Below are 230,686 nucleotides of genomic sequence, written 5' to 3' on the forward strand. Positions count from 1 at the left end.
GAATACCCGCTAAATAACTATCGAGCAATAAATGCAAGCTTTTATCAAGCTCTAATGGAAGTCCAAATCCTCCCTTTTGTTCCAATGATGAAAAGCCATGAAGAATACTGCGGAGTCCTCGTACAGCATGAATAACTTCATCGTTTTCCAATCCATATCCTCTTAAGATTTGTACAGTTAAATCTACAATTTTGCCGCCGGCTTTTTGTATTTCATGGTCTTCAGGTTCAGCGGCTTGTAAGGTTAACTCATAGATCCCTCGGTGTTCCCGAGCAAAAGCAACATAGGCATCTGCCACTGAATGTACCGCTTCATCTTTCGCTTTACCAATTGAAGCGTGTGCTAGCCTATCATATAAAATGTCTAAACCATGTACAGCTAACTTTTTCCGAAGTCCTCCTAGTCCTTCAATATGATTGTATAATGAAGGTGGACGTATATTTAATTTTTTAGCTAGTGATGCTAATGTGACAGAAGCTAATCCTTGCTGATCGGCTAATTCAGTTGCTGATTGTAAAATTGTATGCAAATCCAACCCCATCCTCGGCATTTCCCTCTCCTCCTACGTTCTTATTTTTTGTTCCGCTTCTTCGATCGCGCGAAGGATTGCTTCTTTTGGCTCCACGATCATCTCCCCATGACCAACAGCCAGCAATTTCGGCTCAAGTGCCACTATTTTCTTTACACTTTCAAGAGCCATTTCTTTACTCCATGTTGCCATTGCCGGAAATGGAAAAAAGGGACGAAGCTGTCCGCTTACCGCAATTCCTCCTCTTGTTTGGATCGCATCCCCGACTATGATTGAATGATCTCTTGTATCGAAAAAAGATATGGAACCAGGCGTATGGCCGGGTGTTGCAATGACTACAAGAGAACCTATTTGATCACCTTCATGTAAGAGCTGATTTGGTTGCAGGTTGATATTTTTTGGAATTCCACCTTTAATAGGTGTTTGCTGCTCGTGAGGTTCAAGCTCCCTATCCCCTTTTAATAATCTGCTGTCTCTCCTTGAAATGGAAATAGGTATATCCGGGAAAGCTTTATTCAACTCAACAAGCGAGCCAACATGATCTCCGTGGGCATGAGTAATCAGGATATGTTTTAATGGTTTACCAATTTCATTTATGACCTTTACGATTCCTTTAAAACTACTTGGGATTCCGGTATCAATAAGTGTAATGCTCGCTTGTTCTTCAACAATATAGCAATTCACTGGAAAAAACCCCTGCAAAAAGATTAATTGGTATATATTCCTATCCCTTACAATTTTCATCTTCACATCTCCCTGAATTATCATTAGTTTTAATGCTAATGCTATTAGTTTTAATATAAACTAATCACATTAGTTTTCACAAGCCCTTTTTTAAAGAGGTGTATCACAATAGAGTGATACACCTCACATGAAGATTTGACCATTTTAATCCCTTCCCTTATTCAACTCAACATATATCTATTTCTTTATTTCACATGACTTTCTTTCAATAAATTTTGTCGGGATCGTTATCCTCTTAGGTAGCGTATTTGGCATTTTTATCTTCTCAATTAAGCAATTTGTTGCTTCAAAACCTAGTTGATAGATACATATATCAACAGATGTGATCGGAGGTTTGGAGTGTTCAGATAACATAAGGTTATTAAAGCTGACAATTGAGATATCTTCCGGTACACGAATGCTTATTTCCTCTAGGTAACTAATCATTTCATAAGCAATTAAATCATCCTGTGTTACAAGGGCAGTTGGTGGTGATGGTAACGACATAAGAGAGTGAAGGGCTTCCCTTCCATTTTCCTTAATGTATTCCTCATGAACCATATACTTTTCATTAAACGGAATGTTTGCCTCTTCTAAGGCCAGCTTATATCCATTTAGTCGATCAATTGTCACAACAAAATTAAGGCTGCCTCCAACAAACGCAATATTGTGATGACCAAGATTGATAAGATACTTTGTTACTTGTTTTGTACTGTAAATATTATCATTATCAACAAATGAGATGCGTTCTTCATTCTCATATGGCCTTCCAACTACGACGAATGGAAAATTCGATTGCTGTAAGAAGTTCATCGTCTTGTCATTCACTCGCGAATATAAGAGTACCACACCATCTACCCTTCTACCCTGTACCATTGAAGTTACTTCATTATATATTTCATCCTCTGTTGAACCTGTCGAAAGATATATACCATACTTATTAGCATGTGCACTCGTACTAATCCCTCTTAATACCTCCGGGAAGAAGGGATTTTGAAATGCATGAAAGGCAGAGTTCGGCATGATGACACCAATTGCTTGTGTACTTTTCGCTGCTAAGCTGCGAGCTTGAAAGTTTGGGTGATATCCCAATTCCTCCATTACTTCACGAACTCTTTTCTTTGTTTTTTCACTAATACGCGGGCTATTTGCAATAACTCTTGACACTGTTGAAGGTGCTACATTTGCTTTTTTTGCAACATCTTTTATTGTAACGATCATTGTTGCCTCCTTACCAATTGCAGGCGTTTTTTATTTTAACGGATTATCCGTATATTCACACCATATCTTGCTTCTATCATAATACGTAAAGAAGGATTATGGGAACGCCTTCGGTAAATAAGTTTTCTAAAAAGTTGTATTTTTAAAGATTGTTACCTTCTTTTCAAGTTATTTTACCGCGCCTTCAGAAATCCCTCCTATAGAAAAGGAAGATTGATAGACTTTAAACCTGCAAAACTTAAATGAAAATAAACTGCCAAATGAAATCTAAGATTAATTCGCCAATGAGGTTAGGTATATTTTTAATACAAAACAAAAAAGTGCAGATTTTTAAAAAATCAAAAGGGACCATCATTGGCCCCTTAACCAGATTATACATCCATTTTAGGAGGTTCCTCCAACCAGCCATTTGAAATCATAATCGAAACTCCTTCTCTCATGTACTCATATGTATCTTTACCAAAAATTCCAAATTTCATGTTGAGATCTCTACGCATACTAAATCCCGTACCGAAGCCTTCTCCACCAATACTGAAGTTACTTAAAAGATAAGCACAATACATCATAAGCTTATCTGAAAAAGGGGCAACAGATGAATTGGTTGTTCTTCCTCCAGACGGTATGTTAGGCTGAATATCATTTTGGAGAAGTATTTTTTCTGTTTCTGATATCATTTCTTTCGAAAGTTCCTTCCCTTTTAAGAAGTATTTTTTCACCTCTTCATCCTTTGCACATTGAGAAAATCCTTCCATCAATTTCATTCCGATTACATTTGTTTCGATGCCATGATATAAGAAACCAAACTCCACAACAGTCAATTGCCTTTTTTCTCCAAATAAATGAGATCCTTTAAGATAACCCTTATCTGTTACAAAACTAGTTGATTTAGGCAAATTCACTGTAATCGGTTTTTGAAGAATACCCTCCTCCAATAGAAATTCGGTAAAGTGCCCAAAATAAATTTGTGAAAGATCACTAAGCTCCTTATAAAGCTTTATAAGGTCCTTACGATATGACAATATAATGTGGAGCGTGTACATCCCTAAACTAATTTCCTTTAAAATGCGGCTAAACATAATATCAAAGCCCTCACTAAACAATGCTGGTGCATCTAAATTGATATCCTCACTTGAAAATGCTGCGGGTACAACTGTCCCTTCTTTTTGAATGAGTTCTTTCATTTCTTCTACTTTTGAATTAAGTTTTCCATGTAAGCCTGTTAATAGTTGTTTTGCTTTTTTATTATCTGATGTATGTATAAAATGTTCCAAGAATCTTAAGATCATTGTTTTTTTATGATAGGTCACCCATAACGCACCAAATTCGGATGCACCAATTTTTGATTTATTATTCATCATAACAAACCTCCTATATGCAGACATTAAGAATAGTTTGCAATTGTATCTATATAAATATGCAGATTATTTACACCCTTAAAAAATCAAGCTTCTAACTAGATAAAGGTTCAATCGCCTAATGATAGGGAATAGTAAGAAAAACAGATATAGGAGGAGTAATTCATGTCACAGCGTCCGGATTACATAAAATGTACATGCTTAAACGAATACGATCCACTTAAAAAGGTAGTGCTTTGTCCACCAGATTATATGACAATTAAAGAACCTATTAATGAAACTCAAAAACAATATTTAAAAGAAAATATTGATACAGAGTTAGCTAAAAAGCAGCACCAGGCATTGGTCCAAACTCTACGAGATCTCGGAATCGAGGTTCATTTACTAACCCCTCATAAAAAATTCCCAGAGCAGGTGTTTACTCGTGACATTGGATTTACATTAGGACAACAGGTTTTTGTTGCCGATATGGCACATGATTTACGGGTCGGGGAAGAAAAGGAATTTATTACTTATCTTGAGAAAGAAGAAATTACGTACACAAATCTTATTGGAGATATGATTGAAGGTGGAGATGTTTTTATTGATGGAAACACCATTTTTGTTGGAGTTAGTAACCGAACAAATGTAGATGCAATTCAGCATTTGCAGACCCTTTTGCCAACGTATGAAGTAATCGCTATTCCTTTTACAGATAAATACCTACATCTTGATTGTGTGTTCAACATTATCTCACCAAATGAGGCCTTGATTTTCCCTGGTGAAATGAGCAAAGAAAAACATCAATTACTTGCCTCACGATATGATCTTATTGAAGTTTCAGAGGAAGAGCAAGCGACATTAGGAACTAATATTTTATCGATTGGTAACAAGCGGATATTAAGCCTGCCGATTAATCACCGGGTGAACAATAAGCTTAGAGAGCGTGGATATGAAATCATTGAAGTGGATATAACGGAGATTATTAAATCAGGTGGAGCATTTAGATGCTGTACATTACCATTGTTAAGAGGGTAAAAGTTTAGGGCAGTCATTTTATTGACTGCCCCTTTTTTCATCATATTCCTTAGAAATCAAAATGATCCGGATCCGGTCCAACACGCTTATTCTCATTTAAGGAATCTATCTTCTCCATATCCTCTTTTGTTAATTCAAAATCAAAAATGGATGCATTTTCAATGATTCTGTGTTCTTTTGTCGATTTCGGAATTGTGATCACACCGTTTTGAAGATCCCAACGTAATATAATTTGTGCAATTGATTTTTGATATTTAGCAGAAATACTCTGTAAAGTGTCGTTGTCCAGCAACTCACCTTGCATTAATGGTGACCATGCTTCAAGCTGAATCTCATGTTTTTGACAAAATTCTTGAAGCTCCTTTTGAGTTAAACGCGGGTGATACTCTACTTGATTAATCATCGGTTTAATTTCAGCGCTTTTCATCAAATCTTCAAGATGATGAATTTGGAAATTGCTAACACCAATTGCTTTTACTTTTCCTTGTTTATAAAGAGTTTCTAACGCTCTCCATGCATCTTTGTATTTACCTTCAACAGGCCAGTGAATAAGATATAAATCCAAATACTCCAAACCCAGTTTTTGTAAGCTACTTTCAAATGCTTTTAATGTTAATTCATACCCTAGGTCTGCATTCCAAACCTTTGAGGTTACAAATAAATCCTGTCTAGAAATTTTTGCTTCTTTCAGCCCTTCTCGAATGCCTTCTCCAACACCCTCTTCATTTCCGTAAATAGCTGCTGTATCAATGCTTCGATACCCATGCTTAATAGCAGCTTTTAATGCATTCACCAATTCCGGACCTTCTTCTACTTTAAACACACCGATGCCAAACCAAGGCATTTTTACTCCATTATGCAAAGCTGTTGTTTCTTGTAAACCATTTATCATGAAAACATCCTCCAATTTAATTATTTGTACTCCCACCCACTCCACCCGTAAAAATGTGTCAATCTTGTTTTTCTAACAAACGACTCCATCCTGTTAAGATAACAGCACCCATAACCATGAACCCGCCAATCCATGCCGTATGAATCAATCCAATGGAATCCGTGATGATTCCTCCTACATAAGATCCGATCGCAATACCGGCATTAAATGCTGCAATATTAATCGCTGATGCCACATCTACTGCACTTGGAACAAATTTCTCCGCAAGTGTGACAACATGCACTTGTAAACCGGGAACATTCATAAAAGCAAGAAGTCCCATAAAAATAATCGTGATTAACCCGGCCGTTTTGAATGGTGCAGTAAATGTAAGAACAATAAGAATAATGGCCTGAACAATAAACATATAAAACAATGCCTTAAGGGGATTTTGATTTGCGAGTTTCCCACCTATGACATTACCGATTGCAATGGCAATCCCATAAACAAGCAAAATGACCGCCACAACACCCTCTTTAAACCCTGTCACATGTTGAAGCAATGGTGAAAGATAAGTAAAAACAACAAATGTCCCTCCATAGCCTAAGGCCGTTATAATGAATAAAAGTAAAAGACGGCCATTTGAAAGAAGCTTGAATTGGTCTTTGAAGGTTGTTCTTGCTCCCTTCGGTAAATCAGAAGGAACAAGGATACTATTAGCAATAAGAGCAATTATCCCAACCAATATGATGGCAAGGAAGGCAGCTCTCCATCCAAATTGCTGACCAATAAATGTTCCAAGCGGTACTCCGGTCACAGTTGCTACAGTTAGACCTGTAAACATGATCGAAATGGCACTAGCCCGTTTATTTTCAGGTACCAAATTAGCGGCAATCGTTGAACCAATTGACATAAAAACACCATGAGAAAAAGCTGAAATAACTCGGGCAAAAAGTAAAATTCCTACACTAGTCGAACTAGCAGCCAGGGAATTACCAACAATAAAAACAATCATAATCAAAAGCAGTAACGTTTTTCGTGACATACTAGAAGTTAAAGATGTAAGGATTGGAGCCCCAAACGTAACTCCTAATGCGTATAAAGATACAGTTAAACCAGCTGTTGTGACAGGTATGTGCAAATCCTCTGAAATAAGCGGCAATAATCCTACACTTATAAATTCAGTTGTTCCTATAGCAAAAGCACTAACCGCTAATGCCAGCAGCGCGAAAATGCTTCTTTTTTTATCTAAAGTCATTTAGTCTCCTCCTAAAATAGATACTATTGTATGATTCACCTTCTGCATGCAGACGATAAAATAAATGGTGAAAATCGATCGGCAAATGTTATTATGATATATACAATTCAAATTGAGAAGAACGCACTTTTAAGTACGATAGATACCAATAAGTGATATAGGTACTTTCTAGTGCCTATCATATTTATGGAGGAAAATATGCAAAAGAAAAAATACAATATCGGTGTTGAAGCTACTTTAGAAGTAATCGGTGGGAAATGGAAGTGTGTCATCTTGTGTCACCTTACTCACGGAAAAAAACGGACAAGTGAATTAAAACGATTAATGCCTAATATCACTCAAAAAATGTTAACTCAACAATTACGTGAATTAGAGGAAGATGGTGTCATTAATCGTATTGTATATCATGAAATTCCACCTAAAGTAGAATATGAATTAAGTGAATACGGTAAAAGTCTTGAACATATTTTGGATGCCTTATGTGCTTGGGGAGAATGTCATTTAACACAAGTTTACGGAGATAAAAATGAGGTTTTAGAAGAGAGTATACTAAATACCAAATAAAAAATCCCAAGCTTTAAAGAAGCTTGGGATTTTATATAAAGACCGCTCCATATCCCATCGCAGCTACAATAACCAAGGCTGGATGGACCTTTAATTTTTCCAATAAGAAAAAGCTTGCTACCACAAGAAACAAGGTTTGCCATATTCCCGTGTCTTGATAAGAAGTGAAGAAAAAGCCGTATGCCATTACCCCAAGTAAAACTGCGATTGTTGGACGAATAAAAGTTGTCATTCGTTTTACCTTAGGAGAGTCTTTGTATTTGTATAAAAACCCCAATAAGACAATCATTAAAATAAGAGACGGTGCCACTGTAGCAAAAATACCAACTAAGCTACCTAAAATACCACCTTGTTCGTAGCCAATATAACCGGCCATCTTTGTTGCAATTGGACCGGGCAAGGCATTTCCTAATGCAAGTACCTCACTAAACTCCCTAGCGTTCATCCATCCATAGCGATCAACAACTTCATTTTCAATCAGTGGGATCGAAGCTGGACCACCACCATACCCTAATATTCCCGGAATAAAAAAGGCAAGAAATATCTCCCAATAGATCAAGACGCATTCCCCCTCTCTACGTTGCTCTCTTCATCAGGTTTTTTATCTTTTATCATGACAGCAGCAATCAATAATACTACGATTAAAACAGCTGGATGTAGACCTAAAATCTCCATAAAAAGAAAACTACCACCTATAAATGCTATTGCTTTTATCCAGCCCATTGATGTTTGTGATTTTTTAAAAAAGTCCCATGTCAATGTTGCCAGCATAACTCCAACTACAGGTACTACTGCTGCTGTCATTCCTTGGACCCAAGGATAATCCTTTATAGAGGAAATCGTTGTCAATAAGACAATCATTAGAACAATCGTTGGAAGAATAGTGGAGAGTGTGGCATTAATAAGCCCCAATATCCCCCCTACACGATACCCAATATAACCGGCCATTTTCGTTGCAATTGGTCCAGGCAATGTATTTCCAAGCGCTAATACATCAGCAAACTCATCATCATTCATCCACTTATATTTATCGACTACTTCTTTATGAACAAGTGGAATTGATGAAGGTCCTCCACCGTACCCCAACATGCCCACTCGAAAAAATGCTAAAAATAATTGGAGGTGTTTCATTTCTTCTCACCCTTTACATATAATGTCATTTCTCTTCGGCACATACCTGCCAGGTACTTATTATCCCCCCTCTTCTATAAATTGTGCCCCTACAATAGGTATGGATCTTATTACTAAATTATGCGGATATTTTTTCGTTTGTTAATCAATAAAGTGATATCAACTTACAAACGAAACTATAATTTGATTATTTTGATTATATAGGATATCCCCCTTCATTTCTATACATTTTCCGAATAATACTCAAAATAAAAAGAGAATGCCAATGGAATCAATTTACCCGCATTCTCCACTACACACTTCTTTATAATTTCATCCCACTTCTGCTTTTAAAACGTCTAAGTAAAATATGGCTTTCAACTCTTGTGATTCCTTCTAGTGCATATAACTCATTATTGATAAACTTCTCTAATGCCTCGAAATCATCAACCAATACATGCATATGTAATGTACTTGGTCCTGTCATTTGATAACAGCTGGACACACAAGGATTGTCCGCAAGCTTTTGGGCAACTTCAACCAAATAGGCTGGTTCACAATCCACTTCAAAAAATGCCGAAACATTTTTCCCCATTTTTTCCGAATTGATCACAACACTGAATTTTTCAATCACGTCATGTTTTATCAGTTGATTTACACGTTCACGGACAGAAACTCTTGATAACTCAAGTTCCTTTCCTATATCCGAATAAGACATCCTGCCATTTATCGTGAGAAGCTCTAGTATTTTTCTATCAATGTGATCTATTTTCACTAAAAACCCATCCTTTAAGCATCATATAGTTTAAGTATAATGATTCAAGTATGGAGATAAAAGTGAAATATAAAGAAAAATAAGGGCTAAAGGGAAGGCGTACCTTTCATTGGACAGAAATAAAAATTTATTTTCGATTTTGGAGATTTATTTGCTATTCTGGAATTTTATTTGCTATTTATTAAATTTATTTACTATTCTCAAGATTTATTTGCGATTAGGGAAAATTCGACAAGTTTCACAACTTCTACATTACCTTCCAACCGCAGCCCCATCACTTCTCGGATCAACCCCACCGTGTACAAAGCCTTGATCATCGATTAAAATCGCATTTGCGTGACCCATTACCCCATCGAAATCTTCAACTTTATTGACAATATGACCAGCTTTTGATAATTGTTCCAGAACATTCAGGCTTACTCGACCTTCTATTTTTAATTCTTGAGTTTTCTTTCCCCATGTTCTTCCCCATACAAATCTTGGGGCACTAATGGCTGATTGAGGATCCATCCCATAATCAATCATTCTTGTGAGAATCGCCGTTTGGGTTTGAGGTTGACCTTCCCCACCTTGTGTTCCATAAAGGATTCTTGGCTTCCTATCTTTTAACGCCATCGCAGGCATTAACGTATGAAATGACCTTTTTTCAGGTTCAAGACAGTTCACATGAGAAGGATCTAAAGAGAAAAAGGAACCCCTGTTCTGCATGACAATACCAGAATCTCCTGCTACAATACCAGATCCAAATTCAAAATAAAGGCTTTGAATAAATGATACCGCATTTCCTTCCTCATCAATTACTGCGGCATGGGCTGTATCACTTCCAACTGATTCGGTTTCAATTTCACCTACTCTGTCGAATTGAATCCCTTCTGCCAATTCTTTTCCGTAAGATTTGCTTATTAACCTATCTAATGGGATATCATAAAACTGAGGATCTGTAAGATGCTTATTACGATCTTGAAAGCTTCTTTTTAATGCTTCAACTAAAACATGATAATAACGATAAGAACCTTCTTCAATTAAAGAGAAATCGAAATTTTCTAAAATATTCAGCGCCATTAACCCTACAAATCCTTGTGAATTTGGGGGTGCTTGATAAACGTCATAGCCCCTATAGGAGGTAGTGATTGGATCTATCCACTCTCCATAATGGTTTGAAAAATCATCTAAGGTTAAACGACTGCCCTTGTCTTTTAAGCTTGAGACAATACGCTCTGCCAGCTTTCCTTTGTAAAAATCATCTCTACCGTTTGTAGCTAAAATTTTTAATGTACATGATAAGTCTGTTTGGATAAAACGTTGAAATAGTTTAGGAGCTTGCTGATTTGGTAAGAATATTCGGGCCATATCTCCATCTTCCTTCAACATATCCGCTCTCTTTACAGTGTTTTCATGTTGATCAGGCGAAAGTGGAAACCCATTTTCGGCATAATCAATTGCGGGTTGTAATACTTCTTCTAATGATAATTTGCCATATTCTTTTAAGACCGCATCCCAACTATCCACCATTCCCGGAACCGTAATAGCACTCTCGATTCCCCTGGTTGGTATCGCTTCTTGCCCTTCATACACTTCTCGAGTCAGGTTTATTCCAGTTCGACCACTACCATTATAAACTTTCACTTTCTCTTCACTCTTACTGTATGTAACCCAAAATGAATCTCCTCCGAGACCGGTCATATGCGGGTACACAACAGCAAGACAAGCACTCACTGCTACTGCTGCGTCAAATGCATTCCCTCCTCTTTCTAAAATTGTGCTTCCTGCTTGTGATGCCAAATAATGCGGACTCACGACCATTGACTTAGTTCCCACGATTGTTTTGTTCACATTAAGTTCCTCCTATCTACTTACCGTATAAAAATGTTTTGTGATACATCTACTAATTGCTTACTATTTCTGTTACAACCGGCTTCACCCAACACCCATACGGAGTACTACCCATTACCCTGCCACTCTCATAGACCACATTCCCTCTATTAATAGTTCCGGTTATCACACATGGAAATGTATGCCCTAAATAAAGACTCTCCTTATGTTTTGCATAAAAATTATCTTCTGTAACAGTAAATGATTTACTTAGAGTGACAATAGCAAAATCTGCGTCTTTCCCTTCTTTTATTTGACCTTTTCGATCTGATATTCCAAATCGCTCAGCTGGATTTTGCGCTGTCCATTTTGCAACTGATTCAAAAGGAATTTCGTGTTTTACAGCTACCTCAATTATCGACATTAGAGTAAACTGACCGCCACTAATGCCTCCCCACGCTTGGAATAAATTATGAACCTTAGGATCTTTTAATTCATAAGGACATGGTGAATGATCTGACGAGATCATATCGATTTTTTGATCGATTAAGAGGTTAATTAATTTTTCTTGTTCATCTTTTTCACGAAGAGGAGGTGCACATTTAGCGACCGTTCCTCTTTCTCTTAAATCTTGATGGTTAAAAAGCAGATAATGCGGACAAGTTTCAACTGTTATATTTAACCCTCTTGCTTTAGCTTGCTGTATGATCTCTAGAGCTTCTGCTGAGCTTATGTGAACAAAATGAAGCGGACAGCCTGTGATCTCCGAATAGTAAATAGCCCGCTGTACAGCCTCGACCTCAGCCATAATTGGACGTGTTTCCAAATAATCATCCGCCGTAAACTTTCCTTCTTTATCTTTTTGTTCCTTGAGCCAATCGGTCATTGCAGCACTTTCAGAGTGAAGAGCCAAGACTTTACCAAGCTTCGCAATCTGTTTCATTCCATTTAGTAAAGTGATATCATCCACTGATTCAAATTCTTGATTACCCGTTGCTGAAAGAAACGCTTTAAACCCGATTACTCCTGATTCCGCTAATGCTTCCAGATCTCCTTCATTCCCCGGAACAAGTCCTCCCCATAGACTAAAATCTACAAGAGACTTTTCATTGCCAAGGTTCGCTTTTTTAAATAGTGCCTCCTCAGTTACGGTAGAAGGAATACCATTTAACGGCATATCGAAATACGTTGTACAACCACCTGCAGCCATCATCTGTGAGCCAGTGTGAAATCCTTCCCAATGCTCTCTTCCAGGTTCACTAAAATGCACATGTACATCAATCATACCTGGAAAAATGTATTGATTTGTTGCATCCCATATTTTTTCCGATTCATTCAATAGATTCTTGCCAAGAATATGTATCAATCCATCTTTAATTCCTATATCAAGTTGTTCTAAACCAGCGGGTAGTACCACATTTCCGTTTTTAATGATAAGGTCCATTTTTTCCATAAGAACAACTCCCTTTACAATTTTTTATATTCAATTATCCATTCCACTGAATCACTTGAGCGAATATTAAGAAAATTATTGCGACAACAAACCACATTGAAAATAACGGCAGATAGAACCGCACCCATTTTTGCCATGAAACTCCTGCTAAAGCAAGTGTTGCCATGAAATATCCAGAAGTCGGGTACAAAATATTTCCGATACCATCCCCAAACTGGTAGGCTAACACTGCCGTTTGTCTTGTAACCCCAATTAAATCTGACAAAGGAGCCATAATTGGCATCGTCACCAATGCTTGACCACTCCCGGAAGGTACTAAGAAATTGAATAACATTTGCACGATAAACATACCGATTGCACTAAAAACTGCCGGGAATTCACCTACAACGGTACCTAGGCTATTAACAATAGTATCCATTACTAAACCATCTTCCATTACTACAGCTACAGCTCGGGCAACACCGACAATGAATGCGCCAACTAACACTTCACGGAATCCTTCATTAAATCCTTCACAAATGTCTGAAAATGTTAACCCCGATATACGACCAACAATAATTCCCATGACAATGAATAAACCTGCCATTTCTAACATGAACCAACCTTGAGTAAGGACTCCATATACTAATAATCCAAAAAATATAAGAAGGAGAACAGATGCAAATCTTTGCCTTGAAGTAGCCTTGTACTCTGTAGAAGCTGATTTTGTTTGGTACTGTGTTCTCTTTTTAGAATCTTCTTCGTATACAAGACTTGCCATTGGATTATTCTTTACTTTTTGTGCATACCGAATAATGTAAACGACACCTATCAGAACAAATACAATAAATGCTATTATTCTTAGTTCTAAACCAGAGAAAACCGGTAAACCAGATAATTTTTGTCCAAGTCCAGTGTTAATCGGATTCAGAAAACCAGTTGTAAAACCTGCAGTAGTTGCTATCAACGCAATAGCTACAGCAACCATTGAATCGTAGCCCAATGCGATCATTAACGGCAGAATGACAGGTACATATACTAAACTTAGCTCCTGGGTTCCTATTAAACTACATACTGTCGCAAATAAGATGACTAACACAGGTATAACCATAACGCTTTTGGTTGAAAATCTCCTTGTAAGTTTATCTACCCCGATTTCAATTAGTCCTGTTTTTTTGATAACTGCAAACAATCCGCCAATGATAAAGGTAAAAAAGACAACTTCTCCAGCAGCTACTAAACCTCTAGGAATAGCTGTCATAAACTCAACTACCCCAATAGGTGACTGTTCAACAGTGTGATACGAATTCGGATCAATTGTTGTCCTACCTTCAGGACCAGGAATCCGCTCATAAACACCAGCTGGAATTAAATAAGTGGCAATTGAAGCCAATGCAATAAAAATAAATAAAATGACATAAATATGGGGCATAGTCATCTTATTTTTTACTCTAGGATGATGATTTACATTAATTTTAGAACTTCTCTCTACAGACATTTTTTCCTCCTTCATTTATATGTTGAATTCGGGTTCAAGTCCTTCCCGTTGAGCAAGGTCTGCAATAAACTTTACTCGACTTCCCTAAATATCCATATTGAACTTTATACTGCTTGATCCTCTATAGAAGCTTCCTTAAAGCTTTGTTCCATTCCTTCTCTTACATAAGTTTCATGCTTCATAATCCAAACTTTCATAAGAACGATGTACACAATACCTGCAGGGATAATCCCTAATAACCATGAGAGATCAACATTGATAAACGAAAAACATGTTCCAACCACTATTGCAATAAGTGCTGCTGGGTTCCAACCTTTGAAGGCAGAAAATAAGTTTGTCACTTCATATAACTTTTCCACCTTATAATTTGCTTTGTGAACGAAATAAAAGTCGGTAACCATTACTGCGAAGATAGGACCTAAAAATGCAGAAACAATAGATATGAATCTTAAGAATGTAGCATCATTCATGATCCACCATGGACATGTCAATACACCTAATATTCCGACAATTACACACGCTTTTTCCCAAGATATTTTAAAAATATCCATTGCTACAAGTACAGGTGGCATAATATTTGCAACTAAGTTTGTCGTAATCTGAGCAATCGCGATAAATAATAAAATGATAATGCTTGCAAATAAACTAGATATATGATCAGAAATAATATCAACCGGATTCCATATCCCAACTGCAGCTGCACCAAGTATTCCTACAAATGGTAATAAAATCATCGGAGGTACTATTCCGACGATATGAGATCCTATAAAGGTTCCAGTTGAAGCTTTACGTGGAAAATAACGTGTATAGTCTGATACATTTAAGAGTAATGCAGAGAATTGTCCAATTAACACAGCCATTGCAAGCCAAAAAGGAATCCCCCATGTCCCTTCAATATTCGCTGTCTGACTAACTTCAAACCCAAATGTTGATAAAAATAAGAATATTAAATAGACAACACCCAGCATGATGACAACAGAACCAACAACTTCAATCCACTTTATAGATTTGATACCTTTTGCAGATAAATAAATTTGTAATGCTTGGAACGCGAAGAACCATATCCACACATTATTAAACCCAATGATATCCATAAATATTTGATTGAGGGCCATTGCTCCAAGCCAACTTTGGACACCATACCAGAACAATGCGGGTACTGCACGCATCAAAGCAGGAATTTTTGATCCTGTTGGTCCGAATGATGATCGAAGTTGAACAACCATCGGAATGCCGTGCTTCCATCCAACTCTTCCATTTAATGCAAACAGTAATGCAGCAAGAATATTTGCCAGAATTAATGCAAGAAAGGCTTGTGTTAAATTTAATTTTCCGAATGGAGGAATTAAACTTGAACCTAACATAAATGATCCAACCATTACGGCGTCTCCCCACCACATCGCAACATAAGCTTTTGGACCTAAAATTCGATTCTCCTCACTTAGAATTGGCTTTAAATCGTAATTTTTCTCCATAATATCTCCTTTACTCTACATTTATTCTTAAAACCTCACTCTTAATGTAAACAAACATAACATATGAATAGTTTAATAGAGATAAACCCTTAAATCATTAGAGGATTTGTTGTTTTTTTAATTTTATTTTGTATATTTTAACTAAATTTTCAAGAACACATTTAACACTTGATATAAAACCTCACATAAAAAAGAACAGTTGTTATGGGACAACTGTTCTCTTCTTTCATTTTTATTTACAACTATAATTTCGCAGCTCTCCTATCCCTTCAACCAAACTTTCCACCACATCACCATCACTTATTAAAACAGATCCCGGCGTGCCAGTCATAATCACATCACCTGGATGTAAAGTCATAATCCGGGAGAAAAACGAAACAATCCACCAGGGTGAATACATCATATTAGAGACAGTATTACTGTGATAAACCTCACCATTCAGTTTTGTCTCAACAGATATTCGCCTCACGTCTTTCACCTCATCAATAGTGGTTAAATAAGGACCAAAACTAAAAAACGTATCAAAACTTTTCGCCCTTTGTATATAACGGGGATTTTTCGCATGAATATCTTTCGCTGTCATATCTAAGGAAGTAGTAAAACCCGCCACCACTCCAGGAACATCAGCTTCTTCCACGTTTTTGCAGGTTTTCCCTATAATAATGGCAAGTTCAGCTTCTGCTGTTACCTGAGTTGATTGATACGGCAGTAAAATATCATCTTCAGGACCAATTAAACTACTATTCGGCTTCATAAAAATAACCGGTTCCTCTTCAGGGGGTTTCCCGGATAATTCAATTGCCTTATCTATGTAATTCATACCAACCCCCCAGATTTTTTCCGGGTGACGGTATAAAGGAGCAAACGTTACACTTTCTAACACTAATCGATTCATCTCAGTTATTTCTTTATTTCCAACACGCTTATACCAGCTATTAATTTGGGATAATTGACCATTCTGAAGAATGGATAAAATATTTTCAGTCCAATTCGCTCCTGCTATCTCATTTATATCTCTTATTAATATCACTTTTTGACCGAATAAAATGGCAGCTAATTCCTCATTATCAACTTTAACAGTCGTTAGTCTCATACCCCCTCCCCTCCAAAAACCTCATTTATCCACTTTAATAATTTAAGATCTTGATGATGATTTGCAATAAATGATAACCCTATCGGTAAACCATCAACTTCCGCAAGAGGAACCGTTACTTGTGGTAACCCTGCTAAACCAGCTATACAGGAAAGCTGCATAGTTTTTGCCCGATATCGTTCTGCGTTTTCACCTTGCACATGTAATAAAGGCGCCGGTCCAGGTGCAGTCGGGATAACAATAACACCATCTTCACCCAGTAGTGATGAAATGGATTTTCGAATATGTTCCCGAAGTTTTTCTTGTTCTAAACTTTCTTCACGATTTAATGTACCCGCCCATTGAAACCTCTCATGTATATCAGGACCAAAAGCAGGTTTTTCATTTTGTATCCAATCTCCATGCTCTTCCCAAATCTCTAATCCTTGCAAAATACGAAATGCACTCGACCATTCATCGAGTCCACTCTCCGATAACATTATCCATTCACGGTGAGAAAGTTCTTTTATCATAGATGCTGCACTTAATAGCTCTTCTTTACATTGCTCATCTAATAGATCCCATGCATCTTGACAAAAAAACACCTGTGTAAACTGACTCTTTTCTTCCTGATCAGCAATCAGCACCTTCCCAATTCGATATAATAACTCAGGGGCTTTCGACATCCATCCGACTGTATCAAAACTTTTAGCTAGGGGTATTACCCCCTCCGGTGTGACTACACCGTGCGTAGGTCGGAAACCATATATCCCACAATAGGAGGATGGTATTCTTACCGAACCACCTGTATCAGTACCTAAAGCAAAGTCACTAATCCCAGCCGAGACAGCAACTGCTGATCCACTTGAAGATCCACCGGGAATTCGGTTTGGAGCTTTAGGATTAATCGGTGTTCCATAATGAGCATTTTCTCCATTTAAGCTGTACATTAATTCATCTGTTTTAGTTGTCCCTTTTAGTTTCGCCCCATGACTAAGCAGTCTTTCAATAACAGGGGCATGGCAGGTTGATACACCATGAGATTTAAGCCAATCGGGATTTCCAGCCCCATTTCTATAACCTTCAATTGAAAATACATCCTTAACCGAAAACACCAATCCCTCTAAAAAACCAGTTCCCATCGGTTCAACTATAACTTCTTCCTCTACAAAAGCATTTAAGTTTTTTTGCATCATCCATCCTCCTCTATCACTAATAAGTAAGAAAAGCGCAAGTGCCTTGGTCAGCCCCGACAAGCATAAGACGATTTGGAATAGAAGGCGTTCTTTGCCTTCAATTCCAAATTGGCTTATGACCTCGAGGGGCTAGGCGCTGGAGCTAGACACTGAAACTAATTACAAAACTTATAAATTCTGATAGTAAACAAAAACCCCGAACTCGGGGGTTATTTTATCATTATACGAACTGACTCATAGACATCCATAGCAGCTTGCAGTCCTTTTCCAAGGTTCAACTGTGCTCCATGACGAATTAAAACACCTTCTAGAGCTGCTAACACAAATAATACATTTTCTTTTCGACAGCTGTATCCCATTGTTCCAATTCTCCAAATCCTTCCATGGAGTGGTCCAAATGAACTTGCAATTTCAATACCAAATTGCTCAAGGAGCATATTTCTAACAGACTCACCATCTACTCCCGCTGGAATTTGAACACATGTTACCATTGGAAGTTTCCATTCTGTATCATTGAACAATTCTAGCCCCATCGCTTTAATCCCTTCCATAAGGGCTTTTTCATGAAGCCTGTGGCGTTGAAAACGGACTGCCAACCCTTCCTGCAGGACAATTCTCACTCCTTCTCGCAATGCATATAACATAGAGGTTGCTTCTGTATGATGATTTAATCTTCTAGGTCCCCAGTAATCCTGCAGCTGGCTTAAATCAAAATAATTACTTCTAATAGGCTGCCCTATACTTTCAAGATCTTCAGCTGTCGCAATACCTTTTTCCACTTTTTTTCTCGAGAAAAGAATCTTTTCAATTCGATCATTATATGTGATTGGCGCCATTCCAGAAGGAACAGATAAGCATTTTTGTGTACCTCCTATCACCGCATCAAGCTTCCATTCGTCAACCTTCACTTCCGTGCCCCCAATTGTCGCAACAGCATCAACGATACAAAGCACATCCAGCTCACGACAAGCAGGACCAATTTGATCAAGAGGCTGCATACACCCTGTAGATGTTTCTCCGTGGACAATCGCTAAAACCTTCGGCTTCAGTCTTTTCATTTCATGTATGATCTCTTGCTGATCAAAGACCTTTCCCCACTCGCAATGCATTGTATGGATTTCAGCTCCATTACGCTCAGCAATTTCAGTTAGTAAATGTCCAAACCTCCCAAAAATCGGAATAAGCACTTTATCACCAGGCTCAATCACACTACTTAACACCGCTTCAATTCCAGATCGCGATGTTCCATCAATCGGAAAAGCCCATTTGTTTTTCGTTTGAAAAATCTCCCGAAGCATTACCATTGTTTCATTCATCATCTCTGTAAAAGCAGGATCAAATTGTCCAAGTATTGGTGTACTCATTACACGAAGCACCCTCGGGTCAACCTCAACCGGCCCTGGTGTCATAATAGTTCTTAACGGTGCATTTATTTCTTGGTAAACCGCCATCTTTCTCCCTCCTAATACGCTAGTTCATATAAAACTTTTATTAACGTTTTTATACCTTCCTCTAAATCTTCCGTTCTTGTAAATTCTAAAGGCGAGTGACTGATTCCATTTTGACTAGGTACAAATAAAAGCAATGTTGGGATAGACTGACCAAAAATTTGAGAATCATGTCCAGCACCACTTGTCATTTTTTTATATGAAATATTATCTTTCATTAAGATCGTTTCAGATAATTTATTTAAGTTTTCACACATTTTTACAGGTGTTTCATCCATCCAATTATTGATGGATATACGTGTTTGATGTTTCAAAGAAATTAATTCAAGCTCTTGGAAGGTTTCTTGACAAAACAAATTCAACACTTCCTCTTCACTATGCCTTATATCAAGACTAAAAATCGCCTTTCTCGGGATAACATTAGACACATTCGGCTCTACAATTATTTGCCCAACAGTCACAACAAGTTCAGGTGAGGTATTTTTACCTTTTTCAATGAGGGTTTGAATCATTTCGGCTGCCGCATACATAGCATCCTTTCGCAAACCCATAGGTGTTGTCCCGGCATGATTACTTTCTCCTTCAACCGTAATCGTATATCTCCGTTGACCAACAATGTGGCTAACAACACCAATTGTTTTCGCTTCTTTTTCTAATACGATTCCCTGTTCAATGTGCATTTCAATAAAACATTCAAGATCATTCCGTTTAGGAGGACAGTGGTGACCATGACCAAATCCCGCCTCATTCATGGCTTTTACAAAACTTATTCCTTCCGAGTCTTTGATATCATTGATATCAGCCAGTTTTTTCACCCCAGTGATATTACTCGATCCCCAGTATGTCACCGGAAAGCGGCTGCCCTCTTCCTCACATAAAGAAACAACTTCAATCGTTTTCTTCGGTGATCCGTATTGTTTAAAAAGATACTGAAGTGCAATGATACCAGCAATAATTCCATATGCACCATCATACTTACCGCCATCTCTCACTGTATCTATATGTGAACCTGTAAGAATTACATTTGAGTTCTGATTTGTTCCAGGAAGCCTGCCGTATAAATTTCCTACATCATCATAGTATGTGCAGAGGCCTATACCTTTCATATACCCCTCAACACCTTGTTGAGCCTGCTGCCAATCCTTTGTATACAGCAACCTTGTTACACCATTACGTTCACTTCTACCAAAACAAGCTAACCACTCGACCATTTTTTCAATTTGCTCGAATAAGGCAGATGATTTTTCAACATTTTCAACCAATTCATTCCCCCCTATTCTTTTTTATTACATTTAATGTTATATTTGTTTACATGATAGTAATACATTTATATTTTAAAACAATCATACCTTAAAATCATGTACATAAATGTAGAACAGACTATAAATCCTTTGGTTACTTTAACTAAATTTTTATACTGTTCTCTATTAAAATTGTAAATTATCTAACAAAGGATGAATTTCATGAAATTAAGTGAATTAATGAACTTACCTATTTTTTCTGGAACTAGATTAGTTGCAGGAGCACAAGGATTAAATCGAGAAGTGAATACGGTGAACATGATGGATGCTCCTGATATTATTCACTTTTTAAAACAAAACGAATTACTTGTTACCACTGCTTTTCATTTTAAAGAAGACCTTACGTCTTTACTCGCATTAATAGAAGCGATGGTAAAACAAAATTGCTCCGGCTTAGGCATTAAAACGAAACGTTTCTTACAAGAAATACCTATGGAAGCTATCAACCTGGCAAACAAACTGAATTTACCTTTATTAGAACTCCCAATTGAGACATCTTTAGGAGATATTGTGAATAAATCCCTTAGTTTTATACTTGATATTCGAACAAACGAACTCCACCAAGCGATGGAAATTCATCAGCAGTTTACAGATCAAATAATGAATGGGAAGGGAATCCAGGAAATTATCGATAATGTTTCTTCCCTTACCCAATTGCCCGTTTACTTATTAAATGATCATTTAATGCCAACGAGCACCATCGATCATTCTACCTTATTTTCACAATTGGAATCACTTCTTTATAAAGGATTTTCCTTTCATTTATCAACAAAATCGTTGTCAACATTTACTCTGCTAGGTGAAAAACATCAAACTGTAACATTATTCCCTGTCTATACTCATAAACAATATCACTATCTTTGTATTTTAGGATTTATCCCTTTAACAGATCGGACGACCATTTTAACGATAAAACAAGCATCTAATGTCATTGCATTTGAATTAATGAAGGAAAATGCCTTAAAACAAAATAAAAAACGAATTCAGAATGAATTTTTCACAAACTTTGTCAATGGTACCTTTTCAACTTCTGATGAGATTATTAGCCGCGGAAAAGAATTCGGTCTAAAAAGCGGCCAACGATATTTATGTGCAGTTGGAGAGTTTAGCGAAGAAGATAAAAAACAATCCTATCTACAATACCAAACAGAAACTGATTTTATTTATGACACAATTGAATTCGAAGTCCAAAATAACGAAGCAAAAGTCCACCTCTTTACAATGGATCAAACATTTATCTTATTATTGGAGCTCCGGTCAGGGTGGAAGGATATTGAACAACCTTTTATAAGTCTATTAAAAAGAATTCAAATGAAAGTTTCTGCCCACTACCAAAAAGATCTTTCATTCGGAATTAGCATGTATGCTGAAGAGCTTACAAATGTAACAGTGTCATATAAAGAAGCAAAAGATGCTCTGTATCACGGAAACATGTCAGGTAAAAAACAGTTTATCGAACTGTATCAGCCGAAAAAAGTACCCGAAATTCTCAGGATGATCCCATACGAGCAATTAAAAAAATTCTACGATGATACATTTCAGGCTTTTACAGATGAAAGTAAAAAAGACCACAACGTTTTGTTGCACACTTTATCCGTTTTTCTTGAAACTCATTGTCAGTTATCAGAAACCGCTAAACGTCTATATGTTCACCGCAACACAGTCATTTACCGACTCGAAAAATGCGAGGAGATTATTGGTAGAAGTTTAAAAGAGCCCGACGAAACACTCCGATTACGACTGGCATTTCGCATAAAGGCATTAATACAGGGATAGTAATTAAATATTAGATATAAAACAACCTAGATTTCTAGATAAAACGAAAGCCTCCACCAATAAATACACGGTGGAGGCTCTTCGATTCTAAATAATTTTGCAGTTTTATAGATATTCTTGCAAAATCTAGTGTAATCTTGTAAATAATCTATTATTTTTGCAAAAACTACGTTATTTTTGCAGGTATTATCAAAAATTTTGCAAATCTCGCAAAATACAAATTAGCTCCCTCTATAAACCTGGTACCCCCACGGTGATACCAATAACGGCACATGGTAGTGAGCATTTACATCCGCAACACCGAAACGAATAGATACTTTATCTAAAAAAGCTGGCTCCGGAAGAGGTAATTCTTTTCCACGGAAATAATCACCAATAAAAAACAACAACTCATATTCACCTATCAACATCTCTTCTGCAGAGAGAAGCGGCAGATCTATCCTTCCATCACCATTTGTTTTAACTGATTTGATTAGAGAAGCTCTCTCATCCTCAAATCTAAACAACTGAACAAGAACATCAGCCGCAGGTATACCATGAGTTAAATCCAATATATGCGTTGTCAAACCTCTCATAACCATCAACCCTTATTTTGAAATATTTATTTCTCCTGATAACTCTTTGCTATTTTCAAGATCTTCTTTTGTAACAGTAAAATGTTGAAAACCGTAAGGAGGGCGGGGTTCAGTGTACACCTTACCTTCCGAGTTTGGAATTTCCTCCACGACAGGATCCCACGTATGATTTTGAGATTGAAAACTAACCTCGCGGAGCTGCGGAAATCTTTCCAGAACTCGACAGCCAATAAGATAGATTAGATATTGAATGGAAGGCGTTTCAAGCTCATGGAAGATGGATGTTGCAATATCTCGAACTTGCTCTGCACACACATAGCTATATGGCGCGGATCCCGTTGAATCCCCCGTATCTTCATATTCCCAACCTATATTTAGATAGATAAACAGAGGGCGGTTGCTATCTTCCGGAAGAGTTGTATATTCATCACGAATAAAACCAACAAATGAATTTCCTCTCACTTTAATTAACTGTAAATCCAGCACCCCGCTACTTTGTTTAACAATATCGATCGTCCCCTCATCACGAACCATTTCAATGGTTGCTACGGATTTTTCATTTCGCGAATGTTTAAATACTAAATCACTTTGTGTTAACCCATTTGCCGAAGCTGTTGTCATCGTCTCTTCAAACGGGACCTCTTCACCAATTATTTTAATCGTATCAATATGGTCATATTTCTTTAAAAACTCTTCTGCAACATATTGGATAAACCCTTCAATTGTTGCCCCTTCATACCTGCCTAAATGTCGTTGTACAAAGTTTTTCATTGAATCTGTTGCAACAACAAGACTGTTATCTCCTTCAGTAAATGAAGGAAGCAGCTTTTGACCTCCTACTTCAATTTTCACATTCACTCCAAATACCGTATTGCTTCTTCCAATAAAATTAGATTCAGGAATTTGTTTTACTCCAGTTAGTGGAGACAAAAAAGTCCGATAAGCAAAAACATCACCTTTCCCATATGAGACAGTACGTTTCTTCGACATAAGAACACTCCTTTTTTTGATTAGTCCTTCTAAACGAAAGTAGGCAATCTTTTCAATCTCTTTTAAAGCTGTTTCAAATTCTTCCGCCTCATGATGATTGCTTCTTCGCTGCATAGATTCATAGATAACAGTCTTCGTCTGACCTTTCACTGCCATAATAAACGGAAAACCAAACTTCTCCATATACTGTTTATTCAAAGACGAAAATTGATTAAACTCCTCTGATGTTAATTGATTTAAACCTACTCCAGCCTGCTCTTGTACGGAGGCATTACTCATTTCAAGGCGGGCTCCCAAGTTAGGATGCGCTTGAATTAACGCTAATTTTTCTTCATAGGTTGCGTCCTTCACGATAAACACCATTTTTTCATGAAGATCTGTTAACGAGGCAAACGGACGATATGTCCATACTTTTTCAGCAACCCATGGTGAGTGCTCAAATATATCTTTAAGCACTTCAATAAACTTGCTATGTTTCATGCCATTCAATTCACTTATCAAAATCAGAACGCTCACCTTCTCTCAAATTTTTAAGCAACCGATTGATCTCCCTCTACCGAAACCGGTTTTGATTTTCTACGTATCATAAAAAATAAATTTAATAAAATTGCCGTTAAGCTTCCTGTGATAATCCCGTCACTGACAATGATTTTAAAAGATTGTGGTAAACCCGCAAAAAGATCTGGAACAACAGTTGCACCCAAGCCCAATGATATTGAACAAGCAATCACCAACAAATTTTGTTGATCACTAAAATCAACAGAGCCTAGCATTTTGATTCCTGAAGATATCACCATCCCAAACATGACAACTGTCGCACCACCTAATACTGCCGGTGGAATGACCGTGGCAAGTGCTGCAATTTTTGGAACAAGCCCTAAAACAACTAATATAAAACCTGCTGCAACAACGACATTTTTCGTTTTCACTTTCGAAAGCTGAACAAGACCAACATTTTGCGCAAATGTATTGTAAGGAAATGCATTAAACAAGCCACCCAACACAATCGCTAATCCTTCTGCCCGATATCCTCTAACAAAATCTTTTTCCTTTAACTCCTGATCACAAATTTTACTCAAAGCTAAAAACACACCTGTTGATTCGATCATGATGACAAGACAAACAATAACCATCGTCAGAATCGGTCCAATTTCAAAGGTTGGAACTCCAAAATAAAATAACTCAGGTAAATGAAACCATGAAGCTTCAGAAACATCTGAAACATTAACCTTCCCCATAATTGTCGCAACAATTGTGCCGGCTATAATACCAATTAACACTGATAAAGCTTGGGCAAATCCTTTAAAAAACCTATTCATCACGATAATTGCGACTAGCACTCCAAATGAAAGAAGTAAATTTTCCACGCTCCCAAAATCATCACTACCAGCTCCTCCAGCCATATTACGTATCCCCGTAGGCACTAAAGACAAGCCGATAATGGTTACAACCGATCCAGTTACAACCGGAGGAAAAAGCTTTATGATTTTCCCGAAGAATGAAGCAAAAACCAGAACAAATATACCTCCAACGATAATCGCACCATAAATGGCCGAGACTCCATATTGACTTCCAATTGCAATCATAGGAGTTACCGCTACAAAGGAACTCCCTAATACAACCGGCAATCCAATTCCAAAGTATTTTGTTTTCCACGCTTGTAAAAGGGTCGCAATTCCACATGTAAGAAGATCTATCGCAACTAGATAGGCCAATTGCTCAGACGTTAAATTCAATGCTCTTCCTACAATGAGCGGAACCAATATCGCTCCTGCATACATAGCAAGAACATGTTGCAGTCCTAAGGAGAAAATCTTCAATCCGCTATTTTCACTTTCCATACTATCCCTCCTACAGTTATATGTAACATTTTATAACATTACTTGTTATATTTATTAACAATATATATGTTTTCAATTTATTTGTCATTGTAGGATTTAGAAAAATTCACTGTTTCTTTTGTGCTAGTTATCTAAATTTTTAAAAAATAATAAATTCAACTAACTCTTTTCAAACAGTAATAATCTGATTTACACATTTACTTTATTTAGAACATACTCGTATAATTTAAATAACTCACTAGAATATACATACTCATTTTTTCATTAGAAATGGAGTGAAGAATATGATTAACAAAGTAGGTCAAATTATGCTATATGTTAGCAACCAAGATGAAGCAGTGAATTTTTGGACAGAAAAAGTAGGGTTTCATGTAATTGCGGAGGAGGATAACGGTGAAGGAATGAAGTGGATTGAACTAGCTCCTACAAAAGAGGCTGAAACTAGCATTATCCTTCACAATAAGGAGCTTATTTCAAAAATGGAACCTGAGCTTAATCTTGGAACACCTTCCTTGTTATTTTTCTCAGACAATCTCGATGAATTGTACAATAGACTCCAGAATAAGGATGTTACAGTAGGTGATATAGTCGATATGCCAAATGGTCGGGTATTTAACTTTTCGGACAATGAAGGAAATTATTTTGCAGTGCTTCAAAAATGACATGAACAAAAGCGCAAGCGCCTTGAACAGCCTAGGGCAAATAAGACGATTTAGAATAGAAGGCGTTCTTTGCCTTCAATTCTAAATTGGCTTATGACCTCGAGGGGCTAGGCGCTGGATGCGGAGACTTATCCACAGTACAATGAATTTTATAGTTTCCTCAGCACAAAAAACCGCATGAATTTTAATTCATGCGGTTGAAAATATAATGTTTATCTACTTTTCACAAGTAAATTAACAGCTTCTTTAACTAAATCTTCCGTATTTTCACCTTTTTCTTCTGCCATCCGAACACATTCAATTAAATTTGAACTTACGATCACACCAATTGTCCGATCAATAGCTGTTCTACTAGCAGATAACTGGGTAATTATGTCTTTGCAATCCTGCTTTTCCTCCATCATTCGGAGTATACCTCTTAATTGTCCTTCAATACGTTTAACTCTGTTTTTTATTTGAGTATCATATTCCATTGTTCGTTCTCCCCTCAACATCATTTTTTATATTATACCCTAATAGGTACTCAGAGAAAAATAATTCTCTTTCAATGTTTGTGAAAAGAACAATAATAAATCACACTGTAGCCACCTATTCTTGGCCCTCTTTTTTATTTTGACATCACATGTACCCGATATTCATTAGGAGTTAATCCGACTTGCTTTTTAAACACTTTACTGAAGTATTTTTCATTAGGATATCCAACCTTATATGATATTTCATATACTTTTAAATGCGGATTTTCTAAAAGTTCTTTTGCTTTTTCAATTCTAATTTTCGTTAAATAGTTTGTTAATGTTTCATGATATTCTTGCTTGAACTTTCGGGAAATATATTCACGACTTAAATAAAATCGTTCTGAAATTTCCTGTAAGGTAATATCCTTCTCATAGTTCTTTCGTAAGTAAGCTTCAATCTCTTGAATACTGTTAGTTTCTTTTTTATACCTCACATCATTTAATAGATGAATTAATTCATAAAATTCCTTCCGCTTTTCTTCTTTAAATTTATTAAATGAGAATATCCCTTTATCATCCCAATAATTCGTTCCTTTATAAAAAGCCACATCTTCATTCGTATTATATTCTTTCAACCAATTTTTTCTCAAAATCTCAAACTGCTCTTCCCACACACTTACTTGCTCGTACGAGAGAACATGGTTAGATTCAAGGGCATAAAATATTTTTTGCATAATCTCTTCCATTTGCTCTATACTACTGCTTTGAATAGCCCATTTAATATCTTCGGCGAAATCGAATAAATGCAGGTTGGGGCCTGTAGTAATGTCTTCATAACGTACGATATTATTTCTCTTAGGACATTCCATCATATTATGTTTGAGTAAAGTTTTTCGTGCAGAATGGTAGGCCTCATTAATTAATGATAAGGACTTTCCAACAAAAAACAGAGCATTTATACCACTAAATTTATAGATTTCCGTTTGTATTTTTTTTAGGATCTCTATTTCATTTTTACTATTCCACAAAAGAACGATAATCTCATATTCTTTGTTTATATTCCGAAAGCAAAAACCACTTTGTTTCGAGCGAACAATTTCATTACTTATATTTAATAAGGTAAAAAAGGCTAAATCTTTATCATTATCAAATTTTTCGATAATTTTAGGACTAATAAATATTAGGGAGATTGTACACTCAACTTTATTAATGTGAACCCCAAATTCTTTCTTGATTTTTTGAATGGTTTCATCCGATATAACATGATTCGCTATAACATTAGAAAAAAGATAATCCCAATAAAGAGGTTTTACCTCATTAATGACTCTATTTGTTTCGTTTGTCGACTCCCTTTGAAGTGCTTCCTTTTTCCAATCTGATACCGCTCTTTCTAATGTTTCATTAAGCAAGCCGGGGTCAATCGGTTTTAATAAATAATCATAGCTTCCATACGTAATGGCGTTTCTCATATAATGAAAATCATCGTAACCGCTGATCACAATGATTTTACTTTTTATTTCATTTTTACTTAGCCATTTTAATAGTTCAATTCCATCAAATTTGGGCATATTCATATCTGTGAAGATGATCTCCGGCTGATTCTGAATAATCAGGTTTTGCGCCTCTACTCCATCCTTCGCCTCGAATACTTTTTGAATACCGAATCTCTTCCATTCTGCTAATAAAAGCAGCCCTTCTCTCACATGTGTTTCATCGTCAATTATGATTGCTTTCATTCCCTGGACCTCCCGTTTCTACCGGAAGTTTTATTGTAACAAAAGTACCTCCGTCTTCATTATTCTCTATTAATAATGATGCTTTTTCACCAAAATAGAGCTTCAAACGTAAGTAAACATTTCTCAAGCCTATATTTGCACCACTCAGCTTACTTTGTTGATCTTCGTTTAGTTTTTGATAAATTTCGTTAAGCCTTGTTTCTGTTATTCCGTTTCCATTGTCTTGAACTGTCATAACCAATTGACCTTGATCTCTTCTTACAATGATCGTTAAATGACCGATTTTATCATTGCTTCGATCAAAGCCATGCTTAAAATAGTTTTCAATGATTGGCTGAAGAATCATTTTTGGCACTATAATAAAAGAATCTTCTTTATCAAATGATAAGGTATACTCAAATTGGTCACCAAATCTTTCTTTTTGAAGTAGTAAAAAGGCCTTTGTGTAATCAATTTCCTTTGTTAAAGGAACAAGATCTTCATCAATATTCATCCCATATCTCATGATCTTCGACAGGTGAGTAACCAAAGTATAGACTTGTGGTACATTGTTTTTTAATGCCAAAGTACCGATGGACTGCAGGGCATTGTATAAAAAATGAGGATTTAACTGAGATTGCAATGCCTTTAACTGATTTGTTTTATTTTCAATCTCCAGTTTATATTCTCGATTAATAAGATGATTAATCTTTGCAATCATCTCTTTAAAACGCTCACCAAGTATACCGATTTCATCATTACCTAGAGAATCAAACTGAACGTTCATATTCCCATTTTCAACCTGTTTTATGTTTTGTAATAATACACGAATGGGCGAGGTAATTTTAAATGAAACAAATAAAGTTGCCATAATGACAAGGATTAACCCGATTACACCAAATAGGATATTGATTTTAGCTACACTTAATGCACTTTCAAAAACGGATGTATATGGAATTCTTTTTACCATTATCCAACCACCGGATGATTCATCAAGGGTTTCATAAATCATTAAACCGTGAAAAGAATCCTTCTTCCATTCCATCATTCCATTCGGTTTGTTATTCTTTATAAGGCTCGTAATCCATTGTTGGTTCTCATCCACATTATTGTTGGAACGAAAAATCAGCTCTCCTTCAGGACTTAATAGATAGAATTCCTCTTTATCTTTCACATATAGCTTTTCGGCGATTCCAAGGAGATGCTCTGAGTTTATTTCCAGCGAAATATATCCTAATAGATCATCTGACGGCACATCGATTAACGCACGATGCAAAGTAAACATGTCATTTCTTCTGTTAGATTTCTCGCTTATATTCTCTTCCTGTAAAACCTCCATCGGCTCAATATGAATACGGTAAGGATTGTTTAATGCTTTTTCATACATATCTTGATTCAGGTTTTGATTTAATCGCGAAAAGACGACAGCTGACTTTTTTGATACAGAAATATTATGATGATCATCCATCAATGCAATATTCACTCGATTGATGTTCTCTTCAGCATAAAGAATCGTTAAAATAACATTTTTAAAACTTTCCTTTGCAAGATAATCCTTATCAAAATCAGGATTATTCTTCATATATCTCATAAAGTCGATATTATTATAAAATGATAACGTTAAATTTTTCAGTTCCCCGATATACCCTTCAATGTTTAACTTTCCTTGGTAAAGGAGATTGACGTTTTCCGCTACGAATTCATCCTTTAATGACTCTTTCGTATAAAAGTAAGTGATAACAATTGAAGTTCCAAATGGAACAATGGTAATTAATAATAACAGAACGATCAGCTTATTGCGTATGCTTGTTTTTTTCACTGGGGAACCTCCAATCTTAAAGAATGTACCAACTATTATAGGTGAAAAAGCATGCCTATGATAGACATGCTTTCGTCAAACCTTATTATTTCATATTATCCCATGTTGCTTGGAATTTTTCTAATGCTTCATCAAACGTAATTTTACCTGCTGCATATTCCTGGATTGTAGCAGCGAATTCTTTGTTTGCTCCATCCGGCCATCTGAACCAGTTCCAAGAAATTGTTTTTTCCTCTTTAGAGTATTCTAAGATTGATTGACCTAAGTCACCTAAACCAGAAGCTTCGATATTATCGAATGCTGGAATAAACGCGAATTCTTCTGTGATATAACGTTTACCAGTTTCAGAAGATACCATCCAGTTTAAGAATGTTTTCGCTTCTTCTAAATGTTCAGAGTTTTTGTTTAATACCCAGTTATTAGGTACTCCTACTGGTAATCTATCAGCACCCTCTTCATCATTTAATGGGATTGGTAAGAAGCCCATATTGATTTCAGGATTGATTTCAGTAATCATATTTTCAGTCCAGTTACCTTGTTGCAGCATTGCTGCTTCACCTGACGCAAATAATGTTACTTGAGTATTGTAATCAGTTGTAATTGGGTTACCTACTGCATTTTTCACTTCTAGATCAACAATATCCTTGAATTGTTTGAATTGCTCGTTACCAACAAATTTTGCAGAACCATCGTTTAAGCCTGCAATAAAGCTTTCTGGATCATCTTGTTGTGCAAATGGAATATTCATTAAGTGTTGACCAATTACCCACCACTCACCATAACCGGCAGAAAATGCTTTGATTCCAGCTGCATCAAGTTTCTTAACAGCATCTTTTAATTCAGAAAGAGTTTTTGGAGGTTCAGTGATACCTGCTTTTTCAAATAAATCTTTGTTATAAATAAATCCATATCCTTCAAGATTTACTGGCATACCGTAAAGCTTTCCATCTGCATCTGTTGTTGGAACTTTACCGATAGGAAGTACATGCTCTGCCCATGGTTCGTTAGAAAGATCTGCTAAGTGCTCTTTCCAAAGTTCTAATTCTTTAAATCCACCGTTATTGAAGATATCCGGCTCTTCACCTGACGCAAATTTTGCTTTTAAAGCAGCGCCGTAGTCAGCACCACCACCAACAGTTTCAAGTTTCACTTTAATATTTGGGTGCTCTGCTTCGAATTCTTTAATCATTTCTTGAAGCTGATCAGCAATCTCAACTTTAAATTGGAATAAGTTCAATGTAACTACATCACCATCACCAGAACCTGAATCGTTGTTCCCTTCAGATGAGCTTTCCTTGTTACTCGAATTACACCCCGCTAAAATACCTAATACTAATAAGAAAGACATACCTAATAGCAAAAGCTTTTTCATGATAAAATGACCTCCCCAATCTTATCTTTTTTATTTTATATGAATCTGCATGGCTAGGCATTTAGCCATGAGATTATATACTACTTAATAGATCCTGCAGCAATCCCTTTAATTATGTGTTTTTGCAGGAATAAGAAGAACACAATAACTGGTGCTATACCTAAAACTAATGCCGCTAACCCCATATCCCATTGTTTCGTATATTGAGCGAAGAAAGAACTTGTCGCTAACGGGATTGTTCTTAATTCTGCATCCTGCAACACAAGTAATGGCAGAAGATAATCATTCCAAATCCATAATGTGTTTAAGATGATAACGGTTACAGTTATTGGTTTTAATAATGGGAAAACAATTCTCCAAAACACACCAAACTGTGTACATCCATCTACTCTAGCAGACTCCTCGATTTCCATAGGAATTGTTTTAACAAAACCATGGTATAAGAACAGTGATAGAGAAACCCCAAATCCAAAATACATAATGACAATACCAGGTATACTATTCATAATCCCAAGTGTTCCACCTAATTTCATTAGTGGTATCATAACTGTTTGGAAGGGAATCACCATTGCTGACACAAAGAAGATAAACAATATTTTACTTAACTTTCCAGGTGTTCTCACCATTTTCCAAGCTGCCATCGAACTAATGAGAACAATGCCAGCAATACTAAATACGGTAATAATGAGAGAGTTTAGAAATGCATCCTGAAAACTAAGAATATCCCAAACTTTTGTATAGTTACTAAATAGAATTTCTTTCGGAAGTGCAGCTGCATCAATTAATATTTCCGAAAATCCTTTTACAGAATTAATTAATACAAAGTAAAATGGTACTAAAAAGATTAAGGCAAGCATAATGGCTATGATCTCTAGTAAAAATGTTCGCTTTGTATAGCCTTTATTCATTATGCTTCAACCTCCTTTTTCTTCGTGAATGTTACTTGAAGTGTTGTAAACACGGCTACTACAATAAAGAATAGAATCGATTTTGCTGTCCCCAGTCCATACCTGTTATTCATGAATGCTTCCTGGTATATATTAATAGCAACTGATTCGGTTGAATTAAATGGTCCCCCACCTGTTAAAGAAAGATTCAAGTCAAAGATTTTAAATGCCATTGAAATTGTCAGGAAGAAACAAATCGTAAAGGCAGGTAAGATTAATGGAATAATGATCTTCGTTAATAATGACCAATTTGTTGCACCATCCATTTTTGCCGCTTCTAATAAGGAAGTATCAACCCCTTGTAGTGCAGCAATATAAATGACCATCATATAGCCGCTGATTTGCCATGCAAATACAATCACAATTCCCCAGAAAGCTGTAGCTTCATCTCCAAGCCAAGGTAACTTAAAGAATCCGATGTCAGTCATGTTTCCAATTGATGCAAACCCTTTAACAAAGATAAACTGCCATATAAATCCTAGTAATAAACCACCAATTACATTTGGAATGAAAAATACAGTTCGTAATATATTCTTTGTTTTTAATGCTGCATTCAGTAATAAAGCAAAGCCAAAACCTATAATATTACTGATTAAAACGGCAGCAAACATAAATTTTGTTGTAAAGATAAATGAATTAAAGAACTTTTGATCATCTGTGAAGATTTTTATATAGTTTTCTAATCCAACCCATTCAACTGCTGAACTCACTCCGTTCCATGATGTGAAAGAATAATATACCCCCATAAAAAAAGGAATAATTTGAATTAGAACAAAAAATAAAACCGCCGGCCCCACAAATGCTGCGTACCCTAAAGCTTTTTTCAACTTAGGACTCTTGTTAGTTTTTATTTCCTGTTTCACATGTGCTTCTTTTGTCGCCAAGGTATTTGCATTTATTTTGGCACTCATGTTCATCAACACCACCTAGTACTTTTGTAATCGCTTGCTTTTGATTATAAAGCGTTTCCAACAAAGGTGCGATCAACTGTATTGACTAAAAAGGTGCATTATATTGATCTTTGTTCAATGTGTATACTAAGATAAGAGATTTTGGAAGAACACCACTTGGAAAGTGCTGAAGGACAAACTGCGATAGGCTTTACGGGTCAGAAGTCCTTTAAAAGGGAGATAAAGGACTTTTGATGAAGGCTTCATACGTCCTATGTCTTTCATCCAGGTTCTAAAGGACTTTTAATATGAATTTCATAGGCGAAATGTCCTCTCATTCATGAGAGCACTAATAAAAAATGCTTCCCTCATAAAAGGAAGCATTCTTTACGATGTTCTTCACTTACACCTTCAACATTTCAGTTATTCTTTGATAACGATCTAATTCAATTGTATCATTTTCATTTGTTATAACTTTTACTTGATCCAGCTCTGCAAACTTTGAAAAAGATACTTCACCAAACTTTGTGTGATCAGCTAAAATATAACTCTCTCTCGCTAATGAAATAGCTCTTTCTTTAATTTGTGCTTCATCAGGATCTGGAGTTGTTAATCCCAGTTCATAATGAATGGCATTTGTTCCAATAAAGCACTTATCAAAGCGGTAGTTTTTAATGCTTTCATATGCTGCACGACCAATAGTCGCCTTCGTTACTTTTTTTACAAACCCGCCAATTAAATAGGTTGTTATATCTTTTTCAAGTAATGCATTTAGATGGTCTGTCCCGTTTGTGACAACGACTAGATCCTTCTGTTTTAAAAATTGGATCATTTGGAAAGTTGTTGTACCAGCATCAAGATAGATGCATTCTCCGTCAAAGACTAATTGTGCTGCATACTTTGCTATACTTTCTTTTTCAGCCAGATTTTTCGTTGTTTTCTCTGAGACACTTAGTTCAGATCGTTTTCGTTGTAGTAAGGACGCACCGCCATGTACACGTTTTAAATAGTTTTGCTTTTCTAATTGATCAAGATCTCGTCTTAGGGTTGATTCAGATGTTGATGTTAAATCAACAAGCTCTTGAAGTTTGACATTTTCCTTTTCTTTTAATAAGTCTATTATGAGTTTATGTCGTTCTGAAATAAGCAAGTAGTTTCCTCCTGGAATATAGTTTTACCCTAATAATTTGTTCTTCAATGTAAATGATAATATTAGTATATAAAATAATTTAAAAAATAACATAACAGACGTCTTTTACATTGACAAAAACCAAGAAACTCAAGACTTCATCATTGAAGATCTATCCCCCTAATTCGCTACAGTCATAACAAAAGGATTGAGGGCAGCCCCTCAATCCTTTTATTTTTAGTTCATTTTACTTTCAACTGTCTCTTGTGCCTTTTTTAATGCCTCGTCAGCTGTCTCTGATTGTTGTCTTAATACATTATTAAATACATTAGTATTTATTTCAGTTCCAACATCAGGAGTATATTCTGTGATATTAACAGCATTGATTTCATCCTTGATGTCATTTAATGTATCAAATAAATCATGACCAAAGTATTGATAATATTGGTTATCGGCTAATACTTCTTCACTTTCCCATACATCATGGCGAGGAGGATCAAATCCAAGAACAGTCCAAAGTTTAATATTTGCTTCTTTAGAAAGTTTTGCAAACGCTAAGAATTCTTGAGCCAATTCAGGATTTTCCGATTGATTTGTTACAACAGTACCTGTACCACCCATCCCCGCTGAGCGTTTACCTCCTTCTTCCCAAGCAGGCATTGGACGAACAACAATCTTACCTTTTAGATCAGGCATGTAGTCAAGAAATCTTCCCATGTACCACATCGGCATACCAATGGCAGCTTGACCACCATCATTCATAAATTGATAAAATTCTTCTGCGTGAGGTGCTGCACCTGGCATTACTTCAGCAATCTTATCTTCGTATACGATGTCATGTAAATATTGAAGGGTATCCACATTTTCTTCATTATAAATCGTAAGTTCTCCATCCTTGTTAAAGAAATCAGAATCACGTTGGGATATCATGGACCAGTAAGGAATATAATCCTCTGTTGAGACAGATGTCATAATTGCATCAGTTTTAGCAACAACTTGTTTACCAGCTTCTCTAAAGTCCTCCCACGTTTTGATAGATTCGATATCTACTCCTGCTGCATCCATAATTTCTTTATTGTAATACATAACAGATGCACCCACATGTGTTGGCAAACCGTAATAATTTCCATCTTTTGAATAAATCTCAAAACGTGATGTTACAAAATTATCAAATTCCGGCTCTATATAATCATTCATTGGCAATATCTGTGGTTCACCTTTTAAAAAGTTTGGAAACTTACCAATTTCAATATCAGCTATATCAGGTGCGCCCTTACCAGATTGTAATGCCATTAATAGATTTGTATGCATATTATCAAATGGATACACTTCTGCTTTTAATTTAATAGGCTTGTCTGGGTTTGCCTCATTCCAACGAGGTACAGCATCCTCAAAAAAAGCCAAATGCAATTCGTTAAATGACCAAAATGTAAGTTCTGTTGCATTTTCTACATCATCACCAATAACCTTAGTTTCTTCCGCTCCCCCTGAGCTTGATTGACCGCCACTACATGCCACCAATAACAGTGCCATGATTCCACAAAGAAATGATAGTAGTGATTTCTTTTTCATCCAACATCCCCCTTAATTTAAGTTTACATATGCATTTCCCGGTTTTCCCTCTATTTTTTTGAGAATCACCTCCCCAAAAATATTGACTATTATTCAAAGTATGAATAATAACGCTTACAAACCTGTGTGACCAGCTTTCTTCACCCACTAATTATGTAGCATCTTGGTCTATCTTTGTAAAAATCTGCAATGAAAACCACATCCCCCCCGTTGCTATCATACTTATCGAGAAAAACGGAACTAATCCAGGATATTCAAAAGAGAAATACATAACTGTAAATGCCATTAATCCAATTGCAAATGTATAATGAACTTTTGTAAGACCAATAATGAATGCATTCTTCAGATGTTGAATCCAAGTTGATTTGTAGTGTACTAGTAATGGAAAAGACCATAGCACAATAATGCTATAAAAGAATAAAACTAGATAAAAAGCAAATAGAGTGATAATAGCAATTTCATCTGCAGAGTTTGCGATGATTTTATAATTTATATAAAGCAAACCTCCAATGCCGGATAAAAACCAACCAAGAATATTTGACTGAAGATACTCCTCTCGATATACTCGGTTAAACGTTTTCCATATATTAACGTCTGTACCCTTCAAAATCATTTTCCTCGATACACCTAACACAGCGGTAGTAGCAGGAAAAACCCCTCCGATTATCAACCCACGTAGTGTAAACAAGAACCACAGTACATTGATTAACGCTAAACTAGTTACCCATTGAAGGATCAAATCTATTATTGAGACAAATTGTTTTGGATTCAATTACAAATCACCTCTTTTTCTCATCTGCAAGATTACCCTTTCACTCCACCCACAGTAAGCCCGGCCACAAAGTAACGTTGGAAGAAAATGAACAATATGATAATCGGCACAATTGTCATAACAGATCCAGCTATTAAGACATCATAGTTATTTCCATACGGCGTTAATAATGTCGAAAGCCCCAATGGTAATGTAAATAAGGTATTTGATCGTAAAACAATTAATGGCCACAAGAAATTATTCCATGCACCTAATCCTTGTAAGATTGCCATTGCTGCTAAAGAAGGTGTCATAAGCGGCAACATAATTTTAAAAAAGATACCATATTCCGTAGACCCATCCATTCTTGCGGCATCCATTAATTCTTTTGGTAAGCCAAGAGCATATTGTCTAAAGAAAAATACAGCTATTGGAGCAACAACCGATGGAAGGATAACAGCCATATAAGTATCCACCAAAGCTGTATCTATCATTAGTTGAAACAATGGAAGCATTAAAATTTCAAACGGGATCATTAAAATAAACAATACACAGGTAAAAAATAGGTTTTTACCTTTAAAATCATATACTGCTAATGCATAACCGACTAATGATGAAAAAAATAATGATAGAACAATTGTAGTTACTGTTATGGTTAAGCTATTACCATACCAAGTCCAATATTGTCCTGCTTGAGAGAAAATATAAGAATAGTTATTTAAATTCAGTTCACTTAAATCGAAAGTAAGACTAATTCCATTTCGCATTAACTGAGTTGAAGGTCTGAATGAAGCTAGTAGTAGACTAATAAGTGGAAATAAAGCAACTAAAGATACGACCAAAAAGCAGAGATTAATAATCAATTTCAGTAAAACGTTCTTCTTAAGATTCATTTATTCATCACCCCTTTTAAATGCACCTGTTAGTAACAATTGGACAATACTAACAACAAAGATAATGATCATTAAAATAACACCGATAGCGGCACCAAATCCTAAATTATTCTGAGAAATTCCTTGTTGATAAATATATCCCGCAACACTTAAACCAATATCTCCCGGTGATCCAGCTGGCCAAAATACATAGCTCTCTTCAAACATTCTAAATCCAGCAATGATTGAAATTGTGACAACAAAAATCGTAACGGGTTTTAAGAAAGGAAGTGTAACATATCTGAATTTTTCCAACATATTTGCACCATCTATCTCAGCAGATTCATATAGTTCTTTTGGGACATTTTGTAGACCTGCAAGGAAGTATAGAATGTTCACTCCCATCCATCGCCATGAACACAGCAAGACCATCAGGAACATACCTGACCAAGCATTATATTGCCACTCAACAGATTCAAATCCTATCCAATTAAGGATCTGATTGGCAGCAGCGTTATCAGTTTCTCCAAACATTAGCCTGAATACCATACCTGCAACAATAGTAGAGGTTAAGGCAGGAACAAATAACGAAGCCCTAAAAAATGTCTTAAACTTTACAAATTTCGAGTCCAATAATACAGCTAATATAATTGGAATTATCGTTAGAATCGTAACAGTTAGGATGACATATATGGTTGTATTGCTTAGCGCTTTAAAAAATACTGGATTAAAGACTCTCGAGTAATTTTCTAAGCCTATATATGTTACCTGACCCGGTAGTACGCTTTGAAAACTCATAATAATAGCCTTTATAGTTGGGTAAATGGTGAATATCAATAGTGAAAGGACAAAAGGTGAGATAAAAATATAAGGTACAACTTTTTGTGAGTTTAGTATTTTCGCAAAACGATTTGGACTTTTGACAGTTGCAAGCTCTTGGTTTGTTCTCTTTGCCGTTGGAAACATAAAACATTCCTCCTTAGCAATCACACTGTTACGTGTACAATTGATTACATATCAGTTTTTGTACGTTTCATAAGTATTACTCATTGAATAAATAAAGGTACACAGATAAACCGGCTCAGCAATATCTGCTTGATTCTACATTTTCATCACTCCTTCCGATCCCTCTATAAAAGATTAAATTTTCCATTATGTATACGCATACATTTTGTTTTTTTATAAAATATGATTGACTTCTTATTAAGAAAAGGATGAAATATCAATAACTATTCCTTCACTTATCATTATAACTTCCCTATACAAAAATCATCATATACGTATAAGTACATTTAGGTTCTGTTATCAAATCCATTTTAATATTACCAACAACCTAACATACATCCCGAAAAATCAACAAAGTTTAGTAGTGTTTATATTTTATATTTGTACGTATAAGTTTGATGTTTTTTATTATATATAGGTTGTTATAACTTTTCAATTCCTTTTTCTAAATTGTTATCGACTATTTATGACATTCTTCGCGGTTTACATGAAAAAACATGCAGCGAAAACTGTAGTTTTACACTGCATGTTTTTTCATGTAAATCGTTCTATGTGCATGTTTTAGTCTCTTTTTTCTACCTAAGTGCTTTTGTCGAATTTCTTAAAATTAATTTTGGCTCAAACACAATAGATTCTTTCGTATCACTAGCTCCTTTTAATTGATAATTTGCTTCATGGACCATGTTTAATATAATACTAGCTGCTCTTTCTCCCATTTTACTTTTTGGATGTTGAATTGTGGTCAATTTCACTTCTGAAACTTTAGCCATAAACGAGTCATCAAAACCTACAATGGATAGATCATTTGGTACACGTAAGTTTTTACCTCGAATAACATCCAATAAGAGAACCGCTAACTCATCATTGTAACAAACAATTCCAGTTGGCCTATCCACATTATCTATTGATAAGAGCTGACTTAAAGCTTCAATTGGTTTCGTTGTTTTCTCAATCGTTTTATAATTTATAATATAATTGGGATTTATTAAAACCCCATGATTTCTATGGGCCTTTATGTACCCTTTCATCCTTTTTATTCCTTGAATATCATCATTTTTAAAAAAACCTACTATATTCCTGTGTCCTAATTTAATAAGATGTTCAGTTTGCAGATAACCTCCTTTTTCATCATCTATCGTAAGGCTTAGAGGCTCTAGTTCATCGTAAAAAGCATTCAACATTATGTACGGTATTTTCTTCCTTTCTAAATTTAGATAATAGTTTATATTTGGATTTGCAATAGCACTTTTAGTTGGCTCTATAATTACTCCATCAAGTGGTTGAGTTAAGATATTTTCTAGAATTCTTTTTTCATTACCATGATCATTATTGGTACTAAATAATGTTACATTATACCCATGTTTGCTTAGATACGATTCTGCTCCTCTTATTATTGAAGGAAATATATAATCGGATATATAAGTAGTGATAATCCCAATATTTTTGGTTTTTGTTGCAGAAGATCTTTCAATCTTAGTCCTGTCTGCACAAAACGTTCCTGCCCCTTGCTCTCTATATAACAGCCCATCATTTACTAAATCACCTAAAGCAAGACGAACAGTATGACGACTAACTCCAAATTGTTTCATCAATTCACTTTCAGAACTTATTTTTTGATGTGGTTGAAATGAACCATCTAATATTTTTGATTTTATCGCTTGCTTTACAATATTATATTTTGTTTCCAAGTCATTACCTCACCTTAAGAAATTATCTTAGTACTCTACTCTCTTGTCTTATTTAACCATGTCGCCTCATAATATAATTTTACTGACTAAAATTCTTTTACTACCACCAATAGAACGACTAGAAAATTGCTCAAAAAAAATATTGTCCCATCCTTATTAACAGGGAATTTATGAAAACTCCCTATTGATAAAAAACTGAGCAATTCTTTATGCTATTTTAACATAAGGTGGATTGATGCAATTATTCCGTATTTCATTTGTCGTATCTTTTCTCTTTCTTTTTTAGATAACAAAAAACTTCAATCCTGTCCGGAATGAAGCTTTTTTGTTGATTTTCAGTTATAGGACTATCGTATTAAATGATTCAGCCTCTAATGTTATGCAATGTTTTTCACTGTTTAGCTCTAGCACTAATTCTCGATCTGTTTTAAACGAATTCGATATGACAACAACCTTGCTTCCATGCGGATTTTGAAATGCCGTTGTGTTTCCTGTCCAAGGTCCAGATGTTTCAAGTCGGACTGCTCCCGGCTTTACATAATGCGAGAAATGCTTCATTACGTAATATTCAGGATTATTGTTCACAATCTTTGAATCCGGGTCAACTGTAATCATTGAGTTCTGTTCCCACCCCCATGTACTTCTCCCATTTGGTTGCAGGACCATATTCCAATAAATATAAGCATTAGCACCATTTACGAAGTAATGACGATATAAATTATGTACATAGAGTGCGTATTCCCATGTGTTTTTACCATTTCCACACTCGTTTTCTGTTTGCATATATTTTAGCTCTGGATAGCTTTGAACTGTTCGTTGAATCGCGTATTTACCTGCCCATTGATATCCTACACCTTTTACATATCGGTAGGCATTTGGATCACTAAGAACAGTTTGTGCATACACATCATAATCAGATGTTGTCCCATGCATTAGCTCTTGCCAAGGCTCTGGTGCATTGATTGTTCCAAGCCAAATTTCAGCTTTTATTCCGTGTTCTTCAAAAGCTGGCCCTAAATAAGACCCGATGAATTCTCGTAATTGCTCACCTGTCCATTTACAGGAAGGGAATTTTTGATCTGCTACCACTTCATTTTGAACATGAATTTGGTGAATTGTAATCCCTTCTTCTTCATAGGCCTGGACAAACTTCACGAAATATAGTGCATATGCATTTAACACTTCAGGTTCCCAGCGAAGTGTGCCATAGTTATACGCTTTCGGAAACTTCATCCATGTTGGAGGACTCCAAGGTGAAGCAAATAGTTTTATGTTTGGATTTCGTTTTAATGCTTGTTTTATATAAGGAATTAAATATTTTTTATCGCGCTCAATCGAGAAATATTTCATTTCATAGTCATCAGGTGTTTCATTATGACTGTACCATTCAAGCGCATAGTCACTTGCACCAATTGGTAGACGGCAAATGCTGAATTGACATTCCCCATCTGGTAAAAATAAAGAATCAAGCACACTGTGGCGATCTTCCTCTGATAAAAGAGTTAGAGCTTCATAACCTAGTTCATTAAAACAGCCGCCAAAGCCGTCAATAACACGTTTCTTTTCATTAGTAATTACTAGGTTTGGTTTCTTATCTTCATATAAAATAGTACTACTTGCATCATTTTCCTGCCAGTACTGACTTCTTGTTGTGGATATCCAAGTAAAGCTCATCATGTCCTCCCTATTTCATTTCTAAAATTTTAAAATCCCATGGTTTAATTGTGAGAGTTTCGCCTTTTTGATATATTGAGTTTGATAATAAATCTATACTTTGTGAAAATGGAGACTCTATTTCTTGTAGTTCAAATGAGTAGTTAAAAACATATTTAATCGTTTTGCCTTCATCATTGATACCACATTTAATAACAACAGGGAAATTCACTTCTTGCTCCTCTCCCCAAATGGATGCACGTTTTAATGCCTGGGTCAGAATTCCCGACATCATTTCACTTGAAACAATACATCCAATATACGTTGCATACCCTTTTCCATACTCATTACCTGTAATAGCTGCATAATCTCCCCATGCCGGGTGATCATATGTTGCTAGTGTTTCCGCTGTTGTTGGAGTTAATAGCTCCATCCATGTGTGGACACGATTTTTATCCTCTTCTACTTCATAAGTGTTGCCTGCAAGCTTCACATTCTTCGGTTCAACAAACATTTGATAGTTCACACCACAAGCCTTTTCAATGATCCCTGGTTGGCTCGTTGTTCTAACCTTAACATGCTCATTTGCGAACCCCGATTTAAATGTGAAAATTGCGTGCCCGCCATGTTCAACATACTGATTTAATCTATCCAATAGTTCGTCTGGTGCAACATACAAGCATGGAACAATGATTAGTGAATAATCCTCAAAGTTCTGAGACCCCGGGTGAAGAATATCTACTTCCACATTTAATTTGTATAATTCATCATAAATAAGTCGGACAATATCGTTATAGTTCAGTTCGCTGTCATATTTAAACTTAAACCAATTCAAACCTGTAAGAGATTCATTGCTTACAAGAATAGCTGTTTTATTCTTTTTCTTTAAGTTCATAATCTTCGAAGAGAGGCGGCTAAAATCTGCTCCAATCGTTTTGGCTTCATTGTATACAGGATTTGGTTGAAGATCGTGACTTAATAGTCCCTTCCAATATGTCTCAAAGGAATTATGAATAGAATGCCAATGCCAATATGCGACCATATTTGCACCAGATGCTACATGACTAAATGCTTGTAACCTTAATTGCCCGGGAAAAGGTGTCCAATGGGAAAAGGCTTGTGCTTCTGTTTCAAGCACATAATAGTTCTGCTGCTTTGTTGATCTTGCAACATCTCCTCCAAAGGAGATTTCAATTCCGGTTAAATCCTCTTGAGTTGGGTGATAGATATCAACACCCGTGATATCGAATGGGTCGGATGCAGTAAAATGGTTTACATTTGGCTGTACTCCAAATGAATAGCCTCTCCATTCAAAGTCAAAGTTTTGTGTAATAAACTGTCCCTCTTTTCGATATTCCTTTACGATGTCAACTTGCCATGCAAGAAAATCATCGACCAGCTTTCGTTGAAACTTTGAAAATTCGGCACCAAAACTACCATTTATTGTTCCAACTGTTGATGGCATATCTTCCCAAGCATGTACATCATTACTCCAATAAGCCAAACCAAATTCTTTATTCAAAGCATCTGTTGTTTCAAACTTATCTTTCAAATATTTAATAAATCTCTGCTGTACATTCGGCCCGCTTGTATCATAGTGCTTTGTTTCATTATCAATCTGGTACCCTATGATCGCCGGATGATCTTTTACATTTTCCATTAGCTTCCGAATAATACGCTCAGCATAAAACAAATAGGTAGGATTTGTGATATCCATGATTTGCCTTGCACCATATTTGCCCTGTCCGTTTTTCGTAACAGCCAATACATCCGGATGTTCTTTCACCATCCAAGTTGGAACCGCATAAGTCGGGGTTCCAACAATAACATGAATACCTGCTTTATGCATGGCATCCAATACCCGATTAACAGATGTAAAATCAAATACACCATTTTGCGGTTCATGTGTACTCCATGTTGATTCTGCAATTCTGACAACATTTATTCCTGCTTCTTTCATCATTTGAATATCTGTTTCAAGCCGTTCATACGGCATGTATTCATCGTAATAAGCAACTCCGTATAATAATTTATTCATTTCTTACATAACATCCTTTCCACCTTACTTAATAGCTCCATCGGCAATCCCCTCGAGGATATATTTTTGGAAAAACGCATAGAACACAACAACCGGTAGAGCTGTTAAAACTAATGCAGCTAAAATTTTTGGCCAGTCTGCCACATATTGCCCAAATAACATATTGATCGAAAGCATAAGTGTATAATTATTTACATCTGTTAACATGATTAACGGTAATAAGAAGTCATTCCAAAGCCATAAAACATTTAATACTAAGATTGTAGCTGTAATTGGCTTCAGCAACGGAAAAATGATTCGAACAAAGATTTGAATATCATTACAACCATCTATTTTTGCTGCCTCTTCCAACTCTCTTGGTATCGATTTCACAAATCCATGATAGAGGAAGACCGCCATATTTACTCCTAGTCCGATATAAATTAACCCAAGACCTGATAGGGACCCTTGTAATCCTAACCCTTTTGCCATTTGACTCAGCGTAATCATGATGGAGTGAAACGGAACCAGCATTGATGCAATAAAGAGAGTGAAAATAAGCGCACTTAATTTTCCAGATGTTCTGGCTAACTTGTAACCTGCAAGTGAACCACAAATAACAATTCCTGCCAGACCGATAGCAGTAACAAGTAGTGTGTTTAATGAACTGCTTACTAGATCCAGCTCTGTAAAAACCCCAATATAGTTTTCTAATGAAAAAGAAGTTGGGAACGATAAAACTGAAGTAAAGATCTCTCCTTGCGTTTTAAAAGAATTTATGAACGCCATGTAAATTGGAAAAAAAGAAATAATCGCAAAGACTGTCAAAATGAAATTGATCATAATGGATGAAGTAAAATTCTTTCTCATGCTTCAACCTCCTTGCGCTTTAGAATACTCACTTGAATAAGGGTAATGAGTAAGACTACCAAAAACAGAATCATTGCTTTTGCGTTTGCATAACCAAAACGGAAGTTATTTGAAAATGCTTCTTCATAAATATTCAACGCCATTACTTGTGTAGATGTACCTGGTCCACCTTGCGTTAGTGCGTATACTACGTCAAATACTTTAAACGCTCCATTTAATGTTAAGAAACAGCAAATTGTAATCGCATGCATAATCATTGGAATGACAACATGTCTAAGACGTTGGAACACATTTGCACCGTCAATCATCGATGCTTCTTTTAATTGCTTAGGCACCCCTTGAAGTGCAGCCATGTAAATAACCATCATATAGCCAATTCCTTGCCATAAAGAAACGATTAAGATCGAGTAGAACGAAACCTTTGGATCACCAATCCAAGACTGATCTAGTATAGAGAAAATAGCTTTCTTCGATAATTCCGGGAATACATTTGTAAAGATAAAAGAAAACATTAATGAACTAATAATTAAACTAATCATGTTTGGCATAAAGAAGATTGTTCTAAAAAACCCTTTTGATTTCATTCTAGTTTCGATTAATAATGCTAAGGCTAAAGCAACTACATTTTGAATGACAAACACAAAGATGGTGTATTTTAATGTAAACCAAAATGAGTTTCTAAAAGCTGAATCATCTCTGAATGCTTCAATATAATTGCTAAAACCTACAAAATTATAGGTTTTATTTAATCCATTCCAATCTGTAAAACTATAAATACCAGCCCCTACTGTAGGGATTAAAAGGAATAGGATATAAAAGATAAATGCAGGTAAAACAAACAAGATTAATCGTAAGTGACTGTTCTCTTTCTTTGCCTTTTTCTTAGTAGATGCTACTTCCTTTACAGGACTTTTCAGTTCAGTTACTGCCACATTACTCATTCCTTTCCACTCTAGGGTTCTATTAGAAGATAATGATTAGGGGACATTTTCTTGAAGACTTCCCTCTTACTACCAATCATTTTTATAAAGTTGAAAGACAGTTTTATTAAACTGTCTTTCACTTGTTTAGCACTATTCTTTATTCACCTTGTTATATTCTTCCCAAGCACGATCAAGTCCTGAGATGACATCCTCTTGTGACGCATCATCAGCATAATAGCTTTGGAATAACTTTTCAGATGCCGATTTTACTGCAGACGGAATCGTTGGATCTTGATATACTTTTCCTTCTTCCACATATTTAGAAGAATCTTCTAACCAAGGATAGGTTTCAAAGGTATGAACAGTAGCAAGTGGATTAAATCCTAGGCTTTCATAGAAAGCACTGGAATCCTGTTCATCAAGAATATAGTTTATGAAATCTATTGCTACATCCTTCACTTTACTTTCTTTAGATACAGCTAATGATGTTGATGCACCTAAGTTGATAAGTGTTGCATTTTCATCATCATTAATCGGAAGTGGTGCAACACCAAAGTTAAAGTTTTCGTTCGTTGCTAACATTGACTCAGCCATCCATGGTCCTTGTACCCACATAGCAGCTTGACCGCTGGCAAAAGCAGCTGCTCCTTGGTCTTGTCCTACTTCAAATGGTCGATCGGTTCCATGTGCATGAACAAGATCCATAATGTCAAACATGCCCTTTAAATCTGCAAAAGATCCTTCTCCGGCATTCATTGATTCTAAAAAGCCCTTATTGCTTGTACTTTCAAGGGCACCTACTGTTAATGGCAGGAATAATTGTGGAATATATGAATCTTTATATGCTCTAATAAACGGTGTGATCTCTTTGTCTTCAAGCTCTTTTATAACCGCTTTCATTTCTGTTAACGTTTTAGGTACTTCCAATCCATTTTCTTCAAAGATGTCTTTGTTGTATACAAAGCCCCATTGAAGTGTTTCTAGAGGTACAGCTAATACTCGATCTTCTCTGGAAACCATCGGTTTTACAGTATCATATAATTTCTCTACAAAAGGCTCTCCGGAAAGATCTTCTAAGTAACCAGCTTTGTCATAAACCGGGATATCATTAATAGCATGAATTCCGAAAACATCTGGACTATCTCCTGAAGCAAGTCTAGTTTTTAATAATTGATCCGCTTCATTTACACTTGGAAGCTCTAACTTAACTGTTACATCTCGCCCTTTTTCTTCTTTTTGCTTCGCTACGAATTGATCGATATATGTTTCATATTGCTCTTTAAATCTCGGCTGTCCAATAAATACTTTTAGTTCAACTTTTTCTGAACTTCCTCCTTCACCATCTCCGGAGGAACTTCTTCCACCAGCATTACAGCCAGCTAGAATTCCTAAAAATAAAACTGTTGCGATTATAATTGTAAGCGCTCTTTTCATTTTCAACTCCCCTTTCATGCTTCTATCATAATCTCTTTTTCTTCTATAAAAAATTGAAAATATTAACGCTTACATTTGGACTATTTTAAGTTTTCCGAATTGTTCCCGGAGAACATCCATAAAACTTTTTAAACACTCGATAAAAATAAGATACATCCTCATACCCTACCATTTCCGCAATTGTTTTATATTGAAGTGTTGTAGTTATAACTAGCTCTTTTGCTTTTTCCATACGGGAGGCAATAATATATTCTGTCACATTACATCCATATTTCTTTTTGAAAGACGTTGTTAGATACTCTTTGCTTACATAGAATTTCCTGGCAATTACTTCTAGTGAAATATGCTGTGATGAAGAATATTCGTCAAGATACTGTTTAATTTCTTCCAAGTTAATTTTCGTCTTTTGTTTTCTTATCTCGTCTACTCTACTTATGATTTTTTCGCCTATGCTCATTTGTCTCATTAATTCATTATCCAATGATTGATTGTCACAATACTTTATATCATTCCAGTGTAATCCGATATCTTCAAGGCTTACCTTATGCTCCTTCAATGCTTCTTCAAGTGACACTAGAAACACCTGATGAAGATACACAGTCAAAGATGGATCATTCTTTATTTCATCATGTAACTTTTCGAGAAACTGATGAATACTGGTTGATAGTTGGTTTGCATTTAATTCTTTTAACGAAAAGGCTGCAGTCTGACGAAAGGTTTCAATTAATTCCAATACTTCAGGTTGTTTTGGCATATAAAATTGATAACCTGGTTGCTGCTGCTCTATTTTCTTTTTTTCTATTAATGCTTTTTTCAATGCTTCATTTAATTCTGTTTCATCTACAGGCTTTGGTAAGTATTCAATTACCCCTGTTTTAATAGCCTGTCTCGTATACATGAAATCCTGATAGCCACTTAAGACAATTGTTGGAATATCATCGAACTTTTTTTCAATGATCTCTAATAACCCAATTCCATCTATACCAGGCATTTTCATATCAGTCATAATAAAGTCAGGTTTTTCCGAGATGATTTTGTTTATAGCTTCCTCCCCATTTGTAGCTTCAACCAGTTTTGTGATCCCTAAGGAATCTATATCAATTAAAGCCTTGACTGTTTCTCTTGTCCACGTTTCATCATCAACAACTAACAATGTCGTCATTCTTATAATCACTTCCTTCTTGAAATGGCAGCCTGATCATTACCTTTGTAAATTCAGCTTGTTGACTCATTATCTCAACTCCATATTCACGACCGAAATACAGCTTAATTCTTGTATCAACATTTTTCAATCCAATGCTTCGATTATATAAATAACTATCCGTTGATAATTTACTTTTGACTTGTTGAAGTACTTCTTCCGACATTCCCATGCCATTGTCTTCGATAATTATTTCAATTTCATCAAACACTTTTTGTATGTCAATCTTTAAAATCCCTTTTTCAATTTGAGTCTCAAATCCATGTTTAAAGGAATTTTCAATAATTGGCTGTAGAGATAATAAAGGAATAATTGCGTCCTTAACTTGCTCATCAACAAATAATTCGATTGATATATTTTTACCAAAACGAACTTTTTGGATATACAAATAGTTTTGTAAATGTTGTACTTCTTCCCATACAAAAACAAGATCTCCTCGTTTATTCGTTATATACCTGAACATACTACCTAATCTTTGAATCATTTCATATATTTCTCTAGCACCCTTTTTTAAAGCCATTCCTGAAATTACTTGAAGAGTATTATATAGAAAGTGGGGATTTATTTGTGATTGTAATGCAAGAAACTGAGCATCTCGATTTTCCATCTCACGTTTATAGTCTTTTTCAATTAAATCCCTGATTCGATCAATCATCTCCTTAAATTTTCGTTGAAGAATCCCTATTTCATCTGTACGTTTTGAATCAATTTTAACGTTAAAATTAGTTTCTTCCACAAGCTCCATTTTCTTAGAAAGCAACACAATTGGTTTTGCAACTTGATTCGAAATGATGATGGATAAAATAACTGTTACACAAATTGAAATGATGAGAATTAATAATCCTGTTTGTTTAATATGTTTAGAACCAATCAACATCACCTCTTCTGGAACAACCTTTACTAACACAATTTGTTCGTCCATCATTTCCTGAAAAAAATAGTAATCTTGATTAAGAGAAAAATAATTTATTTCATGCTGTTGTTTAAAATTAGCAGAAAGATCTTTTGGGGCAGCTTCATTATTTTCATCTAGGGCAAAAAGCAGGTTTCCATTTGAATCGGCCAACATAATCGATTCTTCCTCATTACTTCGAAGGTTTTCTGCAATATGTGCGATAAAATCAAACGAAACGTTTAAATCTATTCTTCCTACTAGTTTTTGATCTTCAAAACGATAAATATTTCGACTAAAGGTAAAAGTACCTGTAGTAGAATTGACGGAAAACATGGAATCCTTCCCAGTTCGTTGAAGAGCAGTTCCAATCATATTTGTTACGAAAAACTCTCTTCGTTCTACCTTATATGAGCGTTTATCATCATATGAAGTTAATGAAACAGAGAGGATGTTTTCATTCGCATTATATAGAGCAAATAATTTATCCTGTATATAAGATTGTGTATTAAATGAATTTGTCGTTGTTATATTATCAATAGTTGTTATACTCGGTACCAACTTTTCATCCACAAGTGCTGAAAACAAAAAATTATCAAACCAGGTAAGCTGTTCTTCAATATAGCTTTGTGAGAGCTCCATTCGAGATAGATTTGATGTTATTTCAGAAGATTGTACAGCACCTCTGGAAATATGGGTTGACACTAACATAAAAATCAATAGAGGAACCATCATAATAAGTAGCAGAGTAGCCATAAGTTTTCTTTGCATGCTTTCAAGGAAGTACTTATTTACGAAATCTTTTATTTTTCCAGACACTATCATGTTTATTCCTCCAAAGGTTAAAAAAGCGGTTTCATATATTGGTTTATTTTAAAGATAAATCAGAAGATCTACAATATCATTTTTGATTGAAAAGCTATTTTTCACTAGTTATTTTCAAATACAAAAAGGCTTAAACCCCTTATATAAAGGAATTTAAGCCATAAGAATAGAAAAATTTTATATATCTAGTCTAGCAATATATTTCTTTTTATACATTCTCCAACCAATTAAGTTCTTCTTCTGTAAGTTCAATTAATGACCCTTCATAACAAGATTGTAACTCCTGTTCATTTTGTGCTCCAATCAACGCACAAGCAGGAAACGGTTGATTAAGAACATATGCAAGTGCGATTTGAATTGTCGTCACACCTTTATCATTAGCTAATTGTTCTGCACGACGCAGGCGTTCCCAATTGGCATCACTATAGAAAACGCGCACAATGTCACTGTCACTTCTGTCTTCTGGTGAGAAACGTCCTGTAAAGAAGCCTCTTGCTTGAGATGACCATGACATAAGTGGAAATTGGTGCTCTTTATGCCATGCAAGGTCAGACGAATCAGCTGACACACAACCTGCCCAGAATGGCTCATTAGCTTTTGCCAAACTTAGGTTTGGACTGCTAAAGGTAAAGCCAACAAGTCCATTATTAGCAGCATATTCATTAGCTTCCTGTAATCTTTGTACAGTCCAGTTTGAACCTCCAATAGCCTTAATTCGGCCGGCTTTAATGTGCTCATTTAATATTTCTATTATTTCACTTACTGGCACAGTTGGATCATCACGATGTAGAGCATACAAGTCAACATAATCTGTTTGTAATCGATCTAAGCTTTCATATAAATCCTTGGAGATTGCTTCAGCATTAACGCGAGGACCTGTTTGATCGTGATGAGCGCCTTTTGTAAGAATCACCATATCCTCTCGATTGTTTCGTTCTTTCAACCACATACCAATCGCTACTTCACTCTCTCCGCCACAATAGATATGAGCTGTATCAATCGTATTTCCACCGATCGCTACATAACGGTCTAGAACATTACACACTTTCTCATAAACACTAGGTTTAAAATAATCGGAACCTTGAATTAAGTTAGTAACTTGCTTTTCTAAGCCTGGAATCGTAATTGTTTTCACCGTAAACCCTCCTAGATTTTATAATTCAACGCGACGACGCTCTTTTGCTGATGTTAAACAAGCATCAAGAACTTTCATATTTAAAACAGCATCTGTTGCCGGATATGGTAACTCCTCACCATTTCGAATGCTTCTTCCTAAAGCATCTGCCTGTAAAGCGTATTGATTAAGGTATGGAACCTCTACCTCTCTTTTTCCATCATTCGTATGAACAATAAAATGATCCTGCTCATTTTGATGTGCAACAAATGCAGACGGAACTTCAATACGGCCCTCTGTTCCAACAATTTCAAGTTCATTTCGAAAGGCTGCCCACATGCCGCAATCAAATGTTAATGCTACACCATTTTCAAATTCAAGTAGTCCGGAAGCCATCATATCAACGTCATCATGCTGTTCAGAGAAAAGACCGTGAACTGTTGCGGCCTGTGGCTCTTGATTTAATATCATTCTTGCCGCACTAATTGGGTAAACACCGACATCGTATAAGGATCCTCCTCCCCATTCTTTTTTGTAGCGGACATTTTCAGAATCCTTCGCATTATTAAATGTAAATGTAGCGTGAATACCGCGTACTTCACCGATTTCACCTGATTGGATGATGTCACGAATCAGATCATAACGAGGATGATAACGATACATAAATGCTTCAGCAAATACGACACCGGCTCTTTGACACGCTTCTGCCATTTCTTCTGCATCGTTTGCATTTATCGCCACAGGTTTTTCACATAACACATGCTTGCCTGCTTCTGCTGCACGTATTGTCCATTCTTTATGTAAGTGATTAGGAAGCGGGATGTAAACGGCTTCAATTTCTGGATCTGCAAGTAACTCTTCATAGCTTCCATACGCTTTCGGTATATGTAGTTGTTTAGCTGATTCCTCTGCCTTTTCTATCCCTCTACTCGCAATGGCTGCAACCTCACCAGTTTCTGATGCTTTAATCCCCGGGATGACCGAACCCTTCGCAATATTTGCACTACCAATAATTCCCCAACGTATTTTTTCCACGTTCTTCACTCCTTCAAGAAAGCTTAATACTATATTGTCATTATATGAAACTACACATAAAATAAAAATAGAAACTTTTTGCCCTTAATATGAAACAATATTGCGATGAAAGAGTGATGCATATGTCAAGACAATATCTGCTTCCAACCTTACAAAACCACGAATTTATGATTCTTCCAGAATCAATAGGCTGGTACTGGGAGGAACCTGAACATGAGGTAGACCGAAAAGTGGGTACCTTAAATAACTTCAGTATTCATTTTGTTTTATCCGGAACGGGATTTGTGGAGATAGATGGAAAACAATTTACACTTAAGCGTGGTGATGCCTTTTTATATTTTCCTATGCAGGAGCAAAGATATTATAGTTGCAAGGAGGATCCGTGGAATATTCGCTGGGCACATTTTTATGGCAATATCTTAAATTCCTTTTTATCTGAGCAAGGATTTGATCAGCATTCAATATGGACAATTAAACAATTAGCACCTCTTGAAAAAGCGCATGAACAGTTATTACATGAAGCTGAACAGAACAGTTTTTTGCATCTATTACAGCTCTCCACTCTTACATATACATTTTTAATGGAATTTATTACAAATGCGTCACCAAAATCGTCAGAACGTCGACCAGAATTAGATGATCGGATTCAAACATTATTACCTAGTATGCAAAGAAGAGCATGTGAACCCTTCGAACTTGATTACTGGGCCGACCAAATAGGTGTCAGTACCTATTATTTTTGCAGATTATTTAAACGTGCAACCCAAATGACACCCATGCAATTTATCACACTTTGCCGTCTGCAATTGAGCAAACAATGGCTAATGGACAAAAAAGAAATGACGATAAAAGAAATTGCCATAAAAGCGGGGTATCCAAGCATTAGCTATTTTAATAAGCGGTTTTTAGAACAGGAAGGGATGACTCCTACGGAATATAGGATGCTGTATGACAGCAGGCAGGATCGGTAGTAGTATAGGACAAAAAAATCGGAGACATTATGTCCCCGATTCTGCTTTTAAATCTAATACTTTATCTCTTTGTTTTGTTAATGTAAAGAACGCAATTGCTCCAATCAGTGAGGTAAGAAATAAAGTCGCTCCCATCGGTACTGCGGTTGTTTCATCTATACCTACCAGAGGTGATACAAATGATCCAAGTAAAAGTGGCAGCAAGCCTAACAAAGCACTTGCACTCCCCGCTCGATGTCCCTGCTTTTCCATCGCCAGTGTAAAGGAGCTTGTCAAAATCATGCCCATTGACGTCATATAAATGAAAATCGGGATTACAAGTGTTGCAAGAGGTCCTTTAATGATTGTCATGATCAACAGTATAGTTGTTGCACTTACTGCAGTGATGACTGCGACACGAAGCAATCGTTTTTCATCAAAAATCCCGCTTAATCGTCCGATCATGAAGCTGCCGGAAATGATTGCTAACCCGTTTATCCCAAATAAAATACTAAATGCCTGTGGAGAAACACCATATATCCCTTGATACACAAACGGTGTACCTGACACATAAGCAAAGCTGCCACCATGTATTAATCCCACTGTTAAGGCGTATCCAATAAATGAACGATCTCTAATTAAATCCCTCATCGTACGTATTGAATGACCCACAGTGCTGGGAATGCGTTTTTCGGCTGGTAACGTTTCTGGCAATCTTAAAGAAATGATTGTCACGATGATCATACCAAGTAAACTTAAAAAATAGAAAATCGTATGCCAGCTTGCAAACGGTAATAACAAAATAGCACCACCAGCGATCGGTGCCATCATTGGAGCCGTTGCATTAATAACCATTAATAAAGCAAAAAATTTTGTTAACTCTTTTCCACTAAAGACATCTCTTACAACAGCACGTGAAAGAACAACACCTGCAGAAGCTGTAAGACCCTGCAAGAAACGAGCAATTACCAATACAATAATATTTGGTGCCAATGCACAAAAAAGTGATGATAGTGCAAATAACGAAAGGGAAATAACTAAAGGCTTCCGTCTCCCTTTTGCATCACTAATTGGACCAACAATTACTTGACCAACGGCAAGACCAATTAAACAAGTTGTTAAACTAAGTTGTACAAGCGAAGCACGAGCTCCCAGATCATTTGCAATATCCGGAAAACTGGGCAAATACATATCGATATTAAGCGGGCCCAATATTCCTAATGAACTTAATAGAAAAGCTAATGCCAATCGCTCTTTTCCTGTTGGATTATGTAGCATAAAGCTTATTACACCTCTCATCATTCCATTTCCTTTATCCATCCTACACCTTTTGTAAAAAGATTGGAAGCAAAAGAAAAACTTTAATTCTTTTAGTAAGAGATCAAAACTCTATCTCAAATAATTAAAGTTGGTATAGCAACCATCAACAGAACGGTTCTTTAATAATGTTAAGAATACATTCAGGCTTTGTATAAACGTTAAAGAAGTTCACCTTGTATTTATTGAGCAAATAGCTCATATCTAAGAAATCTTTTGAATGACTATATAAAATTATTGGAACATGCCCAGAAAATCTTCTAAGGCAATCCTCCAAATCATCTATTTCTGTATCAACAAGCAAAACTACTTTTTTATCCACATCGATTTCTTCAGGTTTAATAATGTTAAGATCAGGATCTGTTTTTACCAGCAAGCTCAGACTTTTTTGAATATGTTGATTACCGGATATAATGGCAACATTAATCATGATATGATCCCTCCTTATCTTTAACTATACATGAAAAGAGAAAATTCCCATTCATGTAAAAGAATGATTTTTTCCATGTTTTTCTCAGACTAAGGTCGTAGATAGTTTATAGGTTGTTTACTGTGATAAATCCTTGTCTTTGATATTCAAAAAAAAAGATTTGTATGAAACACTTCCCTCTTAATATTCCTTCCTACTTTTTTCATGTAAGTAGTGCAAAAACCTTCAATTTAAGATATCTTTATAGTAACGACCATTTCTACCATTTTCCTTCAACATAGTAGAGAGCATGAAAAGAGGGGTGTATGTTTTGGATATAAAAGAAGCTTATAAACTATTGGAAATTCCAGAAGACTCGACAATGGATGAGGTTGAGAAGCAATATATGACCTGGATTAAAAGGGACCGATCATATCAAAGTGTACCGAATGCTGACAAACCTTTCGATATGTCCCAAATAACTGATGCCTATAATACTATTAAACACATTAATGTATACGGTTCCAATCCTGAAGAAGAAAACAAGTCGTTTAAGAATAAGCTGCAGCACTTTCTTTATTATCATAAATTACACATTGCTGGAGCTATCATATTACTAATTTTAGTTGGATCAATTATCCAAACGCTTGTCAGCAATCATCAAGAGAAAAAAGAGTTAGCCAGTCTTCCGCCTGAGGACCTGGGCATTATGCTTTACGGAGATTATTTTTTACTTGGAAGTGATGTGAACCCTGTCTCAGAAAATGTCCTCTCTCTTTTTCCTTCATGGGAAAGAGTCATAACAAACTCTAATTATGCACCAACAGAAATAAACGACACGATGGATGCTGGGAATCAACAAAAGAGTGTGATTACCCTCATGTCAGACCAATCGGATGTGTATATTGTTGGCGAGGAAAACTTCGAACAGCTTATGCAGTTGGAAATCTTCCAGCCACTTGAGCCTTCTATTAAAGATCAGGTAGTAGAAGATCAACTTGTGTATGGAAAATCCCCAGCAGATGAATCAGAACAAATTTATGGGATCGTGATCAATGATCATTCCCTATTTGAAGGGCTAGAGGTAAAAGACAGTAAAAGGATTGCTGCTATTCGAGTAGATTCTAAAAATAAGGATAATGCTTTGAAGTTTATCACAAAGTTGCAATAATAATGTAAAACGGAGAGCCTTTTAATTCTAGGCTTTCCCTTTTTAATTAGTGCAAAGTTATTGTCGAGAGTCACGTACACTAGAACATGAAATTTTAAGCTCCATAAATAAATGAAAAACCACTACACTTTTAAAGCACAAAAAAGAGACCTATAAAAGATCTCAATTTACGTAACAACTAATGCCTGTTCCTGGTTTCACTAAAGGGTCTGTATGTAGTTCACTCCTTATTATTCAGCTTTTGTAAACTCTTGAACATACTTCTCCATCACCTTTAAATCACTTGCTATACTTTCAAACTTATTACCAATAGTACCTTCATTTTCAACAATAGCATATCGAATTGTTCCCAAATCATGAATCTTTTGATATGTACTCTCAAAATCGACGATGCCTGTTCCAAGATTAACGAAATCAGTTGGCTGTACAACTTCACGATAAATTTTCATTGTTTCATTTTGTTCATCTGGATTAACTGCAGAGAATACATTCACAGCGTTAACGTGAGTTCCTAAATCCTTTTGATGAATCATATCACAGCGATTCCCTAATCTTTCAAGAACGCTCATAGGGTCTTGTCCGCCTCTTGTTACCCAAACAAGATCTAGCTCAAATTTAACTGCATTAGGATCTGTGTTTTCTACTAAAATATCAAATAATGTTTTTTCACCAATTTGCCTAAACTCATGTGCATGGTTATGGTAGTAAAAATCTAATCCGGCTGTTTTACATTTTTCAGCGATGATATTTAGTTCTTCCGCTGTTTTAAGTGCTTCATCGCGAGTACTAATGAATGTCATCGGCATAACAATTGACTCACACCCAAGCTCGGCATTTTCTTCAATTATCTTATCCCAGTTTCCATCTACCAAAGCCATACCTGGTGCCACACCTTCATGTGCAGCAAATGCACGTAATCCAAGCTCATCAAATTTCTTTTTTATTGCCTGTAAAGTAAATGTATCTGCAAATCTTTCACCAGTTGAAAAATTAGCAGAAATAAGTTCCACATTTTTATACCCCATTCCTGCGACCTTTTCCAACGTTCCAAAATAATCTTGATTTAATTCTCTAAATACCGAGTATAAGTTAAGTCCAATCGATGTAGTCATCTTAATCCTTCCCCTTTCAATCTTTTGTACATATACTTCCTTACACCTTCGATTATAAAGCGTTTTCAAATTTGTTACTACTGCAAAACTGACTGATTTCTAGTATTATCCTGACTTCTTCCTATCACTTTCATGACTTATATCCAATATAATATATTTTTTATAAACTTTTAACGTTTATCTTTTCTTTCGATAAGGATTAGGATATGATCATAGCTAAAAAACGTAAAGTATTAGGAGGGATTTCTAAAATGGACTACAAATATGAGTTGGTAAAAGCCGATGATGATTTGCCTATTAAAGTCATCCTTCATACCTCTGATGAAGAACTATATATTCCAAGACATTGGCATGAGGATATTGAAATTTCCTATGTCCTTTCAGGGAAAATAGATCAAATTTATACAGATGGCAAAGAATATGAATCAAGTGAAGGAGATATTGTGGTTATAAACTCAAACTCTATTCATTCTTTTTCAGTGACCACAGGTAAAAATCGAAAAGCAGTCACAATCTTTATTAGGTATGAATTCTTGAAAGCAATCTATGAAAATTCTGATCAAATTATGTTTACCTGTAATTCTACTCATGAAAAGGATTCTAGTAAAATAAAAAAATTCAAAAAGCTTCGAACCCTATTAAATGAAATTCTTGTCCATTACTTTAACAAAGAGCATGATCCTCTTGCCCACATTAATTTAACCGGATTAGCATACCAATTAATCTATCAATTACTAAACGACTTCAAAGAAGAGAAAAAAAATAGTCCTACCATTAAAACAAACAAGTATTTAGAACGTTTAACATCGATAACGAATTACATAAAGAAACATTATAATCAGAATCTAGCTATTGATCACCTAGCAGCACAGTTTAATTTATCTTCAGAGTACTTTTCCCGATTTTTTTTCAAACATATCGGTATGACAGTACTCAATTATATTCATACAATACGCCTTGAGAAATCCTATCCGGATTTAATGAATACTGATTTACCAGTCATTCACATTGCCCTAAAGCATGGTTTTCCAAGTGAAAAGTCCTATACAAGAGTGTTTAAGTCTGTTTATTACATGACACCAAGTCAATATCGAAAAATGAATAAAGGGAAAAACGGCTAAAACTCGAGTCAACGAATCAAGAATTAATCAAGAATCGACCTTTTTTAAGCTAGAAAAAGACAGGTCTTCATGAAAAAAGTATATTAAACTATTAATGTAAGCGATTTAACACTTAACCAAAGGAGGTTTTTCAGTTGTTTAACGTTCTGAAAAAGCATGCAAAAACCGCGATGTTAAGTACATTAGTAGCTAGTTCCACACTATTTTTTATGTCGGAAGGAGAAGCAAAAGAATTGAAAACCCAACCAACATCCTACAAAACCATAACAGAAGTTGAAGATTGGGGTGCTGCTATTACGAAGGTTATGATTGATATTGGAAAGCCAATCCCGAAGGATTCAGTAACAACAGACACTTTCGATGTCCATGTATCTAGAAGTGACAGCCGTTTAGTAACACCTTTTTTAGAAGAGGGGTATCGTCATGTTACGAAAGCCTATGTAGCTGATAAAAACGGAAACCCGGTTGTTAAGACTGGAAAATATGTCGTATTAGAAATGCAAATTGGTCCGGAGATTTCTTTAGGTTCTGCGATTAACTACGATTGGGCTGGCTCGGGTTACAATGACTGGAATGAGAATAGCTACACAATTACTCAAAAAGAGGCCATTGAAACACCGGCGGGAACCATTTCAGGTTTAGTTGTAGATACATTTAACGGTGGCGTTAAAGAATTAGTCGATGATTTTTCAACCGGTGAGGCTACATATGATGATATTACACTAACTTATGCGGACTACTCACCTGCAAAAGATAAAGAGAAAAACCCGTTAATCATATGGTTACATGGAGCAGGTGAAGGTGGGACAGACCCGACAATTGCCATTTCCGGAAACAAAGCCGTTAACTTTGCCTCAGATGAAATTCAAACCTATTTTGATGGAGCCTATGTTTTAGCTCCTCAAACACCAACTTTCTGGATGGATGGATTCACAGGATTTGGCGATGGTACTTCAAAATATCAAGATGCGTTAATGTCGTTAATCAAAGAGTATGTAGCGAAAAACAAAGACATAGATCCTGACAGAATCTACATCGGCGGAGATTCAAACGGTGGATATATGACCATGCTGATGATACGAGATTATACGGATTATTTTGCCGCTGCTTTTCCAACCTGTGAGGCACTAAATGACTCACTCATTACAGACTCGGACATTGATACGATGAAAGACCTGCCTATATGGTTTATTCATGCAAAAACAGATGATGTAGTCCCTGCAAATCAATTTGTTGTTCCAACCTATAACCGGTTAATCGAAGCGGGAGCAGAAGATGTTCATCTCTCCTTATTTGATAACGTCATTGATACTTCCGGATTATACAAAAAAGAGGATGGCACACCATACGAGTATCATGGACACTGGTCATGGATTTATGTTTATAACAATGATGTAGAAAAAACGATTGATGGTAAGACGATTACTCTTATGGAATGGTTATCTTCAAAAAGTAAATAGAAATACAAATAAAAGCTTCAATCCTTACTAGGATTGAAGCTTTTATGCTATAAGGTTACACCTGTTTTAAAAATACCAATTTCTCTAAAATGATTTTTCTCATTATTAACCTTTTCCCCACTCGCGATCTTGATAACATATGAAATAAAATCTTCAAGAAGCTCTTCCTGTGATTGACCATCAATTAGAGTTCCAGCATTAAAATCAATCCAGTGCGGTTTAGTTTCATATATTTGTGTGTTAGTTGAGATCTTAATCGTAGGGACAAATGTGCCTAAAGGTGTTCCTCTTCCGGTGGTGAACAGGACCAATTGACATCCGGCTGCAGCTAAGGTTGATGAAGCTACCAAGTCATTTCCTGGAGCACTTAGAAGGTTTAGTCCCTTCGATTTTAGTGTTTCTCCATATTTTAATACATCCACAACTTGAGATGTTCCTGCTTTTTGTGTGCAACCTAGTGATTTATCTTCAAGTGTTGTGATACCACCCGCTTTGTTTCCTGGTGATGGATTTTCATAAACCGGCTGATCATGACGTTCAAAGTATCGTTTAAAATCATTAATCAGGTCAACAATTTGTTGAAAGACTTCCTCATCTTTCGCTCTCTCCATTAATATTTCTTCTGCCCCAAACATTTCCGGTACTTCAGTTAAGACTGTCGTCCCACCTTGTGCAACTAAATAATCGGAAAACTGCCCTAATAATGGGTTGGCTGTAATACCTGAAAAACCATCTGAGCCGCCACATTTTAGTCCAATTTTTAATTCTGATAATGGAAGGTCTTCCCGGCGATCATCTTTTGCATTTTCAAAAATTTCTAGCAAAAGCTTAACTCCTTCTTCTACCTCATCCATGACATCCTGTGAACTTAGAAACTTTACCCGATTAGTATCAAAATCTCCTAGAGAATCTTTAAATTCATTAATCTCGTTGTTTTCACAGCCTAACCCTAATACTAACACTCCGCCTGCATTTGGATGGTTAACAGCATTACCTAAAATGGTTCTTGTATTTACATGATCATCTCCAAGCTGAGAACAACCGTAATTATGTTTTAGAACTTGAATATGTTCAAATGGAGCTATATCCCCGACTTTCTCTTGAAATACCCGAATCATTTGATCGGCGATTCCATTCACACATCCTACAGTCGGAACAATCCAAAGCTCATTACGAATCCCAACCCTCCCATCTTTTCTTTTAAAACCTTTAAATGTTGTTGTGTTTTTTAGTGTGTGTTCTGATTGAAACTTTGGCTTGTATTCATATTCCTCGACACCTGACAAGTTTGTTTTTGTATTATGGGTATGAACCCATTCTCCTGGTTCAATCTGTTGTGTAGCATGCCCAATTGGAAAACCGTATTTTACGATATTTTCACCTTGAGGGATTTCCTTTAGTGCAAATTTATGGCCTTTATTAACTGTTTCTTTTAATTTGATCGTCGTACCCTCAATCTCAAGTAGTTGATCTTGATCAATTTTCCGAATCGCGACTGCCACATTATCTGATTCTTTGATCTTAATAAACGCTTTCATTTTTCTCACCTGTCTTTTGCAAGAATTGTGTTAATGCCTCATTCATTCCATATTGATTTATCGTCCTTAACTGGTTGACAACTGATTCAGTTAACTGGGGAATTTTCGATAAATCAGTGCCCCATAATTTTTTATTTGAAAGAATGGTAGATACAAGTTCTTCCATGTTGTCAGAATATAAAGACCAACAATCATTAAATAAGTTTAATGTAGATTCATCATCAACAAGTGTGATCGACTCATCTCCCCGCTTTCCTTTATAAAAATAAAGCAGTGCACTTAACGAGAAAACAGTCGCTTCAGGCAACCGGCTAAACCTTTCAACATATTCAGAAAGTGTTGGTAATATTCTTGCTTTAAATTTTGAAACTGAGTTTAACGAAATACTAGATAAATAGTGGTGAATAAATGGATTTTTAAATCGATTTATTACATCAGCAGCAAATTGAGAAAGATCTTCTTCCGGGAAAGGTAAGGTTGGAATAATCTCATCATATATCACTTTTTCGACAAATTGCTTTGTTAAATCGCTTGTCACTGCTTCACTTACAGTATTTACTCCACATAAATAAGCAACAGGTGTCATCGCAGTATGGGCACCGTTTAAGATACGGACTTTCTTTAGCCTGTAAGAGCTTAAATCATCTACAACATGTACATTCAAACCTGCCTGAACTGCTGGAAATTCTTCCTTAATGAAAGACGGTCCCTCAATAACAAAAAGATGAAATTGTTCTCCAACTACTATTAATTTATCAATATAGCCCAGCTCAACCGTTTTATCTTGTATGGAATCCTTTGGGTAACCAGGGACGATGCGGTCAACTAATGTATTACAGAACGTATTTGCCTCCTCAACCCATTCAGAGAACCCGGATTCCAGCTTCCAAGCATCCGCATATGCTAACACAATTTTTTTCAGTTCTTTTCCGTTATCTTCGATTAGCTCACATGGAAAGATAATAAATCCTTTATCTTTTTCCCCATGAAAAACCTGATACCGCTCATATAGTAAAGCAGTTAATTTGCCTGGAAAGCTGCTTTGGGGACGATCTGTCAAAAGATCTCCTTCATGAAACTGAATACCTGCCTCTGTCGTATTTGAAATAATAAATCGTAAATCCGGATTTCCTGCTATCTTCAAATACTCATCATATTCGTTGGTAATATTTATACCTCTGCTTATACTGCGAATGATTTCATGTTCACTGACAGGCTGATTTTCTTTGATGCCTTGTAAGTATAACGTGTATAAACCTTCTTGTTCGTTTATTGTATCAACTGCACCTTTTGGGGTTGACTGGACAACAACAACCTGGCCATTAAACATTCCTTTCTTATTCATGACATCTATTTGCCAATCAGTAAATGCACGTAAAAAGTTTCCTGTTCCGAACTGCAATACCTTTTCAGGATATGTTGTGTACTCACTATCTATTTTTTTCGATAACTGCTCCATTTCCATACCTCCCAATTTATGCACACGTTAACATTACTTTTAGGAAAAATAGCTGAGCTACTTTCGCGAGCTCAACTATTACACTTTACATCAGAAACCGAATGTCTCCTTACCAGATTAGTTGTTAGAAAAATTGGTCCATCCTCCTCGTTACCAGCATCCATTACTTGTAACAGTTTTTCAGCCCCAGCTATACTAATTTCTTCAATCGGCCTTTTCACAGTTGTAAGCGCCGGTGAAGTATACTCGGAGAATCCAATATCATCAAACCCTATAATGGATATATCTTCTGGAATCATTAGACCGTATTCATTAATGGCTTTCATGGCACCAATGGCCATATCATCATTTGAACAAAAAACAGCAGTAGGGTAATTATCGAGGGATAATAACTTTTTCATTCCCTCATAACCGCTTTCCATATTATAATTTCCCTTTACCATGTATTCAGATAGAATTGGTAATTGATATTCCATTAAAGCCTTTAAATATCCTTCTTTTCTTTCTTGTGCAGACTTGAAATGTGGAGTTCCTTCAATAATCGCAATATCACGATGTCCATGCTTGATGAATAACTGAATTGCCTCATACACACCTTCTTGGTCATTTGAAAGCACATTCACAACAGAGCGCTCTTCGATTTGTCTGTTTAACACAACCAGCGGTATTTCCTTTTCTATCACATGATAAATAAACGCATTGTCAATATCACTTTGACTCATTAATATAATGCCGTCAAACCGTTTACGGGTGATCATTGAATAATCCTTAATATCCTGGATTCCCTTTATAAATAAGTTATAGTTTTCATCAATGACCGTATTTACACCTTTAATTGTTTCAGATAGAAAACTGGATGATGTCCCATTCGATATGCTCGTGAAAAACAGTCCAATTGTATATGATTTTTGTAAAACCAGGCTTCTTGCATGAACATCAGGCGAATAATGTAATTGATTTGCGATTTGAATGATTTTCTGCTTTGTTTTTTCCTTGATTAGCGGACTATTATTAAGTGCTCTTGACACGGTTGTGTGTGAGACATTTGCAATTTTTGCAATATCCTTGATTGTAACTCCCACTTTTATACCTACTTTCAGGTTCCTTTTCAATTAGGGTATCACAGACATTACCCTCGTACCATCAGTTCCTCAAACTGAAAGTATTCTTTTGCATTATGGTATGAAATTCCTTGAACAATTCGACGAAGTAACTCCTGATCATGTGGTACTTCACCACTTTCTACCCATTCTCCGATCAACATACAAACAAGTCGTCTAAAATATTCATGTCTTGTATAAGATAAAAAGCTTCTGGAATCTGTTAGCATACCAATAAACTGACTGAAAAGCCCTACATTGGCAAGCGCCTTCATTTGATCAAGCATTCCTTCCTTATGATCATTAAACCACCAGGCTGTACCAAATTGGATTTTCCCTTTAATTCCTCCGCCTTGGAAGCTTCCGATAATACTAGCAAGCACCTGATTATCTCTAGGATTCAAAGAATATAGAATGGTTTTAGGTAGTGCATCTTCCTTATCTAGTGCATCAAGCAGCTGAACTAACGGCTTAGCAATAAGATCATCATTCATACAGTCAAACCCTGTATCAGGACCTAATTTCTCCAGCATTCGGGTGTTATTATTTCGCAGGGCATTGATATGTAATTGCATAGCCCAACCTAAGCTTGCATATTTTTTTCCAATGAAAACAAGTGTATATGATTTATATTTCATTTCTTCTTCAATTGTTACTTTTTCTCCTGATAGAGCCTTTGTAAAAATAGCCTTAACTTCTTCTTTATCAGCATTCATAAACATTGCTGTGTCAATCGCATGGTCTGAAACTCTGCCGCCAAGTGAATGGAAGAACTCTATTCTCTCTTCCAATGCCGTTAAAAACTCATCATAACTTGTAATCTCTTTACCTGATACTTCCGACAACTTACTTACCCATCCACAATAGCTATCACGATTTATTTCCAATCCTTTGTCAGGACGGAAGCTTGGTAACACTTGAACATTAAAGTCTTTATCATCTCTTAGCTTTTGATGATATTCCAGGGTATCAGTCGGATCGTCTGTTGTACAAATGACTTCAACATCTGATTTTTTTATTAATTCTCTAACAGAAAACTCTTTCTTATTTAATTGTTCATTTACTTTTTCCCATATCATTGGAGCTGTTTTTTCATTTAATATTTCATAAATACCGAAGAATCGTTGAAGTTCTAAATGTGTCCAATTGTAAAGCGGGTTTCCAATTGTCATTGGTACTGTCTTTGCCCAAGCCAGGAATTTATCATAATCACTTGCTTGGCCAGTAACAAATTCCTCTTCAATTCCATTTGCTCTCATTGCTCTCCATTTATAGTGGTCGCCATATAGCCATGCTTCTGTTATGTTCGAAAACTTTTTATCTTCATAAATTTCCTGTGGACTAAGGTGACAGTGATAGTCAATAATCGGCAAGTCTTTTGCAAATTGATGATATAGTTCTACTGCTACATCATTTGATAATAAAAAATTTTCTCCCATAAACGTACTCAATTGCTTCAGCCCCTTTGGTAACATTTTTGAAAACGTGAACATTTCCTTCTATACTAAATAATGAACCTATTAAAATGTATAGAACTCACCAAATGCACACGTTAACATTTTAACTTATTATAAATCATGCAGGAAAATACTTCAATATTTTCCTGCATGACTATTTCCCTCTTTTTTATTAATCCGCTCTTGGGAATGTATCAATTTTTGGGTCGTAATCTATCAACTTTCGTAAAAAATCTATCAAGTTCACTTAATAATCTCTCAACTTTCGCCAATAATCTATCATTTGACAAATTTCGACCCTAACAAAAGGGTCAAAGCACTAAACCTAATACTTTGACCCACATTTTTATTTTAGATTTTCGATTAATGTTTCTGCCTGATTGATTAAAATAGACTTAGCTTTATCAGAGACATTCTTCTTTGAGTTTTTGGCATTTAACTCTTTGATAAACTTTTCTAAGAATGAAATGCCTCTCTTATTTGAACCTTTGTCAATATGATGCTGAGCCTGCACTAACGAATTTTCCAGCTTTCGTACAAGTGAACCTCTGACCTCACCTTTTTCAACATACATATCCAGGGTATTTCTTAGTGCAGTTACTTCACCAGGCATATATAATTCAGGAGTTGGCACTTTACTCCAATCTGTATCTGAAGCAAAATAGTAACTTGTATATGATGGCTGATTATAGCCTACATTTTGCCATGAAATCCCTGTCCGATATTGTGCATCATGCATTAATGTGTAGAGCTTCCGATCTGTAACCTCAGAGCTTAAGTAAATACGTATAGCTTCACTGTCCTCCGTTCGGACAAGCAATTCTTCTCTCCAATCACCGAAGATATCGGCAACTAAGGACGGATTCCCTTTTGTATGGTTATTTGTTCTAGTATTTTCAGCTGTTAGTACAGTTCCTTTTTTCCAGTCTTCTATTGTAGGTGTTGCATCAATTGCTCCGTTTACAATTTGAGTGGTCATATCAGTCGACCATTTAATATTCATATTTGTTCCTGGACCGGATGTATTGATTTTCGTTCCATTTGCTGTCCAAAGACCAACTGCCCAAGTTTCCAGTCCCTTGTGGTCAGGGTCAACATCACCTATCATGCCTCGACCGGTATCTTTTCCTGTATACCCGCCATAAATTACTTCACCTGTCGCAGCATCGCGAAGTGCATACCCATAAGGAGCATATGCGCCTCCTTCATGAACCATAAAGATTTCCAGCCCTTCCCGATTTGGATCAATGTCCGCTACATGTAAGGCATCGCCATGTCCTAAACCTGCTGTTACACCCGGAGTTGCACTTTCCGGTGGCATCACATCACTGGAGCTGTATAATAATGAACCATCATGGTCGATTGTAGCAGATCCGTATATAACTTCCTGCTTGCCATCACCATCCACATCTGCTGTACTTAATGAATGTGCACCCTGAGTAGTAAGAGTCCCATACTCCTCACTCGTACCTAATCTTCCATGTGGTCCGTCATTGAACGGATTTGTCATTGGAGTCCAACCACTGTCAACATCCCACTGTTCTCTTAAATGTTTTCCATCCCAGGTATAAGCAACCATTGTAGCTCTTGTATAATAGCCTCTTGAAAAAATAGCCGAAGGTTTTTGACCATCTAAATATGCGACACCAGCTAAAAAGCGGTCAACTCGATTGCCTGGTTCGATTCTTGACATCGCATAATCTCCCCACATCAATCCATCGTCATGACGCTCATATTTATAGCGGATCGTTTCAAGTTCTTTTCCTGTTTCACCTTCAAATACTGATAAGTACTCAGGACCTTTTACAATAAATCCTTCAAAATCTCTTATATCGTTGCGGGAACTTCTGCTTGGGGCATATTCATCAATGAAATAATCTGCCAATGCTTCTGCATCCTCTGTTGATAGCGGATAATCATACTGTTTCTCTATTCCAAAGGATTCTTCAAGTGTTGCCGGCCAATTTCCATTTACAACTTCTTCATGTTTATGCCAGTTTTTAAACATATCTACTACATGGTTATAATAATCTTCACTGCTCATCCGATAGTCATCTTGATTACTATAACCTGCTTTTTTGTCCTCTTTTAGCATGGTAATATATTTTTCGGACGTTACTTGTCCATTTTTATCATAGTTGATAACCTTTGTACCTGGAGCTGTCTTAAACATTAATTCACTTTTTCCGTCACCATCAAAGTCATACACTAAAAATTGTGTATAATGGGCACCGGAGCGTATATTTACTCCAAGATCAATTCTGTATAGTAGTGTGCCATCAAAAGTGTAACAGTCGATATACGTATTTCCTGTGTATCCTTTTTGAGAGACATCCTTTGAGTTGGATGGATCCCATTTGACAAAAAATTCATATTGTCCGTCACCATCGACATCACCGACACTCATATCATTGGCTCTATAAGAATATGCTTCACCACTAGGAGTGACCCCGTCAGCAGGCTTTTTTAGTTTCAAATCATAATATGTATCTTTCCAAGGTGAAGCTTCACTGCTTTGGTCCACTTCTTTTCCGTCTTTAACAGCGGAAACATAGTACTTTGATGTTTCTGTCCCATTTTGATCCACGAAGTTTGTGCTGTCTTTAACTGTTCCAATCTTTTTACCGTCACGATAAACATGGAAATTCACACCGGTTAATCCTGAATCAGAATATCCCGATACTTCGTTTGCGAGTAGCCTCCAGCTTAAAAAGACTCCTTCCGATGTGCTTGCCGCTACTAGACCTCTGTCAAGATATTCTAGTTGAACTGCATTCCCATGATTTGCTTTTGGCGGAGATGCTATGGCACTACTCTGGTAACCTGTCATTAATAGTGGAGCTGCAATTGATAAGGATAATAGTTTTTTTGTTAAAGAATGTTTTTTCAAGCTTCTTTCATCACCTTTCGCATTTTTATTCGGTAAAGAAAAAGTGTACTGCGGCTTGAGGGGAACAATTAGTTCATGAATAACTAGATTTGATAGAATGATAATAGGCCATCTATTGCTTTAGGTAGCTTTTTCTCCTTATTACTCTATTAAAAGACTTATTAGAAAGCTCAGTACCTCCCTTTATTAGATTTAGTAGCACACTTATTTGTAAGCCTTTTCAAAATAGAAACTAATGCCCATTATAAGGAGTGAGTTAGTTAATGAACATATAAAAAACCGTTAATTTCCTCAGGATAACAGTGTTATTATAGATACTTAATAGAATGTTTTCGTATACTTTGTTGTTTTTGATGAAGTAACGTCAAAATTTAGTTCGTTCCATTGCGCTCCAGACACTCGCTTTTCTCACTTCCCGCAGGAGTCGAGTGTCTTCCGCTCCATTTCACTATAAGGGTTAAAAAGTATTCAGCCCTTTAATAAATAAGAGGGATAATATTTATCATTATCCCTCTCCAATTATCTTATTTTACTTAACTGTCAATTTATCACTGCCAGTAAAGGTTAGACCTGATTCAAGGTAACCTGTTATGGATACTTCAATCTCACCTTTTATGTTATCAAGAGCCGCTATGATTTCCTGACGATCTATCTTGATCGTTGCCTTTTTACCATTTCCATTTACTTGGCCGAATATTGTTTTCCCATTTACATGCAGTTTAACTACTTTTACGTTTTCTTTATTTTTTGAAGGAAGGTCGACTTTTATTGTAACTGAGTTTTTCCCACCTTTGCTTTTCACATTAAGAACTTCAGGGTTAATTTGAACCTCTACCTGTTCTACTTTCCCCGTATGAATAGACGGGAATGGTGCTGTGTCCATATCATGTCCTAAAAAGTAACTTGGATGTGGTGGTTGATTGTAACCAACATTCTGCCACGCTATCGCAACCCTGTATTGTGAATCGTGCATGAGAGTAGGTATGCGATGCTCTGTTACAGCTGTTGTAGTATAAACACGTAATGCACTGCTGTCGTTTAATCTCCAAATTGCTTCCTCTCTCCAATCTCCTAAAAGATCTGCTTGAAGGGCAGGAGTTCCTTTTGTCCAGTTATTAGACGTGACATCATTATCTGTCACTAGGTTGTCCAGGCTATTTGTTTCATGATTCCATTTATCGATTTTGGCAGCACCCAGACCGTATGTTGGACTGCCCTCTGTTTCATCAAAATCATGATCTAATAATTCACGAAGTAAGTCTCCATCCCACCAAATTGCAAAGTTTGATGTCGGGATGTTTGTACTAATTTTTTCGCCTTTTGCCGTATACATTCCACCTGTTCGATCATTCCAGGCTCCACCGATCGCCCAAGCTTCTGCACCAGGATAGCGAGGGTCCACGTCAGCTGATACACCTCTGCCTGTATCTTTTCCTGTTTTTACACCCCAGATGATTTCACCTGTCTCTCCATCACGGAATGATAACCCATAAGGTGAACTTGAATTTTCGTGTACTCCGAAAATCTCAAGTCCGGGTCTTGTTGGATCTAAGTCACTGACATGTTGAGCATCACCATGTCCCCAGCCTGTTGTATGTAGACCGGTTCCATCGTGATCGATTGCAGCTGCACCATAGATAATTTCATCCTTACCATCAAAGTCAACGTCAGCAATACTCATACTATGATTACCTTGTCCTCTGTAATCTTCATTCCCGGAGGTATTGCTATCAAAATTCCATAGTTTTGTCAGCTCACCGTTTTTAAAGGTATAGGCAGTTAATACAGCTCTTGTGTAATAACCGCGAGCCATAATTATGCTGGGTGTTTTTCCATCTAAATACGCAACTCCTGCAAGAAAACGATCAACTCGGTTTCCGTACCCATCTCCCCAATCATTCACATTTCCTCTTGGTGGGTCATAGTCAGTTGTTGTCAATGCTTTTCCTGTTTCTCCATCAAAAACGGTTAAAAATTCAGAACCACTTAAGACATAACCACCTGAATTTCGGTAATCTGCATTAGGATCTCCAATGACAGTACCTTTCCCATCTTTTGTTCCATCAGCAGTTTTCATAACAACCTCAGATTTGCCATTTCCGTCAAAATCATATACCAGGAACTGAGTATAATGAGCACCAGCACGAATGTTTTTGCCTAAGTCTAACCTCCATAAACGGGTACCATCCAATTCATACGCATCAATAAAAACATTTCCTGTATATCCGGCTTTTGAATTATCTTTTGAATTTGAAGGATCCCATTTTAAGACGATTTCATATTCCCCATCACCATCAAGATCACCAATGCTTGCATCATTGGCACTATATGTGTATTTAACACCATCAGGGGTTGTACCGCCTTCCGGCTTTTGAAGAGGAATGTCAAAGTATTGATTGCTTAAAACTTTAGCTTTGTCCGCTGTTGATTGTTCTTTACCATTTATAACTTCACGGACTTCATATGTTGAGTTAACTGTTCCTTTTGAATCCACATAATTTGTACTTAATGTAATTGGCTTATGATTCACTTTCTTTCCATCACGATAAAGGTTAAAGGCCGTATCCTCAGAATCACTACCTAGCAGGCGCCAGCTAATAAACACCCCTTCATCTACCTTTACAGCAACGAGATCCCGACCTAACTCTTCCATTTGCCGAACCATAGTATTGGCTATTGGTGTTTTAAGTGGTTTGGATCGTTCAGAAAATCCGCCTGCATTTACTGCACTAATTTTGTAATAATAGTTTGTTGTCGTAGCAACAGAATCACTAAATATTGGTTTCGTTGAAGTCCCTACCAAGGTATATGTACCATCCTCTGATTTTGAACGATAGATATAGTACATTACTGCATCATTTATTGGTTTCCAACTTAGTTCAATTGAATCTTTACTTGCCTTTGAGAGAGCAAGCTGAGCAGGTGCACTCGGTGCATCGGTCTTTTCATCATATACTCCAACTATGACTCCTTCGCTTGAGGTTGATTCAATATCAGCTTCATTCATTTGTGTAACGGTATATGTGTATGTATATCCCAGCTGTGCAGTCGAATCGATAAATTCTTCTTTTTCTGTCGTTCCAATTTTTGTTGCAGATTGTTCTCCTTCCAGCTTGCGGTATACATTATAGCTTTTTGCTCCATCAATCGTAGCCCATTTCAAAGTAACACTTGATTCAGCTCCCAGCTCCTTATTCGTCACCTCCAATCCTTCAGGTGCGACCATTGGGATAATTTCTAAGGAATTAATTCGTCCGTTATCACCGATAGCAATATTCAGTTGACCGTCATCTACAGAAGTATTTGCACGAAGTTCTTCATAACTGGCTGCGCTAGATGAAATAGAGCCATATGATTTTCCCTCAATTGAGAAGCTAGTCCGATTAGAAGCAATCTGATCCCCTGATTTAATTCTAACTGCATAGTCCCCATTCGGAACATCTACATTAAATTCATGACCAGCTGCAAGTGCGAAATCCCTTAACAAAGCATCAGGCTCACCTCGATCACGAAACCCAACTTCCGCACTGAACCCATACCCTTTTTCAGAACTATAAACAAGTGTATTAGCTACTTGGTTATATCCTTCGGCAACTGGACTTGTTGCTGATCCAAAATCAAATTTCAAGTTTTTTGTAACTTTTTCTTCAGCAGTAGCTGTTGGTGTCGCTAATGGTGCTAGTCCACTGAACATTGAAGTTATCAACACTGTACTAGTTAAGACTGAAAACTTTTTAGTAAAACCTTTCTTCACTAACATTACCTCCCAAATAGTAGTCCCCTAAAACCGTTTCCTGTTTATTTTCAACTTAATACTTTCAAACTCACCTCCGGACGCCCCGAATGTAAACCCTTACATTTTAAGCTATTAAAATAGAAATCTTTTTCATTTTAAAATAAGGAAGCGTAGAATAACATACAGATAACAGGTTTTAACGTATAAATAACAGTGACATTCACATAAAAAATCCCAAAACGAAAGTGTCTACTCAACCTTCGTTTCGGGATTCTATCGTTTTATACTTAGTTATTGTTGAACACTGTCAACTAATTGATTTTTTCCTAATTCCTCATCTTTGTTCATTTGAAACACGATCACTTTATACTGAAACGGCCCAACTTCATACTGTCCTTTAGTTAGTTCTTCTCCTGTTAAACGATCTTTTCCACCATCAGGTATGGAAACAGTTCCTCCATTCCCATCCATATTCACAATTACCCAAATTATTTCACCCTTACGGATACGTGGAGCCACAATTGTTCCTCTCGATACATCTGTTTTTAGTTGTACATCCGCTTCTTTTGCATAATGATCAACACACTTCTTTAGTAAAAGATCACCTGACTCTCCTGATGGAAGTGAACCAAGCATGACAATTTTTCCCTTGCCGACTTTATGTTCAGTCATAAATGCAGCTCCATCTGAGTTCCCCCCCTTAATCGTGCCAATAGCTTTTCCGGCAGTTGGTTGAAAAACAGAGCTCCATAAGCTTAATGATGCTTTAACTCCCATAAACTCACCATATGAATCTGTTCCCTCCATTGGATATGTATAAAGAGTTTCAACTCCGGCAAGTTGCTCTAACTTTCCTAAGGCTGCATCAGTATGGATTGTATGGTTTTCTGTTCTTCCGCCTGTAAGCGGACCAACAATCCAAACTCCTCCTTCTTCAACAAATTTTGTTGCTTGTTGAAGATAATCATGAGATAGATAATGGACGAAAGGTGTAAATAATAATTTGTATCCTTCTAATTTCGCACCCTCAGGTATCAAATCACGGTGATATCCAGCTGATAGAACTCTTTCGTAAAACGGGATGATAAGAGAACGATAATCTAAATCTCTATGCGGCTCTGTTTTTAGAAATGCTCTTGCTCGATCTGAATACGTTATCGCTACCTCAGCTTGTGCGGGCCTGGTCGTTGTAATAACTGATTCAAGCTCTTTCCTGGCAGCCTCAACTTCTTTTACATTTTCAAAACCGACAGTCGGTTTTCCCCATGCACTTATGACAGATCCATGAGGCTGTTCACATCCTGTACGTTGCTGTCTCCACAACCAATAACAAAATGCTTCCCCGCCTAACGCATATGACGCGACAGCTTCTGCTTTTAAATAGCCGTTTGCATGAGGGGCTGCATAACTCTCAAGTGATGCACTATGTGATGGACTTGTTTCCATAACCCAATAATCCTTGCCGGATTTAAAATTTCTCCATAAATCACAATTAAATAAATAAGAAGCAAAATTACTTCGTTCAGCATACGTATCAAATGAAGCAAAATCAAGATGTTTGTATAGCATTTCGTTATCAACATGAAAAAAAGTTGTGCTATTATGTGTTATTGGAGCCTGGGAATATTGACGGACTATCGCTGCCTGTTCATCTGAAAATTCGGCGATTTTTTCATATGAGAAAAGCTGATACATTGTTTTTAAAGCTGAATTATGAAGAAATGGCGTTGAGATTGGTTGCGGAATCTGTTCAAATGAATGATAATATTGACTCCAAATATGTGTTCCCCACGCTTCATTTAATGCATCAATTGTTCCATACTTCTCTTCCAGCCAACTATGCCACAATGATTTACATGTTTCACACATACATTCACTAACATGGCATTTAAACTCATTATCAAGTTGCCAGCCAATAACACCTGGTAAATGGCCAACTGCTTTTGCTATCTCCTCGGTAATGATTGCAGCTCTTTTTCTAAAATAAGTATTATTTGTACATATATGCTGCCTTGATCCATGACTCATTACCTGTCCATTTTCATCAACATGCAATCTTTCAGGATGATTATGTGTTAACCAAATCGGTGGAGTAGGTGTTGGTGTACACATGACCGTCTCAATTCCATGATCGTGTAGTTTTTCAATCATATTCACAAAAAAACTTAGATCAATTACCCCTTCTTCTTTTTCCATCATAGACCAGGCAAATTCACCCATTCGCACAACATTTATACCTGCTTCTACCATTAACTTTATATCTTCTTCAATTGTATCCTCATTCCATAATTCTGGGTAATACGCGGCTCCATGATATAGCTTCTTCGTCATAAGAAATCTCCTTTACTCTTAATATAAAAAACCACGAAATAACGTGGTTAACTTTTCAAAAAATTCTTTTCACATATATACTTTTCGATCGGTAATCGAAGATCCCTTATCCCTTCAATAACTAATCTCCCTACCTCTTTTGCTCCATGTTCACTAAAATGAGTATTATCAATAATGCCATCCGGATAATTCGGCTGTTCATTTGGAGCAAAGATTGTAAAGAGCTTTTTAGATCCTTCCACACCAAGTTCTTCATATAACTTCCTTGTCTTGGACCATAAGTCTATGAGTGGAACATCAAGCTTTTCAGCAAGTTCCATCATTGCCTCCGGATATTCACCTAAAGTATTTTCCAGGATACCATCTTCATTAAATTTCCTTCGATGAACAGGAGTAATTAATATTGGATATGCCCCTTTCGCACAAGCACCTGTAATATATTCCGTTAAGTTTGATTGAAAAGTTGTATAAGGTTCAGTTCCATATGATTTCTGATCATTATGACCAAACTGAATAAATAGGAAATCATCCGGTTGAATTTCGTTCATAATGGCTTCAAGTCTACCTTCTTCGATAAAGCTGTTTGAGCTTCTTCCTCCCATTGCTTTATTAATAATCAATATATTTTCTTGGAAAAATTCATGAAAGGTTTGGCCCCATCCTGCCATCGGTGCCTCATGGCTCGGGCAATTTGCTACTGTTGAATCTCCTGCCAAATAGATCGTATACGATTTCTCCATATTCACACCTCCAATCAATCTTGGAAACTAATTAAATACATGTCTGTTACTTTTTAATAATTCAGCTAAGAACACGAGAGTTAAACCTTGTCCCCATCCCTGGATACGCTTATAAGGAACCTCTTTATAACCATCAGCATCGTTCATGACAGCTGTTCCCGCTGAAACCTTAGATACTTTTCCATCTTCTTCAATTTCATTGACAATACCTTGAATTGATTTTTGGATGTATTTATTATATAAAGATCCTCTTTTAAGGAGCGCAGCTGCAATAGCAGATGAGCCGGAAATCTCATCATATGATGTTGGATCATCAACAATCGTATGCCAAAGTCCATTTTCTCCTTGAAGTCGTACTAAAGCACTTAGCTGATCACGCAAAGAACAATCAATGATCATGTAAGAAGGGTCCTGTACTTCAATTAATTCAAGAGCTTTCGCCATTGTTAACGCAGCCCAACCATTTCCTCGTGCCCAATAAATTGAAGACATATGATTTTTGGCGATATTATCCCAGCCGTGATAATATAGATTTGTCACAGGATCCTGCAAAAAATCCTCATGACCATGATATTGCTTTAACCCATCTCTGAAATAGTCCTCACGATCTAATAGTTTTCCGACTCTTAACAAGAATAGTCCTGCCATCATCATTGTATCTACCCATGCCTGCTCAGGGAATACATCCTTCACAGAGTTAACTGTATGCTGAAAAATGCCGTCTGCAAATCGCGGGGCATCATTTTGAAGATAATCAGCCATTTCTTTAATAACAGTTAAATATTTTTCATCTTCTGTTACGTTATAAAGAGTAATCAGCGCGTGTCCAATTGATACTCCATTAATGGAGAGCTTTGGTAAACCATCCTCCAGCCATTCATCCACCCACGCTTTTAATAGATCGATATACTCCTGTTTTTCTGTTGCTTCATAAGCAGCAGCTACCCCATAAAAGGCCACTCCGCCCGGCCAATCCCAGTTAAAATCCATCTCGAAACTTCGTTTTACTACTTTATCTATCATTTCTCTAATTTCATTTTCATCAAACTGCAATTTTGGCATTTGATCCATCCTCCAATTCATCCCTTTTGTAGAATTTCATTTGCTTGTTCTCTGAATTTTTTTGCTCCTTCTTCAGGAGTTATTTTTTTATACATAATTTCATCTGATATATTTTTTAAGACTTCAATCACCTGTGAACTGCCTGTCGGATCTGGCGGGTACATTTCATTTGTAAGACTTATGGCTTTCTCAACATATTCGACGATTTTTAATTCTTCTCCTGAAAGCATAGGCTTAACTTCTTCCGATATCTTAGATGAAACAGGGACACCTCGTTCACCCTTCATTAATTTATTTGCTTCCACATTATTTACAAAAAAATCAATGAATTTAGCCGCTTCTTCTTTATATTTAGAACTTTTCGGAATGGATAAAAGCATGCTTGGCTTTAAAAAAAGCGCCTTATTTTCGTAATGATCCGGTGGTAAATTTAGTGTCAATGGAGCTTCTGTTAATTGATCAAAGCTTGCATATTGATTAGAATAATTCCAAGTAATTGCTGACTTTCCATTAACAATTAAATCATCTTCCATTCCTCTAACAGCTGCTGCTACTTCATTTGGTGTAGGAAATGCTCCACCTTCTACAAGCCTTAACTGCATGTGAAAATAATCAACAAATAATTGATCATCTTTATATGCAAGTCCTGTCCCTTCTTCGTTGTAAAACTGCTCACCTTTTGTTCTAAGATAGTAAGGAAAGAAGATATCTGGTGGATGCATTCCATTTGAGCCATAGACATTTGCATATTTTTTTATATCCAAAGCCATTTGCTCCATATCGTTCCAAGTCCAAGTGTCATCATGTATTTTCACACCAGCTTTATCTAACAACTGTTCGTTAGATATAACAGAAAGAACATTAATTCCTACTGTAAAACCGTAAAGTTCCTCTCCAATTTTCCCGCTGTTCACAACACTTTGCCGAATAGAGGAAGTATCAATGGTATTGTTTTCAATAAATGGTGTTAAATCTTCAAGTAATCCTTTTTCACCGTATTGCGATAAAAAAGCAATATCCATCTGGATAACATCAGGAAGTTGATTCCCTGCTGCCATTGGCGCCAGGTTTTTCCAATAATCATCCCAATTTGCGAAAACAGGTTCCACATTTATTGTTGGGTTTTCTTTCTCAAAAAGCTCAATGATTTTGGTCGTGTACTCATGTCTGGGGTGTCCTCCCCACCAAGCTACCTTGATCGTAATTGGTTCTCTATCATTGACACTTTCATCTTGGTCTTGATTAGACTGACATGAGGTTAGAGACAATGTAACAAATAGGGCAATACATAAAAGAAAAAGCTTTTTCATAGTAAATCATCCTTTGTAAATGCTTACATGTATAGTTATAGTTTAGTAGGAATTGATATGATTTTTAATGAAAAATACAGACTGATATGATGAAAAAACAGTGATATCTTCAACATTTCAATTGTAAGCATTTACACCTGATCTATCTACTTAAATCTTTTTCTTTATTGATGAACAGTCACAGATTCATGTTTTTTGTTTACTTTGTTAAACGCATTCATTGCCGGTTTAGACATAACTAAAGCTAAAACATTTCCACTGCAAACGATCATAAGTGGTGGAGCAAACGATAGTAAAATAACTAACCCTAAGCTACTAATCAACATTATAAGTGTTTTAAATGGATTCATAACCATCACAAAAAATGAGTTTTTTAGTATATCCAGTGTTTTCATGTTGAAGTGAACATACATTGGAAACACATAAAGCAACGTACAAATAAAAATGAGGGAAATGATTAAAAAAGGAACGTTCAACAAGTTTTGAACCATTGTAGAAGCTTGTTTTAAAAATAGGAAATCAATAAATAAAATGATCCCAATTAGCGATATAACAGCTCCGAACATATTACTTTTCACAAACTCGCTTTTATATGAGCTCCAAAACACAGAAAACACCGGTGCCTCAAAATCTCCCATTGCCCATCTTCTCACGACAGCATACATGGCAACTGTTGCAGGATAAAACCCCAGGACAATGAAACCAAGTAAGGAAAAACCGATCCACAATATATTTAATAATACTAATCGTGAAATCCATTCCAGTATGTTGTTTACACCACTCATAAATCCATGTGTTTCCATAGCTCTGCCCCATTCCTTTTTTAATAATTTCTGAACAAAAACGCAAGCGCCTTGGTTAGCCTCGGGCAAATAAGACGCAAAGGAATAGAAGACGTTCTTTGTCTTCAATTCCTTTGTGGCTAGACCCTAGAGGGGCTCGGCGCTGGAGCTGGATGTCGCGCACTTATCCACAGTTCAAGAATTTTATAATTTCCTGGACGATTAAAAAGCAAGATGAAGGGTTAGCTAATAAAGCTTAACCCTTTAATCCACTTGTACTAATTCCTTCAACAACATGTCGTTGGAATAAGAAGAAGATAACAAATACAGGGATTAGTGTAACAATTGACATCGCAAACATTGCTCCCCAGTTAGAAACAGTTTCATTACTTAAGAACATATTTAACGCCATTGATACTGTATATTTATCAGGACTATTTAAATAAAGAACTGGTCCCAGCAAGTTATCCCATGTCCAATAGAACGAGAAGATAGACACTGTTGCTAAAGCAGGTCTAATTAATGGCAAAATAATTTTATAAAAAATCTTGAATGTTCCACATCCATCAATTGTTGCTGCTTCGTCTAATTCTCTTGGTATTGTTCGAATAAATTGAACAAGAAGGAAGATGAAAAACGGGTGACCAAAGTAAGCTGGGACTGCAATTGGTTTTATCGAGTCTAGCCAACCTAATTTTGAAAAGATAATGTACTGAGGTATCATAACAACCTCATACGGCAACATAAGTGTTACCATCATAAGAGCAAACCAAAAGCTTTTTCCAAAGAAGCTTAATCTTGCAAATCCGAACGCTATCACAGCTGAGGAAATGACTTGACCTATCATCGTAATGATAACAAGAACTACCGTGTTTTTAATAAACACTCCAAACGAATTCCCGCCAATCCCTTCCCAGCCTTGAGCAAAATTCGAAAGAATAAACGGATCAGGAATAAGTGATTGCGCAGTCACAAAGATCGTATCACTTGGCTTAAAGGAACTCATTAGCAACCATATTACAGGGTACAGCATAAGGATAGCAAAGCCGCCAACAAGAATGTGATAAATCCACCACTTCGGCTTCTTTGCTTTAGGCATTTCAAAGCGCTTTGAAGCCGTATTGATTTCTGTATTTGTTTGCATCCTTATTTCGCTCCTTCCGATTCATAGTGAACCCAAAACTTCGATGTAGCAAAGATAATCGCTGTTAGAATCCCTACAATAATAAGCATGATCCATGCCATCGCTGACGCATATCCCATATTAAAGAATTCAAATCCTTGAATGAATAGATATAGTGAGTAAAGAAGTGTCCCATCTAAAGGACCACCAGTACCCTTCGAAATAATGAAGGCTGGAACAAATGTCATAAATGCTGCAATGGTTTGCATAATTGTATTAAATAAAATAACTGGGCTTAACATAGGTAGTGTGATTTTTGTGAATTTTTGCCAAAAGTTCGCTCCGTCAACACTTGCCGCTTCATAATAAGTCATTGGAATACCTTTTAATCCGGCTAAGAAAATTAACATCGATGAACCAAATTGCCATACAGATAAACAGATAAGCATCCAAAGTGCTGCTGTTGGGTCACCAAACCAGCGAACATCCGGAATACTAAAGAATGCCAGCAACAGGTTGATAATTCCCTCATCACCGAAAATATTACGCCACATGATGGCAACAGCAACACTTCCTCCTATTAAAGAAGGCAAATAAAATAGAGTACGGTATAACCCTACAGCTCTTGAAGCTGTGTTAAGTACCATGGCGATTAATAAAGCAAATCCTAAACGTAATGGGACTCCGGCAAAAACATAGATAAGGGTAACTTTAAGAGATTGCCAGTACCGTGGATCTTCAGTAAACATTTTTTTATAGTTTTCAAGACCAATCCATGTTGGAGAAGCGAATAGGTTATATTGTGTGAATGAAAAGTATAATGAGGCGACAATTGGGATAAACGTAAACGCTAGAAACCCGATGATAAAGGGACTAATAAATGCGTAGCCTGTCATATTTTGTTTAAGGGCGCGTGCACTCATACGATCAATTCCTTTCTCCCAAATAGTGATGATATTTTAAAGTCTAGTAGCTGATCCATAATGACCAGCTACTAGTGTTTTAATCACTATTTATTTTGAGATAATATGCTTTCTGCTTGTTGTCTAAATTGTTTTGCAGCATCTTCGACCTTCATTTGGCCATAATTCATTTGTTCAGATAAGCTATCTAAAAGCTCAATAACTTGACCTGCACCGATCGGGTCGGGACCATCGAATTCAGAACTGTTTTGTTCAGCCCATTCAACACTGTCAAATACTTGAACTTGTTCCGGTGTTAACACAGGCTTCAGTTCTTCCTTAATAACAGAAGAGCCTGGGATTCCGCGATCTCCTAAATTTAATTTATTTGCTTCTACATTATTCACGAAGAAATCAATAAACTTCGCTGCTTCCTCTTTTTGTTTTGAATTTTCGGCAACAGACCAGAACATACTAGGCTTTAAATATAATCCATCACTTGTATTTGGCCCAGGCATGTTGTGAATTTTCAACGGACGATTAGCTACCTGCTGAATACCAACAAATTGGTTAGACCATTGCCAAATTCCAATTGCTTCTTCCTTCACAACAGGATCATCCTCCAGACCCTTTAATTGAGCAAGGTAATCAGGTGTTGGAACAGCACCATCTTTTACTAATTGAGATGTCATATTAAAGAAATCAATAAACATTTGATCATCTTCGTAACCTAAAGCAGTACCATCCTTACTATATAAAGACTTTCCTTGTGTTCTTAAGTAGTAGTTAAAGAAAACATCTGCTTTCATACCTGTATCCATAAAGAGACCGGCATCTTTTGCTTTTGCAGCAATTTCCTTATAATCATCCCATGTCCAATCTTCAGCTAAGGAATCAACACCGATTTTCTTTAAAAGTGCTTCATCAAAATGAAGACCAACAACGTTTACTCCTAAGTTAAAGCCGTATAACTTATCACCAATTTTTCCACCGTTAATATAATTTTCAGTGTAATTTGTTGTATCAATTTGATTTCCAACATATGGAGTTAAATCAGCTAATTGACCATTTTCTGCATACTGTGAAAAATAGGAAAGGTCCATTTGAATAATATCAGGAAGCTGTTGTGCAGAAGCCTGTGGTGCTAACTTCTTCCAGTAATCATCCCAGCTAGCATATTCAGCTTGAATCTTTACACCTGGATTTTCTTTCTCATACATTTCGATTATTTCTAATGTGTAATCATGACGTGGCTCAGATCCCCACCATGCAATACGAAGTTTAATTTCTTCATCTCCGCTTCCACCACCTGAATCTGAAGTAGATTCTCCTGAAGAAGTATTACTTCCTCCACTACAGGCTGCCAAAGAAAATACCATAACAACTGCTAATAACCAAAACAACCATTTCTTCATTTCTCTTCCCCCTCTTTTTTTGCTGTTACCGCTTACAATCCCTATTTTATTAGGTTTATAGGTCTTTTGAAATGCAAAAATCAGATAACTCTGTTCAAAAAACAGTGAATTCTGACAACTATTTTTAAACAACCTGGACTTACTATCTATTACAGGTACTATCTCCTACAAATAAAGCCCACAACCTAGTTCAATAGATTGTGAGCTTTTATCATCAATTGACTTTCTTATATTCAGAAGGAGAATAACCTGTAAATTTCTTAAATACCTGACTAAAATATTGTGGGTTATCTCCAAACCCTATACTTTCAGCTATAGCAAATACTTTAATATCATCCATTAATTCAATCTGTTCCATGGCTTTATTTATCCGTTGCTGTGTAACAAAGCTGGAAAACTTTTCACCTGTTTCCTGTTTAAAAAGTTTACCTAAATAGTCAGCATTCATATACACCTTATTAGCAACCCATTTTAGAGATAAATCTGTATTCGCCAGGTTTTTCTCCACGAGGTCCATCATCTTCTGAATAACTTCGGAATGATTGGATTTATGTTTCTCATAATAATGTTGAGTAATGTCAATTGCTGTCATAAGAAAGGATTCTTTCATTTGTTGGATTGTGTCCATTTCCAGCAATGAAGACATTTTTCCTGTATAAGATTGGATCCTTTTAGAATCAGTATGTTGGATCATGACTAAAAATAACTGCATAACATATGATCTTGCTAACCCAATAGATAGTCTTTTATTTGCCAACTCTTGAAAAAATTGTATGATTTCATTTTCAACCTTTTCGATATTCCCTGATTTTATAAATAGACACAAGCTTTGTCCATCATATTCATAGTCTGTTAATTTCGTATCCTGCTGGATATCATTTTTCGTAATAATGCTTCCTTCACCTAAATAAAACCGGTGATTTAAACATTCTAGTGCCTCTAAATATAGTTTTCTAACATTAGTAATGCAATCCATCTCACTTATCGCTACAGTCATATCCATTTCGTATATGGTAAAGAAATGATTGCGTAATCGTTCAATTTGATCTTGAAGAACTGAAAAATCCTGTTCATCGACAAGAAATAATGCATATTCTCCGATATTCGTTGATAAGACAGATTCAGAAAATAGATCTTCTCCAAGATTTTCAATGACAAACATATGCTCGTAATGGTATTCTCCTTCAATACGGAAAATAATAAGCCTTATAAACTCATCATGAAAATTAACTCTTAAAAGCTTTTCATAAAATTGAATACCTTGATTATTATCAAGCTTGGTTGTAATGAATTCCTTGAGTAACTGCTTTTTCATATATGGTTGGATCTGATCCAGACGGCTCTTCATATCAAAGAGAGACTGCTCTTTCTTTGCATCTGTTGATAGATCATTTATGATACTTGTCAGTGCTTCAACAATACTCTTTTCATTACAAGGCTTTAGTAAATAATGCTTTACCCCATGCTCCATTGCTCGTTTCGCATACTCAAACTCGTTAAAACCGGACAAAATGATAAATTTCACTTCAGGAAATTCTTTGGACACTCTTGCTACTAATTCCAACCCGGTCATACCCGGCATTTTGATGTCACAAATAACAATATCCGGCTTTTCTCTCACGATAAAATGATAGGCCTCAAGGCCGTTACGCGCAGTACCAATTAATTCAGTACCAATTTCTTCCCAGTCTATGATACTTGAAATACCTTCTAAAATAATTCTTTCGTCATCAACTAGTAAAACTTTATACATAACTCCACCTCGTTTGATATGGAATGATAATGAGCACCTTTGTTCCAATGTTTAACTCGCTATCAATTTGTAATCCATATTTTGACCCGAAGACAAATTTTATCCTAGAATCTATGTTACTAAGACCAATCCCATTTCCTCTTGTCTTAAATTCTCCCCTTCGCACTTGTTCAAGTTGTGCCATGTCCATACCCTGTCCATTATCCTCAACAGCAAGATATAGATCTTTCCCTGCTTTATATGCCGAAACTTTAATTTTGCATGGCTCCATCATCATTTCAAGTGCATAATTAATTGCATTTTCTACTAGCGGTTGGATAATCAGTTTTGGTATAAGACAGCCTTTAACATTTTCATTGATGTTAAGTGAAAAATCCAGACGTTCTTCAAATCTGAATTTTTGAATAGTAATATAATGCTGAACCATTTCGATTTCTTCTTGAACGGTTATCACATCATCCTTTAAGCTAATTGCATTTCTTAGCAGAAAGCCCAGTGATTCAACCATTTTTGATATTTGGGTTTGTTTATTGATCTTCGCTAACCAATTAATTGATTCGAGTGTATTATAGAGAAAATGCGGATTGATTTGGGATTGCAATGCTTTAAATTCCGTATCCTTTATAAGAAGTTGTTTTTCATAGTTTTCATTGATTAAATCATTGATTCTTTCAATCATGACAAAGAAATTTCTGTGAAGAATCCCTATTTCATCTTTTTCTTCGGTAAGCCTAAATGTATCAACAGCTTTAAAATCACCATTTTGAACGACTTTCATAGCTGAAACCAAGTTTTCAATTGGGTCTGTAATCCTTTTCGAAAAACGAATGAAAAAGTAGATGGAAGATAGTAAAATAACGAAAAATAAAAAAATGACCAAAAACTTAATTGTCGTAACTTTTGCAAACATTGTTTCGAAAGGCAGCACATTCCAATATGTCCAATTGGCATACGTAGAATTTGAGTATGTGACAAAGTAATTTCTTTCAGCTAGTTTTTGAATTCGATACCCCTGTCTATCACTTACAGATAAATTTAATTTATCAATCTGTATGGATGTTTCTTCAGCAAAAAAGATGTCTTCTCCATATGAAATCGCTATACGTCCTTCTTGTCCTCCCCACTCTCTTGGAAGCTCCTTAACGATGTCATTTAAGGACACCTCAATAATCAATGTTCCCAAGTTATCAAGACTTAGGTTTTGATAAGATCTTAACTGTCTTGCAGAAAAGATAGTATTTTGCGAATCTTTTAGAGAAACCCATACATTTCTTCCGTCCCCTTCTCTTGCTCTTTGCTCAAGATGATCAGCATTTTCGTAAAGAATAGATGCCGTGATTTTACCAGCCTGATATTCTTTTCCATTTGTGTCAAACAGATGAATGGATTGAATATACTCCTCAGATCCTATATAACTTGTCAGGGTATCCCTAATTTCCTTTTCAATTTGATATTGATCGTAATTAGTAAGCTCTTTCTTTGCTTCAATTAATGCCTGTTGAATTTTATTATCAGCCAGTACTCTATAGGAAACTTCTTCAATGTTTTTTAGTTCGTCTTCAATCCTGTTAGAAGACATGATTAGAACTTGTGAGGACTTGCGATAAATTTGTTCATCATAACTATTAAAAGCATATTGAAAGCCTAAGATAATAAACGATAAACAAACCACCATTATGGTCGAAATAATGATAATTAGCTTATACTTAATTTTTAAGTTCTTGTATCTGTTGAAAATACAAAGCTTTAAGTTTTTCATTATCTAAAGACTCCAATGTGATTATTTTTCAAAGTTAGTAGGTAACCGCTTTCAACTGCTATTAGTAAGAAGGAACCTTTCTGCAGCAGCACGGTTCCCTGTCATTTTATGCTCTTAGAGGGTATCCCATTGTTGACATTAAGGCAAGACCAGGCTGTGTCGAGTCTAACCGACTATATTGAACAATAATAGGAAGATCACTCTCTACTTCAATAGAATATGGAACACCTGCCGGGATTTTCTCACCATTTAATTCTAAAGATGAAGTTCGAAGATGATTACTTCTTTTTCCTTGAACAACAATTGGAATCCTTTCCAATGGATCACGATCTTCAAAATAGATCGTAATAAAAGCTTGTGCGTCCTTATTGTGACAGTTTAGCATACAGATGGATTCGTGACTAAGTAATTCCCCTGTACTAAGTGGTGGAATATACCCATCAGGTATAATCCAATGTGTTTCTCCTTTACCAGTATACATGTAACTACCTCCTTATTAATGAATCATTTATCCCATAATATTTATCTATTATAATATCAATAACCTACATTGAATACCCTTACATTTTTATCTAATTAAAGATAGAGTGGTCCAGTCATTTTTCTCTTCATTATATAAAATACAATCTGATATACATATATAATTATCAGACAATAGAGTTTAGAAAACAGTGAACTTTAACAGATTAATAAAGAACAAGTTCAAAAGCCTCATTACGGTCACACTTTAACGTACCATTTGCCACCTTTAACATAGCAACTTGGATAGACGAACGTTTTGCTTCATATTGATCTGCCCGTACACCCTCTTTTCTTCCCGGATGGGTGAAATAGAATACAAATGCCTGATCTCCTTGAACGTGTACATCTGCATGATAGCCAAATGAACAATCATCGGGTCTTTCACCAGGTTGATCTAAGATCATTGTATTGTACTCCCACCCCTCACAATCATTTGACTTATAAACGGCTTGACCAGACCACTTATCAACAATCATCCAATAATACCCTTGAAAATAAAATACATTCGGTCCTTCATGCGGATATTCTGCAATAACAGGACCAACAACCTCCCACTGATACAAGTCTGCACTATCTGCTGCATAGGTATAAGAATTATCCGCCTCATCCTTATACCACATTCTGAAACGACCATCCTGCATAACATGTACACATGCATCAATGACAAAATCAGAGCTTAATTCTAATATAGACTCCAATTTCCAATCCCATAGATTTTGACTGGTATAGTGAATAATTTTTCGTTTATGCCCCGCCCACTGATTCGGTACTCCTTGAATATAGCTAACATACATATGATAAGTTCCATTATGATAAATAATTTCAGGTGCCCAAAACGTGTTTCTGCCTCTTTCAAAATCAAGACCTTCTATAACCCCTCTGTAGTTCCATGATTTTCCTCCATCGGATGAGGTCGCAATACCTAAATCAGTTCCATGAACCCATGATACACCTTCACACTGAATAATTGCCCTTCTATTTGTATAGATCATCCACCACTCTTTTTGTTCATGATTCCATATAATAGTCGGATCAGCAGCTCCATCGAAGATTGGATCACGAAACAATGGTGCTTTTGGTGTTGTAAACTTATTCAAGCCCATTCACTCCCCCCTATATTTACTTATAAATATATACTTTCTGATGTATAAAAAAGAGTGCACTATCCAGTTCAGGATAACGCACTATTCTTACCCGAAAATTATTTTAATTCTTCCATCGCTACAGCATCCATATCTGTAAACGTATAGTTCTCACCAGCCATTGCCCAGATAAACGTGTAGTTACTAGTTCCTACGCCTGAGTGGATTGACCATGGTGGTGATAAAACAGCCTGTTCATTCTTTACAACTAAATGTCTTGTTTCTTTAGGCTCACCCATGAAATGGAATACTCTTGAGTTCTCATCCATATCGAAATACAAATATACTTCCATGCGACGGTCATGAAGATGTGCAGGCATTGTGTTCCACATATTGTTCGGCTCTAATAAAGTCATCCCCATCATTAACTGACAGCTTTGTATACCATCTGCATGAATATACTTATAAATCGTACGCTTATTTGATTCACTATCAGATCCCAAATGGTTTGGTTCCGCATCTTCAATTGGAGCTTTTTTCGTTGGATATTGTTTATGTGCAGGAGTTGACACAATATAAAACTTCGCTGGATCTGAAGAGTTTGTACTTTGGAATAAAACCTCTTTGTTTCCTAAGCCAACATATAAACAGTCTCTTTTATTTAACGTATACGCTTGCCCATCAACTAGTACAGTACCTTCAGCACCGATGTTAATAATCCCTACTTCACGTCTTTCCAAGAAATATTCTGTTTTGAGAGTTTCTTGATCTTCTAGTTTAAGAGCTTGTGTTGTAGGAATTGCTCCCCCTGTTACAACTCGATCATAATGAGAGTACGTCATATTGATTTCACCTTGAACAAAAAGTGAATCCATTAGAAAATCACTTCTCAATCTTTCTGTCGAATATCCTTTAAAATCTGTTGGATTTGTAGCATGTCTAATTTCCATTTTTCTTTCCCCTTTCGATTTTTGATTTTCATGTAAAACATTTGGCATTATGAGCTCATCCATCCACCATCGACACATAAAATATGACCATTTACATAGCTTGAGGCATCCGAAGCTAAATAGATAACAGCTCCTTTTAGATCTTCAGGAGTTCCCCAACGGCCTTGTGGAATTCTGGAAGTAATATACTCATTTCGCTCTTTATTTGCTCTAAGTTGAGATGTATTATCTGTCTCCATATAACCAGGAGCGATAGCGTTTACATTAACACCTCTGCTCGACCACTCATTTGCAAGTGATTTTGTTAACCCTGCAACAGCATGTTTGCTGGCCGTATAAGCAGGCACTCTTAATCCACCTTGGAATGAAAGCATTGACGCTACATTAATGATTCTGCCTGAGCCATGTTCAAGCATATGCCCTCCAACCTCTCTGCAAAGTTGAAACACAGAATGCTGGTTGACTTTAATCACTTCATACCAATCATCATCAGAAAAGCTCTCTGCATTTTCTCTTCTGATAATTCCGGCGTTATTAACTAAAATATCAATTCTATCTGTTATAGCTAACGCCTCAGAAACTAGCTTTTGTGCAGCTAGATCTTCAGACAAGTCAATTTTTAAATCATGAAAGGTACCACCAATAGATTCAATTTTGTTCCGTGTTTCCGACATATCACTCATTCCGGCACCTATAACAGTTGCACCTGCCTCTGCAAGACCAACTGCCATACCTTGCCCTAATCCACGGCTTGCTCCTGTTAATAAAGCAACTTTTCCCTTTAGAGAAAAAAGTGATTCCATTTATACCCCTCCTCTGTTTATTATCGTACTTAAATGTTCGATATTGTTCAGTATAGTTTGATTATAGCACAAATAAAAAAGATGACAACGATAAATTCTTCGTTTGTCATCTTTTTGAGTTAATAATTTTGGCTCTTTTGCATTACTAGACCGTTGGTTAATGTTCGTTTGACTATATACAGTTATAAAACAAACGCAAAATAAGCGATGAAAATTAGCGCTAATACATAGACAATCGGGTTAATTTCTTTATGCTTTTTTAATGCAAGCATCGTAATTGGATACATAATAAATCCAAGACCGATTCCTGTTGCTACGCTGTATGTTAGAGGCATCATAATGATTGTCACAAATGCTGGTATTGCAATCTCTAGCCTTTCCCATCTTATGTGACGAACCTCACTTGCCATTAAAGCTCCAACAATAATTAAAGCTGGTGCGGTTACCTCTGAAGTAACAACCGAAAGCAATGGTGAGAAAAATAAAGCAATTGCAAAGAACCCTGAAATAACAATTGATGAAAACCCTGTTCTTCCTCCAGCAGCAATTCCTGCTGATGATTCAATAAAAGAAGCTGTAGTAGATGTTCCTAACACAGAACCTGCAACAGAAGCTGAAGCATCTGCCAAAAGTGCACGACCGGCATTTGGTATTTTATTTTCTTTTACTATGCCTGCTTGATTTGCAACGGCAATCAATGTACCCGCGGTATCAAAAAATGCAACGAAAAGAAAGGTAAACACCACAGCTAATAATTCCATTGAAAAAATTTGATCTAATTGTAATAACGCTACTCCAAAAGTAGGTTCTAAGCTTGGAATAGCTCCAACGATCGCGCTTGGTTTTTCAATAATTCCGAACAACATCCCAATAATTGACGTAATGACCATTCCATAAAAAATACCGCCACGGATGTTTTTTACCATGAAAATAACGGTCACAATAAAACCGAATATGGCCAATAATGTTGGACCAGATTGAATATTACCGAGTGACACAAATGTTGCTTCATTTGCTTGAATAATGCCTGAATTTTTCATGCCAATAAATGCAATATAGAAGCCGATCCCACTGCCGATCGCATATTTTAAATCTTGTGGAATAACTTCAATAATTTTTTCGCGAATTTTAAAAATACTAAGTAGGACGAATAATACACCGGAAATAAATACTCCTGTTAATGCTGTTTGCCAGGGGATTCCCATCCCAATTACAACTGAATAGGTGAAAAATGAATTAAGGCCCATGCTTGGTGCAATCCCGATTGGATAATTTGCTAATAGGCCAATTAATAAGGTCCCGATTATAGCTGAGACAGCAGTCGCCGTAAATACAGCCCCTTTGTCTATACCTGCTTCTGATAACACAATAGGATTCACAACTAAAATATATGCCATCGATAAGAAAGTTGTCATACCAGCCAATATCTCTTGTCGATACGTTGTTCCTCTATCTGAGAAATGAAAGAACTGTTTCATCTTTACCTCCTGGATTTAACAAAATTAGAAAAACTCAGCATACCGCCGTTTCATAATGGCGATACAATCAATGAAATGATCGTATAAAAAAAGCTTTAGAGTCTTCTACCCTAAAGCTTTTACATACAAAGATTACACACAAAGGCCATACTGCCTGTGATTTATGTAATCCTTGTAGTCATGCTATTTATGGTAGCTAGGTAGAAACGTTTAGGCCATATCCCTAAACTTATACAAGGAAAATATATTATATTAATATAAGAAAACATTTTAAAGAAAATTAGTTCTTTCGTCAATGTTAATAATTCTCAAATTTGATTTTTTATATAAAAATAACATTAGAATAACTTGGCTTGTCGCCAAGTCCTAATGGCGAAAGCCTTAGTTTTTCTTATAAAATTTATATACTTTCTGATAGTAAAATAAAAAAGCTTCAGTCCCTCCTTTTGAATGGGACTGAAGCTTTCTTGATATGAATTGTTTAATTTCTATTAAACAACTTTTCTAAAATCAATATGTCTATCAAGCTTTCTTTTGATTCGTTGTAAAGCATTATCAATCGATTTTACATGTGTGTTTAGCTCTTCAGAAATTTCTGCATATGAGTGGCCTTCCATATAGAGTAAGAGGACACTTCTTTCCAAATCACTCAATAACTCATTAATCTTTGTTTGAATTTCATTTAACTTTTCTTTATTCATAAGAAATACTTCCGGATTTGTGACATTCTCTCCGGAAAGGACATCCATAAGAGTATAAGAAGATTCTTCATTCATAAGTGGCTTGTCCAAAGAAATAGATGAATTAAGCGGGCTATGTTTCTGACGGGAAGCTGTTTTAATAGCTGTAATGATCTGTCTTGTGATACATAATTCAGCAAAAGCATAGAAAGAAGCCATTTTTTCTTGTCTAAAATCACGGATTGCTTTATATAAACCGATCATTCCTTCTTGAAAAAGATCTTCCTTATCCGCACCTATTAAAAAATATGATTTCACCTTGGAACGTACCAAATGTTGATATTTACTTATTAAAAATGAAAGCGACTCACTATCTCCTTCATGAGACATTTCGATTAAGATGCTGTCTTCTAGTGAAGAATAACGCTCAACAGGCTCTACTACGGTGTTCACACTCACTCATATCCCTCCTTAATAACTTCCCGAGCTTTTGATGATCAATTGACTAGTAGATTTCACTACATCCTCTTATCATTTGTAGTGTCCTACATTTCTTTTCTTGTTCTCTTCTCCTCAATTCCTTATCAGTAAGTATAAGTTTACAGGCTGAAAATTAAAAACGTTGTCGAAATATATAAGGAATTACAAATTATTTTATTTTTCGATGGGAAGTTATGTTGATACCTTTATACACTCTTTTTTTCTTCATGGGAAAGCCGAAAATCCCAAAATAAAAAGTCCTCTATTTCTTTTAGTGAAATAAAGAACTTTCCCTTTTGATTATTTAAACCATGTATTATAGACCAAATTACCTACAAAGAGTAATAGACCAAGAACTATATTCCCTCGTCCAATAAGTTTCGTTACTTTTTCTTCTTTTTTCATTTTTTTGTTTTTATAAAATGGGTAGTCATATCTCATAATTAAGTAGCCTGTAATAATAAAAATTGCAATAAGGTAATTCATGTATCCGATGTACAATTTTACCCTTCTCCTCATCTAGTGGAAGATATTATTTTGCTTTCATCCCGATGCGTCGGATTTTTGTTGTGCAGTTTACCGTTACATTTAAATCCCTATATAATGAATGCCATTTTTCAGGTGTTTTCACTTTTGTATCCCAAAACCGGGGATGTTTTGCTCTTATATGTTCACCAAACCCAAAAATGTCTGATTCCTGCTCTTGTGTGTTTTTTATGAATGTTTGAATTGATTCAACAGTATTTTTTGATGTAACTTCTTCAATTTCCTTCAATATTTTTGAATCGTCTATTTCTACATACTCAGGTGCATCTTTTTCGTCAATCTCTGCTTCATAATTTATATTGACTGTAATTTCAGGTTGATCATCTTTTATTTTGGTATCTATTTTAACAACTCTGCTGGAAATCCTCACCATCACATAGTCTTCTGAGTCAGGGGTCTGGACAAAAACTCCATACCCACCTTTTCCATTTCCTAATACTGCCATAAAGAAACCAATTTCAAGTGGATCACTGATTCCTACCATTTTTTCACCGCTAAAATATGCTAGTCCTTTGATTTGAACATTTTCCTCTTTTTTTATACTAATATAGGGCAAAAATGAATCCTGTCCTTTACTTGAGAGGATCGTCCAAAACTCTCCAATAAAATCAGATGGAAATTTGCCTAAATCTACTGCATTTTCAAACATTGAAGATAAATATAAACCAGGTACCCTTTCAAAGGTTGGGGTTATCTTCATAAATTGACTAGCTTCTCCTTTTGATATAGCGAGCCATGCAGTTCTTCTAACTTCTGAATTCCGTCGAAAAAAATCATTAATTCGTTCTACTCCATCTCGTGCCAATTCCTCACTAATGATGATAATTCTTAAATGCCCAAGAAAAATGTCATCTGATATTTCCTGTTCCAAATTTGCTAATGCATCATCCATAGTATGCCCGACAACTTCGAGGATCCACACAGGATCTGAATCTCCCCCTCCACTTTCAGGTCCAAGGGGGATTTTACCAGGAACAGCAATTTGTGCAGTTATTTTTATCATTTCATTATCTGGACGAGGAAATGAATTTGAAAGATGTGACACATTTTCTTCTTCTTTGCCGTGCTCCTCAGTTGTCTTATCAATAGCAATACCTAGAACAACTGCACGTTTCTCAATATCCAAACTGTCCCAACAGCCAGAAAGAAACACAACTGATATGAATAGACATAATCCTTTGATCACTATAAGTCTATACTTTAGAAATGTGTTCATTGTTTGCTCTCCGTTTTCTTTTTACAGAATCAATGAGTAACAATAAAACCGGAATTCCGATTGTTAAAATCAATCCAATTTGTCCTACAACTCTAATAATTTCATACATCTGCAAAACATTCTGAGGAATCATTGCAAGCAGGAAGAAAAACGGTAAGATAAAGAAAGACATCATCTTATGATCACTTAATCCTAATAATTGACTCAGCATATGAATTGTTAATTTATAGCTCGTTAATAACGTAGTAAAGACGGAGACAACCCAAATGGCTAAAAATATAATATCAAGTCTTTGCAGAATATTCCCCGGCAATGACGTTGTTCTTGCAAGTTCAAGTGTAGGCCATATTAACTTCCTAGTCTCCTCTGTACCAAATACACTCACTGTGGCAATCACAATCAAGGTATATAAACCACCTGAAATGATGATTGCCCAAATACTTGCCTTCATTGCTTTTCTGGCTTTTTTCATTGAAGGAATGATTATTGTCATTACAAATGATCCTTGAAATAATGCTGCAATAATAAAAACCCCGGAAATAATCAAACGAATATCCGGCTCATTTCCCCAAACTGGCTGCAAATATAGGATATTTCCATTCTTTAGCGATAAAACCACGATTATCAGTGCAGGTGCAAGGATAAAGGGTAAGTAAAATAATTGAATATAGGCGAAAGTGGTCATATCATGTCTAGTTGTAAAAGCAGCTAATACTAACATGACAACCACTGTAACTTCTAAAGGGGTTTCTTTTAAAACTGCTGAAATAACAACAGATCCGAATTCACGGGAAGCCAGACCTGTTAATATAGAAAAAAACAAGACAAATAAAATTCCTAAAAACAGGCCAAGCCACTTTCCAATGATTTTTTGACTGTATCCAATAATAGAATGGTTTGGGTATCTCATACCGAGAATTGTAATAACACTTAATCCAATAAAGGCCAAAATGATGGCAATAACAGTAACTAAAGGAGCACCTGTGTTGTTAGCTTGTACCGCAAATAATGGAAGCGGCAATACTCCAACTCCGATTATCGTACTTATCAATACACCTGAAGCTGTAGCAGTTGTAATTTCCCTAGGATGTTCCATCTTCATCCCCCTTCCGGCGATGATTACCGGCCTTTTCAGAATCAGTAGTACTATTTTGCTTAGAATTTTTCCTTACTCGTATATCATTTTTAGTATGTAAAAATCCCGGACGCTTTGGCATCCACCATAAGGGTCCTCGAATCACAACATCTTTCATCCCTTCTATATTAAAAGGTGAAACAGGGCTCATATACGGAACACCAAATGATTTAAGTGAAAGCATATGATTAAAAATGAGGATAACTCCTACAACAACTCCATATAAGCCAAATACCCCAGCCAAAATAACGATTGGAAAGCGAAGCATTCTTAATGCAAAGGCGGCACTATATGCCGGAGTAGCAAATGATCCAATTGTTGTCATAGCAATCACAACAACCGTAATCGGGCTGGCAATCCCGGCCTCAACCGCTGCCTGTCCAATAACCAGTACTCCTACAATTGATAAAGCTCCCCCAACCTGTTTTGGAAGCCTGACGGTTGCTTCACGTAAAACTTCCATCGCCACTTCTATTAACAACACTTCTATTACAGCCGGAAAAGGTACACCAGCACGTCCTCCTGCAACTGCTACTGCGAATTCTGTTGGAAGTAACTCAGGATTGAATGAAATGAAAGAAACATATATAGATGGAAAGATCAGTGAAAACACTAATGCCAGGATTCTGGCGATACGAACAAAACTTCCCATTAAATAACGGGATGAGTAATCTTCAGCTGTTTGATAAAACTGGTTAAATACAACTGGTACAAGCAGGGCAAACGGGGATCCATCTACCATGATTGCCACACGACCTTCTAAAATCCCTCCAACTGTTTTATCAGGTCTTTCTGTTGATTGAACCTGTGGAAATGGTGACATATGATTATCCTCGATAAACTGCTCAATATAACCAACATCCAAAATCCCATCAATGTCAATTTTCGACAAACGATATTCTACTTCCTTTATCAATTCTTTCCCTGCAAGACCTCTTACGAAGCATATGGCAACCTTAGACTTTGTCATCTCACCTACATTAAGTGTTTTCACAATAAAATCCGGTGTTTGTAGTCGATACCTGAGTAAAGAGATATTGGTGCTCAGTGTCTCAATAAAGCCTTCCCGCGGTCCCAATATAACTTGTTCAGTTTCAGGTTGATTAATCGCGCGTTTTTCTACTTTTCTTGTCCCAATTTGAAAAGCTTCTTGTACCCCATCAATTATGATAATTGTTTCGCCTTGAAGGATACTTTGTACAAGCTCCACTTTTTTATTATTGATAACAACTTTGCTATGATATAGCACTTCGTTCATCAATGTGTCTTGGAGTGTATCTCTATCAATATTTTTACCTAATAGATGTGTTGGTACAGACATTAATGGCTTTAATATATCTTGATTCAGTGATTGCTGATCTGCAAAATCCGATAGATAAAATAAAGCAGCAGGATATAAACCAAAAATCATAAACTTTCGGGTGACAAAGTCATCATTATCTCCAAGAATTTGTTTAAACCAATTACTATTCACTTGTAAGCTTTTATCAATCACTTCATCTTTCTGGGCTTCAAGCTGGTCATGGGGCAATTGTTGAGTGTATTTAATGTTTTCCCATTTTTTTCTTGATAATTGAAACCGTGACTTCATCTGGTTCGCCCCTATATACAAAGATTCATGATGATAATTTCTCCATATTATGTGAAAATATTCCTTGTATGTATGATGACAAAAGTAAATCAATTTAAAAAGCACAAGCACCTCTTCATCCCTGAGGGACTAGGCGCTTGTGCTTTGACACCAAAACACTATGTACAAAAAAAGTATCCGCCTCATAATTGTCGAATACTTTTTTATATTAACTATATATACAATCATTTCATATCCTTACTCCGCCATTTCAGCATACACACCAACAACCTCAAAAGTATCAGCATACTCACTTATCGTATAACTATCTAAATTCCACGACTTACCTGGTTTTAAATCGTAAATCGATTGAATTTGACTATCTACAATCGAGCCCTTTTTATCATAAAACTGTATATCAACGCTAATATATCGATATTCCTTATCTGATAAATTTTTAATGATACCACGTACTGTTGTTTCATACTCATCCTTGTTAATCTCCATCTCAGTGAATTCCAATTGATATGATTCTTCTGCTTCCTCTATAGGCAAAGCATCTGTCAGTACTTCATCATACACCTCGACAACATGAAATTGTGGACCGACTAAATAACCTGTAAGCACGGCAATCCCAATAAATAAGAGCACACGCAGAAGGCCGAACTTTTTTTTTTGAGGAACTCCATTTTTCTTCATTTTGTCATAAAAATCAACTTGAAATGTTAAATCCTGTTTAAAGGAGTCTGCATCATCGGGCGGTAAATCAGAAATTTCAATTTTCGTTCCAGCAAAAAACAATTCCATCGAAACATAATAATTTCCTTGTTTCATATGAATATATTCTAATTTCTCATAAGGTACTTCTAACACTTTTGGTTGATTGATTTCATTATGATAAATAAATAATGCACGATCATCTGTTAACAAAAATAAACCTTTGTAACGATCAATGCCACCTGTTGTAATATTCAGTATCGTTTCGTCTTCATATAAAACATTTTGTAATTCATCTACTTCACGATATGAAAGAAATTCATTTGCTTTGGAAAATTCTCTAATCTCTTCTCTTATGTAGTCTATATTTTTCAAGTAAGTGATCCTCCCTTTCACTACACTAGCACTCTAGAATTATTTTAGCTAAAGGTTTACCTGCCGTGCATAAGTCAAATATCATGAATTATGTTACTAAAACTCTTTTAGAACTTTTTCAATTAACAATAAATATGTATTTAGACCTATACAAAATATAACCTTTAGTAAAATAGCAAAATAAAGAAGAAGTCTAATTCTAAGATTAAACTTCTTCTTTAAGAATATATTGCAGCTCCTACAACTCCTGACATAACAATGACTAAAGCAGGGTGAATACGAAGCTTTATTAATGAGAAAAGTGATAATGCAAAAATAAGTAATAAACTAATTGAGTGCCATGAGAGTGATCCAACTAAGTTATTGCTTATAGCGAATTTAATGGCAGCATAGCCAATTAATCCTGTAATAATTGGACGTAAACCATAAAAAGCGGATTCAACATGCTTATTTTTACTAATTTTATAGAAGAAAGTTGCAATGATAATAACAAGTAGTAGTGACGGAATAACCATGCCTAACCCTGCTGCAATAGCACCTGTGATTCCTTGAACCTGGTACCCTACAAAAATAGCACTGTTTGTTGCGATTGGTCCTGGTGACATCCCTGCAATTGCAATAACATCCGTAAACTGTTGAGTCGTCATCCAGCCCTTATTTATTACCTCCAACTCGATGACAGGGATCATGGCATATCCTCCACCAAACGAAACAAAACCAATTAATAAAAATGACCAGAATAGTTCTAACAGTATCATCTTAAATTCCATCCCCCATAAACCATTCTAGTTGCTGTGTTTTCGGTGAGCTTTTTTCTTTTTTCCCATCAAGTGAATAACCTAACTTCCGTTTTATGTTAACAAGAACGATACCGAGAATAATACCTGAGAAAATAATTAAAACGGGATGTAAATGAAAGAAAAACAGAACAGCCATTGAACCAAACGATAGAACAAAAGTAGTTTTATCTATGATTGCCGTTTTACCGATCATATAACCTGCATATACAATTAAAGCAACAATGGAAGCTCGAATCGCCTGAAATGCCGCTTCAATTTTCGGGTTATTCTGAACTTGTAAAAATACAATGCTTAGCATGACAACGATTAGAAAGGTAGGTAAAAAAACGCCAAGTAATGCGGCAATCGCTCCTTTTATCCCTCCTATTCGATACCCGATAAATGTAGATGAATTTATCGCAATTGCACCCGGAATTGATTCCGCAATGGCAAATACATCTGCAACATCTTCATGACTGACCCATTTCTTCTTATCTACAACTTCTCTTTCGATAAGTGGGATCATGGCATAACCACCGCCAAAGGTGACCGGACCAATTTTTAAGAACGTCCAAAAGAGCTGAAATAATTTTTTTGTTTCATCCTTCATACTTTTCTCCTTTCAAGTTTCTATTACTATTTTTTCAAGTATTATTAATTGGACTATTAATCAATACATTTATGTTTTGTTATTATCTCTACGATATCATGCTTTTACGAGCAGGCATATTGCAACAAATGCATAGCATATAACGGATTGTTATAGTTAAGTCAATTTTCTTAATTCACCACCTGAGGTATTATAGAATTAACAAATATTTTCTAATTGGGACTAGGAGGGAGTTTCTTGAACATAGAAAACCTTAAGATGTTTTGTTTAGTAGTTGATGAAGGTAGTATTAGTCAAGCAGCCAGACTAAGCTATGTTTCACAACCTGCTGTTACAAGACAAATTCGCCAATTGGAGAACTTCTATGGCACCTTACTATTTGATCGGACTGAAGGCAAATTAACTGTTACCACAACCGGAAAAATGCTTTATCCATTTGCCAAAGCGATAGTAGACGATTTTAATCGATCTAAAGAAGTGATTCTACAGGCAACAGGAGAATACAATTCAAGCCTTAGAGTTGGGGCATCATTAACAATTGGTGAGTATTTATTGCCAAGCTTGCTTGGTCGTTTTAAAAAACAAACACCTGATATAAAAGTATCGTTAACAATAAGAAATACGCCAAGTGTATTAGAAGACTTATCTAATGATGTGATTGATATTGCATTAGTAGAAGGAATTGTAGAGGATAAAAGCTTTATAGTAGAGAAATTTGCAGATGATGAATTAATTCTCGTTTTCCCAACAGACCATCCTTGGAAGGAAAGATCAGAAATTAGTATAGAAGAATTAGCTCACGAACGAATGATTTGGCGTGAGTCACTTTCAGGCACTCGACTCATTGTTGAAAACGCACTAAAAGAACACGGGATTTTAAACAAAATAGAAAGTTACATGGAAATCGGAAGTACACAGGCAATTAAGAGTGCAGTTGAGGCAGGTTTGGGAATAAGTATTTTACCAAGATTAACCGTTACAAGGGAATTGGAGCAAGGGGTTTTACAAGAAATGAAGATTGAAGGTGTACATATTAATCGCAGATTATGGCTAGTTAAAAAGCCGCAGAGATTCAATAGAGATGGAGTTACAAAGTTTGTTCAGTTTATTCAGGACAAGCACCACTAGAAAGATCATGTTTAATTTTCACGAAACAATTAAGCTTAATTCCTCAGAAAAAAGGAATTGAGCTTTCTTTATTTAAAAATCTAATTACCCCTTTCTAAACTTAATGAATAATCGTACCAATAACACCAGCACACAAAATCACGATCACCGGGTGAACTCGGAAATATAATAGAGAAATTAAAGAGATACCGAAAATGAGTAAGAGACTTACCATATCCCATGAAATTGAGGTCGAGATCACACCATTTGAAAGAGCTAACTTAATCGCCGCATACATAATAAGACTCGTCACTATTGGGCGCAAACCATAAAAAGCAGATTTCACAAGTTTATTTGAATGTAATTTATAGAAAAATAAAGCAATGACTAGAATTAGAATTAAAGATGGCAAACTCATTGCAATAGAGGAGATAATGGCACCTGGAATTCCAGCAACCTTATACCCTACGATCGTTGCACTATTAGAAGCAATTGATCCCGGTGTCATACCTGCCAAGGCAATTGCATCTGTAAAATCAGTTGTCGTGATCCATCCCTTTCCCGTAACCTCTCTTTCTATCACGGGAAGCATTGCATATCCGCCACCAAATGATACAGTCCCAATCATAAAAAACAGAATAAATAACTGTAACAGCATACTACTACCTCCTACATTCCTACCTGTTGCTTTAACGATTCTTCGTTATTCTCAATCTCTTCGTTATTCTCAATCTCTTCATCTTTTTCAAACTTTACTAGCATACCTAATTTTTCTTTAATCCTGACAATGAAAATCCCTAAAAAAGCTCCTAAAAAGATAACGAAAATTGGATGCCAGTGAAACATCAACATTGCCACTATCATAGTAACTGCCAGAGTAAATGTGGCCTTATCCAAAACTGATGTCTTCGCTATTTTTATCCCGGCATATACAATTAAAGCAACAGTTGCAGCTCGAATTCCAAAAAATGCTGATTCCACATATGGATTATTCTGAAAGGTTGAAAGTACTCCACAAAGGACAAGCACAATTATAAAGGTTGGAAGTAAAGTTCCTAATGTCGCCGCAACTGCTCCCCTTATGCCGGCAATTCGGTGTCCGATAAAGGTAGCAGCGTTTACTGCTATTGCACCCGGTATTGTCCCTGCAATAGCAAAAACATCTGTTAAGTCCTCACTTTTGACCCAATGTTTTTTATGAACCACTTCTTTTTCTATTAAAGGAATCATTGCATAACCGCCACCAAATGTTACAGGCCCTATTTTGAAAAAAGACCAAAAAAGTTGAAAAACTTTTTCCCATTCTTCCTTCATAAATATCCCTCCTTCATCATTATTTAACAAAGTGAATGATTTACTTTCTTAATTTCAATTGATCTACTATTACGGTATCACGAAAGATGACGATGGTAAATTGCAACAAATGCATAGGTTATAACAGAAGGTTATACGTAATTAAACACACCCGAGAAGTTGGTTATTGATACAAAAAAGCTCCACCTTTTTAATAAAAGATGAAGCTTTTGCATTGGTAAAAAGTCAATTGTTCAACTTCCCGGAAATCAAATAATGGATTGACTCATATGAAATGAGCCAATCCACCTTAAATTAATTCACAACTGTATTTTTTTGTACATCATTTAATTGTTGAATCATTTCTTGCAGTTTTTCTTCCGTTAAGTTCCCATCACTAAAATTAGATAAAGCTCGTAATGGCATATATTTCATCATTGCTTCCATCATATCTGAGAATTCACCTTCATCCTCAGATGCTGCAGCGAATGGGCTTCCTTCCTGTGCTTTTCCTAATAATTCTTTAGCTAGTGGTGCTACTTTAGGATTTGCAAGTAAGTCACCAACTGTTGTATTACGATGAACTACTAATGGAATTTCTGTCGTCGATTCAACTGTCACTTTTTCTGTTAGAACAACTTCTTTTGAGCTTTTCCCTACTAATAATTCGAATTCTCCACTTTCTACATGCCAATCTTTTATTTCTGTATGATAGTATGCAAATGAACGTTTATCTAAAGTAAAGGTAATTTCTTTAACTTCACCCGGTTGAAGTTCAACTTTTTCAAAACCTTTTAATTCCTTCTGAGGTCTGCTTACACTGCTTTCCACATCTTTAACATAAAGCTGAACAACTTCTTTTCCTGTAACAGCTCCTGTATTTTTCACATCAACAGTCACACTAAGTGTTTCTGTATCATTGATTTTATTGGCACTTACACGCAGATTGCTGTATTCAAACGATGTATAACTTAAGCCATAGCCAAATGGGAATAATGGTTCCACATTTTTTGTATCATAATAGCGATAGCCGACGAAAATTCCTTCACGGTACTCTACTTTGTCTCCTTCACCCGGGAAGAACAAGTAAGAAGGATTGTCACTTAATTGGTTAGGGAATGTTTCTGCAAGTTTTCCGCTTGGATTTGCATCACCGAATAATATGTCTGCAATCGCTCCGCCAAGAGCTTGACCTCCAAGATACCCCTCAAGTAACCCTTTTACTTTGTCTAACCAAGGCATTTCAATTGGTGCACCATTACTTAGAACAACAACGATATTTGGGTTCACTTCAGCAACCGTTTCTATTAAACGCTTTTGGTTTTCTGGGATGTGCAGGTGTACACGATCATACCCTTCAGATTCATAACGATCCGGTAAACCGGCAAACAAGATAACAGTATCAGCTTGTGAAGCTACTTCTTTTGCTTCTTCAATTAATGCTTCATCGATTGTATCTTGGTCACGATAGTATCCTTGAGCATACGTTACATTTGCTTCTGATCCAGCAGACTTTTCGATTTCCTCCACAATATTTTCAAGCTTTGTTGGTATAATATGAGAACTTCCGCCACCTTGGTATCTTGGAGCTTTAGCAAATTCACCAATTACAGCAAAACTGCCTTCTTTTTTTAGGGGGAGGATGTTATTTTCATTCTTTAACAGAACCATACTTTCTCTAGCTGTTTCTCTTGCAAGCTGATGGTGTGCTTCTTGATCATATGTAGCATTTTCTTTCTTTTCTTCAACAGCTTTAAAAATAATTCGCACAATACGTTCTACAGCTGCGTCCAGTTTTTCTACCGATAATGTACCATTTTGAACCGCTTCGATAACTTTATTCTCACCGATTCCTTTTGAAGCCGGCATTTCAAGTTCAAGACCATTTGCAAGAGCTACATCACGTTCATTTACTGCTCCCCAATCAGAAACAACAAAGCCTTCAAAGCCCCATTCTTCTTTTAAGATGTCGTTTAACAGATAGTTGTTTTCAGAAGCAAATTCTCCATTTACTTTATTGTAAGAACACATAACGGTCCATGGTTGTGATTGTTTTACTGCACCCTCAAAACTAGCCAGATAGATCTCGCGGAACGTTCTTATATCAACAATTGCATCTGTTGACATTCTGCGGTGCTCCTGGTTATTCGCTGCAAAGTGTTTTAAGGACGTTCCAACACCTTGGCTTTGCACACCTTTAATATGATTAGCTGCCATTTCTGATGATAGATATGGATCTTCTGAGAAATACTCAAAGTTACGTCCACATAAAGGGGAACGTTTAATATTAGCACCTGGTCCAAGTAGAACCGCAACATCCTCTGCCTGACATTCTTCACCTAAAGCTACTCCAACTTTTTGAATTAAATTGCGATCCCATGAGCTCGCCATTCCTGCTGCAGATGGAAAACAAGTAGCAGGTACACTATCAAATAACCCTAAATGGTCAGCACCCATTTTTTGTTTACGTAATCCGTGTGGACCGTCTGTAACCATGATAGATGGAATTCCTAGTCTTTCAATACCTTTTAAATTCCAAAAGTCATTTCCAGAACAAAGACCAGCTTTTTCTTCTAATGTCATTTGTGAAATAAGTGTTTTAATATCTTTTGTCAACATAATCCCTCCATAAGTATCAAGGTAGAAAACGCTTTCTAATAAACTATATGACTATTATATACAATCACTAATGCCAATTTTGGTAATATATTAATTTTTTTAGCTCTTTTTTAACATTTATTCATCTATATGATATGATTTTAGATATTAATTAAATGAGGGGTCAGCTTATGAAGCTTCAAGATGTAAATTACATTTGCAAATTGATATATGAATCTTTTCATATTCCGGTTATTTTTCTAAATGAACATAATCATTTAGAGTTTGAGTTTGCTTCTCAAAATATTAAAAATCCTTTTCACACATCTACACAAGATCTTCTAAAACAATTCCAATTAAATTACGAACACTGTCCATTCCCACTATTGGTCAAATCGGAATATTATGAACATTATTTCATCATTCAAGTGCGTAATCTTGATCAATATAAAGGGATGATTATTGTCGGCCCAACTCTCCCTTCTGAGCTTTCAAATGAAAGATTGGCTTCTTTGGTAAATGACATGCCTGTTCAAAAAGAACTCGGTGAAAAACTCGTCCATTATTATGAATTACTGCCCCGAACATCCAATTTAAAGTTTATCAACATCAGTATGCAGTTGTATTATATGCTCTACCAAAAAACATTGGATCCTGCCAATATCATGTTAAAAAATATTGAAGCGGGTGAGCACATCGTACAAATCGAGGATCCTTTTACAACCATTTCACAAAAACGCGAAAATGTGTCCTTTCATCATGATTTCATCTATGAAAAAAGGCTATTTCAATACATTAAAGAGGGTAGAAAGGATGAATTTCTAAAAGTATTCAAACTAAGCCCTGATAAAGGAGAGTTGGGCGTATTATCGAGGAAAAGTCAGTTACGCAGCAGTAAAAACCTAGCAATTTCCGCTATTACGCTGGCAACACGAGCTGCTATGGAGGGCGGGCTACATCATGAAATTGCCTATACACTCAGCGACTTATATATTCAAAACCTTGAGGATTTAACAAATATGAAATCAGTAGATCTGTTTATGGAACAAGCATTAAGTGATTTTGCAGATCGTGTACGAAAACACAAACAACAAAGATTCTCAAAACCCATTAATATGTGCATAAATTATATTTACACACACCTATACGAAGATTTAACCCTAACAATCTTGGCTAACCTTATAGAGATGCATCCTAATTATTTATCAGCTCTTTTCAAAAAAGAAGTAGGTATTTCTATCGCTGAATATATCCACCGAACAAAAGTTGATGAGGCCAAATCATTGATAACATTTACTGACTATTCGTTATTGAAGATTTCGACTATATTAAACTTTCATGATCAAAGTTATTTTACTAAGGTGTTTAAGAAATATGTTGGTGTGACACCGAAAAAGTATAAACAGAATAATACTGAGTCTGTTTAATTGTCTACAAAAAAGAGGGAACCCCAAAATTAGACTTGGAAGAGAATGCTTTCCGAATGCCCGCTGAATGCCAATGTTTAAAGCATTAATGAACAGGAAGTATATACTATTGGGTCAAATACAAAGGTTTTATAACAAACAATAGGCGACCTTATTCATCCAAAACGAATAACAAGGTCGCCTTACTATTTTCTTAATCATTACTATTTATCCCTTCTCTTTACTTTATTGATTTAATGTTTTACCTTTTTATCTTTAGACTGATCCGCATTATTTTTAACTTGATGGAATAAATATGAAAGATAAGAGTTTAATTCAAACCGATCTTTAATAACAAAGTCGGAGAATGTTAATTTGTTTTCTCTACACATTAAGTATCCCTCCTTATTTAACTCTATTATTCTTTTATAGTTAATGATAAAAATATAAAATAAATTTTAAAAAGTAACATAGAAAAATTTATAAACTCCTCGAAATCCCTTCCTAGTACCAGCCCCACCTACGCTAGATACTTTGACAGCCACGCATGCCGTCCAACCTATTATCATTATAATTGTAAGCGTTTACAGATTCAAGGGTTATTTGAAAACAAGTTTCGACATAAACATTTTTCTCCCATTTTATTTTTTAAACAAGATATTGTAGCGCCTAACCCCTTAATATTACTAATATGCCATATACGAAATTGCGATTTCTTATGAAATCTTCTTAAATTATACCGCAAGATAAGCTCCAAAAAGAATCTATCAATCTTTTACATCATAGGTTGATAAATTCTTTTTGTAATTGAGTTTAAAAATAATCGTTAGACACTTTACGAATCTAGCTCAACACAACACGAAACCCACAGTTACTAGTAGAACTATCAGGTGTATTGGAACTACGTGCAGCTAATCGATATCTATTGCAATAAGAAATATGACATAGGAAAGATCCCCCTCGCATAGAACGTTTACCAGTTGGCATCGTAAACCTAGGATTCTCATTGCTAGTTTTAGTATGATATTTTGGCGTAAACCAATCACTACACCATTCCCACACATTTCCTGACATATTGTATAAACCATATCTATTGGGCTCATATGTGTCCACTGGTGCTGTTCCAATATATCCATCACTAGCAGTATTCACCTTTGGAAATGTACCTTGCCAAATGTTACAGATATATTTCCCATCCGGCTCTAGTACATCTCCCCAAGGATATGTTTTTTGAACTAAACCACCTCGTGCAGCATATTCCCATTCAGCTTCGGTTGGAAGTCTTGTACCAGACCATTTACAATAAGCATTTGCATCATTCCATGAAACATGTGTAACAGGATGATTCATTCGATCGTTTATATTAGAATCCGGCCCTTCAGGTTTTTTCCAGTAAGCGCCTTCAACCGGAAGCCACCAAGGTAACCCATTTGGGATATGACGAATACTTTCTCTAGTTTTTTTAGAAGCAAGTAAATGAAAAACAAATGACCATCCAAAAACCTCTGCCTCTGTTTTGTACCCTGTAGCATCAACAAAATGTTTAAAATCTTTATTTGTAACAGTATACGGAGAAATATGGAATCCATTTAATTTAATTTTACGAACAGGACCCTCTCCGTCACTTGGAAAACCTTCTTTTGTTTCAGTTCCCATTAGGAATTCTCCACCTTCTAAATACACAAAGTGCGATGTATCAATCCCTTCTTCTTTAATATTAGTATTGTCGCTTTTCACCTGTTCTTCTATTTGATTTCGACTGGCGCTACAACAAGTTTTTTGTACCTTTTCCACTACTATTCCTCCTTCCTAATTCAAAAAAATAAATTCATTACGATCACTAATCATTCATTATTTTATCTTAAACAAATTATACCTTAGTCTAGTAAAATACTAAACTAAGGTATATTGATCGCTTTTCATGTTTAAAATAAGTTATGCATCATCTTTCTAGTAAACGCAATTCTAGCTTCATCAACTTCCTCTGGAAATTCACCAGAATGTCTTCGTTTTAATTCACTAAACTGATGTTCTCTCCCAGTTTGAACAAGTCTTTCTCCATAATTTTTAAGAAATCCCTTCGCATGGTATGGACCGCCTTCTTTCATCACAGTCCATAGAGGATCAACGTCATCACCAGATTTAAGCATCATTTCATCATGCCAATCATGTAAGTAGTATGTTGCTTCCATACAAATATTTTTGTTTTGTTCTGCAACATTGTTTTCTTCTCTTGGATCCTCTTTAAGATTAAATAGCATTTCTTTATCAAATAAGTGATATCCATCATGGTATGTTCTCATATATAACCAATCGCCAAAACGTACACTGCGTTGAGCACCATGAGCACACTGAGACACAACTAGGTAGTCACGTCCACATTCTTTTCCTTCTTTTAATACAGAAGCATAACTTGTTCCATCCCAATCCGGTGAAGCCGGTAGCTCAAGCATTTCTGCTAGTGTAACAGGTAAATCTAAATGATAATGCAATCCATCATCAACAATTCCTTGTTGCATTTCAGGCCAAGAAATGATCATTGGAATGCGGCAAGTTCCGTCATCAGCTGTAGCGTGCTCTCCATAAATTCCTAATTGACCCATATTCTCACCATGATCTGCTGAAATGATGATAATCGTGTCCTCCAGAATTCCCTTTTCTTCTAACAAGGCAAACAATCTACCGACATGATCATCAAGGTATCGAATACCACAGTCATATCCATCTATCATCGATCTTAAATCTTCCATGTTTTTGATTTCACCAGGACTTCTTGGGAATTTTTCACTTTCTACATTCGTATACGTGTTTCCGTTATGATCGATAACTAATTCATGTACTGTATGAGGACCCACAGCTTGCTTGTGCTTTTCTAATGTTTCTTCATTTGCCCATTCTGGTAGTGGCTCTTCAGCAAATGGATTACCAAAACTCTCTGGTACACGATATGGAGTATGAGCATCCCAGTAATTTACGTAAAGTAACCAGTCATCTTTCTCTGCATTTCTATCTAGCCAATCCGTTACAACTGGAGAAACTTGCTCAGCTGATTCCATTCCAAACTGACCAGTATTAATAATCTCGTTAAAACCAGCGTAAAAATTATATGTTGCATGTCGTTGAGGGAATGGACTAATTAGTGTTGTGTTTAAGCCTGCTCCCAATTGTAAGAATGAAGGAAGAGATCCTCCAACAGATAATCGACCAAATAAGTCACGATTAACCCCTTCCAGTTTCATATCTCCAGCTGTTCCTCCATGTCCGACTAACCCATTACGAATGCCAAATTGACCTGACATCAATGCTGTTCGGGAAGGTGCACACGGTGCATCTGACGTATAGTAATTATTAAAACGAACACCCTTTTCTGCAATTTTATCAATATTAGGTGATGTATTACGATGATAACCGTAGCATCCTAGATGACGTGGACTTACTGAATCTAAATCTAAAAATAAAATTCTCATAATTTCTCTTCTCCTCTTTCCCTATTCTAGTTGAGTGTGAGTTATTATATTTCGCTAAATAATTAAGCCTCTTTTGCAAAGTCTTTATTAGATTTATTTCTATTTTTCAAGTCTTCTACTACTTGTGCATGAATTTTATCAAGTTTATAGAACTGCAAAAGGATAAGAACTAATGCAAAACTGATAACTGGAAACCATATAAAGCTAAATTCAATCGCTTTCAGAGTTTCAGTAGATTGTTGAGTTAAAGCTGGGTCATAATGATACATTGCTAATAACCAAGCTCCAGCAGCTCCTCCGATCCCCATTCCAAACTTAGCTGCAAATGTAGAACCTGAGTATAAAAGTCCTGTAGCACGAACACCTGATTTCCACTCACCATAATCAATTGTGTCAGCAATTAGAGAAAATAATAGACTCGGAACGAACCCTAAACCTAACCCGCCAAGCCCTACACCAATTAACAATAATGGTATGGATTGTGTAATTGAACTGAAGTAAATGATTAGAGATCCTACAATTGCAACGACAATCCCAAACTGCATGGTTTTCTTACCGCCAAGTCTCTTAGTAACAAACGGAATTAACAGCAAGGATACAATCGTTAAATAATTTAAAGCCATGACAACAGGTACAATATCTTCTCTTCCAAAGTTATATTTAAGGAAATAAACGGTTGTTTGGTTACGAATAATAAACACGAAGAAGAAAGCAAGTTTTGCAGTAAAAATAATTAACCACGGTACATTAAACGCTTTCATTCCATCTTTTAAAGGTACACTCTTTTTACTACTATTGTAGTATTCTCTTTCTTTCGTGTTTTTGAAAGCATTAATAAACATAGGAATTGATATGATACCAAATACTGTCATTGTTAACGCGAAACCCTTTGCATCATTACCGTTTCCAAGGTAAGCAACTAAAGGTAACGTGGCAACCGAAACTATAAAACCACCAATCTGCCCGAAAATCATACGGATAGAGGTTACTTCATGACGCTCTTGTGGATTATTTGACATGCTTGGTAGCATGGCTGATAACGGAATGTTAATAAATGTATAAATAAGGCCTAACAAGATGTAACTAGAATACGCGAATAAGATCTTTCCTTGTGTATCGAGGTCTGGAGTTAAAAACGTTAAGACACCTACTGCTGCAAACGGAAGAGCTAACCATAGAAAATAAGGTCTACATTTCCCCCATTTCGTACTTGTACGATCTATTACATAGCCTGCAAGTAAATCTGTTCCTGCGTCGAGAAATCTAACAATCAAGAATAAGGTACCAACAACACCTGCACCTATACCATAAACATCTGTATAGAAATAAAGTAAATAAGTTGAGACCATCACAAAAATTAAATTTGAAGCTGTATCTGCTAAACCATAACTGATTCTTTCTTTCCATGAAACTTGATCTACTTTATACATATTAACCCTCCCATATTTGCGTTTAGATAGAATCAAATTGAAGTATTTGATTACTTTTAAAGAACAAAATATTTTCCCCTGTCACCACCTTTATATTTGTTTACAGTCTTTAAACTTACTTCAAATGGTCTATTTTACGAATTCCTAAGGCGCCTTTAAACATTACAAAACTATTATGATTTCAGAAAAGATCACATGCATTGTAAACGCTTAATCTCCTTATTGGTAATAAGTATACGAGTAATACCGATTTATAGTCCATGTACAATTTATCGATTTCATGTATGATTTTTTACAACCTTTTTCTTTTTCTATATTTCTAATCAGAGAGATCATGTATAGTAAAATTATAGAAACCATTCATGTAAGGAGGGCTTCATATCATTAACATATTAGGGGTTTTTTTTGATAATTTAATTCCGAATTGGCATTCACAAACAGAAAAAATTGATTATAATGTCTTTATTTTAGTAGTAAAAGGAAAAGTCAACTATTCAATATATGGAGAACAGATTATTGCTGAAAAGGGAGATCTCGTTTTTATTCCATCTGGAACCTTACGCGGTGCAAAGAATCATGAATCTGGGGAGCATCAAAAATACACTGTTGCGTTTAAACTAAATGAAACTGTTAATTATTCGAATCCATTTCCTATTGAGAAAAAATTCCATAAGATTAAAACAAGAACTCCTGAATATGTTAAGCATCGTTTTGAGAGGTTATTTGTGGATAGTAGAGGTGATAAAAAATTCCGATCTTATATTTGTGCTGGAATACTTCAGGAATTACTTGGTATGTTTGCCCGAGAGCTAGAAAGCCCTACTGTCACACCTAGTAAGGTAAAATACACGTCTATCATTGAGAACTACCTGTTAGAAAATTACCGTAAAAATATTGAAATAGAGCAGCTCGCAAAATTAATTAATCGGTCACAAAGTTACACAATCTCGATCTTTAAGGAACTAATGGGTCAATCTCCAATTAGATATATACATCAACTAAGAATTATTGAAGCATGTAATCTCTTATTAAATACCGATATGACAATAGTAGCTATTTCAGATTATCTCGGATACTATGACCCTTCTTATTTTTCTCGTATGTTCAAAAAACTAACGGCCATGTCTCCTAAAGAATTTGCAATGTATGGACACCAGGTTGAGGTTGATGCTTTATTTTCGTAAAAAGGGATTCAAAAAATGATAGTCTTCATTTAATAGTCAATTCAGCATTTAATTTCTTTAAAAAAAAAGCGTGAATTCTATTTAAGAATTCACGCTTGAACATTTTTTCAAGACAAAAATTGATTCGTCTTTTACTTAACATGCACCTTCCACTTCAGGAAACGTTATACCATTCATTCCCCAAATACAAACCGAAAATCCACACGAGTAACTTCCCTTAGCTCTTTAACTGCAAAGTCTAACTGATAAAACTCTTCCTGTTCACCAAAGTGATTTAAAAATTGATTTTTTTGGATACTCAAATCCAATTTATCTCTGTCGAAAAGTATCTTTATCTTTTCAGTACCCACCAACACAACACCATTAGACTCTTCTGTAATCTTTAAAACTGGTGAAATAAATCGTTCAACGATTGAAGTTGGTTTTTCTGTGCAATAATACATATCAGACAAAATCATTTCAGGTATATGCTTCTTTTTCCATATGAATTTTCTTACTAACTTTTCTAGTGTTCCAACTTCTTCATAAGCTTTTGCAAATTCCATTTCGAACACATCTTCTTCTTCACTAGTGAGAAAATCAATAATAGAAGCATGCCGCGCTGCCCCTGCTGACTGATATTGATGATTGATGATTGGAACAGAGTGGCCTTGTGAACCATTACATAAAAATGAATACCGCTCTTGATTAAAATATCCCTCACAATACATTCCACTTCCTAAGTCCTTTAAAAACGTTTCTCCTTTTGCTTGTAAAATAAAATGACCAATATCATTATGATTATGCGGCTCATCATTATGACCGCCTTTACAGGCAAAAACGTAATCAGTATGTCTTGAAATGAGCCACTGTGAATCTTTCAAGTAGTATGTTGCATATCCCCAAGGTTTTCCCGCTTTATTCTCATCAAACCAAATTAAATTTCTAAATGCCGGTGCCCATCTGCTGCAATGATCATCAGCATATGCTGCACGAAGCTCTGTTTCAGGCACTTCAAGCTTCGGAAAGACATCCTTTAAATAATGACTTAAGCCTAAAAAGACAGATCCTGTTTCTGTTGAATCAGAGAAATTCACGACCTTATTTTTATAAATAAAACATTTCTGCTGAAAAGCAGCAATTTGATCGACTTTATCTATCCGAAATAAATCAATTGCTCCAGATGTTTTTTTCTTAAGTAAGTCGGCAAAATAAACATAGTAACCAAAGCCATATTGCCAGTATCCATATCCCTCCATACAGGCTCCATCTTCATTAAAACCCTTTAAATAATAGGTCATTGCCTGAACAACTCTCTCTAAAATAGAGGTGAGCATATGTTCATCATCCACAACATACAAAGCAGCTGCACCAATTGAGCCTGCACAAACCGCTGCCCAGTTATGTGTGGATGTCTCCCAATGGAATGAGTGATTTTGAAACGGTAGTAGGACTCTGCGGTACACCTCCTGTTTCATTCTCTTCTGAATAAGCGGATCCAGAACATGGTCCATTAATTTATTTATTTCACTAAGTGTAAAGGCAGTCTCAGCTGCAAAAAGATCAATGGTATAATGGGGATTTTGTATCGTTTGTAGAAAATCCTCTTCATGTTCTGTCTTCATCTCAGGACTATTCTTCAAGTGTGCTGGTAAACACCAGCTGTATTCATTACATATCGACCAAATTGTCTCGTGTAATTCCCTTAAATAAGCAGAATCGGTTGGTTCTAATAAAGTCATGATCGCAAACGTATTAAGGCGTCTTCTTTTGGCAAAATAGCTTTTTTCATATTCAAGTCTTGAGCCTGTTTCTCTGAAGATCGTAAATTCTTCAAATGTTAGTTCTTTTATGGGATGTTGCAGTAGCTTATCTGCTTCTTCTCTTATTTCGGTAATCAATGACGAATAGGATAATTTTCTCTTTATGCTTTCAAACCAGTTTGCTTGGTCTTTTTTTGATGAGAACAAAAGAGATGAGGCATTTGCCTTCAACATCTTTTCAAATTCAATAAACAATGACATTCACCTCTCAAATTAGGTCTAACTGAAACTTTGAAAAAAATCGAAAAAATGAAGGAGCTTCAGCCAGAAACTTAATCTCTCATTCTTTCGATTCTTAGGCTATTTTATATTGTTATTGTAATTGGGTCATGATTACTAAAACGAATCTTCATTTGATCTTCTGTAACCTCTACCTCTGGTGCATGTTCCCAACACTGTTCCTTGCTGCCGGATTCTCCATAGACTGCACTAACTAAAAAGCTGGTTCCTGGGGTAATTCTCTTTTGAATCGTCGGGATAACCGTACGAGAATGTAGTATGTTTGTATTAGAGTTCGGATAAATGAATGTTGCTTTTCCTTCACCATAAAGGCTCTTCACTCCACTTACTCCCCATAATGTCTTAATCATACATTCTTGATCCTCTTGAAGAATTTCCACCTGTGGTTCTAGTTTCTTATCTTCAATTCCTAATGCAAAGCCCCCATCAGCTGTATCTAGCAATCTGTCAGTCTCAATGCGGTGAATTCTAATATGCCAAGGAGTACCCGGAACAAGCCAAGTCTTGACTTCTACATCAGTCCAAGGCTTCCATTTGGAATAGATATAATCATTCTCTATCGTAAATTCTTCGCTATTTCTTTTTACTCGATAAAGATTATCTCCTTCACTTAAGGCTAACATTGAATCAAATGCCCCCTGTGAAAGGCCCCACTCTGCTCGGGGAACACTAAATCCAAAAGCTGTGGAATAGACAAATTTCTCATATTTTGCTGATGTATGCGTATGTTCATTTGTTGATACATGACCTGAGTTAAATGCTAGAGCATGATCGCCGGCTTCATTGCGACATATAATGAGATGAGGTTCTTTCTGAACCACTTTCACACCAATGTTAGGGAGTGGTTCCTCTTCTGACTTCCAGAACGGATGCTCCTTATCTAGCGCCAACGGTAAAAATGCTTTTAATGACCAATAAGGAGAACCTGGTGAATTATAGTTTTCTCCCATAACTAAGTTTGGATAAGAGTATCCGATCGTCAAAATACCCGTATCATTGAAAATAGGTTGTTTAAACCACCATCTTAAATTTCTCAGAATAATCCCTTTCATGACACCTATCGAAAAAGGCTCTATGCCTGCATATACAGCCGCACTCCAAAATGAGATACTAGCAAATCTATACGTCAAGCTTCGACCGTAAGGAATCGCGGAGCCATCTGATGAAAACCATGCGATAAAGTCTCTTGCAAATTCCTCTGCTCGAGCCTTATAATTCTGAGACCTAATTGGATCTTCTTTTTCCATAACCTTCGCATAGATTAATCCATAATAATGAAAAGCAAAGGGTACATAATAATCTGAATGTCCATTAATACCATCTGCATACCATCCATTAGATAAATAAAATTGATCGATTCTCTCTAAGTTCACTGCTATTTTTTCTCGATCATACGGTTCTCCAACATTTTTTAACCCTAAGTTAACTAGAACAGCGAAAAATAGCCAATTACAATCATGTGCATGACATTGATTAACCTGAGATAACCAAGCACTTACATTCTCTCTTTCTTGTAGAGTAAGAGGTTCCCATATCTTGTTTGGTATAAGTAATAAAGCAAGACCAAATGAAGCCATCTCAACAATTCTTTGATCAAAATGCTTAATCTCTCCCCAGTATTCCTCATGATTAGGGTTTGTTCCATTTTTTAATCCTTGTAGATGCATGTCCCACAGGTCATACTCGACATCTGTACCTGCAAAAAAGGGTGCCAAACCCCATAAAAGTCTCGAGAATCCCTCCATCTCTGAAGTAGAATCAGAGTAAGCAGCACTTGTGTTACCTAATTTTATGCGCGCAAAGCCTTTACTATAAAAAGGCTTTAATGGATTACAAATTTGTCTTAATGCCTCTTCAACATCTTCTCTGGTTTTGAGTGGATTGGTTTTAATAGAATCCGAATAGGTTAGCATATGAAAATGGCTCCTTTCTTCATTACATTAATAATAGGAATAGATAAATCCGTCCAGCTTAACCGCTTACAAAAATACCGTTGTTACTTCCTCTCACCCCTATACTCAATCGGTGTAACACCAGCATAGTTTTTAAACACTTTAATAAAGTAACTTTGATTATCATATCCGAGTCTTTCACAAATTTTCCCGACCGAATCAACCGTTTGTTCAAGTAATTCTTTTGCTCTGTTCATCTTAGCTTTTGTGACATATTCTACGAAGGTTTCTCCTACTTCCTTCTTAAAAAGTCTACTAAAATAACTCGAATTTAAATAAAGAACATTTGCTACTTCATCAAGGGTGATTTTCTTTTCCAAATTTATTTCAACATACTTACAAGCATCGATCACTTCTTTACGTCTCGATTTTGTCGTAGACTCGTTTACCGCCTTTAAAAGCATTTCAAAATATTCAATGAGCCATTTTCTTAGTTCTATTAAGGAATCAATCGCTATTATTTCTTCATGTAAAACTTCATTTGAAGTATTTGTACCGAAAAATTGTAAAGCCTTTAGTTTAACTTTTAGATCTAACAACAGCTTTAATACCCAGTCTTTCACCATTTCGGATGAATACTGTTTTTCCTTAAAAATGTCCATCCATTTTGTGATAAGCGGTGTTACTTCTGCGGTATCCTTTTTTATAATAAGCTGTCTAATTTCGTTTGATGCCTTATCATACCATTCAAATAAGCTATCCGATGTTTTCGTCTCTGCTCTCTTTTTTTCAATCGTACAATTTTCTATATAAAAGCGTTGATTTGTACTATTAAGTAAGGTTTGTAGCGAATGTTTAAAAGACATATAGCTATCTAATGGGTCTCCAACTAAAAAGGAAAGAGATATTTTCAACGTATGAAAGACATTCCTCTGAATTTTTTCAAGACACCTGTTTGTTTTCCCATAACTGTCTGATTTTAATGTTGAGCTATAGGGAAAAAATAAAAAAGATTCCTTTTTTTCTAATGTAAAATGGGCTGATCCTTCTTCATCCTGTAAAACTTCACTTATAACATTTTGAATAGAAAATGATAATGTATCTTCGGAAAGATAACATTCTTTTGCTGATCGATAATCCTGGATAAAACATAAGACCGGAATATACGTTCTTCCTTTTACATCTAAGCCATAAGAGAGAGCTTCATCATACCATCCCACATTTTCGTAGGTATGTTGATAGAGGGTTTTCCGTAAAAACTCGCGTTTCATTGACTCTCTGTTTCTTTCAACAATACTCTCTAACTTGAATTCTTTTATTTTTTGTTGATTTTCTTTTTCTACATTTTTCTTTAATTTTATAAGTACTTCATCTAAGTCTTTCGGGTCTAACGTATCTTTTAATAAATAATCCTGTACATTCAGCTTTAAAGATTGATGAGCATATTCAAACTCATTGTGGCATGTTAGCATACAAACTTGTAGATTTGGATTCATTTCTTTTAATTGTTTTGTTAATTCTATTCCGTTCATTTTAGGCATTCCAATGTCTGTTAGTAAAATATCCGGCATTTCGTTTAACGCATAGGTAAGTGCACTAGCCCCATTCTCATGAATGCTTTGAAGATTTAAGCCTAGTTGATTCCAATTTATTATCTCTGATAATAATTCCAAAACAGGATAATCATCATCTACCAGCATTACCTTATACATTAGCTCTTCAGCCTCCCTTTAAAAACAGACATCGTTATTTTTGTCCCCTTACCCTTTTCACTTCTTACTTCCATTTGAAAAGCATTTCCAAATGTCATACACATTCTCTCGAAGACATTGGCAATCCCAATACTTGAAAAACCACTTTTATTTTGAACATGAACTAACTCTGAGTTATTAGTGAGTCTTTTTTCAAAATTCGTTAATGTGGCTTCATCCATTCCTACTCCATTATCTTCAATCATAATATAAAAATCATTTTTTCTTACAAAAGCTTCAAGCTTAATTTTACCGGCACTTTGGTTTAATCCATGAATGATAGAATTTTCAATAATAGGTTGTAAGATAAAGCGTGGGATTACTTCTAAATAAGCAGCATCAGTAACGTTGACTTCAAACTCCACCTTTTCCCTTTGACGCATGTTCATTAATTGAACGTAATCTGTTACGATGTCTATTTCTTCTTTAAAAGTAATCATCCCTTTGTCTTGATCAATGGTCATTCGTAATAATTTCGATAAAGAGCTAATCATTTCAGCACTCTCATAATCACCTTTTCTCATAACCTTCATTCGAATAGAGTTTAGAACGTTGAATAAAAAATGTGGGTTAATTTGCGCCTGCAGCATAGACAGTTCTGCTTTCCGCTTTCTATCTTGAGTTTCTGTTATTTCCCTAATCATCTCGTTGATTCGATCCAGCATTTGATCAAATGAGTTAGACAGTTGACCAATTTCATCTTTACTTTGAATATTTGAGCGAACGTTTAAATCTCCCTTTTGAACGGTAGTGGCCACTTTACCCAAATGGACGAGCGGCTTTGTCATCGTTTGTAATACATACGTTAATAACAGAAAAAAGACCACAAAAGAGATAAATTGCCCAATAAAGACTTTATGAAAGATTGAATTTATTTTAAAGATTGCTTGTTTGTATGGATTTACAGATACCAGTGTCCAACCTGTATAAGAAATAGGATGACTGGCATAAAGGTAATTCTCATCAGAAGTTTCTATGATATTAGTAAAACCTGGCTTTTGGACTTCATCTTTATAAGTAAATGTTGTTCCAATCTTTTCATTATTAATATGAGATAAAATTTTATATGAAGAATCCACCAACATCATTTCTTCTTTTCCAGGCAAACTTTCAAAGGCCTGTTTCACTTTCTCTTCCATAATTGTCACAACAACATACCCGTAAATTTTCAAATTAGCATCTCTTAACGGTCTGGCAACTGAAATTTGATATGGATTTGTCGCTTGTTCTGATTTAAACACAGTCGGCTGACTTCCTATCCAGATCGATTCATAACCAAAAACACGATCTAATTCTTTAAACCAAGGCTCTTCAAAAAGTTTCTTCGGGTCATAGTCACTGACAGGATAATTTGTGTAGTGCTCACCATTTTTCAGAAGAATCGTCACATATGACTTCTCACCAAGTAGGGTAATATTTTCGATTAACATCGAGACTTTACGATTTTCTAAGTAACTTTCATATTCTTCTTCCTGGTCTATTAGCTGTTTATCATTTTTAGCATTTTTCTTTAAAATTGAACTTATCTCGGAATCCAACTGTACATAGTTTACGGCGTATAACATATCCTCAAAAAACTTATTGACATATTCTCCTGCTAATTTCAATTCCCTATTAGCATTTGACATTGCCTGTTCTTTCATTGCATCCTTTGTTAAATAACTGGTAATAAAAAGGGTAATAATGGCAGGAATAACAAGACAGATGACAGATGTGATAATAACTTTATTACGAAAAGAATAGGTTGTCAGCTTTTGAAGTATCGTATTCCACACAAAATTCCTCCTCCAATAAAAGGATAAGACACAAGCAGAAAACGCTCTCAACCTCTGCGTATATCTTATCAACTAGTTATTGAATATTGTCGATTATTTCGATGTCTAAAACACTGTCTTGTTTATTAATAACTTACCAGAATAGTTGTCTATTTCCTTTTAAAACCGCAAGACCTTCAACAAAGAAATAATCACCGTAAATAAGCGGTACATCTATGTTCTTACCTTCCGGATAATGACTTGTACCTTCAAGAATTAAACCATCCTCTTCTACAGTGTCCCAAGCTCCGTAATTCTCATATAAAGACTTAATTATTTTTATGCCCGATTCTTTGTATATTTTAGATTCTGTCTCACTTACCTGTTCAGATAATAACAATAGTCCGCATGCTGTAATTGCACCTGCTGAAGAATCCCGATGCTTTGTTATGTTCTCCGGAAGTCTAAAATCCCAATGTGGTACATAATCTTCCGGCAGGTTTGCAAGGAAGAAGTGTGAAACATTTTTCGCTGCCTGTAGATATTTATCCTCTTTTGTATACTTATAAAGAAGAGAAAGTCCATAAACAGCCCATGATGCTCCGCGGGACCACGCTGATTCAGGTGCAAAACCTTGACCTCCAATTGCCTCAACTCTTTCACCAGTCTCTGGATCAAATCGAATAATATGATACACTGATCCATCTTTTCGTATGAAATGATCCAATACGGTTTCCCCATGTTTTTTAGCAACAATACTATATCTTGGATCTCCTGTTACTTCTGTCGCCCAAAACAATAATGGTAAATTCATTAAACAATCAATAATGGCCCATCCTGCATTATCCTCACCTTCGTGCCATGGATTCCAAGCTCTAATATAGTTTCCTGATGCATTAAACCTTCCCATTAATAAGTTTGCAACTAACAATGCACGTCTTTTGGAGTCTTCATCATTTAATAGTTTATATCTTGCAACACTTGTTAGTGTCCACATGAATCCCATATCATGATCTAATTTATAGTAATCTGTGATAACATGATCGAGCTGTTCTTCACATTGTTCCGCTATTTCCTTAAATGAATTATTTTTTGTGTCACGATACAATAGCCATAAAAGCCCCGGCCAAAATCCTGCCGTCCACCATGATGGAGATTCTAAATGATAATCTCCTTTTACACTTGCATGCGGAAAGTTTGCACCAATTTTCACACTCGTTCTTTCCACTTTAGAAATGACTTTTTGCCATGCTTCCTCAACCCAAGCTAAATTAGTAGACATATGATCACCTTTCTTTATTTTTTGTTAGTAATTAAAAGAAAGGGCGCCAGCTTTTGCTGTATCCAATTTCTCCACTCTATGGTGAGAAATTGACATTTACGCCCGAACCTAATATATTTCAAATGATTATTTATTATTATCGATAATTTCTTGTGCTCTTTCTTGAGTTGCTTTTATCGTTGCATCAATATCTTGATCACCTAATATCAACTTTTCGTACTCTTCATTTACAACTTTGTACAACTCTGCTTGATATGGTACAGGTGGAATAATCTTAGATGATTTTGCCCCTTTTAATACATTCACTAACGATTCTTTATCTACTTTTTCTGGTGTTGCCGTACCTGCCAGAATGCCGTCAATAATAGAATCTAAGTCTTCTTCACTTACACCATTCCAGGAAGGAACATTTTTCCCTTGAACCACTTGCCCTTCAGTTGTATACCAACGAATAAATGTATATGCTTCTTCCTTATGTTCAGAATTAGCAGCTACAGACATAAAGTCCGTTGTAACCGGGGAAAATCCACCAGCATCTCCCTCTTCATTTTTTGGATAAGGAGCTACTGCTACATTAAAGTCTAATGGGAACTGATCCGTACCACCCAGCTCAGTGTTCATCCAGCTGCCAATTAACACCATACTTGCATCTTGACCAAAGAATTGATTACGGTAATGAAGCTTCTGTGAAATGATATCTGTATATGGTGTCGCTGACTTATCTATCTTCTCCATTTGTTCTCTCATTTCCAAAGTCTTTTTAAATAGTGGACTGTCGAAATTAGATGTGCCATCAGCTTTTACAAATTCTGTATTATCTTCTTCACTGGCAAGAGCTAATTTCATAAACTCCATCCAGCCTCCACCTTGAGGACCATGAAAATAGGTTCCATAATGATCGTCTGTTGTAAGCTTTTTCGCATATTCCATATACTCATCCCATGTCCAATCAGCCGGTACTTCAAGTCCTGCTTCATCTAAGTGATTTTTGTTTAATAATACATACCAAGGATTAAACTTACCTGGAAGTGCGTAATAGCTATCATTAATCTTTGTATCTACTTTATATTCTTCATTTAACTCGTATCCTTCTTCTTCAATAAATTCATCAATTGGCGCAACCATTCCTAACGCTACCCTTTGGGCATAACTAGCTGGATCACTAAACATTAAGACATCTAATTGCTCGCCGGATGCAGCAGCTAAATCTAACTTCTGCGTTGCTTCCTGTGTGTCACCCTTTTCACTCAGGATAACGAGATCTACATCAATTTTGGGAAATTCTTCTTCAAATGCAGCGATGGTTTTTTCCCAATTATAGCTTGTTTCATTACCATGTGTATGGAATTTAATCGTAACCGCTTCGTCAGACCCCTTACTATCAGTTTCTGTCCCGGAGGTACTTTCTCCACCACCTCCTGAACAACCTGCCAGCACTCCAATTAACATAGTAGAAGCTGCTAATGTTGACCAAAACTTCCTTTTCATACTATATTTCCCCCTTTAATTAGCTTACTTTATTGTAAACCCTTACACAACACATTTTAGCAAAGGCGTTTATCCTAGTTATAATAATAATTTTACCCATCTCGGAAATTATTTGACTTTCATAGTAGAAATCTACTATTAACCTTTTACCCCGCCTAATGCAATTCCTTCAATTACTTGTTTTTGACCAATTATGAACACAATTAACAATGGTAGAATGGCAGATACAGCAGCAGCCATTATTAATGAATAAAATTCTCCATTAATTGTTGTAAACTTTTGCATAGCTAATTGAATGGTATAAAGTGCGTCTGTACGTAAAAAAATTAATGGATTTTGATAATCGTTCCAAGTCCATATAAATCTTAATATGGCATATGTTGCAACAGCCGGCCTTACAATCGGCAATGCGATAGACCAAAAGATCCTCCAATGACCTGCACCGTCAATTTTTGCAGCATCAATATATTCATTATGAATCCCCATAAAGAACTGCCTGAGCATAAATGTTCCTAAAACACTAAAGCTTCCCAATAGAATAAGACCTAAATGACTATCAAATAATCCAATATTTCGATATAAAATAAACTGTGGAACTAAACTTGCCTGTGGCGGAACCATGTATGTTGCCAGAACGATAATAAATAACCATTTCCCTGCAGGAAAATTAACTTTTGAAAAACCATAAGCAGCTAAAGCAGAAACTGTGCATGAAACCAATGTTGTCAACACCGCAACCTTGATTGAGTTCCAATAATAGATATAAAATGGAAAGTCACCAAACCAAACTTGTTGATAGTTATTAAACCCGTTCCATCTTTCAGGTATCCACTCAATAGGAAATTTAAATACATCTGCTTCTATTTTAAATGAAGTTGATAGCATCCATACAAAAGGCAATAAAAACAAAATACTGATCAGGAAAACAACAATCGTTATAATGAGTTTTTGAGCATTTAATTGCTTAGTCATATAGTTCCCCCCTTAATAATTAACCCATTTCTTTTGGCCAACCCATTGGAATATCGTGATTAAAAATACAATAAAGAATAAGATAACCGCCATTGCAGATGAATAACCAATATCCAAATTAACAAAAGCTGTGTCATACAAATGCCAAACCAGCATACTAGTTGAGTGTAAAGGACCACCTTTTGTTAAAACAGCAATCAAATCAAACACTTTAAATGTTGAAATGATTCCTGTGATTAGTAAGAAAAATGATGTTGGAGAGACCATAGGAAACGTTATATGACGAAATTTCACCCAGGAACTCGCCCCATCCATCTCTGCTGCTTCATATAATTCTAGAGGAATTGATTGAAGGCCGGCAATATAGATAATTAAGTTAAAGCCTACGGAAATCCATATTTGAATGATCATGACAGATAGTAACGCAAAATTAGGATCCGCTATCCACAGTGGAGGATTTTCAATCCCTAATGACATAAGCGTCTGATTAATCGGTCCTGAGGAAGGGTGAAATAAAACTTGCCAAACAACCGCAATCGCCACGACACTTGAAATGTAAGGCATGAAAAACGCAACTTTAAAATAACTTTTCATGTAAACGCTTTTATCGATAACCACAGCTAAGAGTAAAGAAACAGCCATACAAATCGGCACTGTAAATAAGAAAATCCCGTTATTTAATAATGATTTCAGGAACACTTTATCTCCCATTAATTCTTTGAAGTTTTCAAAACCTACCCACTTCAGCTGATCAATACTTTGGATAAACTTCCAATCTGAAAAACTTAGTATAAATGTAGCGAAGATTGGTAGTAATACTAATACAGAAACACCAATCAGCATTGGAGATACAAATAAAAAACCTGCCAGACTTTCGGTCTTTTCAGTTGATCCTTTTTTTCTCCTTGTTAGTACTTTTGAGAATGTGTTAATTTCTGCTTTCGAGTCCATTAGGTATCACCTCTCTTTTAATATGTATTTATTATAGAAAAAACATCATTGCAAACCTTAACGGTATTTTGATGAAAGTTACAACATTTTTTACTTCTTTGGGTTTGCCTTAAAATTTAGAAAACAACAAAAAACACCCAAGACCATTAGGTTAATAGGGTGTCTTTAATAAAAATTCAACTATTCTTTTTAAACATCCACACCAGGACTCATTTTTGGAAAGATCGAGTAAGAAAAGTACGTGAGTGCAAAAGCTATTCCACTACCTAAAAAAAGAAAAGCAACACCAGGAAAAAGTAAACTAATGAACAGACCAGTTCCGACGGCGAGAACCATCATGAAAGTACGTAATGGAAAAGAGGTTCCTAATAAAATAGAAGACTTATAATAATGAAGGATTGAGCCCTCAAAATGTACATATACAGGAAATATATATAGGAAGATAATCGTTAAAATAATAGACATTATTACAAAACATGTTAAGAAAATATAATGCAGTAATCCTTGCATTGCCTGAATCAATACTAAATCAATATACATAAAAGCTATGACAACTAATAATGACCCCAAAAGAATATTTGCCTTTTTGAACTCTCGTTTATAGACATCCCAAAACGAAGAAAAGATTGAAATGTTATGCTCTCCCATCATCCATTTACGTATTATTGTAAATAAAGCTACCGTTGAAGGTGCTATTCCAAATAATATAAGACCGGCTAATGTAAAGAACATCCATAATAGATTTACATAAGCAAGTTTACTAATCCAATCACAAATTCTGTATATGCCTCCTGTCCAACCGGTTGTTTCCATTCTTTTCCCCTCCTCGTTGGTGCAATAATACCTTTATAATAAATTGTGTCCCCTTTTTTGAGTATAATTTTTTTTACTCATTTTAGTATTATTTTTACTTTTATGAATCGAATATTCACTTATAAGTACAATAGCTTTCTTCACTTAGACATCCCATACTAAGAAAACCCGGGCTAAACATAACCCAGGTCTCAAAAGTGATATCGTCAGCACCTTTATAAATAATTGAGCCACAATACTATGAAGCAGTATGAACTTCTCAGTTTTACTCGTTTATTTTTTCAATTAATCCTTCAGCTGCTTCTATGAGCATAAACCTTGATTCTGCTACTTGATCTGTCGTTACCTGCGGATTTTTCAGAACTTTTTTTGCGTTCATGAATGCTTTATGGAAAATTTTCCAGCTTTCCTTTGTATAGTTTTTCTGTTCTTTATCTACATGTTCTTCATATAACAACTGCAGTTTTTCTTTATTAACCTCAACTTTGTTTTTTCCATTTATTATATCTATACCATCTAAAACAAATGTACCACCTTTTACAACTACTTTAGCCGTGTGCTTCTTATCTTTAAACCCTCGTATTTGATAGGATGTTTGTCTATCTCCCTTGGAGAAAATTCTAACATTCTCATCAATTAATTGATCATCTACATACACATCAATGACTGCATCAGGTGTTGCCCCAAATAAATTGAAGCCTGAACCTTTAAAATCAACTATCATACTACTACTGCTAGGACTATCCACTTTTGGTGTCCTGTAGATATTTACTCCTCGATAATCCATGTACGTTTCTTTCGGTTCATTATCCTTTAAGGAAACCTTTAAAGTATGTGCTTTTTCTTCAAGTCCCCTTACGGAGTACCTCACACCTGTGTCCGTGTCTACAGCAAAATCGCCCATATCCTCACCATCAAGCTCAAAGTTATAAAGGCTTTTATCACCTGTTCCCGATAAGTAATCAATACCTGATCCATAAAAGTTAATGAATAGATATGGATCATCATTAAAGTTCGCCCAAGCATTTGTTTGATTTGAACCCCAGGTATTATTTTTTCTATAGGCATAAACGGTATTCTCTTCATTACCAATAAGTGATTCATCCGTAATTTTCACCAGATCATTAGGAGCTAATTTTTGGACCGATAAAACAGGGTCATTTGTTTCAATTTCTACTTTACTAAAGCTTAGATACTTTTCTTTTGCTACCACTTTAAGAGTATGTTCTGTATCCTCAAGGACTTCCGATGACCACACTTCCTGATGAATTTCACTGTTGTTTAAATAATTCGCTTCACCAACTAAATTTCCATCCAAATATATGTCAGCTGTTCCCTTCGAAGGATTTGTTATCCCATATAACCTAACTTCTGTCCCCTTAAATTTAATTTCCAAGGAACCATCTGAGGTCCAAGCATTCGAATTATTGGAAGACCAACTACCTGAATAAAATACTTTATTTAATGTGCCTTGCACTGCAGTCGAGTCACCATGTTCAACCGTCAGTCCGTTCCAAACAGGGATATCTGTTGCAGCTGTCATTTGTGTTCGGTTAAAATGCGCATAACCTGCTTGTGTATAACTCCACTTTCCAACATACCCAATTGGATTTAATTTATCTTTGTTGTTTAAAGCTTCTTCTTCAGTTTCATATTTTTTTCCTTGTGCGCTGTCAACCTTTTCTGACTCATAGGTGTATCCCTTGATCGGATCTACACGTAAATTATCAATTAGAGTTTCATAGTACCCGGAACCTAATACAACTCTTCCAGCCATTACCGTTGAGTTTTCATCTATATACGCAGCGATTTTCTTTCCATCAAGGTAAAGAGTAAATTCATTTTCTTTCGCTTCAAATGCTAAATTGTGCCAAACCTTGTTGTTGAATTTCTCAATTTTCCCACTCTCAACAACATTACCTGTTTTGAGAATTTCATATGTGCCATCACGATATACACGAGCATTGTATGGTGCGTATGAATCCGCCCCACCCGCTTTCACTTGACGTACTCCAATTAATGCATAATTACTTCTACCTTCTACTTCCGGTGTATGTGTATCTAATAAAAAGTCGTAAGAAACTTTATAATTGACCCAGCGGTGATCACCTATTGTAGTATTCGGGTTACTATTAGAGGCTGATCCATCTGTTCCACCCCAAACTGCCCAATCAGCTCCGATAATGTCAGGAGTCATTTTTTGCTGCAGCATATTACCATGAGCTTTTGCATCAGGTATTTTAAGATCAGTCCGTTTTGCACTTCCACTTGTGACAGGTTTCGTTGCTTTTTTGACAACCTCAAATGCTCCGATTTGATCTGTTGTATAACGTGGAGTACCTCCCCTTCTTTCAACATAATCTCTTCCTTTTTCATCATCCGGATATTGTCTATATTCAAAATCATCCTTATATGGAAGTGACATAATCTTGTCTTTTGATAAATCAGCAGGACTTGATTCATATTCAAAATCATCTATTTTAGATTTATTATCCAATGTGGAAATTGTCACGATTGAATATGGTTTCACTTCAATCTCGTATTCACCTTTTTGAGGTTTAATAACATTGTTGTTCTTAAACCAATTCGCATCATATGCTTGACCTTTATCAGGTCCCCGAGTTTCCCAAACATAAATTGGTGCATTTTCTTTGCCGCTTAAATTTTTCGCCTTGATTTTATATTTCCGGGTTTCCTTTGTATTGTTTGCAAAAACAGTTGTATAATCGTCTGTTTGCGGGTCTTTTAATGTAAGGTAGTTATGAGTACTTGTGTCAACATCAACCCCTCCATCAAAGAAGTTCCCATCACTAAATGCTGCACCTTTCACATACATCCAGCGCTCATTTTCAGGTGTTGAGTGATCATCATATCCGACAAAGTTCATGACATGGCGAACTCCTTGTAACCCACCATCTACTTCATAAAAGCCTGACCATGGATCATATGCACTAATTAAGTGTTTTGGGTTGTATGCTGACCCTTCATAAAACGCTGCAACTGATGGCTGAAAATCAAAAGAAACAGCATTCAGCGGATTATTTTGTGCTCCTGTCCATGAATAAACTGAAATGATTCGCGAAGTTACATCAATAATTCCTGCTTTTCCACCAAGCCCATTGTAATTCGGCTCCATATTTTCACGATAACGTGCATTAATCATCGGAGCAATTCCTTCAGAAACCCAAACCTCTTTTGGCTTCTTCCCTTCATCAATTAACTTGTTTTGTAATTCAGTAAGCTCATTAGAACCAGTTAACCCATAGTGAGAACTAATAACATCAATTTCATCTAGTAAATCTTCATGATCAAGAAGAGTTCGACTAATCGTTTTTGTATCACGGTACCCGTCTGCAGCAACAAGCTTAATAGCTTTATAGTCTGTCTCATAGTTCGGCTCTTCTTTTATTTTTGTCGTAAAATATTTAAGCCAATCAACTTCATTTCTACCATTATTTTGTGCTCTTTCATTTTGTGAGATTCCTATATAATCCAACTTGAATCCATATTCATGAAACACTGCATCAATTGTCTTTTTGTACCATTGGTACCGGTTTTCATATTCTTTTTCTGCTGCACCATTCCATGTAAATCTAGGCTCACCCCAACGTAATATTTCCGTTGTAATATCAGGGTTAATAGATTTTGCATCAGCTGCAAATTGAAATCCCGCTCCTCTTAATACGTTTGCCGGCTCATCTGCATACCTCACCGTTGCAGGCTCAGTTCCTGATGATGAATTCACATCCGCACCTAACTCCACTTTAACATGTGATAAACCAGCACCTGTATCCTTATTAAACAGGAGATTCATCATTTCCCAGTATTTGTTGGGATGTTCTTCTTTATAATCCAGCATCAAACGTGATGTATTATTAGCTGTTACTGTTCCAAACCCTTTAAATCTATTATATTCATCGACATTATTCCCATCGATTGTGATTGTTTTTGTGGTTACTTCAGCGTTGGATACTTTTGGGTTACTAGAAATGATGGAACCTATTAGCAGCGAAGCTAATGTTAAAGTACCGACTACTTTTTTTAGTTTTGGTTTTTTCTTGACCATTTTTTATCATCTTCCTTTCTTAATCTTGTATTCTAGGAACAATGTACTGATAAATGGAAGTAACAGCTAATACAAACAACCTCCTCCATCTTTAGAGTATCTTTTTTCAATCTTTCTTTTTCTCACCTCCTTTAAATAGAATTTAGAGTTATCGATTTAGTTACCAGGAATCATTAATTTGTTTGAATAATAAATTTCTGTTAGTTATCACCGGGGAAATTGCCTATATTACTAGAAGCAATATTTAGTAGATAAAGGGGTGTAATAATTGCCTAGGTATTTAATGATATCTTTTTGATCATCAATATTGTTGATAGCGTTTTCATTATTGCATATTTACTTAGGTTTTCCATACAATTATCTTGACAGTATTTAGTGATTTTTTTACTTCTTACTTTTAAAAAGTTGTTCAGAAAACGGAACGTAGTAAAGAATTCATTTATCAAATAGTCACGACTTTTCTTGAATTTTATACATCTTTTTGATATACCTAATCTACTTTGACGACTACTATTATTTACTTAATAAGTTTTCAACAAGAAAAGAGGGTTCTCTTTTACGAGAACCCTCTGAGTTATCTTTGAAATATATGTTATCCAATCTATCAAGTTTTCTTTAGTTAACTTTCTTTATAAACAAAACGATAAGAACCAGACCCAACTGTTACTTTTACTTCACCATCAAATTGACTTAATTCAAAGAGCCCTTCTGAAATTCCTAATTCTTTACCAGACTCTTTTATGTCTCCAATTCTAGCATTAGGTAAAGTAATATTTGCCGTTGTGTTAGCTGGTACTTCAACTTCAATAGTCATTTCATTGTTGTTAATACTCCAAGAAGATACAATTTTTCCATACATCGAATGATGCATAGCTCTCGCAAAAGTAATTTCTCCGGAACCAAACCTTGGATGAATACTAATTTGTTTATAAGCTGACTCTGTTTCAACTAAGTCTAACCCAGCTATATATCTGTACATCCAGTCTCCTATTGCACCGTATGCATAATGATTGAACGAGTTCATATCATCACTCCAGAATGAACCGTCCTCTTTAATTCCGTCCCAATGTTCCCAGATTGTCGTTGCACCTTTTTTAATTGAGTACAACCAAGAAGGGTATGTTTCTTGGAGAAGGAGCTTTTCTGCTGTACTGTGATATCCATTTTCTGATAATGCAATGCAAAGGTATGGTGTACCAACGAAACCTGTTGTTAGATGATAATCATTTTTCACAACAAGATCATTGAGGTCATATGCGATTTGCTTTCGAACATCTCCCTCAACTAATTCAAACATTAGTGGGAGAATGTTAGCAGTTTGCGTTTGAGCAATCACTTGATTGGTTTCAGTAATATATGTCTGGTTAAAATTAGCGATAATGCCGTTTAACAATTTACTATAAAATTCAAAATCCTCTTGTTTTTCAAGAACAGATGCAGTATCCCTGAGAATTCGAGTTGAAAGGGCGTAATAAGCTGTCGCAACCATATGTTCCGGGGTTGCCCCAAAATAACTGTCCTCTTCAGCATCCAAAGCAAGCCAATCACCAAAATGAAATCCTGTATCCCATAAAAACTCATCTTTCCCTTGAACTCGAATAAAATCCACCCATGATTTCATACTCTCATATTGCTCGGATAAAAGACGTTTATCGCCATAAGAAAGGTAAAGAGTCCACGGACAAACAGTTGCCGCATCCCCCCAGGCAGATGAAGTATAGGATTCATCTCCCCACAATGTGGAAATATAGTCTTTCAGTGCATTTGGAATTACGAAAGGTACAGAGCCATTAGACCTTTGATCAGCTTTTAAATCTCTAAGCCACTTAGTAAAAAATGGACCACCCTGATAATTGAATAATGCTGTTCGAATAAAAATTTGAGCATCCCCTGTCCAACCGAGTCTTTCATCTCGCTGTGGACAGTCTGTAGGTACGTCGACGAAGTTTCCTCTTTGTCCCCACACAATATTTTGTTGAAGTTTGTTTACCATTTCATTTGAGCATTCAAATTCTCCTGTAAGCTCCATATCTGAATGAATGACTTCACCAATAAAGTTTTCAAGTGGTAGACCATTTTCTTGATTAGGATATCCTTCTACTTTTACATAGCGAAATCCTTGGAAGGTAAAATAAGGTGCATATATTTCCTTTCCTTCCCCTTTGGTCGTGTATTCTACAAGTTGATCTGCTTTTCGAAGATTACCAAAATAAATATTTCCGTCTTTATCAAGTACCTCAGCGTGCTTTAACACGATTTTTGTCCCTTTTGGAGCAGATACGGTTATTCTCATTCGACCAACCATGTTTTGCCCCATATCTAAAACAGTGTCCCCAGATGGAGTAACAAACGTTGATACCGGATGAATTTTTTCAGTTACACGTGCAGGCCAATTCTCCTGGGCTACTAAATGATTGACAGGTAAGTTGTGAACAATTACTCCATTCCAATTCGTATCATCATAGCCTGAACCATTCCAGCCAGTTTTTTCAAGACGGGCATCATATCTTTCACCGTCGTATAATTCAGACATTAATATTGGTCCAGTTGATGCCTTCCATGTTGTATCTGTCCCTATCCTTTCTTCTGTGCCATCTTCATATCGAACATGAAGCTGAAGCAATGCAGCACGTCTATCTCCATAAATGTGGCGCTTTTCAAGCCAAGTTAAATTTCCTTTATACCAACCGTCTGCTAAAGCTATTCCTAGTACGTTCGATCCCTCAACAAGTTGGTTCGTTACGTCATATGTCTGGTATTGAAGTCTCGTATCATAACTTGTCCACCCTGGAGTCAGCAATTCATCACCAACTCTTTCCCCGTTTAATGACAGTTCATATAGACCAGCACTCGTTGCATATATTCGCGCAGACTCTATATTTCCCTTTGCATCAAACTCTTTTCTTAGGAGAAACACCTGCTCTAATAATGGATCCAATTCATCTGGATTTGGTGTTATCCATTTTGCTTCCCATTCATCAGAATTTAATAATGCTGTTTCCCACCAAGCTATTTCACTCCAATCAGACTCTCCGCCAAAATGATCCCAAATCTTTACTCTGTAATAATATCTTGTTCTTGACTTTAATTCCGGCCCTTTATATTCGATATGAATGGATTGATCAGATTCTACTCGCCCTGTATCCCATATAGGGTTTACAAAGTTTCCCTTTAAAAGAGAAACTTGTATTTGATAAGCTTGCTGAATCATTCCACGACGATCAGCTTCAATCACCCAGCTGACTCTCGGTTTTTTTATATCTAATCCTAGTGGATTTTTTTTGTATTCGCATTTTATTTCTTTTATTCTTAGAGTAGTAGTCATGTATTTTTCCCCTCCCATATAATCAAAAAATCGCAAATCAATTTTTACTGGTAGCCTTTTTATATAAAAACCACCAGTATCCTTTTTATCATTGCAATCGATCAATGATATGTACTGATGGTTTATATTTTTAATCATCCTTTTTCTCGATTTATCCCTTTACTGCTCCGCTTGTCATACCTTTCATAACAAGTTTATTAAGGAATAAATACAATAGAAGTGTTGGAACAACCGCTAAGGAGATTGAAGCAAAAATTGGACCCCATTGCTTTTGCCCATATTCTCCAGTAAAGGAAATCAAACCGGTTTGTAATGTTCTAAGGTCTGTATCACTAATAAATGTCATCGCAAATATCAAATCATTCCAAACAAAGAAGAATTGCACAAGTGCTACTGTTACAATTGCATTTGATACGATTGGAATGGCGATTTTAAAGAAAACTTGATAAATACTTGCTCCATCCATAACCGCTGACTCTATAACTTCATTTGGCAATGCTTTGAAGTAGCTGGAGAACATTAAGATCGTTAATGGTAATCCAAACGTTGTATACACAAGAATAAGTGACCATATGCTATTTAATAGCCCTACATTAAAAAAGATTGTAAATAAAGGTAGGAGTACAATTTGTACAGGAACCATGATTCCTGCCGTAAACAATAGCATAACACCTTTATTCCATTTCCATCTCATTTTCTCAATTGCAAATGCAGCACCTGCTCCAAAAAAGATAATTAAAAACAATGATGGAAATGTAGCTAAAATACTATTTTTAAAGTATGTGCCCATGTTGCCCACATTCCAAGCATCCGTAAAGTTTTGCCAGTGGAATCCCTCAGGCAGTGCATACATTGGATTAAGAGTAAATTCATCTGGTGCTTTAAATGAAGAAAGAAGCAACCAAACAATCGGATAAACCTCGACTAGTAATAAAATAAATATAGCGAATTTCCCTATTAGCATACCAATGCTAGTAGATTTTGTTTCTAAGGTATTCACGCTAATCCCTCCTTTATGTTATGCCGCGTCATTTCTTGCAAATTTGTAAACAATTAATGTAATAAGAAGAGAGAAGATTAATAGAAATACAGCTACTGTACTTCCATATCCATATTGGTTATATACAAACGCATTGTTATACATATAAATCGATAATGTAGTCGTACTATTACCTGGTCCACCATTTGTCAATGCTACAGCAGACTCAAATACTTTCAACGTTCCATTTAAACTAAAAATAATAGATGAAATTAATACTGGCTTTAGTAGAGGTAAAACAACAAACTGTGTCAATTTCCACCCTTTAGCACCATCCAATTTAGCTGCCTCCAGAACATCTTCAGGAATATCTACTAAGCCTGCAAAAAGGATAACGGCGTAAAATCCAATAGCTTTCCAGATATCCATTATGATTAGAACCCAGAATGCGGTATCCCCTTGACCCAGCCATGGTTGAATAAACATGTCCAGGTGTAAGAAATTAAGCAAACTGTTGACCAATCCCATTTGAGGAGCAATTTCGAAGAGTTTTGAGAACAATTGAGAGACTGCTACTGCAGGGAGAACAACAGGGAAGAAGATAAGTGTTCGAATTAATGTAGAGTAACGCTTAATATAAAACGCAAATAAGAGCGCAAGACCAAGTCCAAAAATGATTTGTCCTGCCGAAACAAAGACTGTGTATTTTAATGTAATCCCTAGACTTGTTAAAAAGTCTGGATCCTTGAATAAATGAAGGTAGTTATCTAACCCAACAAATTCAAATCCACTTATTAGTGATCCTTCGTAAAAAGTATAGACTGTTGACCACACAGTTGGAATGACTAGTATAGCTGTATAGATTAGTAGTGCAGGACCAACAAATAATAATATGGCTTTTGGGTCTCTTAAGATTTTCTCCATGCTGTTTTCACTCCTAACAACTTTAAGGTAACAGGAAGGGGTCATATCTGAACCCTTCCTTGTCATTTCTTACTTAGCACTTTTTAAAGACTTTTCTAGGTTGCTTACATATTCTTCAGGAGTAATTCCTTCATTTAGTAAGTTTTGTGCACCATCTTCAGCAACTGTTTTTGATTTTGGATCAAAGTATCCTTCGAACCAAAGAGCAGTGTTCTCAACGCTTTCAATTTTTTCAAGTGTTGTTTTTGTTAATGGACTAACATCCTCAGGCATGTTTTCAACTTTGAATCCAGAAATTAAACCTCGCTCTGAAATCGCTTTTTCTCCGTAGTTACTGAAAACTTCCTTCATCCATTCTCCAACTTGTTCATCGTATTTTTGTTTAGAGAATGAAAGTGTTAAACCAGCATTCATTGAATAATCGTTGATTGTTCCTTTTCCACCTTCTACAAGTGGAATATTGAAGAATCCAATATTATCAATACCAATTTTGTTTACATTTTCATCGTTAAATTCGTTAAGTGCCCAGCTACCCATGTAGTACATTGCTGCATTTCCTTGTAAGAATGTATTACTTGCTGTATCGTAGTCAATCGTATTTACGCCTTGACCAAAATACCCTTTTACATTCATATCTTGAACGATTTTTGCTGCTTCAACAAAGCCTTTATCTTTAATGCTTAATTCTCCATCTCTTACTTGCTTCATAGCGTCCGCACCATAATAACGGATAACATATCCATTGATTAAACGAGTAATCGGAAACTTCTCCTTACCTGCTACTGCAAATGGTTGAATTCCTTTTTCCTTAAACTTCTCACTAACAGCCATCATTTCTTCCCATGTAGTAGGAACTTCCAAGTTGTTTTCTTCAAATAATTGTTTGTTATACCAAAAACCTTCAATATTTAACTCTACAGGTAAAGCATAAAGCCCTCGGTCACCACTTAAACTCTTTAATAAATCAACAGCACCTGGATTTAATCTGTCATAGATTCCTAGGTCCGTAAATGTTTTTTCAAGATCAAGCACTTGCTCGTTATCAATCATATCTCCCAGCTGATTTGATTCGTATTTAAAAAGTTCAGGCAAATCATTACTAGCTGTTAATAGCTGAATTTTTTGCATTAGATTCGTTTGTAATACTGTTTCTAATTCAATGTTTGCTTCTGTATTTTCCTCAGTAAGCCCCATGATGATGCTTGCATCTGATTCATCGGCAGTATCTTCAGAAATAAATTTCATCGTGTTGTCACCATCTTCACTGCCTGAAGCGCCTTCATTATTTTTACCACCGCTACATCCTACTACTGAAAAAATCAGTATGATAGAAAGTAGGCTTATCAATAAATTTTTCTTCATCATAAAATCCCCCTCTATCTTCATGTTCTTTAGGACTACTTTGTCCTTGCTTTTTATTCTATCTCTTTGAAAACGCTTGTGTAAGCGCTTGATTTTTCAGATAATGTCCGTTTTTTTCAGTTAATTCTTAAATATTAGTTATAAAAAATGTAAAAAGAGCACACGGAATAAGCCCGCTTGCCCTTTAGTCATTTTGAATCTTATATTGCTTTGGTGTCATGCCAGTATATTTTTTAAAAACCTCAGAAAAGTGTCTATAGGTTAAATATCCCACTTCCTCACTGACATCTGAAATTTTCCTCCCTTCTTTAAGCATGATCTTTGCTTGTTCCATCCTATATTTTGTTAGATATTTTATATAAGTAAGTCCGATTTCCTCTTTGAATAGTAAACTAAAATAGTTTGGATTCATATCCACGACATTTGCTACTTCCTGAAGTGTTATATCTAGATTATAATGGCTTTCAATATATTTCTTCGCTTTCTCAACAGCTTTGTGTTTATTTGTTTTTTTAGAACCATTGATTAAATCAAACATCATTTCCATCTGCCTAAACAACCACTCTATCATCTCATCTTTTGTTGTTTGCTCACGAATTTCTTTTTGAGGATAATAGCCCGATTGTTTTATATCTTCCCCTGTTTCCTTAACAACCTCCAAACCTAAATAGACAAGTTTTAATAGTTCACTTTCTATAATATCTGGATTTAGCTTTTTTAAATCGATCCATTGTATATATTTTGTTAATTGATCTAGCAACCCTTCCTTATCACCAGTTCTCATATAAAACAAAACAGCTTCTTCTTGGGCGGATAAGTTTTCAGGGATTTTATCATTAGTCCCAACATCTTCAAATCGGGTCCATCCTTTGCTGTCCAAAAATCTTCCGTATCTTAAAGCATGTAAAGCTTCCCTGTAACTCTTTGTTAAATCTGTTATTCTTTCATAGGTTTGTCCGGAGCCAATTGTTACCTCTTCACGTTCTGTCCAAATGATCAACTGGTTTGAAAATAATTCAAGTTTTTCTTTCAAATGAAAGAATACTAGTAGGTGCGTGGAGCCATTCCAAACGGGCACAACCTTGTAGTCATCATTATTATCTATTGGAAAGCTCTTACCTGAATAAGCAATGACTGTTGTTCCTATTATTTGTCCTGCTTCACCCTCTCCAAAACACTCCCTCCACTTAGCTTCTATTTCTTTGTTTCCTAGCATTAATTCTAACGTTGCTTTTTCTAATAACTCCTGTCTATTTTCATCCCATCTCGAGCGGAGCTCCGTAACTTCATTATCTTTCTTTATTTGAAAAACAATTTTCTGAAGGGCTTCCTCAATCATTGGAATCGTAATAGGTTTTTGCATGTAATCAAGCACACCCAATTTTAAAGCTTTCTTAACATATTCAAACTCGTTAAAGCCACTAAAAACAATGCATTTTGTTTCTGGAGCTTCTTTTAAGACTTTACTAACTAACTCCAATCCATCAATACCGGGCATTCTGATATCAGTGAAGATGATATCTGGACGTTCAGTGTAAAAAAGTTCTAAAGCAGAATTTCCGTCTTTTGCTGTACCAACTACTTCCATACCGTATTTAGACCAATCGACCATTTTTCTCAAACCTTCGATTACAATAAATTCATCATCATAAATTGCGACTTTCAACATCCTTCATCCATCTCCCTTCATTAGGGTTGAATCGAATAATAATTTTCGTCCCCTTATTAATTTCACTTTCTATTTTTAAGGAACTAGTAGGACCGTAGTAAATGGCTAATCTCTCACGTACATTTCCTAATCCATATCCTTTTTCCGTCATTTTCATGTCTTTTATTCCAATTCCATCGTCTTCTACAGTAAACAAGACAAACTCTTTATTTTCTTTTCTTCCTGTTAGAAGAATTGTCCCTTTCCCTACTTTGGGCTCTAGCCCATGATAAATGGCATTTTCAACAAGCGGCTGAAGCAGTAACTTTAAAACTTCTTGGTCCATAAGTGATTCGTCTATTTCTTGAATATAAGTAAATCGATCACCAAACCGTATATTTTGAATGGTCATATAGTATTCAATGTGTTTTAACTCCTTATGAAGAGGGATTACTTCTTTCCCTTTACTTAATATAATTTTAAAACTTTCAGATAATGAAATGGCCATTTTTCCAATATCCTCATGATTGTGAATCATAGCCATCCAATAAATCGAGTCAAGCGTGTTATAAAGAAAATGTGGATTAATTTGTGATTGCAAAACTCTTAGTTCGGTTTCTCTCTCTTTTAGCTGAGACTTTATAAGTCTTTCGTTTAGTTCTTTATTTTCTACCGCCATTTTCTTAAACGTTTCTCCAATTTCTCCAACTTCATCATCTTGAAATTTTTCATCAAATTTATTAGATCCTTTTGCCCAGGCAATCATCATTCTTTTTAGTTGCCGTAAAGGACGAGAGATTGTATCAGATAAGATAACTGATAGGATTACGGCACTTATGGCAATAAGAACTGCGATAAGGTTTGTAACCGCTCTTATTTTGTGTGGCTGTTTAAACAGCTCCTCCTCCTTGATTAAATAGGCAAATATCCAGTCAGTTGTTTTATTTGTGTAGTGGCTTACTACAAATTCTTCCTCTTGCATTATATTAGAAATGTCTGATAAATTTTTTTTCGATAAATCTTTATAAAAGGTTGGATTCGAAAAATAAACAGGTTTTACTTCTTCTTCTGTGGAATCTAAAATTATATATTCGTCATTGTTAGTCCGATTCATCATATCTGAAAACATAGATTTATTGATATTGACAATCAATAGCCCAATCTTTTCTTGATCACTTGTTACTGGATTCCGTAATAGTTTTACAGATGAAAATGTTTTATTTACGTCCTGGTCATCTAATACATTGTCATGGAAGAAAATCTCCTTCCCTTTAGCATTCAAGGCCTTTTGATACCACTCACTTGATCTAATTTCGCTACTTTTATTTTCTTTTTCATAGCGACCCGCATTATCAGAACGCCCGTAACAAACCGCACGAAAATGGTTATCAAATAAACAGACTGAATCAATATATTTTTGTTCTACCACATAATCTGACATAATTTTTTGTAATTTACTTGATGTACCTAGTTTTAGAGACTCCTGCTCTACATCCGATATTGATCCGCTTTCAATTAACTGTTGACGCAAGTCCTCATTTGATAATATAAACCGCTCCATATTAATGACATTACGTAGCAAAAGATCTGCTTTCTCACTAATGGATTTTAAGTTATTTTCATTTGATTGCAGATGGTTCTCCACTAACGTTTCTTTAGATGTATGGTATGAAACCACTCCAATAATAAAAATTGGAGGTAACGACAATGCAATCATAACTGCTAAAAAGCGATTTCGAATTCTACGAAATCGGAAATACGAAATAAATTTTAGAAAATTTAACATAACAACCTTCCTTTAATCTTTTTTCCATACTCATTAACATCTATTTAGGTAACGCTGCCAAAATAAAAAAACTCCTATCCAAAACAAATAAAATATAAAACAAGATAAGTAAAAATATATTTTTATTATTATAAAGATAAAACAAAACACCTGATGTGTCATTAAGTTTTACTAGTTGGTAGATATAACTAATGAAAAATATTTAATTTAGATTGCTTCCCGCAATTCTCCACCTGTAAAAAGAGCAATTTATTCTGTAAAAAGCTCATTGTGAACGGATTTAGAAAACGCTTTAATATAAATAGACTTTATTTCAAATTTAAAATTAAATTATAAATATCGGAGGTAATATAAATGAATTCAACTGGTGTATGGCGCCAGCGATTAGGTTATGGAGTAGCAGATTTCTCATGTAACTTAGTCTGGCAAATGATAACGCTTTATTTAATGTTCTTTTACACAGATGTGATGGGCTTAGCCCTTGTGCAGGTCAGTTTACTCTTCTTAATTACACGTTTTGTGGATGCGATTACAGATACAATTATGGGAGTCATTATTGATAAAACAAATACTCGTTGGGGAAAATCCAGACCTTACTTTCTTCTAGGTGCGATTCCTTTTGGCCTATTAGCAGTATTGGCTTTTTACGTACCTGACATTGGTCCTGTTGGCAAGTTGGTTTATGCTTATATTACTTATATCGGTTTATCTACTGCTTATACAATGGTAAATATTCCATTGGCATCAATTCTACCGAGTTTAACAAGTGATGAACAAGAGCGTACAAATTTAGCAACAGTTCGGATTATTTTCTCATTTATTGGAGCTACAGCTGTAAGTGCCATTACTCTACCAATGGTAAATATGCTGGGTAATGGCTCCCAAGCCCAAGGCTTCTTTTGGACAATGGTTATTTTCGCCATTGTTGCAACCGTATTCTTCTTTGTTACCTTTAAAAACGTCGAGGAAAAAGTAAAACTTCGTCAAGAAAAGGTTACTGTAAAACAGGCATTTTCTTCATTAAAGGGAAATCGTCCTTGGTATATTTTTGCCATCAACATTGTCTTCATGTGGGGCTCTCATTTCTTTATGCAGGGGGCATTAATCTATTACTTTACGTATAATGTAGGACGTCCTGAGCTTGCTTCTGTGGTTGCTAGTATTGGAGCTTTCGTGCCGATCATTGGTACATTTGCTACACCATTTATTTCGAGAAAAATGTATAAGAAAATGTTGTTTATGATATCTAGTACGATTAATCTTGCAGGTATTATTATTATGTTAGTTGCAGATATCAATGTAACCGGTTTAATAATCGGTGCTGTTATTGCCGCTTTAGGTTTTGGATTAAGACAAAGCATCTATTTCTCTATGCAAGCTGATCCTGTTGATTATGGTGAGTGGAAAAGTGGAATTAGTGCAGCAGGCCTCATGATGTCATTGAATGGATTTATTGGAAAAGTAGCGCTTGCTGCTGCTGGTGCCCTTTCAGGACTTTTCATGAGTTGGGGTAATTATGTACCTAATGAAACACAAACAGCTTCGGCATTGCTCGCGATTAAAATGAATTATTTAATCATTCCGGCTGGTATGGTTGTGATTTCAATGATTATCATGAGTTTTTATAATCTTGATAAAATCTTCCCGAAAATTCGTGCCGAACTTAATAACCGTGATCATGCTCATCATTCAACTGAACAATCTGCGTGACTAACTTTTTAATAGAATGGAGAGAAAAATATGACAGCACATATCCAAAAAGTAGAAAATCAAGTTATCGATCGAAATGAAAAGTTCATATCAACAGCTGAGAACTTAAAGCCCGAGTTTGTGAAGGACACCGTAACACCAACAAACATTGTAAAAATTGAAGAAAACTCTGCTAAAATTCATGGATGGGAACCAAAGGTGATCGAATCAGCAGACAATCTATCATCCTATGATTACGGAAAAGGTGATGAAGTCATTCTTGACTTCGGCACTCATCTAGTTGGGTATCTATCTATGAATATCATTCCAGTAGGGAGCCCACCGGATGCTCCCCTTCATTTGAAGGTAACATTTGGTGAAATGCCAGTTGAAATGGCTGTGCCCTTCTCAGAATACAACGGATGGATTAGTTCCTCATGGCTCCAGGAAGAAACGTTACATATAGATGTAATGCCAGGAATACTCGAGTTGCCACGTCGTTACAGCTTCCGTTACGTAAAAATCGAAGTATTAGATACTTCAAAAAAATATCGGGTTGCTTTTGAGAACCTCCAATGTGAAACTGTGACTTCTGCAGATGTTAATAGAGTTACAGAGATTCATCAATTTGATCCAGTCCTGGATCAAATTGATAAAGTCAGTATTAAAACATTGCAGGATTGTATGCAGGAGGTTTTTGAAGACGGACCAAAACGAGACCGCCGCTTATGGCTTGGCGATCTGCGATTACAGGCCCTTGCTAATTACGAAACATTCCAAACAAATGATTTAGTCAAGCGCTGCTTGTATCTATTTGCCGGTGTTCCTGATAATAAAGGGAGAATTTCTGCAAATTTATTTATCGCTCCTTCCCTTATTCCTGACGACACCTATTTGTTTGATTACTCACTGTTGTTTACGACAACATTATTTGATTATTATGAAGCAACAAAAGATACTAATACATTAGCAGAGCTTTGGCCACTTGCTTACAGGCAAGTTGAACTTGCTCTTGAGCGACTAGATGATAAAGGAATTGTGATAGATGATGAATCATGGTGGTCATTTATTGACTGGCACGAAGATCTTAACAAACAAGCACCTTCCCAAGCTATTTTGATTTACACAATTCGTCGAACAATAGAATTGGCAAAGGTTATGAATAGTGACAAACAACTATTTTTGGAAGAACAACTTCAACGTATAGTTAAAGCAACGATTACACATCTTTGGGATAATGATAAAGGTTTTTTTGTAAGTGGTGCAAAACACCAGGTATCTTGGGCAAGTCAAATTTGGATGGCACATGCGGAAGTATTAGAGCCGGATGCAAATCGAAAGCTAATTCTTCATCTATTATCAGAGAAACCTGATATCGGGTTAACAACTCCATATATGTATCATTACTTGGTTGAAGCGTTAATTTTAGTCGGAGAAAAGAAAAAAGCTGTAGCTCAGTTAAAGGCCTATTGGGGAGAAATGATCAAGGATGGTGCCGATACGTTTTGGGAGTTATATGATCCGGATAACAAGGATTTTTCACCATATGGAAGTTATCTCATCAACAGCTATTGTCATGCGTGGAGCTGTACGCCAACCTATCTTATCAGAAAATATCAACTATAGTTAAAATAACCTTGTGCACTTACACTGCACAAGGTTATTTTCGATTCTTTCGCCGATATTTATAAGGAGTTTCTCCATAAAATTCTTTAAACTTTCGATAAAAAAAGCTAAGACTATCATATCCAACTTGATAGGCAATCTCTTCAATGCTTTTATCTGTATGTTGGAGCAAAGATGCCGTTTCAATCATTTTTTGTGTTTGAACAAGCTCAAGAAATGTCTTTCCTGTTTTTTCCTTTAACATATTCCCCAGGTAATTTGAATTGAAGTTGAACTTTTTAGCTAAACCGGTTAATGTACAATCTTTATAATGCTGCTCTATAAACTGTAGGATTTCTAATATATTCATCTTACTGGATGTTTGCTCCAACTCAAAGTTCTTATCTAATTGATACACACGCATGAGTTCAGTAAAAAGAATCGGCATATAATAATTGACCATTTCCATGGAATAATCCTGAGGATCAAAATATTCACACAGCATATTCTTCACAATGTACTGTAAATTTTCATTATGCTCTGAGTGAAATAATATATATTGATCGTGTTGTTGATTTTCAGAAATTGCATTTGCTAAGAAATTTGATACAATCCCTTTGTTGCTTAATTGTCCTAGAAGCGACATTGAAAATGTTTCTTTTTTCATAATGATATTGACTAAAATATCATTTTCCCCGAGTGCCGGTATGCTATGAGGAACGTCCTTATCCAAGAGACAAATTTGTCCTTGAATAAGCTTTACTTCTTTTCCGTTAAGAATTTGATAACATTCACCAGAATAAACATAGTTGATTTCAATAAATGTATGCATATGCAGAGGCATATCAGCAAATCTATGATGTTTACTAATAAAGACGGGACCTTTATCAAAGAAGAACTGTTCTAATAACCTGGGAATGGTTTGGCCCTCATCTGTAGCCAGTTCCTCTCCACCGTAATCATTTATGTTTTCTTTCGTGAGAATTTGTATTTTTTCAATGTCATCGAGTGAACGAAGGTAGTGATCGAGTTGCTGGTGATTCATTGGGACACTTCCTGTAAATGTGATAATGGTATTATAAATGATGATGCTTTAAACTTTCAAACACTTAAAATGTCATAACATATTCATTATTTCGCATGTTGTTCTTACAATAAATCTATTACTAAAAAACACTGATCATCACTTTCATGATAAGCAAATTCTGTGCTATCTATAGACTGAATAATTTTCTTTTTTAAACTTACCAGGGGAATATTTTGATTGTCTATGAGTAAAGGTTTTAAATGATTAAACCCAAAGGGATCTGTTACACCATCTGTATAGAGTAGCAATCTACTTCCTTTTTCATATGGAAGTGTTGTTGTTTTAAATTCTATCCCCTCGAAAGTCCCGATAGGAGGAAAAGATGACTGGAGTTCTTTTATTCCTGTTGTGTCTTGTAAAAATGCAGGCGGGTGACCGCCATTGATAAAGTCAATCTTCTGTGCTGCTGTATCAATCAATAGATAAATAACTGTACAATAATACATTGATTGTTCACTATTTTGAAAGAGATTGTGTAGATATTGATCCAATTCTTTCACAACCGTTTGAGGATTTCCATCTTTTGGGATCAATCTTTGAAACAATGACTGGAGTGACATGGTAATTAATGCAGATGAAATACCGTGTCCCATGACATCCAGAATAATTACTCCATACCGGTATTTATCAATTTGATAAATACCATAAATATCTCCAGATAATTCATGTGATGCCCTATAATGTGATTCTATATGTATACATTCATTGGAAATTCGATCTGTTAATGCTGTTTCTTGTATTTTTCTAGCAAGCTCTAATTCTCTTTTTGTTTCGATTTTAAATGTTTGATTTTGCTTATATAATCCCAGTAATTCTTGTTGTTTTTCTTCCACTGTCTTTAACGCAGTTCTTAATTCAGAAACTGCTTTCTGTTTATCCAAGAGAGCTTTTTCTAATTCTTTTTTTGTATTAAGTAGGACATTTTCATATTCATCTCTTATTTTTATAGGAATAAGTATACACTCTATTACATTTTGGCTTTTATTTTCCCTTTTATTAGCATTTATAAGCACAGGAATTTCTTTCCCATTTTTCGCTACTAAAGAGATATACAATTCCTCTACTCTTTTTCCAATTTGAACAAGTGGCATGAAGTAAAGTTCGTAAAACACACGAGCCGACTTAGGTAAAATTGAATGTATATGCTGTCCTATTATCACATCAGAAGAAAGATCGAGTAACTCACATAGAGTTTGATTAACTGATAGAATTACGCTATCTTCAGATAATGATAGAAATCCACCTGGTGCGCAGTTCAACTGTTCATCCATTCTTTTCTCCTTAATGTTAGTTAGTATCAGTTACAGAAAACTCCTCCAGATATTGACGAATGACTTGTATCGTTTCCTCAGGATGACTCATATGTGGACAATGACCGGTTGCGATTAACCGCTTTAATTCACTATTTGGTAGTTGATTTAAAAGGTATTCTCCGACCTCATCAGGTGCAATGATATCATTTGAGCATTGCATAATTAAGGAAGGAACAGATACTTTAGATAAGTCTCCCCGATTATCAGCAAAAAAGGTAGCTTCAGCAAATTGGCGGGCAATGACCGGATCTGTAGAGCAAAAACGGTCTTCAAGATCCTTTGACAATGAATGCCGATTCGGATCATTTACAAGTGTTGAAGCAAACATATTTGCCCATCCTATATAGTTTTTTTCCATCATATCCAGCAACCCCAACAAATCGTCTTTTTCAAAACCTCCGTAATAGGATGGAGGATCGTTCAGGTAGCATGGAGACGGTCCGATCATAATAAGGGTAGAAAAGTAGTCAGGTTTTTTAATTGATGCCAACATTCCAATCATACTGCTAACAGAATGACCAACAAAAATAGTTTTTTCCAAATCTAAAGCAGAACAAATATCCAGTAAATCCTGAACGTATCCTGATAATGTATGATATTTTTCCGGATCATATGACTCTATATCAGAATTTCCTATTCCTACATAATCAAATAAAATCACTTTATTATCGTCTAAAAAAGCATTCTTAACATCTTGCCAGACTGTCTGATCACACCCAAATCCAGGCGCAAAAATGATTGTTTTTTCACCTGAACCCTCGATTTTCACATTGTTACGTTTTATGACATGACTCATAAGATCCCCCCTTAAATGACACCTTTTATTATCTTAACATTCTTTTTCTTTATAAGGTTTCAATATTATTAGAAAAATGAATAAAATAATAGAGTATTAAGTTATAGTTACATACAAAAAACTGATGATACATTTTAAGTATCATCAGTTTATAGATGTTAAGCACTATAACGTTCTTGTTCAATTTGTTTTAGAGACTTTCCTCTTGTTTCAGGAGCCATTACAAAACCGATTATAGCTGCAATTATTAAGAATCCAATCATAATTAAGCCTGATATTTTAAACCCTAGAACCGTAATCATTGTTGGCACGATAAGCGAAATAAGTCCTACGGCTACGCGAGCAATACAGAATAAGAAGCCTTGTGCTTTTGCACGATATTTTGTATGGAATAGTTCGCTTGCCCATAATCCATAAAATGCCTGTGCTCCAAATCCTGCTGCAATCCCCCATAGGATAACAAATAGGAATAACTCAGTAAGACCCATTGATCCTAATGAAAGAACAGCCCATGCTACTATTCCCATTACTGCTCCTACAGTATATAGGATTTTCCTGCTAACTTTGTCACCTAACTTAATAAACACAAAGTAAGTAGATGCGACTGTTAATATCCATAAAAATGCTTGTAATAAATTGGCTTGGGCTGAGGAAAGCCCGCCTACTGTTTCATAGATATATGGCATGAAATAGCCCATTACCCCTGCAACTAAATTCCAGAAAACATAGATTCCCAGCAGTAGAATAATTGCTTGGCGATTTGCTTTTACTGTAAAAAGTTCCTTTATTGGATTTTCTGCTATTTGACCTGTTGCTTTTAATGTAGCTTTTAATTTCTCTTCTTTTTTCTTCTCTTCTTCCCAGATTGCCGATTCATTGATTTGTTGTTGTAAAATCCAAGTGACTAAAGCGATTACAAATAATTGAGCAAAGATAATTCTGCTTCCTAAAAGACCTAGTGGAGCAAGTGCAACGGAAAGTAATAGAGATACTGCTGGACCAATTGACCACGCTAATTGTCCAAATCCTACCCGAGCAGCCCGTTCATTATCCGGAGCCTCTTCAGCAATATATGTCCATGCAGCTGGAATTGCAGCACCTACAGCAATACCTGTAATAACATAACCAATTAATAACATTGGAAAGTTAAAAGAAAACGTAATTAATAGAACACCAAGCATATATAATAGTAGATCATATTTGTAAATTAATTTCCGACCATATTTATCTACTAATATTCCTCCAGCTAATGCCCCAACGGCTGCTCCAAAGCCATTTGCACTTAAAGCTCCAAGTAATCCTAATTTAAAGTCATCTAAATTTAAATATTCCATCCAAAGTGTAAGACCACCGGCTCCCGCAACGATCGAACCGGCTTCTAAATAGTTCGACATTGCTACAGTGATTGTCGATTTCATTCCTTTTTTTCCAGCCATATGCATACTCCTTTCAAACTAATGTGTTTTAAGCTAAATAAAAAACACTTTTTAATTCTTTTGAAACTGGACTATTATCTGGACTTGTTTCCATTAAAGGTTCCATATACGTCCACCACTTTTGACAAATATCTGTTGAAGCCATTTGATTCCATCTTTCCTCATCTTCAATTTCTAAATAGGCAAACAGCTGACCAGATTCTTCATCTAGAAAAATAGAATAATTATGTGCTCCGTGTTCTTTGAGTTCTTTTTCCATCTCCGGCCACAACTCATCGTGACGACGTTTATATTCTTCATACTGATCTTTATAAACAAACATAATTGATGCTTTTCTAATCATCATTGTCCCTCCAAAGGTGTTAATAAAACGTTCTCTGATTACGCTTTCTTTCTGATACTCTAACTATATAAAACTTCAATTATTAATGGTAGGAGACAAAACTAAGGTAGGGGGGTGAATATTATGATGTTTGAAAAGGGTTTCAAGTTAATGTAAAAAAATTAAGTTTTAGGTTTTGGATGAAATCGTAATAGGTTATGTATAACTTTTAGTTTGAATTGTCTTTCTGAGAACTTGTGAAGGACATTTCTGAGCTTCTAAAAAAGTGTATTGTCCTTCTGTGAGCTTATGAAGGACATTTCAGCTACTTCCTAAAAAGAAATTGTCCTTCTGTGAGCTTATGAAAGACATTTCAGCTGCTTCTTAAAAGGAAATTGTCCTTCTGTGAGCTTATGAAGGACATTCTAGCTGCTTCCTAAGAGAGTAATGTCCTTTCTTTTCTAAGTAACTATTAAAAATATAAATCTCAAAAAAACTAAAAAGCAGCCCAATATAAGTGGACTGCTTTTAAACAGCTAAATTACTTCAAAAATTATCCTAGTCTCTTTTAAAATGATACTCACGATATTGTGAGGGTGACTGACCATACCATTGTTTGAAAAGACGGCTAAAGTATTTTGTATCCTGGTATCCGAGCTTTGATGAGATATCATAAACCTTTGTATCAGTTGTTTCGAGAAGTTCCTTTGCTTTTTCTAAACGACATTTTGTAATATAATCTAAAATTGTCTCACCGGTTTGTGCTTTGAAATAGTTACTAAAATAGGTCGGGCTCATATAAATGTGTTCAGCAATTTCTTTAATGGTTATATGCTTCCCAAGGTTCTCATGAATCCATTTTTTTGCGCGCAGAATAGGATCTGAATCTATTTTTCTTCGACTATCTACTTTTCTTTTTATATCAACTACCCAATGCTTAATACTGTCTTTCAGTTGAGTAAAATTGCCCGCCTTTTTTGTGACTTTTAGAACATTTGAAAGCATTTCAGCATTTTCTCCAAATCCGTCAATTTCCATCCACTTGTTAAAGATTTGAAGACATAAGTAATGAACGGCATCTTCTATTATTGTCGGGGAACTTATGCTTTCTAATTCCTTGAACAGCTGATGTACAGCACTTACGGTTTCGACCTCACCTTTACCGTCAAGCGATGATAATATTTGATGAACTTGTTTGTAGATTATAGATGATACATTTTTCGGCTGTGAATTAACTGTTAAATCAACAAGCATGTTTTGATGATAGACTTTATTTCCCCCATGTATCATCCGGTACTGAAGCAAAGTTAACAGCTGATCTTTTACACTAGGTAATAATTTGATTTCTTGAAAATGGTTAGCTACTCCAATGGAAATTGTAAACGGAGTTAATTTTTGTATATCCGCTTTGTACTGTTCTACCAGTTGGTTAACTTTAACATGATTTGTGTCAGAAAAACATATGAGGATCCAATATTGAAGTTTTCCGCTTCTCCACCACCAGTAATCCATTTCTCTTGCAGCTTCCTGAGAATTTTGTTTGAACATTTCTTCCATTTTCAAATCCCAATTTTGGGTTGAAGCTAGATTTTCTACTGCAGAAATGTTCTGGTCTACACTGACATAAAGTAATTGATAAACTCCATCAGGAAATTGCTTTGTCCAATCAATGACAGATAAATCCATTGCATCATTCCAGGTGATTTCACTTAATAACTGTATTTGCTTTGTATAAATTAACTGCTGTGCCTTGCCATGTATTTCACTCCACTTTTGTTGTTCTATTCGTTTAGCAAAAATCTTGACTTTAACCTCTTCCAATTGCTCAGTAAATTTATGTTTATCTACAGGCTTTAAAATATAATTGACTGCCCCTTCACGCATCGCTGTTTGTAAATAAGTGAAATCATCATAACCGCTTATAATAATAGAAGTAAATGAATGTGTTTTTTTCAATTCGCTGATTAAGGTTAAACCATCCATTTCAGGCATTTGAACATCTGTTATCAGTAAATCAAAAGAAATGGATTGGCTTGTAATTTCATCAAAAGCTTCTTTTCCATCTGAGAAAAGATTGATAATTTCCCATTCTTCTCCACAAGTTTGAACGAGCCTTTCAAGTCTACGTCGTATTCTACTTTCGTCATCTACAATAATTGTTTTAATCGAAGTCATGATTACTCACCATTTTCTTGCATCTTTATTTTCTGTGGAATTCTTATCGTTACAGCCGTTCCTTCGTCTACCTTGCTTTCTATTGTGATTCCGTATTCAGATCCATACATCATTACGATTCGAGCATGGACATTCGTTATCCCAAATCCTGAATCTCTATTAATGAACGGATTTTTCTCTAATAATTGATTTAACTCAATCACCTTTTTAGTCTCGATCCCCGGACCATTATCTTTTATCACAAACAAAATTGAGGAATCCTCTTTATGGATAACTTCAATGTCAAGATGAAGGGATTTCCGCTTTTGCATTCCATACTTTATTGAATTTTCTATTATAGGCTGTAAAATAAACTTTGGCGTTAAGTACCCTTTTTGTTCCTTATTTTGGTGAATCTGAAAAGAGATTCTCTCCTCAAAACGAAATTTCTGCAAGGTTAAATAATCTTCAATATGGAGAATTTCCTTTGTGATTGGGACAATTTTATCTTTGTTACTTAGTGAATATCTAAGCATTCTTCCCAGTATAGCGACCATATCCACAACTAAATCAGATTCTCCATCTTCAATCGCTGCACCAATTGTTTCTAATGTGTTGTACATAAAATGAGGGTTGATTTGCGACTGTAGTGCATATAGTTCAGCGTCTTTTTGTCGTAGCTCTATGTGATAATTTTTCTTAATCAATTCCCTAATTCTTCTAATCATTGATTGAAAACTAGTTGCTAAGATTCCCACCTCATCCTTAGAATGGATGGGAATTTCCACATCAAGGTTCCCGCGTTCAACGTCCTTCATGATTTTCCCTAGAATATTAATTGGTTTTGTTACACTCCAAGCAACACCAATCGAAATGATCGTTGTAAAAATCATAAGAATAATAAAAATAATAATGGCTACCGTTTTAACCACATCGGTTCTCTCGGTTAAATAGGTAATCGGTATACTGTGAACAAGAATCCATTCCTGTTTCTCAGACTGGTTGATACTAATTAATGTTCTGTCTTGGTCATTATTTGTGCGAAAGCTACCATTAAAAAGAGGATAATCATGAACTTCTTCAAAATAAGAACCAATCTTGTTTTGATCCGGGTGGTAAATAATCTGGCCTTGACTGTCCATTAGCCACATCGTCGCTTTATCTTCTTCATCTAAATCTTCAAGTATTTCTTCTATAAAAGTTAATTTAACTGCTAAAAATAAAGTCCCTAGATTTTTTCGATTATCAAGGTCTACAATGTCCTTAACAAGAAGCATATATGGAGGGTTTCCCTCAAATGACAAGTTGGCTTGACTCGGCAGAAGTATTTTTGTATCTCCTCCGAGATCATGTGCCTCCCCATATGGAAAGGTATGATCACTAAAATTAAAGCCTTCATAAGATACACGCGTACTAATGAAAGATCTATTTTTCGATAGTAAAAATGCCCCTAAAATATTATTGTTATTACTCCCTAAATACGTTCTTGAAAGAAAGCTTTCTATTGTAAATTGATCTTCAAGTAAGGAAGACCTATCAGCATATGGGTTTGTCCTCAAGATCGCCATCACATCACTTGAATTGTATATGAGATTAGGTAAATTCCCTAACTCATTAATTTCATTTTCAATATTCTTATTAGCCTGTTTTAAAAGCCTTGGTACATACTCCCCTACTTCCTCCTCTATTGCTTTCGTATTTTGATAGTAGGTGATATACCCTAAAATAGCCATGGGAATAACGGTAAGAAGAATGTAGGTGATGATTAATTTTGTCTTAAGACGGAAGTGTTTTAGTTGTAACGCTTCCATAATTCTAGAAATCATACTGATCAATATTCTCCTTTGTAAAATCAATTGGCTGACCCATGATGACTGTATCTTCCTTCACACGAATGTTTCCGATATTTGAAATATATTGATTATCCTGAATCTCCTGACTGTCCAGTAGTTCTTTGGCCACACTAACAGTTAAATAACCAAGCTTCTTTGGACTCCACAGGGTCACAACCTGAGAGGAGCCCTCTTTAATATATTCTCTCATCAAATTTGGTGTTGATAACCCTACTACAGTGATATCTCCAGCTTTATCAGCGTCCTGAACTGCTTGTGAAGCTGCAGGTGGGCCCACAGATGAACTACCAATTATCCCTCTAAGATCAGGATACTTTTTCACTAAATCTGTTGCTGCCTTATATGCTTGTTTTGGATCATCATTTGATTCAACAATATCAACGAGCGTCATATTCGGATAATTTTCTTTTTGATGCAGCTTCATCCATTCGATCCATTCATTCAAATTAGCTGCATCACTTGCACCTGTTATTATGGCATAACTCCCTTGTTCATTCACACGGGATGAAAGGGTATCCATAATATGTCTACCTAAAACCTCGGGATCAACCATATTTATAAACATTTCTCTATAATGTTTATTTGTATCAGAGTCCCATGTAATAACTCTAATTCCTTTAAGGCTTGCCTTTTTTAGGACTGGACCAAGCTTTTCAGGATCGTTTGCTGAGACGGCTATTAAATCTACATTCTGTTCAATATAATGATTAACAATGGTTTCCTGCTGTTTCCAATCTGCAATTAACGGGCCGGAGTAAATTACATTTACATCTAAATCATATCCAGCTTCAACGGCACCTTCTTCTACTGCATTAAAATAAGGAATCCCTGTTACTTTCGGTACGATTGCAATCGTGTAATCCTGATGATTTATTTCGGATTGTTCCTGCTTTTGGCCTTTCTCGCCGTTGTATATCACTTCGTATTTTGATGAAGTAGTACAACCGCTTATAAATATGAGAAAAAACAAACAGATATATATACGAGGAAACATAGAATACGCTCCTAATTGAAAATTAATTTAAGATTAATGTTTAATTATACAAATATAAACAGCAAAAAGCACATAGTGATTGATTGATCACTTTTGTGCTTTTTGACATTATATGTGAATATCCACCTTCAAATTTAAGAACGTTTATCTCTTAGAAAGCACTTCATTCTCATACTTCTTCACATCTTCCAACCAAGTTTCCTTCACAGGAACACCGTTTTGCTCACAGTAATAATCCCAAATTGCACCAAATGGATATGTTTTAAATTCTTCCATCAATGCTAATCTTTCAGTGAAGTTTCCTTCTTCTTGAAGTTGTTTTAAGTGGTCGTTTGGTACAAGCATTGCATTAAGTAATGATTTAATCATATTACGTGTGCCAATTGTCCATGCTGCTACACGGTTGATGCTTGCATCAAAGAAATCAAGACCGATCATCACTTTATCTAAAGCATTGTTACGAACGATTTCAAGAGCAATTTCTTTTAACTCGTCATCAAGCGTGACAACGTGATCACTGTCCCAACGTACTGGTCGAGATACGTGTAATGCCAGTTTGTCGCTGTATAAAAGCATAGAAGAAATTTTGTTAGAAACCATTTCCGTTGGGTGATAATGTCCGGTATCCAATAAGCAAAGCTTGTTATTTTTTAATGCATAGCCCATGTAAAATTCATGTGAGCCAACAACATAAGCTTCAGAACCAATTCCAAATAATTTGCTTTCTACAGCATCGATATTGTATTGTTCATCAATGTCCACTGCGAAAATTTTATCTAATGACTCTTTTAATCGTACTCTTGGCGTTAAACGGTCACTTGGTACATCTTTGTACCCATCAGGGATCCAGACATTTGTTAATGCAGGTGTACCTAACTCTTTTCCGAAATATTCGGCGATTTTACGGCTGGCAATGCAGTGGTTGATCCAAAATTCACGGATTTCCTGGTCTGGATGTGATAGTGTTAAGCCATCAGCAGATTTTTCATGTGAAAATAATGTTGGATTAAAATCAAGGCCAAGTCCTTGTTCTTTAGCCCAGTTAACCCAGTTCTCGAAGTGTTTCGGTTCTAACTGATCACGTTCAACTACTTCTCCATTTGTTTCAGCGTAAATCGCATGAAGATTTACACGGTGTTTTCCTGGAATTAATGATAGCGCTTTTTCCAGGTCGCTTCTTAACTCTTCAGGTGTTCTTGCTTTACCAGGGTAATTTCCTGTTACATCAATTCCTCCGGATAATTCTCCTTTATTTACTTCAAACCCGCCAACGTCATCACCTTGCCAGCAATGGATGGAGATTGGTACTTGTTTTAACTGCTCAAGTACTTCATCAACATTAATTCCCCATTTTTCATATTCCTTTTTGGCTAATTCATAGCTTTCTCTTACTGACATTTTAATCATCCTCTCACGTATTGGTTTTTGTATGTTTTCACTTCAAATGAATCTTTAATCGTGGTTCTTGCTTCTTGAATTGTATGAATCTCACCTAATGCCATAAATTGTGCAACAATATTTCCTATAGCTGTCGCTTCGATTGGTCCTGCACAAACCTCTTTGTTCGTAACATTTGCAATCATTTGGTTAAGCATTTCATTTTGGCACCCGCCGCCAATCACATTTATTCTTGGGAAGTTTTTCTCAAAAATCTCTTCTATTTCATTAATTGCCAGTTTATAGCTTTCTGCTAAACTATCATACACACATTTTGCCATTTGACCGGGTGTTTGTGGAATTTGCTGTTTTGTTTCCTGACAGTAATTTTGGATTTCATCCACCATATTGTCAGGCTTTAGGAAACGGTCATCATCTACATTAACGATCGACTGAAACTGTTGTTCATTTTCAGCCAGCTTTACTAATTCTGCAAAAGAGTATTGGTCATGATAGTTGCGCTTTACTTCTTGAATCATCCAAAGTCCCATAATATTTTTAAGAAAACGGTAGCGATAATCAATCCCGCCTTCATTCGTGAAGTTGTATTTAAGCGCTTGCGGAACACAAATTGGGAAGCGGTTTTCAACACCAATTAGAGACCAAGTTCCGGAGCTGATATAAATTGAGTCCTCTACTTCCGGCACCGAGATTACAGCAGATCCAGTATCATGTGTTGCCGGTAATACGACTTTCATGTCAAAACCAAACTCTTCAACAAGCTCTTTTGAAAGTGTTCCCAACACTGTTTTAGGTGGTAAGATCTCATGAAACATCTCTTTGTTAATTCCAAGTTTGTCTAGAAGCTCATGATCCCATTTTTTCGTAAATGCATTCACAAGCTGTGTTGAAGTTGCATTTGTATACTCATTCGCCTTTTTTCCTGTTAATAAAAAATTAAAATACTCAGGAATCATTAGGAATGACTTTGCTTTTTGTAAAACTTCAGGTGTTGTTTGCTTTAACGCATATAATTGATAAATCGTATTAAATTTTTGAAATTGGATTCCGGTTTCAAAGTATAATTTTTCCTTTGGAATGATTTTAAAGACCTCTTCCATCATTCCGTCTGTTCTTGGATCCCTGTATGCAACTGCATCTGTTAAGAGGTTGTCATGCTCGTCAAGTAAGACATAATCAACTGCCCATGTATCAATTCCAATGCTATCCGGCTTGATACCTAGTTCATTGCATTTTTTTATACCTGTTTTGATTTCTTGAAATAAGGCCTCAATATCCCAGCAAAAATGTTCATTTTTTTTCACTATCTTATTTTCAAAACGATGAATTTCATCTAATTTTAATTTTCCATTAGCTAAATGCCCAAGTATTAACCTCCCACTTGAAGCACCAATATCGACAGCTAAGCTATAATTACTCATTTTGACACCTCTTTCCTGAAAACGCTTGCTTATATATTTATTTTAGTTGATATCCCCGGAAGTTCCTATATCTTAATTCATTCTTTTTATTGTCCTTATTTGCCAAGTGAAAAAGGTGTAAAAAAAGTCATGTCTCCTACTATTTCTAGTAATGACATGACTAATTGTTAGAAAGTTGATCTCGAAATTTCTTTGGTGTATATCCATATTTGCTTTTAAAAACGCGATAAAAATAACTTATATTTTCATACCCTACCTCTTCTACAATAGATGAAATAGATAGTGAAGTATTCTCCAAGAGATCCTTTGCGATGGTCAATCTTTTTGCTTGAACAAGCTCTTTAAATGTATAGGTTGTTGCCTTTTTAATTTCTTTACTTAAGGTGTAATGAGGTAGATTTAGGTTTTCTGCCAATTCATATAAAGAGGCATGTCGAAAATGTTCTTCAATATATTTTAGGGACTCCACAATAATATATTGCTTATTCAGATCCTGGTTGTATCGAACCTTATCCGAATTCTTGATAAGCTCTACCATCAGCAAACCCATATATAATTTTATCGTTGATTCTGATAGCATTGAGGGATTCATAATTTCCACGATGATTTTTCCAATAAGCTCTTGAACACTGTCAATTTCTGATACAGCAAAATATAAATATTGACCTTGTTGTGTTTGGTCGAATAGGCTGCTAATTAAAAAGTTTGAGATTAAATTTTCCGTCGTTAAGTAAGAAAAAATAAATGTAAAGAATTCAGGTTTAATAATAAAGTTAATAATAATATCTTCTTCATTGCACGATTCAAGTTCATGTTCTATATGTTGATTAAGAAACAAAAGATCTCCTTTTTTTAATTCTATTCGTTCATTTCCAACCGTTTGGGTAAGAGAACCATTAAAAACATAATTCACTTCTATATAATTGTGCTTATGCTTCGGAAAGTGAACAAATCTAGTGTGTTTTCGTACCATGATCATTTTGTTTTGATTTAAAAATCTCTCTCCTTCAACAATGAAGGGTTCCTGGCTAGTATAAAGCTCCTTCTGAACTTCCTTTTTTTGCTGAAGCATTAATTTTTCTTCATCATTTAGTTGCAATAGTTCATGTAAAAGATTTGCACTCATTTAGATAATCCCTCTTTTTTCTAGCAAAAAACGGAATAGCCTCCACTACCCCGTTTTATCCAGTTATCCCATTTTCAAATAGGAGTACTCTTTTGACCGAAGACTCACTTTATCTCGACAGTTTTTACTTGTACACCTTTTTCCTCCAGAGCTCTGCAAAATGATTCATCAATGTGATCATCTGTAATGACATGACCAACTCGCTGAATGTCCGTAATTTGAGCAAATGTTCTTACACCAAATTTTGTAGAATCAGCCATCAGAATTGTTTTGTCTGCAATCGACATCATTTGTCTTTTTAATAAAGCCTGCCATTCATTTGAATCGCTTAAACCAGCGTCAACATGTACCCCTTTACATGATAAGAAGGCTTTGTTCACATGGTACATATTAAGTGACCTTTCGGCTAATGGACCAACATAGGAAAGAGACTTCGGTTGGAGCATACCACCCGTTGAGATCACTTTTACCTGTTCTTTTTTACTAAGCTCTATTGCTACCTTGATTGAATTTGTCAAAACAGTTAAGGGCAGATCAGGCATTTCCTTTGCCATATACCATGCTGTTGTACTCGCATCAAGTACAATCTGATCACCTGGCTGAATAAGTTTCACTGCTTCAATTGCAATGGATCTTTTTTCTGAAGCATTTGTGATTTCCCGTTCAGCATACGATACTTCAGTTTGCTCGTCTTTTATACTAACAGCTCCACCATGACTACGGCGTAACAAGTTTTCTTTTTCCAGTTTTTCTAAATCACGTCGAATTGTCTCTTCCGTTACTTGGAAAATCTTACTTAACTCTGTTACACGAACACTTAACTTCTCATTTACTACTTCAACAATTTTTTTATGTCTTTCTGCTACAAGCATTGATCAATACCTCCTGTTACTTCTTTTTATAATGAGGTCTGAGCTTACGTGCTAAAAGAGACAGCTCTTATGCTTGTAGGCTCTAGATATATTATTATACAAGAGTATAAGTTTAAACGCATCGTGTTTTATACTAATGCGCTTTCAAAACAGTTGTGACAAAAACTTGGCTTATCTCCAAGTCCTGAGAATATAAAAACAAGGTGTAATAGAAACGTTATTCTGTTACACCTTGTTTAGTCTTTATTATCTAGTAAACGCTGCTGGAACTCCACCATCTACAGTTAACATACAACCTGTAGTACGATCTGATTTAGATGATGCAAAGAACAGAATAGATTGTGCAATATCTTTTGGATAGATATTAACTAGTAATGTAGTACGTTTACGATAGTGATCTTCTAATTGATCTGGGTGAATTCCGTATGCTGCTGCACGCTCTTCTCTCCAGCTTGATCCCCAAATTGCTGAACCTTGAAGCACTGCGTCTGGAAGAACTGAGTTTACACGGATTCCGAATTCTCCACCTTCTGCTGCAATACATCTTGCAAGGTGTGTTTCCATTGCTTTAACTGAGCTGTATGCTGCTGCATTTTTACCTGCATATACAGAGTTTTTCGAACCGATGAATACCATGTTTCCACCAGTACATTGTGATTTCATTTGTTTGAACGCTTCACGGGCAACTAGGAAATAACCTGTACCAAGAACGTTCATGTTTAGGTTCCACTCTTTTAAAGATGTTTCATCAAATGGGCTGGAAGTTGCTAAACCTGCATTGTTTACGATAATATCAACGCCACCGTAAGTTAGAGCAGTTTGTTTAAATGCTTCTTGAACTGCTTCTTCACTTGTTACATCCATTTTCACTGCGAATGCACGACCCTCACCATATTTCTCGTTGATTTCTGCTGCTACCTTTTCAGCACCTTCTAAGTTTAGGTCAGCAATTACTACATGTGCACCTTCTGCTACAAATTGACGGCAGGTTTCGCTACCAATACCGCCAGCGCCACCTGTTACAAATGCAACTTGTCTTGAGAATTCAGCTTCTGCAGGAGCTAGAGATAATTTATAAAGCTCTAATGGCCAGTATTCTACATTAAATGATTCATTTTCATTTAAAGAAACAAATTTCCCTAGAGTTGTTGAACGTTTCATAACCGCGATTGCACGGTGATATAAAGCACCACTAACGTTAGCCATCGCTACATTTTTACCAGTGTTTACCATTCCGATTCCAGGTATTAAAATAACACGTGGAGCTGTTTCAGAAATTTGGTCACCTTCGTTTTTGTTTCGTTCAAAGTATGCTCTGTACTCTTCTTTAAAGCTTTCTATTCCAGCTTTTACTTTTTCTACTAAACTAGCAACATCTTGTTCTTGAGGATTCCAGTCAATGAATAATGGTGTCATTTTTGTATGAACTAAGTGATCAGGACATGCTGCACCAACTTGTGATAATTCTGGAGCGTTATTGCTGTTTACGAATTGTAGAACATCTTCTGCATCATCATAAGTTAATAGCATTTTCTTTTCTTCACTAACAGCACCACGGATCACTGGCATTACTTGTGCTAGAGCGTTTTTACGATCTTCTTCAGAAAGTGCTTCGTATTTTTGTCCACCAAATGCTTTTTCTTCTACTAGTTTAGATTGAATATATTGTTCTGCTTCATTAATTACTGAAATTGTTTTTTCATAGCTTTCTTCAGCTGTTTCGCCCCAAACAACAAGACCGTGTTTTTCCATTAATACTAATTCTGCGTTTGGATTGTTTTTAACACCTTCTGCGATCATTTTTGATAATGTGAATCCCGGGCGTACATATGGTACCCAAACAAAACGATCTCCGTAGATTTCTTCAGCAATTTGGCGACCATTGTCTGCACAGCAAAGACCAATGATTGCATCCGGATGTGTATGGTCAACATGCTTGAATGGTAAGAATGCATGTAAAAGTGTTTCAATTGATGCACGTGGGTGTTTGCTATCGATCATACAGTGTGCAAGGTATGCAACCATTTCTTCATCAGGCATTTCCTCACGTTCGATTAATGGACGAATATCTTCCATTCTTAAGCCAGTAAAATTGTACGCTTTCATTGTTGCTAAATCTGATCCACTACCTTTAACGTACATAACCTCTACGTCACGGCCACGGAAATCTTTTTCAATTGTTTTCATTGAAGTGTTACCGCCACCCCAGTTACAAACTGCACGATCTGACCCGATTAGGTTAGAGCGATATACTAGCTCTTCTACACCTTGAGATAATGAAGCTGCTTTTTCTTTATTCCATAAACTTTGTACCATTTCATTTCCTCCTCTATTGTGTTTATATCTGTTTTTGTTTGATTATCTGTTTTTAATTATATACTATGTTTGTTTGTTTTTGAATATGTTTTTTGTTTATTTTTGAATTTATTTATCTTCCACAAGAATATACGTTGCTTTTATTGGACCATGAACCCCTACAATGAGGTTCAATTCAATATCAGCGCTATTACTTGGTCCTGTAATAAAATCAATACAGGAAGCAATCTTTTCGCCTTCTTGGACTTGTTTGTTAATGTAAGCAGTAGCCTGTGTCATCCTTGGAACAAGTGTGCTTTTTGGAACAATGGCAATATAGGTTTTGGGTAATAAACTTACCGATCTCCCTTTGTTTTCACTGCTGAATAACACAACTGTCCCTGATTCTGCAAGAGTGATATCACTAAATGTAATCCCAACATCTGCCTTTTCTGCTGCTTCTCTATTTTTTTCTTTAAGAGCCGGATCCCATATGTGGACATCAATATCCTCTTCTGTGAGTTGATGTAACAGCCCTTCTTCTAAACCAAACTCTTTATGACGCTTATCCTTCCATGTCACAACACTTTCAACTTCGTACTGAGTAAAAACCTCCCGAATTTTTTGTGGAAGTTCTTTTGAATCTGTTTCAATGAACTGAGTATGAATGACCTCACAATGTTTCTTTAGTACCTGTACTAATTCATCCGGTGTTGCATCTTTTAATACATCATATTGAGGGGTTGTCGTCCATTGTGGTTTTGTGACTTTTTTTACTCTTTCTCTTCCTAATTTTTCAGCTACTGTATTAAGAAATGAGTCGCGGTTTGTGATTTGCCCTGCTACCATCTTTTTATTCCCCTCCTTTTTCTCTCTTTTTATACCAGTCTCTAAATCTCTCTTTACTTGGTGCCGGGAAATCACGTACATCTGTCCATGGCTTCATTGGACCTGGTCCTTTTTGAATGCTGTTTTCTTTCGTAAATGGTGCCATGACAGATGAAGCTGATTTTGTACCTGTTTTATATAGACTTGGTGAACTAGCTGCAAGTTGAAACCCTTTCATCGCAAGTTTTTCACCGAATGGTGATTTCTTTTCATCTTCAACAATTTTTCTTCGATGTTTAATTAAAAGTTCATGAAGAGGTATTTTTACTGGGCAGACATCTGTACATGCTGCACATAATGATGATGCATAAGGGAGTTCCTTATAATCTTCATAACCTCCAAGCAACGGTGATAACACTGCACCAATTGGTCCTGCATAGATTGAGCCATAAGAATGTCCACCAACATGTCGATATACTGGACATACATTGACACAAGCTGCACAACGAATACAATGAAGGGCACTTTGAAATTCAGTTCCCAGAATATTTGAACGTCCGTTATCAACAATAACCAGATGGAATTCATCAGGTCCATCAACGTCTCCTTCGTCTTTTGGTCCAGTTAATCCTGTAATATAGCTGGTTAATTTTTGTCCAACAGAGCTTCTGCACAGTAGACTTACCATTATATCTAGTTCTTCCCATGTTGGAACGATCCGCTCCATACCCATAACTGTAATTTGTGTTTTTGGTAAAGCGGTTACAAGTCCGGCATTTCCTTCATTTGTGACTAGACTTATAGAACCAGATTCCGCAACAGCAAAGTTACATCCTGTAATTCCAAGATCTGCACTTAAGAATTCTTGCCTTAATTGCTCTCTAGCAAAAAGAGCAAGTTCTTCAGGAATTTCCGATTTATCGTAGCCTCGTTTTTCTTTGAATGTGTCACGAATTTGTTCTTTATTTTTATGAAGAGCCGGAACAACGATATGGGATGGTGGATCATGATCATCAAGCTGAAGAATATATTCACCTAGATCCGTTTCTATTACTTCACAGCCCGCTTTTTCGAGTGCGCTATTTAAGTGAATTTCTTCTGTAACCATTGATTTTGATTTAACGACTTTCTTAGCTTGTTTTTCTTTTGCTACTTTTGTGATGTACTCATTTGCCTCTTCCTTTGTTGAAGCAAAAAATACATGCCCCCCACGCTTTTGCACATTTTCACTTAACTGTTCCAGATAGTAGTCAAGATTTTGAAGAGTATGTGATCTAATCTCTTCACCAAGCTTACGCCATTCTTCCCAATTACCCAGCTCTTCTGTTGCCAACTGGCGTTTTCCCTGCATTCTCTCTTGTGCGGATGCAACAGCATTGCGCATAAAGGAATTGTTTACACCTTTATCAACACGATCAAAAAACTTTTCATCACTAATTTTCATCGCCATTTCACTTCACCTCGCTGTTCAATACTTCTGCTATATGCATGACTTTAATTGGTTTTCCTTTTCGGTTAATTCTTCCCCCGATGTTCATTAAGCAGCCACAATCAGCGCCAATTAATACTTCTGCACCTGTTTCTTCTATATGTCTCACCTTTTCATCTACCATTTGCTCTGAAATCGGAACCATTTTGACGGAAAAAGTTCCACCAAATCCACAGCAATCATGACTATTCGGAAGCGGTTTTACCTCTAATCCATCAACATTGTCTAATAGCTTGCCGGGTGCGTCCTTTACACCTAGTAAGCGTGTCATATGACAGGATTTATGATAAGTTGCACAAGCCGGTAAACTAGCATTCACGTTTTCTACTTTTAGTACTTCGACAATAAACTGAGTTAATTCAAATGATTTTTTTGCTAATTCTTTAGCTTTTTCTTTCCACACCGGCTCATTTTCGAATAGATGACCGTATTCACGTAGCATCGCTACACATGAACCGGATGGACCTACAACATAATCTGAATTCTCAAACGTACGAATCATGTGTTTTGCCACTTCTTTTGTTTCTTTATGATATCCGCTATTAAAAGCAGGTTGTCCACAGCAGGTTTGCTGTTCTGGAAAGTCAACTTCACAACCAAGCTTTTCTAAAAGCTCCACAGTGTGTTTTCCAACATTCGAATAAAACACATCTGCTAAGCATGTAATAAATAAGGATACTTTCATTTCCTAATTCCCTCCATTCATTTTTGGAGCAATCTTTTTTATTGATTATACTACTAAACCCACAAAATATCACCCGTTTTTATTTGTTTTTTTGGATTTGTTTTTATTTTAATTAGATTCATGAGTTTTTTTGGAGGATTTCAAAAATCATTTATTAGAATTAGTGAAGGACTTTTTACTGCTGTAGGGAGCGGCTTTTGACCTTCATTGCCTCTATGAAGGACTTTTCCCTTCTGTGACGGTTGGCTTTTGTCTTTCATTGCCCCTATGAAGGACTTTTCCCTTCTGTGACGGTTGGCTTTTGTCTTTCATTGCTCATATGAAGGACTTTTTCCTTCTGTGATCGGTGACTTTTGTCTTTCATTGCTCATATGAAGGACTTTTCCCTTCTATGACGGATGACTTTTGGCTTTCCTTCCCCCTATGAAGGACTTTCCCTTCTATGATGGATGACTTTTGTCCTTCATTTCCCTTTGAGGGACTTTTCCCTTCTATGATGGTTGGCTTTTGTGTTTTCTTCCCATTATGAAGGACTTTTCCCTTCTGTGACGGTTGGCTTTTGTCTTTCCTTCCCTTTATGAACGACTTTTCCCTCAAAGAATAAACCCCTTTTGTACTTCACTCTCCTTAACCCATTTCCAAAAATAAAAAAGCTGCTGAGTTCAAAAACTCAACAGCTTTCATTTAATTATTTAGTTTCAGTTACATTTTTCTTTTCAGTTTGAGCTTCTGTATTTTCAGCTTCAATCTCAGTATTACTCTTTTCAATAACTGACTTCATTTCACTATAGTCATACGTTGAACGATCAACAGGAGTGAAATTTTGTGGTGTGTAGAAGCGTAAAAGATCTCCTTCAACAAGCTTATCAGAGTAGCTTAATTTCATCTCAGCAATCTCTTTTAGCTTTAATGCTTCATCTGTCGCTTCTATTTCAGTTCCAGTCGCTGAGTCAAAGTATTTACCACCAGTAGATACTACTTCCGGACTGACAAAGTCACCATTTCTAAATGGAACCAGCTCATCATGTTCTTCAGATAATAAATCTGTTCCAAATTGCACATACTGTTTAGTATCAATACCTAGTAAATGCAATAATGTTGGAAGAAGGTCAATTTGACCACCGTATTGGTGCATTGTTCCGCCTTCAAGACCAGGTGCATGAATAAATAATGGGACTCTTTGAAGACCTGTACTTTCAAATTGTCCAACTTCTTTACCTAGAACTTTAGACATTGCTTTATTATGATTTTCTGAAATACCGTAATGGTCACCATACATAACAACAATTGTATTTTTATCTAAACCGGATTCTTTTAGATAATCAAAGAATTCTTTTAATGCCTCATCAGCATAACGTGCTGTCTGGAAGTAATTATCAACAGACATATCTCCAGTTGTATGAGGTTCAATTGTTGCTAATTCCTGATTCATTTTATAAGGATAATGGTTTGTTACTGTAATAAATTTTGTGTAAAACGGCTGTGGTAATGTTTCTAGTAATGGTTCTGATTGCTGGAAGAACGGCTTATCCATTAACCCGTATTCAGCAAGATCTTCCGGATTTAAATCATAATAACTAGAATCAAAGAAATAATCATATCCAAATGATTTATATATTTCGTCACGATTCCAGAAGGAACCCTTATTACCGTGGAATACAGCTGACGTATATCCTTCTTGACCTAAAATAGCCGGTGCAGATTGATACGTATTTAAACCTTTTGTTGAGAAAGCAGATCCTTGCGGAAGCCCAAACAACGAGTTTTCTAGCATAAATTCCGCATCAGCTGTTTTTCCTTGTGCTGTTTGATGGAAAAAGTTATCGAAATACAATGTGTTAGAATCCTTTGTTAAAGAATTCAAAAACGGTGTTACTTCCTCTCCATTTAACTTATAATCGATAATAAAATTCTGAATCGATTCTAAGTGAAGATAAACAACATTCATTCCTTCTGCAGCACCAAAATATTCAGGATTTGGGCTTGCATAATTAGAACGAGTATAGTTAAGCACTTCTGTAATATCATTACTATCCGCCATTGCACGTTTAGCAGATGCTCTTGTGCTTTGAACAGCATCATAAATCGTATAATTGTACATACCTAAATATTTCACAATATAGTTTCGGTCAAATGTTCTTGTTAGAAGCTGTGGACGATCTTTTTCAGCAAGTCCAAGGTTAATACTCATAATAAGAATTGCTGCTAATAGAACAGCCCCTACTTTTCTAAGCTTAATGACCGGTAGTTGTTTGTTTTGGCGACGGAATAAAATTCCTAAAACAAGTATAATAATCGGATCTAAGAAAATTAAGAAATCAGTTGAATGCAATAGTGAAGTTACACTAGTACTAACATCCCCAAAGTTCTGTGTTTGAGTCAATGTTGGAAGTGTAATAAAGTCACTAAAGAATCTGTAATAAACAACATTGGCAAACAATAAAAAGCTCATTAAAAAGTCGAACACAATTAACCATAGTAATTTTCTTTTTCTTGATAGTAAGGATAATCCAAGGAACAATAGAGCTGATCCTAATGGATTAAAAAATAATAGAAATTCCTGCAAGCCATTTTCTAAGCCTAAATTAAATTCATTATGTTGAACGAAATATGTTTTTATCCATAATAATAAAACAGCTAAAAAGAAAAGGCTCATATAATTATTTTGGATGTTATTAAAAAACTTCCTCATTATTTCACCTCTTGTTCAAATTCAAATATCAAAGTCATTCAATTATTCTATTAGATTTTCATCATAAAGTAAAGGTCTTGCTGTTAGTCTAATTTTCCCAAATATTTTTCATCAACTGTATTCTGGCATGTAAACAATATCATTAACTGGTCAACAACATGGTATAATGACTAAATAGTACACCTTTTCCTTTTGGTAGAATAATATAATTTATTTTATTCATATTAACATATAGGAGAAATTGGCTCCACAGTATATAATAAAGATATAATATGTTTGATTTTTCACAATTTTGAGGTGCCCAATGTCATATAAAAAAATAATTTTTCTTACCGTAACGATAGGTATCATCATATTTTTGATTCCATACTGTATTCCCATTATTTTAGCACTGTTAACAGCTATATTATTAGAACCTGCTGTACAGGTTGGAATGCGTTCATTAAAAATAAAACGGCAGCTAAGTGTAACGATTGTTTTTATCCTGTTTCTTTTAATTTTTGGATTAAGCGGCTACTGGATCATAACTACACTAGTTGTTCAATTGTTGGATGTGACGAAAAACTTTCCGGATTACTATTATCTTTTCGCAGATGAAGCACAAGAGTTATTCAAGCACTTCCAGGGTTATTATATTCAAATCCCTAACGAATATCTTTCAACCATTCAGCAAGGGATAGAATCACTTAAAGACTTTGTATTAGGATTAGCTACTTCCATTACGAAGAACCTGTTTGATTTTATTGCATCTATTCCATTAATTTTAGTACACACTATTATTTATTTAGTAGCCATGTTTCTATTTTGCCTTGACTTGCCAAAAATTAAGATCAGAGTGCTAAGTATTTTTTCTGATTCGAGTAGAGAAAAAATCGATTTGGTTGTTAGTCAATTGTTAAAAGCATTTATCGGTTTTTTTAAAGCACAAATTATCTTCTGTTTCATTACGTTCGTTTTGTCTTTTGTAGGGCTTCTTATCTTAAAAGTAGAGTATGCACTTGTTTTATCACTTTGCGTTGTTTTAGTTGATATACTGCCTATCTTAGGAGCAGGTTCCTTCCTGGTTCCTTGGGCAATCTACAACTTTGTGTTTGGCAGCACACATCTCGGAATCGGATTAATTATCCTTTTTGTCGTTATTACGATTGTCCGGAGAGTGATAGAGCCTAAAATCCTTGGAGCCAGCATAGGTATCAGTGCACTTTCGGCTTTGATAAGTATGTATATTGGATTTGAATTAATAGGATTTATAGGGTTGATCATTGGTCCTGCTCTCATTATTATTCTGCAAGCTTTATATCAAGCAGGATTTATTAAAATAGGTAAGCTGAATAAAATATAACATGTACGGATCCCTTCTGTTTAAAAACACCCTCTACGTGTTGAAAAATAGAAGGGGTTTTTTTACATAATTTATGAAAGAAATTGCTCCTGGAGCATTGTATAATAATAGCTTGTGTTTGATGGTATTATCGGTGAGTAAACAAAAAGTGTAGAAGGTCCGTATTCAAAAAAGATGGACCTTCTACACTTTTTTAGGGGGTTTTATATACTAAAGTTTTCTATTAATATGCAGTCCAGCCAGCATCCGCTGTAATAACTGTACCATTAACAAAACTTGAGTCTTCTGTTGCCAAGAATAAAGCAACCTTTGCGATTTCCTCAGGTTTTCCTACTCTGGGATTTATCCCTAATCCCGGTTGAATACGTCCCATCCCAAATTGATTAACTCCAGTCATTGATGCTGAAATATTCGTTTCAACTCCACCAGGAGCAATTGCATTACAACGAATACCTTGTCCAGCATACATATATCCAGTGTTTTTGGTAAATCCAACAACAGCATGTTTAGATGCAGTATAGGCAGCACCGGCACGTGCACCATTTAAACCGCCTGCTGAGGCAATATTAATAATAACCCCCTTTTGTTTCTCTAAAAAGATTGGCAACACTTTGCGCGTACTTCTCATAACACTGTTCGTATTTATAGCAAAAACTCTTTCCCATTTTTCATCATCAATATCACCAGCTGGCTCAAAATTATCCATGATGCCTGCATTGTTGACAAGAACATCTACAGTACCATATGTTTGTACAGCTGTATCAATCAGGTTTTGAATATCCTCTTCTTTTGCCACATTTGCCGATACAGCAATTGCTTCTCCTCCTGCTGATTTTATCTCCTCAACAGTTGCGTTTGCTGCTTGATCATTAATATCTGAAACGACTACTTTTGCTCCCTCTTTGGCGTAAAGTACAGCGATTTCCTTCCCCATACCAGAGGCTGCTCCAGTGACTACTGTTACTTTGTTTTGAAGTTTCATATTATTTCCTCCTCATTGTCATCGTTTTCATATCAAAATAAACAACATTTGTTTATTATCTCTACTCTTTTATAGTAAAATGAATTCATTAAGCATTCAATCAGCAAATAAACCCCGGATTGTTTATTATCCAACACATCCCTTATCATTTGTTTACTATTGATGTTAAATTGAACAATTGGAGGCATTATGTATGCATAGCAAAAATAGCTCTGTAGATCGGAGAATCCTAAAATCTCAACAAGCTTTAAAAAAGTCATTACTAACGCTTATGCAGCAAAATGCATTAAAGGAAATTACAATTAAAGACATTGTGGAGGGTGCAGATTTAAATAGAGGGACTTTTTATAAACATTACCAATATAAAGAGGATTTACTTGATAATATTCTGGAAGATGTGATAGAGGATTTAACATACTCATTCCGCGAGCCATATAAAGACAGAGAAACCTTTGAAATAGAAAACCTAACGGTTGCTTCTATAAAAATTTTTGAACATGTAGAAAAGAATAAAGAATTTTATAGCTTAATGTTAAAATCAAATGTTCTTTCCGGATTTCAAACCCGAGTTTGTGACGTGTTAAAAGATTTGGCTCTTCAAGATTTACAAGCTCTGTTACCAGATTCCAAAGTGAACCGCGAACTGCAGGTTACTTATCACTCCTATGCCATATTAGGTATGATCACCGAATGGATTAAAGATGGGTTTAAATATAGCTCCACCTATCTTGCGGAACAATTACTAGAGATTCTAAGGTATAATAAAGTAGATACTGTTTTTAAATTAAGTGTGAATGAAGAGAATAAATAATATCACCTACTACATCGAGAGAGGTAAAATAATGAGTACAGAACAATTTAATCTACAAGACCTAAAAAAAGTGAAAATAGAATTAACACGATTTATGATGGCCTATCAATTTGCTTTAGATGAAATAAATACGAAAATTAATATTTTGAAGGATGAATTCACATATATACATGACTATAATCCAATTGAGCATGTAAAATCCCGCTTGAAATCACCAGAAAGCATCTTTAAAAAAGTGATAAAAAAAGAATGTCCTTTATCTCTTGATTCTATTAAGGAAAATATTCGGGACATTGCAGGAATTAGAATTAACGTTTCATTCATTTCAGACATTTATGAAGTTAGCAAGCTTCTTGCTAACCAAAAGGATATTCGTGTTGTTGAATATAAAGATTACATCAAAAATCCAAAGCCTAATGGATATCAAAGTCTTCACATGATTTTGGAAATCCCTATTTTCATGTCAGATCGGGAGGAATTAGTAAGTGTGGAGGTACAAATCCGTACCATTGCGATGGACTTTTGGGCAAGTTTAGAACATAAAATCTATTATAAATATAATAAAGAAATTCCTAAAAGATTGCGGCAGGAACTTAAGGATGCTGCGACCGTTGCGACACAGCTCGATCAAAAAATGGAGCGTCTAAACCGGGAGATTAACGCTTATAAAGAAACGGCAGCTGAGCAGGAAGAACTAGACTCTATCATTACAATTGATAAAAATCAATTTCAACTACCTTTAGCATTAATTGAGTCTTTCATTTCGGAAAAATAGTGATAAAAAATACCGTCACCCCTCCTGGTAGACGGTATTTTTTACATTGAAAGCCTTCACCTTTTTATTGCCTTCAACAACATCGCTTCCTCTAAAAATGATCTAACCTGGTTATCTTCTATATTAATTCTAAATTTGCATTTTACCTTTTCTGGGGCGTTAAGAATAGTATCTGTTAAATCTTCCTTTACCTTTTCAGATAAATGCATCCGTTCACACCAACTCATAAATTCAAATCTTTTTTCAAAGCGAGAAAGTTCATGTATTTCAAATCCTTCTAATTCTATTTTCTGGATCCACTCTGTTTTTTTCCATGCACGATAATGGCTATAATCTCTTATTTTTTCAATTTTATTATAAAAGTGATCAAATAGTTCTTCCTCTGGTGCAACATTATCATCTAACAGAAATTGCCCTCCACTTTTTAACACACGATAAACTTCACTTATAAATTTTTCAATATTAGGAAAATGGTGTGGAGCAATTCGACATGTAACGATATCAAATTGGTCATCTGAAAAAGGCATATTTTCAGCATCACCTTCAACAAACATAACATTAGAATGTCCATTATTATGAATAAACTTTTTAGAAGCAGTCAGCATTTCCGGTGTCAAGTCCATGGCAGTTACGTTTTTGACTAAGGCAGCAAAAGCATTTGCTGTATGTCCGCCTCCTGTGGCGACATCTAAAACTACTTCGTTTCCGGTTATATCAGCCATTTCGAGCATTCTTTTCAGATCAGTACCTTTTCGGTGGATTTGGCTTTTCACATAATCATCAGCACTCCGGCTAAATTGCTTTTTCACATCGTTTTTGTTACTCAACTCATTCTCCTCCATCTCTTGTTTTTAGTATTTTATTAACTAAGATTTATTATAGAGATAAGAGTAAGATAAGAAAATTACATTCATTTTATGAAAGTAAATAAGGAAAAGTTATGATTGAATTTTTTTATTATAAAAGCTGTTTTTTGCATATTTTGTTGTTTTTTATGTATTTTAAATGGAGAAAAATTAGTTCGTTCCATTGCGCTCCAGACACTATAAAGTATAAATAATATTCATAAGCAACAATCTTTACGAAAACAGCTATTATAAAAAACAAAAAATCCTTAACACCTCATTATTAAGCTGCTAAGGATTTTTCAGTTGTATGTACCTTACTACTTACTTAATAAACCAACCATCTGAAGTCCATAAACAATACCATCTTCTTCAACAGACTTTGTCACATGTTTTGCTACAGCCTTTACAGATTCTTCAGCATTTCCCATTGCTACACTATTTGTAATCTTGGAAAGCATTTCAATATCATTTAATCCGTCCCCAAATGCATATTGGTGTTCTGATGGGAATCCTAATTTTTCTACAATCTTTTCAATTCCTTTAGCTTTGGATCCTCCGTTAGGAAGAATATCTACAGATAATGGATGCCATCTGATAAAATCAAAGTCCTTGAAATTTTCTTCGTATTGCGTTTCTTCTCCTTCACGACAGAAAAGAAGGGATTGATATAATTCACGACCTTTATAGTAAAGTGGGTCATGTGTAGGAAAACGGTCAATTTTCAATGTGTTAATACTCTCATTAATATAAGCATGCTCTGGAACATTTGCTTTCATATCTTCGTGGTCCATATACACAACAGGATGCTCATTTGAAAGGGCCGTTTCTGTTAATTTTTCAAGTGAATCTATATTTAGCGGATTTGAATAAACGACTTCACCGTTTAATACAACATACTGACCGTTATAGCTGACATATGTATGAATATCTAATTCTTTTCGCAAATCCTCAAACATAAAGGGAGCTCGACCTGTTGCAATCGCAACTTCATGCCCCAGTTCTTTTAATTGAAAGATTGCTTCCTTCGTTGAGGTTGGCAATGTTTTGTCATGTTTCAGCAAAGTTCCGTCAATATCAAAAAATATTACACTTCGATTTGTCATGATGATTCCACCTTTCGTTTTTCTTTTCCACTTGTCATTATATAGTAAAAAAATGAAATTTTACATAAAACCACCTTAAACGGTACCTCTTTCAATGAATTGAACAGAAAATTCTTTATGTGTAACCTCTGCATTAACTGCTTGTAGAAACATATTTTCTCCCATTTCCTCAAGTGGTAGTTCAAACGAGGTAATGTTCATCATTCTTGCGATTGGCTGGTTATCAAATCCAATAATAGCAAGCTGTTTCGGTATTGAGATGTCTAAACTTTGACAGGCTGTTACAATTCCGGCTGCCACCTGATCATTTGTCACAATTAGAGCGGATGGAGTATTGGTCATTCCGAGGATTCTTTTTAACACTTTCTCACCGTCCTCAAAATAAAGACACTGATCAATAATATACTCTTGATTGTACTCTAACTGGTACTTGTTCACAAAATTGCTATAAGCCAACTCCCGCTGGCGGCTATTTGTTCCAGTTTTTCTTCCAATACAATAGCCAATGTTTCTGTGGCCTTTTTGATATAAATATTCTAGTGCATTAACAAATGTTTTGTAGTGATTGATAAATGTAGTAGATAACTCTTTTCCCTTCATATTTTCACACAATACGATCGGGCCATACTGTAAATGATCTTCAATAGTAGAAACATGACAACTTCTTGAACAAATGACCAATGAATCAATTTGCTTGTGTTTTAACATGTCTAAAGCTTCCAATTCTCTACTTTTCATATAATCGGTTTGAAACAATACCAATTTGTAATTATGTTCAAGCGCCTGCTTTGCTATCCCTTTTAGAAGGAGAGCAAAATAAGGATGATCTGAGTAAGGTAGTACTACCCCCATCAATAATGTTTTTCCTCTGCTTAAATGAACAGCATTTATATTTTTATGGTAATTACTATCCTGTATCGCCTTTAAAACTGCATTCTTTTTTTCCTCACTAACATATGGATGGTTGTTGATGACACGAGATACCGTTGTGACCGAAACTCCAGCCATCTTAGCTAAGTCTCTAATATTTGTCATATTCTCACCTTCACTCATTGTGCTAGTCTTTCTTAGATTTCATTCTACCATTGCTTTCCACAAAATAATCTTCAAAATTATTAATAGGTTTGACTTTTACCGATTGCCCGGAACTTGTTATACACAAATAAGCTGCAGAATAGATAACAAAGCATAATATCATTAGTCCTAACATAAGGATCTCTCCTCGCTTTTATTATTTGTTTATGAGTGTAATGTATGAAACGCGTTCCAGGTCAATAGGTGAATGGAAATTTTAGAAAAACACGACTTACCGCCAAGAATGGCGGAAGTCGATGTCTTTTCTTATACTTTAATCCTTTAGTATAGTTAAACTTTCTTAAAGTATAAAAAGACCTTAACTTACAAACATAAGTTAAGGCCTCAGAATATAGACAGCTGCAAAGTGATCTGTTGTGATTTCTCTTATAGTGATTTACTCTTATTTTTATCCTAATCCAAAATTTACTCCCCAAAAATTGAGCGCAATAAAATATCCGGTATAAAGTGACTGACTAAGAAGGATGAAGCATCCAAGCATTGTTGGCAATAATTTCACACTGGAAAAAATTCCACCTTCAGCATTCTTTTTCCTAAAGCTTTTTCTCCAAATTTTAAACACGTTAATAATCGATTGGATAAGAATAAACGATGCTAGAAAAATACCTATGTGCATAATGGCGAAATCGATCTTGAAATAAATGGGTAAAGCTAAGAAAGTAACAAAAGACAATGCCCAAACGATACCTCTAACATTCCGAATCCAAAATAAACTAGTAACTAATAATACCCCAATAAATAGGAACAGAATTAGTTGATAGTTTTGCTTTGAAACTAAATAAAATAAACCAACTACTACAAGAGATTCACATGTATGTCCACCATATGTGATAAGAATGTGTTTCATGCGGGAATGTGAATGTTCATTTAAATTAACCGATTTTTGACCAATCTTTATTTTTTTCGCATTTTTCCCTTCTATTAATAATCGAATTACTTCATGGCACAGCTTGTTACAGCAAGAAAAATAATGTCTCACTAAAGGAATGTAAGCGACTATTAACGCCATTAATAAATAAACAAATAAAGGGTATAGATTATTCATCAGGAATCTCCTTCCTCAATAAAATACGAACAAAAGCACAAGCGCCTTGATCAGCCTCGGGCAAATAAGACGCAAAGGAATAGAAGACGTTCTTTGTCTTCAATTCCTTTGTGGCTAGACCCTAGAGGGGCTAGGCGCTGGAGCTGGATGTCGCGCACTTATCCACAGTTCAAGAATTTTATAATTTCCTAGACGATTAAAAAAGAAGCACTATATGTAAACAGCTAGTGCTTCTCTTAAACTGACTCTATTATTTCACTTTGCTCTCTTTTTCACTTCGTAACTTTTCAAGTTCACTATTTACTTCATCTTCATTCACATAGTTACGATAATAAGCATCATGCTGAGCTATAGGACTTATAAATTGGTTGCCTGCTTGTACCTCTGCTTCCATTAGCATGATCTGTTCTTCAGCTCGGACAACTCCTCTGGCAATTGTGTCCGTTTGGAAGGATGCAGTAGCATTCTGAATTTGTTTAATGGATTGAGCCACATTTACTCTTGATGCCAAAAGGACTTTTTTGTGTTGTAATTCCCTGTAAATTTCCTGGAGTTCCTGAAGCTTGTCCTTAAGCATTTGAGTTTGCCCTTGTATCGCTTCATATTGTTGTTGAAAAACATAAAGTTGTTTATCATAATTTAATTTTTCCTGAACAGCTAATTTCGCCATATGTTCTTCTTCATGCTGAATAGCCAACTTAGCTTGTCTTGTTCTTTTATCGATAACGTTCTTTGTGTCATGAATCAGTGCAGCTTGTTTATTTTCGACAAAAATTTGACGAGAGAGGGCCTTTTGGGCTTTTACCATTTCCTGCTCCATCTCACGTGAATATTCATTTAGCATGGCAATCGGATCTTCCGCATTATCTAATAAACTATTAATATCTGCCTTTGCAATTGTTTTTATTCTTTTAAAAATACCCATTTTAGTTATTCTCCTTCTTATTCGATATTTTTCTTTCCCATTGGTCTAATATATTTTCATTTTGGTTAGCTGGTTTATGTGAATGCATAAGGGATGTATCAATGAGCTGTTGCATGGATGAGTTCTTTGCTTTTTTTCTAAGCATTTTCACTAAAAGAACCAATAAAGCAACGCCTATGATAAGGAATACCAGAAAGCCTATCCATGAAAATCCTCCATGCTGAGGACCATACATTTGGTGATGTCCCTCAAAACCTCCCCGTGGAGCCATTCCGCCAGGTCCATGTCCATGCGGGCCTGATGCTAGAGCACTACTAAAACCTCCTAGCAAAAAGTAAACTCCCAAAACCATCGGAGTAATGATTGCACCCCAGAATACTGTTTTCTTCATCTTAATCTTTCCTCCTTTCGTTTTCGATGTGTTTAGAATAATAGAGTTTGGTGAAAAAACGGTGAAAGGAAATAGGTTTATTAAAAACTTTTTCCACTATTAAAAAAGACCTTATACCATTTAATGGTATAAGGTCAGAAAAAGTCTTTTTCTATAAGCCAAATAGATTAGGCAAGAATAAACTTATTTGAGGGATATATGTAACTAACACAACAATCGCAATGATCGCAACATAAAACGGGACTAGGGGTTTTAAAAGTTTTTCGATCTTTACCTTCCCTATGCTCGCTCCTACAAATAATCCAGTACCAACAGGTGGTGTAATTGTTCCAATACATAAGTTGAAAATAAAGAATATTCCAAAGTGGACCGGATCAATTCCTAAGTTTGTAGCAATTGGTAAGAAGATTGGTGTAAAGATTAAGATAGCTGGTGCAATATCCATAAAGGTACCAATCAACAATAAGATAATCGTAATACATGCTAGAATAACGAATTTATTATCTGAGATACCTAAAATTAAATTACTAATTGCTTCCGGTAATCCTGTCAACGCCATAACAAAGGACATACCTGATGAAGCAGCAATTAAAAACATGATGACTCCAGTCATTTTAACTGCTTCTATTAAAACACTTGGTAATTGTTTAAGAGATATTGATCGATAAAATATTAAAGCTAAAAATAATGAATAGACCACACAAACTGCTGATGCCTCAATCGCTGTAAAAATACCTGTGAGTATTCCTCCGATAATAATCACAATCAATAATAAACTTGGAATCGCTTCAACGATGATCTTTTTTCCTTCATTAAAAGAAACCCTTGGTGCTACTGGATACTTATTTTTCTTTGCAATAATATAGGCCACTAACATCACAGCTAATCCCCATAATATTCCTACAACATAACCACCCATAAATAAGGCGGCAATAGAAGTGCCTCCACTTATTAATGAGAAGATAATAAACGCTGAACTAGGCGGGATTAGCATCCCCGTTGGCGCTGATGCAATATTAACTGCAGCTGAAAATGTTTTATCATAACCTTCTTTTTCTTGCAGTGGAATTAGGGTACCACCAATTGCGGTCGAGGCAGCAATAGCAGAACCGGATATAGACCCAAAGAACATATTTCCAATAATATTTGTGTGAGCCAATGAACCAGGTATTCTTCCACCTATCAACTTAGCTAAGTTTACTAGTTTGATAGCGATTCCACCATTATTCATAATAATTCCCGACAAGATGAAAAATGGAACAGCTAGCAAAGAAAAGCTATCTAAACTTGTGATCATCTTTTGTGCAGATGTAAATAAAGACACATCAAATGGTAAAACAATTAAAACGGTAGCTAATGAGGCTGCAGCAATACTTATGGCAATGGGAATTCCTATAAACATAAGGACGGCAAAAACGCTTATTAATATTAAACTGGCTTGTAACTCCATATGGTTCACCTACTTTCTTTTATTAGAATTTCAAGATTAACTTGCACTTCTCTCTTCCATCATTGTTTCTATTTTTTTCTTTCTATTTAAGATGTGCAGAATATTTATTGAGCTGTAAAAAAGAATAAATACTCCCGACATAGGTAACGCCAAATAAACATATCCCATCGGCAAATGCAGTGCTGGAGAAATCTGGGCCATCGTTAGAGATACAGCCTTTGCACCACCATATACCATAACCGTTGCAGAGAATAAGAGGAAAAATACTTGAATGACGATATCTAATTTATTTGCAGATTCTTCATCTAGACGGTCTCTCAAATATGTAATGGCAATATGCTCACTTCTTCCAACAACATATGCAGTTGCAAGCATCGCAAGCCAAATTAAACTATACCTTAACAACTCTTCTGTAAATGTACTAGGATTTTTCAAAATAAAACGGCTTAACACTTGCCAAGTTGCAACCGCTATCATAACTAAGAATAATGCACACGTCAGAAATTCTATGACTCTATCGACACTTTTCTTTACATATATCATCGTATCGCCCTCTATCATTTATTTTCCTTCATCTTCATGATCTCTTCATATAGCTGTTTAAACGTTTCATTTTTAGCAAATTCATCATGTAGCGGCTGGACCGCTTCCTGGAATGGTTCTTTATCAACTTCATTAAAGATCACATTAAATTCATTTTCTGATCTTTCTTTTGCTTGATCTACTGCATCCTTCCAAACAACTTTTTCAAATTCTGTAGACTCTCTTGCAGCCTCGTATACAGCCTCTTGCTGATCTTTTGTTAAGCCTTCTAATGTTTCTTTATTAATGACCATTATATCGGGAACTCTTGTATGTTCATCATACGAATAATATTTCGCTACTTCACCATGACCGGCTTCTGTTATCGCAAACTCATTATTTTCAGCACCATCTAAGATACCTTGTTGCAAGGAGGTATAGACTTCTCCACTGTCCATAGGAGTTGGTGAACCACCTAAAAGCTGAACCATTTTGATGGCTGTTTGACTTTGCATAACTCTGATTTTCTTTCCTTTTAGATCAGCCGGTTTTTCAATGGGGCCCTCTGTCATATAAAAACTTCTTTGACCTGAATCATAATAGGTCAACCCAATAAACCCCAGTTGTTCTGTTGATTGATAAATAGGTTTAACAAGATCACTATCCATAACCCGATAGAAATGCTCTTCATTATCAAACAAATAAGGAAGCCCAAATATGGAATATTGATTTGAGAAGCTTTCCAGTGCTGATCCACTAACTTTCGTAATATCTACTGCACCTGTTTGTGTTAATTCAATTAATTCCCTTTCTCCACCAAGTTGACTATCCGGAAAATATTCAACTGTTACCTCACCATTTGTTTTCTCAGACAGGAGCTTTCCAAACTCGGCCATCGCATCTTTAACAGGCTGACTATTACTCGCATAAGCAAATCTCAAAACTATGGAATCGTTCTCATTTTTGCTATAACCAGTAATTAAAATAACAGACAATAAGCCTATTATGATAATCGGAATGATTTTCTTCAATTTATTTCCCCCTTTTGTCCATGTTTTTAATAGACTTGGTGTCAAATGAACCAAGCCTATTAAAATGAAATACACTCTTTTTAGATATACTCGTATAAGAATTCGGCCAAGCAAAGTACAGCTAATGACTGACCGTATGGCATTGTCGTGATTTTAATTTCTTTATAAAACTCCAATGAATCCCCCATGCCTGTCCCTACAGATACTTTTTGTAAGGCACCCTCTTCATTGATTTCTTCAACTATTCCTTTAATTGCTTTATAAGCTACATCCCTGTACTCCTGGCTTATATAGCGTTTATGGATCGATTTTAAGATACCATAGGCAAAGCCTGCTGTTGCAGATGCTTCCAAGTAAGAGGTTTTATCATTAATTAATGTATGCCATAATCCGCTTTCATTTTGATATTCAGCTAATGCTTCAACCTGTCTTTGTAAAGTATCGATCAGAAATTCTCTTAAGAAATCTCCTTTTTGTAAATCGAGTATTTCAATAATTTCTGGTATGGCAATTGTAATCCAACAATTTCCTCTTCCCCACAATGCTTCTGCATAATTATGGTTTTCTTCAAATGTCCACCCGTGAAACCAAAGTCCTGTTTTTCGATCACTTAAGTACTTGATATGAATTAAAAACTGTTTTTTAGCTTCTTCGATGTATTCCTGTTTATTGAAAAGCCTTCCAATTTTGGCTAAAGGTAATACGGTCATCATTAATGTATCATCCCATAGCTGATTTTTATTTTCAGGACCATATGTCATGTGCTGAAGGCCATCTTCCTTCGTACGGGGCATTTCATACATAACCCACTCTGCCCAGCTTTCTAAATACGGAACGAAAGTCTGATCTTTCGTTTCTTCGTATAAGAATGCTAATGTAAGAAGCGGAGCCATTGTGTTTACATTTTTAGGTGGAACACCTTCTTCAAATCTAGCATTAAACCAGTCTGTTATAATTCTCAGTGCCTTCTGATCATTTGTTAATTTCCAATATTTAAATATCCCATACAACCCGACACCTTGCGGCCAATTCCACACATTCCAACTTTTATCATCAACAACTAAACCATCAAAGTTTAATAGAAATTCTCCTGTATCATCACTGATTTTTGAAAGATTATCCATTAAGACATCTATATAATTTAAGATGTCAGTCTTTTCGAGAGATGCTTGTTTTTGTACCATTATTTATACCCTCCTATTTAGGTTCAACATTCATGTCCAGTTACCTTAATATTAAACGTTTTCATTTTTACTTTTATTAAATTATACAATTTCTATTGCTTATGATAAGATGAACTATTTACTCGAAGTGTTGTTTCTTTTTTTCTGTTTTTGTTTGGTTATTTCCATTTTGATTATAAAGAAAATATTTTATCAGGTCAATGAATTTTTAGGTAAATTTATAAATAATTAAGAACATAAAAATTCAGTTTTTCTGCCTAAATAAAGCCTTATCATAAGAAATTTTCTTATATTTGTATTTGTTCACTACCTATAAATATTATTTTTATAGATGTATATATATCATTTCCTCTTCCCTATATTGATAACAATTGTATTAATCTGTAAAAACCTCAATAATATTTGTTTGTTAATATCTGTTTATGTTTGTTTATGTTTGTTATAGTTTCATTATAGCACAAACAAAAAAGATGACAACGATTTAATTATCGGTATCATCTTTATTTCTTCCTATATCCTGCTTCGTCCATCAGTGTGCATACTGATTATACCTTTGCAAGATGCAGCATAATATTCTTTTCTTGGAATTTTTCTTGTACATGTTGATCGAGGTTAGAATCGGTTACAATTTCATTCACCTCTTCAATAGTAGCAAATTGAATAAGGGCAACCTTTTCAAATTTTGTTGAATCCGCTAACAGTGTAATTTGATCTGCACAATTAATAATTTGCTTTTTCCAATCAGCATGAATACTATTAAAAACTGTCAATCCATGATCGACTGATACACCTGTTGTTCCAAAGAATAACCTGTTGACTCTCATACGACTAAGCATTTCCGTAGCCTGTGCCCCCATTAATGAGGAAGATTTGTCAATTCTCATCCCACCTAAAACCATTAACTGAACATTTGTTTTATTTAGTAAAACATTTGCAATCTTTAGGTCGTTCGTAATAACGGTTATAGGAAAATCACCCAATAGCTCGGCAATTGCAAGGGTAGTACTTCCACCGTCCATTAAGATTGTTTCTTTTGGTTGTATTAACTTAACTGCCTCTCTTGCAATAGCTAGCTTTACATCACTATAACCTGATTGGCGCTCAGCTATTGGAAGCATTTTTCCGGCGTCCTCAGCTATTACTGCACCACCATGTATCCGATTCAACAATCCCTTATTTTCTAAGAGTTCAAGATCTCCTCGGATAGTTTTTTCAGTAACACCCAAAAGGATGCTAAGCTCAGACACTTTAACAATTTTATTTTTATCTAGTTGATCTAAGATTCTTTCATGCCGTTCTAAAGCAAGCATATTGTTCCCCCGTGATTTATACATTTTCTATATCATTATAGGATAAAATCATACAAAAACAAACATCTTATCTATTTTTGTGTTAGTAAATGTATTTCATATATTTAAAGCTGCACAAAAAGCAACCTTCTTAAACGAATGGTTGCCCCTATGAATTATTCTCCTCTTGCTTCTTTCACTGCTTTTATAAACTTTGATGCCGTTGCTGTTATTTCACTCAGATAAGCTGATGTAAGCTCCTTTTTCGTGTTGACCAACGAGCTGCCGACCCCTACTCCAGCTGCTCCTCCTTTAATATATTCACCAACATTATCTACCGAGATTCCACCAGTTGTTATAAGCGGAACTTGTGGCAGTGGTCCATGAATGTCTTTAATATAGCTTGGTCCAAACACATTTGCCGGAAACACTTTAATTAAATCTGCACCATTTTCATAAGCGGTAAGGATTTCTGTTGGTGTTAGTGCTCCCGGAATGCTCACAACTCCATACCTTTTTGCCATTTCAATTGTTTTACTATTTGTCGTAGGAGAGAAAATAAATTTAGCCCCGGACATGATGGCAACTCGTGCTGTCTCAGCATCAAGTACAGTACCTGCGCCAACTAGAACATCATCAAGCTCTAAAGATGCTTTTTCAATTGCTGCACAGGCACCTGGTGTTTCAACCGTTATTTCCAATACCTTAACTCCACCTGCTTTTAATGCTTCTGCAATGGCGATGATATTATCAGTTGTTGCCCCACGAATGACAGCAGCTACTCCGGTTTCCTTTATTATTTCAATATGACTCATTTTATCTTCTCCTTATCGAACAACATCTTCGCTGTTTTTATTTAGTATTTGTTCTACTTCATCTCTTTCCGGTAAACCATCAACATCACCATTAACCATTGTAACTAAAGCACCGACAGCGTTAGCTCTTTCAACCGCTTTTCCTAGTTCTAAGCCGTCAAGTAAACCTGATAGAAAACCGGCAGCAAATCCATCTCCTGCTCCAACAGGATCTACAACTTGCTTTACAGGAAATCCAGGAATTAAAGCGCTCTCTTTTTCAGTGAAAAAATAAGCACCCTCCGCTCCCATTTTCAAGACAACAACTTTTGCACCTTGTGCTAAAAATAATTGTCCGAGCTTATGTGGATCACTTTCTCCAAATAAAAATTCACCCTCAGCTATACCAGGCAACACAATGTCAGCTTCTTTGGCCATCTTAAGCAATGTGTCTCTTGCTGTTTCCTCATCCCAAAGCTTTGTGCGGAGGTTTGGATCAAAGACAATCGTGCTACCATTTCCTTTGGCTAACCTTATTGCTTCAAAGACGGTTTCCTTACAACTTTCACTTAATGCGGGTGTTATACCTGTAATATGAAGATATTTAGCTTTACTAAGATAATCATGATTAAGATCAGTTGGTGAAAGCTTGCTCGCGGCAGAGCCCTTTCGATAATAGTAAACTCTTGTACTATTCTGTCTTCTCGGCTCTTTAAAATAGATACCTGTTGGTGCCTCAGAATCAAATATTACCTGACTAATGTCGACATTTTCTCCTTTTAAACTGGCAAGGACAGCTTTTCCGAATTCATCATCACCAAGCTTGCTAATCCATCCGACCTTATGTCCTAATCTTGCCAATCCCACCGCAACATTTGATTCAGCTCCTCCGATTTTTTTTGTGAACTGAGAAGCATTTCTCATAAAACCGTCACTAGTCGGTGTGAAAACAACCATAGATTCTCCAAGTGTTACGACATCCATATAACTCCCCCACAACCTAAGTTTATTTTTGTTTTAAAATTATCTTTTTTGTTCACTTATGTATAGTATATAATTTGTTGAAAAATTTCTCTATACTTTTTATTAATTATGTGAATATTTAATGTAAAAGGAAATGACACAAGGTGGAGCAGATGTTGTCATTGAAGCTTTAGGGATGGATGGTAAAATGACAGATTTAGAATTCCTTGCAAGCGGACTTTATAATTTTAAAAAGAGGAACCGTTACAAAACAGTTCCTCACTTTCTTTCCTATTTCCGTTAATTTCTTTACCTATAGACCGAAAAACGCCAAAAGCTTTTGCCAAATAGAAGCCGTTTCTTCCTGCCTTTCTTCACGAACGTTCATTTGATTAGTCTCACTAGTAACTTCTATTCCTTTAGTATCTGAGGAAACAGTTGCTGCCTCTGTTTCTGTATTAGCAATGGATTCAACTGTTTCAGTCGTTACTTCTTCATCTACATCCTTCTCAAATATTAATACATATGTTTTGCGATCCTCATCGTTTTCGACGATAACAGAAATCGCTGTTTTTGTTTTATCACCAATTGTCACTGTTGAGTTATCCGAGATCTCCTCATCTTCAATAAAAATGTCTGCATCTGATTCCTCAGCATCAGCAGAAATGGTAAGACTCGATACGTCGCTTGCTAATGAAATATGGTACGTATACACGTCAGATGAAAATGTCTTGCTCCAGGTACCATTAGACACGGTTAGAGAGTCGAGATTTGCCGTCGTCTTTGTTTCACTCGTCCCTGTTGCAGATGATGAACCAAGATTCGCGGTATTCTTTGTACTACTATTAACATTTGAAGTTGCCAATACAGCTTCACTAGGTATAGGGTTTGTACCACGATTATTTGATTCTGTTGTTGATGGTGTTACACTTGCCTTACTGCTGTTTGAAGAAGTTTCCGTTGTTGGCTGAATTTCCTCTGATTGATCTTTTTTTTCATCTGTGACGTTTGAACTTGAATCTTGCTGTGCTTGCCTTACGACGGTTACAGTATATATTTTTTTCTTGCCGTTTTCTGCTGTTACAATGATTGTCATTGTCGTAGAGCCAACAGGTAGTTGGACTTTATGGCCTTCGCCACCTTTGACGGTAGCACCATTGATCGTTACGGTTGACGTGTCAGCTTTTGTTTTAGGTTTTAAGGTTAATTCAATAATCTCATTTTTTACTTCAATATGATAATCTGATTTTTCCGAATCAAAGCTAAGGCTCCCATTAGATAACGAAAGGTTGGAAAGTTGATTATTGTCATTTTTTGCACGAACGACTGTAAGCTTATAAGAAGATACTTCCGTTCCATTTGTAACGGTAATCTCAAATTCATTATTTCCAGTAGAAAGCTGTAAACTTGTTTTTACCCCGCTCTCAATTGCTTCACCATTAATCGTGATCAAATCTGCTTCCTCTTTTTTTTCAACTAATATATTCATCGTTTTTATTTCGTTTCCAACTGATGCAGAATACCCCTTTACATCAGGTGAAAATGCCTGATCAAGCTGAAATTCATCAATTTTTACTGACTGTAATTCAGCAGAGTTTTCAAGTATAGTCGTTTCCTCTGCATGTGCATGAGAAATTGGATAAGCTGATACATTTGCCCCAATAATCGTACCGGCAGCAATTAATTTTATTCCCAGATTTCGTCTCATTTTTGATTCACCTCTCAAAATTCATGGTATATTTGCTTCTATATTTATATAGCTTGAGTTTGTTGTTTTTTCCTTGTAAGCCAAAATAATAGTATCCAGCAAATACCAAGTCCAAGAGATAAGCAATTTACCATAAGACCAGGTCTGCCATTTTCAAAGCTTCGTAAAGTAGAAGAAAAAGAACTTCTGTCTTGTTGCCCTATAGTCATTTGCATCTGATCATTCCGGGTTGATGGATCCAGTGTGTCTTCTTGATTACTTGAATTGCTTGAATCTGTTTCTTCCTCACTATTTTGAGGTGCTGTACCACTGAAGCCACTACCTCCTCCATTAGCATTAAGACTTCCTCTATCAGGAAAACCCTGAGGCGATCCTGAGGAAGAATAATTGATAATTCCTAGTGATGATTGAATTAGTAACAATACTAATACCAAAGATCCAACCAAGTGCAATATTTTTTTCATATGTTCTTCACTCCTATTAAATATTTAATTTAGAAATCTAAAATTTATCTCTTCTATTCCTGACGCAGAGCCTGAATTGGATTTAACTTAGACGCTTTATTTGCAGGGAATACCCCGAAGATAATACCAATAGCGAAAGAAAACAAAAACGCAGCTAATGTTACTGTTGGTGAATATGAAATTGCCAGACTAGAGAATACCTCAATTAATTTAGAAATTCCTAAGCCCAAAGCCACTCCTATAAGTCCACCTATTACACTTAAAACCACTGCTTCAATTAAAAATTGCAGCAAAATAAATTTTCGGTTCGCACCGATAGCTTTTCTGATTCCAATTTCCTTCGTTCGCTCCGATACAGAGACAAGCATTATATTCATAACACCAATTCCGCCGACCAACAGGGATATACTTGCGATACCGCCTAACATAACTGTCATTGTATCTGAAACAGATGACATTGTTTCCATTAAATCTTCTTGACTTGATACTGAATAATAGTCACTTAGATTTGGAAATAGAGTCGTCATCACACCTTGTACTTGAAACTTCGCTCTGTCTACCATTTGTTCATCCTGTGCTTTCAGATAAATTGTGCCAATCGTTGTACTTTTCGTAAGTCTTTGTGTAGTAGAAAGAGGAGCAATAATGACACTGTCACCACTTGTACCAAGTGAGCTGCCTACTGACTCCAGTACTCCAATAACCTTAAAAGATATCCCATTAATTTGAACACTTTCTCCAATAGGATTCGTTCTAGGGAATAATGTTGAAGCAGTATCAGAACCTAATACAACCACTTTTTGTCTTAATTCATTTTCCATGTCTGATAGAAAGCGCCCCTGACTCAGAGATAAATCCCTAACATTTAAATAGGAAGATGTTGTACCTGTTATAGATACTTGTGTAGAGTTCTCACCATACTTAGTCGTTACTCTCCCTGAGACAATTGGAGCTACCTCTGAAATCCCATTTAATTCATTAAATTGATCAAGCTGATCTTCTTTTAACTGAACAGATTCAGTATCTGTTACACTAAGAGTTAATAAGTTTGTTCCAAGACTGCCAATCTCTTCTGTAACTGAGTTTGAAGAACCCTGACCGACTCCTACAAGTGTAATGACGGATGCCACCCCTATGATAATTCCAAGCATGGTAAGGAAAGCTCTTAATTTATTGCCTTTGATACTCTTTAACGCCATCTTGATCGATTCGAGCAGGTTCAAACCAGTCACCTCCATTTTCAAAAACTTTACCATCATGTATCCGTATAACCCGTTTAGCTTGTTTAGCAACCTCTAAATCGTGTGTAATTAAAATGATGACATGTCCTTTTTCATTTAATTCCTTAAGTAATTGCAATACCTCTTTGCTTGTCTTACTATCCAATGCACCAGTTGGCTCATCAGCCAGCAGGACAGAAGGGTTGCCCGCAAGTGCCCTTGCAATTGCTACCCTTTGCTGTTGTCCACCCGAAAGCTGAGTTGGAAGATGTTGGTATCTACCATTCAACCCCACTAAATCTAAGCAAGCAGCTGCCTTTTCTCTACGCTCTTTTGCTCCCAATCCACGATAAACAAGGGGAAGTTCAACATTTTCTAAAGCTGTCAGCTTATTTAATAAATTAAAGTGTTGAAAGATAAATCCGATTTTCACATTACGGATCATAGCAAGTTCTATATCTTTCATCGTTGCGACATTTTTCCCATCCAATAAGTACTCTCCTGAATCTGGTATATCTAAGCAGCCAAGCATGTTCATAAAAGTAGATTTACCTGAACCGGAAGGCCCGATGATGGATAGGAAGTCCCCTTCATAAATTTGAAGGGAAACATCCTGCAAGGCATGAACTATTTCATCACCAAGCTCATATGACTTTTTCATGTTTTTGATTTCAATAATTGGTTTTGTCATATTACTCATTACCTCTTCCTGTTCCACCAGGCATCATTTGTCCTCCGCCGCCGCTAGGGAATCCTTGCCCACTCCCAGAACCCGGGAAATTTTGTTCTCTTCCTGCACCTGGTAATTCTTGAGTTGATTCATTACCAGATGTAGTAGTAACTGGTAATTCAATCGTTTGCCCTTCAGTTAATCCGGAAATGATCTCAATATTTTGATCGTCATTAATGCCTGTTTCAACAACCTGATCTGATGTGCTTGCATCGGCATTACTTGAAGCTGCTTCTTGGATCGTTACATATTTTTCTTCACCATTTACCTGTACTGATTCAATCGGTACATAAAGAACATCTTGCTTGCTCTCAGTAATAACATTGACCTCTGTTGACATTCCGATTAGCAAGCTTTTTGGATCTTTCAACTGTACAGTTACACTAAAGCTTGAAACACCGTTTTCTGCAGTTCCTTCCTTAGAAACCTCTGTTACAGTACCTTCAAATGTTTCATCCGGGAAAGCACTTGCTGTGATTTCAGCAGTTTGTCCAGCTTTCATTTTTGTTATATCAAGCTCATCGACACTAATAACCGTTTCTAATGTTTCATAATCTGTGATATGTCCTACTACTTGTGAATTTTGAATACGACTTCCGCTTTCTACATCAATGGTTGTAATTGTACCAGCATGTGCAGCTGTAATTGGATCACTTCCATCAGTGAAGGTAATAATCTCGTCACCCTCTTCAACAACATCATTGACCTCTACTAATACCTCTTCTACCTCTCCTTCTAAATCTGCAGTGATATCCGAGCTATTAATGGAAGCAACGGTTCCTGAACCACTAACCTCAACTTGGATGTTTCCTTTTTGGACGGTTGTTGTCATGGCTTGCGCTGAAACTGGTGTTGCTGTTTGTCTACTTTGGAAAAACCATATTCCTCCTCCGACTGCTAATATGACAATGACGATAATAGAAATCCACTTTTTCACTACTATTCCTCCTATTTGAAATGCCTCGTTTATATCGTAAGTTTACTTCTGAAGTGATTATAAAATTTGAACCTTAACGAATCCTTAAAAAAATGAGTAATAAAATTTTTTTCAAAAAAAAAAACTTCAATTCCTTATTAAGGAATTGAAGCCTTTTAAACTGATAATCGAGGGTATTATGCAAGCTAATCCAATTGTTTCCAAACTTGTTCATAAACTTTTTTCAATGGAACATTATATGTGTTTGCAATCTTCTTACACTCCTCAAACTCGGGTGCTCTTTGGATAACTTGTCCATTATACACCCCTTCCTTAACCGTTACAGGTCCCCACTCAGTTTGCACTTGACGAAATGTCCTTTCAGCCCTAAACACGGTTAATGGATAATATCTTATTCCAAGTGTTGTTGTTTCTTTAAGAAGAATATCTCTTATTATTTCTAGTTTTTCACGATTACATAAGAGCTGAAGCAAAACCCCGGGCCGATTTTTTTTCATATAAATTGGTGTATAAAAGACATCATTTGCCCCTGCCTCAAAAAGCAGATCCATTACATATCCTAGCCATTCCCCGGATATATCATCAAGATTTACTTCTACCTTGAGCATTTGATCATCAATATGTTCCTCGTTTGGAGGCGGATGAGAAATCATATCATTACTCCTATCTGTAACCTATTCTCCTATCACTACTCTTAAAACATTTGGTCGATCTTTAAATGTTTTGGTTCCTGCTCCATATCCGATTGCTTGAATTTCCATAGATGGAAGCGTACAAAACTCTTCAGCTAAGACGGATATAATAGCAGCCCCTGTAGGAGTAGTTAATTCAAATCGAACATCACTTTGTTCAATTGGAACACCTTTTAACATTTCTAAAGTTGCAGGGGCTGGAACAGGATATATTCCATGATCAATGTGAATTCTTCCTGTGCCTACTGGTATGGCAGAAGATTTTATCTTTTTAACATCTAACTGATGAAGTAAAATGGCGGCTCCGACAATGTCTATAATTGAGTCGACAGCTCCAACTTCATGAAAATGAACTTTATCCAAAGGTAAACCATGTATATGTCCTTCTGCTTCCCCAATTTTTCTAAACACATTTAATGCCGTTTCTGTTACTTCACTTGAAAACCCTGCTGACTCTATCAAATGAACAATGTCCTTGTATGTTCTGTGATGATGAGCATGATGATGGTGGTGGCTATGTTCATGATGATGCTCGTGCTCATGATGGTGGTCATGCTCATGATGATGGTCGTGCTCATGATGATGTTCATGCTCATGATGATGTTCATGCTCATGATGGTGTTCGTGCTCATGATGGTGGTCATCCTGATTCTTAAGTATGACATCAAATTTTGTACATGTAATTCCATTTTTAACAGTTTTTGTCCATTGAAGTTGATATTCTTCTTCGATTTTAAGCTTCTTTAATTCTTCTTCAAGGGATAACGGATCTCCTCCTACATCAATAAGAGCACCAATCATCATGTCTCCGCTAATTCCAGAAAAACAGTCTAAATAAAGTGTTTTCATTGTTGTACTTCCCCTTTTTGAGCTAGTTGATCAATTAAAACTGCGTTATATGCTGCTCCAAAGCCATTATCAATATTCACAACACTAATACCTGATGCACATGAATTTAACATCGTAAGTAAGGCGGATAATCCATTGAAATTTGCCCCATAACCAACACTAGTTGGAACGGCTAGGATTGGATGACTAACGAGTCCCCCCACAACACTAGGAAGAGCCCCTTCCATTCCCGCAACAACAACAGAAACTGTAGCATTTTGGATCTCTTCTATATGATCAAATAACCGATGTATACCTGCTACTCCTACATCATAAAATCTCCTAACATTGCTGCCTAATGCCTCAGCAGTTAATGCCGCTTCTTCTGCTACCTTCAAATCCGATGTACCTGCACAGACAATGGCGATATAACCTTTTGAATTCATACTTTCCTTTTCTTGTTTCCAAAAAAGGATTTGTGCGGTTTCATTATATATAAATTCAGGATACTCTTCTAAAATATGTTCTGCTTTTTCTTCTGAGATCCGTGTAACAAGCACATTATTTTCCTTGGAACGTATAGCTTTTATAATGGCTAAAATTTGCTGTTTCGATTTTCCTTCACCATAAACAACTTCCGGGAACCCTTGTCGCTTCTTTCGATGATGATCAACCTTTGCAAATCCTAAGTTTTCATATGTTGAAAGCTTTTCCTTTGCTTCATTGATGCTTAATGACCCTGTTTGTACCTGCTTTAAAATATCTTCAAGCATTAATTTTCACTCACCTTAGTATAAGCTCTTTCCTTATTATTCTTCTTTTAAAAATGCCTTGCTATGTCTTTGGCCAATGACTCATATTTTTTATAGATTTCTAAGTAGGTCTTATGATTATTTTCATTTGGTGTAATTGGAGGACTCATTGGAATATTTTCTTTAATTTTTTCAAAGGAAGGTACTTTACCTAGAGCGACTAATCCTGTCCAAGCAGCACCCCATGCTGCGCTATGATGACTTTCAGAAACATAAACATTCTTCCCAAAAATATCAGCCAACATTTGAAGCCACAGCTTTGATCTAGACAATCCACCATTCACAAAGATCTTTTCAGGTTCGCCAGCCTGACTTTCTAAACTTTGTCCAATTTGATAAAGATTAAATGTAATTCCTTCTAAAACTGCGCGAACAAAATGTTCTTTCTTATGAGTAATATTCATCCCGAAAAAATTACCTTTAGCCTGTTGATTCCATAATGGTGCTCTTTCCCCATTAATATACGGAAGGAAAAGTAATCCTTCAGCACCTGAAGCTGTTTTTTCAGCTTCTTTTGTAAACTCATCAAAACTTCCTTCATAGTTTAAAAGTTCTTTTAACCATTGTAACGCTATTCCGCCATTGTTTGTAGGACCGCCAATAATTGAATCAACTTCTGTAAATGCATAGCAAAACGTTTCACGTTCATCAGTTATGCTGAAACCTTTAGTAAATTGTCTGATGGCTCCACTTGTTCCAGCTGTAATAGCTACTTCTCCCGGAGAAATTGCCCCTATACCTAGGTTAGCCAATTGTCCATCTGCTGAACCTAGTACGAATGGTAAATCCTCTGTAATTCCCATTTCTTCTGCAAGCTCTTTTTTTATGCAATGTAAGACCTTAGTAGGCGAAGCTACATCCGATAGCTGCTCCTTCCTAACACCAGTCATCTCCAATAGCTCATGGTCCCAATCAAGTGTATGGGCATTCATCAAACCAGTCGCAGCTGCCATTGAATAATCAACTATCCGTTTGTTAAACCATTTTAAGAGGATATATTCTTTTATCGAAATAAAATACGTTGCTTTCTCATAAGGCTCATATCCTGACTCTTTCATCCAAAGTAATTTTGATAGTGGAGTCATTGGATGAATCGGCACTCCAGTTTTTTGAAAAACATTCGTTCCATCATTTTGCTTCAGCTTTTCTGCTTGCTCAGTACTTCTTCCGTCTGCCCAAATGATTGCATTCGATAACGGTTGATACTCCTCATCAATACAGATTAATGAGTGCATAGCAGATGAAAAACTAATCGTAACCAGTTCATTCTTTTTAAGATTGGCTTTCTTTATCACATCACGTACTGCTTTTACGGCAAACTGTTCGATTTCGAAAGGATCTTGTTCCACCCAACCTTGTTGCGGGTATAGAGATGTAATGTGTTCTTCTGATTCTGTGATTACTTTTCCACTCATATCAAAAACAACTGCTTTTACACTTGTTGTTCCAATATCAAGTCCAATAACAAACTCGTTTAACATATAATCATCTTCCTTTGACAGTATTCATTTCCATAGAAAAGGCCTTGGACGATTTCCAAAGCCTGTTTGATTATGAAAGAACCTTATTCATACTACCGCTCTTATATCCAACTAAATCTAATGTGATATATTTATATCCGTATTTTGTTAGTTCACTAGATATTTTATCATGGTTTTCAAGGACAATCTTCATATCGCTAGGCTCAACCTCTATTCTGGCCATTTCCTGATGTGTTCGAACACGAACCTGACGAATATGAAAAGTCTTTAAATAAGCTTCTGCTTTTTCAATTTTTGAAAGCTTCTCAATTGTAATCTTATCTCCATAAGCAATTCTTGAAGACAGACAAGCAAAAGAAGGCTTATTCCATGTCGGTAAATCCAATTCTCTAGAGAGCTCTCTTATTTCATCTTTAAATAAGTTTGCTTCCTGCAAAGGACCACGTATTCCTTTCTCCTTTGCAGCTTTCATCCCCGGTCGAAATTCGTTTAAATCATCTGCAATAACACCATATATGATATTTTTAAACCCCTCTTTTTCCATGACAGGAATTATATGCTCAAATAAACTGTTTTTGCAAAAATAGCACCGATTTCGATCATTTTCTGTATAACCTGGAATGGCTAGTTCTGACGTTTCAATCACTCTATGATTTGCCCCGATTTTTTTTGCTAACTCTTTGGCCTCTTCAAGCTCGCTAGAAGGGTATGTTTCAGAATCTGCTGTTACTGCCAATACATGCTCAGGTCCTAACGTATCTACAGCCACCTTCAGCAAAAAGGTACTATCAACTCCACCTGAAAAAGCGACAACAACTGATTGCATTTCTCGGAGAATGGACACTAAGTTTTGTAGTTTTTCATTCATCGCTGCCTTCTCCTTTCTTTCTATCAAACTATTAATCTAAAACATTAGATTGTCATACTTCCGAAACCACCGTCAACACGAATCATCGCACCTGTTACAAAGCTTGATGCTCTCTCTGAAGAAAGCCAAACTGCAGCACCTTGAAGCTCATCAGGGCTACCAAATCGTTTCATTGGAGTATGATTCATAATCGATTCAACACGCTCTTCACTTAAAATTTTACGATTCTGTTCAGCAGGGAAGAAACCAGGAATGATCGCGTTTACCCGAATACCATGTGGGGCAAATTCACGAGCCAGGAACTGTGTCATGCTATTAACTCCTGCCTTTGAAACCGAATACGTAAACACTTTTGAAAGTGGTGTTGTTGAAGAAACAGAAGATATATTAATAATACTTCCTTTTCTTCCTTGTTCAATCATTTTCTTAGCAAAAATTTGACAAGTAATCATCATTCCTTTTAGATTCACATCCATGATGTCATCCCACTCTTCATCACTAATTTCAAAAAATGGGGTTGAGCTGTTTTTCCCTGGAGCATTTAGAAGGATATCAAATCCACCTGACCATTCTTCAATTTCTTTTACGACATTTTCTAAAGATTCACGAGCGCTTACATCTGCCTGGAATGCTTTTGCTGTTCCGCCTGTCTCTTCGATTTCTTGTACAACCTTGTTTGCTTTTTCAAGATTACGGCCAACAATCGCAATCTTAGCTCCATGAGCAGATAGCCCTCCGGCAATAGATGAACCTAATACACTGTTACCACCTATTGCTACTGCTGTTTTTCCAGTTAAATCAAATAAATTAGACATTCTAAAAATCCCCCTCATTCTATTCATAATATAAATGGCATATGTTAAGTGAATGAATAATTATGATAAATTACCTTCATCATTAAATGGCAGTTCAAAAAGATCTGATAATTTTTCCATATCCGGATGCTGTGTAACATGATCAATCAAAGCTTCCGATACTTCAATTTCAGCAATCTCTAATGTATTTTTTATACGAACCATTTTTACCTTTGTAAAATCAAGAATATTACATGTTTTAATTGCTGCTTTAATCGCATCTTTATCATTTGCTAATGTAGTAGCGATTTTAGTAGGTGCACAAACGGTTGAAGTTAATCCGTTTGCATACGTTACTTCCCGGTCCATTTTGTCTACAAGACGTTGAGTTGTAAAATCAGCTGTCCCTACGCCATTGGCATTTCCTTCTGTTTGATGTGTTAGATCAAGCACAACCATTTTATTTACATCAGGTCCACCCTTTGCGTAAGGTGTTGGATATCTTCCTGTAATATTTGGATCCATTCCGTCTCCACTAATGTTTTTTCCAATCTCATCGATCACCAGCACGTCAATTTGATCAAAGAACAGCTTTGGCAATAGTTGTTTTGCTAATGCTTGAAGAGCCGGTTCCTTTTCTTCTATCTCTTCAACAGGTAAAACCTCAATCCTTGCTACTCTGTCAAATGCGTTTTCAAGTGTTGCTATTCCGAATAAAATTGGTGTTTTTTCCATCATCATTTTTGCCATTGCCGGAACATTTTCCGCCATATATTTAAACCCTAACTGATGGGTTGCTTCTGCTCCTTTTTGTTTTCCTAATCCGATGCTGATCATTTTCATAATACCGCTCTCAACTGGTCCACGAAATGCAGTATGTGGCTTAATACGATTAATAACAACAATCCCGTCTGCTTGTGAAGCATATTTATCAATATAAACTGGTAAACCATTCGGTAATTCCCCTAGTTTTATTACATCCATTGAGGAACGAATTTCTGCTTTCACACTTTCTTCTGTAACTCCAAGATGGGCTAAAACTTCACGTTGGCCTTCAGCAGTAGCTCCACCATGACTTCCCATACTTGGTACTATAAATGGAACAGCACCTAAATCCTTTAAAAATTGCACAGTATGTGCCGTGATTTCTACAAGTCGATCCATCCCCCGGCTACCAACAGCAATAGCAATTTCCATACCCGGCTTCACCTTTGAGCGTATGGATACTTGTTGCAATTTTTCATTCATTGCTTGTTCTAAATCCTCTATTTTTGTATCATCAAAGTTCTGTTTCACTTTGGCCATTTTTGGAACTGGAATGTCTTTTAATAGATCTTGAAGAATACCCATAACTTTATATCTCCTTTATCTTACAGAAAAATATTTTTGTGCATTGTTAAAACCAATGTTTTCAACCATCTGTTTTAATATTTTTTCATCATTTGGTACTTTTCCTTCTTCAACCCACTCACCAATGATATTACAAACAATTCTTCTGAAATATTCGTGTCGAACATAAGATAAAAGACTGCGCGAATCAGTTGTCATTCCGATAAAGTGACTTAGTATGCCTAAATTCGCTAAGTCTGTCATTTGTCGGACCATGCCATCATATTGATCGTTAAACCACCAGCCTGAGCCGAATTGGACTTTACCCGGAATACCTTCTTCAAAGAAGTTGCCAATCATCGTCCCTAACACATAATTATCACGTGGATTTAAATTATATAGGACAGTTCTAGGTAAGCTTCTTGCTTGATCTAATGTATCCAAGAAGCGCGATAATCCTTCTGCGAGCAACTGATCTCCGATTGAATCAAATCCGCCATCTGCACCAATTTTCTCCCGCATAAACGTATTATTATTTCGTAATGCCCCCATATGCAATTGCATGACCCACTCTTTATTAGCATACATTTTCCCAAGTTCTACAAGGAGATATGAACGATATCCAATGAGTTCCTCACCTGTAAGTTCTTCGTTATTTAATCGCTTTTGGAAAATCTGCTCAACTTCACTTTTCGGTATTTGCTTATAAGCCATTAGTTGAATATCATGATCAGATGCATAACAGCCATTTTCAGCAAAATAATCAACTCTTTGCTGTAATGCAGTTATTAATCCATCAAGTGTTTGAATGTTTATTCCTGAAGCAGACTCCAATTTTTTAAGCCATTCCGGAAAGCTAACTCTTTCAAGATAAAGAGCCTGGTCAGGACGAAATGTTGGAGCAACTTCGACTTCAAAAGCTTTATCTTCTTTTATTAACTTATGAAATTCGAGTGTATCAGTCGGATCATCTGTCGTACCGACTAATTGGACATTCGATCTTTCAATATATCGTCGAGGTGTAAAGTCCTCTGTTTGAAGCTTCTCATTACATTCTTCCCAAATCTCCTTCGCTGTATCAGGTGACAGAAGTTTATTAATTCCAAAGAACGTTCTTAGCTCCATATGTGTCCAGTGATATAAAGGATTTCCAAATAAATGCGGGACTGTTTCTGCCCACGCCTCGAATTTCTCCCAATCACTTGCATGACCTGTGATTAACTCTTCTTTTACACCATGAATACGCATTGCACGCCATTTATAATGATCACCAGCAAGCCAAAGCTGTGTAATATTCTCAAAAGTTTGATTTTCATAGATTTCTTTAGGACTAAGATGACAATGATAGTCGAATATCGGCAAGTCCTTCATAATATTATGATAAAGATTTTCTGCCGTAGAATTGGTTAATAAGAATGAATCACTTAAAAACGGTTTCATTTTATCTCCTCCGTACCCTGTTATTCTTCAAAGTTTTTCTATATTCTCTTTTTGTCATGAACATTTATGTTATAATGAGGTTATTCTTATTAATTAGTTTACAAAACAAATTAATAATCTATGTGTAGAATATCATTTCTATTATTTCTCGTCAATCATTTGTATACCACTTCTCAATGACTGTTTTTCAGCAAAAGTGAAAGAATGTATAATATTTTAATTGATGCTTTTAGTTATGGCTGTTTTCCAGAAGATATGTTTATTTAATAAGTACTTTGTAAAAAACTAGATAGGTTGATTGGAGCGGAAGGTGCGAGACTCCTGTGGGAGCTTTGGGAGGGGTGAGACCCCGCAAACGCAATGCGTTGAGGAGGCTCACCGCCCACCCCACGGAAAGAGAGCATCCTGGAGATCAAATCAACCACCCAACACATATTACAAAGCAACAAAGATTGAGAAAACAGCCTTAAGAGTTTGTTTTTAAAAAAATTTAAGGGTGATTTACATGGCGATAGGTGACGCTGCTTATATAAAAAGTATTAATAGACGTTTAATCATAAGTAAAATAATTGAAGCAGGAATGATCTCCAGAGCAGATCTATCAAAAATTACAAAATTAACAAGAGCCACCATTTCTGTTCAAGTAGCTGATTTATTAGAAGAAGAATTAATTGTTGAATCACATCAGGAACATAGCAGTGTGGGAAGAAAACCGATTATGCTATCAATAAATCGAAATGCTGGTTATGCATTAGGTGTTGACCTGGACCACAAACATGTCACATTTACACTATCTGACCTAGGGGGAAACCCCGTAAGTACGGACATTTTAGAGTTAAAGAACTCAAACTATGATGAAATACTTAACCTGCTCATCGCTCAAATCAAGCAATATAATGATCAATATTCGGACAGTCGATTCGGTATTGTAGGTGTTGTCATCGGAATTCATGGGACTGTTTCTAAAGATGAAATAATCAACTTTATTCCTCAACATAAATGGAAAGATAAAAACTTAAAAGCAGACTTAGAAAAAGAACTCGATATGCAAGTATTTATCGAAAATAATGCAAACTTATGCTCGTTTGCTGAAAGAGTATTCAAACATCATCATAGTGAAAATTTAGTTAGTATCAGTATGTACTCGGGTATTGGGTTAGGTGTATTAATAAACGGAGAACTACTTAAAGGATACCATGGATACGCTGGAGAAATGGGACACATGATCATCGTACCTGATGGACGTCCTTGTAACTGTGGAAATTCGGGCTGTTGGGAATTATATGCTTCAGAAGCAAGTATCTTAAACCAATTAAAGGAATTACATGCTAATCAACATCTAACCTATCAAGATGCTCACAAACTTATTATGAATCAAGACCAACAAACCTGTGATGTACTTGATTCGTTCATTAAATATGTTGCTATAGGTTTAAACAATATTATTAATTTACTAAATCCCGAAACAATTGTTCTCAATAGTGAGTTATTAAAAATGTATCCTAATGTTATTAATAAAATTGAATCAAACCTAACTTCGTCCATTAGCGATTATCATAAAATCTTAATTTCTGATCTCGGAAAACATGCAGCAGTAATGGGAGCTTGTGCATTAGCTATCAAAAGCTTTCTGAATGTTCCTGTTATCCGTTTAACGATCGAAGATCATGAATAGCGGTTTAATCGCAATTGTAAAACCCTACTCTTATTAAAGAATAGGGTTTTTTGATACGTTTTAATGGTTTTTTTGAGTTATTTGAAGATAAATTTTTTCTAATCTTTCTGCGACATGGTGAAACTGGAAGTGTTTTCTTACATATTCTCTTCCATTCAAACCAAGTGATTTACTTTCAGAAGGATTTGTTAATATATAATCTATTGCATCTGCGAATGCTTTGGGATTGTCATAATCATTAATGACAAGTCCATTTCTCCCGTGGTGAATAACTTCACCATTTCCCCCGCGATTTGTTGTAATAATAGGGATTCCAGCTGCCATTGCTTCATAATGAACACGGGCAAGTGGTTCATGCCATTGTGAACTACATACAAATACATCAGCCATGACTAAATGTTCCGGTATATTCTCCGCTGGGACATACTTAGTAAAAAGAACATGTGAAGGGAACTTGGAACTAAGATCAAATAAGCTCTGAACATAATCATCAACAGTATTATCACTAAACCACTTTCCACCTACGATGACCAACATAATGTCGGGGTATTTATTGATTAAATGGTCCAACGCGTTTATTAACAAATGGGGTCCTTTTGTTTTACTTAAACGACCTATAAAAAGAATCACTTGTTTTCCTAGGAGATTGTAGTGTTTACGTACTTCCTTCCGAATGATTTTCCCTTGTTTCTCATAAACACTTTGATACTTTTGCAGATCAACACCGGAATAAATGACGTGAACCTTGTTTGATGCCTGTGGAAATCTTTTTACGATCGTCTGCTTTATATATTTGCTTACTGTTGTTATTGCATCTAAACATTCTATCGCCTTTAGTCCCTCTTCTTTTGTTAGTTTTAGCTCTGAGAACATATCGTTATGAAGACTTAAAACAAATGAGCTGATAGGTGAGGATTCTTTGTAAATAGGAATATGACTGGGTCTGTTAAATACATGAATGACATCAAATTGATGTTTCTTTATTTCCTCAGCAACATTGTTCATATAGGTTTCTCTCGGAAATCGAACATATTCTAAATGAGCATGCTTCTCATTATCGGGAAGAGATTTGTTAGAGATAGAAAAGATCGTCAACTGGTGCTCGGTTAAAAAAGGTATAATCCCATCAAGCATGATCTGAACCGCCCCACCTTTTATTGCAGGTGATGGTAACTTCTCCGTACATATAAAAGCCAATCTCATTCCACCATCACCTCTACAAATCGTAAACTTTGCGGATATAGTTCAGTTCTTTAACCAAGCCTTCTTTTAACGATATTTTAGGATTGTAGTTTAATCGTGTTTGTGCAAGAGTGATATCTGCCCATGTATGTTTCGGTTCTCCGTTAACTTTTTGCGTGTAGTTTATTTTGGCTTTCTTCCCTGTTATTTGTTCAAGTATCTTAATGATTTCATTGACGGATGCTCTTTCTTTTCCTCCTATATTGATTGTTCTTCCGATCAAATGATCTTGGTATAATACAGCCGATGTTGCTTCTACACAATCACTGATAAAAGTAAAATCCCTAGATTGAGTACCGTCTCCATAGATCGTTAACGGTTCTTCTTTTAGAATTTGAGCAATAAATCGGTGAAATGCCATATCAGGCCGTTGTCTTGGCCCATAAACAGTAAAAAATCGAACCACTACAATTGGAACACCGAAACTCTTATTATACACCTGACATAGGTGTTCACCGGTTAGTTTTGTAATTCCGTACGGTGAAAGTGGTGCAGGTATTGAGTCCTCCGATACTTTTCCGCTCTTTTCACCATAAATAGATGATGTGGATGCATAGATAAATTTAGTAAGATTTTTGTTTTTCACAGCTTCCAATAGACGTTGGGTGGCCAAAATATTATTTGTTACATAAGGGTCAAAGTCTTTTCCCCAACTAGATCGAACACCAGGCATACCTGCCAGATGATAAATGGCATCCACTTCTTTTAGTACATTTTCCAAATCTGCTGTCAGAAGATCAATTTCCATGAATTGAAATCTTGGATGATTTTTAAGCGATTGGAGGTTAACTTCTTTTAGATTTATTGGAGTTGGCCCTATAAAGGTATCTACCCCAACTATTCTATTTTCCGGATCTTTTAGTAGTCTCTCACATAAATGAGATCCAATAAAGCCTGCAGCACCAGTAATAAGTATTTTCATGAGCGTGCAACTCCTACGTATTGAAATCCATGTTCATACGCTTTTAATGGATCAATGCAGTTTCGTGCATCCAGAATAACATTTCCTTTCATAAGCAGCTTAAGTTTCTTCCAATCTAAATAGAGAAATTCAGCCCATTCGGTAGCGATGATTACACATTCAGCATCAGTAACTGCTTGATCTAAAGTAGGAAATTGAATAATATTTGATTCTCCTAAAAAAGGTAACGTTGCTTTTGGATCATATGTGTTTACTGTACAACCTAATTGACTTAGTTTTTTGATAAGATGAACCCCTTGAGATTCTCTTGTGTCATCTGTATTTGGTTTGAAAGCAATACCCAGAACTGAAATCGTTTTCCCTTTCAGTGACTCAAATACGGTTATAAGCTTTTCAATATAATAATCAATTTGTGAATGATTTGTAGATTGGATGGCTTGTAGAATGATCGGAGTTATATTTTTTTCAATGGCACTTTGTTCTAGAGAACGAACATCTTTCGGAAAACAAGATCCTCCATAGCCTAAACCTGAATTTAGAAAGTGCGGACTGATTCGTGGGTCTGTACTGATTCCACGAACAACATCATCAATATTGACTTCATACTTATCACATATTCTAGCAATTTCATTAATAAACGAGATTTTTGTCGCTAAAAAGGCGTTTGAGGTGTATTTAATCATTTCTGCACCAGAAAGAGTTGTTACGATATAAGGAGCTTCTATTCCTTTATAAAGAGATTTTACAATATTTAAGGATTTGGAATCATTTTTGTTCATACCAACAACAATTTTATCAGCATGTAACATATCGAAAAGCGCTGACCCTTCCCTTAAAAATTCGGGATTCGAGACGACTGCAAACTGCTCTTGAGCGACTCCTTTTTGAAGTAACTTAGCATATATCTTTTCGTTCGTACCAGGTGGAACAGTACTTTTCGTAATGATTGTTTTATAATCTGTAAGTGCATCTGCTATCATATCAACTACACTATAAATATATGTTAAGTTGGTTTTGCCATCTGCGAGTGAGGGGGTACCCACTGCGATTAAGATAACCGGATGCTTTTGGATATTTTCAATTACTTCAGAACTAAATGTTAAGTTTTTCTCGTTACGAGATATGATTTCCTTTAATCCAGGCTCATAAATTGGTACTTCTCCCCTATTTAATGATCTGATTTTTTCTATATTTGTATCAACACAACAAACAGTGTGTCCGAGATCAGCAAGGACAGAGGCAGAAGTCAAACCTACATAACCAGCTCCTACTACACATATTTCCATTTCTATATCCCCTCTCCAAAAAATGTCTAATTCTATACTCTCTATTTTATTAGTGGATAAGCTTATCTTGTGATAGAGCATAAACACAATTCCATCAGTCAAAACCGTTACCTCTTATGTAATGTAAGAGGAGTTATATAGGCAATTTTTTAATGGCTATCTTAAAATTAGACTGCATATAAAAGCAGTCTAGGATTTTATCATATTATTCATCTTCATCTGAGATGTCTTGCATGGAATAAGGCAAATCCATTGATGTAATGTTTCTGCAATGAATCAATACAGGGATTCCGCCATAATTGTAAAATTGATCAGTCATAAATAATGCTGTATTTGTTCTTGGATAAAATTTCTTGAAGATTGCATTATAGTAAGTTTTATCGTTTGTATGAATATTTACCTCGGAACCGGATGAGAGTGACTGTAAAATTGAACAGTAGTCATCCATCTTCATACCTCCCTTGGATAGTTAAATATCTTCTAGTTTAATGTATGAAAAGTAGGACAGATTTGCTTGAACAAATACCCAAATTTCAATAAAAGTGAAGAATACCTAAACTATTATTCATGAAGATACAAGCACAATTTTTATGTTTGTGGATAAATTAGTTAAGTTGTGCTATAACATCCTTTCTTTTACGACATAAATTAAAATAACTTCTCGCAAACTTTCTTATTTAACCGGTAGGTGCAAACGCTTAATTTTACAGGGATTTTTACTTCCTATCCGGTATTTTGTAATGGACACTCTAGTAAGAAAGTGGGCAAAAATGAATATTGGGGGAAATACAATGGAACATGTAAACTTTGGAGAAAATTCAGGTCTTTCTTTTGAACAAACAGGACAAACAGATGAGTTGTCTTTTGTAGAGTTATTAACTGAAGAACTAAGTGAATTACTTGTTGATTTAGATCAAGAGGATCAAGAACTTACATTAGGATTTGCTGAAGAAGAGGCGGAAGAGGAAGATTACATCGACGATGATGATGCTGACGATGATGACGACGATGATGACGATGATGACGACGATGATGACGATGATGACGATGACGATGATGACGATGATGACGATGATGACGATGATGACGATGACGATGATGACGATGACGATGATGACGATGATGACGATGATGACGATGATGACGATGATGACGATGATGACGATGATGACGATGATGACGATGATGACGATGATGACGATGATGACGATGATGACGATGATGACTAAAATAACATATTCTACTATATAATAATAAATCCCTATTTTCATTAAGTACTAACCTTAAAGAAAATAGGGATTTATTGTATATGATAAAAGTTATGATGAGAACTTATCAAAAGTGTGAAACCGTCCACCAGGAAAAATATCATTTTACCTGGTGGACGATGTTTCACATAATTAGCTTATTCAGAAGGTCTATTTAGTAGGTTTTCAAGAGATGATTTTGCAGAAGTCCTGATCATGTCTCTCAGTGCTGCTTTTAATGCATTTTTCTTAGCCTCTCTACTAGTTCCATTACTTTCCTTACTTGCTTCAGTTTTTGTCATGTCATTTTTATCGGTTGCTTTAATAATTTGTAACAGCTTATCCGTCGTGCCTTCCGTAGTTGAAAGACGAGAATTTGCTAAAGAAGATCTAATCATATCTCTTAAATGAGCTCTCAGCATGTCTTTCTTGCTATTTACTACTGGTGACGTATTTTCTTCCTTACTTGTTTCTGAATTTGGAACATCCTTTTCTTCTAGTTTAGCTGATTGATATACTGGTACTGGATTACTCACTGTCTCATCATTGCTTTGTACTTGTAAAGATTCAGGGGTGTCATTAATTGGTGATTCAATTGTTGGTAATACTTCAGGTTGAGATACACTTAGTGGGGCTTCAAACGATTTTCTCCAAACTTCAAGTATGTTAGAGGCGACCCTATCCCATTGATATAAGCTTAGTGCATACTCTCTTCCTTTTTCTCCCATTCTTTTCATCAAAGAACGATTCGAAAGTATTTGAGAAATCTTCTCTACAAAATCACCTGGATTTTCCGGATTTTCTACCACAAGTCCATTATCGTTTAAACTGATAACCTCGGCATTTCCTCCTCTTGCAGTTGTTACAATCGGAAGTCCTGCTGCCATCGCCTCGTAATGAACCCGGGCGAGCGGCTCCTGCCAAACAGATGTACAGACGAATAAATCTGCTGCCGCAAACCAATTTTGGATTTCACTAGGGGCAACAAATCCCGTTGTTACTACTGGTATAGGCAGTTTATTAGCTAAAGCCCTTACATATGCTACATAGTCAGTCACATCATTTTGACTGAACCATTTACTTCCAACAATAACAAGGGCTAAATCTTTATATTTTTTTGATAATTCCGGTAAAGCCCTCACCAACCTATCTACACCTTTATTGTTGGAAAGTCGCCCGGCAAACAATAACACAGTTTTATTTTCTAAACCATTTGCACTTCGAAGCTCTTGACGAATTTTTTGCATTTTTGGATGATGACCTGGGAGAAAACGATCCGTATCAACTCCGGAATAAATTGTATGAAGTTTAGATGCCGCCTCCGGATATAATTCTCTTATTACATTTCCAACATAATTACTTATCGTAATAATGTTCGTCACTTCATTTATGACTGCCTTTGCTTCTTCAGGATTAATTTTTTCTGGTGAAAACATATCATTATGCATGCTAAGAACAATTTTTGCATTTGGTGATACTTGTCGGACTGGAAGAACTAAGCGGGGGCGATTAAAGATATGAATAAGATCGAATTGGTTGGCTTCAACATACCGGACCACTTCTTCTCGGTAAACCTCCAATATTTTCCCCGGAATCCGCTCGTATTTTATGCCATCAATTGTTTCTTGATCAGGAAGAGATGGATCATTTACTCCTAAAACTGTAATATCATGTTTGTTCCTTAAATGAGGGAGGCTGCCGGCAATATAGGTTTGAATGGCTCCACCAAGTACGGGAGGTACAGGAAGCTTTTCAGTACAAATCATTAATATTTTCATCTTATTCTACTCCCTTCCAATCGTCTTTTATTTCCTCGAGGATCGGCCATTTTGTTTGGTCAGTATCAACAATTGTTTGAATCATCGTAATTACAGCTGGATCATTTAAGAAAACTTCAGGTTCATAAACGACTTCCTTTATATTTTTGTAAAATTCATTTGGTAAAGATAAATCGATCATTAAGATATTGTACAGGTCTTGAGAAATCGGATTTGCTTCATGATAGGCTTTAATCATTTCTCTAATCCATGTAGCATCCCATCTAAATAAGTCTGCCATCGTACCTGTAATTAATTTTCTTAAGTCACGGATGGGAATATCATAAGCTACACCATCTAGGTCAATTATCCACATTCCATTGGAACCCATTTGACCATTTGACCAACCATAGTCTTGGTGAACCAAGCCCCAATATTCATTACCTAGATTTGCCATCTCCAAATAATTAGATTGATTCAGCATTTCAACGCTTCTTTTTGCCTGTTCTTCAAATTGATCAACAACATTTAAAATATGGGCACTTGCAGGTAGATCTTCATATGCCTTGGCAATATTTCGAAACCAGTCCATCTTATTAACCATTTTTTGATAATTCTTAGGCCACTTTAACACCCTTGAGGCAATTTCAGCTTGAGGTGGCGGAACATAGCCTTTCGTTAAAGCATGGAATTCACCAAGAGCATGACAGAGATGTTTTGCTCCTTCCAAATCTTTTGTAACAGGTACTAAAGACTCAATCCATTCGGCAACAAACCATAATTTGCCGCCAGCCTCAACATAATTTTTTCCATCCTTCGTTTTTACAATTGCCGGTACTCTTGCTTCCTTAACATCTACCAGATATTCCTGAGCACCTAGGCTAAACATACTTCTAGTAGGTCTGCGGTGTAAAAGTTTTATACTTTTGGGTCCTGCGCTAGTTTCTATTTTCCATATTGCGCCGCCTTTATCAGGCTTTGTCGTAACGATTTCAATACTTTGTACTGAGAAATCGTAATGTACTAGGACATCTTGTGCCATTCTTTCAATGTATTCAGGAACGTAAAACTCGTGTTGGGTAAGTTCATCTACTTCCCATGGCACAATTAGCTGCTGCTCCATGAAAACCCCTCCTTTAAAATAACAAAGTCATTTCTATCAGAAAAATGTAAAGATCATTGCATGGTTAACTTGTTCATCTAAAATGTAAATCTTATTGTTTATGGAAAAATAGGTGAGTTTCAATTCTTGATTCCTAGAATGATAATCAAGTAATTAGACATTAGGATATAGTTCTAAAAGAGAGTGTTGGATAAAAGATTGAAGTTTCCACTTTTCATTAGTCGTTTTATTTTATTCCTCTGAAGAAATATACTTTTTATTAAGCTATGTTTGAAGAAAACATTTGTATAGGACAGCTCACCCAAGTCTATATGATATTGTTACATGTATTTTTAGTACTTTTACAGATTTGATGGGAATTTTTTTAAAACCTAAGCGAATCTCTCAAACAATTTAGGTTGTTTTACAATATGAATATAGGAAGGAAATAATTTTTATGAGGGAGAGCTAGGTATGAAAATCAGAAAAGCAATCATTCCTGCAGCAGGATTAGGAACACGATTTTTGCCTGCAACCAAAGCCTTACCGAAAGAAATGTTACCCATCGTGGATAAACCAACCATACAATATATAGTGGAAGAGGCTGTTGCATCTGGAATTGAAGATATTATTATTATTAGCGGTCGTGGAAAACGTTCAATTGAGGATCATTTTGATCAATCATATGAACTGGAAGATGCACTTATAAAAAAGAATAAACAATTACTATATGAAGAAGTTCATAATATCTCAAGCTTGGCTAATATTCATTATATACGCCAAAAGGAACCAAAAGGATTGGGACATGCAATTCATTGTGCGAGGAGTTTTATAGGTAATGAACCTTTTGCCGTTCTTCTAGGGGATGATATAATTAAGTCGGAAAAACCATGTTTAAAACAATTAATTGATGTTTTCAATCGATATCATTCCTCCATTGTCGCCGTCCAGGAAGTTCCTGATGAAGATGTCTCAAAATATGGCATTATTAAACCCAAAGGGAGCAATATAGATGATCACATCCGTGCTGTTGATTCTTTAGTTGAAAAGCCTAAAAAAGAAGATGCTCCGTCACGGTTGGCCATTATGGGGCGTTATGTTCTAAGACCGGAAATTTTTGATGTATTACAAACATTGTCACCTGATAAAAGCGGAGAAATTCAATTAACTGATGCCATCAAAATATTAAATGAGACACAGGTTGTTTACGCTTATCAGTTTGAAGGGGAAAGATATGATATAGGACATAAAGCAGGCTTTGTTCGTGCAACAATTGACTTTGCATTAGAACGTGAAGATTTACGGGATGATGTGATTCAATATTTAAAGAAAATTGTTGCTAACATTGATAAATGACAATAATATCTTAGACTGTAGGCATTGTAAATGTTATGTTTGCTACAGTCTAAGTAGTTTTAAAAGAACTTTTCTGTGGTGAAATATTTTAAGCACAATCTATAAAACTTTAACTTTGATCAAGACATCCAATTTGTATGGAAAACTCCTTCTTTATCAACACGTTGATAGGTATGTGCACCAAAATAATCGCGTTGAGCCTGCAGGAGATTAGCTGGCAATGTTTCACTGCGATAACTATCGAAGTATGCAATTGCGCTTGAGAAAGCAGGTACAGGTATACCTTTTTGTACCGCTAATGAGATGACTTTACGCAAAGCTGTTTGATAGTTTGCAGCAATTTCATTAAAATACGGATCTAATAACAAGTTTGCTAATTGTGGATCACGATCATAAGCATCTTTAATTTTTTGCAGGAATTGAGCACGAATAATACATCCACCTCGGAAAATCATCGCGATATCTCCATAACTAAGATTCCACTCATATTCTTCAGACGCAGCTCTCATTTGGGCAAATCCTTGTGCGTATGACACAATTTTACTTAAATATAGAGCTTCACGTACAGCTTCAATTAGCTCGTCTTTATCTCCATTAAACGCAGCAGCATCAGGACCTTTTAATAGTTTACTAGCTTTTACTCGTTCTTCTTTCATGGCAGATATAAAACGTGCAAATACTGATTCTGTAATGATTGGAAGCGGAGTTCCTAAGTCTAGAGCATTTTGACTTGTCCATTTACCAGTTCCTTTTTGACCTGCTGTATCAAGAATAACATCTACTAAAGGCTTTCCAGTTTCTTCATCAATCTTAGTAAAGATGTCAGCTGTAATCTCAATAAGATAACTGTCCAGTTCTCCTTTATTCCACTCAGAAAATACCTCATGAAGCTCTTTTGCACCTAATCCCAGTACATTTTTCAAAATGAAATATGCTTCACAAATTAATTGCATATCACCATATTCGATTCCATTGTGAACCATCTTTACATAATGACCCGCGCCATTAGGTCCAATGTATGTAACACATGCATCTTCATCAACTTTTGCAGAAATCGCTTTTAAAATTGGTTCTACAAGCTGATAGGCTTCCTTTTGACCACCAGGCATAATAGAAGGTCCCTTAAGTGCTCCTTCTTCACCGCCTGATACACCTGTTCCTATGAAGTGAATACCTGTTGATTCCAATTCTTTATTACGTCTAATTGTATCTTGGAAGAACGTATTTCCACCATCAATTAAAATATCATCTTTTTCAAGGTATGGCTTTAAAGATTCAATTGTAGCGTCAGTTGCACTACCAGCCTTAACCATTAACAATATTTTACGTGGTGTTTCTAATGATTGAACAAATTCTTCAATCGTTTTCAAGCCTACAAAATTTTTCCCTTCTGCTTCGGTCTTTAAAAATTCCTCTGTTTTTTCATAAGAACGGTTGAAAACAGATACTGAGTAGCCTCTACTTTCAATGTTTAGCGCAAGATTTTTCCCCATTACGGCTAAGCCGATTACACCAATTTGTTGTTTTGACATTATTTTTTTCCTTTCTAAATAAAATCTTAGTTTTCAGGTAAAAAGTTATCACTCAAATAATACCTTCAAATTAATTTGTTTTGTAAACTAATTAATAATAGAAAGATACCATTTAATATGGTGTTGTGTCAATATAACGAGGATAAACGTTATTAAAACGCTACAGACAAATCGATAAATTTCAGTACATGAAGGCGTGTTTCCCTCCTTATTTTGGGCCTTTTATGTATTTTATTTCTTCTTAGAGAATTGTTCATTAAAATTTGCTAGTTAGGAACGTAATTCTATATGAATCTACATACTAATAATTCTTATTGTAAATCACTTTTAAAAGATATTCTTGCTAACCATGGATGGTATGTGAAATCATTGGAAAAAATACACTTGAAAGGGGTGTCAAAGATGAAAAAGCAAAAAAACTCAACTGAACAACCAACAATTGCAGAAGGAATGAATACTGAGGATGAATTGCAACAAGATGCCAGCTCTGAGGAAATTTCTAAAGGAGAATATACGAATGTAACGACTCTCTCTTTAGATGAAAATGATCCAAGCTAAATAATATATGATTATGAACCTTTACACCGTTATTTTTAACGGTGTTTTCATTTACTTTTTCATATCCCGATAAAGAGATATGACTATTTAGTAGAAGAAAAAACTAAATTCTCTCTGTAGTTTTTGTTTCTTATTAAATGTGAATTCATATAAAAAAACGTCTTAAATCCTCATTAGAAAGGATTTAAGACGTTCCTTTTGTTAAAAAGTTATTTTACAAAGCTACAGTATATCCTTTAGCTCCCTTTTTCACTTCTTCTCCATTTACATACAACTTACGTTCTTCATTTTCAGGTAAATAGAAGTTAATCGATTCATATGGAAGCTTGTATTCTCCATCAATCTTATAATTAACATCTATTTTCTCAGCATCTGCATTCATTGTAACAGAAACGATTGTATGATTTTCTTGATAGTTAGCTGAAACACCATCATCCTCATAAAGATTATAAGACGTACTACCTGATTTCTTGTGTGGGAATAACCAGAATCCTCGTTCATCCTTCTCTTTATTTTGGAATGTAGAATCTGCATCATTAATTGGAATAATGCTTCCTCCTTTAATTAATAAAGGATTATATTCTAATGGTGCTGGAACCGTAACAGCCTGACCGCCTTCATACCATACAGATGTATGATAATCATACCAACCACCTTCATATGCTGGCAAATAGACAGTTCTTTCTCGTTGCCCTTCTTCAACAACTGAAGCAACAAGCATAGATTCACCTAACATGAAATCATCATTTTCTTCAAATGTTTTTACATCTGATTCAAATTCATAAAAAGTCGGACGAAGGATTGGCTCATACTTTTCATGTGCATTGTATAAAGCAGTATAAAGGTATGGTGTTATTCTGTGGCGAAACTTGATTAAATCTCGGATCGTACCAGTTGTCTCTTCATACATCCAAGGAACATTAACTGATTTGTCATCATTCCATGAATGAATGGTAAAACGCGGATGGAAAATTCCGTTTTGCACCCATCTAACTAATAATTCCGGTTCTGGAGCCGGCCCTGAGAAGCCGCCAATATCATGTCCAATATTATAAATACCTGACATGCTTAACCCAAGTCCCATTTTGATATTGTATTTTAGGGATTTCCAGCTTGTATAGTTGTCACCAGACCACGTTTGCACGTAACGCTGCATACCTGGGCTTCCTGATCTGGAAATTAAATAAGGTCTAATGTCTGGAGCGAATTCTTTTTGTGCTTCGTATGAAGCTTTCATCATAAGAAGCGGCTGCAAAGAGCGCACAGCTTCAAATTTAATTCCCTCTCCAAATCCATCACATTGTGCATCTTTAGACCAAATTTCGAATTCATTATTATCATTCCATGTGGAATCGATTCCGTATTCAAGCAGCTGTTCTGTTACTTTTTGCTTCCACCAATTAACAGACTCTTCGTTTGTAAAGTCAACATATGCGCCCACTTCATCCCAGAACTGAGACATTTCCGTATTTCCATCACATGATTTAATAAACATCTCTTTTTCATTCAACTCACTGAAAAGAGGGTGATCCTTTAATAAAGCAGGTTTAATATTCGCACAAAGCTTAACCCCTTTTTCATGGTAGTGATTAATAAATCCTTTAGCATCTGGAAACTTATCTGTATTCCAATTGAATACGTAACGCTTATCTTCTATAGATGTATATCCTGAAGATAACTGAAATGAATCACAGAGGATGTCATGCTCTTCACACTCTTCAATAAACTTATTCAATTGTTCCTGAGCATCTGGAGCATCCGTATAAGTCATTGTTGAACCTGAATATCCAAAACTCCATTTAGGAGCAAAGATGGTCTTACCAGTTAGCCAAGAATACTTTTTCACTACATCCTTAACTTCAGGTCCTAAAATGATATAGTAATCTAAATCTCCATCCATAGATTGATAGTAGCGGTACCAACCGTGATAGTTGTCCATTTCATTACCCATATCAAAGATGCTTTGTGCCATATTATCGTAGAAAATACCAAACGAAATGCCTGTTTGCTTGCTTCTAGTAATATAAAAAGGAATATGTTTATACAATGGATCTGTATGTTGAGCATCATAGCCCATTGGATCAATACTTAACATTCTATAACGTTTACCGTATCGATCCATATCTCCGCTTTTTTCACCTAGTCCGTAATACTGTTCATCTTTCGTCCGTTGGAGATAATGAAAAATCCCCTCTCCCAATGAACCGTCAAAATTATAGGCTTGTGTTGTACGGTCAGCAGCAATTTGCTTTACATTTCCTTCACCATCTTTGGAGAACCATGTAATTTTAAATCCATCTAAATCGATGTCCAATTTTAACAATTCTGTCTCAACTATGCAGACCCTTCCATCATTCCGAAACGAATATTCCGGTAAGGAAAATGGTGATAAATCCAGACGGTCTCTTCCCTTTAGAGGCACATCATCCATGCCTGGAGCGACGAGCCATGTATTTTTCACTTCCAACTGATCACTTTTGGTCATCAATACTCGTATCATATCCTGTTCTAAAACAATGATTCGTGCTAGAACATCAGAGTTTTCTAAACTAAAAGATAATATATTATTCTTTTCTTCTAAAAATTGAAATTGATATTTTTCTCTTAATGACATAGTCTCACCTTTTTCTTTATGTTGTCAGTTATTTATGTTGTTTCGTCCAATTAGTGATTAAACTAGAACATTAATAGCCAAGTAATCTTGGTAACACCATACTAATTTCCGGTATATACGTTACAAGAAGCAATACGATAATTATTACAATATAGAATGGTATAAGTGGTTTAATAACATCTTCCAGATCTAAATTAGCAATACTTGCCCCCACGAACAACGCACTTCCTACCGGAGGTGTAATATTTCCAATACTCAAGTTCATGATTAACATAACTCCAAAATGAATCGGATCCATTCCAAAGCTCGTTGCAATCGGTAAGAAAATTGGTGTAAAAATTAGAACGGCTGGCGTAATATCCATGAATGTCCCGATAATTAACAAGAATATATTTATGATTAATAGAACAATAATTGGGTTATCTGAAATCCCCATAATAATTTCACTTATCGCCGTAGGTATGCCGGTAAATGCCATAACCCAGGACATAATTGAAGATGCTGCAACAAGAAGCATAATAACAGCTGTAATTTCAACTGTTTCCATGATGATTCTCGGCATGTCTGAAATCTTAACTGTACGGTAAATCAACGCTAATAAAAATGTATATGCAACAGCTACAGCTGCAGCTTCAGTCGCAGTGAAAATACCACCTAAGATTCCTCCTATAACGATAACTATTAACAATAAACTTGGAATTGCATCTAAAAATGTTTTAAACGCTACTTTAAAAGAAACTCTTTCTGATACAGGGTAATTTCTTCGTTTCGCAATAATAAAACCAACAACCATACATGCTAATCCCCATAAAATCCCTGGAATATAACCCGCAATAAACAGAGCAGCTACAGAAGTTCCACCACTTACTAGAGAATAGATAATCAATGCACCACTTGGAGGAATAATAAGACCAGTTGGTGCAGAAGCAATATTTACAGCAGCTGAAAATTTAGGGTCATACCCTTCTTTCTTTTGTAACGGTCCAATTGTACCGCCAATTGCTGCCGCTGCTGCTACAGAAGAACCGGAAAGAGAACCAAATAACATGTTCCCCAACACGTTTGCATGACCTAGTGACCCCGGCATTCTACCAACAAGCACTTTCGCAAAGTTGATGAGACGCTCAGCAATTCCACCATTATTCATTAAGATCCCAGAAAGAATAAAAAAGGGAACAGCCAGCAACGTAAAACTATCCAGTCCTGTTACAATCTTTTGTGATGCCGTAAATATTGCCATGTCCCAAGGCAAAACCGAAACAATTGCAGCCATTGAAGAAATGACAATACTTACAGAAATAGGCACACTTAAAACAAGCATGAGTAAAAATACAATAATTAAGACAAGCCCCGCCTGTAATGCCATGAATGCTCACTCCTTTTTTCCTATATACCTAAAAGTTGTCGTTACGATCTATTCACCTACGACTGTGTGATTTGTTTTCGTAAAATAATCCTTAATATGAAGGATTAAATAAAATAAAAATAGAACCCCTGAAACGATAAGACTTAAATATAAATATTGCATCGGCATTCCTAATGCTGATGAAACTTGCCCAACAGCATTTTGATAAGCTTTTGTTCCACCGAATAGAAGAATAACCGCAATGAAAACAAGCACAAGCGCTTCAACAAGCAAGTTAAGGTAAAGTTGATATTTCTCAGGTACTTTCCGGGCAACAAACACAACAGCTAAATGTTTCTTTTTTCCGTATGCATAAGCTGAACCAACCATAGTCAGCCAAATAAGAGAATATCGTAAAAACTCCTCTGATACTGTACTAGGAGAATTTAATACAAAACGAGTAAACACTTGCCAACAAGCCACTAAAACCATAACGATCATTAAGGAGCATGTTAAAAATGCTGTCACCTTATCCACTATTTTTCTCACCAGATCGTCACCTTCTCTTTCAATATTTTGATAGGCCTCTTATTTCTGTTTATGAACTTGCCAGAAATTAAAGAGGCCTATTGTCTTCACTACCTATTTAAGATAGCTTTGAAAATCATCAAAGTATTTTGCATTGTTTTCATTTTCTGCTTTGTATGTTTCATGTAATGGCGCTGCAGCATCAATGAATGCTTTTTTATCAATCGTGTAGAATGTTACACCCATTTCTTCTGAAGCCTTGATTGAATCTTCAACTGCTTTTTGCCATACATCTTTATGACTTTCAGATGATGCTTTTGCCGCATCTTGAATTGCTTTTTGCTGATCTTCTGATAACTTGTCCCACATGTTAGTGCTTACAATTAACACATCAGGTACATATTGGTGTTCTGTATATGTGTAGGCCTTGGCAACTTCTCCATGTTTGTTGTTTGTTAGAGCCGTTTCATTATTTTCTGCCCCATCAATAACACCTTGTTGCAGAGAAGTGTACACTTCACCAAATGACATTGGAGTTGGCGCTCCACCCATTGCTTCGATCATAGAAATCGATGTCGGACTTTCTTGTACACGAATTTTCATACCTTTCATATCTGCAGGTGACTCAACTTTTTTATCAGCTGTATAGATACTGCGTTGACCTCCATCATACCAGCCAATAGCAACAAACCCTTGATCTTTAGTACCTTGGAAAATTTCTTGCACAGCTTCACTATTATCCATCACTTCATGATAGTGTTCTCTGCTTTGGAAAATATATGGAAGTGAGAAGATTGCATAGTTAGAATCAAACGCTTCCAATGCACTCGCACTTACTTTTGCCATGTCAAGTGTTCCTGACTTTACAAGCTCAATTACATCACGTTCTTGACCAAGTTGACCATTTGGGAATATTTCAACTTTCACACTTCCATCTGAATTTTCCTCAGATAGTTTCGAAAACTCCATTAATGATGTATGAACAGGATGATCTTCTGGTTGATTATGCGCTAAACGTAATGAAACAGATTTTGCACCATCACCTTCTGCGTTACTTCCTCCTGAACTATTTGATCCACATGCAGCTAATAATGATAACGATAGAATACTAGTTGCAGCAATTGAGAATATTTTTTTCATTTTCATAGATATTTCCCCCTAGCTTTCATGTTTATTGTCTAAAAATTCGACTGTCTGTAATCCTTTTCAACTACTTCCAAAAAATATTTGTTATAGAAGAAAGTCCTTTTTTCTAAAAAACGTTTTTATTTTAAAGATATAAAGGGTTTTCATTCCTTTCAAAACAAATATAACAACGTTGTTATTACATTAACTATGCTACATGATGAAAACCCTTTTTTCAAGTGTTTTTCGACAAAAAATTTATGAAAATATTATTGAAAGCGTTTGACATTTCTCTTTACACCTGTAAAAATATGAATATATATTTTAAATTTGTGATTATTAATAACAACATTAGCAAACGTTGTTATTGGAATATAAAAATAAATCTATAGTTGGTGAATTCTCATGACAATAACAATAAAGGATATTGCAAAACAAGTGGGTGTTAGTTACTCAACCGTATCGAAGGCACTAAATAATAGTCCACTTGTCAAACAGGAAACAAAAGATAAAATTATTAAATTAGCAAAAGAGATGGGCTATGAACCAAATTATGCGGCTCAAAGTCTTGTATCAAAACAATCAAGGGTTATCGGCTTAATTTGGCCAACCTTAGAACGAGTCGCCCCTTCTACTTTAATTACTAAGATTAATGAAGAAATTAGTAAACATAACTATTCAATGATCCTATCAATTAACTCAATTGAAGAATCAATAGAAATGTTTAAACGATTCCAAGTAGATGGAGTCATCATCTTTAATAGAGATAACTTTGAAATGCCAAAAACCTTTCCAATGCCTGTTGTGACTTATGGTGTTAATAAAAATAAGTCTATCCCGGTAATTGATGTGAATTATAGAGAAGCCATGCAAACAGCTGTTGAATACTTATACCATCTGGGGCATGAAAACATTGCTTTTCTCGGAGACTTTTCTTTTATTGATGAAAGACAAGTTGAAAAATATTACGGTTTTCAGCAAGCAATGGAAAATTTCAGTTTAAAATTAAATAGTCACAATTTAATCAATACAGGCGGACTTGATTGGTATGATGGCTACATGGCCACGAATCGCCTTTTAAGCTCACCGTTTCAGCCAACAGCTATTATCGGAACAAGTTATGACATAAGTGCAGGGATTGTACGTTCTTTAAGACAAGCGAATTATATCCTCCCTAAGGATATGTCTGTGATAAGCTATGATAATATCCCACAAATGGAAAACTTGGAAGTTCCATTAACAAGCGTTGGAGTACCTGTTGAGGAAATTGCTCAAAACATGGTGCAAACGTTGTTAAACTATATTAAGAATCCAGATACAGTTCCACTTAGTCAAACATTAACACCAAAAATTAACGAAAGAACTTCCTGTGCCAGAGCTGGAAATTTTCAATTAGGCCAATAAGAGAGAAGATGATTCCAGAAAGAGAAACCGGAATCATCTTTTTTCTTTTCGAGCATTTCAAGTATTCATTAATAATTTGAAACACCTGTCTTGCTGGAATCATGTCCTGTTGCAGCCTCAATTGCTACTTCAAGTTCCGCTGAGAACCTCTTGTTTTGGATATCAGTCCACCCAAATCGATCACTCATATATCGACAAACATCAGCTTTCCACGTTCTAACTGAATCAATATCAAATAACAGGTTTCCAGTTCTTCTAAAATAAAAGTCAACTGGCGTAGCTGCCATCTCACATTCAATTGCATAAATCAACTTCGCGAGTACAACTAATGGAAGTCCATACTTACTCGCTTCATTTTTCTTTTCTTGAAGTAATTCAAATACATCTGAAACATTTGAACCGTAAAATGACGCAAGATGTAGTGCCTCTTCTTTTGATAATCCAATATTTACCCCTTTTGCTGCTGCATCTTGAACAAATTTTTCGAATTTTTTCGAGCCTCCTACATCTCCTCCGGAAATCGGCAACTTCAAAGTTTGACACCCTTTAAAGCTTCTTCCCTCTTCTGATTGAAATTTCTGAGCAACAACATTCACAATAGTTTCTGCCATTTTTCTATAACCAGTTAATTTCCCGCCGGCAATAGTGATGAGGCCTGATTCAGATTCCCAAATCTCATCTTTACGTGAAATCTCTGAAGGGTCCTTCCCTTCTTCCAGAATAAGGGGACGTACCCCAGCCCAAGAAGATTCTACATCCTTTCTTGTTGCCTTTACTTCAGGAAACATATAATTAATAGCATCAATAATGTAATCAACATCCTCCTGAGTAATTTCCGGTGAAACAGGATCATCATGATAAAATGTATCCGTTGTCCCAACATAGGTTTTTCCATTTCTAGGAATAGCAAATATCATTCTTTTGTCTTCTTTTGTATCGAAATAAATTGCTTGCTTTAATGGAAAGCGGGACTGATCAATGACGATATGAACACCTTTTGATAAGATCAAACCCTTTCCTTTTTTAGATCCGTCTTTTTCCCTTAAACCATCTACCCATGGTCCAGTGGCATTAATCACTTTTTTAGCTCGAATTTCATATATTTCACCAGTTAACTGGTCTTCAACTACAACTCCTGTTACTTTGCCGGCTTCATAGAGAAAATCTTTAACTTTTGCATAATTTATTGCTTTTGTTCCTTTGTTAACTGCTGCTTTTAAAACTTCAATCGTTAGTCTTGCATCATCTGTACGATATTCAACATAGTAACCGCCACCCTTTAACCCTTCTTTTTTAATCAAAGGTTCTCTCTCTAGTGTTTCTCCTACATTAAACATCACTCTGCGTTCACTTTTTTTCACGCCTGCCAGGAAGTCATATACTCTTAGCCCAATAGATGTCATGAATTTACCAAAATTCCCCCCTTCATAAAAAGGAAGTAACATCCACTCTGGTGTTGTTACATGTGGACCATTTTCATAAACAATCGCTCTTTCCTTCCCAACTTCTGCTACTACTTTAAAGTCCAGCTGTTTTAAATATCTTAATCCTCCGTGTACCAGCTTTGTAGAACGGCTCGATGTACCAGCAGCAAAGTCCTGCATGTCTACTAAAGCTGTCGTCATCCCACGAGTTGTTGCATCCAGCGCAATTCCTGCTCCTGTAATACCGCCGCCGATAACTAATATATCAAAAGACTTCTCTGTTAATTCAGTAATAATTTCGTTTCTTTTCAAGTTAGATAACATTTATTTTTTCCTCCTTATGGACGTAAAAAAGAGACCACGAACAACATTATCCAAAAATAGATAATGTGCCGTGGTCTCTCCGTTTCTCAATACCGTTTATTAACTTGTTTATAGTATAACAGATTTATTTCTATTTGTGTATCTTTACTTACATTTATTATTAAAATACCATTGCCGCTTGAACTGCCTTTTTCCAGCCATCGTATAGCTCATCACGTTTTTCTTGTGCCATATTTGGCTCAAATTGTTGATCTACAGCCCACTGTGATTCAATTTCTTTTTGGCTCTCCCAATAACCGACAGCCAATCCAGCAAGGTATGCTGCGCCAAGTGCTGTTGTTTCATTGATAACTGGTCTTTCTACCAAAACATTTAACAAATCACTTTGAAATTCTAATAGGAAGTTATTTTTGACTACTCCTCCATCAACCCGGAGTGTTTTTAACTCAATGCCCGAATCAACTTCCATGACAGATAATACATCCTTCGTTTGATAAGCAAGTGATTCAATCGTTGCTCTTACAAAGTGCTCTTTACTTGTTCCGCGTGTTAGTCCAAAAACAGATCCCCGTACTTCACTGTTCCAGTATGGTGTACCAAGACCAACGAAGGCTGGAACCACATAAACACCATCAGTTGAGTCCACTCTTCTTGCATATTTCTCACTATCACTTGCTGAATTTAACATTCTCATGCCGTCTTTTAGCCATTGAATAGCTGCACCTGCAATAAAAATACTACCTTCAAGTGCATACTCGACTTTGCCGTTTATTCCCCAAGCGATAGTAGTTAATAATCCATGCTCAGATTCAACAGCTTTTTCACCTGTATTCATCAGCATAAAACAGCCTGTTCCATATGTGCTTTTCCCCATCCCCTTTTCAAAGCAGGCTTGTCCAAACATTGCCGCTTGTTGATCTCCCGCTGCTCCTGCGATAGGAACTTCTTCACCAAAGAAATGATATCCTACTGTATGTGCATAAATTTCAGAGGATGATCGAACCTCCGGCAACATTGAGGATGGGACATTTAGTATTTCCAATAATTCTTCATCCCATTTTAACTCATGAATATTAAACATCAACGTTCTTGAAGCATTACTAAAATCTGTTACATGTGCTTTACCACCGGATAACTTCCAAATAAGCCAAGTGTCAATTGTACCGAATAACAAATTTCCCTCTTCGGCTTTACTTCTCGCCCCTTCTACATTATCCAGTATCCATTTAACTTTTGTACCGGAGAAATAAGGATCAATTAATAGCCCTGTTTTTTTCCGAATGGTCTGCTCATAGCCACCTTGCTTAAGCTCTTCACAAATTCCATTTGTTTGTCTTGACTGCCAAACAATCGCATGATAAACAGGTGCTCCTGTCTCTTTATCCCACACAACCGTTGTTTCACGTTGATTCGTAATTCCTATTCCCTCTATTTGTTCTGCTCTTATATTTGATTCTGATAAGGCAGTTGCTATTACAGCAAGAACTGAACCCCAGATCTCATTGGCATTATGCTCAACCCAACCAGAATGCGGGAAGTATTGTTTGAATTCCTTTTGGGCCGTATGAACAATTTCACCCTTTTTATTAAATATTATCGCCCTTGAGCTTGTTGTACCTTGATCTAATGATAAGATGTATGTTTCCATCAATAATCCTCCTGCAATCTAAGTGAATATTTATCTTTCGGAGTTAAAATTCAATAAAAAAATTTGGTCCATCGCCAAGTCATAATGGCGAAAGCCTTAGTTTTTCTTATACTATCTCCTATAAAAAACTTATCCTTACTGATAGTAAAAAAAAGAAGATTCGGCAGAAAACACCCTATTTTTGGCATTTATCTGTGAATCTCCTAATCTCCGTCACACTTATTAACTTGTATAAAATTATATCTCGTTTATGGAAACGATGTCAATTGGTTTTTAAATTTACTCCTTATAGAACGATTATTCGCTCGTTACTCTCTATCAATCTCTTATAGCTTAATGAGTTCATCAACTTTCACCGGTTGACCAGTGCTAAGAGAGATGTTTCCGGCAATTCCAGTTAAAATCGACATCGCACCATCAACATGTGTAGCCGCACGATTGAATTCATCTTTTACAGGAGTTCCGAAGATATCTTGTAAAAGAATAGGGTCTCCACCTCCGTGTCCGCCTTTTCCTTCAATTACTTCTACTTCATAAGGCTGACCGAACATAGGCATGACCATAATCGATTTTTCTTGAACCTTTCCTTCCTCATCCTTGCTCCCGCCTGAATTAATATATGATTGCTCACGAATACGGACTTCAATTCTACCTTTTGTACCATTGAAGGACACCATATATCCTTCCCATGGAAGATAAGCATTTAAGGAATAATTTAGAATTGCCTTATTCTTATACGTTACCATCACACCTAGTGTATCCTCGATGTTTATTCCATCACCGAATACACTTTGATCTCGTTGATAGCCATCTTCTATTTCTGCATCCAAGTACATAGCCTTTAAATGCGGATTTCCTTCCAAGTCAATTGCGAATGGGTCTTCCTTAGCAAACTTGCTTCCATGTGCACGTTGATAAAATTTGGTTATACCTCTTGATTCAGCATTTTCTCGACCATAAAAACGTAATCCGCCGGCTGCATAAACCGTTTCAGGTGTTGTCCCCAGCCAAAAATTAACCAAATCAAAATGGTGAGTGGATTTATGTACAAGAAGCCCCCCGCTATTCCGCTTATCACGGTGCCATCTGCGGAAGTAGTCTGCACCATGCTGTGTATCCAATGCCCATTCAAAATTGACTGAGTTTACTTGACCAATCACATCATTCATAATAAGTTCTCTAAGCTTTGTGTTATGAGGAGCATAGCGGTAATTGAAGGCTACGCGAACTTCCTTACCAGTTTTATTCACCGTATCAATAATGGCCTGACATTTCTCCGCATCAACCGTCATTGGCTTTTCGGTAACAACATCACACCCAAGTTCCAATGCTTTTATAATGTACGTATGGTGGGTACGGTCAACGGAAGTTACCACCACAGTATCCGGCTTTTCCTTTTCAATCATCTGTTCGAAGTCTGTGTGTAAGTATGTGTTAATTTGAGGATGATCATATCTTTCTTCTAATAAACGGTTCGCATAATCCATTCTCGTTTGATTCAAGTCACAAAAAGCTACCAGCTGACATGTTTCCTTAAAGTCTCGCACAATGGCTCCGTAAAAAAACTCTGCTCTTCCACCTGTACCTACTAATACATATTTTTTCACAATAAAAACTCCTTATCTATTAATTTTATATGTCATTTCACTTTATTACTTCTGCTAGATTTTCATGCTACTCGTCTTTCGATTTTTACAATTTAATTGTTTTTGTCATAAGTTCATTCCAGTTCGTTCACATTTTTTAATGTGTGTGTGTCATAATCAAATGATTTTCCTTCTAATAGGCCAATTAATGTGTTCGTAACTTTGATTTCAATTTCATTTTCTCCAAGCTGAAGAATCGATGTTGGTCCTTCCCATTGATAAGGTGTCCAAGCTCTGACTCCAAGGGAATAGCCATTTACTATAACTTCTAGACAGTCATGAAAATTCCTATCTAAGTCACTCAAATGAAGAGTGAAATATTCAGTTATTGGAATATTTTCTAAAGATTCCTTCCGCTTCAATAATGTCTTTCCTGCGTAATAGGGATGCTGCAGAAGTGGTCCATGCTGAATAGGCGTCGATGTGTTTTGTTCAATTTTCGTCATGACTGGACGAGCATTTGAATCGAAAGTGACGCCAAAATGACCAAGTAAGTACAACGGATCAACTACTCCGTCAGCATCATGATGAAGTGTGACGTTAACTCGAAGTGTATTTTGACCCTTTTGCAGAAGGGCGGTAATATCACATGTTTGATTACGATGATCATATACGAACTGATTCTTAAACTCAGATACAGCCGTATTGTTTATCAATATTTGATACTCACCCGAAATTGCTTCTTGATCCATTAATAAAAAACAATAACCTGGCAGATACTCAATTTCAAAGACCTTTTCATAAGTACATGAAAGTGGGTATTTGACATTCATTTTCATAGGTGTACCAAATACTTGATGAAAAGCTAATGGAAGATTTTGCTGCTCAGAAAAATCTGCACATTGATCGATAAAGGTTTTTACGTGTACCTCTGAACCGGAATTAGTATATTGCGCTTCTTGATCACTTTTCACCTTTAGCTCAAACGTATCAAATCGTATAATATTATCTTGCAAGGGCTTCATTTGCCATGCTTCATTTGCTTTTACATTCCAAATGAATTGATCATTTCCTCTCTTTGTTTCTGCCTCATTTCCGTTTTTAATTCTAGTAATTTGAATTAAATGAGATTGGAATGGACTGAAATGTAATGAAACTTTTATGCTCTCTTCTTCCGTTTCCGCATGAAGCATATCAATTTGACCAGTTTCCAAATTTAATGCTTGAAACATATAATCATCCCCCTCGTCTAATGAATGATAATAAAGGGATGCTTTATGCTCTCCACCTTCTTGGTTACTCATAAACACAAGAATTGAATCATCCTGCAGAATTCTTTTTTCAACAAGAAAGCTTTTACTCTTATTCGCCGGTTCAAAAAGAATCTTCTCATGTAGAAACTCATTTAATAGAGTAAGCAGTGTTTGCACTTGTATTTCGTTCTTTGGTATAAAATAAGCATTGCCATTGCCTTTTATCCATTTTTCAGATTCAATAGATTGTGATTCCTCCGTGAAATAAAAAGTTTCCGTATTTTTTTCCAAGCCAAAAGCGTTCAGAATCTCAACAAATTGAAAATCATCTTGAATTCGTTCAAATGGAAGCAACCCATTGGCTATGACAATTCCATCATGATCAAGAAATTCCTTGATTTTTTCCCATGCTTTCATTTCAATATTAGAAAGTGGCGGTAGAATAAGAACTGAGTATTCTGCATTTCCAAGCTTTATTTTCCCATCTTCTACAACCGCTTCAGCTAGTAATTCCGGGTCTAAGTGATCATAATCTTTATGATGCAGTGTTAGTTGCTGACATAGTGTGGTCCAATCCTTTTTCAGCTTATTTAATCTATTTTCTTCTTCCTTCTCATCTCCACTATAATGAAAGCTGTGGAACGGGTTCCCCAAATGTGTCCATAAACTTGTTGTCGGATCAAGAACAGCAATGTTTCTCATGGGTTTACCGCAGCTCATTACATATCCAAGTCGTCCTGCGTAATCTCCTAACAAACGAAAGTGCTCCCAGTATGGATTTTGAAGAAATTGTGATGGTGGCGCATCATGCTTTTTCAATCCGTCTAATGTATAGAAAAAAGCATGGAAATTATAGAAATTAATTCCGAATGCTGCTAATCGATCTAACATCCACTTAGCATCCTGAAGTGTCATTGACCAACCAATACTATGGAAACATTCAATTAAGATACGTTCTCTTCCAAGCTGATTAGCAAGGGAACTGACTAATTTTGGATTTGCTCTAAAGCTTGTTCCATATTCATCCAGAATCCACTGTAAAGACCTGCCAAGCTTTTCATGAGCACTATCACCACCTGGTACATGGCTATAAGCTTGAGAGGTCATTCGAACAGACGGTACTTCTGCAACATATTGAATACCATGTTCTTCACACCAATCATGAATTTGCTTGTGATACGTTTTTCTTAATAAAAGATGGATTGATTGAAAATAATCATAGCGAACCTTAGCTGTTTCATCTGTTTGATCATCAATAAGAGCATGTAAATAATCTTTTAGATCATAGCCCTTTGTTTGTTTGAAAAAGGTTAGGAGCTGAGTACTCCAGGGGATTTTCCCCAATAAACCTGTTTCATCTGTAAACATGCCTTTTACCGTCTGACCAAATTCCTCACCTAGTTTCTTTGCATAGCGATTATGGGTCAAATTAATAAATGTTTTTATCGCCTCTTCATGACATGGATCAACAAAAGTTCCATAATACTTAAAATCATCAATTTCCACTTCTAAGAAACAATGAATCTCCCATTTACCTTTAGGAGCCTGCCAGTTTAATTTTTTCCGAGTTTGATAAGTAAAATAGCGTTTTTGATTGTAAGCTGTTAAACCGGTCTTTTGAAACACCTGTTCTGCCTGATAATTCCCGATATAATCTTCAATATTACAAGCTTGATCCCAGTGCCGCTTTCCTGTTGTCGGATCTATCGGAACAGCTCTAGCAGATAAAATTCGGCCCCATGGTAAATCAAGGCTGCAGGACTCTTCTCCCTCTACCTTTATATCTTTATGGACAAGTTGATATTGTTTGGCTTCCGGATGCTCTAATGTAACCTCTCCACCAGCTATTCCACTTGGATATGGATATTCATCATATAACCACACCTCAAGTTGAAATTTTTTCGCTGTTTCAACTGCAAACCTCACTTTTTCAAACCACTCTTCAGACAGGTAAGGAATCGTTAAACCTTGTCGTGGACATATAAAAAACCCGCCTACTCCTTTATCTGCCATTTCCTTAATCTGATGTTCTATTTCACTTTCTTCCATCTCACCGTTCCAAAACCAAAAAGGCTGAACACGGTAGGAAGACTTCGGGTTGAGAAAGTCTTGTTTCGTAAACACTGGATTACCTAACTTCGTTGGCACATTAGACATTGGTGATCCTCCTTCTCTTTTGCTCTTTACTATACAATTTGGTAGCGTTTCCATCAATCATACATTTTTTCTTATCAATAGGACTTTTTTATGAAAGTTGCACTTTTTTCAATAGAATAAAGTGCGGGAAATTCATCCCCCTACTCGCTTTTTATCCAACTTGATCTCTTTTCATTTCACGATATTGCCCGGGTGTATACCCCTCATGCTTTTTAAATAGTCTGTTAAAGTAACTATTTTTATAGCCGATTGTTTCTGCAATTTCATTAATTTTCATATCTGTATGAACAAGAAGTTCTTTTGCTTTCGATAAGCGTATATTCGTTAGATAATCAATAAAATTCAACCCTACTATATCTTTAAATACCTTACTAAGAAGTGAAGGACTCAAATTCACGTGATCTGCGCAGTAGTCCAATGAAATATCTTCCATATACTTCTCCTGAAGTAAAAATGTCACTTTTTCAATTAATTGTTTCATTCGTTCATCTTGTTTTCGAGAGAGTTGTTCAAGCAGTGGTAGTATAACCTCATGTTTAAACCATAACTCCACTTCATCAGGCTCACGAATCTGACCAAGCTGCTCATATAAATTGGCTCTTTCAAATACCGTATTCAGCATAAGACCTGATTGCATTTCAACCTCTACGATTCTTCCTAATAATTGATACATTCCTTGTTTCATAACCGCTTCATTTACATTAGAAAGGATTTGGACAAACTTATTCAAATGCGACATTGTATCCTGTTCCATTCTTAAACGAATAGAGTGGATGATTTCCTTTTCTACATCAAATGGGTACTCAAACTGAATTGACTTGTCCAATAATTCCAAGTTTTCAATTTCAATTATCTGATTTCTCTCCTGCAGATTACGGAAGCTTAGTGATATTTTTGTTTCCTCGAAAATATTCGGAATAGCCTTCACTGTATCTGCCATTCTTCCAATACAAATTGACACATCCATTTGTGTTGTATGGTTAATTCCACTAATGATCTTATGAATTAATTCATTCATTTTCTTTGTTACTTCACTCTTGTCCATGTTTCCAGGTATAAAGAACAAAACACATAAAGAAAGGTCATGAAAATTAATGACACTAGTATCAATATCGATTTCCTGTAATACATCTTCTACACTATTAGCTGCAACAAATGTAAGCAGACCCTCATCATCTTTTTCGGTATCTTCTAATCTACCGTATCCAAATAACTGGATAAAAATCGGCAAATATCTGTATCCATCTTGCTTCCAGCCGAATTTCTGCATACGTTCCTTTAGCTCAGATTCACTTAACGAATAAAGATATCCATGAATAAGCTGCAAAAGAAATCCTTCTCGCATATAAGGCAGCTGTGATTCTAATTGTGTTTTTAGTGTACGGCTTTCCTTTGAGAGGTTATTCCATTTTTCCTCAATTAATTCAAACTCATTATTGACGTTTGGAAGGGGATGTTCATGTTTATGTTCATTTAATTTCTGGAGTAATTGATCAAGTGGTGAATATAGTCGTTTAGAAACAATAATTGATAAAATAATAGCAATGATGAGTATTCCAAAACTTACGCCAATCATCCATTTTGAAACGATAAGAACAGGTGCTGTAATGGTTGATAATGGTGCAGCTGATGCGTAAATCCACGTTTTTCCTAACCGGGTGAAGGTTTCATATGTGACAGAATAAGTAGATTGATTCCATTCAAATAAGAATGTGTCTGTTGAATTTTTAAGAGTTTTTATTTCTTTAAGAATAGCTTGATCCATCCCAGAAGGTTCCATTCTACTGCTGTTACCAAACAGCCATTGACCCTTGTCTGTTAATAAAAATGCAGTTCCTTCTTCATAGGGAGCCCTCAATAAATTCGCCATCTTTGCCTTATTTAACGAAACGATAATGGCTCCATAAGGCTGTTCAACACCGCCTGGTATTTTATGTACCAGCCTTAAAGGCGAGTATTCCTGATCTTCACTTTTTATCCAATACAGTGTACGTTCTCCTTTAACAAAATGATCAAAAGCATTGATTTGCTCTGCTTGTACTAAATGTCTGTATCTGTCCTTTGTGAAAACTAATGGCGTTGGTTTGTTAATATATAGTTCGACTTGATCAATAAGGTGGTTTGACCCCTCCATAATTAGAAGAGATTGATATAATTCATGAATCTCTTTATACTTAATAGCCAAATCTATTTCTTGATAATTTTCCTTAAAGGTGGAGTCTACTGCCCAATGAGCCACTAATTCTTCAACATATGAAAACTGTTCTTCAATTGTTTTCATTGTGCTATATAAATGGTTTTCATGAATTTTCTTTAGTTCACCTTCAATATGCGCTTTGCTAATAACAAACATAACAAAGCCTATTATCATACCTGGTAAACTAGCTAGAATTAATAGTGTAATTAAATTTTTTTGATAATAGCTTTTTGATCGGAAATTTATAACTTGATGTAACAGCCCCTTCAGTTTTTTCAATGTTCAACCCTCCCTTAAATGTAAGCACTTACATAAAATTCAGTGTATCACATAATCAGAATTTTCTTAATACAAAAAAGAGAGGTTTTGCCTACACAAAGCAGTGAAAACCTCTCTTTCTTTCCATTATCTTTCTTTGTAAGATTGATTCATTTCTTCTGTTAGCTTAATAAAGTTTTGATCAGCCTTAAGTTCAGTTACAAAAGAATCCCACGCACTTATGGACTCTCTGCCTAAGATAATCTTTGTTTTTAAGTCCATTATTTTTTTCGTTAATTCAGGTAAGTACGTTTGACCTGTTTCAGAATACAACCCAATGCTTACATCTGCAACACTGTTCTTAGCTCGTTCATCTTGAACTTCTGCGTAAAATTTCTGCACTTCTTCCGGGAATGTTGGTTTTACTGTACTAGCATATGGATCAGATACGTACAGTATTTGATTAAAGTCTGCCACTGCATCCTTAACCATTTTTTCTGTATCAACAACCACTTCACCGTTTTCAACCTTGTGGTGGACTCCCTCTATTCCCTGTTTATGAAGAGAAAATACATCTTCTTCCACCCAACGATCCAACATAGCTAAGATTTTCTTCATTTTTTCTTCTGGAACACTTTTAGGAATTGCATTCATACCTGAGAATCCTGCACCTTTCGGGTTATAATCATTGATACTAGTAACAGGATATAGATTCATAAAATCAAAACTTTCTACGATTTTAGAGAGCGGATCAAAGTTCTCTTGCATCGCTCCAGTTTTTTCACTGACTATACCTGCTTTATTCCCTTGAAACATTTCTTTTACTTGTGAGATCTGCATAGAAGCAAAATCCTCTGGAATTAGTTTTTCTTTATATGCACGTGCTAAAAATTCAAGTGCATCTTTCATTTCCGGCAGAGTTGCTGTATGAACGAGCTCGCCATCGACCTCTTTCCAATTTCCTGTAGCTCCAGTAAAGATCCCTTCAAAGTTTCCTAAACTTCCCATATCAGTTGGATTAATTTGACCTGCAATCCCAATTGTATCATCTTTTCCATTTTGGTCAGGATCTTCCTGTGTAAACGCCTTCATAACCTCATATAATTCATCGGACGTCGTTGGAACGTCTAATCCTACATTATCCAACCAATCTTTCCGAAGAACAAAGAATGTTTCTCCATCAGTTGGTCTAGGGCGAGGTATACCAAAATTTCCTCCATTCATTTTTGTTAAGTCCCAAGCAATTGGATCGATTGTTTTATTTAGATTTGGATAATCTTTGATATAAGGTGAAACATCCCAAAAAGCACCTTGCTCTGCAGCTTGTCGAAAGACTGGTTGAAAGGGATCTGGAATTAACAATAAGTCAGGTAAATCTCCAGATGCCAACATAACATTCAGTTTATCTCCATAGTTATTTGCTGACACCCATTCGATATTTAACTTCGTGTTTGTCGCTTTCTCAATCTCTTTTTTCACTTCACTGTCATCAGATGGCGGTGTTGGATTAAAAAAGTGACTCATTACACGAATCTCAGTCGGACCCTCTCCCCCACTCTCTTCAGTCGATGATTTTTTCTCTGAAGAACATGCTGTCAAAATCATTGAGAATACTAGTGTAAGGACTAATAGCAAATTCACCTTTCTTTTTCCCATCTTTTGTCTCCCCTTTTTACATTTTTTTATGAATAAGATTTTAATATATAAAATCCAGTTCACTCCTTAATCGAACCAATCATTACCCCTTTTGCAAAATGCTTTTGTAAAAATGGATATACCAGCAAAATTGGTGTAATCGCGATAATAACAGCTGCCATTTTCAACGTCTGACTTGGTGGTGGCTGAACAAGTGGATCCACATCACCAAGACTGCTAGTCGAAGCGTCAATCAGCATATTTTGCAGCAAGACCTGAATCGGCCATTTACTAGAGTCATTTAAATAAAGTAAAGCATTAAAATATTGATTCCAATACGCTACAGCGAAGAATAAACCAAATGCCGCAATGGCCGGAAGTGAAAGTGGCAGAACAATTTTAAAAAAAGCTGAAATCTCATTACATCCATCAATAGTCGCTGCTTCTACCAATGTTTCAGGAATTGAATCAAAGAAACCCTTCATCAAAATAACATACCAACCGCTCGATAACGATACTAAGATGACAGACCAGATATTATTTAACAATCCCAGCTCTTTTACGAGTAGATAATTCGGGATTATCCCCGGATTAAAAAGAATCGTAAATAAAATGAATAGTAGAATGATTCGTCTTCCACGAAATCTTTTTCGTGACAGTGCATAAGCCAACGTCGATGTAATGAGCAAACTAACAAATGTACCAACAACAGCTAAAAATGTACTAATTCCTATTGAGTTAAGAAATGCATCTGTTGATAGCAAATATTTATAAGATGCTAAAGACCAATTCTCTGGAAAAAGAACAAGGTTCTTTTGGATATACTCTGTTGGATCTGTAAACGAAACGACAAACACATAATAAATTGGGAAAAGACTAATCAACGCAACGACAGCAAGAATTACGATATTGCATACATTAAAAATCCGATCTCCTCTAGAAGACTTCATCAAAGCACCCCCTTAATAAATACCTTCTTCTCCAAATTTCTTTGCCAAATGATTCGCACCTACAACCAAAATCAACCCAACCAATGATTTAAATAACCCGATTGCAGTACTATAGCTAAATTGTCCTTGTTGAATACCAACTCGATATACATAAGTATCAAATACTTCCGCTACCTCTGCTACAGCTCCGTTATACATAAGGAAAACTTGTTCAAAGCCTACCTCCATAATATCGCCTAATCGTAATATGAGAAGAATTAAAATGACATTTCGAATCGCCGGTAATGTCACATGCCATATTTGCTGAAATCGATTTGCTCCATCCATTTTCGCCGCTTCATAAAGTTGGGTATTCACTCCGGCAATCGCTGCTAAGAAAATAATCGTGCCCCATCCAACTTCCTTCCATATTGACTGTGACGTTAACATTAACCAAAAGGTATTAGGGTTCGTCAAAAATTGAACTTTTTCAAAGCCGAAAAAGACAAGAATCTGATTAATAAGCCCTTCTGATTGTGATAGCATCATAAACGTCAATGTCGCGATAATAACCCACGATAAAAAATGCGGTAAATAAATAATGGATTGAACGGTTCTTTTGTAAAATTGACTTTTTAATTCATTAAGCATGATTGCCAAAATAATTGGCAACGGAAAAAACAATAGTAAATTTAAAAAGCTAATAGCCAGCGTATTTCGAAAAATCAACCAAAAGTCTGGATTTGCAAAAAGTGTTTGAAAGTGCTTAACCCCCACCCACTCGCTCTCCGCAAACCCCAGATAAGGTGAATAATCCTGGAAAGCAATTGCTATCCCCAGCATTGGTACGTATTTAATTACAAGAAAGTAAATGATTCCCGGTAATGCCAGAAGGTATAAATACTTATCTTTTGCCAGTAGTTTATAGAGACTTCTTATCTTCGCCTCTTTTTTGTAAACGGTTACTTTTTGTTGTAGATCAATTTCTCTTTCCAATTCGACACCTTCCTTCTTTTTGTGAAATTCAACCTGCTCTTTCATATTTGATTAATTCAACGGTATTTCACCCCCGCATTTCCTGCAATGAGACTTTTTATTTTTTACGAGAATTTTATGGATTGTACTTTTTCGTTCTTATTGACTTTTTTTGAGAGAGCTAGTGTTGTAAGGGGATAAGGTTGTTTTTAAGGTTTGCTCTTGATAATATCGATAGTTCATTATTAACAGCCCAGAGGTGAAATTTTATGAAAATGACTATTCACAGTCACTTTCAGTCGAAGAAATGGTGAACGAAATTCATTCAAATTCACAAAAGGTGACAGATAGAATGAAAAATACGAAAAAGATCGTGGAACAATCAACAGCTAATCTATATAACGTATCTTCTTTTGTTGAAGAACAAAACATGACAATGGAAGAAGTAAGTTCATCTGCAGAACTATTGAGTCAAATGGCAGAAGATTTGCATAAAGCTGTCAGTTATTTTAAAGCATAGTGAAAAAAGCATCCATCCGGATGCTTTTTTCACTATGCTAACTAGTTATATGATTTATGATTGTGCATGTTTCTTAATAAAGAAAGACAAAACTACATTAATGACAGCTAATTTTAAGCTGATTGTAAAGACAAAAGATGAACCTGAAGCAGCTGCTTGAGCCGATTCATTTGCAACCGTATCTATATAATTATTTTGCTGTTCGGATACAATTGGGTTGACTGAAATCCTGCTGGAAACTACATATAGAAACAACTCTTTCTCTCTATTTAAAAATCAAGCGCATTATATTCAAGACCTAAAGGCAATGCCGTTGGACGTTCAATATTAGTTGCTAACTTAACGTGTTGTTCCTTACTCGAGGATTCGAAAACACCTAACATCACATCAAGAACATGTGCAGCCAATTCTCCGGATGCTCGATGGGGCCTTTCAGACATGATCGCATATGCCATGTCAGCCAACCCGATTCCTCTGCTGTCTTCTGTAAATCCATGAGTGTAGGGAATTTCTTTGACTTGGCCATTTTTTTGAAGTAATGTAATACTTCCATTAAAGAAGTTAGGATCATTTGCATATAAAATAGCATCGGTTCCGTAAATTTCAAATCGTGGTGTATAGCCAAAGCTTTCTTTTGCTGCATGTAAACTAGCAATCACACCGTTTGCAAGATCAAGTGTCGCAGAAACATTCATTGGAGCAGTGACTGGCACTGTTTCTCCATAGCGAGGTGATTCGGGATTTGTCACAGTTACTTTCTGGTGTAGCTGCTGAACTGAGCCAGTTACTCTTTTGATCGGACCTAATAAAGATACGAGTGCAGTTATGTAGTAGGGGCACATATCAAACAGTGGATCTCCACCTAGTTTTAAAAAGTTTTGGAAGTTTGGATGCATGCCATCAGAAGCACTACCCATTAAAATAAGTCCTGTTGCAGCATACGGGGTGCCGATCCATCCATCATCAATAATCTTACGACAAGTTTGGAGACCACCTCCGAGAAACGTATCAGGGGCACATCCGACTCTTAACCCCTTTTCATTTGCTAGTGCTAATACTTCATTCGCATCTTCTCTAGTCAATGCAAATGGTTTTTCTGTATAAACGTGCTTACCATTTTGAAGCGCTCTCAAATTAATTTCTGCATGTGCGACAGGTGCAGTGAGATTCAACACGATTTCCACATTAGAATCTGTCAAAAGTTCATCAACACTGCATACTTTTGGTATTCTGAATTCTTCCGCCTTTTTCCGCGCAAGCTCTTCTACTAAATCAGCACAAGCCACTACCTCTAAAATGTGACGGAAAGTAGTCGTACAGTTTTTAAGGTAAATAGTACTGATTTGTCCACATCCAATTAAGCCAATCTTTATTTTTCTCACGTTACTCACCTCTTCTTTGATTGCTTACTTTTCAAAATGATTATTTATTTAATAATGTACTAATAATTCTGTTGTAAATTCCTGCATGCCAGGAGAAAACACCATAGACTCCATTACGATTTGAGAACACTCTTTATCTTAAACTTCATCCTTCCAACTTATTTTTCTATTAATTTATTATATAATCTTAGAACTTCACGGAGTCACGATCTGCTTCTTTTCAAACACCTTTTTACTAATTTGAAAAATAAAATAACAACCCATACTAAAGCTGATGAATATTGTCATCGGCTGCCATATAAATAGAAGGAAAATACCGATCATAACCCCAATTCCCAGCAAACTTCTCGGGAGAAACCCCATCGCTAGGAAAAAGGAGTTTTTCACAATATCCAGCACACGTAAGTCGTAATGAACCATCACTGGAAACAGAAAAACAGTCGTTAATAACATTAGCCCGCTAAATAAAATAACAAATGGAAACAGTACAAATTTAATAGACTCAATCTCGAGGAGTAAAACAAAATTCATATATAAGACAAGCGCAAAAAACGACCAAAGCACACCAATAATAAAGCTTTGTTTCAAGTTATCTTTGAAGTGTTTAAAGAAGGCTTTGAAGACAGATTCATCATGATGAAGAATCCATTGTCGACTAACTGCAAACATTGCTGCTGTTGCAGGAAAAATTGTTACAACTGGTAAACAAGCTAGTAACCAGATGAGATTGAGTAAAAAGAAGTTTGTGAGAATCTCT

182 protein-coding genes, 2 pseudogenes and 1 riboswitch (2 of these 185 cut by a window edge) are annotated in these 230,686 nt (G+C 35.8%); of the genes and pseudogenes, 23 read left to right on the forward strand and 161 right to left on the reverse strand.

Annotated elements, in window-relative coordinates:
• From BK577_RS21355 to BK577_RS21370, 4 genes are all read right to left on the reverse strand, one after another.
• Positions 1-550, reverse strand: the 5' portion of a protein-coding gene (locus BK577_RS21355; RefSeq protein WP_078434789.1) for a TetR/AcrR family transcriptional regulator. The gene continues 20 nt to the left of window position 1, outside the view; 550 of the gene's 570 nt are visible here — the first part of the coding sequence; the start codon lies at positions 548-550; the stop codon falls past the left edge of the window.
• Positions 551-562: 12 nt separating this feature from the next.
• Positions 563-1,213, reverse strand: coding sequence for an MBL fold metallo-hydrolase (locus BK577_RS21360; RefSeq protein WP_342743321.1), 651 nt, complete (start codon positions 1,211-1,213; stop codon positions 563-565).
• 237 nt (positions 1,214-1,450) lie between these two features.
• Entirely contained in the window at positions 1,451-2,473 is a 1,023-nt protein-coding gene (locus BK577_RS21365) for a LacI family DNA-binding transcriptional regulator (protein WP_078434791.1), read from the reverse strand.
• A gap of 371 nt (positions 2,474-2,844) precedes the next feature.
• Positions 2,845-3,828, reverse strand: a complete 984-nt coding sequence (locus tag BK577_RS21370; RefSeq protein WP_078435351.1) for a DUF3231 family protein — start codon at positions 3,826-3,828, stop codon at positions 2,845-2,847.
• A gap of 165 nt (positions 3,829-3,993) precedes the next feature.
• Here BK577_RS21370 and BK577_RS21375 point away from each other — a divergent pair, with 165 nt between their 5' ends.
• Positions 3,994-4,845: a dimethylarginine dimethylaminohydrolase family protein gene (locus tag BK577_RS21375; RefSeq protein ID WP_078434792.1), complete on the forward strand. Its 852-nt coding sequence runs from the start codon at positions 3,994-3,996 to the stop codon at positions 4,843-4,845.
• A gap of 49 nt (positions 4,846-4,894) precedes the next feature.
• On the opposite strand, the gene BK577_RS21380 is transcribed toward BK577_RS21375, so the two are convergent.
• Both BK577_RS21380 and BK577_RS21385 read right to left on the reverse strand, forming a co-directional pair.
• Positions 4,895-5,737: an aldo/keto reductase gene (locus BK577_RS21380; protein WP_078434793.1), complete on the reverse strand. Its 843-nt coding sequence runs from the start codon at positions 5,735-5,737 to the stop codon at positions 4,895-4,897.
• Positions 5,738-5,795: 58 nt separating this feature from the next.
• Positions 5,796-6,974 carry an MFS transporter gene (locus BK577_RS21385; protein ID WP_078434794.1) on the reverse strand — a complete coding sequence of 393 codons (1,179 nt, stop codon included), beginning with the start codon at positions 6,972-6,974 and terminating at the stop codon, positions 5,796-5,798.
• 198 nt (positions 6,975-7,172) lie between these two features.
• Between BK577_RS21385 and BK577_RS21390 the strand changes: the two genes are divergently transcribed.
• Complete coding sequence (locus tag BK577_RS21390; RefSeq protein ID WP_078434795.1) at positions 7,173-7,538, forward strand: winged helix-turn-helix transcriptional regulator; 366 nt, start codon at positions 7,173-7,175, stop codon at positions 7,536-7,538.
• 31 nt (positions 7,539-7,569) lie between these two features.
• Here the strand turns inward: BK577_RS21390 and BK577_RS21395 are convergent, their stop codons facing one another.
• The 11 genes from BK577_RS21395 to allC all read right to left on the reverse strand — a co-directional run bounded on the left by BK577_RS21395 (position 7,570) and on the right by allC (position 20,618).
• Positions 7,570-8,097: a chromate transporter gene (locus tag BK577_RS21395; RefSeq protein WP_078434796.1), complete on the reverse strand. Its 528-nt coding sequence runs from the start codon at positions 8,095-8,097 to the stop codon at positions 7,570-7,572.
• Complete coding sequence (locus tag BK577_RS21400; RefSeq protein ID WP_078434797.1) at positions 8,094-8,669, reverse strand: chromate transporter; 576 nt, start codon at positions 8,667-8,669, stop codon at positions 8,094-8,096. The genes BK577_RS21395 and BK577_RS21400 overlap by 4 nt, the downstream gene beginning before the upstream one ends.
• 304 nt (positions 8,670-8,973) lie before the next feature.
• A complete protein-coding gene (locus BK577_RS21405) occupies positions 8,974-9,423 on the reverse strand; it encodes an Lrp/AsnC family transcriptional regulator (RefSeq protein WP_078434798.1) in 450 nt (149 codons plus the stop codon).
• 252 nt (positions 9,424-9,675) lie between these two features.
• The gene (gene ggt, locus BK577_RS21410; RefSeq protein WP_078434799.1) at positions 9,676-11,256 is read right to left on the reverse strand and encodes a gamma-glutamyltransferase; all 1,581 of its coding nucleotides are present in this window, start codon (positions 11,254-11,256) and stop codon (positions 9,676-9,678) included.
• Between the two features lie 52 nt (positions 11,257-11,308).
• Complete coding sequence (locus BK577_RS21415; protein WP_078434800.1) at positions 11,309-12,688, reverse strand: allantoinase; 1,380 nt, start codon at positions 12,686-12,688, stop codon at positions 11,309-11,311.
• A 34-nt stretch (positions 12,689-12,722) separates the two neighbouring features.
• Positions 12,723-14,165 (reverse strand): YfcC family protein, encoded by a 1,443-nt coding sequence (locus BK577_RS21420; RefSeq protein WP_078434801.1) that lies wholly within the window; start codon positions 14,163-14,165, stop codon positions 12,723-12,725.
• Positions 14,166-14,269: 104 nt separating this feature from the next.
• On the reverse strand, positions 14,270-15,640 hold the full coding sequence (locus BK577_RS21425; RefSeq protein ID WP_078434802.1) for an NCS1 family transporter: 1,371 nt from the start codon (positions 15,638-15,640) through the stop codon (positions 14,270-14,272).
• Between the two features lie 232 nt (positions 15,641-15,872).
• Positions 15,873-16,733 (reverse strand): fumarylacetoacetate hydrolase family protein, encoded by an 861-nt coding sequence (locus tag BK577_RS21430; RefSeq protein ID WP_078434803.1) that lies wholly within the window; start codon positions 16,731-16,733, stop codon positions 15,873-15,875.
• Entirely contained in the window at positions 16,730-17,905 is a 1,176-nt protein-coding gene (locus BK577_RS21435) for an amidase (RefSeq protein WP_078434804.1), read from the reverse strand. The genes BK577_RS21430 and BK577_RS21435 overlap by 4 nt, the downstream gene beginning before the upstream one ends.
• A gap of 212 nt (positions 17,906-18,117) precedes the next feature.
• On the reverse strand, positions 18,118-19,359 hold the full coding sequence (locus tag BK577_RS21440) for a pyridoxal-phosphate-dependent aminotransferase family protein (protein WP_078434805.1): 1,242 nt from the start codon (positions 19,357-19,359) through the stop codon (positions 18,118-18,120).
• Between the two features lie 11 nt (positions 19,360-19,370).
• On the reverse strand, positions 19,371-20,618 hold the full coding sequence (allC, locus tag BK577_RS21445) for an allantoate deiminase (protein WP_180321231.1): 1,248 nt from the start codon (positions 20,616-20,618) through the stop codon (positions 19,371-19,373).
• A gap of 201 nt (positions 20,619-20,819) precedes the next feature.
• On the opposite strand from allC, the gene BK577_RS21450 reads away from it, so the two are divergent.
• Positions 20,820-22,433 (forward strand): PucR family transcriptional regulator, encoded by a 1,614-nt coding sequence (locus BK577_RS21450; RefSeq protein ID WP_078434806.1) that lies wholly within the window; start codon positions 20,820-20,822, stop codon positions 22,431-22,433.
• A 221-nt stretch (positions 22,434-22,654) separates the two neighbouring features.
• On the opposite strand, the gene uraH is transcribed toward BK577_RS21450, so the two are convergent.
• From uraH to BK577_RS21465, 3 genes are read right to left on the reverse strand one after another with little or no spacing between them, the layout of a single operon-like run.
• A complete protein-coding gene (gene uraH / locus BK577_RS21455) occupies positions 22,655-23,008 on the reverse strand; it encodes a hydroxyisourate hydrolase (RefSeq protein WP_078435352.1) in 354 nt (117 codons plus the stop codon).
• Positions 23,009-23,020: 12 nt separating this feature from the next.
• A complete protein-coding gene (pucL, locus tag BK577_RS21460; protein WP_425435980.1) occupies positions 23,021-24,505 on the reverse strand; it encodes a factor-independent urate hydroxylase in 1,485 nt (494 codons plus the stop codon).
• Between the two features lie 23 nt (positions 24,506-24,528).
• Complete coding sequence (locus BK577_RS21465; RefSeq protein ID WP_078434807.1) at positions 24,529-25,839, reverse strand: nucleobase:cation symporter-2 family protein; 1,311 nt, start codon at positions 25,837-25,839, stop codon at positions 24,529-24,531.
• Between the two features lie 284 nt (positions 25,840-26,123).
• Here BK577_RS21465 and BK577_RS21470 point away from each other — a divergent pair, with 284 nt between their 5' ends.
• The gene (locus BK577_RS21470) at positions 26,124-26,501 is read left to right on the forward strand and encodes a VOC family protein (protein WP_078434808.1); all 378 of its coding nucleotides are present in this window, start codon (positions 26,124-26,126) and stop codon (positions 26,499-26,501) included.
• Between the two features lie 212 nt (positions 26,502-26,713).
• Here the strand turns inward: BK577_RS21470 and BK577_RS21475 are convergent, their stop codons facing one another.
• From BK577_RS21475 to BK577_RS21575, 21 genes are all read right to left on the reverse strand, one after another.
• Complete coding sequence (locus BK577_RS21475) at positions 26,714-26,974, reverse strand: metal-sensitive transcriptional regulator (RefSeq protein ID WP_078434809.1); 261 nt, start codon at positions 26,972-26,974, stop codon at positions 26,714-26,716.
• Positions 26,975-27,108: 134 nt separating this feature from the next.
• The gene (locus BK577_RS21480; RefSeq protein ID WP_078434810.1) at positions 27,109-28,692 is read right to left on the reverse strand and encodes a response regulator transcription factor; all 1,584 of its coding nucleotides are present in this window, start codon (positions 28,690-28,692) and stop codon (positions 27,109-27,111) included.
• On the reverse strand, positions 28,673-30,490 hold the full coding sequence (locus BK577_RS21485) for a sensor histidine kinase (protein WP_078434811.1): 1,818 nt from the start codon (positions 30,488-30,490) through the stop codon (positions 28,673-28,675). The genes BK577_RS21480 and BK577_RS21485 overlap by 20 nt, the downstream gene beginning before the upstream one ends.
• Before the next feature lie 85 nt (positions 30,491-30,575).
• On the reverse strand, positions 30,576-31,862 hold the full coding sequence (locus BK577_RS21490; protein ID WP_078434812.1) for an ABC transporter substrate-binding protein: 1,287 nt from the start codon (positions 31,860-31,862) through the stop codon (positions 30,576-30,578).
• An 80-nt stretch (positions 31,863-31,942) separates the two neighbouring features.
• Entirely contained in the window at positions 31,943-32,770 is an 828-nt protein-coding gene (locus tag BK577_RS21495; protein WP_078434813.1) for a carbohydrate ABC transporter permease, read from the reverse strand.
• The gene (locus BK577_RS21500) at positions 32,770-33,726 is read right to left on the reverse strand and encodes a carbohydrate ABC transporter permease (RefSeq protein WP_078434814.1); all 957 of its coding nucleotides are present in this window, start codon (positions 33,724-33,726) and stop codon (positions 32,770-32,772) included. Before BK577_RS21500 ends, BK577_RS21495 begins: the two co-directional genes overlap by 1 nt.
• A gap of 376 nt (positions 33,727-34,102) precedes the next feature.
• On the reverse strand, positions 34,103-34,849 hold the full coding sequence (locus tag BK577_RS21505) for a DeoR/GlpR family DNA-binding transcription regulator (protein WP_078434815.1): 747 nt from the start codon (positions 34,847-34,849) through the stop codon (positions 34,103-34,105).
• Positions 34,850-35,065: 216 nt separating this feature from the next.
• Positions 35,066-36,400 carry an ABC transporter substrate-binding protein gene (locus BK577_RS21510; protein ID WP_078434816.1) on the reverse strand — a complete coding sequence of 445 codons (1,335 nt, stop codon included), beginning with the start codon at positions 36,398-36,400 and terminating at the stop codon, positions 35,066-35,068.
• A gap of 151 nt (positions 36,401-36,551) precedes the next feature.
• Positions 36,552-37,172, reverse strand: a complete 621-nt coding sequence (locus BK577_RS21515) for a YesL family protein (protein ID WP_078434817.1) — start codon at positions 37,170-37,172, stop codon at positions 36,552-36,554.
• A gap of 32 nt (positions 37,173-37,204) precedes the next feature.
• Entirely contained in the window at positions 37,205-38,044 is an 840-nt protein-coding gene (locus BK577_RS21520) for a carbohydrate ABC transporter permease (protein WP_078434818.1), read from the reverse strand.
• Positions 38,045-38,989 (reverse strand): carbohydrate ABC transporter permease, encoded by a 945-nt coding sequence (locus tag BK577_RS21525; protein ID WP_078434819.1) that lies wholly within the window; start codon positions 38,987-38,989, stop codon positions 38,045-38,047. It lies immediately after the preceding gene.
• Between the two features lie 614 nt (positions 38,990-39,603).
• Positions 39,604-40,716, reverse strand: a complete 1,113-nt coding sequence (locus tag BK577_RS21530; protein WP_078434820.1) for a GntR family transcriptional regulator — start codon at positions 40,714-40,716, stop codon at positions 39,604-39,606.
• A gap of 339 nt (positions 40,717-41,055) precedes the next feature.
• Positions 41,056-42,390 carry a glycoside hydrolase family 30 protein gene (locus tag BK577_RS21535; RefSeq protein ID WP_078434821.1) on the reverse strand — a complete coding sequence of 445 codons (1,335 nt, stop codon included), beginning with the start codon at positions 42,388-42,390 and terminating at the stop codon, positions 41,056-41,058.
• Between the two features lie 10 nt (positions 42,391-42,400).
• Complete coding sequence (locus tag BK577_RS21540) at positions 42,401-44,407, reverse strand: beta-galactosidase (protein WP_078434822.1); 2,007 nt, start codon at positions 44,405-44,407, stop codon at positions 42,401-42,403.
• Between the two features lie 24 nt (positions 44,408-44,431).
• On the reverse strand, positions 44,432-45,256 hold the full coding sequence (locus BK577_RS21545) for a carbohydrate ABC transporter permease (protein ID WP_078434823.1): 825 nt from the start codon (positions 45,254-45,256) through the stop codon (positions 44,432-44,434).
• Positions 45,253-46,197 (reverse strand): carbohydrate ABC transporter permease, encoded by a 945-nt coding sequence (locus BK577_RS21550; RefSeq protein ID WP_078434824.1) that lies wholly within the window; start codon positions 46,195-46,197, stop codon positions 45,253-45,255. Before BK577_RS21550 ends, BK577_RS21545 begins: the two co-directional genes overlap by 4 nt.
• Positions 46,198-46,329: 132 nt before the next feature.
• Positions 46,330-47,613: an ABC transporter substrate-binding protein gene (locus tag BK577_RS21555; RefSeq protein ID WP_139367406.1), complete on the reverse strand. Its 1,284-nt coding sequence runs from the start codon at positions 47,611-47,613 to the stop codon at positions 46,330-46,332.
• 85 nt (positions 47,614-47,698) lie between these two features.
• Entirely contained in the window at positions 47,699-48,775 is a 1,077-nt protein-coding gene (locus tag BK577_RS21560) for a response regulator transcription factor (protein WP_078434825.1), read from the reverse strand.
• A complete protein-coding gene (locus tag BK577_RS21565) occupies positions 48,753-50,531 on the reverse strand; it encodes a sensor histidine kinase (protein WP_078434826.1) in 1,779 nt (592 codons plus the stop codon). The genes BK577_RS21560 and BK577_RS21565 overlap by 23 nt, the downstream gene beginning before the upstream one ends.
• Positions 50,532-50,739: 208 nt before the next feature.
• Positions 50,740-51,666 (reverse strand): aldo/keto reductase, encoded by a 927-nt coding sequence (locus tag BK577_RS21570; protein ID WP_078434827.1) that lies wholly within the window; start codon positions 51,664-51,666, stop codon positions 50,740-50,742.
• Between the two features lie 18 nt (positions 51,667-51,684).
• Positions 51,685-52,680 carry a Gfo/Idh/MocA family protein gene (locus BK577_RS21575; protein WP_078434828.1) on the reverse strand — a complete coding sequence of 332 codons (996 nt, stop codon included), beginning with the start codon at positions 52,678-52,680 and terminating at the stop codon, positions 51,685-51,687.
• Between the two features lie 122 nt (positions 52,681-52,802).
• Here BK577_RS21575 and BK577_RS21580 point away from each other — a divergent pair, with 122 nt between their 5' ends.
• On the forward strand, positions 52,803-53,651 hold the full coding sequence (locus BK577_RS21580; protein WP_078434829.1) for an AraC family transcriptional regulator: 849 nt from the start codon (positions 52,803-52,805) through the stop codon (positions 53,649-53,651).
• Between the two features lie 27 nt (positions 53,652-53,678).
• On the opposite strand, the gene BK577_RS21585 is transcribed toward BK577_RS21580, so the two are convergent.
• A complete protein-coding gene (locus BK577_RS21585; protein WP_078435355.1) occupies positions 53,679-54,908 on the reverse strand; it encodes a Bcr/CflA family efflux MFS transporter in 1,230 nt (409 codons plus the stop codon).
• Positions 54,909-55,053: 145 nt separating this feature from the next.
• Positions 55,054-55,377, reverse strand: coding sequence for a hypothetical protein (locus BK577_RS21590; RefSeq protein WP_078434830.1), 324 nt, complete (start codon positions 55,375-55,377; stop codon positions 55,054-55,056).
• 310 nt (positions 55,378-55,687) lie between these two features.
• Between BK577_RS21590 and BK577_RS21595 the strand changes: the two genes are divergently transcribed.
• Complete coding sequence (locus BK577_RS21595; RefSeq protein WP_078434831.1) at positions 55,688-56,527, forward strand: hypothetical protein; 840 nt, start codon at positions 55,688-55,690, stop codon at positions 56,525-56,527.
• 230 nt (positions 56,528-56,757) lie between these two features.
• Here BK577_RS21595 and BK577_RS21600 read toward each other — a convergent pair whose 3' ends face one another.
• Positions 56,758-57,639, reverse strand: a complete 882-nt coding sequence (locus BK577_RS21600; protein WP_078434832.1) for a sugar phosphate isomerase/epimerase family protein — start codon at positions 57,637-57,639, stop codon at positions 56,758-56,760.
• Positions 57,640-57,890: 251 nt separating this feature from the next.
• Here BK577_RS21600 and BK577_RS21605 point away from each other — a divergent pair, with 251 nt between their 5' ends.
• Together BK577_RS21605 and BK577_RS21610 are read left to right on the forward strand one after the other, a co-directional pair.
• The gene (locus BK577_RS21605) at positions 57,891-58,760 is read left to right on the forward strand and encodes an AraC family transcriptional regulator (protein WP_078434833.1); all 870 of its coding nucleotides are present in this window, start codon (positions 57,891-57,893) and stop codon (positions 58,758-58,760) included.
• Positions 58,761-58,894: 134 nt separating this feature from the next.
• Complete coding sequence (locus BK577_RS21610; protein WP_078434834.1) at positions 58,895-60,220, forward strand: prolyl oligopeptidase family serine peptidase; 1,326 nt, start codon at positions 58,895-58,897, stop codon at positions 60,218-60,220.
• Positions 60,221-60,267: 47 nt separating this feature from the next.
• On the opposite strand, the gene BK577_RS21615 is transcribed toward BK577_RS21610, so the two are convergent.
• The 29 genes from BK577_RS21615 to BK577_RS21755 form a co-directional block, all read right to left on the reverse strand.
• Positions 60,268-61,758 (reverse strand): UxaA family hydrolase, encoded by a 1,491-nt coding sequence (locus BK577_RS21615; RefSeq protein WP_078434835.1) that lies wholly within the window; start codon positions 61,756-61,758, stop codon positions 60,268-60,270.
• Complete coding sequence (locus BK577_RS21620) at positions 61,742-63,217, reverse strand: tagaturonate reductase (protein WP_218970499.1); 1,476 nt, start codon at positions 63,215-63,217, stop codon at positions 61,742-61,744. The genes BK577_RS21615 and BK577_RS21620 overlap by 17 nt, the downstream gene beginning before the upstream one ends.
• A 71-nt stretch (positions 63,218-63,288) precedes the next feature.
• Complete coding sequence (locus BK577_RS21625) at positions 63,289-64,299, reverse strand: LacI family DNA-binding transcriptional regulator (RefSeq protein WP_078434837.1); 1,011 nt, start codon at positions 64,297-64,299, stop codon at positions 63,289-63,291.
• Positions 64,300-64,346: 47 nt separating this feature from the next.
• Positions 64,347-65,792, reverse strand: coding sequence for a glucuronate isomerase (uxaC, locus tag BK577_RS21630; RefSeq protein WP_078435356.1), 1,446 nt, complete (start codon positions 65,790-65,792; stop codon positions 64,347-64,349).
• Between the two features lie 328 nt (positions 65,793-66,120).
• Positions 66,121-68,604 (reverse strand): rhamnogalacturonan lyase, encoded by a 2,484-nt coding sequence (locus BK577_RS21635; protein ID WP_169908478.1) that lies wholly within the window; start codon positions 68,602-68,604, stop codon positions 66,121-66,123.
• A gap of 589 nt (positions 68,605-69,193) precedes the next feature.
• Positions 69,194-72,358 carry a rhamnogalacturonan lyase family protein gene (locus BK577_RS21640; RefSeq protein WP_169908479.1) on the reverse strand — a complete coding sequence of 1,055 codons (3,165 nt, stop codon included), beginning with the start codon at positions 72,356-72,358 and terminating at the stop codon, positions 69,194-69,196.
• Between the two features lie 333 nt (positions 72,359-72,691).
• Positions 72,692-74,731: a beta-galactosidase gene (locus BK577_RS21645; protein ID WP_078434840.1), complete on the reverse strand. Its 2,040-nt coding sequence runs from the start codon at positions 74,729-74,731 to the stop codon at positions 72,692-72,694.
• 47 nt (positions 74,732-74,778) lie between these two features.
• A complete protein-coding gene (locus BK577_RS21650; protein ID WP_078434841.1) occupies positions 74,779-75,471 on the reverse strand; it encodes a rhamnogalacturonan acetylesterase in 693 nt (230 codons plus the stop codon).
• A 27-nt stretch (positions 75,472-75,498) separates the two neighbouring features.
• Positions 75,499-76,533 carry a glycoside hydrolase family 88/105 protein gene (locus BK577_RS21655; RefSeq protein ID WP_078434842.1) on the reverse strand — a complete coding sequence of 345 codons (1,035 nt, stop codon included), beginning with the start codon at positions 76,531-76,533 and terminating at the stop codon, positions 75,499-75,501.
• A gap of 17 nt (positions 76,534-76,550) precedes the next feature.
• Positions 76,551-77,843 (reverse strand): ABC transporter substrate-binding protein, encoded by a 1,293-nt coding sequence (locus tag BK577_RS21660; RefSeq protein ID WP_078434843.1) that lies wholly within the window; start codon positions 77,841-77,843, stop codon positions 76,551-76,553.
• A gap of 164 nt (positions 77,844-78,007) precedes the next feature.
• Entirely contained in the window at positions 78,008-78,646 is a 639-nt protein-coding gene (locus BK577_RS21665) for a YesL family protein (RefSeq protein WP_078434844.1), read from the reverse strand.
• 235 nt (positions 78,647-78,881) lie between these two features.
• Complete coding sequence (locus tag BK577_RS21670) at positions 78,882-79,724, reverse strand: carbohydrate ABC transporter permease (protein WP_078435357.1); 843 nt, start codon at positions 79,722-79,724, stop codon at positions 78,882-78,884.
• Positions 79,725-79,771: 47 nt separating this feature from the next.
• Complete coding sequence (locus tag BK577_RS21675; RefSeq protein WP_078434845.1) at positions 79,772-80,671, reverse strand: carbohydrate ABC transporter permease; 900 nt, start codon at positions 80,669-80,671, stop codon at positions 79,772-79,774.
• Between the two features lie 86 nt (positions 80,672-80,757).
• The gene (locus BK577_RS21680) at positions 80,758-82,065 is read right to left on the reverse strand and encodes an ABC transporter substrate-binding protein (protein WP_078434846.1); all 1,308 of its coding nucleotides are present in this window, start codon (positions 82,063-82,065) and stop codon (positions 80,758-80,760) included.
• A gap of 214 nt (positions 82,066-82,279) precedes the next feature.
• Entirely contained in the window at positions 82,280-83,818 is a 1,539-nt protein-coding gene (locus BK577_RS26685; RefSeq protein ID WP_078434847.1) for a response regulator transcription factor, read from the reverse strand.
• On the reverse strand, positions 83,811-85,577 hold the full coding sequence (locus BK577_RS21690; protein WP_078434848.1) for a cache domain-containing sensor histidine kinase: 1,767 nt from the start codon (positions 85,575-85,577) through the stop codon (positions 83,811-83,813). The genes BK577_RS26685 and BK577_RS21690 overlap by 8 nt, the downstream gene beginning before the upstream one ends.
• Before the next feature lie 106 nt (positions 85,578-85,683).
• Entirely contained in the window at positions 85,684-86,058 is a 375-nt protein-coding gene (locus tag BK577_RS21695; RefSeq protein WP_078434849.1) for a sensory rhodopsin transducer, read from the reverse strand.
• A gap of 205 nt (positions 86,059-86,263) precedes the next feature.
• On the reverse strand, positions 86,264-87,202 hold the full coding sequence (locus BK577_RS21700) for a glycoside hydrolase family protein (protein ID WP_078434850.1): 939 nt from the start codon (positions 87,200-87,202) through the stop codon (positions 86,264-86,266).
• A gap of 98 nt (positions 87,203-87,300) precedes the next feature.
• Entirely contained in the window at positions 87,301-88,131 is an 831-nt protein-coding gene (gene kduI, locus BK577_RS21705; RefSeq protein ID WP_078435358.1) for a 5-dehydro-4-deoxy-D-glucuronate isomerase, read from the reverse strand.
• Positions 88,132-88,178: 47 nt separating this feature from the next.
• Positions 88,179-88,934, reverse strand: coding sequence for a 2-dehydro-3-deoxy-D-gluconate 5-dehydrogenase KduD (gene kduD, locus BK577_RS21710; protein WP_078434851.1), 756 nt, complete (start codon positions 88,932-88,934; stop codon positions 88,179-88,181).
• A 182-nt stretch (positions 88,935-89,116) separates the two neighbouring features.
• Entirely contained in the window at positions 89,117-90,412 is a 1,296-nt protein-coding gene (locus BK577_RS21715; RefSeq protein WP_078434852.1) for an NCS2 family permease, read from the reverse strand.
• 155 nt (positions 90,413-90,567) lie between these two features.
• Positions 90,568-90,669: riboswitch (purine riboswitch) on the reverse strand.
• 234 nt (positions 90,670-90,903) lie between these two features.
• Complete coding sequence (gene sigH, locus BK577_RS21720) at positions 90,904-91,551, reverse strand: RNA polymerase sporulation sigma factor SigH (protein ID WP_078434853.1); 648 nt, start codon at positions 91,549-91,551, stop codon at positions 90,904-90,906.
• A 321-nt stretch (positions 91,552-91,872) separates the two neighbouring features.
• Positions 91,873-92,073 carry a CLC_0170 family protein gene (locus tag BK577_RS21725; RefSeq protein WP_078434854.1) on the reverse strand — a complete coding sequence of 67 codons (201 nt, stop codon included), beginning with the start codon at positions 92,071-92,073 and terminating at the stop codon, positions 91,873-91,875.
• A gap of 31 nt (positions 92,074-92,104) precedes the next feature.
• A complete protein-coding gene (locus BK577_RS21730) occupies positions 92,105-93,334 on the reverse strand; it encodes a Ger(x)C family spore germination protein (protein ID WP_078434855.1) in 1,230 nt (409 codons plus the stop codon).
• On the reverse strand, positions 93,312-94,430 hold the full coding sequence (locus BK577_RS21735; RefSeq protein ID WP_078434856.1) for a GerAB/ArcD/ProY family transporter: 1,119 nt from the start codon (positions 94,428-94,430) through the stop codon (positions 93,312-93,314). The genes BK577_RS21730 and BK577_RS21735 overlap by 23 nt, the downstream gene beginning before the upstream one ends.
• Entirely contained in the window at positions 94,417-96,060 is a 1,644-nt protein-coding gene (locus tag BK577_RS21740) for a spore germination protein (RefSeq protein ID WP_078434857.1), read from the reverse strand. The genes BK577_RS21735 and BK577_RS21740 overlap by 14 nt, the downstream gene beginning before the upstream one ends.
• A 237-nt stretch (positions 96,061-96,297) precedes the next feature.
• A complete protein-coding gene (locus BK577_RS21745; RefSeq protein WP_169908434.1) occupies positions 96,298-97,131 on the reverse strand; it encodes an FxLYD domain-containing protein in 834 nt (277 codons plus the stop codon).
• Between the two features lie 218 nt (positions 97,132-97,349).
• Positions 97,350-97,889, reverse strand: a complete 540-nt coding sequence (locus tag BK577_RS21750; protein WP_078435359.1) for a chromate transporter — start codon at positions 97,887-97,889, stop codon at positions 97,350-97,352.
• A gap of 1 nt (position 97,890) precedes the next feature.
• The gene (locus BK577_RS21755) at positions 97,891-98,520 is read right to left on the reverse strand and encodes a chromate transporter (protein ID WP_078434859.1); all 630 of its coding nucleotides are present in this window, start codon (positions 98,518-98,520) and stop codon (positions 97,891-97,893) included.
• Positions 98,521-98,757: 237 nt separating this feature from the next.
• Here BK577_RS21755 and BK577_RS21760 point away from each other — a divergent pair, with 237 nt between their 5' ends.
• Complete coding sequence (locus BK577_RS21760; RefSeq protein ID WP_078434860.1) at positions 98,758-99,648, forward strand: LysR family transcriptional regulator; 891 nt, start codon at positions 98,758-98,760, stop codon at positions 99,646-99,648.
• 100 nt (positions 99,649-99,748) lie between these two features.
• Here the strand turns inward: BK577_RS21760 and BK577_RS21765 are convergent, their stop codons facing one another.
• The 3 genes from BK577_RS21765 to BK577_RS21775 all read right to left on the reverse strand — a co-directional run bounded on the left by BK577_RS21765 (position 99,749) and on the right by BK577_RS21775 (position 103,536).
• Positions 99,749-100,285 (reverse strand): chromate transporter, encoded by a 537-nt coding sequence (locus BK577_RS21765; RefSeq protein WP_078434861.1) that lies wholly within the window; start codon positions 100,283-100,285, stop codon positions 99,749-99,751.
• Positions 100,286-100,296: 11 nt separating this feature from the next.
• A complete protein-coding gene (locus BK577_RS21770; protein WP_078434862.1) occupies positions 100,297-100,941 on the reverse strand; it encodes a chromate transporter in 645 nt (214 codons plus the stop codon).
• A 294-nt stretch (positions 100,942-101,235) separates the two neighbouring features.
• Positions 101,236-103,536 (reverse strand): glycoside hydrolase family 3 C-terminal domain-containing protein, encoded by a 2,301-nt coding sequence (locus BK577_RS21775; protein WP_078434863.1) that lies wholly within the window; start codon positions 103,534-103,536, stop codon positions 101,236-101,238.
• A 173-nt stretch (positions 103,537-103,709) separates the two neighbouring features.
• Here BK577_RS21775 and BK577_RS21780 point away from each other — a divergent pair, with 173 nt between their 5' ends.
• Complete coding sequence (locus BK577_RS21780) at positions 103,710-104,945, forward strand: helix-turn-helix domain-containing protein (RefSeq protein WP_169908435.1); 1,236 nt, start codon at positions 103,710-103,712, stop codon at positions 104,943-104,945.
• A 233-nt stretch (positions 104,946-105,178) separates the two neighbouring features.
• Here BK577_RS21780 and BK577_RS26190 read toward each other — a convergent pair whose 3' ends face one another.
• From BK577_RS26190 to BK577_RS21795, 4 genes are all read right to left on the reverse strand, one after another.
• A complete protein-coding gene (locus tag BK577_RS26190; RefSeq protein WP_169908437.1) occupies positions 105,179-105,316 on the reverse strand; it encodes a hypothetical protein in 138 nt (45 codons plus the stop codon).
• Between the two features lie 451 nt (positions 105,317-105,767).
• Positions 105,768-106,661: a formylglycine-generating enzyme family protein gene (locus BK577_RS21785; protein WP_483869350.1), complete on the reverse strand. Its 894-nt coding sequence runs from the start codon at positions 106,659-106,661 to the stop codon at positions 105,768-105,770.
• Between the two features lie 188 nt (positions 106,662-106,849).
• On the reverse strand, positions 106,850-108,391 hold the full coding sequence (locus BK577_RS21790; protein WP_078434866.1) for a sulfatase family protein: 1,542 nt from the start codon (positions 108,389-108,391) through the stop codon (positions 106,850-106,852).
• 62 nt (positions 108,392-108,453) lie between these two features.
• Positions 108,454-109,821 (reverse strand): glycoside-pentoside-hexuronide (GPH):cation symporter, encoded by a 1,368-nt coding sequence (locus BK577_RS21795; protein ID WP_078434867.1) that lies wholly within the window; start codon positions 109,819-109,821, stop codon positions 108,454-108,456.
• A 446-nt stretch (positions 109,822-110,267) separates the two neighbouring features.
• On the opposite strand from BK577_RS21795, the gene BK577_RS26690 reads away from it, so the two are divergent.
• A complete protein-coding gene (locus tag BK577_RS26690) occupies positions 110,268-111,005 on the forward strand; it encodes an AraC family transcriptional regulator (RefSeq protein ID WP_281252646.1) in 738 nt (245 codons plus the stop codon).
• Positions 111,006-111,178: 173 nt separating this feature from the next.
• Here BK577_RS26690 and BK577_RS21805 read toward each other — a convergent pair whose 3' ends face one another.
• From BK577_RS21805 to BK577_RS21880, 16 genes are all read right to left on the reverse strand, one after another.
• Positions 111,179-113,002 (reverse strand): heparinase II/III family protein, encoded by a 1,824-nt coding sequence (locus tag BK577_RS21805; RefSeq protein WP_169908439.1) that lies wholly within the window; start codon positions 113,000-113,002, stop codon positions 111,179-111,181.
• Between the two features lie 110 nt (positions 113,003-113,112).
• On the reverse strand, positions 113,113-114,960 hold the full coding sequence (locus BK577_RS21810) for a DUF2264 domain-containing protein (protein WP_078434870.1): 1,848 nt from the start codon (positions 114,958-114,960) through the stop codon (positions 113,113-113,115).
• An 83-nt stretch (positions 114,961-115,043) separates the two neighbouring features.
• Positions 115,044-116,651 carry a response regulator transcription factor gene (locus tag BK577_RS21815; protein ID WP_078434871.1) on the reverse strand — a complete coding sequence of 536 codons (1,608 nt, stop codon included), beginning with the start codon at positions 116,649-116,651 and terminating at the stop codon, positions 115,044-115,046.
• A complete protein-coding gene (locus BK577_RS21820; protein ID WP_078434872.1) occupies positions 116,651-118,465 on the reverse strand; it encodes a sensor histidine kinase in 1,815 nt (604 codons plus the stop codon). The genes BK577_RS21815 and BK577_RS21820 overlap by 1 nt, the downstream gene beginning before the upstream one ends.
• A gap of 133 nt (positions 118,466-118,598) precedes the next feature.
• Positions 118,599-119,726: a glycoside hydrolase family 88 protein gene (locus tag BK577_RS21825; protein ID WP_078434873.1), complete on the reverse strand. Its 1,128-nt coding sequence runs from the start codon at positions 119,724-119,726 to the stop codon at positions 118,599-118,601.
• Between the two features lie 126 nt (positions 119,727-119,852).
• Entirely contained in the window at positions 119,853-121,214 is a 1,362-nt protein-coding gene (locus BK577_RS21830; protein WP_078434874.1) for an ABC transporter substrate-binding protein, read from the reverse strand.
• Positions 121,215-121,352: 138 nt separating this feature from the next.
• Positions 121,353-122,186 carry a carbohydrate ABC transporter permease gene (locus tag BK577_RS21835; protein WP_078434875.1) on the reverse strand — a complete coding sequence of 278 codons (834 nt, stop codon included), beginning with the start codon at positions 122,184-122,186 and terminating at the stop codon, positions 121,353-121,355.
• Positions 122,187-122,198: 12 nt separating this feature from the next.
• Positions 122,199-123,137: a carbohydrate ABC transporter permease gene (locus BK577_RS21840; protein WP_078434876.1), complete on the reverse strand. Its 939-nt coding sequence runs from the start codon at positions 123,135-123,137 to the stop codon at positions 122,199-122,201.
• A 189-nt stretch (positions 123,138-123,326) separates the two neighbouring features.
• A complete protein-coding gene (locus tag BK577_RS21845) occupies positions 123,327-123,950 on the reverse strand; it encodes a YesL family protein (protein ID WP_078434877.1) in 624 nt (207 codons plus the stop codon).
• Between the two features lie 265 nt (positions 123,951-124,215).
• Positions 124,216-128,016, reverse strand: a complete 3,801-nt coding sequence (locus tag BK577_RS21850) for a glycoside hydrolase family 30 protein (protein ID WP_078434878.1) — start codon at positions 128,014-128,016, stop codon at positions 124,216-124,218.
• A 619-nt stretch (positions 128,017-128,635) separates the two neighbouring features.
• Entirely contained in the window at positions 128,636-131,341 is a 2,706-nt protein-coding gene (locus BK577_RS21855) for an alpha-L-rhamnosidase (protein ID WP_078434879.1), read from the reverse strand.
• Positions 131,342-131,492: 151 nt separating this feature from the next.
• Positions 131,493-132,341 (reverse strand): carbohydrate ABC transporter permease, encoded by an 849-nt coding sequence (locus tag BK577_RS21860; protein WP_218970500.1) that lies wholly within the window; start codon positions 132,339-132,341, stop codon positions 131,493-131,495.
• Between the two features lie 18 nt (positions 132,342-132,359).
• On the reverse strand, positions 132,360-133,244 hold the full coding sequence (locus BK577_RS21865) for a carbohydrate ABC transporter permease (protein ID WP_078434880.1): 885 nt from the start codon (positions 133,242-133,244) through the stop codon (positions 132,360-132,362).
• Positions 133,245-133,313: 69 nt separating this feature from the next.
• Positions 133,314-134,606, reverse strand: a complete 1,293-nt coding sequence (locus BK577_RS21870; protein WP_218970501.1) for an ABC transporter substrate-binding protein — start codon at positions 134,604-134,606, stop codon at positions 133,314-133,316.
• A 184-nt stretch (positions 134,607-134,790) separates the two neighbouring features.
• Positions 134,791-136,275, reverse strand: coding sequence for a response regulator (locus BK577_RS21875; RefSeq protein ID WP_078434882.1), 1,485 nt, complete (start codon positions 136,273-136,275; stop codon positions 134,791-134,793).
• Complete coding sequence (locus BK577_RS21880; RefSeq protein ID WP_078434883.1) at positions 136,253-138,040, reverse strand: cache domain-containing sensor histidine kinase; 1,788 nt, start codon at positions 138,038-138,040, stop codon at positions 136,253-136,255. The genes BK577_RS21875 and BK577_RS21880 overlap by 23 nt, the downstream gene beginning before the upstream one ends.
• Positions 138,041-138,394: 354 nt before the next feature.
• On the opposite strand from BK577_RS21880, the gene BK577_RS21885 reads away from it, so the two are divergent.
• Together BK577_RS21885 and BK577_RS21890 are read left to right on the forward strand one after the other, a co-directional pair.
• A complete protein-coding gene (locus BK577_RS21885) occupies positions 138,395-139,750 on the forward strand; it encodes a glycoside-pentoside-hexuronide (GPH):cation symporter (RefSeq protein WP_078434884.1) in 1,356 nt (451 codons plus the stop codon).
• A gap of 30 nt (positions 139,751-139,780) precedes the next feature.
• A complete protein-coding gene (locus BK577_RS21890; RefSeq protein WP_078434885.1) occupies positions 139,781-141,355 on the forward strand; it encodes an alpha-L-rhamnosidase-related protein in 1,575 nt (524 codons plus the stop codon).
• Positions 141,356-141,389: 34 nt separating this feature from the next.
• On the opposite strand, the gene BK577_RS21895 is transcribed toward BK577_RS21890, so the two are convergent.
• The 17 genes from BK577_RS21895 to ltaS all read right to left on the reverse strand — a co-directional run bounded on the left by BK577_RS21895 (position 141,390) and on the right by ltaS (position 164,095).
• Complete coding sequence (locus BK577_RS21895; protein ID WP_078434886.1) at positions 141,390-142,379, reverse strand: AraC family transcriptional regulator; 990 nt, start codon at positions 142,377-142,379, stop codon at positions 141,390-141,392.
• A gap of 104 nt (positions 142,380-142,483) precedes the next feature.
• Positions 142,484-143,692 (reverse strand): SpoIIE family protein phosphatase, encoded by a 1,209-nt coding sequence (locus BK577_RS21900; RefSeq protein ID WP_078434887.1) that lies wholly within the window; start codon positions 143,690-143,692, stop codon positions 142,484-142,486.
• Positions 143,693-143,708: 16 nt separating this feature from the next.
• The gene (locus BK577_RS21905; RefSeq protein WP_078434888.1) at positions 143,709-144,530 is read right to left on the reverse strand and encodes an alpha/beta fold hydrolase; all 822 of its coding nucleotides are present in this window, start codon (positions 144,528-144,530) and stop codon (positions 143,709-143,711) included.
• 158 nt (positions 144,531-144,688) lie between these two features.
• Positions 144,689-145,966 (reverse strand): MFS transporter, encoded by a 1,278-nt coding sequence (locus tag BK577_RS21910; protein WP_139367409.1) that lies wholly within the window; start codon positions 145,964-145,966, stop codon positions 144,689-144,691.
• Between the two features lie 28 nt (positions 145,967-145,994).
• Positions 145,995-146,309: an L-rhamnose mutarotase gene (gene rhaM, locus BK577_RS21915; protein WP_078434890.1), complete on the reverse strand. Its 315-nt coding sequence runs from the start codon at positions 146,307-146,309 to the stop codon at positions 145,995-145,997.
• Positions 146,310-146,846: 537 nt separating this feature from the next.
• Positions 146,847-148,463, reverse strand: coding sequence for a response regulator transcription factor (locus BK577_RS21920; RefSeq protein ID WP_078434891.1), 1,617 nt, complete (start codon positions 148,461-148,463; stop codon positions 146,847-146,849).
• Positions 148,464-148,465: 2 nt separating this feature from the next.
• Positions 148,466-150,268 (reverse strand): cache domain-containing sensor histidine kinase, encoded by a 1,803-nt coding sequence (locus tag BK577_RS21925; protein WP_078434892.1) that lies wholly within the window; start codon positions 150,266-150,268, stop codon positions 148,466-148,468.
• The gene (locus BK577_RS21930; protein ID WP_078434893.1) at positions 150,258-151,289 is read right to left on the reverse strand and encodes an autoinducer 2 ABC transporter substrate-binding protein; all 1,032 of its coding nucleotides are present in this window, start codon (positions 151,287-151,289) and stop codon (positions 150,258-150,260) included. The genes BK577_RS21925 and BK577_RS21930 overlap by 11 nt, the downstream gene beginning before the upstream one ends.
• A gap of 144 nt (positions 151,290-151,433) precedes the next feature.
• Positions 151,434-152,687 (reverse strand): L-rhamnose isomerase, encoded by a 1,254-nt coding sequence (gene rhaA / locus BK577_RS21935; RefSeq protein ID WP_078434894.1) that lies wholly within the window; start codon positions 152,685-152,687, stop codon positions 151,434-151,436.
• Between the two features lie 5 nt (positions 152,688-152,692).
• Positions 152,693-154,108, reverse strand: coding sequence for a rhamnulokinase (rhaB, locus tag BK577_RS21940; protein ID WP_078434895.1), 1,416 nt, complete (start codon positions 154,106-154,108; stop codon positions 152,693-152,695).
• A gap of 160 nt (positions 154,109-154,268) precedes the next feature.
• Positions 154,269-155,234 carry an AraC family transcriptional regulator gene (locus tag BK577_RS21945; RefSeq protein ID WP_078434896.1) on the reverse strand — a complete coding sequence of 322 codons (966 nt, stop codon included), beginning with the start codon at positions 155,232-155,234 and terminating at the stop codon, positions 154,269-154,271.
• A gap of 104 nt (positions 155,235-155,338) precedes the next feature.
• The gene (locus BK577_RS21950) at positions 155,339-156,106 is read right to left on the reverse strand and encodes a DeoR/GlpR family DNA-binding transcription regulator (RefSeq protein WP_078434897.1); all 768 of its coding nucleotides are present in this window, start codon (positions 156,104-156,106) and stop codon (positions 155,339-155,341) included.
• A gap of 246 nt (positions 156,107-156,352) precedes the next feature.
• The gene (locus tag BK577_RS21955) at positions 156,353-158,422 is read right to left on the reverse strand and encodes a bifunctional aldolase/short-chain dehydrogenase (RefSeq protein ID WP_078434898.1); all 2,070 of its coding nucleotides are present in this window, start codon (positions 158,420-158,422) and stop codon (positions 156,353-156,355) included.
• Positions 158,423-158,530: 108 nt separating this feature from the next.
• On the reverse strand, positions 158,531-159,250 hold the full coding sequence (locus tag BK577_RS21960) for a LutC/YkgG family protein (protein WP_078434899.1): 720 nt from the start codon (positions 159,248-159,250) through the stop codon (positions 158,531-158,533).
• 4 nt (positions 159,251-159,254) lie between these two features.
• On the reverse strand, positions 159,255-160,679 hold the full coding sequence (locus tag BK577_RS21965; RefSeq protein ID WP_078434900.1) for a LutB/LldF family L-lactate oxidation iron-sulfur protein: 1,425 nt from the start codon (positions 160,677-160,679) through the stop codon (positions 159,255-159,257).
• A gap of 1 nt (position 160,680) precedes the next feature.
• Positions 160,681-161,403, reverse strand: coding sequence for a (Fe-S)-binding protein (locus tag BK577_RS21970; protein ID WP_078434901.1), 723 nt, complete (start codon positions 161,401-161,403; stop codon positions 160,681-160,683).
• A gap of 688 nt (positions 161,404-162,091) precedes the next feature.
• Complete coding sequence (gene ltaS, locus BK577_RS21980) at positions 162,092-164,095, reverse strand: lipoteichoic acid synthase (protein WP_078434903.1); 2,004 nt, start codon at positions 164,093-164,095, stop codon at positions 162,092-162,094.
• 304 nt (positions 164,096-164,399) lie between these two features.
• On the opposite strand from ltaS, the gene ytvI reads away from it, so the two are divergent.
• Entirely contained in the window at positions 164,400-165,437 is a 1,038-nt protein-coding gene (ytvI, locus tag BK577_RS21985; RefSeq protein ID WP_078434904.1) for a sporulation integral membrane protein YtvI, read from the forward strand.
• Between the two features lie 223 nt (positions 165,438-165,660).
• Here ytvI and BK577_RS21990 read toward each other — a convergent pair whose 3' ends face one another.
• Entirely contained in the window at positions 165,661-166,419 is a 759-nt protein-coding gene (locus tag BK577_RS21990) for an SDR family oxidoreductase (RefSeq protein WP_078434905.1), read from the reverse strand.
• Between the two features lie 193 nt (positions 166,420-166,612).
• Between BK577_RS21990 and BK577_RS21995 the strand changes: the two genes are divergently transcribed.
• The gene (locus tag BK577_RS21995) at positions 166,613-167,230 is read left to right on the forward strand and encodes a TetR/AcrR family transcriptional regulator (RefSeq protein WP_078434906.1); all 618 of its coding nucleotides are present in this window, start codon (positions 166,613-166,615) and stop codon (positions 167,228-167,230) included.
• Positions 167,231-167,261: 31 nt separating this feature from the next.
• Positions 167,262-168,005: a GTP pyrophosphokinase gene (locus BK577_RS22000; RefSeq protein ID WP_078434907.1), complete on the forward strand. Its 744-nt coding sequence runs from the start codon at positions 167,262-167,264 to the stop codon at positions 168,003-168,005.
• A 56-nt stretch (positions 168,006-168,061) separates the two neighbouring features.
• Here the strand turns inward: BK577_RS22000 and BK577_RS22005 are convergent, their stop codons facing one another.
• From BK577_RS22005 to BK577_RS22065, 13 genes are all read right to left on the reverse strand, one after another.
• Positions 168,062-168,832, reverse strand: coding sequence for a class I SAM-dependent methyltransferase (locus tag BK577_RS22005; RefSeq protein ID WP_078434908.1), 771 nt, complete (start codon positions 168,830-168,832; stop codon positions 168,062-168,064).
• Between the two features lie 338 nt (positions 168,833-169,170).
• The gene (locus BK577_RS22010; protein ID WP_078434909.1) at positions 169,171-169,956 is read right to left on the reverse strand and encodes a Cof-type HAD-IIB family hydrolase; all 786 of its coding nucleotides are present in this window, start codon (positions 169,954-169,956) and stop codon (positions 169,171-169,173) included.
• Positions 169,957-170,031: 75 nt separating this feature from the next.
• A complete protein-coding gene (locus tag BK577_RS22015; protein ID WP_078434910.1) occupies positions 170,032-170,991 on the reverse strand; it encodes a LacI family DNA-binding transcriptional regulator in 960 nt (319 codons plus the stop codon).
• A 448-nt stretch (positions 170,992-171,439) separates the two neighbouring features.
• On the reverse strand, positions 171,440-172,096 hold the full coding sequence (locus tag BK577_RS22020; RefSeq protein ID WP_078434911.1) for a M50 family metallopeptidase: 657 nt from the start codon (positions 172,094-172,096) through the stop codon (positions 171,440-171,442).
• A gap of 250 nt (positions 172,097-172,346) precedes the next feature.
• Complete coding sequence (locus BK577_RS22025) at positions 172,347-173,021, reverse strand: PspA/IM30 family protein (RefSeq protein ID WP_078434912.1); 675 nt, start codon at positions 173,019-173,021, stop codon at positions 172,347-172,349.
• Position 173,022: 1 nt separating this feature from the next.
• Positions 173,023-173,412, reverse strand: a complete 390-nt coding sequence (locus BK577_RS22030) for a hypothetical protein (protein ID WP_078434913.1) — start codon at positions 173,410-173,412, stop codon at positions 173,023-173,025.
• Between the two features lie 151 nt (positions 173,413-173,563).
• Complete coding sequence (locus tag BK577_RS22035) at positions 173,564-174,862, reverse strand: TRAP transporter large permease (RefSeq protein WP_078434914.1); 1,299 nt, start codon at positions 174,860-174,862, stop codon at positions 173,564-173,566.
• 36 nt (positions 174,863-174,898) lie between these two features.
• Positions 174,899-175,423 carry a TRAP transporter small permease gene (locus BK577_RS22040; protein WP_245823554.1) on the reverse strand — a complete coding sequence of 175 codons (525 nt, stop codon included), beginning with the start codon at positions 175,421-175,423 and terminating at the stop codon, positions 174,899-174,901.
• Positions 175,420-176,415, reverse strand: a complete 996-nt coding sequence (locus BK577_RS22045) for a TRAP transporter substrate-binding protein (protein ID WP_078434915.1) — start codon at positions 176,413-176,415, stop codon at positions 175,420-175,422. The genes BK577_RS22040 and BK577_RS22045 overlap by 4 nt, the downstream gene beginning before the upstream one ends.
• Positions 176,416-176,495: 80 nt before the next feature.
• Positions 176,496-177,599 (reverse strand): beta-galactosidase BglB, encoded by a 1,104-nt coding sequence (bglB, locus tag BK577_RS22050; protein WP_078434916.1) that lies wholly within the window; start codon positions 177,597-177,599, stop codon positions 176,496-176,498.
• 545 nt (positions 177,600-178,144) lie between these two features.
• On the reverse strand, positions 178,145-178,909 hold the full coding sequence (locus BK577_RS22055; RefSeq protein WP_078434917.1) for a DeoR/GlpR family DNA-binding transcription regulator: 765 nt from the start codon (positions 178,907-178,909) through the stop codon (positions 178,145-178,147).
• A gap of 155 nt (positions 178,910-179,064) precedes the next feature.
• Positions 179,065-179,703 (reverse strand): bifunctional 4-hydroxy-2-oxoglutarate aldolase/2-dehydro-3-deoxy-phosphogluconate aldolase, encoded by a 639-nt coding sequence (locus BK577_RS22060; protein WP_078434918.1) that lies wholly within the window; start codon positions 179,701-179,703, stop codon positions 179,065-179,067.
• Between the two features lie 12 nt (positions 179,704-179,715).
• Positions 179,716-180,666 carry a sugar kinase gene (locus tag BK577_RS22065; RefSeq protein ID WP_078434919.1) on the reverse strand — a complete coding sequence of 317 codons (951 nt, stop codon included), beginning with the start codon at positions 180,664-180,666 and terminating at the stop codon, positions 179,716-179,718.
• 127 nt (positions 180,667-180,793) lie between these two features.
• On the opposite strand from BK577_RS22065, the pseudogene BK577_RS26530 reads away from it, so the two are divergent.
• Positions 180,794-180,886, forward strand: a pseudogene (locus BK577_RS26530) (hypothetical protein); the annotation flags it as partial.
• 72 nt (positions 180,887-180,958) lie between these two features.
• Here BK577_RS26530 and BK577_RS22070 read toward each other — a convergent pair.
• The 12 genes and pseudogenes from BK577_RS22070 to uxaC (BK577_RS22130) form a co-directional block, all read right to left on the reverse strand.
• Positions 180,959-182,353: a cadherin-like beta sandwich domain-containing protein gene (locus tag BK577_RS22070; RefSeq protein WP_078434920.1), complete on the reverse strand. Its 1,395-nt coding sequence runs from the start codon at positions 182,351-182,353 to the stop codon at positions 180,959-180,961.
• Positions 182,354-182,397: 44 nt separating this feature from the next.
• Positions 182,398-182,817 (reverse strand): hypothetical protein, encoded by a 420-nt coding sequence (locus BK577_RS22075; protein ID WP_078434921.1) that lies wholly within the window; start codon positions 182,815-182,817, stop codon positions 182,398-182,400.
• Positions 182,818-182,870: 53 nt separating this feature from the next.
• Positions 182,871-184,040, reverse strand: coding sequence for an ABC transporter permease (locus BK577_RS22080; RefSeq protein ID WP_281252632.1), 1,170 nt, complete (start codon positions 184,038-184,040; stop codon positions 182,871-182,873).
• Positions 183,988-184,728: an ABC transporter ATP-binding protein gene (locus BK577_RS22085; protein ID WP_078435362.1), complete on the reverse strand. Its 741-nt coding sequence runs from the start codon at positions 184,726-184,728 to the stop codon at positions 183,988-183,990. The genes BK577_RS22080 and BK577_RS22085 overlap by 53 nt, the downstream gene beginning before the upstream one ends.
• A gap of 1 nt (position 184,729) precedes the next feature.
• Entirely contained in the window at positions 184,730-185,704 is a 975-nt protein-coding gene (locus BK577_RS22090) for an efflux RND transporter periplasmic adaptor subunit (RefSeq protein WP_078434923.1), read from the reverse strand.
• Positions 185,705-185,889: 185 nt separating this feature from the next.
• A pseudogene (larC, locus tag BK577_RS26535) lies at positions 185,890-187,245 on the reverse strand (nickel pincer cofactor biosynthesis protein LarC).
• Entirely contained in the window at positions 187,242-187,997 is a 756-nt protein-coding gene (larB, locus tag BK577_RS22105; RefSeq protein ID WP_078434926.1) for a nickel pincer cofactor biosynthesis protein LarB, read from the reverse strand. Before larB ends, larC begins: the two are co-directional and overlap by 4 nt.
• A gap of 47 nt (positions 187,998-188,044) precedes the next feature.
• Positions 188,045-189,517 (reverse strand): gluconokinase, encoded by a 1,473-nt coding sequence (locus tag BK577_RS22110; protein WP_078434927.1) that lies wholly within the window; start codon positions 189,515-189,517, stop codon positions 188,045-188,047.
• 70 nt (positions 189,518-189,587) lie between these two features.
• Positions 189,588-190,385: an ATP-dependent sacrificial sulfur transferase LarE gene (larE, locus tag BK577_RS22115; RefSeq protein WP_078434928.1), complete on the reverse strand. Its 798-nt coding sequence runs from the start codon at positions 190,383-190,385 to the stop codon at positions 189,588-189,590.
• Between the two features lie 44 nt (positions 190,386-190,429).
• Complete coding sequence (locus BK577_RS22120) at positions 190,430-191,200, reverse strand: SDR family oxidoreductase (protein ID WP_026562473.1); 771 nt, start codon at positions 191,198-191,200, stop codon at positions 190,430-190,432.
• A gap of 60 nt (positions 191,201-191,260) precedes the next feature.
• On the reverse strand, positions 191,261-192,529 hold the full coding sequence (locus BK577_RS22125; protein ID WP_078434929.1) for a nickel pincer cofactor-dependent isomerase, group 22: 1,269 nt from the start codon (positions 192,527-192,529) through the stop codon (positions 191,261-191,263).
• Positions 192,530-192,544: 15 nt separating this feature from the next.
• Entirely contained in the window at positions 192,545-193,948 is a 1,404-nt protein-coding gene (uxaC, locus tag BK577_RS22130) for a glucuronate isomerase (RefSeq protein WP_078434930.1), read from the reverse strand.
• A 505-nt stretch (positions 193,949-194,453) separates the two neighbouring features.
• Between uxaC (BK577_RS22130) and BK577_RS22135 the strand changes: the two genes are divergently transcribed.
• Positions 194,454-195,623, forward strand: a complete 1,170-nt coding sequence (locus BK577_RS22135) for an ROK family transcriptional regulator (protein ID WP_078434931.1) — start codon at positions 194,454-194,456, stop codon at positions 195,621-195,623.
• Between the two features lie 60 nt (positions 195,624-195,683).
• On the opposite strand, the gene BK577_RS22140 is transcribed toward BK577_RS22135, so the two are convergent.
• From BK577_RS22140 to BK577_RS22155, 4 genes are all read right to left on the reverse strand, one after another.
• Complete coding sequence (locus tag BK577_RS22140) at positions 195,684-196,826, reverse strand: glycosyltransferase family 4 protein (RefSeq protein ID WP_078434932.1); 1,143 nt, start codon at positions 196,824-196,826, stop codon at positions 195,684-195,686.
• A 13-nt stretch (positions 196,827-196,839) separates the two neighbouring features.
• On the reverse strand, positions 196,840-197,787 hold the full coding sequence (locus BK577_RS22145) for an NAD-dependent epimerase/dehydratase family protein (RefSeq protein ID WP_078434933.1): 948 nt from the start codon (positions 197,785-197,787) through the stop codon (positions 196,840-196,842).
• The gene (locus BK577_RS22150; RefSeq protein WP_078434934.1) at positions 197,784-199,073 is read right to left on the reverse strand and encodes a UDP-glucose dehydrogenase family protein; all 1,290 of its coding nucleotides are present in this window, start codon (positions 199,071-199,073) and stop codon (positions 197,784-197,786) included. Before BK577_RS22150 ends, BK577_RS22145 begins: the two co-directional genes overlap by 4 nt.
• 205 nt (positions 199,074-199,278) lie before the next feature.
• Positions 199,279-199,521, reverse strand: a complete 243-nt coding sequence (locus tag BK577_RS22155) for a hypothetical protein (protein ID WP_078434935.1) — start codon at positions 199,519-199,521, stop codon at positions 199,279-199,281.
• A 343-nt stretch (positions 199,522-199,864) separates the two neighbouring features.
• Between BK577_RS22155 and BK577_RS26260 the strand changes: the two genes are divergently transcribed.
• Complete coding sequence (locus BK577_RS26260) at positions 199,865-200,302, forward strand: hypothetical protein (RefSeq protein ID WP_180321232.1); 438 nt, start codon at positions 199,865-199,867, stop codon at positions 200,300-200,302.
• 176 nt (positions 200,303-200,478) lie between these two features.
• On the opposite strand, the gene BK577_RS22165 is transcribed toward BK577_RS26260, so the two are convergent.
• Together BK577_RS22165 and BK577_RS22170 are read right to left on the reverse strand one after the other, a co-directional pair.
• Positions 200,479-202,098 (reverse strand): glycosyltransferase family 4 protein, encoded by a 1,620-nt coding sequence (locus BK577_RS22165; protein WP_078434936.1) that lies wholly within the window; start codon positions 202,096-202,098, stop codon positions 200,479-200,481.
• Position 202,099: 1 nt separating this feature from the next.
• Complete coding sequence (locus BK577_RS22170; RefSeq protein ID WP_078434937.1) at positions 202,100-203,200, reverse strand: CotS family spore coat protein; 1,101 nt, start codon at positions 203,198-203,200, stop codon at positions 202,100-202,102.
• A 453-nt stretch (positions 203,201-203,653) separates the two neighbouring features.
• Here BK577_RS22170 and galU point away from each other — a divergent pair, with 453 nt between their 5' ends.
• On the forward strand, positions 203,654-204,535 hold the full coding sequence (gene galU / locus BK577_RS22175) for a UTP--glucose-1-phosphate uridylyltransferase GalU (RefSeq protein ID WP_078434938.1): 882 nt from the start codon (positions 203,654-203,656) through the stop codon (positions 204,533-204,535).
• Positions 204,536-204,654: 119 nt separating this feature from the next.
• On the opposite strand, the gene gndA is transcribed toward galU, so the two are convergent.
• Positions 204,655-206,067, reverse strand: a complete 1,413-nt coding sequence (gndA, locus tag BK577_RS22180; protein WP_078434939.1) for an NADP-dependent phosphogluconate dehydrogenase — start codon at positions 206,065-206,067, stop codon at positions 204,655-204,657.
• 402 nt (positions 206,068-206,469) lie between these two features.
• On the opposite strand from gndA, the gene BK577_RS26200 reads away from it, so the two are divergent.
• On the forward strand, positions 206,470-206,625 hold the full coding sequence (locus BK577_RS26200; protein ID WP_169908442.1) for a hypothetical protein: 156 nt from the start codon (positions 206,470-206,472) through the stop codon (positions 206,623-206,625).
• A gap of 214 nt (positions 206,626-206,839) precedes the next feature.
• Here BK577_RS26200 and BK577_RS22185 read toward each other — a convergent pair whose 3' ends face one another.
• From BK577_RS22185 to BK577_RS22200, 4 genes are all read right to left on the reverse strand, one after another.
• Positions 206,840-209,239 carry a glycoside hydrolase family 31 protein gene (locus BK577_RS22185; RefSeq protein WP_078434940.1) on the reverse strand — a complete coding sequence of 800 codons (2,400 nt, stop codon included), beginning with the start codon at positions 209,237-209,239 and terminating at the stop codon, positions 206,840-206,842.
• A 70-nt stretch (positions 209,240-209,309) separates the two neighbouring features.
• Positions 209,310-210,605 (reverse strand): TRAP transporter large permease, encoded by a 1,296-nt coding sequence (locus tag BK577_RS22190; protein WP_026559882.1) that lies wholly within the window; start codon positions 210,603-210,605, stop codon positions 209,310-209,312.
• A gap of 48 nt (positions 210,606-210,653) precedes the next feature.
• A complete protein-coding gene (locus BK577_RS22195) occupies positions 210,654-211,121 on the reverse strand; it encodes a TRAP transporter small permease (RefSeq protein ID WP_245823555.1) in 468 nt (155 codons plus the stop codon).
• Between the two features lie 105 nt (positions 211,122-211,226).
• The gene (locus BK577_RS22200; protein WP_078434942.1) at positions 211,227-212,258 is read right to left on the reverse strand and encodes a TRAP transporter substrate-binding protein; all 1,032 of its coding nucleotides are present in this window, start codon (positions 212,256-212,258) and stop codon (positions 211,227-211,229) included.
• A 384-nt stretch (positions 212,259-212,642) separates the two neighbouring features.
• Between BK577_RS22200 and BK577_RS22205 the strand changes: the two genes are divergently transcribed.
• Positions 212,643-213,641: a LacI family DNA-binding transcriptional regulator gene (locus BK577_RS22205; protein ID WP_078434943.1), complete on the forward strand. Its 999-nt coding sequence runs from the start codon at positions 212,643-212,645 to the stop codon at positions 213,639-213,641.
• Positions 213,642-213,709: 68 nt separating this feature from the next.
• Here BK577_RS22205 and BK577_RS22210 read toward each other — a convergent pair whose 3' ends face one another.
• The 8 genes from BK577_RS22210 to BK577_RS22245 form a co-directional block, all read right to left on the reverse strand.
• Positions 213,710-215,389 (reverse strand): glycerol-3-phosphate dehydrogenase/oxidase, encoded by a 1,680-nt coding sequence (locus BK577_RS22210; protein ID WP_078434944.1) that lies wholly within the window; start codon positions 215,387-215,389, stop codon positions 213,710-213,712.
• A gap of 160 nt (positions 215,390-215,549) precedes the next feature.
• Positions 215,550-217,037, reverse strand: a complete 1,488-nt coding sequence (glpK, locus tag BK577_RS22215) for a glycerol kinase GlpK (RefSeq protein WP_078434945.1) — start codon at positions 217,035-217,037, stop codon at positions 215,550-215,552.
• 326 nt (positions 217,038-217,363) lie between these two features.
• Positions 217,364-218,647: a Gfo/Idh/MocA family oxidoreductase gene (locus tag BK577_RS22220; protein ID WP_078434946.1), complete on the reverse strand. Its 1,284-nt coding sequence runs from the start codon at positions 218,645-218,647 to the stop codon at positions 217,364-217,366.
• A 110-nt stretch (positions 218,648-218,757) separates the two neighbouring features.
• Positions 218,758-222,033 (reverse strand): glycosyl hydrolase, encoded by a 3,276-nt coding sequence (locus tag BK577_RS22225; RefSeq protein ID WP_169908443.1) that lies wholly within the window; start codon positions 222,031-222,033, stop codon positions 218,758-218,760.
• Between the two features lie 151 nt (positions 222,034-222,184).
• Positions 222,185-224,509 carry a helix-turn-helix transcriptional regulator gene (locus BK577_RS22230; RefSeq protein WP_078434948.1) on the reverse strand — a complete coding sequence of 775 codons (2,325 nt, stop codon included), beginning with the start codon at positions 224,507-224,509 and terminating at the stop codon, positions 222,185-222,187.
• 126 nt (positions 224,510-224,635) lie between these two features.
• Positions 224,636-226,144: an extracellular solute-binding protein gene (locus tag BK577_RS22235; protein WP_078434949.1), complete on the reverse strand. Its 1,509-nt coding sequence runs from the start codon at positions 226,142-226,144 to the stop codon at positions 224,636-224,638.
• 59 nt (positions 226,145-226,203) lie between these two features.
• Complete coding sequence (locus BK577_RS22240; RefSeq protein ID WP_078434950.1) at positions 226,204-227,073, reverse strand: carbohydrate ABC transporter permease; 870 nt, start codon at positions 227,071-227,073, stop codon at positions 226,204-226,206.
• A 12-nt stretch (positions 227,074-227,085) separates the two neighbouring features.
• A complete protein-coding gene (locus tag BK577_RS22245) occupies positions 227,086-228,048 on the reverse strand; it encodes an ABC transporter permease (RefSeq protein WP_245823556.1) in 963 nt (320 codons plus the stop codon).
• Between the two features lie 331 nt (positions 228,049-228,379).
• Between BK577_RS22245 and BK577_RS26205 the strand changes: the two genes are divergently transcribed.
• Positions 228,380-228,547 (forward strand): hypothetical protein, encoded by a 168-nt coding sequence (locus BK577_RS26205; RefSeq protein ID WP_169908444.1) that lies wholly within the window; start codon positions 228,380-228,382, stop codon positions 228,545-228,547.
• Between the two features lie 54 nt (positions 228,548-228,601).
• Here BK577_RS26205 and BK577_RS22250 read toward each other — a convergent pair whose 3' ends face one another.
• The 3 genes from BK577_RS22250 to BK577_RS22260 all read right to left on the reverse strand — a co-directional run.
• On the reverse strand, positions 228,602-228,802 hold the full coding sequence (locus BK577_RS22250; RefSeq protein WP_078434952.1) for a hypothetical protein: 201 nt from the start codon (positions 228,800-228,802) through the stop codon (positions 228,602-228,604).
• A 14-nt stretch (positions 228,803-228,816) separates the two neighbouring features.
• Entirely contained in the window at positions 228,817-229,929 is a 1,113-nt protein-coding gene (locus BK577_RS22255) for a Gfo/Idh/MocA family protein (protein ID WP_078434953.1), read from the reverse strand.
• Positions 229,930-230,124: 195 nt separating this feature from the next.
• Positions 230,125-230,686, reverse strand: partial view of a YesL family protein gene (locus tag BK577_RS22260; RefSeq protein WP_078434954.1) — the 3' portion only. Its footprint extends 35 nt past the window's final position; only the last 562 of its 597 coding nucleotides appear in the window; its start codon lies off the right edge, out of view — the gene reads right to left on this strand; the stop codon is at positions 230,125-230,127.

Origin of the sequence: Metabacillus halosaccharovorans, assembly GCF_002019635.1 — a bacterium.
Classification (GTDB): domain Bacteria; phylum Bacillota; class Bacilli; order Bacillales; family Bacillaceae; genus Metabacillus; species Metabacillus halosaccharovorans.

Excerpts from the sequence above, each read along its gene's own strand:
- BK577_RS21365 (WP_078434791.1), bottom strand. The coding sequence starts at position 2,473 with ATGATCGTTACAATAAAAGATGTTGCAAAAAAAGCAAATGTAGCACCT.
- BK577_RS21370 (WP_078435351.1), bottom strand. The coding sequence starts at position 3,828 with ATGAATAATAAATCAAAAATTGGTGCATCCGAATTTGGTGCGTTATGG.
- BK577_RS21375 (WP_078434792.1), top strand. The coding sequence starts at position 3,994 with ATGTCACAGCGTCCGGATTACATAAAATGTACATGCTTAAACGAATAC.
- BK577_RS21380 (WP_078434793.1), bottom strand. The coding sequence starts at position 5,737 with ATGATAAATGGTTTACAAGAAACAACAGCTTTGCATAATGGAGTAAAA.
- BK577_RS21385 (WP_078434794.1), bottom strand. The coding sequence starts at position 6,974 with ATGACTTTAGATAAAAAAAGAAGCATTTTCGCGCTGCTGGCATTAGCG.
- BK577_RS21390 (WP_078434795.1), top strand. The coding sequence starts at position 7,173 with ATGCAAAAGAAAAAATACAATATCGGTGTTGAAGCTACTTTAGAAGTA.
- BK577_RS21400 (WP_078434797.1), bottom strand. The coding sequence starts at position 8,669 with ATGAAACACCTCCAATTATTTTTAGCATTTTTTCGAGTGGGCATGTTG.
- BK577_RS21415 (WP_078434800.1), bottom strand. The coding sequence starts at position 12,688 with ATGGAAAAAATGGACCTTATCATTAAAAACGGAAATGTGGTACTACCC.
- BK577_RS21420 (WP_078434801.1), bottom strand. The coding sequence starts at position 14,165 with ATGTCTGTAGAGAGAAGTTCTAAAATTAATGTAAATCATCATCCTAGA.
- BK577_RS21425 (WP_078434802.1), bottom strand. The coding sequence starts at position 15,640 with ATGGAGAAAAATTACGATTTAAAGCCAATTCTAAGTGAGGAGAATCGA.
- BK577_RS21430 (WP_078434803.1), bottom strand. The coding sequence starts at position 16,733 with ATGAGACTAACGACTGTTAAAGTTGATAATGAGGAATTAGCTGCCATT.
- BK577_RS21435 (WP_078434804.1), bottom strand. The coding sequence starts at position 17,905 with ATGCAAAAAAACTTAAATGCTTTTGTAGAGGAAGAAGTTATAGTTGAA.
- BK577_RS21440 (WP_078434805.1), bottom strand. The coding sequence starts at position 19,359 with ATGGCGGTTTACCAAGAAATAAATGCACCGTTAAGAACTATTATGACA.
- BK577_RS21450 (WP_078434806.1), top strand. The coding sequence starts at position 20,820 with ATGAAATTAAGTGAATTAATGAACTTACCTATTTTTTCTGGAACTAGA.
- uraH (WP_078435352.1), bottom strand. The coding sequence starts at position 23,008 with ATGAGAGGTTTGACAACGCATATATTGGATTTAACTCATGGTATACCT.
- BK577_RS21465 (WP_078434807.1), bottom strand. The coding sequence starts at position 25,839 with ATGGAAAGTGAAAATAGCGGATTGAAGATTTTCTCCTTAGGACTGCAA.
- BK577_RS21470 (WP_078434808.1), top strand. The coding sequence starts at position 26,124 with ATGATTAACAAAGTAGGTCAAATTATGCTATATGTTAGCAACCAAGAT.
- BK577_RS21475 (WP_078434809.1), bottom strand. The coding sequence starts at position 26,974 with ATGGAATATGATACTCAAATAAAAAACAGAGTTAAACGTATTGAAGGA.
- BK577_RS21480 (WP_078434810.1), bottom strand. The coding sequence starts at position 28,692 with ATGAAAGCAATCATAATTGACGATGAAACACATGTGAGAGAAGGGCTG.
- BK577_RS21490 (WP_078434812.1), bottom strand. The coding sequence starts at position 31,862 with ATGAAAAAGCTTTTGCTATTAGGTATGTCTTTCTTATTAGTATTAGGT.
- BK577_RS21495 (WP_078434813.1), bottom strand. The coding sequence starts at position 32,770 with ATGAATAAAGGCTATACAAAGCGAACATTTTTACTAGAGATCATAGCC.
- BK577_RS21500 (WP_078434814.1), bottom strand. The coding sequence starts at position 33,726 with ATGAACATGAGTGCCAAAATAAATGCAAATACCTTGGCGACAAAAGAA.
- BK577_RS21510 (WP_078434816.1), bottom strand. The coding sequence starts at position 36,400 with ATGAAAAAGAAATCACTACTATCATTTCTTTGTGGAATCATGGCACTG.
- BK577_RS21520 (WP_078434818.1), bottom strand. The coding sequence starts at position 38,044 with ATGAATCTTAAGAAGAACGTTTTACTGAAATTGATTATTAATCTCTGC.
- BK577_RS21525 (WP_078434819.1), bottom strand. The coding sequence starts at position 38,989 with ATGTTTCCAACGGCAAAGAGAACAAACCAAGAGCTTGCAACTGTCAAA.
- BK577_RS21535 (WP_078434821.1), bottom strand. The coding sequence starts at position 42,390 with ATGAGCTTTACTTGGATATCCACAACAAGAAGTCAGTACTGGCAGGAA.
- BK577_RS21540 (WP_078434822.1), bottom strand. The coding sequence starts at position 44,407 with ATGAATAAATTATTATACGGAGTTGCTTATTACGATGAATACATGCCG.
- BK577_RS21545 (WP_078434823.1), bottom strand. The coding sequence starts at position 45,256 with ATGAGAAAGAATTTTACTTCATCCATTATGATCAATTTCATTTTGACA.
- BK577_RS21550 (WP_078434824.1), bottom strand. The coding sequence starts at position 46,197 with ATGAGTAATGTGGCAGTAACTGAACTGAAAAGTCCTGTAAAGGAAGTA.
- BK577_RS21555 (WP_139367406.1), bottom strand. The coding sequence starts at position 47,613 with ATGAAAAGAGCGCTTACAATTATAATCGCAACAGTTTTATTTTTAGGA.
- BK577_RS21560 (WP_078434825.1), bottom strand. The coding sequence starts at position 48,775 with ATGACGACATTGTTAGTTGTTGATGATGAAACGTGGACAAGAGAAACA.
- BK577_RS21565 (WP_078434826.1), bottom strand. The coding sequence starts at position 50,531 with ATGATAGTGTCTGGAAAAATAAAAGATTTCGTAAATAAGTACTTCCTT.
- BK577_RS21580 (WP_078434829.1), top strand. The coding sequence starts at position 52,803 with ATGTCAAGACAATATCTGCTTCCAACCTTACAAAACCACGAATTTATG.
- BK577_RS21585 (WP_078435355.1), bottom strand. The coding sequence starts at position 54,908 with ATGCTACATAATCCAACAGGAAAAGAGCGATTGGCATTAGCTTTTCTA.
- BK577_RS21590 (WP_078434830.1), bottom strand. The coding sequence starts at position 55,377 with ATGATTAATGTTGCCATTATATCCGGTAATCAACATATTCAAAAAAGT.
- BK577_RS21600 (WP_078434832.1), bottom strand. The coding sequence starts at position 57,639 with ATGACTACATCGATTGGACTTAACTTATACTCGGTATTTAGAGAATTA.
- BK577_RS21605 (WP_078434833.1), top strand. The coding sequence starts at position 57,891 with ATGGACTACAAATATGAGTTGGTAAAAGCCGATGATGATTTGCCTATT.
- BK577_RS21615 (WP_078434835.1), bottom strand. The coding sequence starts at position 61,758 with ATGAAAGCGTTTATTAAGATCAAAGAATCAGATAATGTGGCAGTCGCG.
- BK577_RS21620 (WP_218970499.1), bottom strand. The coding sequence starts at position 63,217 with ATGGAGCAGTTATCGAAAAAAATAGATAGTGAGTACACAACATATCCT.
- uxaC (WP_078435356.1), bottom strand. The coding sequence starts at position 65,792 with ATGTTACCAAAGGGGCTGAAGCAATTGAGTACGTTTATGGGAGAAAAT.
- BK577_RS21635 (WP_169908478.1), bottom strand. The coding sequence starts at position 68,604 with ATGACAGGTTACCAGAGTAGTGCCATAGCATCTCCGCCAAAAGCAAAT.
- BK577_RS21640 (WP_169908479.1), bottom strand. The coding sequence starts at position 72,358 with ATGTTCAGTGGACTAGCACCATTAGCGACACCAACAGCTACTGCTGAA.
- BK577_RS21645 (WP_078434840.1), bottom strand. The coding sequence starts at position 74,731 with ATGACGAAGAAGCTATATCATGGAGCCGCGTATTACCCAGAATTATGG.
- BK577_RS21650 (WP_078434841.1), bottom strand. The coding sequence starts at position 75,471 with ATGGAGAAATCGTATACGATCTATTTGGCAGGAGATTCAACAGTAGCA.
- BK577_RS21655 (WP_078434842.1), bottom strand. The coding sequence starts at position 76,533 with ATGCCAAAATTGCAGTTTGATGAAAATGAAATTAGAGAAATGATAGAT.
- BK577_RS21660 (WP_078434843.1), bottom strand. The coding sequence starts at position 77,843 with ATGAAAAAGCTTTTTCTTTTATGTATTGCCCTATTTGTTACATTGTCT.
- BK577_RS21665 (WP_078434844.1), bottom strand. The coding sequence starts at position 78,646 with ATGGAAACACATGGATTTATGAGTGGTGTAAACAACATACTGGAATGG.
- BK577_RS21670 (WP_078435357.1), bottom strand. The coding sequence starts at position 79,724 with ATGCCTAAAGCAAAGAAGCCGAAGTGGTGGATTTATCACATTCTTGTT.
- BK577_RS21675 (WP_078434845.1), bottom strand. The coding sequence starts at position 80,671 with ATGAGTGCACGCGCCCTTAAACAAAATATGACAGGCTACGCATTTATT.
- BK577_RS21680 (WP_078434846.1), bottom strand. The coding sequence starts at position 82,065 with ATGAAGAAATGGTTGTTTTGGTTATTAGCAGTTGTTATGGTATTTTCT.
- BK577_RS26685 (WP_078434847.1), bottom strand. The coding sequence starts at position 83,818 with ATGTATAAAGTTTTACTAGTTGATGACGAAAGAATTATTTTAGAAGGT.
- BK577_RS21690 (WP_078434848.1), bottom strand. The coding sequence starts at position 85,577 with ATGAAAAACTTAAAGCTTTGTATTTTCAACAGATACAAGAACTTAAAA.
- BK577_RS21695 (WP_078434849.1), bottom strand. The coding sequence starts at position 86,058 with ATGTATACTGGTAAAGGAGAAACACATTGGATTATACCTGATGGGTAT.
- BK577_RS21700 (WP_078434850.1), bottom strand. The coding sequence starts at position 87,202 with ATGGGCTTGAATAAGTTTACAACACCAAAAGCACCATTGTTTCGTGAT.
- kduI (WP_078435358.1), bottom strand. The coding sequence starts at position 88,131 with ATGGAAATTAGACATGCTACAAATCCAACAGATTTTAAAGGATATTCG.
- kduD (WP_078434851.1), bottom strand. The coding sequence starts at position 88,934 with ATGGAATCACTTTTTTCTCTAAAGGGAAAAGTTGCTTTATTAACAGGA.
- BK577_RS21715 (WP_078434852.1), bottom strand. The coding sequence starts at position 90,412 with ATGAAACAGTTCTTTCATTTCTCAGATAGAGGAACAACGTATCGACAA.
- BK577_RS21730 (WP_078434855.1), bottom strand. The coding sequence starts at position 93,334 with ATGAACACATTTCTAAAGTATAGACTTATAGTGATCAAAGGATTATGT.
- BK577_RS21735 (WP_078434856.1), bottom strand. The coding sequence starts at position 94,430 with ATGGAACATCCTAGGGAAATTACAACTGCTACAGCTTCAGGTGTATTG.
- BK577_RS21740 (WP_078434857.1), bottom strand. The coding sequence starts at position 96,060 with ATGAAGTCACGGTTTCAATTATCAAGAAAAAAATGGGAAAACATTAAA.
- BK577_RS21750 (WP_078435359.1), bottom strand. The coding sequence starts at position 97,889 with ATGATACTGTTAGAACTATTCTGGTCATTTTTATTAATTGGTTTTGTT.
- BK577_RS21755 (WP_078434859.1), bottom strand. The coding sequence starts at position 98,520 with ATGAAGGATGAAACAAAAAAATTATTTCAGCTCTTTTGGACGTTCTTA.
- BK577_RS21765 (WP_078434861.1), bottom strand. The coding sequence starts at position 100,285 with ATGCTGTTACAGTTATTTATTCTGTTTTTTATGATTGGGACTGTATCA.
- BK577_RS21770 (WP_078434862.1), bottom strand. The coding sequence starts at position 100,941 with ATGAAGGAAGAATGGGAAAAAGTTTTTCAACTTTTTTGGTCTTTTTTC.
- BK577_RS21780 (WP_169908435.1), top strand. The coding sequence starts at position 103,710 with ATGAAGCTTCAAGATGTAAATTACATTTGCAAATTGATATATGAATCT.
- BK577_RS26190 (WP_169908437.1), bottom strand. The coding sequence starts at position 105,316 with ATGTGTAGAGAAAACAAATTAACATTCTCCGACTTTGTTATTAAAGAT.
- BK577_RS21790 (WP_078434866.1), bottom strand. The coding sequence starts at position 108,391 with ATGAGAATTTTATTTTTAGATTTAGATTCAGTAAGTCCACGTCATCTA.
- BK577_RS21795 (WP_078434867.1), bottom strand. The coding sequence starts at position 109,821 with ATGTATAAAGTAGATCAAGTTTCATGGAAAGAAAGAATCAGTTATGGT.
- BK577_RS21810 (WP_078434870.1), bottom strand. The coding sequence starts at position 114,960 with ATGCTAACCTATTCGGATTCTATTAAAACCAATCCACTCAAAACCAGA.
- BK577_RS21815 (WP_078434871.1), bottom strand. The coding sequence starts at position 116,651 with ATGTATAAGGTAATGCTGGTAGATGATGATTATCCTGTTTTGGAATTA.
- BK577_RS21825 (WP_078434873.1), bottom strand. The coding sequence starts at position 119,726 with ATGTCTACTAATTTAGCTTGGGTTGAGGAAGCATGGCAAAAAGTCATT.
- BK577_RS21830 (WP_078434874.1), bottom strand. The coding sequence starts at position 121,214 with ATGAAAAGGAAGTTTTGGTCAACATTAGCAGCTTCTACTATGTTAATT.
- BK577_RS21835 (WP_078434875.1), bottom strand. The coding sequence starts at position 122,186 with ATGACTAAGCAATTAAATGCTCAAAAACTCATTATAACGATTGTTGTT.
- BK577_RS21840 (WP_078434876.1), bottom strand. The coding sequence starts at position 123,137 with ATGGACTCGAAAGCAGAAATTAACACATTCTCAAAAGTACTAACAAGG.
- BK577_RS21845 (WP_078434877.1), bottom strand. The coding sequence starts at position 123,950 with ATGGAAACAACCGGTTGGACAGGAGGCATATACAGAATTTGTGATTGG.
- BK577_RS21850 (WP_078434878.1), bottom strand. The coding sequence starts at position 128,016 with ATGGTCAAGAAAAAACCAAAACTAAAAAAAGTAGTCGGTACTTTAACA.
- BK577_RS21855 (WP_078434879.1), bottom strand. The coding sequence starts at position 131,341 with ATGACTACTACTCTAAGAATAAAAGAAATAAAATGCGAATACAAAAAA.
- BK577_RS21865 (WP_078434880.1), bottom strand. The coding sequence starts at position 133,244 with ATGGAGAAAATCTTAAGAGACCCAAAAGCCATATTATTATTTGTTGGT.
- BK577_RS21870 (WP_218970501.1), bottom strand. The coding sequence starts at position 134,606 with ATGAAGAAAAATTTATTGATAAGCCTACTTTCTATCATACTGATTTTT.
- BK577_RS21875 (WP_078434882.1), bottom strand. The coding sequence starts at position 136,275 with ATGTTGAAAGTCGCAATTTATGATGATGAATTTATTGTAATCGAAGGT.
- BK577_RS21880 (WP_078434883.1), bottom strand. The coding sequence starts at position 138,040 with ATGTTAAATTTTCTAAAATTTATTTCGTATTTCCGATTTCGTAGAATT.
- BK577_RS21885 (WP_078434884.1), top strand. The coding sequence starts at position 138,395 with ATGAATTCAACTGGTGTATGGCGCCAGCGATTAGGTTATGGAGTAGCA.
- BK577_RS21890 (WP_078434885.1), top strand. The coding sequence starts at position 139,781 with ATGACAGCACATATCCAAAAAGTAGAAAATCAAGTTATCGATCGAAAT.
- BK577_RS21895 (WP_078434886.1), bottom strand. The coding sequence starts at position 142,379 with ATGAATCACCAGCAACTCGATCACTACCTTCGTTCACTCGATGACATT.
- BK577_RS21900 (WP_078434887.1), bottom strand. The coding sequence starts at position 143,692 with ATGGATGAACAGTTGAACTGCGCACCAGGTGGATTTCTATCATTATCT.
- BK577_RS21905 (WP_078434888.1), bottom strand. The coding sequence starts at position 144,530 with ATGAGTCATGTCATAAAACGTAACAATGTGAAAATCGAGGGTTCAGGT.
- BK577_RS21910 (WP_139367409.1), bottom strand. The coding sequence starts at position 145,966 with ATGGCTGGAAAAAAAGGAATGAAATCGACAATCACTGTAGCAATGTCG.
- rhaM (WP_078434890.1), bottom strand. The coding sequence starts at position 146,309 with ATGATTAGAAAAGCATCAATTATGTTTGTTTATAAAGATCAGTATGAA.
- BK577_RS21920 (WP_078434891.1), bottom strand. The coding sequence starts at position 148,463 with ATGACTTCGATTAAAACAATTATTGTAGATGACGAAAGTAGAATACGA.
- BK577_RS21925 (WP_078434892.1), bottom strand. The coding sequence starts at position 150,268 with ATGATTTCTAGAATTATGGAAGCGTTACAACTAAAACACTTCCGTCTT.
- BK577_RS21930 (WP_078434893.1), bottom strand. The coding sequence starts at position 151,289 with ATGTTTCCTCGTATATATATCTGTTTGTTTTTTCTCATATTTATAAGC.
- rhaA (WP_078434894.1), bottom strand. The coding sequence starts at position 152,687 with ATGTCAGTAAGAGAAAGCTATGAATTAGCCAAAAAGGAATATGAAAAA.
- rhaB (WP_078434895.1), bottom strand. The coding sequence starts at position 154,108 with ATGAGTAATTATAGCTTAGCTGTCGATATTGGTGCTTCAAGTGGGAGG.
- BK577_RS21945 (WP_078434896.1), bottom strand. The coding sequence starts at position 155,234 with ATGAGTGCAAATCTTTTACATGAACTATTGCAACTAAATGATGAAGAA.
- BK577_RS21950 (WP_078434897.1), bottom strand. The coding sequence starts at position 156,106 with ATGCTTGTAGCAGAAAGACATAAAAAAATTGTTGAAGTAGTAAATGAG.
- BK577_RS21955 (WP_078434898.1), bottom strand. The coding sequence starts at position 158,422 with ATGGTACAAAGTTTATGGAATAAAGAAAAAGCAGCTTCATTATCTCAA.
- BK577_RS21960 (WP_078434899.1), bottom strand. The coding sequence starts at position 159,250 with ATGGTAGCAGGGCAAATCACAAACCGCGACTCATTTCTTAATACAGTA.
- BK577_RS21965 (WP_078434900.1), bottom strand. The coding sequence starts at position 160,679 with ATGGCGATGAAAATTAGTGATGAAAAGTTTTTTGATCGTGTTGATAAA.
- BK577_RS21970 (WP_078434901.1), bottom strand. The coding sequence starts at position 161,403 with ATGAAAGTATCCTTATTTATTACATGCTTAGCAGATGTGTTTTATTCG.
- ltaS (WP_078434903.1), bottom strand. The coding sequence starts at position 164,095 with ATGAGGAAGTTTTTTAATAACATCCAAAATAATTATATGAGCCTTTTC.
- ytvI (WP_078434904.1), top strand. The coding sequence starts at position 164,400 with ATGTCATATAAAAAAATAATTTTTCTTACCGTAACGATAGGTATCATC.
- BK577_RS21990 (WP_078434905.1), bottom strand. The coding sequence starts at position 166,419 with ATGAAACTTCAAAACAAAGTAACAGTAGTCACTGGAGCAGCCTCTGGT.
- BK577_RS21995 (WP_078434906.1), top strand. The coding sequence starts at position 166,613 with ATGCATAGCAAAAATAGCTCTGTAGATCGGAGAATCCTAAAATCTCAA.
- BK577_RS22000 (WP_078434907.1), top strand. The coding sequence starts at position 167,262 with ATGAGTACAGAACAATTTAATCTACAAGACCTAAAAAAAGTGAAAATA.
- BK577_RS22010 (WP_078434909.1), bottom strand. The coding sequence starts at position 169,956 with ATGACAAATCGAAGTGTAATATTTTTTGATATTGACGGAACTTTGCTG.
- BK577_RS22015 (WP_078434910.1), bottom strand. The coding sequence starts at position 170,991 with ATGACAAATATTAGAGACTTAGCTAAGATGGCTGGAGTTTCGGTCACA.
- BK577_RS22020 (WP_078434911.1), bottom strand. The coding sequence starts at position 172,096 with ATGAATAATCTATACCCTTTATTTGTTTATTTATTAATGGCGTTAATA.
- BK577_RS22025 (WP_078434912.1), bottom strand. The coding sequence starts at position 173,021 with ATGGGTATTTTTAAAAGAATAAAAACAATTGCAAAGGCAGATATTAAT.
- BK577_RS22030 (WP_078434913.1), bottom strand. The coding sequence starts at position 173,412 with ATGAAGAAAACAGTATTCTGGGGTGCAATCATTACTCCGATGGTTTTG.
- BK577_RS22035 (WP_078434914.1), bottom strand. The coding sequence starts at position 174,862 with ATGGAGTTACAAGCCAGTTTAATATTAATAAGCGTTTTTGCCGTCCTT.
- BK577_RS22040 (WP_245823554.1), bottom strand. The coding sequence starts at position 175,423 with ATGATAGAGGGCGATACGATGATATATGTAAAGAAAAGTGTCGATAGA.
- bglB (WP_078434916.1), bottom strand. The coding sequence starts at position 177,599 with ATGGTACAAAAACAAGCATCTCTCGAAAAGACTGACATCTTAAATTAT.
- BK577_RS22055 (WP_078434917.1), bottom strand. The coding sequence starts at position 178,909 with ATGCTTGCTTTAGAACGGCATGAAAGAATCTTAGATCAACTAGATAAA.
- BK577_RS22060 (WP_078434918.1), bottom strand. The coding sequence starts at position 179,703 with ATGAGTCATATTGAAATAATAAAGGAAACCGGAGTAGCTGCTGTCATT.
- BK577_RS22065 (WP_078434919.1), bottom strand. The coding sequence starts at position 180,666 with ATGGATGTCGTAACACTTGGAGAATCTATGGTTGTTTTCACACCGACT.
- BK577_RS22070 (WP_078434920.1), bottom strand. The coding sequence starts at position 182,353 with ATGAGACGAAATCTGGGAATAAAATTAATTGCTGCCGGTACGATTATT.
- BK577_RS22075 (WP_078434921.1), bottom strand. The coding sequence starts at position 182,817 with ATGAAAAAAATATTGCACTTGGTTGGATCTTTGGTATTAGTATTGTTA.
- BK577_RS22085 (WP_078435362.1), bottom strand. The coding sequence starts at position 184,728 with ATGACAAAACCAATTATTGAAATCAAAAACATGAAAAAGTCATATGAG.
- larB (WP_078434926.1), bottom strand. The coding sequence starts at position 187,997 with ATGCTTGAAGATATTTTAAAGCAGGTACAAACAGGGTCATTAAGCATC.
- BK577_RS22110 (WP_078434927.1), bottom strand. The coding sequence starts at position 189,517 with ATGTTAAACGAGTTTGTTATTGGACTTGATATTGGAACAACAAGTGTA.
- larE (WP_078434928.1), bottom strand. The coding sequence starts at position 190,385 with ATGAATGAAAAACTACAAAACTTAGTGTCCATTCTCCGAGAAATGCAA.
- BK577_RS22120 (WP_026562473.1), bottom strand. The coding sequence starts at position 191,200 with ATGTCTAATTTATTTGATTTAACTGGAAAAACAGCAGTAGCAATAGGT.
- BK577_RS22125 (WP_078434929.1), bottom strand. The coding sequence starts at position 192,529 with ATGGGTATTCTTCAAGATCTATTAAAAGACATTCCAGTTCCAAAAATG.
- uxaC (WP_078434930.1), bottom strand. The coding sequence starts at position 193,948 with ATGAAACCGTTTTTAAGTGATTCATTCTTATTAACCAATTCTACGGCA.
- BK577_RS22135 (WP_078434931.1), top strand. The coding sequence starts at position 194,454 with ATGGCGATAGGTGACGCTGCTTATATAAAAAGTATTAATAGACGTTTA.
- BK577_RS22140 (WP_078434932.1), bottom strand. The coding sequence starts at position 196,826 with ATGAGATTGGCTTTTATATGTACGGAGAAGTTACCATCACCTGCAATA.
- BK577_RS22145 (WP_078434933.1), bottom strand. The coding sequence starts at position 197,787 with ATGAAAATACTTATTACTGGTGCTGCAGGCTTTATTGGATCTCATTTA.
- BK577_RS22150 (WP_078434934.1), bottom strand. The coding sequence starts at position 199,073 with ATGGAAATATGTGTAGTAGGAGCTGGTTATGTAGGTTTGACTTCTGCC.
- BK577_RS22155 (WP_078434935.1), bottom strand. The coding sequence starts at position 199,521 with ATGGATGACTACTGTTCAATTTTACAGTCACTCTCATCCGGTTCCGAG.
- BK577_RS26260 (WP_180321232.1), top strand. The coding sequence starts at position 199,865 with ATGGAACATGTAAACTTTGGAGAAAATTCAGGTCTTTCTTTTGAACAA.
- BK577_RS22165 (WP_078434936.1), bottom strand. The coding sequence starts at position 202,098 with ATGAAAATATTAATGATTTGTACTGAAAAGCTTCCTGTACCTCCCGTA.
- BK577_RS22170 (WP_078434937.1), bottom strand. The coding sequence starts at position 203,200 with ATGGAGCAGCAGCTAATTGTGCCATGGGAAGTAGATGAACTTACCCAA.
- galU (WP_078434938.1), top strand. The coding sequence starts at position 203,654 with ATGAAAATCAGAAAAGCAATCATTCCTGCAGCAGGATTAGGAACACGA.
- gndA (WP_078434939.1), bottom strand. The coding sequence starts at position 206,067 with ATGTCAAAACAACAAATTGGTGTAATCGGCTTAGCCGTAATGGGGAAA.
- BK577_RS26200 (WP_169908442.1), top strand. The coding sequence starts at position 206,470 with ATGAAAAAGCAAAAAAACTCAACTGAACAACCAACAATTGCAGAAGGA.
- BK577_RS22185 (WP_078434940.1), bottom strand. The coding sequence starts at position 209,239 with ATGTCATTAAGAGAAAAATATCAATTTCAATTTTTAGAAGAAAAGAAT.
- BK577_RS22190 (WP_026559882.1), bottom strand. The coding sequence starts at position 210,605 with ATGGCATTACAGGCGGGGCTTGTCTTAATTATTGTATTTTTACTCATG.
- BK577_RS22200 (WP_078434942.1), bottom strand. The coding sequence starts at position 212,258 with ATGAAAATGAAAAAAATATTCTCAATTGCTGCAACTAGTATTCTATCG.
- BK577_RS22205 (WP_078434943.1), top strand. The coding sequence starts at position 212,643 with ATGACAATAACAATAAAGGATATTGCAAAACAAGTGGGTGTTAGTTAC.
- BK577_RS22210 (WP_078434944.1), bottom strand. The coding sequence starts at position 215,389 with ATGTTATCTAACTTGAAAAGAAACGAAATTATTACTGAATTAACAGAG.
- glpK (WP_078434945.1), bottom strand. The coding sequence starts at position 217,037 with ATGGAAACATACATCTTATCATTAGATCAAGGTACAACAAGCTCAAGG.
- BK577_RS22225 (WP_169908443.1), bottom strand. The coding sequence starts at position 222,033 with ATGTCTAATGTGCCAACGAAGTTAGGTAATCCAGTGTTTACGAAACAA.
- BK577_RS22235 (WP_078434949.1), bottom strand. The coding sequence starts at position 226,144 with ATGGGAAAAAGAAAGGTGAATTTGCTATTAGTCCTTACACTAGTATTC.
- BK577_RS22240 (WP_078434950.1), bottom strand. The coding sequence starts at position 227,073 with ATGAAGTCTTCTAGAGGAGATCGGATTTTTAATGTATGCAATATCGTA.
- BK577_RS26205 (WP_169908444.1), top strand. The coding sequence starts at position 228,380 with ATGAAAAATACGAAAAAGATCGTGGAACAATCAACAGCTAATCTATAT.